A 229,133-nucleotide genomic window follows, 5' to 3' on the forward strand; every position below is an offset into this window, starting at 1 on the left:
TTCGCTGTCGCGGGAGCGCAGGGGACGACGCAGCGTGCACGGCCCGTCCGCGAGGGCGGCGAGCACCAGCCACCGGTTGGTCAGGGACTTGCTCCCCGGCACCGCCACGACGGCGTCGACCGGCCCGGGGGAGTGCGGTGCGGACCAGATCGACGGGTCGGTCATGGGGTGCGGGTCCTCTCGGTGGGTGGTGCTCACGGTAGCGCGGCGAGGAAGTCGCCGACGGCGCGCCGGACGGCCGCCAGGTCGCGGCTGGGGGAGTGGTTGCCGGGCACCCCGACGAGGGTCAGGCCCTCGTCACGGCCGGCCGCCACGGCGACCTCCTCCGGCGAGCCGAACGGGTCGGCGGCGCCCTGGACCACGAGCGTCGGGATGCCGGCGCCGAGCGGCTGCGCCAGCTCGTCGGCCCGGCTGCGGTCGGGCCGGCCGGGCGGGTGCAGGGGGAAGGCCAGGCAGACGACGCCGGCGACGGCCGGGCCGGTGGGGTCGACGCTGGTGCGGCAGGCGACCCTGGCCCCCGCACTGCGCCCACCGACCACCCACGGTGGAGGCAGGGGTATGCCGTGGCGCCGCTGCCACGCGGCGGTGGCCAGCTCGGCGGCCACCGCGAGCCAGGCGCGGTCCAGGTTCGGCGGACGGGTGGCCACGGAGCGGCCGGCCACGCGCCACGGCTGGTCGACCAGGACCACGGTCCACCCGTCGCGCGTCAGGTCGGTGACCTCCAGCACGTCCGCCGCGTCCTTCCGTCCGCCCGCGCCGTGCCCGACCAGCAGGGTCCCACGGGCCGGCGGCGCGGCCCCGTCGCCGTCCGCGCCCGTGACGGGTGCCGGGCCGAAGACCCGCACCTGTGCGGTGCCCTCCGGGGTGGCGACGTCGACCCTGGTCGCGTCGGCGGCGGCCGGGTGCGGGCTCATCCGCCGACCACCTCGCCGGTGGTCGGGTCCACGACCCCCACGAGCTGGTCGGTCGGCAGGGGGTCGAGCAGGGCGGCACCGTTGCTGCGCGAGGAGTTGACGGCGGTGCTGACCGGCCAGGCGCGGAAGCGGCCCGGGACGTGGGAGGCGTCCAGCAGCGACCGGACGTCCTCGGCCGAGGTCAGCCCGGGGTCCAGCCAGTCGGCCCACTGGCCGGGCTCGAGCGCCACGGGCTGCCGGTCGTGGATGCGGTCGAGCCCGGGCTCGGCCGCCGTGGTGATGACCGTGTAGGAGACGATCCAGGACAGCGGGTCCTCCGCGGGTGCCTCGGGCTCCTTCCAGAACTCGTAGAGACCTGCCAGGGCGAGCGGCGCCTCGTCGGCCCGGGCGATGAAGAACGGCTGCTTGCGGGGCCGGCCGCGGGCGTCCTTGGTGACGGGGCTCGCCTGCCACTCGTACCAGCCCGTGGCCGGCACCAGGCACCGCCGCCGGGCGGCCGCGCGGGCGAAGGCCGGCTTGTCGAGCACGCTCTCCGCGCGGGCGTTGGTCATCCGGCCGCCGACGGCGGGGTCCTTGGCCCACGAGGGCACCAGGCCCCAGCTCAGCAGGCGCAGCTGCCGCGTCGGCGCGGCGTCCTCCGGCGCCCCCCGGGGCACCCGGGTGAGCACCACGGGCGCCTGCTTGCTCGGGGCGACGTTGTGGTCCGGGTGCCCGGGCGGCGGTTGCTGCGGGTTCTTCAGCACGCTGCGGGCGGGCTCGCCGGTGGCGTCCAGCTCGACCTCGTAGGCCTCCACCAGCTCCTCGGGGTTGGCGGTCGCCGCATACCTGCCGCACATCAGGGCACCGTCACTGCGAGTAGCTCGCCAGGAAGTTGCCCATCCGCTCCAGCGCCGCCTGCAGGTCGGTGCCCCAGGGGAGGGTGACGATCCGCAGGTGGTCCGGTGCCGGCCAGTTGAAGCCCGTGCCGTGGACGACGAGGATCTTCTCCTGCTCGAGGAGGTCGAGGACCAGCCGTTCGTCGTCGCGGATCTCGTGGACCTCCGGGTCGAGCCGGGGGAAGACGTACAGCGCGCCCCTGGGCTCGGCCACCGACACGCCGTCCATCGCCGAGAGCATGCGCACGGCGATGTCGCGCTGCTGGGTCAGGCGCCCGTCGGGGGCGAGCAGCTCCTCGATGCTCTGGTGCCCGGAGACGGCCACCTGGATGGCGTGCTGCGCCGGGACGTTGGGGCACAGCCGCGTGGAGGCCAGCAGGTCGATGCCCTGCAGGAAGCCGGCGGCGTGCGCGGTCGGCCCCGTGATCGCCACCCACCCCGCGCGGTAGCCGGCGACCCGGTAGGTCTTGGACAGACCGTTGAACGTCAGGCAGAGCAGGTCCGGTGCCAGGGCGGCCACGGAGGTGTGGCGGGCCCCGTCGTAGAGGATGCGGTCGTAGATCTCGTCGGCGAGGAGCAGCAGCGAGTGCTCGCGCGCCACCTCGACGAGCTCGGTGAGCACCTCCTGCGAGTACACGGCACCTGTGGGGTTGTTGGGGTTGATGATGACGATGGCCTTCGTCCGCGACGTGACCTTGGCGCGGATGTCCTCGACCGAGGGGTTCCACCCGTTCTCCTCGTCGCACACGTAGTGCACCGGCACGCCGCCGGCCAGGCTGGTGGCGGCCGTCCAGAGCGGGTAGTCGGGGGAGGGGATGAGGACCTCGTCGCCGTCGTCGAGCAGCGCCTGGAGCGTCATCATGATGAGCTCGGAGACTCCGTTGCCGAGGTAGACGTGGTCGACGTCGAGGTCGGGGAAACCGGGCACCTCCTGGTAGCGCGAGACGATCGCCCGCCGCGCGGGCAGGATGCCCTTGGACTCGGAGTAGCCCTGAGCCGTCGGCAGCGCCGCGATCATGTCGTGCAGGATCGTGTCGGGCGCCTCGAAGCCGAACGGTGCCGGGTTGCCGATGTTGAGCTTGAGGATCCGGTGCCCCTCGGCCTCGAGCTGGGCGGCGCGGGCGGCGACCGGCCCGCGGATCTCGTAGAGGACGTTCTGCAGCTTCACCGGCTGGTTCAGCGGCCTGAGATGGTGGCGGGAGGTCGGGCTCACGCGCCCATCGTCCCACCCTCACGGGGGTAGGCTGGCGCAGGGGGATGCACGGGGGCGGCGAAGGGACGACCACTGTGCGATGGCAGGACCTCGGGCTGGCGCTGCTGGCGGTCGCGGCCGCGGCGCTGACGATCCTCATGTTCCGGAGCTCGGCGCCGCCCCCGGACGGTGTGGCGCCGGCCGACGGGCCGGCCTCCGTGGCCTCTGCGCCGCCCCCGTCCGGACCTGCGGCCCCTCCCCGGGACACCGTTCCGGACAGCTCCACGGGGACCCCGTCGGGCTCCGACGACGCCCGCGAGACGCGGCAGGCCGGTCCTGCCGCCTCCTCCCTGCCGAGCGCCCGGGCCGTGCTCGACGGTGACGGCCCGGTCGTCGTCGCGGCACTCGGGGACTCGACGGGCAACGAGACGTGGGAGTGGGTGTACGGGTGGGGCCGGGCGCTGGCCCGGACGCGACCGGTCACCGTGCTCTCCTGGAACGAGTGGACCGGGCAGGGGTACATCGAGCCGCGCGTCCTCTCGCCCGAGGGCACCGGCGGGCAGGGGCCGCTCACCCTCTACAGCGGCCACCACAGCGGAGCCTCCTTCGGGTATGTCGTGGAGCACCTCGAGTCCCTTCTGCCGGAGCCCGTGGACCTGGTGGTCCTCAACTTCGGCCACAACAACACGGTGGACGACGTCCGGGACGAGCTGGAGGCCGCCCTGACCGCCCTTCGGTCGGCGGTCGGGCCGGAGGTCCCCGTCGTGCTGACGCTGCAGCAGCCCCAGCGCGACGACGCCAACGCCGAGGTGCGGGCCACGGTGCGGGAGGTGGCCGTGGCCCGTGGGATCGGCGTCATCGACGTCGCGCGCGCCTTCGAGGAGACCGGCGAGCCCGACGAGCTGCTCGCCGACGACGTGCACCCGGACGAGCAGGGAGCCGGCCTGTGGACGGAGACCGTGGCGCGGGCGCTGTCGGCGCCCTGACGGGTGGTGCGAGACAGGACCGGGAATGAATGGTCGGTGAGGACCCGTTCCCCGAGCGTCCCCCACCACCCAGGAGGCAGCCCTTGCTGATCACCGCAGTCACTCCCGGCGAACGCGTCGGCGTCGGCGCCCTCGTCCCGGGCCGCGGGCTAGGCTGGTCGACGATGACTACCGACCAGCCGACCATCGAGCAGATCGAGGCGCAGGCCCTGGCGGAGGCGGACGCCGCCGTGGATGTCTCGACCGAGACCCCCGAGGAGCGTGCCGCCCGGTTCGAGCGCGAGGCGATGCCGTTGCTGGACCAGATGTACAGCGCCGCCCTCCGCACGACGCGCAACCCCACCGACGCCGAGGACCTCGTCCAGGAGACCTACGCCAAGGCGTTCGCCGCGTTCCACCAGTACCGCCCGGGCACGAACCTCAAGGCCTGGATGTACCGGATCCTCACCAACTCCTACATCAACATCTACCGCAAGAAGCAGCGGCAGCCGCTGGAGTCGGACGCCGCCGAGGTGGAGGACTACCAGCTGGCCCGGGCCGCCTCGCACACCTCCAAGGGTCTGCGGTCGGCCGAGACGGAGGCGCTGGACCACCTTCCCGACAGCGACGTGACCCGCGCCCTGGCCTCGATCGGTGAGGACTTCCGCCTGGCGGTCTACCTCGCGGACGTGGAGGGCTTCTCCTACAAGGAGATCGCCGAGATCATGGACACGCCCATCGGGACCGTGATGTCCCGCCTGCACCGCGGCCGCAAGCAGCTGCGAGAGCTGCTCACCGACTATGCCGTCGAGCGCGGCGTCATCTCTTCCCCCGAGGAGGCCACGCGATGAGCACGCACCCAGACCGCGTCCCCGCGGCCGACTGCGCCGACGTCGTCCTGCGCCTGTTCGAGTTCGTCGACAACGAGACGGGCCCGCTCGACCGCGCACGCATCGAGGCCCACCTGGACGAGTGCGGCCCGTGCCTGGCCGAGTACGAGCGTGACCTGCTGGTCAAGGCCCTCGTGCGGCGTGCCTGCGCCTGTCAGCAGGCGCCCGACACCCTGCGCTCGCAGATCCTCACCCGGATCACGACCACGGTGACCTTCGTCGAGCCGCGGCAGGAGCACGGCTGAGCCGGCGACCCGTGAGGTAGACGCACGGAGGGCCGGTCCGCACACAGTGCGGACCGGCCCTCCGGACGTCTGGGGCGCGAGCGCTCAGGCGTTGGGCTTGCGGCCGTGGTTGGCCGCCTTCTTCTTGCGGTCGCGGCGCTTGCGTGCGCGCTTGCTCATGTCTGCCTCCCGGTCGGTCATGGTCCGTCCGTCCCCGGCAGGCCGCTGACGCGGCCCCGCACAGGGACGATCCGCCCCATGATCGCACACCGGGGGCTCGAGGACGGCATCAGGTGTGACCTACGTCACGTCAAGGGTAAAGACTTGTTCAAGAATCCACGTCAGAGGCCTGTCAGGGTCGACCGCTCGCACGCGCCTGTGGGAAAGTATCGGCACGGCCGACCCGTGCCGGCAACCCCGACCGAGTGCCTACCCCGTGGCACGCACGAAAGGACAATATCGTGCTGCAGCTCCTCGACCTGCTGACCGCCTTCTCCCTCGCCGACTTCTTCAGCGCCGTCCCGGACGTCCTGTCCTGGGAGGACTGACGACCGAGCACACGACGAGGGGCGAGCGGCGTAGCAGCCGCCGCCCCTCGTCTGTGCGTGTCAGCATGGTCATCGCCCTCCTGGCCGTGATTGCGGCGGGGGGCGCAGCCTGGGGGTGGCACCAGCTCGGAGGGAGGACCGGGCTGGAGCCCAGCGTCGTGATCCCACTGGTCGGGCTGGGCATGGGAGGGGTGCTGCTCCGCGAGCGCAACCTCGGGCCCCACCTGGGCGTGTCCGTCGCCTCGGTCGTGCTCTCCGCCGCGGTGGCCCTCGCCGGGCCGCTCGGCGCGGCTCTGGTCGGCCTGGTGTCGTACCTGACCGACGTGCGCGCCCAGAAGCTCCAGACCCGGTTCTTCAACGCGGCCATGACGGCGGCTATGGGGGCTGTCGGGGGCGTCGTCTACCTGTTCCTGGCCGGACACGTGGTCGCCAGCGCGGACGAGCTCGGTCGTCCCCTCGTGGACGTGGGGCTGCCCCTGCTCCTGGCGTACGCCGCCATGACCCTGCTCAACGTCCTGTCCATCGGCCTGATGTCGGCCGCCGTGCGGGGCAGCCACGTCCTCACGAGCGCGATCGGCGCGCTGCGGAGCCTCGGATGGGGATCCTTGTCACAGCTGATCATCGGCTTCCTGTTCGTGGTGCTGTGGGCGGGTGCGCAGATCGGGCCCCTGAGCGCCTTCTTCGTGCTCGGCCCCCTGGTCGTCGCCCACTGGACCATCGGCCGCGAGGCCCTGGCACGCCGGGAGCACCAGGAGACGGTCACCAGCTTCGTGGCCACGCTCGAGCAGGCGGACCCGGCGTCGGTCGGGCACAGCTCCAGGGTCGCCGAGCTGGCTGACGGGATGGCGGGCATCCTTGACCTCGGGGCCCAGCAGACCGAGGACCTGCGCTACGCCGCCCTGCTGCACGACATCGGCCTGGTGACCGTGCGCCCGGAGCTGCCGAGCGAGGTGGACCCCGACGACATCGCCTACCTCAGCGCGATCAGCGGACACCCGGAGGCCGGTGTCGCCGTGCTGCGCGGCATGGACTTCCTCACGGGGGCGCTTCCGGCGATCGCCCACCACCACGAGCGCTTCGACGGGCGCGGCTATCCCGCCGGTCTCGCCGGCGAGTCGATCCCGCTCGCAGCGCGCATCATCGCGGTGGCGGACGCCTACGACGCCCTGACGGCCCACCGGGACAAGCCCTGGTCCGATGGCGACGCCGCTCTGGCAGAGCTGCGGACACGGGCCGGGACGCAGTTCGACCCGGAGGTCGTCGAGGCCCTGGCCGAGTCGCTCATGCGTGCGTCGCGCTCCACGGTCCCGACCGAGGCAAGCCCTGTCGTTCCCGGTCGTGGCCCCGCGACCGTCGCGGAGGGGACCGTCGGCAGGTCCCACCCCGGGGGCTGGGACCACGACCACCCCTCGGTGAGCGACACCTTCGCAGAGTGGCAGCCGGATGCGGGGGCACGAGCACGATGACGCTCGACCTGCAGGTGGCCGTCGTCGCCTTCCTGGCCATGGCGCTGGGTGAGGCCTGGCGGGTGACCGTGCCCGGGGTGGTCCGGGACGCACCTCTCGCCCAGGCGACAGCCGTCGCGCTCGCCGTGTCCACCGCCTGGCCTGCGGGCGGAGCGGACCGCGCGGGTCCGGCCGGGCTGATCGGGCCCCTGCTCCTGGCCTGCCTGGCAACCCTGGCCGTCGCCGGGGTGCGCGGGCACTGGGCCTCCCTGCCGCACGACCTTGCGCGGACGGCGACCACGGTGCTCGTGGCAGGGGTCCTCGCACGTGTGAGCCCGCCGGGCATACGCAGTCTCTACGAGCAGGCCGGTCGGCTCGACCCGCACGCACCCTTCACCGCCCTGCTCCTCCTCGGCGTGGCCATCCTCGCCGTGGGGGCCCCGGTCGTGGGACGGGCGGTCGTGCACGCGTCCGTCGAGCGCCGGTCTCTCGCGGCCGAGCTGGGGGCCCACCTCGTGCGCCACGGGCCCCTGATCCTCGCCACGGCGTCGACCGCGGCCGTCATGGCGCTCTCCCTGCACGTCCTGGGGTCGGCCTCCTTCCTGCTGTTCCTCGTCCCGATGGCGCTGCTGCAACCGGCGGTCACCCGGCAGCGACGCATCCGGGAGGCGCAGCGGCAGACCCTCTTCGCCCTCTCGCGACTGACCGACCAGGCGGGTCTGACCACCCCGGGCCACGCCACCCGGGTGGCCCGGCTGGCGGTGCCCGTGGCGCGCGAGGCCGGCGTCGAGGACGCCGACCTGGCCGACGTGGAGGCGGCCGCGCTCCTGCACGACGTGGGCCAGGTGGGGCTCTCGCGTCCCATCCCCGGCGGCGCCACGGTGGAGATCTCCCTGCGGGACCAGCGGCGCGTCGCCGCGACAGGGGCCGCCATCCTCGCCCGGACGGCCGAGCTGTCGAGGCTGGCGCCGATCGTCGCGGACGTCGGGGTGCCGCACCACTGGGCGGTCGAGCGCGGGGACGTCGCGACGACCTCACGCGTGGTGCGGGTGGTGTCGGCCTACGACGACCTCGCCGGCACCGGCACCCGGCTGGGCGGGGCGCACAACCCCGTGAGCGCGATGGAACGGATCCTGCGGGCCACCCCCTACGAGTACGACCCCGACGTCGTGGACGGCCTCATCCGCCACCTCGTGCGCACCGGGGCGCTGACCGGGTCGGACCTGGCGCGGCTGAGGCGGCTGCAACCCGGTGCGCGGTCGGGCGCTCCGGACCGGGCGTCGTAGCCTGGGTCCGTGCTTCTCGCCATCGACACCTCCACGACCGCCATCGGGGCCGCCGTGCACGACGGGTCCGAGGTCCTGGCCGTCGTGGTCCACGAGGACGCCCGCCGGCACGGGGAGCTGCTCGCCCCCGCCGTCGCCGCGGTGCTCGGGCAGGCCGGCGTCGCACGCGAGGACCTCGACGAGATCGTCTGCGGGGTGGGACCCGGCCCCTTCACCGGGCTGCGGGTCGGTGTCGTCACCGCCCTGGTCCTGGCCCACAGTCTCGGTCTGCCGGCTCCGGCGGGCATCTGCTCCCTCGACGCCCTGGCGCACGAGGTCGCCCACGACCCGTCCCACCAGCGCCCCGAGCGGCTGCTCGTGGCGACGGACGCGCGGCGCAAGGAGGTGTACTGGGCCGTCTACGAGCTCGGTCCCGCGGGGGCGCACCGGGTGGACGGCCCGGCGGTCGCCCGCGCCGCCGACCTGCCGCCGGACGTGCGGTCGCTGCCCGTCGTCGGCCGGGGCAGCGAGCTCTACCCCGACGCCCTGACCAACCCCATACCCGGCGGGCCCCGGGACGTCGACCCGGGCATGCTCGCCCGGCTCGCCGTCGACCTGCGCGCCGGAGGGCATCCCGACTTCGGCACCGCGCTGCTGGACCCGGAGCCGCTCTACCTGCGCCGCCCGGACGCGGTGGCGGCCCCCGGCACCGCGATGGCGACCACGCGACCGGCGGCGGCCCCGTGAGGACCCGCGAGGCGACCTGGCGCGACCTGTCCGCCATGGCTCGGCTGGAGGCCGCGTGCTTCCCGCACGACGCGTGGTCGGAGGCGACCTTCTGGTCCGAGCTGGCCGAGCGCCCGCATCGGTCCTACTGGGTCGCGACCGACGGCGGCGGGCCGGAGGAGCCGCTCGTGGGGTATGCCGGCGTGAGCACGGTCGACGACGTCGCCGAGGTGATGACCCTGGCGGTGGACCCCGGACGTCGCGGCTGCGGGCTCGGGGCTCGGTTGCTGGACCTGCTGCACGCTCGGGCGCACGACGCCGGGTCGACCGCCGTCCTGCTGGAGGTGCGGGCGGACAACGAGGCGGCCCGGGCGCTCTACGGCACCCGGGGCTACCGGGTGGCGCACACCCGGCGTGGTTACTACCGATCCGCCGGGGGCGGTCCTGCCGTGGACGCCCTCGTCATGCGCAAGGAGCTGGTCTGAGGTGACGACCGAGCACGAACCCCTGGTCCTGGGCATCGAGACCAGCTGCGACGAGACCGGGGTGGGCATCGTGCGGGGCCAGACCCTGCTGGCCGACACGGTGGCCAGCAGCGTCGACGAGCACGCGCGGTTCGGCGGGGTCGTGCCCGAGGTCGCCAGCCGGGCGCACCTGGAGGCGATGGTCCCCACGATCGAGCGTGCCTGCGCGCAGGCGGGCGTGCGGCTGCAGGAAGTCGACGCCGTGGCGGTGACGGCGGGTCCCGGCCTCGCCGGAGCCCTGCTCGTCGGCGTCGCGGCGGCCAAGGCCCTCGCCGTCGGCCTGGGGCGGCCCATCTACGGGGTCAACCACCTGGCGGCCCACGTGGCCGTCGACGTGGTGGAGCACGGCCCGCTGCCGGAGCCGACCATGGGGCTGCTGGTCAGCGGAGGCCACTCCAACCTGCTGCTGGTGCCTGACGTCACCTGCGACATCCGCTCGCTGGGAGCCACCATCGACGACGCCGCCGGGGAGGCCTTCGACAAGGTCGCCCGCCTCCTGGGGCTGCCGTTCCCGGGCGGCCCGCACATCGACCGGGCGGCGCGCGAGGGCAACCAGGTGGCGATCGACTTCCCCCGGGGGCTGACGTCGGGCCGGGACATGGACCGCCATCGGTTCGACTACTCCTTCTCCGGTCTCAAGACCGCCGTGGCGCGCTGGGTGAAGGCCCGTGAGGACAGCGGCGAGCCGGTGCCGGTGGCCGACGTGGCCGCCAGCTTCCAGGAGGCGGTCGTGGACGTGCTGACGCGCAAGGCGGTCCTCGCCTGCCGCGAGCACGGGGTGGACGACCTGCTGATCGGCGGGGGCGTGGCGGCCAACTCCCGGCTCCGGGCGATGGCGCAGGAACGGTGCGACGCCGCCGGCGTCCGGCTGCGCGTGCCCCGGCCCGGGCTGTGCACCGACAACGGCGCCATGGTCGCGGCGCTGGGGGCCGAGATGGTGCAGAAGGGGCGCGAGGCCTCCCGGCTGGACCTGCCGGCCGACTCCTCCCAGCCGGTGTGGCAGGTCTCGGCCTGACCACGGTCAGGGCGTGCTCGAGGCCTGCGCGAGCGGGGTGACGACCACCACGGACGGTCTGCCGGCCACCCGGGTCAGCACCAGCGTCGCCTCCGGTGACGAGCGGCCCCCGCGCAGCCTCAGCTCGGCACGGAAACGTTCGGGGTCCGTCGGGACCCCACGCTTCTTGAGGGTCACGCGGCCGACGCCACGTCCGCGCAGCCACGCCCGGACCGGGCGCGCGTGCAGCGGCAGCACCTCCTCGACGGCGAACCACCGGGCCCACGGCACGTCGACGGGGCCGGGCGCCGACACGTACCCCACGCCCGGGTCCAGCTCACGGCCGCCGACGGCGGCAGCCACGCTGCCGGTCAGGCCCGCGGCGAGCACGCCGCGGTCCGGCTCGGCCAGCCACGCCTCCGGTCGCTCCCCGTCGGCCAGGGCCGGAGGTGGGTCGGCCACCTCCGTGACGCGCTCCCAGGCGACGCCGTGAGCGGTGGACGTGCCGACCACGGCGCTCGCGCCGGCCCGCCGGACCGCGCCGCGCCACCACACGGCGCACTCGACGACGTCACCGTCGAGCGAGACCCACTCCGCCTCGGCGCCCCGCGGCAGGTCTCCGCGGGAGAAGCCGGGCGAGAGCTTGGCCCCGGTCGCGGCGGCACCGGCCGCCACCGCCTGCACGTGCTCCCACGACGGCGCGAGGTCCGAGAGCCGGAAGACGCGCCGCGTGCGCCCCCGGGCGTCCGCGACCCCGGGGGTGCGGCGTGCCGGGTCGAGCCAGGCTCCGTCGCCGGGACGCGGCGCGACCTCGTGCACGTCGGCGTGCACCACCCGGGCACGGGGGTATGCGGCCAGGTTGGCGGTCGCGGCCGCGGCCACCTCCTCGTCGCGCTCGACGGCGGTCACCTCCAGGCCGGCCTCGGCGAGGGCGACGGCGTCGAGGCCCACCCCGGACCCGAGATCCCACACGTGACCCACGCCGGCGTCGACGAAGCGCTGCGCGTGCCGTCGGGCGACCGCGGGGCGGGTCGCCTGCTCCAGGCCGTCGCCGGTCAGCAGCATCCGGGCGGCCGCAGGGCCGAGCCGCCCGGCCGCACGGGCGCGCAGCCGGGCCTGGGTCAGGGCGGCGGACACCAGGTCGGCGTCCAGCCCCTCCGCGCGCAGCCGCGTGGTCAGCGCCAGGACCTCTGCGTCGTCGTAGGGCGGGAGCGCCTCCAGCACCGCCCGGCCCTCCCGAGCGGCCAGGCGGCGCAGCAGCGCGGCCGCGTGCGCCGTGCGGTCCTCCTCTGCGGTCACCCGGCCATTGTGCGGCACCGACCACGAAGAGGACGGCGGAGGACCGCGGCGGTGACGGCCCAGTAGATTGGCTCCCGTGCCGACCCACGTGCTGAGCTCCGACGCCCGCCGGTGGCTGCGGCGTGCCCGCCGCGTCGCCCTGAGGACCGCGGGATGGACCGTCGCGGGCCAGCTCTCCCTCGCCGCGGGCGTCATGGCCGTCGACGCCATCCGCAAGCAGCGGGACAAGGGCGACGACCCCAGCGTGCCGGCGGACGACCCCCTGCACGCCGACGTCCGCGAGGACCGGATCACCACCTACACCTACGGCCGCGCGCTCTACGACGACATGCTCGAGGCCATCGACGGTGCGCAGGAGTGCGTCTACCTCGCGTCCTACATCTGGAAGGCCGACGACGTCGGGCAGGCCTTCAAGGACGCGGTCGTGCGGGCCGCGGAGCGCGGCGTGCTGGTCTGCGTGGTCTTCGACGGCTTCGCCAACCTCGTGGTGCCGCGCGAGTTCCAGCGCTTCCCCGAGCCGGTCCACGTGCTGCGCTTCCCGGTGGTCCGACCCGGCCTGCCGCTCATGGACCTGCGGCGCACCGGCCGCGACCACCGCAAGATCCTCGTGGTCGACGGCACCGTCGGATTCGTCGGCGGGTACAACATCGGCGAGCTCTACGCGACGAAGTGGCGCGACACCCACGTGCGGGTCGAGGGGCCAGGGGTGTGGGAGCTGCAGAACTCCTTCGTCGACTTCTGGAACCGGCACCGCCGTCCCTCCCAGCCCGCCCTGCCCGACAGCGGGTCACCCCGCTGGGACGCCGCGCTGCGTGCGGCCCGCAACGAGCCCAGCCGGCTGGTCTACCCGGTCCGTGCTCTCTACCTGGAGGCCATCGACCGGGCGATGGAGCGCATCTGGATCACCCAGGGCTATTTCATCCCCGACGAGGAGGTCCTCGAGGGGCTGCTCTCGGCCGCGGCCCGCGGCGTCGACGTCCGGGTGATCATGCCCGAGCACTCCAACCACGTCCTGGCCGACATCGTCGCGCGCTACTACTGGAGGCAGCTCCTCGAGGGCGGGGTGCACCTGCACCTCTACCAGGACCTCATGGTGCACGCCAAGACCGCCACCGTCGACGGCGCCTGGGCCACGATCGGCACGGCCAACATCGACCGGCTCTCGCTGCGGGGGAACTACGAGATCAACCTCGAGATCGTCAGCGCCGAGCAGGCGGCCCACATGGAGCAGGTCTTCCGCCGCGACCTGGAGCGCTGCGAGGAGATCACCCTGGACAGGTGGCGCGAGCGGCCCTGGCACTACCGCGTCCTGGAGCGTGCGCTGCGCCCGCTCGAGGCGATGCTCTGACGACACCCCTGGCACTCGGCTTGACCGAGTGCTAATCACCTGCCTAGATTCGTCTTAGCACTCGGGGCACGCAAGTGCCAGCCGCGAGACCGGCCGACCCCCGCGACGGCGGTCGGGACCGCGACCGGGTGACCGCATCACGACCACGCCGACCGGCAGCGCCGGTCGGCCCACGAAAGGGAAGGTAACCGTGTCGGTTTCCATCAAGCCGCTCGAGGACCGCATCGTCGTCCAGGCCGTCGAGGCCGAGCAGACCACCGCCTCCGGTCTCGTCATCCCGGACACCGCCAAGGAGAAGCCCCAGGAGGGCGAGGTCCTGGCCGTGGGCCCGGGCCGCTGGAACGAGGACGGCGACGAGCGCGTCCCCATGGACGTCAAGGTCGGCGACCGCGTCATCTACAGCAAGTACGGCGGCACCGAGGTCAAGTACGGCGGCACCGAGTACCTGATCCTGAGCGCGCGCGACGTCCTCGCGATCGTCGGCTGACGCACCTGTCCTCCGCAACGCACCTGAGCCGCCCCGTCACACCCGCCCGTACGGCGCGGTGCGGCGGGGCGCTCGCATACCTGCACGACATACCCCGAAAGGAGCTGTGCGCCCATGGCGAAGCAGCTTGAGTTCAACGACAACGCCCGCAAGGCCCTCGAGCGCGGTGTCGACGCGCTGGCCAACGCGGTCAAGGTGACGCTCGGCCCGCGCGGCCGCAACGTCGTCCTCGACAAGAAGTGGGGTGCGCCCACCATCACCAACGACGGTGTGACGATCGCCCGCGAGGTCGAGCTGGACGACCCCTACGAGAACCTGGGCGCCCAGCTCGCCAAGGAGGTCGCCACCAAGACCAACGACATCGCCGGCGACGGCACCACCACCGCGACGGTCCTGGCCCAGGCGATGGTCAAGGAGGGCCTGCGCAACGTGGCCGCCGGGGCCGCCCCCGCCAGCCTCAAGCGGGGCATCGACGCGGCCGTCTCCGCGATCAACGACCGCCTGCTCAGCACCGCCCGTGAGCTCGAGGGCCGCGACGAGATCGCCCAGGTCGCCGGCCTCTCGGCCCAGGACCCCGAGATCGGCGAGCTCATCGCCGACGCCTTCGACAAGGTCGGCAAGGACGGCGTCATCACCGTCGAGGAGTCCTCGACGACCGCGCTGGAGCTCGACTTCACCGAGGGTATGCAGTTCGACAAGGGCTACCTCTCGCCGTACTTCGTCAGCGACGCGGAGCGGATGGAGTCGGTGCTGGAGGACGCGCTGGTGCTGCTGCACCAGGGCAAGATCTCGGCCGTGGCCGACCTGCTGCCGCTGCTGGAGAAGGTCGTCGGCGCCGGCAAGCCGCTGCTGATCATCGCCGAGGACGTCGACGGCGAGGCGCTGTCGACGCTCGTCGTCAACAAGATCCGCGGCACCTTCAACGCGGTCGCCGTCAAGGCTCCCGGCTTCGGCGACCGCCGCAAGGCGATGCTCCAGGACATGGCCATCCTCACCGGTGGCCAGGTCGTCGCCGAGGAGGTCGGGCTCAAGCTCGACCAGGTCGGTCTCGAGGTGCTCGGCACCGCCCGTCGCGTCGTCTCCACCAAGGACTCGACGACGATCATCGAGGGCGCCGGCGACCAGCAGGCCGTCGACGACCGCGTCGCGCAGCTGCAGGCCGAGGCGGAGAGCACCGACAGCGACTGGGACCGCGAGAAGCTCCAGGAGCGGATCGCCAAGCTCGCCGGCGGCGTGTGCGTCATCAAGGTCGGCGCCCACACCGAGGTCGAGCTGAAGGAGAAGAAGCACCGCATCGAGGACGCCGTCTCGGCCACCCGGGCCGCGATCGAGGAGGGCATCGTCGCCGGCGGCGGCTCCGCCCTCGTGCACGCCTCGAGCGCCGTGGACGAGCTCCAGCTCACCGGGGACGAGGCGACCGGTGCCCAGGTGGTCCGTCGCGCCGCGGTCGAGCCGCTGCGGTGGATCGCCGAGAACGCCGGCCTGCAGGGCTACGTGGCCACCACCAGGGTGGCCGAGCTGCCCGTGGGCCACGGCCTCAACGCCGCGACCGGTGAGTACGGCGAGCTCATCCCGCAGGGCGTCATCGACCCGGTGAAGGTCACCCGCTCCGCCCTGCGCAACGCGGCCTCCATCGCCTCCATGGTCCTGACCACGGACACGCTGGTCGTGGAGAAGCCGGAGGAGGACGAGGACACGCACGGTCACGGCCACAGCCACTGACCGGCGGACCGCGCCGCCCGCCACCGGTGGCGCGGTCGCTCGCGACCAGGCCCCCTGCCGGACCCCCGGCAGGGGGCCTCGTCGCGCCGCCTCAGAGGACGGAGCGGTCCTGCTCGGCGTAGTGGGCCTGCCGCTCGTCCTCCGTCATGCCGCCCCACACCCCGTAGGGCTCGCGGGCGGCGAGCGCGTGGGTGCGGCACCGCTCGAGGACGGGACAGGTGGCGCAGACCTGCTTGGCCCGCTCGTCCCGTCGCCGGCGGGCGGGGCCGCGCTCGCCCTCCGGATGGAAGAAGACCTCGGGGCTGACCGTGCGGCACGAGCCCTGGAACTGCCAGTCCCACAGGTCAGCCACGGGGCCGGGAGGGTGGGCGGTCTCCACCACGTCGTCGATCTCCTCTCGGAGGGCCTGCCTCACTGTAGACCCCGGCGCTGGACGCGTGCGCAGACCCGCGGGGAGCGTCGGCCGAGCTGCTCTCGACCCTTCCCGCGCGGCCTCGGCTGTGACATCCTGCAGACCACCCGTTCCGTGACGAGCGGGGCGTGCGGGTATGCCGGTGCAGCGCCGGAGGAAGAGGTGTGCGGGTGGGACTGTGGGGAACCTCCGCCGTCGGCATCGTGTCCGGCCACGCGGTCACGCTCGGACCACCGGCGCCGGCCGCCTCACGGCTGGTCGCCCGGCCTGCCGTCGTGCGGGGTCCGGCACGGACGGCGCCGCGGCAGGCGGCCGCAGGAGCCGGCGCGACCCTGCCGGACGACCTGCGCGGCCTGGCGCGCGCCGCCCGCGGTGGTGACGCCCAGGCCCGCGAGCGGCTGCTCGGCGGGGTGCTGACGATCGCCCACCGCTACGCCCGTGCGCGCCTGGGCACCTACCCCGCCGCCGCCGAGGTGGCGGCCGACGTCGCCCAGGAGGTCGGCATGGGGGTGCTGACCGCTCTGCCGACCTACGACGACCGTGGTGCCCCGTTCGAGGCGTTCGTCTACCGCATCGCCTCGCGCAAGGTCGCCGACGCCCAGCGGGCCCACGCCCGCGGCCCCGTGCCGACCGACCACGTCGGGTCCCCGCTGTTCGACGCCCACGTGGTGTCCGCCGAGACGCACGTCGTCGAACGTGACGAGGCCGCCCGCGCCTGGGCCCTGCTGGAGACCCTCTCCGAGCGCCACCGTGAGGTCCTCGTCCTGCGGGTCGGGGTCGGGCTGAGCGCCGCCGAGGCCGCGGACGCCCTCGGCATGACGCCGGGCGCGGTCCGGGTCACCCAGCACCGCGCGCTGACCGAGCTGCGGGAGCGCTGGGCGGAGCTGGCCCGGTGACGCAGCTGCGTACGACGGAGCGGCTCCTCGACGGTCTCGGGTCACGGAGCCCGTCCGCGGTGCCGCCGGGCGACGACCTCGCCGCCGCCCTCGCCGCGTGGGCGGACCAGGTCGACATGGCACCGGCTTCCTGCGGCAGCGGCACGCGACGCGTCGCCCTGCGCCGGCGACGGCTGCGGCGGACCGTGACCGGGGGAGCGCTGACCCTGGCGATGCTCACCGGCTCCTCGGTGGCCGCCGCGCTCACCGGCACCGACATCCCCGCCCTGACCGACGTGGGCCGTGCGGTCGTCGCCTGGATGCCGGGCGACGAGGGCCCGGCACGCGGCGCGGGCTCCGGGAACGCCGACGCCCGGCCCGCCGGGGTGGTCTCCGACGATCCTGCCGCAGCATCGATCCGGGCACGCGACGCACTCCGCGGTGCAGGACCACTCACCGGGCCTACGGTCGCGGCGTCCGAGGACGGCCCCGCCGTGCAGGCACGCACCCTCGCCGGACAGGCTGCTCCGGGGCCCGCGGCGGCGCGGCCGGAAGGCACACGGCCCGCTCAGACGCGCCCGGCGGACCCGCGCCCCGCACGACCAGGTCCCGCGCAAGCGGCCCCTGCGCAGGCGGTGCCGGCGAAGGCCCCTCCTGCGGACGAGGCGTCCGGGACCGGCGCGGTGCGAGCGACCGGAAGCGCGGCCCCGCCCCCGCCCCCGCCCGCGGCAGCAGGTGCCGGCGTGCCGTCCGGGAACGCTGCCGGTCCACCGGGCCGGGCACTCGTGGGCCCGTCCCACGACAGCGCAGGGGATGGCCCGCCTGAGCACCTGGTGCTGCCTCCTCGCGCCGCGGAGGAGGCCCGCGAGGTGGTGGCCGCGGTGAGGTCCCGCGGGCCGGAGCCCGGTCCGCCGCCCGGCGAAGCCGCACGGAGCACGGCAGGTGGCCCGCCGACCACCCCGCCGGGGAGGGCTGCACCGCCGCCGAGGCCGACCCCGCCCGAGGCCGGCACGCAGCCGGAGCTGGGCCCGCCCCCGGGTGACGACCCGCCGTCCGGGACGCCCTGACAGGGGCCGGACGACCTCCCACCGGCGGGCACTACCATCTGTCCATGACCCCGGCTGACCACAGTGACCTCACGCCCGTGCCCCCGGCGTTCTCGCGCCTGGGGCTCACCTATGACGACGTTCTCCTGCTGCCCGGGGACACCGACATGGCACCGGACGAGATCGACACCACGAGCCGGCTGACCAGGGAGATCTCGCTCCGGGTGCCGCTCATCTCCGCGGCGATGGACACCGTCACCGAGGCCCGGATGGCGATCGCGATGGCCCGCCAGGGCGGCATCGGCATCCTGCACCGCAACCTCTCGGTCGAGGACCAGGCCATGCAGGTCGACCTCGTCAAGCGGACGCAGACGGGCCGCATCACCAACCCGGTGACGATCGGTCCGGACGCCACCCTGGACGACCTCGACCGCGTCTGCGGCCAGTACCGGGTCTCAGGACTGCCGGTCGTCGACACCGACGGCACGCTGCTGGGGATCTGCACCAACCGCGACCTGCGGTTCACGCCCGTGGCCGAGTGGGGACGCACGCTCGTGCGGGACGTCATGACCCCGACACCGCTGGTCACGGCCCCGGCCGACGTGTCGCGCGAGGAGGCGACGGCCATCCTGCGCGCGCACAAGCGCGAGCGGCTGCCGCTGGTCGACGGGGCCGGACGCCTGGCCGGGCTCATCACGGTGAAGGACTTCGTCAAGTCCGAGCAGTTCCCCCGAGCCAGCAAGGACGCCGAGGGCCGGCTGCTCGTCGGCGCCGCCATCGGCTACTTCGGCGACGCCTGGGAGCGCGCCACCACCCTCGTCGACGCCGGTGTCGACGTGCTGGTGGCCGACACCGCGCACGGCCACGTCCGGCTGCTGGTCGAGATGGTGCAGCGGCTCAAGAGCGACCCGGCGACCCGGCACGTCCAGGTCGTGGGCGGCAACGTGGCCACCGGTGCCGGTGCGCGCGCGTTCGTCGAGGCGGGGGCCGACGCGGTCAAGGTCGGGGTCGGGCCCGGCGCGATCTGCACCACCCGCGTCGTCACCGGAGTGGGGGCACCCCAGCTGACCGCCGTGCACGAGGCCGCCGCCGTGGCGCGCGGGCACGGCATACCCGTCATCGCCGACGGCGGGCTGAAGTGGTCCGGCGACATCCCCAAGGCGCTCGCGGCCGGCGCCGAGAGCGTGATGATGGGCTCGATGCTCGCCGGCTCCGAGGAGAGCCCCGGGGAGCTGATCTTCGTCAACGGCAAGCAGTTCAAGAGCTACCGCGGGATGGGCTCGCTGGGCGCGATGAGCTCGCGCGGCAAGCAGTCCTTCTCCAAGGACCGCTACTTCCAGGCGGAGGTCAGCAGCGACGACCAGCTGGTGCCCGAGGGGGTGGAGGGCAGGGTGCCCTACCGCGGCACCGTCAGCGCGGTGCTGCACCAGATGGTGGGCGGCCTGCGGCAGGCGATGTTCTACGTCGGGGCGCGCAGCGTGCCCGAGCTGCAGGAGAAGGCGCAGTTCGTGCGGGTCACCCAGGCCAGCCTGCAGGAGTCGCACCCGCACGACATCGAGATGACCGTCGAGGCGCCCAACTACCGCTGAGGGACCCGCGCGGCGCCGACGGCGCTCAGTCGAACTGCCAGGACCGCTTGGACAGGCCGTACCAGAACCCGTCCACGACGCTCGAGCTGTCCACCCCGCCGGAGGCGTCCGCGGCACCCAGCGCCAGGTAGAGCGGCGCCCAGTGCTCGGTGCGCGGGTGGGCGACCCGAGCCGCGGGGGCCCGGGTCTCGAAGTCCAGGACCGCGTCGACGTCCCCGCGCCGCAGCGCCTCGGCCGCCCAGTGGTCGAACTCCGCGGAAGGCGTGGGCGGAGCGGCGTCCGCGGGCTCGCGCGGGTCGAACCAGGCGAGGTTGTGCGTGGTGAAGCCCGAGCCCACGATGAGCGTGCCCTCCTCCCGCAGCGGCGCCAGCCGACGGCCCAGCTCGAACAGCTGGCGGGGGTCGAGGGTCGGCATCGACATCTGCACCACGGGCACGTCGGCCTCGGGGAACATCTCGACCAGCGGCACGTAGGCGCCGTGGTCCAGCCCCCGGGTCTCGTCGCGGTGGACACCTCCCGCGTGGTCGCCGACCAGGCCCTCGACCGTGCCGGCCAGGTCGGGGGCGAGCGGGGCGTCGTAGGTCACCGTGTAGTACTTCTCCGGGAAGCCCCAGAAGTCGTAGACCAGCGGCCGGGCCTGCTGCGTCGCCGACAGCGACAGCGGCGCGTTCTCCCAGTGGGCCGAGACCATGAGGATGTTGCGCGGGGTGGGCAGGTCGGCCGACCACGAGGCGAGCTGGGCGGTCCAGCGGGCGTCGTCGGCCAGCGGTGGCGCACCGTGCGACAGGTAGAGGATCGGCATGCGGGAGGGGGCGGCGGCGGTCATGCCCACCATTGTCGTTGATGTGTCACCTATCTGCAAGGGCGGTGTGCGCGGGACCAGCAGGCAGGGTGCGGACCCGGGTGCCCGCGGTGTGGGTGTCGTGGACCGCACCCAGGGCTGGGTAGCCTGTCCCGGTGACTGAGATCGAGATCGGCCGTGGCAAGCGGGGCCGCCGCGCCTTCACCTTCGACGACATCGCGGTCGTCCCGTCCCGCCGCACCCGGGACCCCGAGGACGTCTCGATCAGCTGGCAGATCGACGCCTACCACTTCGAGCTGCCCGTCCTCGCCGCCCCCATGGACTCGGTCGTCTCCCCGGACACGGCGATCGAGATGGGCCGGCTGGGAGGGCTCGGCGTCCTGGACCTCGAGGGCCTGTGGACGCGCTACGAGGACCCGCTGCCCGCGCTGCAGGAGATCGCCGAGCTGCCGGACGAGCGGTCCACCGCGCGCATGCGGGAGCTGTATGCCGCGCCCGTGCGCCCCGAGCTGATCACCGAGCGGCTGCGCCAGGTCCGGGACGCCGGCGTCACGGTCGCCGGGGCGCTCTCGCCCCAGCGCACCCAGGAGCTGTGGCGGGTCGTCGTGGAGGCCGGGGTGGACCTCTTCGTCATCCGCGGCACGACGGTGTCGGCCGAGCACGTCTCGAGCCAGGCCGAGCCGCTCAACCTCAAGCGCTTCATCTACGAGCTCGACGTCCCGGTCGTCGTGGGCGGGGCCGGCACCTACACGGCGGCCCTGCACCTGATGCGCACCGGTGCGGCCGGCGTGCTCGTGGGCTTCGGCGGGGGGTCGGCCCACCGCACCCGCACGACCCTGGGGATCCACACGCCGGCGGCGACCGCGATCGCCGACGTGGCCGCGGCGCGCCGGGACTACCTCGACGAGTCGGGCGGGCGTTACGTGCACGTCATCGCCGACGGCGGGACGAGCACCTCCGGCGAGATGGTCAAGGCCATCGCCTGCGGGGCCGACTCGGTCATGCTGGGCGCTGCGCTCGCCCGCGCCTCCGAGGCGCCGGGCCGCGGTTTCCACTGGGGCAGCGAGGCGCACCACCACGTCCTGCCCCGGGGGCAGCGGGTCGACGTTGGGACGATCGGCACCCTCCGTGAGATCCTGCTGGGGCCGGCGTCAGGGGCGGACGGCACGACCAACCTCACGGGTGCCCTTCGTCGCGCCATGGCGACGACCGGGTACACCGACCTCAAGGAGTTCCAGCGCGTGGAAGTAGTGGTGGCACCGTATGGCGCCCGGTGACGACAGGTACGGGTACGGCTCCGCGGACAGACGCGGGCAGGACGACCATGTCGAGTACGACGTGCGCGAGCTGGCCGGACGTCACCGCGAGGGCGCCCGCGCCGGGCTGACGGTCCGCAAGGACGCCGTGTACGTGCGGCGCCGTCGCGCGGCCGTGGGCGGCCTGCTGGCGTTCGTCCTCGCCGTCGTCACCGGCGTCGGCGTGTGGCTCGGCGGCTCCGGCGTCGACCGGGACGACCGGGCGATGGCGCTGGGCGGCACGGGCGGCACGTCCACGGCTGCCTCGAGCGAGGAACCTGCCGGCGGGACGCAGGACGAGGCCGCGCAGGCGGCCGAGGACGTCGCCGCGCCGGCCGACGACGCGCAGGGCGGTGCCACGCAGACCGAGGCGACGCAGGAGCAGGCCGCTGAGCCGGCGAAGGACCCGGTGTGGCAGAAGGACCCGGTCCCGGCCGAGCTCCCCAGCGACACCACCGCGCTGGAGCCGGTCGACTACCTCACCGGCGGCATGACGCCGAAGTCGATCATGGCCTCCGGGCACGGGCTGATGATCGCCAACAACATGATGTACTCCCACACCTCGACGGTCTTCGACTCCACGACCCGGGAGCAGGTCGCGGTGCTCGACGACGCGGTCGACCTCTCGGAGTTCGGGGTGGAGGGTCACCCGGGGATCTCCCAGGGCTCGCCGGTCGAGGCCGTGTGGACCGCGGACGGGCGCTACGCCTACGTCTCGCAGTACACGATGTACGGCCAGAACTTCGGGGTGCAGGGCTTCGACGCCTGCACCCGCGACAGCGGGGTCGGCCCGTCCTACCTCTACCGCTTCGACGCCGAGGAGATGGCCTGGGACCAGGTGATCAAGGTCGGCGCCGTGCCGAAGTACCTCGAGATCACGCCGGACCAGAGCACCATCCTGGTGAGCAACTGGTGCGACGCGACGATCTCGGTGGTGGACGTCGAGAAGGCCGAGGAGACCAAGGTCATCGACGTCAACGAGTCGCCCCGCGGCATCGCGATCCTGCCCGACAGCAACACGGCCTACGTCGTGGCCATGTACGCCCAGTCGCTGTTCAAGGTCGACATCGAGGCGGGCACCAGCGAGCTGGTGATGAACACCACGCTGCGGCCCCGGCACCTCAACGTGACCGAGGACGGCTCGACGCTCTACATGACCGTCAGCTCGGCCAACACGATCTACAAGATCGACACCGAGACCGACGAGATCGTCGACGAGGTCGTCCCCGGGCTGGAGCCGCGCTCGGTGACCATGTCGCCGGACGAGAAGGCGCTCTACGTCGTCAACTACAACGAGGCGACCGTCTCCAAGGTCCGCACCTCGGACATGACCGTCATCGACAAGGTCGACGTCGACGCCGACCCGATCGGCATCGACTACGACCCGGTGACCAACACCGTCTGGGTCGCCTGCTACAACGGCGCGGTCTACGTCTTCGACGACCAGAGCACGCCGCTGTAGCGACCTGCGCCGAGGTGTCCCCCGGGCGCACAGCACGGACCACCCAGGCGCATCGCCTACCCTGAGCGGGTGATCCGCACCGCTCTCCGACCCGGCTGGCTGGCCCTGCTCGGCCTGCTGGTCGTGATCGTGGTGGGCTTCTACCAGCTCGGGATGTGGCAGATCGGGGTCAGCTCCAACGAGGCCTCCCGCGAGCACGCGGCCGCCCAGGCGGCCCGGCCCACCGAGCCGCTGGGCGAGGTCACCGCCCCCCACCAGGCCTTCCCCGACGACGGCGCGGGCCTGTCGGTCACCGCCGAGGGGGAGTATGCCGCCGAGCACCAGTTCCTCGTCGCGGGCCGGGTGCTCGACGGCGAACCGGGCTACTGGGTGGTCACCCCGCTGCGGACCGGGGCCTCCGGGGAGCCGGCCCTGCTGCCGGTGGTCCGCGGCTTCGTGACCGACCCCGCCGGCGCCGACCGCCCTGGCCCCGGCACTGTGCAGGTCACCGGCACCCTGGCCCCGAGCGAGTCCCCCGGGGAGGGGGCCGACCTCGGGACCCTGCCGGAGGGGCAGCGGGCCGCCATCGACACCGCCGACCTGGTCAACCTCTGGGCCGAGGACGCCGCCGTGTACAACGCCTTCGTCTTCCTCGTAGAGGAGGACCCGACCGTGACCGCCCCCGCGGTGCGCCCGATCCCGCCGCCCGTCTTCGGTGACAGCGGCATCGTGTGGCGCAACTTCGGTTACGGCCTGCAGTGGTTCGTCTTCGCCGCGTTCGCCGTCTACATGTACGTCCGCTTCCTGCGCCAGGCCGTGCGGGACGAGTCCGACGGCGACGGCGGCGACGCCGAGGGCCCCGGTGGCGCACCGCACGCCCCCCGGCCCCGCCCCGCCGACGACCGCACGCCGGTCGCCCACTGACCCCGCACCCGCCCCGCACCACCCAGCCCTCCTGGAGGAGATCGACGAATGTCCGCCCGCGCCAAGCTCACGTTCTTCCGCGTGATGGCCTTCCTGGTCGGGGTGTTCCTGCTCATCCTGGCCACCCACATGATCCTGTACTACGGCTACGGCAACGACGCGCTGGCGTTCTGGCCGGCGCCCCACGGCTGGTTCTACATGGTCTACATCGTGGCGACCGCCCTGCTGGGCTTCGAGCTGCGCTGGGGGATGGGCAAGATGGTCGGGGTCATGCTCGCCGGGTGCGTGCCCTTCCTGTCCTTCTGGGTCGAGCACCGGGTGCACCGGGACGCCCGGGAGCAGATCACGGCGAGGGAGCCCGACGCGGATAGGGTGACCGCGTGACCCAGCCGCTCGACACCCGACCGGTCCTCGTCGTCGACTTCGGCGCCCAGTACGCCCAGCTCATCGCCCGGCGCGTGCGGGAGGCCAACGTCTACAGCGAGGTCGTGCCGCACACGACGCCCGCGTCCGAGATGCTCGCCAAGGACCCGGCGGCGATCATCCTCTCGGGCGGGCCCTCGTCCGTCTACGCCGAGGACGCCCCCGGCCTGGAAGAGGCCGTCGTCACCTCCGGGGTCCCGGTCCTGGGCATCTGCTACGGCTTCCAGGCCATGTCGCAGGTGCTCGGTGGCCAGGTGGCCCGCACCGGGCAGCGCGAGTACGGCGAGACCCGCGCCAGCGTGACGCCGCTGGCGAGCACCCTCTTCGCCGACCAGCCCGAGGAGCAGGTCGTGTGGATGTCGCACGGCGACGCGGTGCACGCGGCGCCCGCCGGCACCACCGTCACGGCGCGCACGCCAGGGGCTCCCGTCGCGGCGTTCGAGGACGACGAGCGGCGGCTCTACGGCGTCCAGTGGCACCCCGAGGTGCTGCACACGACGCACGGCCAGCAGGTCCTGGCCAACTTCCTGCGGCGCGGCGCCGGGATCGACCCGACGTGGACGAGCGGCAACGTCGTCGAGCAGCTCGTGGAGGAGATCCGCGCGCAGGTGGGCGAGGACCGGGTCCTCTGCGGGCTGTCCGGAGGCGTCGACTCCTCGGTGGCCGCGGCCCTGGTCCAGCGGGCCGTCGGCGACCAGCTGACGTGCGTGTTCGTCGACCACGGCCTGCTGCGCGAGGGCGAGGCCGAGCAGGTGGAGCAGGACTTCGTCGACGCGACCGGTGTCGACCTCGTCGTCGTCGACGCGCGGGAGCGGTTCCTCTCCGCGCTGGCCGGGGTGAGCGACCCCGAGGAGAAGCGCAAGATCATCGGCCGGGAGTTCATCCGCGTCTTCGAGCAGGCCGCCCGTGACGTCGTGCGCGCACACGAGGGCGAGGGCCAGGACGGCGACCGCCACCACGACCATCCTGTCAAGTGGCTCGTCCAGGGCACCCTCTACCCCGACGTCGTCGAGTCCGGCGGGGGGTCGGGCGCCGCCAACATCAAGAGCCACCACAACGTCGGGGGTCTGCCCGAGGACCTGCAGTTCAAGCTGATCGAGCCGCTGCGGATGCTCTTCAAGGACGAGGTCCGCCAGGTCGGGCTCGAGCTCGGGGTGCCCGAGGGGATCGTGTGGCGCCAGCCGTTCCCGGGACCCGGACTGGGCATCCGCATCGTCGGCGAGGTCACCGCCGAGCGGCTGGCGGTGCTGCGGCGCGCCGACGCCATCGCCCGCGAGGAGCTGACCCGCGCCGGTCTGGACCGCGAGATCTGGCAGTGCCCGGTCGTCCTGCTCGCCGACGTCCGCTCGGTGGGCGTCCAGGGCGACGGGCGCACCTACGGCCACCCGGTCGTGCTGCGCCCGGTCTCCAGCGAGGACGCGATGACGGCCGACTGGACCCGCGTCCCCTACGAGATCCTGGCGCGCATCTCCTCGCGCATCACCAACGAGGTCGAGGACGTCAACCGGGTCGTCCTCGACGTCACCAGCAAGCCGCCGGGGACGATCGAGTGGGAGTGAGGGGTATGGCGTCGGTCCTCACCCGGGCACGCACCGCCACGGCCCTGGCCGCCGGCAAGGCCGCCCGCCTGGCCTCCCGGCTGCGGGGCGGCGGCTCGGCCCTGCCCGGGCTGGTCACCGAGAAGATCGACCCCACCGTGCTGCGCCATACCCTCGGCTCGCTGCCGCAGGGGGTCGTGGTGGTCTCGGGCACCAACGGCAAGACGACCACCACCAAGATGCTCGTCGCGCTGCTGCGCGCTCACGGGCTGCGCGTGTTCACCAACCCGACCGGGTCCAACTTCACCCGGGGTGTGATCTCCTCGATGCTCGGCGAGATCGGTCTGCGCGGCCGGCTCGGCGCCGACGTCGCGGTGGTGGAGCTGGACGAGGCGCACGCGCTGCACTTCGCCGCCCAGGTGCCGCCGACGCACGCACTGCTGCTCAACGTCGCCCGCGACCAGCTCGACCGGTTCGCCGAGATCGACCACACGGCCCGGCTCCTCACCACGCTCGGGGAGCGGGCCACGACCGGCGTGGTGCTCAACGCCGACGACTCCTTCATCTCCCGCGTGCGCGACAGCCTCCCGGCGGGCGTGCAGGTCCGCTGGTTCGGGGTCGACCCGAGCATCTCCGACCGGCTGCCCGAGCTGCAGGAGGCCGACGTGCGCTTCGCCGACGCCGACGACCGGCCGCAGCTGGGCGAGCACGACGGCCTGCTCCTGCCCGACGACGACGGCCGCGGGCTCACGGTCCGCTTCCCGGGCGGGCACGACGTCGGGCCGCTCACCCTGCGCCAGCGCGGCCTGGCCGCCATGATCAACGCCACCGCGGCCACCACCATGGCGCGTGAGCTGCTGGGGCAGGCCTTCGACGCCTCCGTCGCCGCGACGGCGCTCGCGGCGGTCAACCCGCCCTTCGGCCGCGGCGAGGTGATCGACGTCGGCGGCGCCCAGCTCGAGCTGGTGCTGGTCAAGAACCCCGCCGGGTTCACCGTGGCGCTGGGGACCTACGGCGCCGAGCCGGTGGCGACGATGGTGGCGATCAACGACAACTACGCCGACGGCCGTGACGTCTCCTGGCTCTACGACGTGTCCTTCGAGTCGCTGCGGGAGCGGGGGGTGGCCGTGACCTCGGGCGTGCGCGCCTGGGACATGGCGCTGCGGCTGCGCTACGACGGTGTCGAGGTCGGCGCGGTCGACACCGACCTCGACGCCGCCCTGGAGAGGTTCCTGCGGGACCACCGGGGCCAGCCCGTGCGCATCTTCTGCACCTACACCGCCATGATGCACCTGCGGCGCCGGCTGGCCGACAGGTTCGGCCTGGCACGCTTCGGGGAGGACCCGGCCGCATGAGCGAGACGACCGACCAGGCCCTGCCGGGCGACGTCGCGGCCCTGGCCGAGGTGCCGGCCGACAAGGGCGAGGTGCACCTCGTCCACCTCTACCCGCGCGAGATGAGCATTTACGGCGACCTCGGCAACACCCGCTGCCTGGCCGCGCGGCTGCGCTGGCACGGCTACCAGCCGGTCGTGCACGACCACCACCCTGGTGCGCCGTGGCCCGACCGGGTCGACCTCGTCCTGGGCGGGGGCGGACAGGACAGCGGGCAGGTGCGGGTCCAGGACGACCTCGCGGCGCATGCGGACCGGCTGCGCGAGCTGGCGACCGAGGGCGTGCCGATGCTCATGATCTGCGGCATGTACCAGCTCTTCGGGGAGGCGTTCGTCACCGTCGAGGGACGGCGCCTGCCGGGCCTGGGCATCCTCGACGTCACCACCCGGGGCAACGAGACCCGGATGATCGGGCCCGTGGTGCTGGACACCGACTTCGGGCCCGTCGTCGGCTACGAGAACCACTCCGGCTCGACCGTGCTCGGCACCGGTCAACGGCCCTTCGGCCGGGTGCGCCACGGTCGCGGCAACAACGGCTCGGACGGCACGGAGGGGGCCAGGACGCACAACGTCGTCGGGTCCTACCTGCACGGCCCGGTCCTGCCGGCGAACCCGCAGCTGGCCGACGGCCTGCTCGAGGTGGCCGCGCGGCGGGCCACCGGAGGCTGGGAGCCCGGCGAGGTCGACGACACCCTCGCCCGCGAGGCCCACGACCGCCAGGTGCGCCGGCTGCTGGGCTGAACCCGCCCGCGGTCAGGCCAGGCGTCCCTCGGCGCTCGCCTGACGGCCGGTGCCGGCCCACCAGGCCCCGAGGGCGGCCAGCCCGAAGGGCACGACGACCAGGTGGGCGTAGATCGCGTAGAGCAGCGCCGTCGCCGAGGCCGCGCCGCCGTCGGCGCCGAAGAGCACCAGCAGCCCGGCGGTGCCGACCTCGGTCACGCCCAGCCCGCCGGGGGTCACGGCCATGACGGTCAGCAGCTGGCGGAAGGTGTAGGCGCAGATCAGCTCGGCCACCGGCAGGTCCAGGCCGACGACCCGCGCCGCGACCCAGTAGAGACCGAAGAGCAGCACGAACTGGCCGCACATCCCCAGCACGATCCGCCACCACCCAGTGCGCACGACCTCCTCGACCCGCGCCCGCTGGTCGGTCACCAGGCGGTCCAACCCACGGCCCTCGCGCACCGCCCGGCTGAAGGGCGCCAGCACCGGGCGCAGGGTCCGCGAGACCAGGCCCGCCACGCGGTCGGAGAAGATCATCACCGCGCACACCACGACCACCCCGGTGCCGACCGCTCCGGCGACGTAGGCCCCCGTGACGACGACCTGCGGGGCCTCGATCGGGCCGGCGACGAGGACGAGGCAGCCGATGACGGGCAGCAGCACGCGGGCCAGCACGTTGGCCACCGCCGTGACCAAGAACGAGCTGGAGACCGCCGACTTGGAGAAGCCCCACGAGCGCAGCATCATCCACGACACCGCGACGCCGACGGCGGCACCCAGCGGGATGAGGTTGGCGATCGTCGCGGCGACGCCGTTGATCTTCAGCGCCTGGACGTGACCCACGCCGGGCAGCGAGCCCATGACCACCCAGGTGTAGCAGAACAACCCGCCCAGGAGCAGCAGGCCCATGAGCACCGCGGTGCCGGGCCGCACCCGCGACAGCTGGGCCCAGATCTGCGCCCAGCTCGTGTCGAGCAGGTAGGGCAGGCCGTAGGCGATGAGCACGGCGACCACCGCGACGCCCAGCACGGCCTGCACGGCCTGCCGCGGCCCGAACCGCGGCAGGGCCGGGGCCCGGTCGCTCATGCCGCCGACCCCGCCCGCGCGCCGCGCGGCGAGAGCAGCCACCACAGGCCCACGACGGGCAGCACGAGGGGGATGAAGAGGTAGCCGCGGCCGTAGGTCGACCACACGGTGGCGTCGGGGAACATCTGCGGCGCCAGCACGCTCCAGGTGCCGACGGCGAGCACCCCGACCAGCTCGACGGACAGGGCGACGACGCTCACCCACCAGGCGGCCCGACCGCGCAGGGACAGGGAGACCAGTGCGACGACGTACACCAGCGCGGCGAGGGCGGACAGGCCGTAGGCCAGCGGGGCCTGCTCCCACCGCGTCGAGATCTGCGCGGCCGAGCGCGAGACGGTGCCGATGACGAAGACGAGGTAGAGCGCCAGGATGACCCGGCCCGGGCCGTGCCGACGGTCGCCCGGGTGAGCCGCGGGGCCCCTCACGGGGTCATCAGCCCGACGCCGTGCCAGATCTGCGCGCAGCGGGCTCCCATGACCGCGACGACGAACGCCGCGACGGCCAGCACGAAGGTGCTCCACCGGGTCCGTTCCTCGCGCGCCCAGACCAGGGCCAGCGCCGGCAGCAGGAGGATCGTGACGAGGTAGGACCACAGCTCCCAGGTCGGGCCGGCGGGAGCCTGACCGGAGAGCTGGCGCACGAGGTACCACGCGGCGTACGCCAGCACCCCCAGCTGGAGCAGCGCGGTCAGCCCCACCGTCAGGCGACCGGGGGCCCGGCCGTTCAGGCCGCTGACCAGGCAGACCAGCGCGAGCCCGAGGCCACCGACCAGCAGGGCGAGGGTGGGCGCGTCGAGGTATGCCGAGGAGCCGCCGGTCACGGGCGGTCACCTCGGGCGGGAGGTCGGCTGGTCACGGGGCCAGACTAGGTGGAGGGTCTGTGGACGCGGACGGAGGGCGTCGGTGCGCCCGCCTAGGATGGGTGCACGATGAGCAGCCTGTTCGACCACCTCTCCTTCGACCTCCCGATGCCCTCGATGACGGCTGCCCAGGCGAGCGGTCACGCCGCCGGCCAGGAGGTCGACGAGCGCGGGGTGCCGGCCTGGGCGCTGGGGGACGGCCAGGAGCCGCCTGCCCCGTCGGCGGCGGGACGCGCGCGCGGCGGCGGGGGGTCGGGGGTCGAGGAGCTGCTGGCCGGGCTCAACGCGCCCCAGCGCGAGGCGGTGACGCACGAGGGCAGCCCGCTGCTCATCGTCGCCGGCGCCGGGTCGGGCAAGACCCGGGTGCTGACGCACCGCATCGCCTACCTGCTGGCCGAGCGCCACGTGCACCCGGGTCAGGTCCTGGCGATCACCTTCACCAACAAGGCCGCCGCGGAGATGCGCGAGCGGGTCGCGGCCCTGGTGGGCCCGCGGGCCAAGGCGATGTGGGTCTCGACCTTCCACTCCGCGTGCGTGCGCATCCTGCGCCGCGAGGCGCAGACGGCCGGCCTGCGGTCGTCGTTCTCGATCTACGACGCCGCCGACAGCCAGCGGCTCATGGGCATGGTCATCCGCGACCTCGACCTCGACCCCAAGCGCTACCCGGCCCGGGCGTTCCTGTCGAAGGTGTCGGCCGCCAAGAACGAGCTGGTCGACGAGGAGACCTTCGCCGCACGTGTGGGCAGCAACTCCTACGAGCAGAAGGTCGCCGAGGCCTACACGCTCTACCAGCGCCGGCTGCGGGCCGCCAACGCCCTCGACTTCGACGACATCATCTCCACGACCGTGCACGTCCTGCAGGCCTTCCCCGACGTGCGCGAGCACTACCGGCGGCGGTTCCGGCACGTCATGGTGGACGAGTACCAGGACACCAACCACGCCCAGTACGTCCTGGTGCGCGAGCTCGTCGGCCAGCAGGGCGACATCGTGGACGGCGGCAGCCGGCCGCTGCCGCCCGCCGAGCTCTGCGTCGTCGGCGACGCCGACCAGTCGATCTACGCCTTCCGCGGCGCGACGATCCGCAACATCGTGGAGTTCGAGGAGGACTATCCCGACGCGCGGACGATCCTGCTCGAGCAGAACTACCGCAGCACCGCGACCATCCTCCGGGCCGCCAACGCCGTGATCGCCCGCAACCCCGGGCGACGCGACAAGAACCTGTGGACCGACGCGGGGGAGGGGCACCAGATCGTCGGCTACGTCGCCGACAGCGAGCACGACGAGGCCTCCTTCGTGGCCCGCACGATCGACCGGCTCTCCGACGAGCGCGGGGTGCGCCCCGGTGACGTCGCGGTCTTCTACCGCACCAACGCCCAGTCCCGGGCCCTGGAGGAGGTGCTGGTGCGCACCGGCCTGCCCTACAAGGTCGTCGGCGGCACCCGCTTCTACGAGCGTCGCGAGGTCAAGGACGCCCTGGCCTACCTGCGCGTGCTCGCCAACCCGGCCGACGACGTCAACCTGCGCCGCATCCTCAACACCCCCAAGCGGGGGATCGGCGACCGCGCCGTCGGGGCGGTGTCGGCGCTGGCCGAGCGGGAGCGGATCCCCTTCGTGGCAGCGCTCGGCCGGGCCGAGGACGCACCGGCGATCGCGAGCCGGTCGGTGGCTGCCATCAAGGGCTTCACCGGCCTGCTGGAGGAGCTCGGGGCGGTGGCCGCCGACGACGGCACGGGTGTCGGCGACCTGCTCGAGGCGATCCTGGACCGGACCGGCTACCTGGCCGAGCTGCGCGCCAGCACCGACCCGCAGGACGAGACCCGGGTGGAGAACCTGCAGGAGCTGGTGACGGTCGCGCGCGAGTTCGACGACAACTACCCCGAGGGCGGGCTGGTCGACTTCCTGGAGCAGGTCTCGCTGGTCGCCGACGCCGACGAGATCCCCGAGGGTGACGAGGCGGAGTCGGCCGGCGTGGTGACGCTGATGACCCTGCACACGGCCAAGGGCCTGGAGTTCCCGGTCGTCTTCCTCACGGGCCTGGAGGACGGGACCTTCCCGCACCAGCGCAGCCTGGACGACCCCGAGGAGCTGGAGGAGGAGCGGCGGCTGGCCTACGTCGGCATCACCCGCGCGCGCGAGCAGCTGCACCTGTCCCGGGCCGGCAGCCGGGCCGCCTTCGGCACGCCGCAGTACTTCCCGCCGTCCCGCTTCCTCGACGAGATCCCCGAGGAGCTCCTCGCCTGGGAGCGCACCGACGCCGACCGCTCCAGCTTCACCGGTCGACCCTCCGCCTCCGAGGGCCTGGGCTGGGGCGGGGGCTTCGCGGCGCGCGGCGGGCAGCGCCACGGTGGCTCAGGCTTCGGCAGCCGTCCCGAGGTGGTGCGCCTGGACCCGCGTGGCAGCGCACCGCGTCGGCCGCGCAGCGAGGCGGAGAGCGCCGAGCTCGACGCGCTCGCCGCGGGCGACCGCGTCAGCCACGACTCCTTCGGCCTGGGCACGGTGGTGCGGGTCGAGGGCACCGGCAAGCACCGGATGGCGCACGTCGACTTCGGCGAGGCCGGGGTCAAGCGGCTGCTCGTGCGGGTCGCCCCGCTCGTGCGGCTGTAGGGGCGCCGACCGCGGGCGAGCGGGGCGCGGGCCTGCGATAGTGTCTGGCCCATGTCCTCATCACCGCTGCGCGTGGTCGTGGCCAAGCCCGGCCTCGACGGTCACGACCGAGGAGCGAAGGTGGTCGCCCGGGCTCTGCGTGACGCGGGCGTGGAGGTGATCTACACCGGGCTGCACCAGACCCCGGACCAGATCGTCGCCGCCGCGATCGCCGAGGACGCCGACGCGATCGGCCTGTCCGTCCTCTCCGGTGCGCACCTCACCCTGTTCCGCAGGGTGATCGAGCTGCTCGCCGAGCGTGACGCCGCGGACGTGGTGGTCTTCGGCGGCGGGATCATCCCCGCCGACGACATCCCGGTCCTCAAGGGAATGGGCGTGGCCGAGGTGTTCACCCCTGGCAGCAGCACGAGCGACATCACCGGCTGGGTGCGCGAGCACCTGGCGACCACCCCCGACTGACCCGTCGTCCGGTCCGGCCCCCGGCCACCCGGACGTCAGCGTCATACCCCTTTGTCCACCCACACCACCAATCGCACGACGGGAAGCTGACACGTGGATCTGTTCGAGTACCAAGCACGAGACATGTTCGAGAAGCACGGTGTGCCCGTGCTGGCCGGCGCCACCGCCGACACCGTGGAGGAGGCGCGTGCGGCCGCCGAGCGGATCGGTGCGGGCTCGGGCGGCGTCACCGTCGTCAAGGCCCAGGTCAAGACCGGCGGGCGCGGCAAGGCCGGCGGCGTCAAGGTCGCGAAGTCGGCTGCGGAGGCGGCCGAGGCCGCCGAGCAGATCCTGGGCATGGACATCAAGGGCCACACGGTCCACCGGGTGATGATCGCCCAGGGTGCGCGCATCGCCGAGGAGTACTACTTCTCGGTCCTGCTGGACCGCACCAACCGCTCGCTGCTGGCCATGTGCTCCAAGGAGGGCGGCATGGAGATCGAGCAGCTGGCCGTCGAGCGCCCCGAGGCCCTGGCGCGGGTCGAGGTCGACGCCAACTCCGGCATCGACGAGGCCAAGGCCCGCGAGATCGTCGAGCAGGCCGGCTTCGACGCCGAGACCGGCGAGAAGATCGTGCCGGTGCTGCAGAAGCTGTGGGCGGTCTACCGCGACGAGGACGCCACGCTGGTGGAGGTCAACCCGCTGGTCAAGACCGAGGACGGCCAGATCGTCGCCCTCGACGGCAAGGTGACCCTCGACGCCAACGCCGACTTCCGCCAGCCCCACCACGCCGAGCTGGAGGACAAGGCCTCCACCGACCCGCTCGAGGCGCAGGCCAAGGAGCTGGACCTCAACTACGTCAAGCTCGACGGCAACGTCGGCATCATCGGCAACGGCGCGGGCCTGGTCATGTCCACCCTGGACGTGGTCGCCTACGCCGGCGAGGAGTACACCGGTGGCAAGGCCCGCCCGGCCAACTTCCTCGACATCGGTGGCGGCGCCTCCGCCGAGGTGATGGCCAACGGCCTGCACGTCATCCTCGGGGACAAGCAGGTCAAGTCGGTCTTCGTCAACGTCTTCGGCGGCATCACCGCCTGCGACGCGGTCGCCAACGGCATCGTCAAGGCGCTGGAGATCCTCGGCGACGAGGAGACCAAGCCGCTCGTGGTCCGGCTCGACGGCAACAACGTGGAGGAGGGACGCCGCATCCTGGCGGAGGCCGACCACCCCCTCGTGAGCATCGAGGACACCATGGACGGCGCCGCCCGCAAGGCCGCCGAGCTGGCCGCCAAGTAAGCCCCCGACGAGACCGAACGAAGGACTAGAGACTCCTATGGCAATCTTCCTCGACGACAGCTCCAAGGTCATCGTCCAGGGCATGACCGGCTCCGAGGGTATGAAGCACACCCAGCGGATGCTGAGCTCCGGCACCCAGGTGGTCGGCGGGGTCAACCCCCGCAAGGCCGGCACCGAGGTCGAGTTCGAGGGCGGCGCGACCGTCCCCGTCTTCGGCTCCGTGGCCGAGGCGATGGAGGCCACCGGCGCGGACGTGTCGGTCGTCTTCGTCCCGCCGAAGTTCGCCAAGGACGCGGTGATCGAGGCCGTCGACGCCACCATGCCGCTCCTGGTCGTCATCACCGAGGGCATCGCGGTGCGCGACACGGCCGAGTTCTACGCCTACGCCCGCGACAAGGGCACCACGCGGATCATCGGCCCGAACTGCCCCGGCCTGATCAGCCCCGGGAAGTCCAACGCGGGCATCATCCCGGCCGACATCGCCGGCCCGGGCCGCATCGGTCTGGTGTCCAAGTCGGGCACGCTGACCTACCAGATGATGTACGAGCTGCGCGAGATCGGCTTCTCCACCGCGGTCGGCATCGGCGGCGACCCGGTCATCGGCACCACGCACATCGACTGCCTCAAGGCGTTCCAGGACGACCCGGAGACCGACGCGATCGTGATGATCGGCGAGATCGGCGGCGACGCCGAGGAGCGCGCGGCCGCCTACATCCAGGAGCACGTCACCAAGCCGGTGGTCGGCTACGTCGCGGGCTTCACCGCCCCCGAGGGCAAGACCATGGGCCACGCGGGAGCCATCGTCTCCGGCTCCTCGGGCACCGCGCAGGCCAAGAAGGAGGCCCTCGAGGCCGCGGGCGTCAAGGTCGGCAAGACCCCGTCCGAGACGGCCGAGCTGATGCGCTCGGTGATCTCCTCGATGCGCTGACCCGGGCAGCACCGCTGCACGCCGACGGGCGGCGCCCCACGCGGGTGCCGCCCGTCGGCATGTGCGGCGCGCCTCCCGGGCCCGAGGGCGGGGCCGGGTGACCATGGTCCGGTCATGACCGTGCTGCAACGAACCGAGTCAGCGACCGGGGGAGGCGACCGTCCGCAGCCCGGCCGCTCGTCGCTGTCCGGCCTGACCCTCGGCCGCCTGGCCGAGCTGTCGGTCGCCGCGCTGGCCGGCGCGGTGTGCGTCCTGCTCGGGGTCGTCGCCGTCGCCCTGCCCATCGTCGTGTCCTGGATCGCCGACGAGCGCAGCACGGTGACCTTCTGGCAGACGATGGGCGCCTCCGTCGACGTGTGGGCGCTGGCCCACCGGGCGGAGGTGCGCACCCTCGACGCCGACCTCGTCTTCGCCCCTCTCCTGCTGACCGCGCTGCCCCTGCTCATCTGCTGGTGGGCCGCCCGGCAGGTGGTGCTCAACCGGGAGGAGATGCTCTCCCGGGTCCCGGTGATCGGAGGATGGCGGGCGGCCTGGCACGCGCTCGGCGGGTCCGACGCCTCCGCCTTCGTCCTGGGCTACCTGGGGGCCGGGCTCGCGGTCGCCCACACCGCCAGCTTCGGGCTGGCCCCGGTCTTCCTGCCCAGCCTGGTCGCGGGCGGCGTGCTCGTGCCGCTGGTCGCGGTGGTGCTGGTCTGGTGGGCCGAGCACCGGCGCGAGGAGCACCCGGCGCTGGCCGGTGGGCCGCGGTGGGTCGAGGCGCACACCCCGGTGCTGGTCCGGCGGGCGGTGCCCGCGGCGGTGCAGGTGCTCGTCGGTCTGACGGCCGTGACCTTCCTGCTCGTGCTCGTCCTGCTGCTCCTCCGGTGGGAGCGGGTGCTCACCCTCTACGGCGCCCTCGACGCGGGGGTCGTCGGCACCTCGGTCCTGACGCTCGCCCAGCTCCTGGCCGTCCCGAACCTCATGGTGTGGGCGCTCGGCTGGCTCACCGGAGCCGGGGCCACCGTGGGCACGGTCCATGTCGGCTGGTCGGAGTCGAGCGCGGGCGACCTGCCGCTGCTGCCGATGTTCGGCGCGCTGCCCGAGCCCGGCGCCCTGCCTCCCTACCTCTGGGCGGTCATGGCCGTGCCCGTCCTGGCCGGGTGCTGGCTGGGCCACCGCGCCGCGGCGACCGCCTCCCGGCTGTCCAGCTGGTGGACCAAGACGCAGACCGCGCTGCTCGGCGCGCTGCTGGTCGGTGTCGCGGCGCTGCTCCTGGGCTGGCTCGCGACCGGCGGGCTGACCCCCGGTCTGCTCGGCACGGTGGGGGTGGACCCCCTGCTGCTGGCGGGCCTGCTCACGCTCGAGGTCGGCGCCGGAGCCGTCACGGTCGCCACGGTCGCCCACATCGTCGGCAAGCGCCGCGTCCGCCGACGCTGACGACCCACGTCACCCCGTGCGGCAGGTGACACCGGTGCACCACGTGCGCCAGAGGATCATCTGGCGCACAGGGTGCACCAACTGATCCTCTGGCCCAGGACCTGCACCAGTGTCACGTGGTCTGGTCATCCCTCCTAGACTTCGCCGGGTGACCTCACCTGCGGCCGATCTGAGCGACGACGCCCGCGCTCGCGCGCGCGTCGTCGTGCTCGTCTCGGGCTCCGGCACGCTCCTGCAGGCGCTGCTGGACGCCTGCGCAGACCCCGCCTACGGCGTGGAGGTGGCCGCCGTGGGTGCCGACCGCGAGGCGATCACGGGGCTGGAGCGGGCGAGAAGCGCAGGCGTTCCCACCTTCGTCGTGCCGCTCGGGGCCCACCCCGACCGGGCCGCCTGGGACGCTGCGCTCGCCGAGGAGATCACCGCCCACGACCCGACGCTCGTGGTGTCCGCGGGGTTCATGAAGATCCTCGGCCCCGCGGTCCTGAGCCGCTTCAGGGTCGTGAACACCCACCCCGCGCTGCTGCCCAGCTTCCCCGGTGCCCACGCCGTCCGCGACGCGCTGGTTCACGGCGTCAGGGTGACGGGCTGCACCCTGCACGAGGTGGACGCCGGGGTCGACACCGGCCCGATCATCGCCCAGCGGGCGGTCGAGATCAGGGCGGACGACGACGAGCAGTCCCTGCACGAGCGCATCAAGGCCGTCGAGCGGTCGATGCTCGTCGAGGAGCTGCCGCTCGTGCTGAGCGGCCGCGAGCGGGGACGGTCGAGCGCCCTCTAGACTGACCGCACACGACTGGCGCGGGTGGACCACCACCGGGGAGTGACGATCGTGGGCATCGCCCGCCTGGGTGCCCGCCTCCGACCTGCCGACCGCGAGGAGAGTCCCCATGACCGCCACCGACCGCCGCCCCGTCCGACGCGCCCTGGTCTCCGTCTACGACAAGACCGGGCTCGAGGAGCTCGCCCGGGGCCTGCACCAGGCCGGCGTGGCCGTCGTCTCGACCGGCTCGACCGCCGCCCGCATCGAGGCCGTCGGCGTGCCGGTGACGCGGGTCGAGGAGCTGACCGGCTTCCCGGAGTGCCTCGACGGCCGCGTCAAGACCCTCCACCCGCGGGTGCACGCCGGCATCCTGGCCGACGCGTCCAACCCCGACCACGTCGCCCAGCTGGAGGAGCTCGGCGTCGAGGCCTTCGACCTGGTCGTGTGCAACCTCTACCCGTTCACCCAGACCGTGCTCTCCGGCGCGAGCCAGGACGAGTGCGTCGAGCAGATCGACATCGGCGGCCCCTCCATGGTCCGCGCCGCGGCGAAGAACCACCGCAGCGTCGCGGTGGTGACCAGCACCACCGCATACCGGGACGTGCTCGAGGCCGTCGCCGCCGGCGGCTTCAGCCTCGAGCAGCGCCGCCGCCTGGCCGCCGAGGCGTTCGTGCACACCGCCACCTACGACGTCGCGGTCGCCTCCTGGATGGGCAACGTGGTCAGCGACACCAGCGACGGGACCGGCTTCCCGGCGTGGGCCGGTGCCACGTGGGAGAAGAAGGCCGTGCTGCGCTACGGCGAGAACCCGCACCAGCGCGCCGCCCTCTACGCCGACGGCTTCCGGCCGAGCCCCGGGCTGGCCCAGGCCGAGCAGCTCGGCGGCAAGGAGATGTCCTACAACAACTACGTGGACGCCGACGCCGCGCGCCGGGCCGCGCACGACCACGGCGACCAGCCCACGGTGGCGATCATCAAGCACGCCAACCCCTGCGGGATCGCCGTCGGCAGCGACGTCGCGCAGGCCCACCGCAAGGCGCACGCCTGCGACCCGGTCTCGGCGTTCGGCGGGATCGTGGCCACCAACAGGCCCGTCACCCGGGCGCTGGCCGAGCAGCTGCAGGACATCTTCACCGAGGTGGTCGTGGCACCCGACTTCGACGCCGACGCCCTCGAGCTGCTGCGGACGAAGAAGAACCTGCGCCTGCTGCGCGCCGCCCCGCCCGCGCGCGGCGGTGTCGAGACCCGGCCCATCTCCGGCGGGCTGCTCATGCAGTCCGTGGACGCGGTCGACGCCCAGGTCGAGGACGGCGGCGACGACGCCTCCCGCTGGCGCGTGGTCGCCGGCGAGCCCGCGGACGAGGCGACCCTCGCCGACCTGCAGTTCGCCTGGCGGGCGGTCAGGGCGACGAAGTCCAACGCGATCCTGCTCGCCTCGGACGGTGCCAGCGTCGGGATCGGGATGGGACAGGTCAACCGGGTCGACTCCTGCCACCTGGCGGTCAGCCGGGCGGGGGAGCGGGCGGCGGGCTCGGTGGCCTCCTCGGACGCCTTCTTCCCCTTCGCCGACGGTCTGCAGGTGCTGCTCGACGCCGGCGTGCGCGCCGTCGTCGCGCCGGGCGGCTCCATCCGCGACGAGGAGGTCGTCGCCGCGGCCCGGGAGGCGGGCGTGACGATGTACTTCACCGGCACCCGGCACTTCGCCCACTGACCGGGTCGCTAGAGTCGACGCCATGACCACACTCGTCATCACCGTGGTCGGCGACGACCGCGCGGGCCTCGTCAGCGCCCTGGCCGACGTCATCGACGCGCACGGAGGCAGCTGGGGCCGCAGCCAGCTGGCCGAGCTCGCCGGCAAGTTCGCCGGCATCGTCACCGTCGAGGTCGACCCCTCCCGGGCCGACGACCTCACCGCTGCCCTCGGCCCGCTCACAGGTGTGCTCGAGACGACCGTCCACCAGGCGCCCGGAGCCTCGCCGACCCGCGAGGGCAAGGCATACCGCCTGGAGCTGGTCGGCAACGACCACCCCGGCATCGTCCGGGAGGTGAGCGCAGCCCTGGCGGCCCACGGCGTCAGCATCGACTCCTTCGAGTCGCGCACCGCGCCGACACCGGAGTCCGGGGGCGAGACCTTCGAGGCGGAGGCGGTCCTGCGCCCGGGCGAGGGGTCGGACCTGGAGGCGCTGCGCGCTTCCCTGGAGAGCCTGGCGGGCGAGCTCATGGTGGACATGAGCCTGCTGCAGACCGACGGGAAGCCGGCGTGAGCGCGACGATCCTCGACGGCAAGGCCGTCCTGGCGACGATCAAGGACGAGCTGCGGGCGCGGCTGGCGGTCCTCGCGGAGCAGGGGGTCGTGCCCGGGCTGGGCACCGTGCTCGTCGGCGAGGACCCCGCCAGCAGCTGGTACGTCGGGGCCAAGCACCGCGACTGCGCCGAGATCGGCATCGCCAGCCTGCGCCACGACCTGCCCGCGGACAGCTCGCTGGAGGAGGTGCTCGCCGTCGTCGACCGGCTCAACGCCGACCCGGCGTGCACGGCCTTCCTCGTGCAGCAGCCGACCGGGCTGGACGAGTTCGCGATCCTCTCGCGCGTCGACCCGGCGAAGGACGTCGACGGCCTGCACCCGGTCAACCTCGGGTGCCTGGTCATGAACGAGCCCGCCCCGCTGCCGTGCACCCCGGTGGGCGTGGTCGAGCTCCTGCGCCGGTATGACGTGCCGCTCGCCGGGGCCGAGGTCGTCATCGTCGGCCGCGGCCTGACGGTCGGCCGTCCGCTGGGGCTCATCCTGACGCGCCGCTCGGAGAACGCGACCGTCACCCTGTGCCACACCGGAACCCGTGACCTGGCCGCCCACACCCGTGGCGCCGACGTCGTCGTGTCCGCGGCAGGGGTGCCTGACCTCATCACGCCCGACATGGTCCGCCCCGGCGCCGCCGTGGTGGACGTCGGCGTCGCCCGGCGCGACGGCAGGATCGCCGGCGACGTGCACCCCGACGTGGCCGAGGTGGCCGGCTGGCTCTCGCCGAACCCTGGTGGCGCGGGCCCGATGACCAGGGCGATGCTGCTGAGCAACGTCGTGGCGGCCGCCGAGCGGGCGGCCGGGGTGCCGGTCGCGCCGGCGTGAGCGACGGCGCGCACCCCCCGAGCCCCTACGACGACGACCCGGAGGCGGAGCTGCGGGCCGCCAGCCCGCGCCAGCCGCTCGGGCTGTGGTGGGTGGGCGTCGTCGGCCTCGGTGTCGCCGGCGTGCTGCTGGTCACCGAGAACCTCCGGGCCTACGGCTACGCCCTGGGCGCGACGATGGGCGTGCTCGCCGTGCTGCGCGCCGTGCTGCCGGAGTCGCGTGCCGGCGGGCTGGCGGTGCGCGGGCGATGGGTGGACGCCGGTATCATGGCGCTGCTGGGCGCCGCGGTCGCGGTCCTGGCCGGCACCCTGCGGCTGGTCGGGTAGGAGCGGCGCCAGGACCAGGACCAGGACGAGGACGGGCCCCCTCCCGGTGGGAGGGGGCCCGTCGCGCTCGGGAGGTGGGCGGTGTCAGCCGATCAGCCCGAGCTTGGTCACGGCGTCGCGCTCCTCGGCCAGCTCGGCGACGGAGGCGTCGATCCGGGCGCGGGAGAAGTCGTCGATCTCAAGGCCCTGGACGATCTCGTAGCCACCGCCGGCGGTGGTCACGGGGAAGGAGCTGATCAGGCCCTCGGCCACGCCGTAGGAGCCGTCGGAACGCACGGCCATCGACACCCAGTCGTCCTGGGCGGAGCCGAGCAGCCAGTCGCGGGTGTGGTCGATGGTGGCGGAGGCCGCCGAGGCGGCGGAGGAGGAGCCGCGTGCCTCGATGATCGCCGCGCCGCGCTTGGCGACCGTCGGGATGAAGGTGTTCTCCAGCCAGCTCTGGTCACCCACGGCCTCGGCGGCGTTGCGCCCGCCCACCTCGGCGTGGAACAGGTCGGGGTACTGGGTGGCGGAGTGGTTGCCCCAGATGGTCATGCGACGGATGTCGGTGACCGGAGCACCCACCTTGGCGGCCAGCTGGGCGATGGCGCGGTTGTGGTCCAGGCGCGTCAGGGCCGAGAACCGCTCGGTGGGGATGTCGGGGGCGTTGCTCATCGCGATCAGCGCGTTGGTGTTGGCCGGGTTGCCGGTCACCGTGATGCGGACGTCGTCGGCCGCGTGGTCGTTCAGCGCCCGGCCCTGGGCGGTGAAGATCGCGCCGTTGGCCTCCAGCAGGTCGCCGCGCTCCATACCCTTGGTGCGCGGGCGCGCGCCGACGAGCAGCGCGACGTTGGCGCCGTCGAAGACGACGTCGGGGTCGTCGCCGATCTGGACGCCGGCCAGCGCGGGGAAGGCGCAGTCGTCGAGCTCCATGACGACTCCCTCGAGGGCCTTGAGGGCCGGGGTGATCTCCAGCAGCCGCAGCTCGACGGGGGTGTCCTTGCCCAGCAGCTCTCCGGAGGCGATCCGGAAGAGGAGGCTGTAGCCGATCTGGCCGGCGGCGCCGGTGACGGCGACCTTGACAGGAGTGCTCATGTGGGGGTGCCCTTCGTTCGGGGACTGGGTCTCGGCAGACCGCAGGGCTCGTCGGTCGGGTCCCGTCTGCCGTTGCCCGACGCTAGCACCGCCGTGGCACCGGGCAGGAGCCGGTCCGGCCGCGGGGCCGTGCGCGTGCGCAGCCAGGGTGGCACGGCCTCGACGGCGCGACTAACGTGACCGGCAGACCAGACCGGGACGCCGCGGGCGCAACGCACTGCCCCGCCCCGCTGGTGCGAGGGAAAGGCTGGGACCGTGGGATTCTTCGACAAGGTCAGGGACGTGCTCACGACCTCCGACGCCGAGCGCGCGCGCACCGCGCAGGGGCGCGACGCCGCCGGCACGTCGGAGGCGCAGGCAGCCGGCCACGCTGCGGCGCAGGCCACCGAGGCCGCGCCGCAGGCGTCCGGGGAGCAGGACGGGCCCGCGGGCGCCGGAGCCGACGCCGGGAGCGGCAGCACGGCGTCGCAGCCGACGACCTACCGGACGCACACGGTGCGGCACGGTGACACCCTCGCCGGCATCGCCGAGCACCACGGCGTCGACGCGGCCGCGATGGCCGAGCTGAACCGGATCGACAACCCCGACCTGATCTACCCGGGCCAGGTGCTCCGGGTGCCGCCCGCCTGACCTGCGCCGCACGACCCGCGTCGGCCGGGGGCGGGCGGTAGTGTGGCGCGGGTGACCCGTCCCGGCCAGGTCGACTCACCGGCACCGACGGCGTCCCCCGTCGTGGGGGTGGCGCTGCCGGTGCCCGAGCCGTGGGGCGGCTACCTGCAGCAGCTGCGGGTGGCCTACGGCGAGGACCGGGCCCAGCACATCCCCACCCACATCACCCTCATGCCGCCCACCCCCGTCGCGGCGGACCAGGTCGAGCCGCTGCGCCGGCACCTGGCCGAGGTGGCCGCCGGCCACGCCCGTTTTGAGGTGCTGCTGCGCGGTACCGGCACCTTCCGCCCGGTCTCCGACGTCGTCTACGTGCAGGTCGCGCAGGGCGTCTCCAGCTGCGAGCGGCTCGAGCGGGCCGTCCGCGGCGGGCCGGTCAGCCGGGACCTGGAGTTCCCCTACCACCCGCACGTGACCGTCGCCCACGACCGGCCCGGTCACGTGCTCGACCGGGCGTTCTCCGACCTGGAGGCCTTCACCTGCGCCTTCACGGCCGCGGCCTTCCGCCTCTACCTGCACACCGGTGACGGGGTATGGCGTGTGGAGGAGGAGTTCACGCTCTCGGAGTGACCCGGTGCCATCCGCGCCGGGGCACGGTCGAGCCGGCGGCGGCGCTCAGGCGACCGAGACGGCGGCCGCGCCCATCGCGGTGGCGTAGTGGTCGACCAGCTGGTCCACCAGCGCCGGCCAGGAGCGCTCGACCACCCTGCGGCGGGCCTCCCGCCCCATCGCACCGCGCTGCGCCGCGGCTCCGGGAGCCACGAGCGGGCGCACGGCGGCGGCGAGGGCACCGGGGGCGTCCGGGTCGAACAGCTGGCCCGTGACGCCCACCTCGACCAGGTCCAGCGGCCCGCCGCGGGCCGGCGCGACGACGGGCAGGCCGGCCGCGGCCGCCTCCTGCAGGGTCTGGCCGAAGGTCTCGCGCGTGCCGGTGTGCACGAACAGGTCGAAGGCGCCGTAGGCGCGGGCCAGGTCCAGGCCCTCCTGGCGGCCGAGGAAGGCGGCTCCCGGCAGCTGGCTCTCGAGCAGCTCGCGGCTGGGGCCCTCGCCGACCAGCACCAGCCGGGTGCCCGGCACCCGCGCGAGCTCGACGAGGCGGTGCAGCTCCTTCTCCGGGGCCAGGCGACCGACGTAGCCCAGCAGCACCTCCCCGTGCGGGGCGAGCCGCCGGCGCAGCGCCTGCGTCTGCGGGTCCTCCCGCCGGTCGGGGTGGAACAGGTCGGCGTCCACGCCCCGGCCCCACAGCGCCACCCGCGGCACGTCGTTGGCGCGCAGGTCGTGCAGCGCTGCCGTGGACGGCGCCAGCGTCAGGTCGGCCTGCTGGTGGATCCTGCGGATCCAGCGCCAGGCGGCCCGGGCCGTCAGGTTGCCGGCGGGGCCCGAGTGCTGACGGATGTAGGACGGCATGTCGGTCTGGTAGACCGCCACCGACGGGATGCCCAGGGCGCGGGCGGCCGTCAGGCCGCGGACCCCCAGGACGAACGGGGAGGCCACGTGCATCACGTCCGGGCGGAAACGGTGCAGCACCGTCTCGATCTCGTAGGAGGGCAGGCCCACGCGGAACTGGCGCACCGGCACGCTCGTCACCGAGTGCACGGGGTAGCCGGCGTAGCGCTCCGGCGTCATCGTCGGGCTCCACGGGCTGGTGCCCGGTGCGATGACGAGGGCGTCGTGCCCGCGGGCCCGCAGGTTCTCCAGGACCTTGCAGACGCTGGTGGTGACGCCGTTGAGGGCGGGCAGGAAGGACTCGGTGACGATCACGACGCGCACGTGACCCAGGGTGGCCCGGTCGGGTGTGGGTGCGGCGACGCCCCGGGGTGCGTCCGGTGAGCGGGGGGTGACGAGCGGGTGACCGAGGCCGTCCCGCAGGCGTCGGCCGACCCCGGCCGCCCGGGGAGCGGCAGGCGGGGCCTGGTGACGGGGGGCGTGCCGGCTCAGGTCAGGTCCTCCCGTCCGAGGCGCTGCAGCGTGGCCACGACGCCCTTGACGTCCTGGCAGTGCGCGCGCGTGGTCACCAGGACCGCGTCAGGGGTGTCGACCACGACCACGTCGTCCACCCCGAGCGTCACGACGGTCCGCCCGCCGTGCGCCGCCACCAGGCCCGTCGACCCCTCGTTGACGACGAGCCGCCGGTCGCCGAGGACCTTGAGGGCCTCGTCCTGCCCGGTCCGGGCGAGCAGGGTGGCCAGCGAGGCGAAGTCGCCGACGTCGTCCCAGGCGAAGGGTGCCGGCACGACCGCGACGCGACCGGCCCGGGCGGCGGGCTCGGCCACCGCGTGGTCGATCGAGATGCGCGGCAGCGAGCCCCACCGTTGCTCGATCGACGGGGGGTCCGCCGCGATGCGGCGCAGCTCGCGCACCATGTCCGGGTGAGCGGCCTCCAGCAGCTCCAGCAGCACCGCGGCGCGCACGACGAACATGCCGGCGTTCCACAGGTGGTCACCCGTCTCCAGGTAGCGGCGTGCCGTCTGCGCGTCCGGCTTCTCCACGAAGGCGTCCGTGTGCCGGGCGTCAGGGGCGCCGGGGACCCGCCGCGCATCACCGACCCGGATGTAGCCGAACCCCGTCGCGGGGTAGGTGGGGGAGATGCCCAGCGTGACCAGCGAGCCCGTCCGGGCGACGTGCACGGCCTGACGGACCCGGTCGGCGAAGACGTCCAGGTCGCCGATCACGTGGTCGGCCGCGAAGGAGCCCAGCACCGCGTCGGGGTCGCGCCGCTCGAGCACGGCGGCCGCCAGCCCGACCGCCGGCATGGAGTCGCGCGGCGACGGCTCGACGAGCAGGTCCGCCGCGGCGATGTCCGGCAGCTGGGCGCGGACGGCGTCGGCGTGCCGGGCCCCGGTCACCACCACGACGCGGTCACCGACCAGCGGCCGCAGCCGGTCGACGGTGGCCTGCAGCAGAGAACGACCGCCGCCCGTGAGGTCGTGCAGGAACTTGGGTGCCGAGGCGCGGGACAGCGGCCACAGACGGGTGCCCACACCACCGGCCGGGATGACAGCGGTGACGTCGCTCAGCTCGCTCGCGTCCTCGTCCGGTGGTGCCACACGGTCCAGTCTAAGGTTGGCGCCATGGCCTCGTCCCCCGACGCGCTGACCTCGGCGAACACCGCAGGAACCCGGCTGCGCCGTGCGGCGCGCGAGGCGGCCGGCACGGCCTACGCCGACGTCGCGGCGCCCCTGCTGTGGCGCCTGGACGCCGAGACGGCCCACCACGGAGCCGTCGTCGCCGCCCAGCTGCTGGGCGCCCGGTCACCCGGGCGGGCGCTGGCCGTCCTCGGCGGGTATGCCGTGGGGCCGGTGGACGGGCCGCGCGAGCCGGTGGAGCTGCTCGGGCTGCGCTTCCCGCACCGCATCGGCCTGGCCGCCGGCATGGACAAGGACGGCCGGGGCGTGGCCACCTGGGGCGCCCTGGGCCTCGGGCACGTCGAGCTCGGCACGGTCACCGCCCGCCCGCAGCCGGGCAACCCCCGTCCCCGGTTGTTCCGGCTGCCGGAGAGCCGCGCGGTGGTCAACCGCATGGGCTTCAACAACCAGGGCGTCCACGCGCTCGCGGCCCGGCTCCGCCTGGCACGGGAGCAGGGTCTGGTGCGGATCCCCGTCGGGGTCAGCATCGGCAAGAGCAAGGTCACGCCCGTGGAGGAGGCGGTCGGCGACTACCTGGAGTCGGTGGCGGCGCTCGAGGGCCTGGCGGACTACCTCGCCGTCAACGTCTCCAGCCCCAACACCCCCGGGCTGCGCTCGCTCCAGGACGCCGGGCCGCTGACCGAGCTGCTCGACGCGGTCGTCGCCGCGGCAGGTGCGACACCGGTGCTGGTCAAGCTCGCGCCCGACCTGACCGACGACGCCCTCGACGAGGCGCTCGAGGTGGCGCTGGCCGCGGGTGCGGGCGGGGTGATCGCCACCAACACGACGCTGTCGCGCGAGGGCGTGGCTCCGCGGGAGCGGACGCGCGCGGACGCCGAGGCCGGTGGCCTCTCCGGGGCCCCGCTGACGCTCCGCGCCCGGGAGGTGGTCGCGCACGTCGCCTCCCGCACCGACCTGCCCGTCATCGGCGTCGGCGGCGTGATGAGCGGAGCCGACGCCCGTGCGCTCGTCGACGCCGGAGCCAGCCTGGTGCAGCTGTGGACCGGCCTGGTCTACGCCGGCCCGACGCTCGTCGCGGACGCGGTGGAGGCCACGGCGGCAGGCGTCGGAAGGGGTCGCAGCTCGCCCGCACGGGAGCAGTAGGCTGCGGGCATGGCTGAGTCGACGACGGAGTCCGGGCTGCCGGTGAGGGCGGTCTACGGGCCGGAGGACCTGGCGGGCTTCGACCCGCGGACCGCGCTGGGGGAGCCCGGCTCCTACCCCTTCACCCGCGGTGTCTACCCGTCGATGTACACCGGCCGGCCCTGGACCATGCGGCAGTACGCCGGCTTCGGCACCGCCGCGGAGTCCAACGCCCGCTACAAGGAGCTCGTGGCCAACGGCACGGGTGGTCTGTCGGTCGCCTTCGACCTGCCGACGCAGATGGGCTACGACTCCGACCACCCGCTCGCCTCCGGCGAGGTCGGCAAGGTCGGCGTGGCCATCGACTCGGTCGAGGACATGCAGGTGCTCTTCGACGGGCTGCCGCTGGACGAGGTCTCGACGTCCATGACGATCAACGCCCCCGCCGCGTCGCTGCTGCTGATGTACCAGCTCGTGGCGGAGGGCAACGGCATACCCGCGTCGTCGCTGACCGGCACCATCCAGAACGACGTGCTCAAGGAGTACATCGCCCGCGGCACCTACATCTACCCGCCCGCGGAGTCGCTGCGGCTGATCAGCAACATCTTCGCCTACTGCCACGCCGAGATCCCGCGGTGGAACACGATCTCGATCTCCGGCTACCACATGGCCGAGGCGGGGGCCACGCCCGCGCAGGAGGTCGCCTTCACGCTGGCCAACGCCAAGGCCTACGTGCAGGCCGCCGTCGAGGCCGGGCTGGCCGTCGACGACTTCGCGCCGCGGCTGTCCTTCTTCTTCGTCGCGCGGACCACGCTGCTGGAGGAGGTCGCCAAGTTCCGCGCGGCCCGCCGCATCTGGGCGCGGATCATGAAGGAGGAGTTCGGGGCGCAGAACCCGAAGTCGATGATGCTGCGCTTCCACACCCAGACCGCGGGTGTCCAGCTGACCGCGCAGCAGCCCGAGGTCAACCTCGTCCGGGTGGCCCTGCAGGGCCTGGGCGCCGTGCTCGGCGGGACGCAGTCGCTGCACACCAACTCCTTCGACGAGGCGATCGCGCTGCCGACGGCCAAGGCCGCCCGGCTGGCGCTGCGCACCCAGCAGGTGCTGGCCCACGAGACCGACGTCACCCGCACGGTCGACCCCTTCGCCGGGTCCTACGTCGTGGAGTCCCTCACCGACGACCTCGAGGGGGCCGTCCTGGAGCTGATCCAGGCCGTCGACGACCGCGGCGGCGCGGTGCACGCCATCGAGCAGGGTTTTCAGAAGGGGGAGATCGAGCGGTCCGCCTACGCCACCGCCCTGCAGATCGACTCGGGCGAGCGGGTCGTCGTGGGGCAGAACCGCTACACGGTCGACGAGGAGGAGCACTACGAGCCGCTCCGCGTCGACCCGGCGATCGAGGCCCAGCAGGCAGAGCGCCTGTCCCGCCTGCGCTCTCAGCGCGACAACGACGAGGTCGCCCGGCGCCTGGACGAGCTGCGCACGTCCGCCGCGGGCACCGACAACGTGCTCTTCCCGATGCGCGAGGCGCTGCGGGCCCGCGCGACCGGCGGCGAGGTGGCCGACGCCCTCCGCGAGGTCTGGGGCCAGCACACGCCGCGCGAGACGTTCTGAGCCCGCAGCGCGGCACCGCACGCTGACGGGCGGACGGGCGGACGCCGGCCCGACGCCCTCGGGTGCGGCCTGGGTCGGTTCGCGGGATGTACCCTGGGTTGTTGTCCGTGCGCCGCGTCACGGGGCCCGCGCGCCGACCCGCACCAGGTCGCGCCCGTGCCCACGACCGTCCGCCACGGCCAGCCAGACGATCCTTTCGCACCCGACCGACCTCGTGAAGTGACGCCCGTGACCGCTGAGACCACTCGACTGCCGAGCCGCCCCGCCCCGGGACCGGGGGAGGCGTCCCGCGGCCGTGACGTGCTCGAGCGCGTGGCGGCGGAGGTCGAGCGGCGTGCGGAGCGGCTCCGGGAGCTGCGTCGTGACCTGCACGAGCACCCCGAGCTGTCCTGGCACGAGCTGCGCACCACCTCCCTGCTCACGGACGTCCTGACGGAGGCGGGCATCGCGGTCACCCCCCTGCCCGGCACCGGTCTCGTCGCCGACCTGGGCGCGCCGCAGCCGCGGGTGCGCCTGGCCCTGCGGGCCGACCTCGACGCCCTCCCGCTGGAGGAGGTGACCGGTCTGCCGTACGCCTCCCGCAACCCGGGGGTGTGCCACGCCTGCGGCCACGACGTGCACACCGTCGGCGTGCTCGGCGCCGGCCTGGCGCTCAAGGCGCTGGAGGAGGAGCTGGTCGAGCGGGGCGTCGCCGTCCGGCTGCTCTTCCAGCCGGCCGAGGAGAGCATGCCCGGAGGGGCGCACACCGTCATGGAGCACGGGGGGCTCGAGGGCGTCGACCGGCTGCTGGCCGTGCACTGCGACCCGACCGTGGACGTCGGCACCGTCGGGCTGCGCGTCGGCCCGATCACCGCGGCCTCCGACTCCGTCCACGTCGTGCTCACCGGCCGCGGGGGACACACCTCCCGTCCGCACCTCACCCAGGACCTGACCTACGCCCTGGGCAAGGTCGTCACCGAGGTCCCGGCGGTCCTGTCCCGCCGGCTCGACCCCCGCTCGGCCGCCACCCTGGTCTGGGGCATCGTGCGCAGCGGGTCGGCGCCCAACATCATCCCGACGCAGGCCGAGGCGATCGGCACGCTGCGGATCCTGGACACCGAGACCTGGGACAGCACCGGCGAGCTGGTCGAGGAGGTCGTGCAGGCGGTCGTGGCCCCCTACGGCGTGCGGGCCACCGTGCGGCACACCAAGGGCGTGCCGCCCGTCGACAACGACAACGCGGCCGTCGTGGCCCTCTCGCGGGCCGCGATGGGGCTGCTCGGGCCGCACGCGGTCGTCCCGACCAAGCAGTCGATGGGTGGGGAGGACCTGGGCTGGTACCTCACCCAGGTGCCTGGGGCCATGGCGCGGCTGGGGACGCGGACGCCCGGCGGGCCGACCCACGAGCTGCACCAGGCCGACCTGGTCGTGGACGAGCGCACCGTGACGGTCGCGGCCTCCCTGCTGGCCGCCTCGGTGTTCACCTCCGTGGGGCCCGACGGGCTGGTCTGAGGACGCGCCCTGACGAGGGGGTGAGCAACGTCATACCGCCCCCGTGTCACGCTTTGGTCACATCCTCTCCACCTGGCTGCTACCAGCGGGTACGGGGCGCTAGCATCGGGGCGCACGACCTATCACAGCTCACAAAGGAGTTCCACGTGCGTCGGGTTCTGAAGCTTGCGGCCGTCGGTGCGGCCGCCTCCCTGGCACTGGCCGCATGCGGCGAGGCCCCGGACGACAACGAGGGCGACACGCCCACCACCCAGGAGGCCGGCGGGGACACCGGTGAGGAGACCGGCGACGACTCCGGCGACAGCACCGACGAGGGCACCGCGGCCCCCGGCGGCGAGGTCGCCGAGGACTTCCAGGCCTGCATGGTCTCCGACTCCGGCGGGTTCGACGACCAGTCCTTCAACCAGTCCGGCAAGGAGGGTCTGGACGCGGCGGCCGAGGAGCTCGGCTTCGACCCGGTCGAGGTCGAGTCCCAGTCCGACGCCGACTACGCCACCAACGTGGGCAACCTGGTCACCCAGGGCTGCGACCTGACCATCGGCGTCGGCTTCCTCCTCGAGGACGCCATCCAGCAGGCGGCCGAGCAGAACCCGGACACCAACTTCGCGCTGATCGACTCGGCCTTCACCGACGCCGACTTCCAGCCGGTCGAGCTGGACAACGCCAAGCCGCTGCTGTTCAACACCGCGGAGGCCTCCTTCCTGGCCGGCTACCTGGCCGCCGGGATGAGCGAGACCGGCACCGTGGCCACCTTCGGCGGCCTGCAGATCCCGTCGGTCTCCATCTTCATGGACGGCTTCGCCGACGGTGTCGCGAAGTACAACGAGGACAACAGTGCCGACGTGCAGCTCCTCGGCTGGGACAAGGAGGGCCAGACCGGCTCCTTCTCCGGTGACTTCGAGAACCAGGCGCAGGGCCAGACGCTGACCGAGCAGTTCCTCGCGCAGGGCGCAGACATCATCATGCCCGTGGCCGGCCCCGTGGGCCTGGGCGCGGCGGCCGCGGTCTCCGAGGCCGACGGCGCCAAGCTCATCTGGGTCGACTCCGACGGCTACCTGACCGCCTCCGAGTACAGCGAGTACATGCTCACCTCGGTGATGAAGGGCATCGGTGCCGCCGTGCAGGACACCGTCCGCGAGGTCGCCACCGGCGGCTTCTCCAACGAGCCCTACGTGGGCACCCTGGAGAACGAGGGCGTGGGCCTGGCCCCGTTCCACGACTTCGAGGGCGAGGTGCCCCAGGAGCTGGTCGACGCTCTCGAGGACTACGAGCAGCAGATCATCTCCGGCGAGCTGGTCATCGAGACGCCGAACGCCCCGTGACCCCGTCGTCCTGACCCGGGCTACCCGTCCGGGTCAGGACGCACCGTAGCGGCCCGGCCCCTCGGGGCCGGGCCGCTACGCTGCTCTCCCAGGTGGGGCGCGACCCGTCCCCCTCCACCCGCCCGTGAGGTGTGTATGAAGCAGGTACCGCGATGAAGCTCGAGCTGCGGGGCATCACCAAGGTGTTCGGCCCCCTCGTCGCCAACGACCACATCGACCTCGTGGTCGAGCCCGGCGAGATCCACGCCCTCCTGGGGGAGAACGGCGCGGGGAAGAGCACGCTGATGAACGTGCTCTACGGTCTCTACGACCCGGACGACGGGCAGATCCTGCTGGACGACCGCCCGGTCACCTTCAAGGGGCCCGGTGACGCCGTCGCCGCCGGCATCGGGATGGTCCACCAGCACTTCATGCTGGTGCCCGTCTTCACGGTCGCCGAGTCCGTCGCCCTGGGCTACGAGCCGACCGGCCCGGCCGGCGCGCTCAAGCTCGACGAGGCCCGGCGTCGCGTGGCGGAGATCTCCGAGCGCTTCGGCTTCGACGTCGACCCGGACGCCCTCATCGAGGACCTTCCTGTCGGCGTCCAGCAGCGCGTGGAGATCATCAAGGCGCTCTCGCGCGACGCGCAGACGCTCATCCTCGACGAGCCGACCGCCGTGCTCACCCCGCAGGAGACCGACGAGCTCATCGGCATCATGCGTGAGCTCAAGGAGGCCGGCACCTCCATCGTCTTCATCACCCACAAGCTGCGCGAGGTCCGCGCCATCGCCGACCGCATCACCGTCATCCGCCGTGGCAAGGTCGTCGGCGAGGCCAGCCCCACCTCGACCGAGACCGAGCTCGCCTCGCTCATGGTCGGCCGCTCGGTCAGCCTCACCGTCGACAAGGAGCCGGCGCAGCCGGGAGAGCCGGCCTTCTCCGTCGAGAACCTCTCGGTCGTCAGCCCCACCGGCACGGTGCTCGTCGACGACGTGTCCTTCGAGGTGCGCTCGGGGGAGATCCTGTGCATCGCGGGGGTGCAGGGCAACGGCCAGACCGAGCTCGCCGAGGCCATCCTCGGGCTGGAGGAGGCCGACTCGGGCCGGATGCTGCTCGACGGGGAGGACCTGCTCAGGCTCTCCGTCCGTGAGCGGCTGCGGGCCGGTCTGGGCTTCGTGCCCGAGGACCGCTCGACCGACGGGGTGATCTCCAGCTTCACGATCGCCGAGAACCTCGTGCTCGACATCTACGACACCGAGCCCTTCGCCCGCGGCATCACGATGAGCCCGGCCAAGGTCGCGGCCAACGCGACGCACCGGGCCGAGGAGTTCGACGTCCGCTACACCGACGTGCAGGACCCCATCTCGACGCTCTCGGGCGGCAACGCCCAGAAGGTCGTCCTGGCGCGGGAGATGTCCCGGCCGCTGCGGCTGCTCGTCGCGTCCCAGCCCACACGCGGTCTGGACGTCGGCTCGATCGAGTTCGTCCACAAGCGGGTCGTGCGCGAGCGTGACCAGGGCACCCCCTGCATCATCGTCTCCACCGAGCTCGACGAGGTCCTGGGCCTGGCCGACCGGATCGCGGTGATGTACCGCGGCCGCATCGTCGGGATCGTCGACGTGGCGGCGGAGGAGGGCGGGGTGGACCGCGACATGCTCGGCCTCATGATGGCCGGCGTCCCCATGGACGAGGCCCGTGCCCAGGCCGCCGAGCACCACTCGGTGCTGGGTCAGGCCGACCTCGAGGAGGAGACCCCGTGAGCGACAAGCACGACCCGAGCCTGTCCGAGGGCTCCGACGCCGGGGAGGAGCAGGCCAACGTCGCCGCGCCCCCGGCGGAGACGGGCACCGGCACCGACGGTGCTGACGCGGCTCCGGCCGGCACCCACGGACCGACGCACCGCGAGCAGGACCGCCCCTCGGTGCTGCACCAGATCCTCTCGGGCAGCGCCCTGATGTCCGTCCTGGCGATCGTGCTGGCCCTCTTCATCGGCGGGCTGCTCATCGCCTTCGCCGACCAGGAGACCCGCGACGCGTCCGGCTACTTCTTCAGCCGCCCGACCGACACGCTGGCGGCCGGGTGGTCGGCGATGTGGGACGCCTACGTCGCGATGTTCCGCGGGTCGGTCTTCGACTGGCAGGCCGCGTCCTTCGCCGCCATGATCAAGCCGCTGACCGAGTCGCTCGTCTTCGCGGTACCGCTGATCCTGGCCGGTCTGGGGATCGCCGTCGGCTTCCGGGCGGGCCTGTTCAACATCGGTGCGCAGGGCCAGATCATCGTCGGCGCCATCGTGGCGGCCTGGCTGGGCTTCGCCTTCGACCTCCCGCCGGTCATCCACCTGCTCGTGGCGATCCTGGGCGGTGCCATCGGCGGTGCGGTCTACGGCGGCATCCCCGGCCTGCTCAAGGCACGGTTCGGGGCCAACGAGGTGATCGTCACGATCATGCTCAACTACATCGCGGTCTACCTCATCAGCTACATGCTCAAGCAGCCGGCGTTCAACCCCGGCCGCACCGGGCAGCGCAGCCCCGCGGTGGCGCCGGAGGCGACCTACCCCCTGCTCGTCCCCGACTGGCTGGTTCCCGGCAACACCTTCCGGCTGCACTGGGGCTTCGTGGTCGCGATCCTGGCCACACTCTTCGTGTGGTGGCTGCTGGAGCGATCGACGATCGGCTTCGAGCTGCGGGCCGCGGGCGCCAACCCGGCGGCGGCCCGGACGGCCGGCATGTCGGTCGGTCGGGTCATCCTGGTGACCATGCTCATCGCCGGTGCGCTGTCCGGCCTGGCGGCGACCGCGCAGGTGCTGGGCACCGAACGGTCGCTGACCGCCGGAGTGGCGGCCTCCTACGGCTTCGACGCGATCACCGTGGCGCTGCTGGGCAGGTCCCGGCCGTGGGGGACGTTCTTCGCCGGGCTGCTCTTCGGGGCGCTGAAGGCCGGTGGCTTCCTCATGCAGTCGCTCACGGCGACGCCGATCGACATCGTCCTCGTCGTCCAGTCGATCATCGTCCTGCTCATCGCGGCGCCTCCGCTGGTGCGCGCCGTCTTCCGGCTGCCCTCGCCGGGATCCCGGAGCCGGAGACAGAGCCGGTCCACGACCAAGGAGGTGACCGCGTGAGCACGCCCGTGACACCTGCCCCCGCGCAGCCCGCGCCCGCCGCGCAGACCGCACCCGGCGCCACGCGGCCGCGGGTGGGGTGGAAGACCCCGATCGTCTACGGCCTGGCCGCGCTGGTCACCCTGCTCCTGTTCGTCCCCGGCACGCCGGCGGGGGAGCAGACCACCTTCCAGTTCGGCAGCGGCACCGAGTTCTTCACCATCCCCGACGTGCCCGTGCCGGCCCTGATCACCATCGTCCTGCTGACGGTGATCATGGCCGCCGCGGCCGTGTGGGCGGTCCTGCTCGTCCGGCAGCGCCGGCACGCGCCGGCCTGGCTGCACGTCGTCGTGGGCGTGGCCTTCGTCCTGGCCTTCCTCACCTACGCCGGGGCCGGGCGCACCTCGGTCATCCCCATGGTGTCCCTGCTGGCAGGGGCGCTCGCGCTGTCGGTGCCGCTGGTCTTCGGTGCGATGTCCGGCGTCATCTGCGAGCGGTCCGGCATCATCAACATCGCCATCGAGGGCCAGCTGCTCTTCGGCGCCTTCGCCGCCGCCGTCGTCGCGTCCGCGGTGGGCACCGGGTATGCCGGGCTGGTCGCGGCGCCGATCGCCGGCGGCATCGTCGGCGCGATGCTCGCCTGGTTCGCGGTCAGCTACCGCGTCAACCAGATCATCGTCGGCGTGGTGCTCAACACCCTCATCATCGGCCTGACCGGCTTCCTCTTCGCCACGGTCCTGGCGGACAACAAGGAGATGTGGAACACGCGGATGCCGCTGCCGCGCCTGCCCATCCCGCTCTTGTCGGAGATCCCCGTCGTCGGGCCGGTCCTGTTCAACCAGACGATCCTGGTCTACCTGATGTACGCCCTGATCTTCGGCCTGCAGTTCATGCTCTTCCGCAGCCGCTGGGGCCTGCGCACCCGGGCCGTCGGCGAGCACCCGAAGGCCGCGGACACGGTCGGCATCAAGGTCAACGTGCGGCGGGTGTGGAACACCATCCTCGGCGGTGCCATCGCCGGCCTGGGCGGTGCCTTCTTCACGGTCGGGTCGGGCCTGGCCTTCGGCCGCGAGATGTCCGCCGGGCAGGGCTACATCGCCCTGGCCGCGATGATCCTGGGCAAGTGGAACCCCTACGGGGCCGTGGCGGCGGCGCTGCTGTTCGGCTTCTCCAAGAACCTCGGCAACGTGCTGTCGACCATCGGCAGCGGCGTCCCGTCGGAGATCCTCCTGATGCTTCCCTACGTCATCACGATCTTCGCGGTCGCCGGGTTCGTGGGACGGGTCCGCCCGCCGGCGGCCGAGGGCGTCCCCTACACCAAGAGCTGACGGAGGTATGTCGTGACGTCTTCACAGGCGGGCCCCCCGTCGGGGTCAAGCACCCCTGCGACCCCTGACGCCGGGCCGTCGGGCGCGGCCGACGTGGACTGGGAGGGTCTGCGGGAGCAGGCCGTCGAGATGATGCGCCGCGCCTACGTGCCCTACTCCCGGTTCCCGGTGGGGGTGGCCGGGCTCGTCGACGACGGCCGGGTGGTGCGTGGCTGCAACGTGGAGAACGCCAGCTACGGCCTGACGCTGTGCGCCGAGTGCGGCATGGTCTCCGAGCTCGCGGCCACGGGCGGGGGCCGGCTCGTCGCCGTGGCGTGCGTCGGCGGCGACGAGCAGCTGCTCATGCCCTGCGGGCGGTGCCGGCAGCTGCTGTGGGAGCACGGCGGTGCCGAGTGCCTGCTCCATACCCCTGAGGGCGTGCTGCCGATGCGTGAGGTGCTGCCCCAGGCCTTCGGGCCGGACAACCTCGTGCGCCCCTGAGCAGCCGGTCCCGGGCGCGTGCGCGTGCGCGGCTCAGCCCGCTGCCGGGGTCCAGTCCTCGGCGCTGACCAGGCACGGGCGCGGCAGCCCCGCCTCGAGCGCCAGCCGTCCGGCCTCGGGGCTGCGGGCGACGTAGAGCACCTGGCCGGCGATGTCGGCGACGCGCTCGTGCAGCGTCTTCAGCGTGCCGGCGTCGACCACGACGCGGCCCTGCTCAGCCGGGAGGAAGAACTCCTCGCCGAACGTGCCGCCCTTGTCCTTGCGGGCGACCCGGGTGACGTCCATCGGCTGCTGCTGCACGGCCTCGGCGAGCGTCCGCAGGATCGTCGCGTCGTGAGGGTCACCGCCGTCGACCGGGTCGCTGACCAGCGTGCGACCCTCCTCGAGCCGCAGCCGCTGCACGACGAACTTGGCCTGCCGCTCCCGGGTCATGACCGAGTAGGTCAGGGCCGGGGAGCCGTCCAGCTCGGCCTGCGCGGCGACGACCAGGGCGGTGGCGTCCAGACCCACGGACAGGGTCTGGGCGCACGAGAGCGTGGCCGCCATCCGGGGCGTGGACACGGCGGCGACGACACGGTCGTTGCGGATGGCGATGATGGTGGGGAACATCGGCTGCTCCCCGTGCGTCCCACCCCGCGAGCGCGTCCGACGCAGCAGGTCGGTCACCGGAGGGACGACGAGGGCCATGATGTCTGCGATGAGCACGCGGCACAGGATGCCACACGCCGAGGGTAGGGAGAGACACGTGAGAAGCCGCAACAGGTCCTGGTGGGGGTGGCTCGTCGCGGCCCTGGTGCTCCTCGCCCTGTTCGGGAACCGCGACATCCCCGTGCTCCCGCTCATCATCGGGTTCGTCATCCTGTCCAACGTCCTCGGCGGGCGTCGTCGCGCCGCGCCCCGGCCGCAGGGACGGACGGAGGTCCAGGACCTGCCGGGCAGCGACTGGCCGCCCCCGGGCGGAGGACGGCCTGCCGCAGGATCCTCGGCCGACCCGCCCCACGACACCCCGATGCCCACCATCGACGTGCCGCACTACCCGGGGGGTGGCCCCGGTGCCCGGAACCCCTACGTGGCCGTGCCTGAGCCCACCCCGCCGGGAGGTGCACCGCATACCGCGGCCGACCCGGTCGTCTCCCTGGGGCAGCTGCACGTGGCGCGGTGCGGCCGCGACCTGCAGGCCGCGGCCCAGCACGGGACGGCCACCGAGGTGGCCAGGGTGCTCGACGAGGTCCGCGACCTGAGCCGCAGGATGCAGGACATGCTCGGCGCCGCCGAGGGCACCCCGGGGTCGGGGCGACGGGAGTTCCAGGCAGGGCTGCGGGCGCTCGACCGGCTGGTCGAGGACGCGCGCGGTGAGCACCCACCGGGTGCGAAGCTGACCAGGGTGACGCAGACCTGCCTGCGGATGGGCCAGACTGGGCGCCATGAGTGAGTCCTTCGACGCCGTCGACATCATCCGTACCAAGCGCGACCGGGGGGAGCTGAGCCCCGAGGAGATCGCCTGGGTGGTGGACGCCTACACCCGGGAGGTCGTCGCCGACGAGCAGATGTCGGCCCTGGCCATGGCGATCCTGCTCAACGGCATGACACGACGCGAGATCTCCGACTGGACCGCGGCGATGATCGCCAGCGGCGAGCGGATGGACTTCTCCTCGCTGTCCCGGCCGACCGCCGACAAGCACTCGACCGGCGGTGTCGGTGACAAGATCACGCTGCCGCTGGCCCCGCTGGTCGCGGCCTGCGGCGTGGCGGTGCCGCAGCTCTCGGGCCGGGGCCTGGGCCACACCGGCGGCACCCTCGACAAGCTCGAGGCGGTCCCCGGGTGGCGCGCCGCCCTGTCCAACGAGGAGATGCTGACCCAGCTGGAGGACGTGGGCGCGGTCATCTGCGCCGCCGGCTCGGGCCTGGCCCCCGCCGACAAGCGGCTCTACGCCCTGCGCGACGTCACCGGCACGGTCGAGGCGATCCCGCTCATCGCCTCCTCCATCATGAGCAAGAAGATCGCCGAGGGGACCGGCGCCCTGGTGCTGGACGTCAAGGTCGGCTCGGGGGCCTTCATGAAGACCGAGGCCGACGCGCGCGAGCTCGCCGAGACGATGGTCGCCCTCGGCACCGACGCCGGGGTGCACACCGTGGCCCTGCTCACGGACATGTCGACCCCGCTGGGTCTGACCGCCGGCAACGGGCTGGAGGTCCGTGAGTCCGTCGAGGTGCTGGCCGGCGGCGGCCCGCAGGACGTCGTCGAGCTGACCCTGGCCCTGGCGCGGGAGATGATCGCCGGTGCCGGGGTGACCGACGTCGACCCCGCGGACGCCCTCGCCGACGGGCGCGCGATGGATGTCTGGCGCCGGATGATCGCCGCGCAGGGCGGGGACCCCGACGCGGCGCTGCCGACCGCCAAGGAGACCCACACCATCGAGGCGGACGCCGACGGGGTGCTCACCCGCCTCGACGCGCTCGCGGTCGGCGTCTCCGCCTGGCGCCTCGGGGCCGGCCGTGCCCGCAAGGAGGACCCCGTGCAGGCGGCTGCGGGCATCGAGCTGCACGCCAAGCCCGGTGACGAGGTGCGGGCCGGTCAGCCGTTGATGACCCTGCACACCGACACGCCGGAGCGCTTCGAGCGGGCGGTCCAGGCGCTGGAGGGCTCGTGGGGCATCGGTGCGGCCGACGACGTCTCGACCGCGCCGCAGATCGTCATCGACCGCATCGCCTGACGGTCCGCCCGGGGTGTCGGGCGTCCTGGGCCTGAGGGCCCGCCCGGCGGCTGTCCGCCGGGCCTCCCTTCCTCAGTACCCCTGGCCGTCGGCGCCTGCGGCGTCGCCGCCCGGCTCGGGCACGACGAGGGTCCCGGCTGCCGCACGCTCCCGGGCACCCTCCAGCAGCGCCTCGGTGGAGGAGGTGCCGATACGGGTCACGCCCTCGGCGCACATGGCCAGCAAGGTGTCGATGTCGCGGACGCCGCCGGACGCCTTGACCTGCACGCCGGGGCCTGCGCTTGCCCGCATCAGGCGGACGTGCGGCAGCGTCGCCCCGCCCCCGGCGAACCCGGTGGAGGTCTTGACGAAGTCGGCCCCGGCCTCCTCGCTGGCCCGTGCCGCCGCCTGGATCTGGTCGTCGTCCAGCAGGGCCGTCTCGAAGATGACCTTGACCAGCGCCCCGGCCTCGTGACCTGTCTGCACGACGGCCGCGATGTCGTCGCGGACCGCGGCGAGGTCGCCGCCGCGGAGGCGACCGATGTTGAGGACCATGTCCAGCTCGGTCGCCCCGTCGGCGAGAGCCTGCCGCGACTCCGCGACCTTCGCGGTGGTCGAGGTCGTGCCGTGCGGGAAGCCGATGACCGTGCACACGCGCGTCGCATGGCCCGCGACCGCCTCCTTGGCCAGCGCGACATCGCTGGGTCGCACGCAGACCGACCAGATCTCGTGCGCCGCCAGCTCCCGACAGGACTTCTCCACCTCCGCGGGCGTGAGCTCGGGCTTGAGGAGGGCGTGGTCGATCAGGTCGGCGACGTCCTGGACGGACAGCGTGCTGCCGGGGGCATAGGTGTTGGCCATGGGCCTCATGCTAGCCAGTCGCAGGAGCCGTCACCCCGTCCGTCACCGTCGCGGCAGGGTGTCCGGGGCAGGGGCCGGCGTCCGACTCGCCACCACGCGAAGGGGCCTCCCTCGCTCCCGTCAGAAGGGCGGGGGTGCCTGGTCATGAGCGTGACGCCACCCCGCGGCGTCGGTCGCGCCGGGGCGGCCCGTGCCGGTGCCCGCACCGGCGCCCGCGGCCCGCTGAGCCTCCCTCTCCGCGTCGGCGGTCGCGGGGTCGGGCCCGTGACGGCGCCGACCGTCGGGTCGGACGTGCGTGAGGCTCACCGCGTCCCAGCCGAGGAAGCCCGGGTGGGTGTCGCACTCCGGGTCGTCGTCGCCGGACCGCAGCGGGCGCGCGGGGCCACGGTAGGTCAGGGCGCGGTAGACGGCTCGGTCGACGGCGTCGGACAGCGCAGCCTGCCGGGTCAGCGGGGCCGGGTCGCGTGGCTCCCCGCGTCCGTCGATGCCCCTCGTGGTGCGGCCCTCCGCCTTCGCCCTGGCGTGCGCGGCCCGGTCGTCGGCCAGGGCCCGCTCGACGTCGTCGTGCACCGTAGCCACCGCGTCGCAGAAGAGCGTGGAGTACTGCCGGTAGTCGTGGGCGCGCGTGCGGTAGATCCGGCCCAGGAGACTGGTCCAGGTCACGTCGCGGTGAGGGGTCATGACGGCCTTCCAGCCGCCGTGCGTCTAGTCCTGGTGGTGGCGGCTGTGCAGGGCCTGGAGGTTCGACTCGCTCGTGGGACCGCCCTCACCGTGGGCGACGACGTGGTCCAGCTGGGTGTACGGAGCATGCTGCACGCAGCCAGGCGCCCTGCACGTCACGTCCGCGGCGTGCACCTGGGTACGCATGGCCGCGTCGGGCGCGTAGGAGGCGACGGAGCGCTCCACGCACCGGCCGTCAGCAGGGTCCATGAGCAGTCGGTGCAGGGTCGTCCCCGGGGCCAGCGCCAGCTCGCGGATCGCATCGGGGGTGAGGAACTGCGGAAAGGCTCCCGTGACCAGGCCCATGCTCAGGACCTCGGCAGGATCAGGACCTTCCGGAGGGGAGTGGCCCGCTGCGGGGGCGGTGGATCCCCGTGCTGGCCCGGTCTCGTCGCGCGGCGGCCCGGTGTCGTCGTGCGGCGGCCCGGTCTCGTCGTGTCGGGGTCTGGTCTCGAAGTGCACGGGTCTGACGTCGTGCGGGGGTCTGACCCCGACGGCATCCTGCTGGGCGTCGCCACCGTGGGCGCGGCCGCGGAACAGCGCCGAGCCGAAGAGCGGCCGCGCAGGTGAGTGCACGAGCGCGTCGAAGGGCACGATGACGTTGAGCACGGCGCGGGGCAGCGCGTGCAGCACCGCCCGCATCTGCTCGGTCCACCGGGTGCGCACGAGGTCGTCCGCGTCCGGGGGCAGCGGGTCCGGCAGGGCCAGCCCCGAGTGCATCAGCAACGACATGGCGATGTCGGCGCGCAGGTTCGCGAGGGTGCGGGGGTCGCCGGCCCCCCGAGCGGCCCGGGCGCCGCGCTCGAGGCGGTCGGCCACGGCCGACACCTGCGACGCCGTGCCGGACACGGTGATCGACCCGGTGCCGTCCTCGTGGACGACGACCCTCGCGTCGCGCTTCTGCCGGTTGCGGTGCCGGTCCTGGGCCGCGGTCTGCGGGTCGCGGGAGGCCAGCCGCGTCGCCTCGCCGTTCAGGGCGTGGTTGAACAGCTTGTGCTCCCACGGGCCCTCCTTGAGGTCACCGTCGGGGTCCAGGCGTGCGGTGCAGGCCGTCTGCGGGTCGGTGCCGAAGAGCCGCTCGGCTGACTCGGCCGTGTCCTCGTGCGCCTCGTGACCCAGCTCCCGCAGGAAGCGGCGGGCCAGCCGCCAAGGGGTCACCCCGGCCTTCATGGAGGCGACGACCGGGCCCTGCACGCCGGCGGGGGAGGTGGCGAGCGCGACCAGGTCGCTGACCTCGCCCTCTCCCCAGCCCGTCAGGGCCTCGATCTCCCGACGGGTGACGGACTTCGACCTCGCCCGCCACCGTCGGGTCTGGTCGGGCGTCAGGTCGTCGGGGCCGGCCGCGCCCTTCTGCGCGAGGAGGATCGTGCCGTTGCGCACGGTCAGGTCCCCGACCACACCGACGAGGGTGCCCTCCAGGTGCGCTGTCAGGCGGGTCAGGGACCCGACGAGATCCAGGACGCTCGAGGCGCTCGCGGTCCGGGCCGCCAGGTCGGGGGACCCCGACTCCGGCCGGTCGCTGCCCGGGGCTGGGGCATGACGTCCGTCGTCGTCCGGTGCGGAGCCGGTGATGCAGGCCAGGTCCGTTCCGGTGCGCAGCGCCCCGGCGGTCAGGGCCGCGAGCGCGAAGTGGTCCACCGTCGTGGGGTCGAGCCCGACCTCCGCCAGGGCAGCGCGCAACCGGGCCTCGGGCGTGTCCGCCGGCGCCCCGAAGTGCTGCGGCGCCTGGTCCCCCTGCTGCGGCGCCTGCGTCGTGGGCTGCACCTCGAGCAGGACGGGGAAGGTGGCGAACCAGCGCCTCCACACACCGGGAGAGAGCTGGTCGAGCACGGTCAGCAGGGCTGGACTCGTGGCGTCGACCGTCGAGGACGGGGGCGCGTGCAGGCGGCGTGTCAGCAGGTGCTCCGCTGCGCTGACCGTCATGACGCCCTCCCCAGGTCCGCCGGACGCCGGCCCTCCGATGGTCCGGAGAAGGTGTCCGACGTGGGTCCAGTCTAGAACACGTGTACGACATACCTCCAGCGACACGCAGATCCGCACATGCGTCCGAGCGATTCTTGCCGCGCCCGGGCTGCCCGCACGTCATGCCCCGCAGGGAGGCCTCCTATAGTCAGCCCATGGCAACGAAGCTGCAGCCGGTGCGTGTCACCGGTGTCGGGGACAAGCTCATCCAGGAGTTCGCGGGAGCCGCGAGCACCGGTCACGGTGAGGTGTCCGTCGCCCGGATGACCGCGCCACCGGGGTGGGACGAGCCGGGGCAGCGCCCGGAGTTCGACGAGGTGACCTACGTCCTGGCGGGGGAGATCGTCGTCGAGCACGAGGGTGGTTCCACGAGCGTCACCGCCGGCGAGGCCGTGCTGACGCGGGCGGGGGAGTGGGTGCGTTACTCCGTCGGCGACTCGGGGGCCGACTACATCGCCGTCTGTGCGCCGGCCTTCACCGCCACCGGGGCCCACCGTGACGACGTCGAGTCCTGACCCGGCCGGGACCGACCTGCCGGTCGCCGTCCTGCCCAAGGTGCTCCTGCACGACCACCTCGACGGCGGCCTGCGGCCCGCCACCGTCCTGGAGCTGGCGCAGGAGCAGGGGTATGACGCCCTGCCGGCGGACGATGTCGGTGCGCTGGAGAGCTGGTTCTCCGAGGCCGCGGACTCCGGCTCGCTCGTGCGCTACCTGGAGACCTTCGCCCACACGGTCGGGGTCATGCAGACCTCCGACGCCCTCACGCGGGTGGCGCGCGAGTGCGCGCTGGACCTCGCTGCCGACGGGGTCGTCTACGCCGAGGTCCGCTACGCCCCCGAGCAGCACCTCGTCGGCGGGCTGACCCTCGACCAGGTGGTCGAGGCCGTCAACGCCGGCTTCCGGGAGGGGGAGCAGGAGGCGGCGGCCCAGGGCGGCCGCATCCGGGTCAGGGCGCTGCTGACCGCGATGCGTCACGCCGCGCGATCGCGGGAGATCGCCGAGCTGGCGGTGCGTCACCGGGACCACGAGGTGGCCGGCTTCGACATCGCCGGCGCGGAGGACGGGTTCCCGCCGACCCGGCACCTGGCGGCGTTCGAGTACCTGCGCCAGGAGAACTTCCACTTCACCATCCACGCCGGCGAGGCGTTCGGCCTGCCGAGCATCTGGGAGGCGATCCAGTGGTGCGGGGCCGAGCGCCTCGGCCACGGGGTCCGGCTCGTCGACGACATCCGGCTCGACGGCGTGGTGGTGTCGGAGGACCTGCCGGGCGCCATCGGCCGTGCGGCGACGGAGCCCCAGGCGTTCGAGCTCGGACCCCTCGCCGCCTACGTGCGCGACCGACGGATCCCGCTGGAGATGTGCCCCAGCAGCAACGTGCAGACCGGCGCCGCCGGGTCGGTGGAGGCTCACCCGGTGACGCTCCTGAAGGACCTGCAGTTCCGCGTCACGCTCAACACCGACAACCGCCTCATGAGCGCCACGTCCATGACCCGTGAGGCCGACCTGCTCGTGAGCCGGGCGGGCTGGACGCACCGCGACCTGCGTCGGGTCACGGTCAATGCGATGAAGTCGGCCTTCCTGCCCTTCGACGAGCGCCTGCAGATCATCGAGGACGTCCTCAAGCCGGCCTACGACGAGGGGCGCGTCTAGGGCCCGCGCAGCACGCGCGCCCGCAGGGTGTCGGCCCGGTCGAGCCGCTCCTCGTCCCGGCGCCGGCGCTCGGCCAGCACCGCGGCCAGCACGTCCTCGGCCACCGCCCCTGCCGGGGGCGGGGGCGCGACCCGCTCCAGCACGGCGTCGGCCAGCCCCGCCCCGGTGGACGCCCTCGCCGGCGGCGTCAGCTGTCCCGCCCGCACCAGGAACTGGCGAGCCGCCACCACGAGGGCGTCGGGAAGGACCCCGATGTCCGCGGTCCTGGCCCACGCCGCCAGGCCCGGGCTGGGCGGAGGCGGGTGCTCGAGCCTCAGGCGCGTGCGGTCGCGCACGACGTAGGTGCCGGCGAGCAGGTCGCCGATCCGGCGGGCCTTCTCGTTCGTGGCCGCGACGAGCAGCGCGAGCCCGCCGAAGGTGGCCCACAGCTCCACGGTGCCCGCCAGCGCCCGGATCGTGGCGTGGCGCAGGCCGATCGGGCCGGTGTCCTCCCGCACCGTGCGCAGGCCCATGACGAGCTTGCCGACGGTCCGTCCGTGCAGCAGGGTCTCCAGCGTGACGGGCAGGCCCGCCATGACCAGTGCCAGCAGCGCGATCGTGAAGGCCTGCCCCAGCGCCTGGTCGGCGACGAAGAGCTCCAGGGGCAGCACGAGCAGCAGCACGCCGACGCCCAGGGCCACGACCAGCAGGTCGACGAGCCCGGACACCATCCGCAGCGGCAGCGACGCCGCGGGCAGGTCGATCTCGACCGCCTCGCCGGTGACGAAGCGTTCGGTGTCGAAGATCCCGCGCGTCGCCATGCGCGCAGCCTAGTCCTCGGACCGGCGCGAGCCACGGCATACAGTGGCCGGATGGACCTGGACGCGCTCGTGGGGCGGCGCCGCGCGGACTGGGAGCGCCTGGACGCCCTGTCGCGGCGCCGGCGGCTGACGGGGGCCGAGGCCGACGAGCTCCTGGACCGCTACCAGCGCGCCGCCACCGACCTGTCGGCCGTGCGGTCCGGCGCTCCGGACGCCACCGTCGTCTCCTACCTGTCGACCCTGCTGGCCCGGGCGAGGGGACGCGCCTCCCGCGTCCCCACCTTCTCCTGGGCCGGGGTCGGGCGCTTCCTGGCCGAGGACTTCCCCGCCGCCCTCTACCGGCTGCGCTGGTGGTGGGGGGTCACCGCGGTCGTCAACGTCGTCGTCGGGCTCGTGCTCGGCTGGTGGCTCGTGCACAACCCCGTCGTGGAGAACAGCCTGCTCAGCGCCGAGGAGGTGCAGCTGCTGGTCAACGTGCAGTTCGAGTCCTACTACTCCGAGAACGCCGCGAGCAGCTTCTCCACCCTGGTCTGGGTCAACAACGCCTGGGTCGCGGCCCGGTGCATCGGTATGGGGGTGCTCGGCCTCCCCGTCGTCTGGGTGCTCTGGCAGAACATCGCCAACGTGGCCGTCATCGGCTCGCTCATGCACCGTCACGGCCGCGCGGAGGTGTTCTGGGGGCTCATCACGCCGCACGGCCTGCTGGAGCTGATGGCGATCTTCGTCGCGGCCGGCGTCGGCCTGCGCCTGTTCTGGGCCTGGGTGGCGCCCGGGCGCCGCACGCGCCTGGCCAACCTCGCGGCAGAGGGCCGGACCGCCGCGGCCGTGGCCCTGGGCCTGGTGCTCGTGCTGCTGCTCTCGGGGGTGATCGAGGGGTTCGTCACCCCCTCGCCGCTGCCGACGTGGGCCCGGGTGGGCATCGGCGTCGCGGCCCTGCTGCTCTTCCTCGCCTACGTCTTCACCCTCGGGCGGCGGGCGGTGCGCGCCGGGGCGACGGGGGACGTGGGGGAGGACCTCCAGGCGGCCTCCGCACCCTCGTCGGGCTGACGCCCGGGGTGTGCACCGACGCACGGGTATGCCGTGCGACGTCGCCTCAGACGCCCATGTCCTCGTAGGACCGCGGGTCCTCGATGGGCTCGAGGTGGCAGCTGACCCGCAGGTCGGGGAAGGCCTCCATGAGGGAGTCGATGACGTCCTCGGTGAGGTCGTGGCCCCGCTTGACCGACCAGTCTCCCGGCACGAGCAGGTGCATCTCCATGAACCTGCGGTGACCCGCCTCGCGGGTGCGCACCGCGTGGAACTGCACCTCCGCCGAGGTCCACCGGTCCAGGATGTCCTGGATGCGCTCGTTGTCCTCCCGGGGCAGGCTCACGTCCATCAGGCCCGCGGTCGAGGAGCGGATCAGGCCCCAGCCGGTCACGAGGATGTTGATGCCGACGGCGAAGGCCACGACGGGGTCCAGCCGGTCCCAGCCGGTGACCCAGACCAGGGCCACCCCGACCACGACGCCGACGGACGTCCACACGTCGGTGAGCAGGTGTCGTCCGTCGGCGGTCAGGACGATCGAGCGGTGCTTGCGGCCGGCACGGAGAAGGACCCACGCCACCAGGCCGTTGACGACGGAGGCGGCGACCGAGACGCCCAGGCCCAGGCCGAGGTTCTCCAGCGGCTGGGGGTTGAGGAAGCGCTCCACCGAGCTGACCAGGATCACCGCGGCCGCCACGAAGATCATCAGGCCCTCGACCGCGGCCGAGAAGTACTCCGCCTTGCTGTGCCCGAAGTGATGGTTCTTGTCGGGCGGCAGGATCGCCACGCGCAGGGCGACCAGGGCGACGACGGCGGCCACGAGGTTGACGAGCGACTCGGCGGCGTCGGAGAGGAGCCCGACCGAGCCGGTCATCAGCCAGGCGGTCGACTTCAGCCCGATGGTCAGCAGCGCTGCGGCGATGGACAGCCACGCGAAGCGGGTCAGGTCCTCCGGCTGCGGGTGTCTCGTGCTGGCGGAGGGGCTGCTGCTCATGCGGAGGTCACCGGGCGAGGAGGGGGAAAGGCACCGGGTGATCCTACCGTCGGTCCGGGCGGCTCCCTCAGAGCAGCCCCTGCGCCTTGAGCGTCAGGTAGAGGTCGGTGAGCGCGACGGGCAGGCGCTCCGGGGGCTCGTCCACCACCGAGACCCCGAGAGTCCGCAGGGCCGCCGCGGTGCGGTGCCGCAGCGTCGCCGTCCGCTCGGCCGCGGCGGCGTCGTAGACCGCGTCGACCGAGGAGAGGTCCTCGCGCAGGGCCTCCAGCGCCGGGTCCGCGACCGACGCGACGACCACGCGGTGGTGCGCGGTGAGCGCCGGGAGCACCGGCAGCAGCCCCTCCTCGACGGCCGCGGGCTCCAGCGGGGTCAGCAGCACCACGAGCGCACGGTGCCGGGTCAGGCTGGTGACCGCCCCGGCCAGCGCCGTCCAGTCGGCCTCGACCAGACGCGGCTCCAGCGGGGCCAGGGCGGTGACCATCTCGTGCAGCAGGCCGCCCGTGCCGCTGCCCGCCGGGCCACCCCCGGACCCGGCCCTGGCTCGCACGGAGCGGTCCCCGGCCACCAGGTCGACGCGGTCGCCGGCCCGGGAGGCGAGGGCGGCGAGGAGCAGGGCGGCGTCCATCGCGGCGTCCAGGCGGGGCTCGTCCCGGACCCGGGCGGCGCTGGTGCGGGAGGTGTCCAGGACCAGGACCACGCGCCGGTCGCGCTCCGGCTGCCAGGTGCGCACGACCACGTGCTGGCGACGGGCGGTGGCCCGCCAGTCGATCGAGCGCACGTCGTCACCCTCGACGTAGTCCCGCAGCGAGTCGAACTCCGTGCCCTGGCCCCGGGTGCGCACCGCCGACCGCCCGTCGAGCTGGCGCAGGCGCGCCAGGCGGCTGGGCAGGTGCCGGCGGGAGCGGAACGGCGGGAGGGAGCGGACGTGGCCGGGGACGTGCGTGGTCCGCTGGCGGCCCGCGAGGCCGAGCGGACCGTGCAGGCGCACGGTCACTCCGGAGGCCGGACGGTCACCTCGGCGCACCGGCACGAGCGCGGTGCTGACCCTCCTGCGCTCGCCGGGGGGCAGGTCGAGCCGGTGCCGGTCGTCGACCGCCCCGGCCGACGGGACCCAGGCGTCCCGCACCTGGCCGCGCAGGCGCCGGGCCCCCGGGTTGGAGAGGGTCAGGACCGAGGTGGTGGGCTCGTGCAGCCGCACGCTCGGGTCGTCCGAGCGCTCCAGCCGCAGCAGCGACGGCGCCGGCGTCAGGAGCACGTCGAGCAGGACGAGCAGCGCGACCCCGGCGAGCCACAGCGCCACCGCGAGACCGGCACGGCCCGGCCACAGCAGGGCGGGCACCAGCCCCAGGAGCACCAGGGCGACGACCGGACGACGCAGGACCACGCGCCAGCCTCAGCGGGGCACGGGCACGGAGCCGAGCACCGACTCCAGCACCGACCCGGTCGTCACACCCTCGAGCTCGGCCTCGGGGCGCAGCGCGACGCGGTGGGAGAGCGTCGCACGGGCCAGCGCCTTGACGTCGTCGGGCGTGACGAAGTCTCGTCCCGACAGCCACGCCCAGGCGCGGGCCGTGCCCATCAGGGCGGTCGCCCCGCGGGGGCTCACGCCCAGCTGGAGGGAGGGGGAGGTGCGGGTCGCGCGCGCCAGGTCCACGACATACCCGATGACCTCCGGCGCGACCTGCACCCGGCCCACCGCGGCGGACCCGGCGGCGAGGTCCGCGGGCGTGGCCACCGCACGGACGCCGGCGGCCTGCAGGTCACGCGGGTCGAAGCCGGAGGCGTGGCGCTGCAGCACCTCCATCTCGTCCTCGCGCGGCGGGAGCGGCACCGTCACCTTGAGCAGGAAGCGGTCGAGCTGGGCCTCGGGGAGCGGGTAGGTGCCCTCGTACTCGACCGGGTTCTGGGTGGCGGCGACCAGGAAGGGGGCCGGCAGCCGGTGGGTCGTGCCGTCGACGGTGACCTGCCGCTCCTCCATCGCCTCGAGCAGGGCGGACTGGGTCTTGGGCGGGGTGCGGTTGATCTCGTCGGCGAGGAGCAGGTTGGTGAAGACCGGCCCCGGGCGGAAGCTGAAGTCGCCCCGCCCCGCGTCGTAGACCATCGAGCCGGTCACGTCGCCGGGCATGAGGTCGGGGGTGAACTGCACCCGCGTGGTCCGCACGTCCAGGGCGGCCGCGAGCGCCCGCACGAGCAGGGTCTTGGCGGTGCCCGGGACGCCCTCGAGCAGCACGTGCCCGCGGGCCAGCAGCGCGACCACGAGCCCGGAGACCGCCTGCTCCTGGCCGACGACCGCCTTGCCGACCTCGTCGCGCAGCGCGTGGAGGGCGGCGCGCGCACGCTCGGCGGCGTCGGCCTGCGCAGGCGTGGCGGGGGCCGCGGCCTCCTGCGCCGTGCCCGTGGCCCCCGGGCCCTCGGGGTATGCGGTCGCGGACGGGTCGGTCATGGGTGCAGTCCTTCCTCGAGGGAGCGCAGCTCCCGGGCGGTGGTCACGAGTGCCGTGTCGTCGGCGGCGGAGGGGTCGGTGAGCAGGCGGCGCACCTCGTCGGGCGGTCGTCCGGCGGCGTCGGCGACGGCGCGGACGAGGTCGTCCGGCGCGACGGGAGCGGGCAGGCCGAGCCGTGCGGCGAGCCGTCGCCGCGCCTCGTCCTGCAGGGCGGCCAGGGCGTGGCCGCGGTCGCGTCCCTCGCGGTAGAGCCGTCCCCGGTTGCGGGTCGTCTCCGCCGCGTGGACGACGGCCGGCAGCGGCTCGGTGACCACGGGGCCGAGGCGCCGGCCCTGCACCAGCGCCAGGGCCAGCACGGCGGCCCCCAGCAGCACCACGACGGCGGTCAGGTTGCGGGGCAGGACGTCCCACAGGCCGGCGGGAGCGGCGCCCACCTCCGCGTCACCGGGCTGGGGCACGACCCACAGCAGCTCGGGGCCGTCGCCGAGCAGACGCAGCGCGAGGGCGGCGTGCGCCTCCTCGGTGACGTGGGCGTTGGTCAGGGCGGTGCCGAAGCCGACCAGGGTCGTGGGCGGGCGGTCGGCGGTCGCCGGGAACGTCAGCAGTGCGCCCGCGCGGGCGCCGCCGGCGCCGTGCCCGAGGCCCGGCGGGTAGCACGCGGTCACGGTGCCCCGGTCGGCGCCGGTGGCCTCGAGCATGACGTCCCAGCGCCCGAGCCGGTCGCCGTCCCGGACGAGGGGATCGGTGCAGTCGGCCTGCAGCGGCGGACCTCCACCGGGCTCGACGTCGACGTCGAGACCCAGGGTCTCACCGGGAGCCGCGTCGGCGTCCGGCACCACGACGACCAGCCGTCGGGCCTCACGGGTGTGGGCCGTGAGCTCGGCTGCCGCCTCGGGGCTCAGGTATGCGGTGTGGGGGAGCAGCACCGTCGCCCCGGGCCCGACCTGCTCCTCCAGCAGGGCTCGGGTGCCCGGGACGACACGGACGTCGACGCCCTGGTCCTGCAGCACCCGGGCGAGGGCCCGGGCCCCCTCCCGGCCCGGGTTGTCCGGGCCGAGCGGCTCGCCCGACGGGGTGCTGGTGAGCAGGGAGGCCAGCACGGTGGCGGCGAGCAGCAGCACCGCCCACGGCCCCCACCGGCGCAGCAGCCTGCGCCCGCGGCGCGCGGCCGGCGGCGTCGGCGCGGGGGCCTCCGGGGCGGGTGCGCTCACCGGGTCGCCTCGGACGACAGGTCCCCGAGCCCGGGCAGCACCGGTCGCGCCGAAGCGACGCGGCGCTCGAGCTCGATCACGGTGGCGACCTCGCCCGCGGAGGGTCGGTGGGTGCCGTAGCGGACGGCGTCGAAGGCGTCGGCGGCGGCGGCCAGCGCACCCGCCTCCCGGGGGAGGACCGGGGCGAGCACCAGGGACACCTCGTGCGCGGTGCGCCCCGGGCGGTCGTCGACGAGGGTGCGCTCGACGGCGCCGGCGGCGATCGCGCGGTAGGCGTCCAGCAGGGCCGCGGCGCAGTTCCCGGCGGCGGCCGCTGCGTCTGCCCGCCGGCGGTACTGCGCGGCCGTCACCCCGGTCTCCTCCAGCACGGCCCCGCGGGGTCCTGCGGCAGCAAGGGCACCACGACGCCACCGGTCCCGGGCGGCGAAGAGGACGACGGCGGCGGCGGCCAGCAGGACCACGCCCAGCAGGGCCCAGGCGGCCCATCCGGGGAGCCGGCCCGGGAGGTCGAGGTAGGGCAGGTGGTCGCTCACCCATCTCCAGACGCGCAGGACGAGGGACTCCCGCACCTCGTAGTCCGGGGCGCGCAGCTCCTCCTCCAGCCAGCGGCGCGCCTCGTCGCGGTCCGGGTCGACCGGGCTGCCCGTCCTCACCGCACGGCCCCGGTCAGGACCGTCGCGCGGCGGCCCGGGCCTGGGCCGCCCTCAGGAGCGCGGTCTCCAGACCCTCCCGCCGGATCCGCTGGTCGAGGTAGAGCAGGGCCGTGACGCCTGCGGTGAAGGGGATGGCGAAGGAGCCGACGACGAGCTGGACCAGGTGGTCCACCCCGAGCAGCACCGGGCTGAACAGGCCCTCGTCGCTGAGCAGGTCGAACCCGCCCAGCATCATCGCGGCGATGCTCACGGGAACCTGCACCGCGGAGGTGAAGATCCCCGTCAGGATGCTCGCCAGCAGTGTGATGCCCACGACCCGCCACCCCTGGCCGCCTCTGGTCAGCGACCAGGCGCGCCGGATACCGCGCCACGGACCCACACGCTCGAGCACGACGGCGGCGGGCGCGAGGGACATGCGGATGCCGGCCCACACCAGCAGCAGGACCAGGGACAGCATCCCGACCACCGTGACCGCGACGAGGGCGAGGTCGCCCCCGGCCTCCGAGGCCAGCCAGCCGAGCAGCACGAAACCCACGACGGACACCACCGCCACCCCGCCGAGCAGCAACGACATCAGCAGCAGGTTGGCCAGGAGGGCCGGCAGCCGGCCGCGGACGACCCGCCAGGTCTCCCCGAGCCCGGCGCGGTCACCGAGCACGGCCTCACCGACGACGTGGACGATCATGCCGGTCAGCGCGACCGACCCGAGCACGGAGAAGAGCAGGGCGACCAGCGTCAGCAGGACGCTGCGGTCCTCCGGGGCCAGTCCGCCGACCTGCAGGACGGCGAGGGACCCCAGGTAGGAGGGGACGAGCAGCAGGGCCAGCACGAGGAAGCCGGTGCCGACCGTCGCCCCGGGGTTGCGCCGCATCGTCTGCAGGGCGCCGCCGAAGACGTCACCGATCCCGAGCGGGCGCAGGGGGACGATGCCCGGCTGGTGCAGGCGCGCCAGCTCCTCTGGAGGCAGCTGGTGCCAGGCACCGGCCGGGGTGCCGGGGCCGGGTGCCGGCACGGGCGGCGGCGCTCCCCAGCCGGGTGCCGACGCGGGCGGTGGCGCGGCCCGGCGGGGCGGGGTGCCGGACGGCGGGACGTCGTCACCGGGCGGGCGGCCGGGCTGGTCGGTCATCCCGCGGCTCCTCCTGTGCGTGGTGTGCTGGCCGGCCCGCAGGATGGTGCGCGCCGGGTGCCAGCAGGTCCTCGGCCAGGCGCTCGGCGACCTTGGCCCGCACCGGCAGGGCCCCCAGGGCCTGCTGGGCGGCCACGATACCCGGCTCCGCCCGGCGCAGGACGTGACCCCTGCGCCACAGCGTCAGCGGCGGCTTGCGGCGTTCGGCCAGGTCACGGGTGAGGCGCCGCACGAAGGTGACCCAGGGGCGGTGGTGGACGCTCCAGGCCTGCGCGAGCAGCCCCCGTTCCCGCAGCGGGGCGACGGCGTGCGCGGCGAAGATGCCCTCCGCCACGACGACCGGGGCGTCGTCGAGCTCGACGACGTGCCGACCGGTGATGCTGGAGCTGGAGATGTCGTAGAGCGGCACGGCGGCGGTGCCCGTGCGGCACAGCTCCTCCATCGCCGCCACCGCGGCCTCCAGGTCCCAGGAGCGCACGTCGTCCCAGTCGACGAGGCCGAGCGGGCTCATCGGCAGGCCGGGGTCGCCGCCCTCGCGGTAGAAGTCGTCCAGCTGCAGGAGCGGCCACCCGTGGCTGGCGTGCAGCCGCCGGGACAGGCGCGACTTGCCCGAGCCGCTCGGTCCGGTGATCAGGAGCACCCGGGCACGGGGGTGGGCGGAGTCGACCATGGCAGACCAGTCTAGGTGGCCGCGACCGTAGACTCAGGCACCGTGAGAGAGCGGACGAGCACCCTGACCGGCGAGCGGGTGCGGGTCTACCGCACGGTGCCCGCCCGCGTCATCGGCTGGACGATGGTCGCCGGGGCGGCGGTGCTCACGGCCCTGACGGCGGTCGACCTCGCCTCGGGCGCCGGCGGCGGGCTCGCCTGGCCGGTGGCGCTCGTCGTCGCCGTCGCGGCGGCCGCCTGGGCCCTCTTCCTCCGCCCGCACGTGGAGCTGCGCACCGACGGGGTCGTGCTCGCCAACATCGTCACCGACACCACCGTGCCGTTCGCGGCCGTCGAGGAGGTCACCGACCGCTGGGCGCTGGAGGTGCACGACGTCGAGGGCCGGCGCTTCAGCTCCTGGGCCGTCCCGGTGCGGCGGGAGTGGGCGCGACGCACGCGGATCGACGACTTCGCCGAGACCACCCGCAGACGGGGGTCGGGCGGCATCACCGCGCAGGGGGTGGCCGACGAGGTGCAGCGGGCCCTGCAGCGCTGGCGCCTGGACGGCGGTCAGCTCACGGCGGTGGCGGGGGAGCCGTCCCGGGTCACCCAGCGCGTCTCCTGGTCCTCCGCGGCCGTGCTGGCGCTCGCGGTCGGCCTGCTCGTCCTCGCCGCCCTCGGCTGAGCACCGCGGGAGCGGGCACGTCAGACCTGCGTCAGCTGCTCCATACCCTCGCGGACCCCGGCCAGGCGGCGCGCCGCCTCGGCCCGTGCCCGGGCCAGGTGCTCGGCCCCCTCGACCGGCACGACGGCCTCGAGGTAGACCTTGAGCTTGGGCTCGGTGCCGCTCGGGCGGACGATCACCCGGGTCTGGTCCTGCAGCAGGAACCGCACGCCGTCGGTCGCAGGCAGGTCCGCCGAGCCCTGCGCGAGGTCGTCGACGCGGGCCACCCCGACCCCGCCGAGCTCGGCCGGCGGCTCCGCGCGCAGCCGGGCCATGACCGGGGGGATGAGCGAGAGGTCGGACACGCGCACGGAGAAGGCGTCGGTCGCGTGCACGCCGTGCTCGACGGCGAGGTCGTCGAGCAGGTCGAGCAGCGTGCGGCCCTCGGCCTTGAGCGTGGCCGCGAGCTCGGAGACCATCAGCGCCGCCGTGACACCGTCCTTGTCGGGCACGACCGCCGGGTCGACGCAGTAGCCGAGCGCCTCCTCGTAGCCGTAGGCCAGGCCCTCGACCCTGCCGATCCACTTGAAGCCCGTCAGGGTCTCCTGCGCGCGCAGGCCTGCGGCCTGCGCCATGGCGCCGAGCAGGCGGGAGGAGACGATCGAGCGGGCGAGCACGGTCCGCTCGCCCCCGGCCCGACCGCGGCGGATCACGTGCTCACCCAGCAGGGCGCCGACCTCGTCGCCGCGCAGCATCCGCCAGCCGCCGTCCTCGGGGACCGCGACCGCGCACCGGTCGGCGTCGGGGTCGTTGGCCACGACCAGGTCGGGCTGGACGGCGGTGGCCACCTCGATGCAGGCGTCGATGGCGCCGGGCTCCTCGGGGTTGGGGAAGTCCACCGTCGGGAAGTCGGGGTCGGGGTGCTCCTGGCTGGCGACCGGGGTCACCTCGGGGAAGCCGGCACGGCGGAAGGCCTCGTGCACGATCGCCGAGCCGACCCCGTGCAGGGCGGTGTGCACGACGGACAGGTCGCGCGGGCTGGAGGGGTCGAGCACGGCGACCGCGTGGTCCAGGTAGGCCTCGACGACGTCGTCGCCCAGGGTCACCCAGCCGTCCTGGGTCATCGGCACCTGCGCCACCGACCCCACCCGGGCGATCTCGGCGGAGATGTCGGTGTCGACCGGAGGCACGATCTGCGAGCCGTCCCCGAGGTAGACCTTGTAGCCGTTGTCCTGCGGCGGGTTGTGGCTGGCGGTCACCATGACGCCGGCGTCGGCGCCCAGGTGGGTGATCGCGAAGGCCAGGACCGGCGTGGGCAGTGGCCGGGGCAGGACCATCGCCCGCCCACCGGCCGCCTCGACGACCGCCGCGGTGTCGCGGGCGAAGACGTCGGAGTTGTGGCGGGCGTCGAAGCCGACGACCACCGCCGGGCCCGGGGTGCGGTCACCCGCGTCCTCCAGCCGCCGGGTCAGGTATGCCGTCAGGCCGGCGGCGGTGCGGATCACCACGGCGCGGTTCATCCGGTTGGGCCCGGCCCCCAGAGCCCCGCGCAACCCGGCCGTGCCGAACTCCAGGAAGCCGGAGAAGCGGTCCTCGAGGTCGTGCCGCGCCTCGCTGTCCCCCGCCTCGACCCGCTCGAGGAGGTCGGACAGCTCGGCCCGGGTCGCCTCGTCGGGGTCGTCCGCGAGCCACGCGCGGGCCTGCTCGACGGTGCTCCCGGCACGGTCGTCCCCGTCCCGGTCCCCGCCGCCGGTCCTCGAGGCCTTCGGCTCCACCGCTGGCGTGCTCTCCATACCTCGTCCTCTCTCAGATGCGCTCGACGATGCGGGCGAGCAGCTCGCCGCAGCGCTGCGCGGCGGCACGGCCGGCCTCGATGACCTCCTGGTGGTCCAGGGGGGTCGGGCTGATGCCCGCGGCGGGGTTGGTGACCAGGGAGATGCCCAGCACGTCCATGCCCGCCTCACGGGCGGCGATCGCCTCCAGGGTGGTCGACATCCCGACGAGGTCACCGCCGATGACCCTGGCCATGCGGACCTCCGCCGGCGTCTCGTAGTGGGGTCCCCGGAACTGGACGTAGACGCCCTCCTCGAGGCTCGGGTCGATCTCCCGGGCCAGGTCGCGCAGGCGCGGGGTGTAGACGTCGGTCAGGTCGACGAAGGTGGCGCCCTCCAGCGGGGAGGTCGCGGTCAGGTTGATGTGGTCGCTGATCAGGACCGGCGTGCCCGGCTCCCACTCCGGACGCAGGCCCCCGCAGCCGTTGGTCAGCACGATCGTGGAGCAGCCGGCGGCCGCGGCGGTGCGGACGGCGTGCACGACGGACCGCACGCCGCGGCCCTCGTAGTAGTGGGTCCGGGTGCCGTAGACCAGCACCCGCCTGCCGTCGGCCAGCGGCACCGACCGCATCGTGCCCGTGTGTCCCTCCACCGCGGCCGCGGCGAAGCCCGGCACGTCGGTGTTGTCGATCTCGGTGTCCGCCGTGCCGAGGAGGTCGGCGGCGGGCTTCCAGCCGCTGCCCAGGACCAGGGCGATGTCGTGCCGCGGCGCGCCCGTGCGCTCGGCGATCACGGCGGCGGCGGCCTGGGCCACCTGTCGGGGGTCGGTGCTCGGGTCGTCGATGTCGTCCGCTCTCACGCGGCTCAGCCTAGTGCGCGGGTCGCGGCGACGCCGACCCCGCGGCGGCCCGGGCGGCCCAGGGCCCGGGGGAGCCCTGCTCGATGGTTGGATAGGGCCCGTGAGTGCAGCGAACAGGTCCGTGGTCATCATCGGTGGGGGACCGGGCGGTTACGAGGCTGCCCTGGGCGCCGCCCAGATCGGCGCGGAGGTGACGGTCGTCGAGCGCTCGGGGCTGGGCGGCGCCGCCGTGCTCACCGACTGCGTGCCGAGCAAGGCCCTCATCGCGACCGCAGACTTCATGGACCGCTTCACCGCGGCCAAGCGCATCGGGGTCCACTTCGACGGCGCCCAGGTGCCCACCGACCAGGGTGTCACCGCTCACATCAGCGACGTGAACTCCCGCATCATCGAGCTCGCCCGGGCCCAGAGCCGGGACATCGGCGAGCGGCTCGAGAGCGCCGGGGTCGAGGTGGTCCAGGGCGCAGGCCGGCTGCTGCCCGACCGGCGCGTGGAGGTCGTGGAGGGGGTCCACGACGTGTTCTCGGGCGAGGAGCCGGCCCCGCACGGCTCCGACCGTGACGAGGCCGCGACGACCCGCGTGCTGGAGGCCGACCTCGTCCTGGTCTCCACCGGCGCCCGTCCCCGGGTGATGGACTCGGCGCGACCCGACGGCGAGCGCATCCTGACCTGGCAGCAGATCTGGGCGCTGACCGAGCTGCCGGAGCACCTCATCGTCATCGGCTCGGGCGTCACGGGGGCCGAGCTCGCCCACGCCTACCTCGGCCTGGGCTGCCGGGTCACCCTCATCTCCTCCCGGGACCGCGTCCTGCCGGGGGAGGACGCCGACGCGGCCAACGTCGTGGAGGAGGTCTTCCGCCGCCGGGGCATGGCGGTGCTCAACCGGTCCCGCGCGGGCGGGGTGCGCCGGGAGGGGGACGGCGTCGTGGTGACCCTGGAGGACGGTCGCGAGGTCGAGGGCTCCCACGCCCTCCTGGCGGTCGGCTCCATCCCCAACACCACCGACATGGGGCTCGCGGAGGCCGGGGTCCGGCTGACGCGGTCGGGCCACATCGAGGTCGACCGCGTCTCGCGCACGAGCGCACCGGGCGTCTACGCCGCCGGTGACTGCACGGGCGTCCTCCCGCTGGCGTCGGTGGCGGCGATGCAGGGCCGCATCGCCGTCGCGCACTCGCTGGGCGACGCGGTGGCCCCGCTGTCCCTGGGCAAGGTCAGCTCCAACATCTTCACCGACCCCGAGATCGCCACCGTCGGCGTCAGCCAGGCCGACATCGACGAGGGCCGGGTCGACGCGCGCGCGGTCATGCTCCCGCTGACCAAGAACCCGCGGGCCAAGATGCAGAACGTCCAGGACGGCTTCGTCAAGATCTTCGCGCGCAAGGGCAGCCACACGATCGTCGGCGGCGTGGTGGTCAGTCCCCGGGCCAGCGAGCTGATCTTCCCGATCGCGCTCGCCGTGGCCAACCGGCTCAACGTCGACCAGTTCTCCTCGACGTTCACCGTCTACCCCTCGATGTCGGGCTCGCTGTCGGAGGCGGCCCGCCAGCTGCACGAGATCGCCGACTGAGGGCGGCGTCGACCGTGACAGCTCCCGGCGACGTCCGCCGGTCCGCCCGGCAGGAGGCCGAGCGCACGCTGTGGCGGCTGGTCGAGGCCTTCCACGCGGTGGTCTACTTCGCGCCGCAGCGCTCGGAGGTCTACTCCCGGCTCGGGCTCCGAGGGGGATGGATGGGCTACTTCGCCAGCCGTTCGGCCGCGCTCGGCGTCGTGCCGCCCGACGTGGTCACCGCGTGCTTCTACGGGTTCGCGCCGCGCATGGTGCACCGCGCACTGCCGGACGCGTGGCGCCGGACGACCCCGGAGCAGGTGCTCGACGCGCGGCTGTCGGTGGTCGACCGGGCCGTCCGGCCCCACCTGGAGGCCGCGGTCCGCGACGGCGAGGTGGACCCGGTGGCGCTGGAGCGGGTCGTGGAGCAGCTCACGCAGGTCGTCGGGACGTGCTCCCCGGCCGGAGCGCCGCTCTTCGCCGCCCACCGCGCCCTGGCGCGCCCCGACGAGCCGCACCTGGCCCTGTTCTGGGCGGCCACGGCACTGCGCGAACTGCACGGCGACGCGCACGTCAGCGCCCTGCGGGCGGCGGGTCTGGGCCCGGTCGGGAGCAACGTCCTGATGGTCGCCCTGGGCCGGGTCCCCACCGACCACCGCCTCTACCGGGGCTGGACCGAGGAGGAGTGGGGTGCCGCCGCCGCCGAGCTCACCACGCTGGGGTGGCTGCAGGACGGGCACGTCACCCCGTCCGGCCGCCGGCGTCGCGCGGCGGTGGAGGACACGACCGACGCCATCACCGCCCCCGCGTGGGCGGGGCTGGAGGACGACCCGCTGACCCGGCTGGTCGACGACGTCGCCTCGGTGGTGCGGCCCGTGGTGGCGGGCTGCGGCCTGCCCTACCCCAACGGGACGGGGGTGCTGCGCGCGCTCAGTCCTTGAGCTCGCAGAGCACCGCGCCGTTGGAGACGGTCTCGCCCACGGTCGCCGTCAGACCGCTGACGGTCCCGGCCTTGTGCGCCTTGATCGGCTGCTCCATCTTCATCGCCTCGAGGACGACGACCACGTCGCCGGACGCGACCTGCTGGCCCTCCTCGACCGCGATCTTGACGATCGTGCCCTGCATGGGCGCGGTCACCGAGTCACCGGAGGCCGCAGCGCCGCCGCCACCGCCGCGCGAGCGCTTGGGGGCCTTCTTGCGGGCTGCGGTGCCACCACCCCCGTTGCCGCCGCCCAGCGCCAGGCCGGCGGGCAACGAGACCTCCAGCCGCTGGCCACCGACCTCGACGACCACGCGCTGGCGCTCGCCCTCCTCGGAGGAGGCGTCGGCCGCCGGCCCGGAGTAGGGCTCGACCTGGTTGTCGAACTCGGTCTCGATCCAGCGCGTGTGCACCGAGAACGCCTCGGAGGGCTCCGAGGGCGCGAAGGCCGGGTCGGACACGACGGCCTGGTGGAAGGGCAGCACCGTGGGCATGCCCTCGACCACGAGCTCGGCCAGGGCGCGGCGCGACCGCTCGAGGGCCTGCTCGCGGGTGCGACCGGTGACGACGAGCTTGGCGATCATGGAGTCGAAGGCGCCGGCGACGGTGTCGCCCTCGACGATCCCGGCGTCCCACCTCACACCGGGGCCGTGCGGGACGACCATGCGCGAGACGGTGCCGGGTGCGGGCATGAAGTCGCGGCCGGCGTCCTCGCCGTTGATGCGGAACTCGAACGAGTGCGCGTGGGGGGTGGGGTCGTCGTACCCCAGCTCCTCGCCGTCGGCGATGCGGAACTGCTCACGGACGAGGTCGACGCCGGTGACCTCCTCGGTGACGGGGTGCTCGACCTGCAGGCGGGTGTTGACCTCGAGGAAGGAGATCGTGCCGTCCTGCGCCACGAGGAACTCGCACGTGCCGGCGCCGACGTAGCCGGCCTCCGTGAGGATGGCCTTGGAGGCCCGGACGAGCTCGGTGCGCTGCTCGTCGGTCAGGAACGGTGCCGGGGCCTCCTCGACGAGCTTCTGGTTGCGGCGCTGCAGGGAGCAGTCACGGGTGGAGACGACGACCACGTTGCCGTGCTGGTCGGCCAGGCACTGGGTCTCGACGTGGCGGGGCCGGTCGAGGAACTTCTCGACCAGGCACTCCCCGCGCCCGAAGGCGGTGACGGCCTCGCGGACCGCGGACTCGAACAGCTCGGGGATCTCCTCCAGGGTGCGGGCGACCTTGAGCCCGCGGCCGCCACCGCCGTAGACCGCCTTGATGGCGACGGGCAGACCGAACTCCTCGGCCAGCGCGACCACCTCGTCGGCGTCCTTGACCGGGTCCTTGGTGCCGGGGGCCAGCGGGGCGCCGGCGCGGACGGCGATGTGCTTGGCCTTCGCCTTGTCGCCGAGGGCGTCGATGGCCTCGGGGCCAGGGCCGATCCAGGTCAGGCCGGCGTCGATGACCGCCTGGGCGAAGGAGGCGTTCTCGGCGAGGAAGCCGTACCCCGGGTGCACCGCGTCGGCTCCCGACCGGGCGGCGACCTCGAGCAGCTTCTCCTGCACCAGGTAGGAGTCCGCGGGCGTCGTCCCGCCGAGCGCGTAGGCCTCGTCGGCCACCTTCACGTGCAGCGCGTCACGGTCGGGGTCGGCGTAGACGGCGACCGAGCCCAGCCCTGCGTCCTTGCAGGCTCGGGCGATGCGGACGGCGATCTCGCCGCGGTTGGCGATGAGGACCTTGCTGATCGGCATGGGGGCAACAGTAACGGCACGGGTATGCCGTGGGCGCGCAGGTCCTGCGGCCCGTCAGGGCAGCCGGGCGAGGTCCTCGTGGCAGCGCGCCTCCAGCTCGTCCAGCTCGCGCAAGGAGTCCTCGATGTCGCGGCGCCGGCGCTCCAGGTCCTCGCGTCGGTCGCCGATCTGGCTCAGCAGGTAGCGCAGCTGGCCGGCCTCACCGGGCTGGTCGTCGTACATGCCGAGGATCGTCGAGATCTGCTCCAGGGAGAAGCCCAGCCGGCGTCCGCGCAGCACCAGCGCCAGGCGGGTGCGGTCCCGACGGTGGTAGATGCGGCGCTGCCCGTCGCGCTCGGGGGAGATGAGGCCCAGGTGCTCGTAGTGGCGCAGCGCCCGGTGGGTCACGGCGTAGTCGTCGGCCATCTGGGCGATCGTCCAGGTGGTGTCGGTGTCCTCGATCACGGGATGGGGTGTCCTTGTCCTTACGTCAACTGCGGTCGAGGGCCCATAGTGCTTGACCTTCGCGTCAACGTCAAGCACCATGGGCGTGTTCACCCCCTGACCGACGAAGGATGACGGACGCCGATGTTCGAGCTGAGCCAGGACCACGAGGACTTCCGACGCCTGGTGCGTGAGTTCGCGGAGGCGGAGATCGCCCCCCACGTGGAGGAGTGGGACGCCCGCGGCCACTTCCCGGTCCACCTCGTCCCGCAGATGGGCGAGCTCGGCCTCTTCGGCCTGGACGCCCCGGAGGAGCTCGGCGGTGCCGGGCTGGAGGAGGGCGGGTTCACCTACCTGTGCCTGGCCATCGAGGAGCTCGGCCGGGTCGACCAGGCCATGGGCATCACCCTGGAGGCCGGCGTCGGCCTCGGCATCAACCCGATCCTCACCTACGGGTCCCAGGAGCAGAAGGAGCGCTGGCTGCCCGACCTGCTCGCCGGCAAGGCGCTCGCCGGCTTCGGGCTCACCGAGCCGGAGGCCGGCTCGGACGCCGGCGCGACCCGCACGCGGGCCCGTCTCGAGGGCGGGGAGTGGGTCGTCAACGGCGCGAAGTCGTTCATCACCAACTCCGGCACCGACATCACCTCGGTCGTGACCGTCACCGCACGCACGGGCGAGACCGCCGACGGGAAGGCCGAGATCAGCGCGATCATCGTCCCCAACGGCACGCCCGGCTTCACCGTCGAGCCCGCCTACCGCAAGCTCGGCTGGCACATCTCCGACACCCACGGCCTGACCTTCGAGGACTGCCGCGTGCCCGAGGCCCATCTGCTGGGCGAGCGCGGCCAGGGCTTCCGGCAGTTCCTCAAGACCCTCGACGACGGCCGCATCGCGATCGCGGCCCTCGCGGTGGGCTGCATCCAGCGGATGCTCGAGGAGACCACGCGCTACAGCACCGAGCGGCTCGCCTTCGGTCGGCCGATCGCGGTCAACCAGGGCGTCTCCTTCCAGGTCTCCGACATCGCCGTCATGGCCGAGGCCGCCCGCACCCTGACCTACAAGGCCGCGTGGCTCAAGGAGGAGCAGCAGGCCGGCAGGCGCTCGGTCGCCGAGGTCAAGCAGGCTGCCGCGATCGCCAAGCTCTACGCGACCGAGGCCGCGGTCACCTCGACCCGGATCGCCACCCAGGTCTTCGGTGGCAACGGCTTCATGGAGGAGTACCCCGTCGCCCGCTTCTACCGCGACGCCAAGATCCTGGAGATCGGCGAGGGCACCTCGGAGGTGCAGCGGATGCTCATCGCGCGCGGCCTGGGCCTGCCGGCCTGAGCGCGGCTGGCACGATGACGGGTATGCAGCGACCAGCCCCGGGCAGCGCCTCGACGAACGCCCACCCCGACCCCCGCGTCGGTGACCTGCGCGAGCGCCTGGAGACGGCATACCGGGCCTCGGCCGCCCCTCCCGAGAGGGCGAGGGCCAAGCTCGACGCGCAGGGCAAGATGTACGTCCGCGACCGGATCGCGCTGCTCTTCGACGAGGGCACCTTCGTCGAGGACGGGCGCTACGCCAACGCCACGGCAGACGGCCTGCCCGCCGACGGTGTCGTGACGGGCCGCGGCGAGGTCGACGGCCGGGCCGCGATCGTGGTGGCCAACGACCCGACCGTCAAGGCGGGCTCGTGGGGCGCACGCACCGTGGAGAAGATCATCCGGGCCACGGAGGCGGCGCTGCGCGAGGAGCTGCCGGTCTTCTGGTTCGTCGACTCCGCCGGCGCCCGCATCACCGACCAGGTGGACCTCTTCCCCGGCCGCCGCGGCGCCGGGCGCATCTTCGCCAACCAGGTGGCCCTGTCGGGCAAGGTGCCGCAGATCTGCTGCCTGTTCGGTCCCTCGGCCGCCGGCGGCGCCTACATCCCCAGCTTCACCGACGTGATCATCATGGTCGAGGGCAACGCCTCGATGTACCTCGGCAGCCCCCGCATGGCCGAGATGGTCGTGGGGGAGAAGGTCAGCCTGGAGGAGATGGGCGGGGCACGTATGCACTGCACGGTCTCCGGCGTGGGCGACCTGCTCGCGGCGGACGACGAGGAGGCCATCGAGATGGCGCGCCACCTCTTCTCCTACCTGCCCGAGACCTGGCACGACCCGGTCCCGACCTACGAGCCCGAGCCTCCCGCCGCGCCGCTGGACCGCGGCACCGTCCCGGAGTCGGAGTCGGTCCCCTTCGACGTGCACGAGGTCGTCGAGGGCCTCGTCGACGCCGACAGCTTCTTCGAGATCAAGCCGCTGTTCGCCGCCGAGCTCGTCGTGGGGCTGGGCCGGGTCGAGGGGCAGACCGTCGGCATCCTGGCCAACAACTCCGCGGTCAAGGGCGGGGTGCTCTTCACCGACTCCGCCGACAAGGCCGCGCGGTTCATCTGGCTGTGCGACGCCTACGGCATCCCCCTGCTCTACCTCGCCGACGTGCCGGGCTTCATGATCGGCAGCGAGGTCGAGCGCGGCGGCATCATCCGGCACGGGGCCAAGATGGTCTCGGCCGTCTCCGAGGCGACGGTGCCCCAGCTGTGCGTGGTCGTCCGCAAGGCCTATGGCGCGGGGCTCTATGCGATGGGCGGTCCCGGTTTCGGGCCCGAGGCGACGATCGCGCTGCCGACGGCGCGCATCGCGGTCATGGGGCCGGAGGCGGCGGTCAACGCCGTCTACGCCAACAAGATCGCCGAGATCACCGACGAGGAGGAGCGCGAGCGGTTCGTCCAGGAGCGCCGGGCGGAGTACCTCGAGGACGTCGACCTCGAGCGGCTCGCCGCCGACCTCGTCATCGACGCCGTCGTCGAGCCCGAGGACCTGCGCGAGGAGGTCGTGCGCAGGCTGCGCTACGCCGCGCGCCGCGACCGCCACTTCTCGACCCGCCACCGCGCCATCCCGCCCGTCTGAGGTCCGGTCGACCGCACCGCTCGGCTAGGGTGGGCGGCTGTCGCGACGACGTGGAGGGGATCCGCACATGCTTCGAGGTATGACGTCCGTGCTGGCGTGCGCCCTGGTGCTCACCGGGTGCACGGGGGGCGGGGAGGAGCCGGCAGCCGACGAGGCGGTCGTGTCGTCGGCCGCGCCGGCCGCCGACGCCGCGGTCACGACGACCGAGGAGCCCCGCACGGGGGAGGCCGCCGGCGACCCGCTCACCCGCTGGCTGACGCCCGTGGAGCTCGAGGACCCGCCCCGTGCCCTGACCGAGCTCGAGCGCACGCTGCTGCACGAGCCGGGCCCGTTCGCCCAGCAGGGCGACACCCCGTCCGACGCGCTCCTGAGCGACACCGAGCGGGAGCGGGCCGCCGCGGCAGCGGCGGCGCTCGGGCCGCAGACCGAGGAGGAGTGGATCGGGGCGGTGCTCGCCCAGGTCCACGGCGACTACGTGCAGGACGTGCGCGACACCGTCTTCTTCGACACCGGCACCGGCGACGGCTCGGCCGCACCGACGGCCGGCCCGCCGGAGGCGCAGCCGGTCGGCACCAACCACTACGCGCTCGTCCTCGACGCCAGCGGTTCCATGGAGGCCGCCGGGTCCGCCGGGACCCGGATGGAGGAGGCGAAGGCGGCGATCGAGGCCTTCGTCGAGAAGCTTCCCGAGGGCAGCACAGTGTCGCTGCGGGTCTACGGGCACGAGGGCAGCAACGACGAGGCGGGCAAGGCGGAGTCCTGCGCCTCGAGCGAGGTGGTCTTCGACGGCCAGAGCTCGGACCGCGACGGGCTCGCCGGCGCGCTGGAGGACGTCGTCCCGGTCGGGTACACCCCCCTGGCCAGAGCGATCGACGACGCCCGGGGCGACATCCCCGAGCAGGCGACGGACAGCATCGTCTACGTCGTCACCGACGGGCTGGAGACCTGCGGGGGCGACCCCGTGGCCGCGGCGCAGGCGCTGGCCGGGACCGACGTCCGCCCCGTCGTCAACGTCATCGGCTTCCAGACCGGGGACGCAGACCAGGCTGCGCTGGCGGCGATCGCGCAGGCCGGTGGAGGGGAGTTCACGGCTGCGGGGTCCGGTGCCGAGCTCGACGCCTACTGGGAGGAGGAGCGTCGGCGGATGCAGGCGGCCTGGGCGCAGTGGCGCCAGGAGGAGGCCAGCCGCATCACCCGGGCCGGCGAGGCCAACAAGGTCGACGCCAACGCCGTCGGCGAGCGGATCAAGACGACCAGCAACGTGGAGTCCCAGGCGGGCAAGGACGTCGTTCGCGAGCTGGAGCGCCAGGGCCTTCTCGACAGCGACACCTCGTCGGCGGTCTGGCAGTGGTTCTCCGACCGCAGCTCGCCCATCTGGAGCTACGGCAACGACACCGCGTCCGAGAACTGGGTCGCCTCCGACGACCAGGCGGACGCCGACCGGGCAGCGCTCTACGAGCAGGCCGACCGCAGCTGGAGCGAGTTCTACCGCGGGGACGGCGGCTAGTCCCGACGCCTGCGGACCCGGCGGAGCAGATGGACCAGGCCCATGCGCCTGGCCGCGCCGCGCAGCGGTGAGGCGAGGCTGGCGCCCAGGACGACGCCGAGCGCGATGGCGGCGACCACGAGCGTGACGCCCACGAAGGAGGCGAACGCCGCGCCGGGCCCTACCTCCAGCTGAGCCACCGTGACCAGCCCGAAGGAGCCGGGCACGAGCAGCCAGAAGCTGGGCAGGAAGACCACCGACCGAGGCAGCTCGGGCCGCACGAACTCGACCAACGAGGCCACGAGGATGGCCACCAGGGCACCGAGGAAGGCACCGGCCCACCGCCCCTCGGCCGTCGTGTTCCCGACCAGCTGCGCCAGGTAGGTCGCGACCGCGGTCACGAGCAGCCACGGCACGAGCGAGACGCTCACGGACTCCATGAGGGAGATGGCGACCGTGACCACGACGACGCCGAGCAGTGGGGCCCACCAGTCCAGCTCGACCGGCCGCTCGGGGTCGAGCAGCCCCACCGGCGTCCGCAGCAGGGCCACGGCCGCCCCCACCCCGAGGGCGAAGAGCAGCAGCTGGACGGTGCCGTGCGCCAGCCGGGAGGTGCCCGCCACCATGGAGCCGGCCGCCAGCTCCACCAGCCCGGTGACGATCGTCGCACCCGGCAGGATGACCGCGATCGGCGCGACGAGCGTCCACAGCGGCGCGTCGACCCACCCGGCCGCCGCCGCGGCGAAGGCGGCCAGGGCGACGCCGAAGGCCGCCAGGAAGGGCGTGAGGGTCGCCACCGTGCGGTGGCCGCCGAGCAGCATCAGGGCGACGGTCAGGGGCGCGAGCAGGGCCGCGAACGCCACCGACGGCCCGGCGGGGGCGAGGACCAGGGCGATGCCGACGCCGGAGAGCACCCCGCCGGCGAGGAGGCCGGGGACCGCGTAGCGGTGCGGCCGCGCGCGCAGCGCGCCCAGGCGGTCGAGCGCCTCCTCGGCCGGCAGCCGTCCGGCGCGCAGACCGGCGAGGACCGCCGAGACGTCGGCCAGCTGGTCGAGGCGCACCGACCCCTCCACCTGCTCAAAGGTGGCCGGGCCCCCCGGTGCGAGCGCGACGTGGATGCCGCGCGGCAGTGCGGCGACCTGCGCCCGCGCCGACCCCAGGGACCGGGCGGCCTGCCGCACGTCCTCCTCGACCTCGTGGGTCGGCATCCCACCGGCGAGCAGTCCGGCTCCCAGCCAGGCGAGCAGCTGGCGGGCCCGGTCGTCGGTCAGGGTCGCGGTCTCGGTCACGCCGACCATTGTCGGGCCCCGCGGCCGTCCGTCAGCGCAGGTGCTCCTCCCACCACGCCAGGATGTGCTCGAAGCGCTGCACACGGTGCCGCGGCTGGCCGGTGCGGGACAGCTCGTGCCCCTCGCCGGGGAAGACGAGGAACCGCGTCGGGACGCCGTTGCGCCGCAGCCGGGCGTAGAGGCGCTGCCCCTGCTCCAGGGGGCAGCGGAAGTCCCGCTCGGAGTGGATCACCATCGTCGGGGTGCGGATCTGGTCGGCCCACGTCAACGGCGACTGCTCGTGCGCGTGCTCACCGACGTACTCGTCGCCGAAGAACCAGCCGATGTCGGAGGTGCCGGCGAAGGAGTCCCAGGCGTTGACCGCCCGCTCGCTGACCGCCGCGGTGAACCGGTCGCTGTGGGCCACCAGCCAGGTCGTCATCAGCCCGCCGTAGCTGCCGCCCTGGACCCCGACCCGCGAGGAGTCCAGGTCCTGACGGGTCAGCGCGTGGTCCAGCAGCGCCGTGAGGTCGGCGACGTCGACCGTGCCGATCGCCTCCTTGACCGCGCGGCCGTGCGCCGCGCCGTAGCCCGAGCCACCGCGCGGGTTGCCCATCACCACGGCATACCCCGCACCCGCGAGGACCTGTGCCTCGTCGAAGAGGTTGCCGGAGTACTGGGTGAAGGGACCACCGTGGATCATCAGCACGACCGGGTGCCCCGCCTTGCGGCGCGGCGCGCCCGCGGGCCGGAAGAGCCAGCCGTGGACGGGGTAGCCGTCCTCGGCCGAGGTCTGCAGCTCCTCGGGCTCGATCGGGGCGGCGGTCCCGGTGAGGTGGCGGCGCAGGTCGGTGACCTGCCGGAGCCGCTCGCCGACGCGCCCCACGAGGAGCTCGGAGTATGACGTGCGCGTGCCCGCGACGGCCGCGACCACGCCTCCGCCGACGGCCAGCCCCGCGACGGACACGTGGCCGTCGAGCAGCACCTGCCCGGTGTCCACGTCGCGGACCACCGTGTCGCCGCGGTGCTCCACGGCGGCCACCAGGGTGCCGCCGACGCCGACCGCGGGCGCGCAGGCGAGGTGGTCGGTCTCGGGGTCCGTCAGGGCGGCTCCCGGGGCGTCGAGCCGGCGTAGTGCGGCGCTGCGGGCCACGAAGTCCTGGCCGCTCGGGCCCAGGTCGCCGACCGTGCAGACGACGCTGCCGTCGCCGGCGACCTGGACGCCACCGACCGAGCCGGTGCCGTCGGTGTGCCGGCGGAAGCCCTTGCCGCGCAGGTCGACCGAGCAGACGTCCGAGACGAGCGTGTCCGGGCGCCACGTGCCGCGGCCGTCCCGGGAGGCGACGAAGGCCACCCGCTCGTCGTCGAGCCAGGCCGGTGACCGGTCGTCGCCGTCTCCCGCGGTCAGCTGCCGGCTCTCCGGCAGGCGCTCGGCGTCCTCGGCGTCGTCCGCGGGCAGGTCGTCGAGGTCGACGACGAAGATCTTCGAGGGCCGGTCCAGCACGTAGCCCAGGCCGTCAGCCTGGTAGCGACTGTGCTCGATGAGGCGAGGAGCCTCCTGGTCGGGCTTGATCTTCTCGTCGGTGCCGTAGCGGCCCTCCTCGGGCACGCGCGCGACGTAGGCGAGCCGGCGGCCGTCGGGCGACCAGACCGGCTCGGAGACCCCCAGCCGGGCGTCCGTCAGCCGGCGGGCGTCACCGCCGTCGGCGGCCATGACGTGCAGCTGGGCCGGCCCGTCCTCCGACGCCCGCAGGAAGGCGAGCAGCGACCCGTCGGGGGAGTAGACCGGTGAGCTGTCCCGGGTGCCGTGGGTGAGGCGGGCGAGCTCGCCGGAGGGTGAGCCGTCGTCGCCGAGCGGCAGCCGCCACAGGCTGGTGCGGTAGCGGTTGTCCTCGACGTCGGGCCGGCTGACGACGACCACGACGTCGGCGCCGTCGGGGCGCACCGTGGGCGAGGAGAGGGTACGGATCTTGGTCAGGTCGCTGGGCTGCACCCGCGGAAGCCTAGTCGCGCGCGTGCGGGAGCCCGGCGCGGGGAGGCGCACGTGGCCCCGTTCAGAGCGTGGGCACCTCGCGGGCCGCCCGCGCCGAGACGAGGGCGGCGAGGACGGTGGGCGCCAGCACGCCGACCCAGGACAGGGCGGACGGCAGCTGCCAGCCCGGGCCGCCCGCGAGGCCGGCCACCACGGTCAGCGCCACCAGGTAGGTCGCCGCGACGCCGAGCCCGACCCTGACGGCGACCTGCCGCGGGTCGTCCCGGCCCCCCGCGAGGACGGTGGCCACGACGCCGGACACGGCGCCCAGCAGGCACCCCAGCGCCGCGCCGATGAGCAGTCCGGCCACGGCGGAGGCCACCACCGTGCCGGCGACCGCCCCGGGACCGCCGGACGCGCCGCTGTCGGCGAGCAGGGCACGCAGGACACCGCCGACCGCGGCGACGACGGAGCAGACCGCGACGCCGACGAGGAGGCAGAGCACCAGGTAGCGCCAGTCGAGCCTCATGCCGGCTCCGTGCGGCGCTCCCAGGTGACCCAGGCGCGCACCGGCTCCGGGCCGGGGGCGCGGTGCACCTCGCGCCAGACGACCGGGTCGACCTCGGGGAAGCGGGTGGACCCCTGCGGCGCCAGGTCGACCTCGGTGAGGACGAGGCGGGACGCGTGGTCGATGGTCTGCGCGTAGACCTCGCCGCCGCCGGCCACGAACACCTCGGTGTCTCCGGCCAGGGCCAGGGCCTCGGCCAGCGACCCCGCGACCTCGGCGCCGGGCGCCCGCCAGTCCCGCCGCCGCGTGACCACGATCGTGCGTCGTCCGGGCAGCGCGCGCCCGATCGAGTCCCAGGTTCCTCGGCCCATGAGCAGGGTGCCGCCCATCGTCGTCTCCTTGAAGAAGCGCAGGTCGGCGGGCAGGTGCCAGGGCATCGAGGAGCCGTCGCCGATGACCCCGTTGCGGCCGACGGCGGCCACCAGCGTCAACGTCTGGTCGAAGCCGCGGGTCAGCAGCGGCGACCCGGCGTGCGCCGAGGGGGCTGCTCCCGGCGGGGAGGCGCCTTCGCGGGACGCCAGCACCTCGAGCGCCTGGCGCTCGTGCGGCACGAGGTCCTCGGGCAGCGCGCCGAGCGGCCACCACCGCAGGCCGGCCGACTTCTCCTCCTCCAGGACGCGCGGCTCCCCGGACCACGAGCGCGTGGCGGTGTACAGGTCGATGCGCTCCTCGAGCGGATGGTGCAGCGCGACCGTGCGGTGCAGGGTCGCCACGTGGTCGAGGGAGGCGCCGTCCACCCCTACGCCGAGCTCCTCGGCGGCCTCGCGGACGGCCGCCTGCACCGCGCTCTCGCCCCTCTCGACGTGGCCGGCGGCGCCGTGGGCCCACCGGCCGTCCATGAACCCGGTGCCGCGGCGCAGCTGCAGCAGCACCTCCGGCCCGCCGTCGCCGTCCCGCACCAGCGCCACGTAGACGGCCGGGACGACCTGGAAGCGAGACGTCATACCGCGATCGGGGCCTTGATCGTCGGCGCGGCGACGTAGTCCCGGACCTCGACGTCCTCGAGCTCGAAGGCGTCGATCTCGCGCACCTGCGGGTTCAGCCACAGCGTCGGCAGCGGTCCCGGGGTGCGGGCGAGCTGCTCCTCGGCCTGCTCGAGGTGGTTGAGGTAGAGGTGGGCGTCGCCGAGGGTGTGCACGAAGTCCTTGGCGCGCAGGTCGGTGACCTGGGCGACCATGTGCGTGAGCAGCGCGTAGCTGGCGATGTTGAACGGCACCCCCAGGAAGGTGTCGGCGCTGCGCTGGTACAGCTGGCAGGACAGCCACCCGCGACGGTCCTCGTCGTCGGGGGAGGCCGGAGCGACGTAGAACTGGAACATCGTGTGGCACGGCGGCAGCGCCATGTCCTCGACGTCGGCGACGTTCCAGGCCGAGACGACGTGCCGGCGCGAGTCCGGGTTGGTCCGCAGCGACCCGACCACGCGGGCGACCTGGTCGACGTGCCCGCCCGAGGGGGTCGGCCAGGACCGCCACTGGTGGCCGTAGACGGGACCCAGGTCGCCGTTCTCGTCGGCCCACTCGTCCCAGATAGAGATGCCACGCTCCTGCAGCCACCGCACGTTGGTGTCGCCGCGCAGGAACCACAGCAGCTCGCCGACGACGGAGCGCAGGTGCAGGCGCTTGGTCGTCAGCACCGGGAAACCCTCGGTCAGGTCGAAGCGCATCTGGTGGCCGAAGACCGAGAGCGTGCCGGTGCCGGTGCGGTCGCTCTTCTCGACGCCCTCGGCCCGGATGCGTCGCAGGAGGTCCAGGTATTGCTGCATACGGGCAGCGTAGTGCGTGGCCCGCGGAGGACCTCAGTGTGACCGAGGTCACATGACTGGCGCGTAACAGGGGTGGCCGGTCCTGCGATGTAACCCGTGACCGCACTGCTGCCTGGACCCCCCGAGCGGGCAGCAGTGCGGTCTTCGTCGTCGCGCGGGTCCCGCAACCGGCCCGTGCGGCGGCGGCCCTGCCGCGCGGGGGGGCGGCGTTATCCTGCCGCCATGAGTCACCCCCACCCCGAGCTCACCGCCCCCGGTCCGCTCCCGGACGGGGGCGTCCGCGTGATCCCGCTCGGCGGCCTGGGGGAGGTCGGCCGCAACATGGCCGTCATCGAGCACCGGGGCAAGCTCCTCGTCGTCGACTGCGGCGTGCTCTTCCCCGAGGAGAACCACCCCGGCGTCGACCTGATCCTGCCGGACTTCGGGCCGATCGAGGACCGGCTCGACGACGTCGTGGCCGTCGTGCTGACGCACGGCCACGAGGACCACATCGGCGCGGTGCCCTACCTGCTGCGCCGCAGGCCCGACATCCCGCTGGTCGGCTCGCAGCTGACGCTGGCGCTCGTCGAGGCCAAGCTCAAGGAGCACCGCATCACGCCGCTCACCCTCGGGGTGCGCGAGGGGCAGCGCGAGGTCCTGGGGCCCTTCGACTGCGAGTTCATCGCGGTCAACCACTCCATCCCCGACGCCCTGGCGGTCTTCGTCCGCACCTCCGGCGGGACGATCCTGCACACGGGCGACTTCAAGATGGACCAGCTCCCGCTCGACGGGCGCATCACCGACCTGCGGGCCTTCGCGCGGCTGGGGGAGGAGGGGGTCGACCTGTTCATGACCGACTCGACCAACGCGCACGTCCCCGGCTTCACGACCCCCGAGCGTCAGATCACCCCGGCGATCGAGCGCGTCTTCCACGACGCGCGGCGCCGGATCATCGTGGCCTGCTTCGCCTCGCACGTGCACCGGGTGCAGCAGGTGCTCGACGCGGCCGCCGAGTCGGGACGCAAGGTGGCGATGGTCGGCCGGTCGATGATCCGCAACATGGGGATCGCGGCCGACCTGGGCTACCTGAAGGTGCCGGACGGGATCCTCGTGGACCTGGGGCGGCTGACCCAGCTGCCCGACGAGCAGCAGGTGCTCATCTCCACCGGCTCCCAGGGCGAGCCGATGGCCGCGCTGTCACGGATGGCCAACGGCGACCACAAGATCGACGTCGGTGAGGGCGACACGGTGCTCATGGCCTCCTCGTTGATCCCCGGCAACGAGAACGCCGTCTACCGCGTCATCAACGGCCTCACCCGCCTGGGTGCCACCGTCGTGCACAAGGAGAACGCCCTCGTGCACGTCTCCGGGCACGCCAGCGCCGGTGAGCTGCTCTACTGCTACAACATCGTGCGCCCGCGCAACGTGCTGCCGGTGCACGGCGAGTGGCGCCACCTCGTCGCCAACGCCGAGCTCGCCGTCGCCACGGGCGTCCCGCGGGACAACGTGGTGCTGGCCGAGGACGGGGTCGTCGTCGACCTCGTCGACGGCCGGGCCAGCATCGCCGGCGCGGTCGACGTCGGCTACGTCTACGTCGACGGCTCGCTGGTCGGCGCGGCCGACGAGACGATGCTCAAGGACCGCCGCATCCTGCGCGACGAGGGTTTCGTGACGATCATCGTGGTCCGCGACGCCTCGACGGGGCAGCTCGCGGCCGGCCCCGACATCCTGACGCGAGGCTTCGCCGAGGGCCAGGACGTCTTCGAACGGGTCCGCCCCAGGCTCGTGACGGCGCTGGAGGAGGCTCAGCACAACGGCGTCCAGGACACCTACCAGCTGCAGCAGGTGATCCGGCGCACCGTCGGCTCCTTCGTCGGCAGCAAGCTGCGGCGCCGACCGATGATCATCCCGATCGTCGTCGACGCCTGACCGTCTCGCCCCAAACCGCGTCGCCTCAGACCGAGTCCTGCGGGCCGTCCAGGCGCCGGGGGTCGGTCGCCGGCCGGCCGCCCCCGCGCTGCTCGAGGATGCGCCGGGCCTGGGCCGCGATCTCCGCCTCCGTCGGCTCCTTGTCCCACGACAGGGACGCCCCGTGCAGCACGACCGCCAGGCCCCAGCCCATGGCCGGCCACACCGGCCAGAAGTAGCCGCCGCCGCTGACGAGCCAGATGCCGACGAGCAGGCCCAGCACGGCGAGGTAGACGGTGACGTGGGTGCGGAAGTCCTTGCGCGCCTGCAGCCGCTTCAGGGCCTCGGCCCGCAGCTGGGGGTCGGCCGCGGGATCGGCATCGGCGGCCGGTGGCTGCCAGGACGGCAGCGGCGGCCGCGTCACGTCGTCGTCGCCCGGGTGGGCAGGTGGCTCTGTCATGGCACGGACCCCCTCTGGTCGGTATGCGGTCAGCCTAGCGCCGCGGGGTCCGGCACAGGCCGGTCCGGCGGTTGTGCGCGTGTGACACGTGATGCGCACGGGGATGTGGCGTACGGTGCCACCGTGGCCAAGTCTGCGACCTCCTCCAACCGTGCCCCCGCCCGCGGCGCCGGGTCCCGGGGCGGTGCGACGCGTCCCGGCGGCCGGTCCGCCGGTGGCAAGACCCCGCCGTCCGGCGGTGCCAAGGCCTCGCCGCGCACCGGCACGCAGTCGACCGGCCCGTCCCTGCCGGGTCGCGCGGCACGCGGCATCGCCGGGGTCACCGGGGGGACCGTGCGCGCCATGACCGACACGGCCCGTGACCTGGAGCCCGAGCACCGACGCGACGGTGCCGGCTTCCTGCTGCTCGTGCTGGCCGTGGTGGTCGCGCTGCGGGAGTGGTGGACGCTCAGCGACGGACTCTTCGGCGACATCGTGCACGCGATGGCTGCCGGCACCTTCGGCCGGGTCGCGCTGGTGCTGCCGCTGGTCCTGTGCTTCTTCGCCGTGCGCCTGTTCCGCCGTCCGGACGAGTCCCAGGCCACCAACCGCATGACGATCGGCACCTCCGCGCTCCTGCTGGCCGCCTCGGGGATCACCCACCTGGCGACCGGGGCGCCGGACTACGCCGAGGGGCCGGCCGCGCTGCAGGCCGCCGGCGGCATCCTCGGGTTCATCGCCTCCTCCATCCCGGCCTCGGCGATCACGCCGCTGGGCGCCTACATCGTGCTGAGCCTGCTGGGTGTCTTCGGCTTCCTCGTGCTGACGCGCACCCCGGTGCACCGCATCCCCGACCGTCTGCGCGAGGTGGAGCACCAGCTCTTCGACTCCGCCCGCTTCGACGAGGTCGACCCGGTGACCGGCGAGGTGCGTCCGCGCCGCCGGCGGTCGCGCGCCGACCTCGACGAGCGCGACGGTGACGTCGCCTTCGAGCAGGCCGCGCAGGTCGAGCGGGGCAAGGGTGGGCGGTCCCTCAAGGCTTCCGCCCGGGGCGGGGCCAGGAAGGCGGCAGCCGACCCGGACGCCACCGGCGACGTCCCCGCTCCTCGCCGCGGCGCGCAGCGCCCGGGGGAGGAGCAGGCAGCCGTCGGCGAGGCCACCGAGGAGATCCCGGCCCTGCGGCCCGGTCAGAAGCGGCCCTCGCAGCCGTCGGCGGCCGAGAGGTCCAAGGCCCAGCTCGAGCCGCCCCCCACGACCCAGCTGCCGCAGCGCGTCGAGCAGCTGCAGCTGGCCGGGGACGTCACCTACACCCTGCCCGACTCCTCCATGCTCAAGCCGGGCAGCCCGCACAAGGAGCGCTCCGCGGCCAACGACCGCGTGGTGGACGCCCTCACCGGCGTCCTCGAGGACTTCAACATCGACGCCCAGGTCACCGGCTTCATGCGCGGGCCCACCGTCACGCGCTACGAGGTCGAGCTCGGCCCGGGCGTCAAGGTCGAGCGCATCACCGCGCTGTCCAAGAACATCGCCTACTCGGTCGCCTCGGCCGACGTGCGCATCCTCTCGCCCATCCCGGGCAAGTCGGCGGTCGGCGTGGAGATCCCCAACACCGACCGGGAGAACGTCAACCTCGGCGACGTGCTGCGTTCCCAGGCCGCCCGCAACAACACCCACCCGATGGTGATGGGTGTGGGCAAGGACGTCGAGGGCGGCTACGTCATCGCCAACCTGGCCAAGATGCCGCACATGCTCGTCGCGGGTGCCACGGGCTCGGGCAAGTCCAGCTTCGTCAACTCGATGATCACCTCGATCCTCATGCGCTCCACCCCCGACGAGGTGCGGATGATCCTCGTGGACCCCAAGCGGGTGGAGCTGACCGCCTACGAGGGGATCCCGCACCTCATCACGCCGATCATCACCAACCCCAAGAAGGCCGCGGAGGCCCTCGCCTGGGTGGTCAAGGAGATGGACCAGCGCTACGACGACCTGTCGGCGTTCGGCTACAAGCACATCGACGACTTCAACAAGGCCATCCGGGCCGGCAAGGTGCAGCCGCCTCCCGGCTCCGAGCGCGAGCTGGCGCCCTACCCCTACCTCCTCGTGGTCGTCGACGAGCTCGCGGACCTGATGATGGTGGCGCCGCGCGACGTCGAGGAGTCGGTCGTGCGCATCACCCAGCTCGCCCGCGCCGCCGGCATCCACCTCGTGCTGGCGACCCAGCGCCCGTCCGTCGACGTGGTGACGGGGCTGATCAAGGCCAACGTGCCCTCACGGATGGCGTTCGCGACCTCCTCGCTGGCCGACAGCCGGGTCGTGCTCGACCAGCCGGGGGCGGAGAAGCTCATCGGTCAGGGTGACGCGCTCTTCCTGCCGATGGGCGCCTCCAAGCCGATGCGCGTGCAGGGCGCCTGGGTGGCCGAGTCGGAGATCCACGACGTGGTCGCCCACGTGACCGGCCAGCTCAAGCCGACCTACGTGGAGGAGGTGACGGCGGCGCCGGCCAAGAAGCAGATCGACGAGGACATCGGCGACGACCTCGACCTGCTGCTGCAGGCGGCCGAGCAGGTCATCACCACGCAGTTCGGCTCGACGTCGATGCTGCAGCGCAAGCTGCGGGTCGGCTTCGCCAAGGCCGGGCGTCTGATGGACCTGATGGAGTCGCGCGGCATCGTCGGACCCTCCGAGGGCAGCAAGGCCCGGGACGTGCTCGTCCGGCCGGACGACCTGGAGGAGACGCTCGCGCTCCTGCAGGGGCAGGAGCCGCCCGCGAGGCCGGAGCCGGAGACCGACAGCGCCCCCTTCGACGCCGACGCCGCCGTGGTGGTGCCCGACGACGCCGAGGCGCAGGCGCCCGCCCCGTCCTTCGGCAGGAACACCCGCTACGACGGCGACCCCGTCTCCGGCACCTACGTCGAGGACGAGGACGACGAGGAGTCCGAGGACGCCTGGGGGCTCACCGGGCGGGACTGAGCGGCAGGCCCGTCACAGCCAGCCCGCCCGGTAGGCGACCGCGGCCAGGAGGGCGACGGCCGACAGTGCCAGGAGTGCACCTCGGGCCACCACCCCGACCGGCAGCATCGAGGCCAGCGCCAGGCCCGCCGACAGCCCGCCGAGGGAGACGACGTTGCGCATCCGACCCGCCACGTGGTGCGGGTCCCCGGGGAGGAACCCCCGGGCCCAGGACTCGAGCACGAGTCCCACGGCCACCACCGCGACCACGCCCGCGACGGCATACCTCAGCACGGGGACCCTGGCTGCGCTCGCACGCTGATCAGGGTAGCGAGCGCAGGTGCTCGTCGATGAGGTCGGCGACGGCCTGCTGCCCCCGGGCCGTGGGGTGGTAGGCCTCGGGAGGCCGGGCGCGGTGGTCGCCCCAGAAGCCGAAGGTGAGGATCCACGGATCGTCGCTGCCCACGCCGTGGCCCTCGAACGCCTCGGTCGGGTCGACGAAGGTGAAGCCGTGGTGCTCGGCGTGCTCCCGCAGACGCTCGTTGAGCTCCGCGCCGCGCCGGTTCATCCATGCGGCCTCCTCGGCGGAGAACACGATCCCGTCGTAGTCCGGGTCGAACAGCAGCGGGTAGCCGACCACGACCACGTGAGCCCCGTCCCCGGTGCGTGCGCGGATGTCGGCGTAGACGGCACCCAGCCCGCCCTCGCCCGGGCCGGGGCCGAACAGGTCCAGGAGGTTCTGGTCCCAGCGGCTGCTGGCCGGGTCCTGCGGGTCCTGGGGGTCCGTCCAGTGCCCGATGCAGTCCTCCACCGAGGAGCCGCCGACGGGGGCGCAGGACATCAGCACGGCGGCGAACTGCATGTCGTTGCCGCCCATCGAGACCACGACCATCGAGGTGTGCTCGCCGAGCGACTCTCGTTGCGCGAGCTCGTCGTTGCCCTGGGTCTCGTCCCAGTATTCGACGGTGCGGGCGCCCGAGCAGGAGGCGAAGGTCGAGTTGTCGCCGGCGAACCAGTGGGCGCTGACCTGGTGGAAGGCGGCGTTGCCCGACCGGTGGCACATGTTCCTGGGCGCAGGGGTACGCCCCTGCAGGTCCTCCCACCAGGTGTTCTCACCCGTCCGGTCCGTCGCCGGGTCGTAGTCCCGCGCTCCCTCGCCGGAGCCGTAGCTGTCGCCGAGAAAGACCAGGCCACCCCGGGTCACGTCGGCGCGTGTCCACCGCCGGTCGAGGTAGGGGTCCGCGTCCGCCGCCGCCTCCGCACCGCCCGCCACCGCGACGTCCGGGCAGTCCGGGCCTCCCAGCGGGGCGGTGACGGTGCAGACCGCGCGCTGCCCGAGCCCGACCAGCGCGGAGGCGACGCCAGGGGCACCGAGCATCAGCATGGTGACGACCAGGGAGGCGACCAGCGTGACCCCGACCCACTCGAGGGTGGCCGCCCCTGCCTCGTCGGGCCCTCCTGTCCCTGGACGACGCCGCTGCGTGGTGGCCCTGCCGCCGCCCCGGCCCCCCGGCCCGATCACCTCCTCAGTCCTGGGGGTCCGTCGCGGGCAGCACGTCCAGGAGCAGCTGCGGCCCCGCCCGGCCGAGCAGGTCTGCGTGCGAGAACCAGTGCCAGCCCGTCTCCAGCGGGGCCAGGGCGACATGGCGCACCATCCCGGTCTGCTCGGTGGTCTCGGTCCAGACCGTCCAGCCGTCGGGGGCGCCGGGCACCGGGGTGACGGACACGTCGACCTCACCGTCACCCTGCCCGACCTCGCTCCCGTCCTCGGCGACGCCGTAGCCGTCGCAGGAGGCCACCGCCTCGACCGCGGCCCGCGCCGCGTCGCGACCGTGGACGCCCGGGAAGAGGTGGACCTCCGACTCGAGGTAGCCGGCGTCCAGGTAGGCCCAGCGCCGCTGGGCCGCGTCGACCGGCTCGACGGGGTCGAGCTGCACGCCGCAGACCTCGGTCCGCCAGTGCGGGCCGTCGGGCGGCGCCGGGGCCCAGGCGGTGGGCAGCTCCAGGGACGTCGGCACCAGCGCCAGCGCGGACCCGTCACCGCCGGGCATCAGCCCCGGCTCGCCGGCCGGGACCGCGGAGGGGGGTGCCGTTCCGGCGGCGTCCTCGGGCGCGCGGGCCGTTCTGCCCGACGCCGCCGGTCCCATGTCGGCGGCGTCGGGCTGGCCCCCAGGCACCGGTGTCCCGTCCGGTGCTGGGCCGGTGGGTGGCGCCGTCCCGCACGCACCCAGAACCACGGCGACCCCGACGAGGCCGAGCCACCTCAGCGTCTGGCTCGCGATCACCGCCGTGGTCCCCATGAGGCAACCCTTCCGCACGGTCGCCGCGAGGTCATGGGCCCGGAGCACCGGATCTCACCCCGTCGCCTGGGCCCACGATTAGGTCCGGGGGCTCAGGCCCGGCCTACACTCGGGACCATGCCTGCCCGTTCCGTCGCCGTCGTCACCCTGGGCTGCACGCGCAACGAGGTCGACTCCGAGGAGCTGGCGGGGCGCCTGGCGGCCGAGGGCTGGACGCTGGTGGACGACGCCGCGCAGGCCGACGTCGCGGTGGTCAACACCTGCGGTTTCGTCGAGCAGGCCAAGAAGGACTCGATCGACGCGCTGCTGGAGGCCAACGACCTCAAGCGGACCGGGCGCACCCAGAAGGTCGTGGCCGTGGGCTGCATGGCCGAGCGCTACGGCGAGCAGCTGGCGGCCGAGCTGCCGGAGGCCGACGCCGTCCTGGGCTTCGACTCCTACGCCGACATGTCCGGGCACCTGCGCCGCGTGCTGGCAGGCGAACGCCCCGCCTCGCACGTGCCGAGGGACCGTCGCTCGCTGCTCCCCCTGGCCCCGGCGGCACGGGGTGCCGCGGGCGCCGGTGTCGCGCTGCCCGGGCACCAGCAGGCGGCCCGGCAGGAGCCGGGCACCCCGCTCGCCGACGTGACCCCTCCCACGGGGCCGCGCGTGGTGCGCGCCCGGCTCGACGGCCGGCCGTGGGCCCCGCTGAAGATCGCCTCCGGGTGCGACCGCAGGTGCGCCTTCTGCGCCATCCCGATGTTCCGCGGTGCCTTCGTGTCGCGCCGGCCCGAGGAGATCCTCGCCGAGGCACGCTGGCTGGGGGAGCAGGGCGTCCGCGAGGTCTTCCTGGTCAGCGAGAACACCACCTCCTACGGCAAGGACCTGGGCGACCTGCGCCTGGTGGACCGGCTCCTGCCCGAGCTCGCCGCGACCCCGGGCATCGAGCGGGTGCGGGTGTCCTACCTGCAGCCGGCCGAGGTGCGCCCCGACCTGCTCGACGCGATGGCCTCGACGCCGGGGATCGCGCCCTACTTCGACATCTCCTTCCAGCACGCCAGCGGGCCCCTGCTGCGCAGGATGCGCCGCTTCGGCGACCGCGTCTCCTTCCTCGGGCTGCTCGACGACGTGCGCCGGCGGCTCCCGGAGGCCGGGGTGCGGACCAACGTCATCGTCGGCTTCCCCGGCGAGACCGAGGACGACCTCGCCGAGCTGACCGCCTTCCTCGAGGCCGCGCGGCTGGACGTGGTCGGGGTCTTCGGCTACTCCGACGAGGACGGCACCGAGGCCGAGGGCTACGACGGCAAGCTCGACGAGGCGACGATCGCCTCGCGCGTCGCGGCCGTCAGCGCCCTGGTGGAGGAGCTGACCGCCCAGCGCGCCGAGGAGCGGGTCGGCACCGTGGTCGAGGTCCTCGTCGAGGGCGTCGAGGACCCCGACGACCCGCGCCTGGTGGGGCGCGCCGGCCAGCAGGGACCCGACGTCGACGGGGTGACCTACCTGGAGGACGAGCACGGGGGTATGCCGTCGCTGCGGCCCGGCGAGCTCGTGCAGGCACGTGTGGTGGCCAGCGAGGGGGTCGACCTCGTCGCCGTGCCGCTGGTGGGCACCGTGGATAGGGTCTGAGGCGTGATCGGTCCTCACGACCCCGACGGTCCGGACATCGCGACCGCGCCGGTCGCCCCGCGGGCGACACCGTGGAACGTGCCCAACGCCCTGACGGTGCTGCGGATCCTCATGGTCCCGGTCTTCGGGTGGCTGCTCCTCGCCCACGGCGGAGAGGACACGGCCTGGCGCTGGTGGGCCACGGCCGTGTTCGTCGTCGCGATCGCCACCGACTGGGTGGACGGCTTCCTGGCCCGCAGGGACGGGCTGATCACCGACTTCGGCAAGCTCATGGACCCGATCGCCGACAAGGCGCTCATGGGGACCGCGCTCATCGGCCTGTCCGTGCTGGGTCTGCTGCCCTGGTGGGTGACCGTCGTGATCCTGGTGCGTGAGCTCGGGATCACGCTCATGCGGTTCGTCGTCATCCGGCGCGGCGTCATCCCGGCGAGCCGCGGCGGCAAGCTCAAGACCGTGCTGCAGGCCCTCGGGCTGACCCTCATGGTCGCCCCGCTCGGCGGCCTGCCGGGCACCCTCGGGCTGTGGATCATGTACGCCGCCGTCGTCGTGACGGTCGCCACCGGCGTCGACTACGTCCTGCAGGCCGTGCGGGGCGGGGCCGACCGCACGTCCCGGCGGTGACGGAGGACCCCGCCTCCCGGGTCGTGCACCTGCTGCGGGCCCGGGGCGAGTCGGTGGCCGCGGCCGAGTCGCTGACCGGCGGGCTGGTCTGCGCCGCCCTGACCGACGTCCCCGGGGCGAGCGCGGTCGTGCGGGGCGGCGTCGTCGCCTACGCCGCGGAGGTGAAGCGGGACGTCCTGCGGGTGCCGCCCGAGCTGCTGGCCCGGCACGGCACGGTCTCTGCGGAGTGCGCCGCGGCGATGGCCGAGGGGGTGCGCTCGCTGACGTGTGCCGGGTGGGGGGTGGCCACCACCGGCGTCGCGGGACCGGACCCCAGCGAGGGCCACCCGGTCGGCACCGTCCACGTGGCGGTCGCCGGGGAACACGGCACGACCACCCGGGCGTTGCACCTGTGCGGCTCACGGACCGGGGTCCGGCTGGCCACCGTGGCTGGGGCGCTGGCTCTGCTGGAGGAGTCCGTCGCCGCCTCGGGGGGCGCGGGCGGTACGGTAGGACATCCGGATCCGGCCGCCTGCCGAGACACCGACACCGACGAGGGCTAGCCTTTCGTCACAGGACGAGGACGAAGGAGGGAAGAGGACATGGTGCTGCTGCGACGTGAGCTGGGAGACGTCCTGCGCGAGAGACGTCAGGGCCAGGGGCGCACGCTGCGTGAGGTCAGCGCCGAGGCGTCCTGCTCCCTCGGTTACCTCTCCGAGGTGGAGCGGGGGGAGAAGGAGGCGTCCTCCGAGCTGCTGGCCTCGATCTGCAAGGCGCTCGACGTGCCGCTGTCCCAGATGCTCTCGGACGTGGCAGACCGGGTGAGCCTGGCGGAGGCCGCGACGACCCAGATGACGACCGTCCTGACCGAGGGCCTGGCCACGCCGATCAGCCGCGGCGAGGTCGTGCGCGGTGCGGGGCGTCGCACCGTCGTCTCCGCCGCCTGACCCGCCACCGACGTCCGACCGGCGACCCGGGAGGACCGCTAGGCGTAGCGTGACCGGCCGTGGCCCAACGGGGTCTGGCGCGCCCCGTCGTCGCCCGGCGCCCGCCCGCCCTGACAGGTCGGGCAGTAGAACATCACCCGTTCCCGCGGCTGCTGCCCGATCGGTGCCAGCCGGACCGTGGTGCCGCACCGCTTGCACGGCAGCCCCATCCGGCCGTGCACCCAGGCGTCGTCGGCGTTGACGTCCGCACGCCCGGTCACCGTCGTCCGTCCGGTGCGGCAGGACAGGACCAGCAGGTGCCGCGCCGTGGACAGCACCTCCGCCACGACCTCCGCGCCGACCTCACCCACCGGGGTCCAGGGGTTGATGCCGTGCACGAAGAGCGGCTCGGCGGTGAAGATCGTCCCCATGCCCGCCACGTTGCGCTGGTCGAGGAGAGCCTCGGTGACGGTCCGCGCCGGGTCAGCGAGCACGTTACGCAGGGCGAGCGCGGCGTCATACCCGGGGTCCAGCAGGTCCGGGCCGAGGTGGCCGACCACCCGGTGCTCCTCGCTGGTGCGGACCAGGTCGAGCATGCCCAGACTGTCCCCGACGGCCACACGTGCGCCGGTCCAGACCAGGGCCCGGACGGTATGGCGCGCGCCCAGGGCACGGCGGCGCCCGACGGGGTGCACGCGCCAGGACCCCTCCATCCGCAGGTGGCTGTGCAGCGTGAGGTCGTCCTCCATCCGGTGCAGCAGGTGCTTGCCGCGTGGTACGACCTCGAGCGTGCGCCGCCCGGACAGGTCCGCGGTCGCCAGCGCCGGCACCCTCAGGTCGCTGCCCTCGACCAGCTCGCCGGCCAGCGCCGTGTGCAGCCGGCGGGCCGTCCGCCAGACCGCGTCACCCTCGGGCACGGTGCTCCCGGTCCTGGGCGTGGTACTCGGGGTTGGGCACCATGCCCAGGGCGGTGGAGACCCGGTTGGTCATGTTGAACATCCCGATGACCTGGACCGCCTCCAGGATCTGGTGGTCGTCGAGCCCGACGGCGCGCAGGGGCTCCAGGTCCGCGGGGGTGACGTCGGCCGGCCAGAGGGTGAGCTTCTCGGCGTAGGCGGCTAGCGCCGCCTCCCGCTCCGGCAGCGCAGCCTGGCGCCAGCTCACCGCCACCAGGTCGGCCGTGACCGGGTCCTGGGTGTGGTGGCGCAGCGCCGCACCGTGCGAGACCGTGCAGTAGGTGCAGCGGTTGAGCCCGCTGACGACGACCGCGAGCAGCTCGCGCTCGGCGTTGGTCAGGTACCCCTCCTTGTTGACGAGGAGGTTGAAGTAGCTCCACCAGGCCTGGAACTGCTCGCCGTTGTAGGCCTGCGCCACGAAGACGTTGGGCACGAAGCCGAAGACCTCCAGCGACCGGTCCCACAGCCGCCGCACGCCCTCCGGCACGTCCTCGCGGTCGGGCAGCGGGAGGGCGGAGATGCGGGGGTCGGCCACGGCGCTCATGGGCTCAGGGTAGGTCAGCCGGGACGGCTGTCGCGGGGTCGGCTGCGCCCGGTGCGCGGGGGCGCCTGCGGCCCCGGGGCAGAGCCGTCACGAGCAGGCCCGCCACCACCACCGCGATGCCGACGGCGGTCAGCCACGAGAGCCGCTCGTGCAGCAGCAGGACGCCCAGCAGGGTGGCCGTCACCGGCTCGGCCAGCGACAGGGTGCCCACCGTCCGTGCGCTCAGCCGCGCCAGACCGTGCTGGAAGAGGAGGTAGGAGAGCCCGGTGGCGACGACACCGAGCCACAGGACCATCGCCAGCCCCGGCCCGGTGAGGAGCCAGCCCAGGTCGGTCAGCAGCAGGGTGGGCAGCAGCAGGGCGGCTCCTGCGCCGAAGAACCACGCCATGACCCGCACGCCGTGGGCCCCGCGCAGGAGCAGGGTCCGACCCGCCACGGTGTAGCCGGCGTACGACGCGCCGGCTCCGGCGGCGGCGGACACCCCCAGGAGGTCGACCGAGACCCCGGAGCCACCGGCGCCCAGCACGAGCAGCACGACGCCGGCCACCGCGGTCGTCGTGGACAGCGCCCACCTGCGGTCCGGGCGCTCCCCGAGCACCAGTCCCAGCACCCCGGTCGCCAGTGGCGCCACGCCGAGGGCGACGACGGTGCCGACCGCCACCCCCGCACGTGCGACCCCCACGAAGAAGCAGGCCTGGTAGGCGGCGACGCACAGCCCACCCAGCAGCAGGAGCACGCCGACGGGCAGCCGCCCGGGGACCACGGGACCGGCGGCGGCCCGCCCCGGACCCGCGGCCGCGAGCAGGCCCAGGACGAGGGCGCCGAGCGTGATGCGCAGCGCGCCGACCGAGACCGGGTCGGTGCCGTCGGGGCCGAGCGCCTGCGCGGTGCCGGTCGTGCCCCACAGGGCGGCCGCGCCCACCGCGGCGAGGAGGGCGGCGGTCGTGCCGGTGGGTCGTGTCACCGGGTCATTCGACCACAGCGGGCCGTGCGCGCCGCTCGGTTCCTCGAGCACATCACCGTGGTGACGGGGGAGGCGCCGGGGCGCCTACCGCCGCAGCCGCAGCCCCTGGGGGGCCGTGTGGAACCCGGCCTCGACCAGTGCAGACGCCAGCGGCGAGTCCGAGCCGAGGGCCCCGGCACCGTCGATCCGCGCCACCGTCAGCCCGGCGAGGGCGCCGGAACGCACGGCACCCACCAGCGCCGCCGCGACGACGGCCCACGCGGGCCTCGGCTCGAGGTGGTCGGGCACGCGGAAGGTGAGGGCGCTGCGGCCGCCCCGCTCGAGGTAGAGCAGCAGCGAACCGTCGACCAGCACCACCATCGCCCCGGCCTTGCGCCCGGGACGGTGGGCGGGACCCTCGTCGCCCTCGGTGCCGGCCCCGCCGCGCTCGGGCCAGGGGATGCTGGCGCCGAACGGGCTGGCGGGGTCGCTGGCGGCCAGCAGCACGACCTCCGGCTGGCGGCCGGGCTGGTCGCGGTCGCCCTCGAGCGCCCGCAGCCGGTCGATCGCGCCGGCGGTGCCGAACTGGGCCGCGCCCAGGCCCTCCACGACGTAGCCGCGGCGTACCCGTCCGGCCTCCTCGGCACCGGCCAGCACGCGGTAGACGCCGGCGAAGCCGCCGGGGACCCCCTCCGCGACGACCGAGCCGCGCGTGAGCACCCCGTAGCGGTCCAGCAGCTGCTCGGCGGTGGCCAGCGCGCGCACCGTTCCCTCCGGCTCCGGCGGGGGCAGGAGCGACCACCGGCCGACGGCGCTGGGTGGCCCCGACCGCACCGGCATCGCGGGACGCGAGGGCCGGTTGGCCAGGGCGACGGAGGACCGTGACCAGCGACCGGCGCGCGGTGCGCGGCGGGACCGGTGCGCGGTGCGCCCGCCTGCGAGCAGGGCACGCACGGGGGCGAAGGTGTCGGCGCTGACGTGGCCCGCCCACACGAGGTCCCACAGCGTGGTCAGCAGCGCTGAGTCGTCGGTGGAGGCGACGGCGTCGGACAGCGCGCGGAAGAAGTAGGCGCCACCGGGGACGCGGGCCAGCAGCTCGAGCACCTGCCGGGCCGTCTCCGTCTCGACCGGCTCCGGCCCGGCCAGCGTCAGGTCGGCGGTGTCGGCGAGGTGCAGGGAGACCCACCCGTCGTCACCGGGCAGCCCGCCGTGACCCTGCCACAGCACCTCGCCGGCCGTCATCAGCTCGTCGAGCAGGGCGGGGGAGTAGTCACGGACGCGGGCGGGCAGCACGAGCGTCTCGACCGCAGAGGCGGGCAGGCGCGCCCCGGAGAGCTGCTCGACGGCCCGCAGGACCCCCTCGGTCCCGCGCAGCCGCTCACCCTCACCGGTACCCAGGCCGGTCGCCCCCTGCCAACGCGGCAGGAAGCGTCCGTAGGCCGCCTGCGTGACCGGCTCGACCTCCTCGCGCAGCGCGGCCAGGGAGCGCCGGCGCAGCAGCCGCAGCACCTCGGCGTCGCACAGGTCCTCCGAGCCGGTGCCGTGCGGCACGAGCGCGCCCTCCACGAGTCGGCCGGAGGAGACGAGCCGTCGGGCGGCGTCGCGCACGACGGCGGCCCCCAGCCCGAGCCGGGCGGACAGCTCCGCGAGCGTGAAGGGAGTGTGGGTGCGCGCGTAACGGACGACGAGGTCTCCGAGGGGGTCCTCGATGCCCTCGAGGTAGGCGGCCGGCACGCCGACGGGGATGGCCGTGCCGAGGGCGTCGCGCAGCCGGGCGGCGTCCTGGGCGTCGGCCCACCGCTGCTCCCCGCCGACCCGGACCTCGATGACGCGGCGGGCCTCGGCCAGCTCGGCCAGCCAGCCCTCCACGTCGGCCCGGACCTCCTCGCGGGTGCGGGCCGCCGCCTCGGCGGTGGTCAGCGGCCCCAGGACGCGCAGCAGGTCCAGCACGTCCTGGGCGTCGCGTGCGGCCCGCTCCGGGGCCAGCCGCTGCAGCTCGGCGTGGGTGCGGGCGACGACCTCGGGATCGAGCAGGTCGCGCAGCGAGGCGCCCTCACCGCGCCCGAGGAGCTCGGCCAGCAGCGAGGGGTCCAGGGACAGGGCCGCCGCACGGCGCTCGGCCAGCGGCGAGTCGCCCTCGTAGAGGAACTGGGCGACATACCCCATGAGCAGCGAGCGCGCGAAGGGCGAGGGGGAGGGGCTGGTCACCGACACGACGCGCACCTCGCGGCTCGCGACCCGGCGCATCAGGTCGACCAGCGCGGACACGTCGTAGACGTCCTGGACCACCTCACGGACGGCCTCGAGCACGATGGGGAAGGTCGGGTAGCGGGAGGCGACCTCCAGCAGCTGGGCCGAGCGCTGACGCTGCTGCCACAGCGGCTGACGGCGTCCGGGGTTGCGGCGGGGCAGGAGCAGGGCCCGGGCCGCGCACTCACGGAAGCGCGAGGCGAACAGCGCAGAGCCACCGATCTCCTGGGTGACCAGGTCGGCGACCTCGTCGGGGTCCAGCGTGAGCAGCTCGGCGATCTCGGCGTCGAGCCGCGCCTCCTCGGCGCGCTCCCCGCCGCTCTCGCCCGGGCCGGACCCGTCCCAGGCCCCCAGGTCGGGCAGGCGCAGCACGATCCCGTCGTCGGCGGCCATGGCCTGCACGTCGGTGCCGTAGCGCTCCCGCATCCGCGCGGCCAGGCACAGCGCCCACGGCCCGTGCACCGGGCGGCCCCAGGGCGAGTGCACGACCACGCGCCAGTCGCCGATCTCGTCGCGGAACCGCTCGACGACCACGGTGCGGTCGTCGGGCAGGTGGGCCACGGCCTCGCGCTGCTCGTGCAGGTAGGTCACGAGATTGTCGGCGGCCCAGGGGTCCAGCCCGCGGCCCGTGAGGTCGGACACGGCCGCCTCGCGTGGCGTGCCGCCGGTCTCGCGCACGAACGCCCCCACGGCGGCGCCCAGCTCGGCCGGGCGGCCCTGGGCCTCGCCCTTCCAGAACGGCAGGCGGCCGATCTGCCCGGGGGCGGGCGTGACGAGCACCTGGTCGTGGGTGATGTCCTCGATCCGCCAGCTCGTGGTGCCGAGCGTGAAGACGTCCCCGACGCGCGACTCGTAGACCATCTCCTCGTCGAGCTCGCCGACGCGCCGCCCGGGGCCCTCCCCGGTGGCGAGCATCACGGCGTACAGGCCGCGGTCGGGGATGGTGCCGCCCGAGGTCACGGCGAGCAGCTGCGCGCCGCGGCGGGCGGTGAGCCGGTCGGTGACGCGGTCCCACTCGACGCGGGGCCGCAGGTCGGCGAAGTCCTCGCCCGGGTAGCGCCCGGCGAGCATGTCGAGCACCGCCTCGAACAGCGGGCGCGGGAGCGCGGAGAACGAGGCGGAGCGGCGCACCAGGTCGAACAGCTCGCTGACCGCCCACTCGTCCATGGCCACCATCGCCACGACCTGCTGCGCCAGCACGTCGAGGGGGTTGGCCGGGACGTGCAGCTCCTCGATCAGCCCGGCCCGCATGCGGTCGACGACGACGGCGGTCTGGACCAGGTCGGCGCGGTGCGTGGGGAAGAACACGCCCTCGCTGACCGCACCCACCTGGTGCCCCGCCCGGCCCACGCGCTGCAGGCCCGAGGCCACGCTCGGCGGGCTGGCCACCTGGACGACCAGGTCGACCGCACCCATGTCGATGCCCAGCTCGAGGCTGCTCGTGGCGACCACCGCGGGCAGCCGCCCGGTCTTGAGGGCGTCCTCGATGACCGCCCGCTGCTCCTTGCTCACCGAGCCGTGGTGCGCGCGGGCGAGCACCGGCGGCGCCCCGCCGGCCGAGCCCGCCTGGCCCATGACCTGCGCGGGCGGGCTCGCCGCGCGCGTTGCGCCGGCCCCCCCGGGCGGCCCGTCCTCGTCGGAGCCGTCGGCGTGCCGCTCGTCCCACCCCTCGTTGAGGCGCGAGGTGAAGCGCTCGGCGACCCGGCGGGAGTTGGTGAACACCAGGGTGGAGGTGTGCCGCTCGATGAGGTCGGCGACCCGGCGCTCCAGGTGCGGCCAGATCGAGGCGCGCTCCTCGGGGTCGACAGCCGGCTGCCAGACGTCGCCCTCCGCGCCCTCCAGGTCGGGCAGGACAGGGCCGGTGCCCGTGCCGGAGGTCGAGGTCGTGGGTCGCGGGGCACCCTGCGCGGCCCAGTCGTCGACCCGGTCGGCGAGGTCCCGGGCGTCGGCGCGCGAGGCGCGCGCACCGCCGGCCCCGCCCGGCAGCTCGGCCGCGCCGGGGTCGGCCATGTCCGGGACGGGGACGACGACCTGCAGGTCCCAGCGCTTGGTGGACGGGGGCTGCACCGTGGTGACCGGCCGCCCGCCGGCGAGGTAGCGCGCCACCTCCTCCACCGGGCGGACGGTGGCGGACAGCCCGATGCGCTGGGCGGGGCGCTCGAGCAGCGCGTCCAGCCGGTCGAGGGTGACGGCCAGGTGCGCGCCGCGCTTGGTGCCGGCCACGGCGTGGACCTCGTCGACGATGACGGACTCGACCCCGGTCAGCGCGGAGCGGGCCTGGGAGGTCAGCAGCAGGAAGAGCGACTCCGGCGTCGTGATGAGGATCTCGGCGCCGTCCTTGGCGAACGCGCGCCGTTGCGCGGCGGGGGTGTCCCCGGACCGGACGGCCACCGAGACCTGCGGCGACGGCATACCGAGGCGGGTCGCGGCGTGCCCGATGCCCACGAGCGGGGAGCGCAGGTTGCGCTCGACGTCGACGGCGAGGGCCTTGAGCGGCGAGACGTAGAGGACGCGGCAGCGGCCGCGGGGCTCGGACGATGCCGGGCGCGACCCCCGGTCGGTCGCCGGCGGGACGGCGGCCTCGGCGCCGTGCCCGGCCACGATGCGGTCGATCGCCCACAGGAACGCCGAGAGGGTCTTGCCCGAGCCGGTCGGGGCGACGACCAGCGTGTGCTCCCCCCGGCTGATCGCGTCCCAGGCGCCCGACTGCGCGGACGTCGGCCCGGGGAAGGACGCGTCGAACCAGGCCCGGGTCGCGGGCGAGAACCGGTCGAGGACCGGGGTGGAGGTCTCCGGGCTGGTCACCCGCTCACTGTGCCACCCGGCACCGACACAGGTGTGCTGGAACCGCCGTCAGTCGCGGTCGCCGGACTGCGGCACGAGCCGGCGCCGCTTCGTCAGGTCGACGCGGTTGCCGTAGGCCCCGGTCACCGGCGGCACGGCCGGACGCTCGAGGTCACGCACCTCGTGGTGCAGGGTGCGGTAGGTGGGGCGCCACAGCTTCATCGCCATGAGCAGCTTCTGCCACCAGGCGAGGTCCTGACGAGTGGTCACGCTTCCTCCAGTGCGGCCGGTCCGATGTCCGGGCCATCCTCTCACCCCCGGGCCCGCGACGGCACGTCCGGGGCCGGCCCGCCGAAAACACCTGGAGGGCGCCCGTGCGGCGGCCCTACGCTCAGAGGCGGTATGCGCGACTTCCCACCCACCGTGACCGCCTGGGCCTCCCCGGGCTCCGCCGGCGAGCCCGACACCCGGGGCCCCGGCCGCTTCCTGTGGTGGCTCGTGCGCCAGCAGCCCGACCTCATCGTCGCCGCCTGCCTGTGCAGCCTGGCGTGGATGCTGCCCACGGCACTCACCCCGTGGGTCTTCGGGCGCGCGATCGACGAGGGCATCGTGCCCGGCGACCGCGGGCAGGTGCTCCTGTGGAGCGCGGTCCTGCTGGTGGTCACGCTGGTGGGCGCCAGCAGCGGCGTCTTCTACCACACGGTCGTGGTGCGGTCCTGGCTCGTGGCGTCCTACGGGCAGACGCTCATGGTCACCCACAAGACGGCCCGGCTGGGGCACGTGCTGACCCGTCGGGCCCCCGCCGGGGAGGTGCTGTCGGTCAGCGGCGGGGACGGCGAGCAGTTCGGCCACTTCGTCGAGATCGTCTCGCGGCTCGTCGGCAACCTCGTGGCCTACCTGCTGGTCGCCGTCATCGTGCTGCAGATCTCCGTGCCGCTCGGCCTTGTCGTGCTCCTCGTCGCACCGCTGCTGGTCGTCGTCTCCACCGTGCTGCTGCGGCCGCTGTCAGCCGCGCAGACCCGGGAGCGGTCGCGCGACTCCGAGCTGACCACGATGGCCACCGACATCGTCGCGGGGCTGCGGATCCTGCGCGGCATCGGCGGCGAGCGCATCTTCGGCGACAACTACGCGCGGCAGTCGCAGCGGGTCCGGTCCGCGGGCGTGCAGGCCGGTGGCTGGGCGGCCTTCGTCGAGGCGGTCGGCGTCTTGCTCTCCGGCCTCTTCGTCGTCGCGCTGCTGGTGCTGGGGGTGCGGGCGGTCGGCCGGGGCGACCTGCAGATCGGCCAGCTGGTCACCTTCCTCGGCTACGCCGTCTTCCTCGTCCAGCCGATCCGCGTCGTCTTCGAGGCGGCCCAGCAGATCACCCGGTCCTTCGTCTCGGCCCGCAAGACCATCGGCGTGCTCGGCACGCCCGACCCGTGGCCCGGACGGCCCCCCGCCGAGCTGGACGCCGGGGGTGACCTCGTCGACGAGGCCTCGGGGCTGCGGGCGCGCCCCGGCAGGCTCACGATGGTGGTCAGCGCCGTGCCCGACGACACGGCGGCCCTGGCCGACCGGCTGGGGCGCTACCTGCCCGCGGACGACACGCTCACGACCCCCGAGGACGACGAGGCGACCGGTCGGGCCGCACGCCGTGCACGCCTCGAGCGCGAGACCGCGCGCGCCGAGCTCGCCGGGCGCGACGCGGAGCGGGCCGAGCGGCCGTGGGGCGTGCACCTGGGCGGCGTCGACCTCTCCCGGCTGCCCCTGGAGGTCGTGCGCCGCACGGTCGTGGTCAGCGACACCCGGGCGCACGTGTTCGCAGGGACGCTGCAGGACGCGGTCGACCCGCACCACCGGCTGACCCGTGAGCAGGCGGAGGAGGCGCTGCACGCCGCCGCGGCCGAGGACGTCTTCGACATCCTGCCCGGCGGCTGGCAGGGCGTGCTGGACGAGCGCGGCCGGGGACTGTCCGGCGGTCAGCGCCAGCGGCTCGTGCTGACCAGGGCGCTCGCCACCGACGCGCCGGTCCTGGTCCTCGTCGAGCCCACCTCGGCGGTCGACGCGCACACCGAGGCACGGATCGCCGCGCGGCTGCCCGGGCACCGCCGAGGCCGCACCACCGTGGTGATGACCGCCTCCCCGCTGCTGCTGCACCATGCCGACGAGGTCGCCTTCGTCGAGGACGGCCGGGTGGTCGCCACCGGCACCCACGACGAGCTCGTCGCCTCGTGCGAGGGCTACCGCCGCACGGTGCTGCGCGGCGAGCGGGAGCCCGCGTCGGCCCCGGTCGGGACCGGTCGCGACGGGGCCACCAGCCCGGACGACGGGAGCACCTGGGGACCGGCCGCGCCCGCGGGGCAGCAGCACGTCATACCCGAGCACCGCCCGGAGGAGGTGACCTCACCGTGACTCTCGGCACCGGGCTGGGCGCGGACTCGGCCCGCACCTGGCGCGACCCCGCCGACCGGCCGCCGCCGGTCCCGGAGGCGCTGCGGCCCCCCGCCCCGGGCACGGTCGGTCCGCGCGAGCGGCACCGGCTGCTGTGGGAGCGGCACCGGCTGCGCCGCGAGCGCGCCCTGACCCACCTGCGCGAGAGCCAGGACCCCGAGCGCGGGCTGCCGGTCGCCCCGCCCGGCACGGTGGTGCGCTACCTGCGCGGACTGCTGCGACGACGCGCCGGGCTGGTGGTCGTGGTGACGCTCGCCAACGCGCTCGCCGCCGCGGCCGGCCTGGCGGTGCCCCTGCTGCTGGGCCGCCTCGTCGACGTGGTGGTCGAGGCGGACGGTCGTCCCGGAGCGGGCGTCGTCACCGACCTTGCGCTGCTCGTCGTCGGTGTCCTCGTCGCGCAGGCGGTGCTGACCTACCTGGCCAAGTGGCTGGCGGCGGTGCTGGGGCAGGGGGTCCTGGCCGAGGCGCGCGAGCACGTGGTCCGGGCCGTCCTGCGGCTGCCGCTGGGCAAGGTCGAGTCGGCCAGCACCGGCGACCTCGTCACCCGGGTCACCCGCGACGTGGGGTCGATGAGCAGCGCCGTGCGCTGGGCGCTGCCGGAGTTCATCATCGGCGTCGTCACCGTGCTGCTGACCGTGGTGGCGATGGTGCTCAACTCCTGGGCGCTGGCCGTGCCGACGCTGGTGACCGCCTCGCTGTCCCTGTGGCAGGTGCGCCGCTACCTGCAGCACGCCCCGGCCGCCTACCTGCTGGAGGGCGCCACCTACTCCCTCATCAACAGCACGCTCAGCGAGACGGTCGAGGGCGCCCGCACGGTGGAGGCCCTCGGTCTGCAGCCCGAGCGCCGGCGCGCGGCCGCCGACGACATCGAGGTCAGCTCCCAGGCCGAGCGCTACGGCCTCGTGCTGCGCAACATCCTCTTCGTCGTCATGGACATGGCCTTCTCCCTGCCACGGGTCATCACGCTCGTCGTTGGCGCGGTCCTCTATGCCCGCGGCGTCGTCACCCTCGGTCAGATCACCGCGGCGATGCTCTACATCGAGACCTTCTACGGCCCGTTCGACCGGCTCGTCGGCACGATCGACGAGCTCCAGGTCGGCATCGCCTCGACCACCCGCCTGCTGGGGATCGCCGAGGTGCCGCCCGACCGGACCCCCGGCGAGGCCCTGCCCGCGGGCCGCGAGCTCGTCGGGCGGGGGCTGCGCTACGCGTACCGGGAGGGCCAGGACGTGCTGCACGGCATCGACCTGACCCTCCGGCCGGGGGAGCGGCTGGCGGTCGTCGGCCCCTCGGGCTCGGGCAAGTCCACCCTGGGCAGGCTGCTCTCCGGCATCCACGGACCCGGCAGCGGGTCGGTCACGGTCGGTGGTGTGGAGCTGGTGCGCCTGCCGCTCGACGCGCTGCGCCGCGAGGTGGCCCTCGTCACCCAGGAGCACCACGTCTTCCGCGGGTCGGTGCGCGACAACCTCGTGCTCGCCCGGGAGGGCGCCTCCGACGACGAGGTATGGCGTGCGCTGGCCACCGTGGACGCCAGCACCTGGGTGGCGGCGCTGCCGCGCGGGCTGGACACCGTCCTGGGCGCGGGCAACCAGGTGCTGACGCCGGCGCAGGCGCAGCAGGTGGCGCTGGCCCGGCTGATCCTGGCCGACCCGCACACGCTGGTGCTCGACGAGGCGACGTCGCTGATCGACCCGCGCACGGCGCGGCACCTCGAGGGGTCGATGAGCGCGCTGCTGACCAACCGGACGGTGGTGGCGATCGCGCACCGGCTGCACACGGCGCACGACGCCGACCGGATCGCGGTCGTGCAGGACGGCCGGATCGTCGAGCTGGGCAGCCACGACGAGCTGATGGAGGCTGACGGGGAGTACGCCGCGCTCTGGCGGGCCTGGACCAGCTGAGGAGCCGCCGGGGCCGCCGGTTGTGTCGGCCCCGGCGCCCCAGGTCCTCAGTCCGGGTCGGTGGCGTGCTTGCCGATCGTGCGCGGCCGCAGCCGCTCGTCGGCCTTCTGCCGCAGGCGGCGGGGCGTCAGACCGTGCTGGCGGTTGTAGCCGTCGATGATCGCCTCGCGCAGCTCCTGGGCGGTGTCCCAGGGGTCGGGGTGGTCCTGCACGATCGTGTCGACGAGGCCCTGGGCCCGCAGGTCGTCGGCCGAGGCACGCATCGTCTCCAGCGTCATCGCGACCTGCTCGACCGTCGGGTTGGACTCGTTGTAGAGGATCGTGGCGGTGGAGCGCGGCTCGGAGACGAAGCCCAGCGCGCTGTCCAGCATGACCGTGTGCCGGCCGAAGGGCGTCGTCGCCAGCCCCCCTCCGCTGCCCATGGCGCCGGTGATGACCGACACGGTCGGGAAGGGGTGGGAGGCGGAGGTCTTGATGCTCTGCGCGATCGCCCGCGACTGGCCGCGGCGCTCGGCCGCCATGGTGGGCAGCGCCCCCAGGGTGTCGGTGAAGAAGACGATCGGCAGGCCCCACCGCTGGGCGGCCTGCATCATCCGCACGCCGTACTCGAAGTCCTCCGGACCGGGGTTGGCCGGGCGCTTGCCGACGTAGCCCGGGGAGACCCGGTAGCAGGGCTGGTCGCCGATGACCATGAAGGTCTGCTCGCCGATCGTGCCCAGACCGGCGATGACGTTGGGGTACTTCTTCTCCTCCTCGAAGCGCACGTGGTTGTAGAAGGGGACGGCCGAGTCGAAGACGGTCTGGAGGAGGAACTCGGTGTCGAGGCGCCCCGCGCCCGCGGCGATCTCGTTGTAGCGCGCCATCAGCGCCTCACGGGTGGCCATGTCGGGCCGGTCGCGCCGGTCGCGCGGCAGCTGCACGGTCACCAGGGGGACCTGACGGTCCCACAGGGCGGCGGAGAAACCCTCCGGTCCGGCGGTCATCGCGCGCCCGTCGGGGGCGACGTCCCCGGGACGGCTGACCGTCCCGGCCCGCCCGGGGCGGATGCGGGAGGAGGAGCGGCCCGCGGTGAAGATGCGGGACAGGAACTCGTTGAGCTCGTCGACGTCCTTGACGAGGACGTCGACGTTGCGGTCGAGATAGTTGGCCTCGGCCGACTGCATGCCGCGGGGGACCTGCTTGCCCTCGAAGGTCTCGATCACGCGGCGCCCGGCGAAGCCGTAGTCGGTGCCCTCCAGCGCCACGACGAGGTCGGCCACCGGGACGGCGCTCGCCGACATCCCGCCCCACACCTGGCCGGCCAGCACCGAGATGTAGGGGCGGTTGGTGGTGTGCTGGAACTTGTTGGCGGCGGCCGCCATGCGCTGCATCTGCACCAGGCCGAGCACGTTCTCGTGCTGGCGCACCCCCGAGGAGGCGCCCATGCTCACCAGGGGGAGCTTCTCCTTCTCGGCGAGCTCGGCAGCCTGGACGAACTTCTCCCCGGCGACCTCACCCAGGGAGCCGGCGAAGAAGGACCAGTCGACGACGTAGACGACCGCGCGCTGGCCGTGGAAGTGGCCGATGCCGAACTTGGCCGACTCCGTGGCGCCGCTGCGGGCCTCGGCGTTGAGCAGCTTGTCCTTGTAGTGCTCGATGGTGTCGCCCACCCGGCGCTGGAGGCCGATGAGGTCGTCGACCACGCGCATGTGGCCGTGCCGCTCCTGCAGGTTGACCGCCTCGAGGAAGGCGCGGATCGCCTGCGTGGGGTTCAGGCCCGGCCGACCCTCGTAGAGCGTGGCGACGGTGCGCTGCACCACCGGGCGGCGGTCGAGGAGCTCGGGGGTGACGCCGCCGTCACCGGTGAGGTAGTCCTCGTGGGGATCGGCCTCGTGGCCGGTCGGGTCGGTGCGCTCCCGCGGGTCGCTCATTGCGGCAGGTTAACCCGTGGGGCGGGCGGTGCCGGAACCTCGGCAGGCCACGGCGGATAATGCTGCGCGTGGTCGCCGTGCTCCAGGGATTCTGGCTGATCGCGGCGGTCGTCGCGGTCGGCTGGCTGCTGGCGCACACCCGGATGTTCGGACGGACCGAGCAGCAGGTGCTCGCCAGGCTCACCTTCTGGGTGGGCTCGCCGGCGCTGCTCTTCCTCGTCGTGGCCGACGCCGATGTCGGCGTGATCTTCTCGGGGTTCCTGGTCGCCACGCTCGCCGGGGTGGTGGTGACGGCTGCGGCATACCTCGTGCTCGCCAGGGCCGTGCTGCGGCGCACGACCACGCACGCGCTCATGGGCGGGATGAGCGTCAGCTACGTCAACTCCAACAACCTCGGTCTGCCGATCGCGATCTACGTGCTCGGTGACGGGTCCTGGTCCGCGCCGGTGATCCTCATGCAGCTGCTCGTGCTGCAGCCCTCCTGGCTCGCCGCGCTGGACGCGAGCCAGGAGGGCAGGAGGGTCTCCCCGTGGCGGGTGCTGCGCTCCCCGCTGACCAACCCGCTGACGATCGGCAGCGTGCTCGGGCTCGCGGTCGCGCTCTCCGGCGTGGAGCTGCCTGCGGACCTCCGTGCCCCGGTCGAGCTCGTCGGCGGGCTGGCGATCCCCGGCATGCTGCTGGCCTTCGGGATCTCGCTGCGGCTCTCCCCGGTCCCGCGCGGGAGGGGCAACCTGGCCGAGCTGGGCGTGGTGGTGCTGCTCAAGCTGGGCCTGATGCCGGCCGTCGCGGGCCTCGTCGCGGGTCCGGTGCTGGGGTTGTCCGGGCCTGAGGTGCTGGCCGCGGTCGTGATGTCGTCGCTGCCGACGGCCCAGAACGTCTTCATCCTCGCGGTCGCCTACGGGCGGGGCGAGGACATCGCGCGCGACAGCGTGCTGGTCACGACCCTGCTGGCGATGCCGGCCATGCTGCTCGTCGTGGCGCTCATGGGCGGCGGGTAGGGTGCCCGGGTGCGTCTGAGCGAGTTCTGGGCCCTGATGGAGCAGGAGTTCGGCGCGGGGTACGCCACGATCGTGGCCGGCACGCACTCCCTCGCGGTCCTCGGCGGTCGCACGCCGTCGCAGGCGCTGGAGGAGGGGGAGCCGCCCAGGACGGTCTGGCGGGCGGTCTGCGCCGACCTCGACGTGCCGCCGGAGCACCACTACCTGCCCGACCCCAAGCGGAGGGCCTGACGCCCCACCTCCACCGACCGGCGACGTGGTGTGCGCGTCCCTGGGGTGACCGACGACGTGGTGTGCGCATCCCTGGGGTGACCGACGACGTGGTGTGCGCGTCCCTGGGGTGACCGACGACGTGGTGTGCGCGTCGTCCCCTGGCCAGAGCTCAGTCGTGACGAGGGGCGTCGCCGGCGGTGTCGCCGACAGGCGGCTCGCCCGCCAGCCCGCCCGACAGGGCCTCGCGGACCCGGTCGACCGTGCCCTGCTCGGCCGGGGTCACACCGCGGTCGGCCCCGGCGACGAGGTCGGCTGCCGCGAGGACGACCTGCCGGAAGCCAGCCACCTGCCGGGGAGCCTTCGCCGCCAGCACCTGCACGGCGCGTGCGAGGTCCCGGAGCACGGCTGCCTCCACCTGCTCCGGCGTGCCGGTCGGGGGAGTGGGGAACCGGCCACCCTCGCTCAGCAGGGAGCGCACATCCTCCGGCGCGGCCTGCAGGGCCTGGGACCCCGCCATGGACTCCTTGAACGCCGCGAGGAAGCCCGGGTCAGCCTGGGAGACCAGGGCGATCGCCCCGAAGGCGGCCCGACGCAGCAGCGTGTGCTCGTCGTCGGTGAGGGGGATTCCGGAGGGCTGGTCGGTCATGCCACCACTGTCGCCCGGCCGGGGCGGGTTGTCACCCCTTCGGTGGGGCGGTCGCTCAGACGAGGTCGCGCTCGAGCAGGGCCTCGGCGATCTGGACCGCGTTGAGGGCGGCGCCCTTGCGCAGGTTGTCGTTGGCCACGAACATCACCAGGCCCCGCCCGTCGGGCACCGACTGGTCGACCCGGATGCGCCCGACGTAGGAGGCGTCGCGACCGGCGGCCGCGAGGGGCGTGGGCACGTCGGCGAGCTCGACACCGGGCGCGTCCGCGAGGAGCGTGGTCGCCCGCTCGGGGGTGATGGGCCGGCTGAACTCGGCGTGGATCGCCAGGCTGTGCCCGGTGAACACCGGCACGCGCACGCAGGTGCCCGCGACCGCCAGGCCGGGGATGTCCAGGATCTTGCGCGACTCCTTGCGCAGCTTGACCTCCTCGGAGGTCTCACCGTCCTCGACCAGGTCGCCCGCCAGGGCGACCACGTTGAAGGCGATCGGCTCGACGTAGACAGAGGGCTCCGGCAGCGTCACGGCCGACCCGTCGTGCGTGAGCTCCTCGACCGGTGCGCCATGGTCGACCGCGGCGCGCACCTGGCCGCCGAGCTCGCTCACGCCCGCCAGGCCGGACCCCGAGACCGCCTGGTAGGTCGCGACGCGCAGCCGCTCCAGGCCCGCCTCCGCGTGCAGGGGACGCAGCACCGGCATGGCGGCCATCGTGGTGCAGTTGGGGTTGGCGACGATCCGTCGTCCGCCGTCGCTCACGGCCAGCTCCAGTGCCTCGGGGTTGACCTCGCTGACGACCAGCGGTACCTGCTCGTCCATCCGCCAGGCCGAGGAGTTGTCGACGACGACCGCACCGGCGGCGGCGAAGCGCTCCGCATGCCTCTTCGAGGCACCGCCCCCGGCGGAGAAGAGCGCGATGTCGATGCCAGACAGGTCGGCGGTCTCGACGTCCTCCACCACCACCTGGCGCGGCACGTCATACCCGTCCGCGCCGTCGGCCGAACCGTCCCAGGGCAGCTCGGTGCCGGCCGACCGGGCCGAGGCCAGGTAGCGGACGGAGGCGACCGGAAAACCCCGCTCGGAGAGCAGACGGCGCATCACGCCGCCGACCTGACCCGTCGCCCCGACCAGGGCGACGTGCACCTTCCTGCTGCCGGACCCCATACCGCTCATCGTCCCGTCCCGCCGTAGACCACGGCGTCCTCCTCGGCGTCCAGCTCGAACGCCGTGTGCACCGCGCGGACCGCGTCCTCCAGGTCGGACTGGTCGCAGATCACCGAGATCCGGATCTCGGAGGTGCTGATCATCTCGATGTTGACCCCCGCCCCCGCCAGGGCCGCGAACAGGTCCGAGGCGACCGAGGGGTTGGAACGCATGCCCGCACCGACCAGCGAGAGCTTGCCGACGTGGCTGGTGTAGAGCACGTCGGCAAAACCCATCTCGTCCTGCAGGGCGCGCACCGCGGCGACGGCGGTCTGCCCGTCCGTGTCGGGGATGGTGAAGGAGATGTCGGAGGTGTGCGCGTCGGAGGTGGAGACGTTCTGCACGATCATGTCGATCGACACGCCCGCGCGGGCGACCGCGCCGACGACCGCCGCGGCGGCGCCGGGCCGGTCGGGGATCCCGACCGCGGTCACCTTGCCGAGCGACTTGTCGTGGGCGATGCCCGAGATGATGGGTTCTTCCATGGTGTCCTCCGTGAGGGGTCGACCGACCAGGATCCACGTGCCCTCCTTGTCGGAGAAGCTGCTGCGGACGTGGAGCGGGACGTGGAACCGGCGCGCGTACTCGACCGCGCGCAGGTGCAGGATCTTGGCGCCGTGCGCCGCCATCTCGAGGGTCTCCTCGATCGTGAGGCGGGTCACGCGGCGGGCGGTGGGCACGATGCGGGGGTCGGCGGTGTACAGCCCGTCGACGTCGGTGTAGATCTCGCACACGTCGGCGTCGAGGGCGGCGGCCAGGGCCACGGCCGTGGTGTCGGACCCGCCTCGGCCGAGGGTGGTGATGTCGTCGTCGGTCGAGATGCCCTGGAAGCCGGCGACGATCGCGACACCGCCCGCGTCGAGCGTGGCGCGCACGCGCTCCGGCTGGACGTCCAGGAGCCGGGCGCGACCGTGCGCGGTGTCGGTGCGCATGCCCGCCTGGGCACCGGTGAAGCTCTTGGCCGGGACACCGTGCTGCTCGATGGCCATCGCCAGCAGCGCCATGGAGATGCGCTCACCGGCGGACAGCAGCATGTCCAGCTCGCGCTCGGGCGGCGGGCCGGGGGAGATCTGCCCGGCGAGGTCCAGCAGCTCGTCGGTCGTGTCACCCATCGCCGAGACCACCACGGCCACCTGGTTGCCGGCGCGGTGGGTGGCGACGACGCGCTGGGCGACACGGCGCATCGCCTCGGCGTCGGCGACGGACGAGCCGCCGAACTTCATCACGAGCAGGGTCATGGGACTTCCTGGTCAGGGGTATGACGTGGACGTGGGAGGACGGCGGCGTCTGGCTCCCGTGGGGCTGACCACCCAGTGTAGGGCCGGGAACGGCAGGGGCTTGACGTCGGGGAAGCGGGGGCGCCCCGCGGGTGGTGCCGGCGTGCGGCCTCCTCGGTGCGCGACACGCGCGACGGACGTGCCGGTGTCGTACAGGTTTTCGATTAAGGTTGTCCACAAGGTGCCCCGCCGGGCGGCCGTCCTCCACAGAGCCACCGGGGAGGAGCGGGTCTGTCGGTGGGCCGCCCTAGCGTCTGATCGACACGGGATGGACGTCCTCGCAGCAGGAGGGCGACGACCGGAGGTCGGTCGTCGGTAGACGCGCCCGCCACGAGAACGAAGGAGCAGGACATGGCCCAGACCAGGACCCCCGCCAAGCCCGCAGCAGGGGCGGCCACGCGCGACGCCGGCAACGACAAGCTGCGGGCCCTCGACACGGTGATGGCCCAGATCGAGAAGCAGCACGGCAAGGGCTCCGTGATGCGTCTGGGCGACGAGGAGCGCCCGCCGATCCAGGTCATCCCCACCGGTGCCATCGCCCTCGACGTCGCGCTCGGCGTGGGCGGTCTGCCCCGCGGTCGGGTGGTCGAGATCTACGGTCCCGAGTCCAGCGGCAAGACCACGGTGGCCCTGCACGCGGTCGCCAACGCGCAGAAGGCGGGCGGGATCGCGGCCTTCATCGACGCCGAGCACGCGCTCGACCCCGAGTACGCCAAGAAGCTCGGCGTCGACACCGACGCCCTGCTCGTCAGCCAGCCCGACACCGGGGAGCAGGCGCTGGAGATCGCCGACATGCTGATCCGCTCGGGTGCGCTCGACATCATCGTCATCGACTCCGTGGCGGCCCTGGTGCCCCGCGCCGAGATCGAGGGCGAGATGGGCGACAGCCACGTCGGTCTGCAGGCCCGGCTCATGTCGCAGGCGCTGCGCAAGATCACCGGGGCGCTCAGCAGCACCGGCACGACCGCGATCTTCATCAACCAGCTGCGCGAGAAGATCGGCGTGATGTTCGGCTCGCCGGAGACGACCACGGGCGGCAAGGCGCTGAAGTTCTACGCCTCGGTCCGCATCGACGTGCGCCGCATCGAGACCCTCAAGGACGGGACGGACGCCGTCGGCAACCGGACCCGCGCGAAGATCGTCAAGAACAAGGTGTCCCCGCCCTTCAAGCAGGCGGAGTTCGACATCCTCTACGGGCAGGGCATCTCCCGGGAGGGCGGTCTGATCGACATGGGCGTGGAGCACGGCTTCGTGCGCAAGTCGGGCGCCTGGTACACCTACGAGGGCGACCAGATGGGGCAGGGCAAGGAGAACGCCCGCCAGTTCCTCAAGGACAACCCCGACCTGACCGAGGAGATCGACCGCAAGATCAAGGCAAAGCTCGGCATCGGCGTGCAGCCGGTCATCGACGACCTCCCGGCCGGGGTGGATCCGGTCACCGGTGAGGTCTCCGTCGACTTCTGATGGGAGCCGACACCGACCACGCCCGGCTGGCCGCGGCACGGCAGGCACTGGCGGCGGCGGAGTCCGCCGCCAGTGCCTCGGGCCTTCCCCGCCGTCCCGGCACGGGTGACACGCGCGCCCGGCAGGAGTCCGGCCGGGCGGGAGATGCCGGGCCGGCGGGCGAGCCCGACCCCGCTGCCGTCGCCCGACGGATCGTGCTGCGCCAGCTGGCGATGGGCCCACGGACCCGCCGTCAGCTGGAGGACAAGCTGCGTGACCGGGGCTGCGAGGCAGACGTCGCACGCACGGTCCTGGACCGCATGACGGAGGTGGGCCTGGTGGACGACGAGGCCTTCGCCGAGATGTTCGTCCGGTCCAGGCAGGAGACCAAGGGGCTCGCTGCCGGGGCGCTGCGGCACGAGCTGCGCACCAAGGGCGTCCCGGACGAGGTCGTCGACGCCGCGCTGGAGGAGATCGACCCGGAGCGCGAGAAGGAGCAGGCCCGGGCACTGGTCGCCCGCCGACTGCGGACCATGCGCGGTCTGGACCGGGACACCCAGACCCGGCGGCTGGCCGGTTTCCTGGCCCGCAAGGGCTACGGGTCGGCGGTCTCCTACCAGGTCGTCCGGGAGGCCCTTGACGAGCTCCCCGAGCACGGGCGGGACTGACGCGGGCGGCTCACCGACGTCGGCCGACCGGTGACGACCGGGAGGTGACCTCGCGAGGACCTACTCGTCCTCGTCCTGCAGCGGCTCGTCCGCGGGGTCCCACTCGACCTCGGTGAGCTCGTCCTCCTCGTCCCCGTCGACGTAGTGCATCGCCGACTCCTCGGGGGAGTCCCAGCTGGTGGCGCGTCCCTCCCGGGCGACCAGCCGCGCCTCGCGGTCCTCGCCCAGCCCCTCGTCGGGGGCCACGATGCGGCCGACACGACCGTGGTGCTCGTCGGCGAGCTGGGCCCGGATGGCATCGACGTCGTCGCCGTTCACCATGCCGTCGTCCTCGGCCACCGCCGCGTCGTCGGCACCGTCGTAGACGGAGTAGGGGTCCGGGGTCTCCTGGCGGACACGCTGGTCGATGGTCTCGTCGTTGGCCTGCTCCCAGGCGGTGACGCCGTAGGCCGTGGCGCCCTGCAGCCGGTCGGCGGCGGTGTATCCCCGGTCGAGCGGGTCCCCGTCCCCGTCCAGGGTGTCCTCCGAGGACAGCTGGTTCTCGTCGTCCACGCTGTAGACGCCGAGGTCGTCGCCGATGCTCTCGCGATCGCCTGTGATCATCGCTGCTCCGCTCCTTCGCCGAGGGTGCTGCTCCGTGACCTCATCGTACGTCGGCGGACAGGACCGTGACGCGGGGGGATGCCCGTGCGCGGTTACCCTGGATGACGCGATGAACACCAAGACCTACGACGTGCGCACGCACGGCTGCCAGATGAACGTCCACGACTCCGAGCGCCTCGCGGGTCTGCTCGAGACCGCCGGCTACGTGGACCTCGCCAGCCTGCCCGAGCCCGACCGGCCGCAGACGGCGGACGTGGTGGTGTTCAACACCTGCGCGGTGCGCGAGAACGCGGCCAACAAGCTCTACGGCAACCTCGGCCAGCTCCGTCCTGCCAAGCAGGCCAACCCCGACATGCAGATCGCGGTCGGTGGGTGTCTGGCGCAGAAGGACCGCTCCACCATCGTCGAGCGGGCGCCCTGGGTCGACGTCGTCTTCGGCACGCACAACGTCGGGTCACTGCCGGCGTTGCTGGACCGGGCCCGGCACAACCGGGCGGCCGAGGTCGAGATCCTCGAGTCGCTGGAGGTCTTCCCCTCCACCCTGCCGACCCGGCGCGACTCCGCCTACGCGGCCTGGGTCTCGATCTCCGTCGGCTGCAACAACACGTGCACCTTCTGCATCGTGCCGAGCCTGCGCGGCAAGGAGAAGGACCGACGCCCCGGCGAGATCCTCGCGGAGATCGAGGCACTGGTCGCCCAGGGGGTGGTCGAGGTGACGCTGCTCGGCCAGAACGTCAACACCTACGGCGTGGAGTTCGGCGACCGGCTGGCCTTCGGCAAGCTGCTGCGGGCGTGCGGCGAGATCGACGGTCTGGAGCGGGTGCGCTTCACCAGCCCGCACCCCGCGGCCTTCACCGACGACGTGATCACGGCCATGGCGCAGACGCCCAACGTGATGCCGAGCCTGCACATGCCGCTGCAGTCCGGGTCGGACCGGGTCCTGAAGGCGATGCGTCGGTCCTACCGCAGCGAGCGGTTCCTCGGCATCCTCGACCGGGTGCGGCAGCAGATCCCGGACGCGGCCATCACCACCGACCTCATCGTCGGGTTCCCGGGGGAGACCGAGGAGGACTTCCAGGCCACGCTCGACGTCGTCCGGGCCTCCCGGTTCTCCAGCGCCTTCACCTTCCAGTACTCCATCCGCCCGGGAACGCCGGCGGCCGAGATGGACGGGCAGCTGCCCAAGGCCGTCGTCCAGGAACGCTTCGACCGGCTCATCGAGCTGCAGGAGGAGGTCTCCTGGGCGGGCAACCGCGAGCTCGAAGGACGCGAGGTCGAGGTGCTCGTCACGCCGGGCGAGGGCCGCAAGGACGCCGCGACCGAGCGCCTCTCGGGCCGCGCCCGGGACAACCGGCTGGTGCACTTCGCGGTCCCCGAGGGCGGCGAGCGCCCGCGCCCGGGTGACATGGTCACCGTGGCGGTCACCTACGGCGCTCCGCACCACCTGATCGCCGACTCCGGCGTCCAGGGCGGGGTGTATGCGGTGCGCCGCACCCGCGGCGGGGACGCGTGGTCGGCGCTGCAGGAGGGCGGCACGGCCGGGGCGACGAGGAAGCCTTCGGTGAGCCTCGGCATACCGTCCGTGGGTGCCCCGCCGCAGCGTGCGGCGCCGGCCGCCGCCTGCTGCCCGACCGACTGACCGACCAGCTGTCGTACCACGTCGGCAGAGTCGGGCCGGGGTATGACGGCCGAGGGCGCCGCCCCGGTAGTCTCCGGCTGGTGAGCCGGGCCAGCGTCGACGACCTGAGGGCCGCCAGACGGGTCCTGGTGTACGGCGTCACCGGGGCGGGCAAGTCGTCCGCCGCCGTGCGTCTCGGGGGCGCCGCGGACCTGCCCGTGCACCTCGTCGACGAGGAGATCGGCTGGCTCCCGGGCTGGCAGCAGCGCGACCCGGCCGACCAGCGGGCGCGCGCAGCGGCGCTGGCGGGCGGTGACCGCTGGATCCTCGACAGCGCCTACGCCGGGTGGGTCGATCTGGTCCTGCCGAGGGCACAGGTGGTGGTGGCGCTGGACTATCCCCGATGGCTGAGCCTGGTGCGCCTGCTGCGGCGCACCGCCCGCCGGTGGGCCCGCCGCGAGGCGGTCTGCAACGGCAACGTCGAGACCCTCGACGTCATCCTGTCGCGTGACTCCGTGCTCGTGTGGCACGTGCGCAGCTTCGCCCGCAAGCGTGCCCGCATCCGGGAGTGGGAGGCCCGACCGGACGCCGTACCCGTGCTGCGGCTGGGGCGGCCCCGCGAGCTGGAGGACGTCCTCGCCCAGCTGCGGGCGGACCCGGTCACAGGTGGCCGTGCCAGAACCGGTCGCGCCGACCCGCCCGCCGGTTGAGCCGCTGGTGCGCCTGGCGACGCCGAGCCACCCGCAGCCGCCGCTGTGTCTGCATCTGCATCACCTCGGCGACGGCCGCGGGCTTGCCGTGGAAGCGGACCACGGCGAAGACCAGCAGCGCGAGGGCGATGATGCTCGAGGCGATGAGGGTGTAGCCCACAGCCGGACCGCCGAAGAGCCACCACCGCTCGTCCAGGACCCACCACCGGGGAGCCGGGGGGGACCAGATCCACACCCCTCCGGCCGCGGCGACCAGCACGGCACCCAGGCCCGACAGCGCGATGCGCGGCCACGTCTCGACCCCTTCGACCGCGGCGAGCCAGGCCTTGACCCGGACGGGCTCGGTGAGGCGTCGGGCCCAGAGGTACTGCGTCGACAGCACCGCCAGCCCGGCGAACGTGAGGAGCAGGCCAGGTCCGGGCAGGACCAGCGCGAGCAGGCCCGCGACGAGCAGGATCCACCCGAGGCTCTCGAGCAGGAGGCGCTTGGCCGCGGTCGTCACGGGGACCAACCCTAGCCCTCCGACCGGGGGTTTTCCGGGTCGCCACCGGGAGAGTGCGAGCGTGCAGCGGTGGCACGGATCCGGTGGCCGCGACCGGTGGGGTGTGTGGCATGGTGGCCTGCGTGACCTGGGCCCCCATCGACCGCGCGGAGCTGCTCGAGCGCAGCGGTCAGGACCCGTGGGTGCGTTGGGCCACCTCCTCCCAGGTGCTCGCCGTGGCCGGTGAGCAGGGATGGGCCTGCGTGGGCCCGTGGCGCCCGCAGCTGGCCCACTGGGGCGGGACCGCGGTCGTGCGGCCGGGCAGCCCCGGCCAGGCGGAGTCGGAGGCGCTCGAGGTCCTGGCCCGGCTGGCGGAGGAGCAGGGCGTCGCGGTGGAGTGGTTCTCCACGCACCCGGGACGCGAGCTGGCCGTGCCCGCGGGCCTGGAGACGACAGGGTCGGGACGGTGGGACTTCATGTGGACCCGTGAGGCGCCGCCCACCGCGGACCCGGTGCCGCAGGGCGTGGAGCTGGAGGAGCTGCACGACCACGACGACGCCGACCTCATCGAGACCTTCGGCCGGCGCCACAGCGAGTCCTTCGAGGGTTTTCCCGGCCAGGGGTTCGCCACGCTCTGGCTGGCGGCGCGGGACGCGGGCGGCGAGCTGCTCGGCGTCGGCGCCCTCCACGAGCTGGCCTCGGGCATACCGCACCTCGCCGGTATCGTCGTCGCCGCGGACAGGCGCGGGCAGGGGATCGGTCGCCTGCTGACCGCCGAGCTGACCCGGGCGGCCATCGCGGAGGCGGGCGTGAGCACGCTCGGGGTCTACAGCGACAACACCGTCGCGACCCGGCTCTACGCGGGGCTCGGCTACCGCACCGCCCACCGCTTCCACACGCGCTCGCTCACCGCAGGTATGCAGTGAGCCCGACAGGGACCGGGGGCACGGAGCCCGGGGGCACGGAGCCGCAGACCGTCCCCACGCCGCGCGAGCTGCTCGCCGGCCGGCTGGCCACGGTGCTCGTCGCGCTCGAGGCGCTCGCGCTCGTCGGTATCGCCGCCTTCTACGTCTACGAGCTCGCCCTGGGGCACGGGACCGACGTCATGGTCGTGATCATGTCGGTGGTGACGATGCTCGTCTTCGTCCTGGGGCTGGGCTACACGGCCAGGGGGCTGCACGTGCGCCACCCGCGTGCCCAGGCGCCGGCGATCGCCGCCAACTTCCTGCTGCTGCCGCTGGGCATCGCGATGTTCCGGTTCGCCCCCTGGTGGCTGGCCGCCCTGGTGCTCGTCGCGAGCGTGTCCACCATCGCCTCGGTCTTCCTCATGGGCAGGCTGGCGGGTCCGGACGAGGGGGACCGTCCGGCCGGCTGACGGGCAGCACCTGCACCCGGGTGCACCGCCCGCGGTCGACGAGCACGCCCCGGCCCGGGACCGGCCGGTCGCCGACCGGCAGCCGCACGCCCAGCACCGAGCCGTGCGCGGCGGTGCCCGGCTGCAGGACGAGCCCACGCCGGTGGCGGGCCACGTAGGGGACCAGCCCGCGGAAGAGCGAGCCGCTCGCCTCCAGCTCGGCGCCGACGAGGAGCCGCCCGCCTCGCTCGGCCCAGGCCAGGGCGACCTCCTCCAGCCGGGTGCCGGTGACGAGGTGGGCGTCGTCCACGACGAGCGTGGTGACGGCCGGACCCAGCCGCGACACGACCTCGTCCGGGTCCGCGACATGCTCTGGCCCCACGTGCAGGACCGCCGCACCGTCCGGCGCCGCCAGGACGGCCAGCGTCGTGGACACGCCTGAGCCGGGCGGGCCCAGGACGAGGAAGGGGGCCGGGGGCACCTCCAGGTCCTCGGCGCCGTCACCGCCCACCGCCCAGGCGGTGGTCGCGGGCCCACGGCGCCCGGTCGGCAGGGTCACCACCCGCGGCGGCGGGTCACCGAGCGGTGCGCGGGCGTCCGGGCCGTCATCCGCAGGCTGCAGCACCTGGGCCACGAGCGCGTCGCTGGTCCGCACGGCCCGACCCGGCGGCTGCTCCGTGGGTACCTCGTGGGTCCGCAGCCCCGCCAGCGCCAGGTCGCCGCGGTCGTTCAGCCGCAGCGCCCAGGTCTCGGGGAGAGCCGAGGCGACCGTGCCGAGCAGCAGCGAACGGTCGCCCGTGAGCAGCGCGACCACGCCGGCGGCGGGGCCGTCGCGGAGCACCCGCAGCGCGAGGTCGCGGGCGCGCCCCCGGTCGGCGTCGCCGTAGACGTCGACGAACCGGTCCCACCCGTCGACGAGCAGGACCACGGGAGGTGGCCGGGATCCGCTGCCGAGCGCCAGCCGTGCGTCGATCACCTCGTTGACCACCTCCAGCACACGGGCGGCGTGCGCGGGGTCGTGGGGGCCGACATAGGCGCGCAGACCCGGGTGTGCGGACAGCTCGGACCCTGCCAGGCCGCGGGCGGGGTCCACCACGTAGACCCACACCGCTCCGGCCGCGGCGAGCAGGGAACGGGCTGCCGTCGTCCGGCCGCTGCGAGGGGCGCCCACCACTCCCACATGCCCCGCCGCGTCCCAGGCCAGCGGCTCGTGACGTTGCTCGTCGGGGCGGTCGGCCACCGCCCACACCCCCGTGGTGGCGGCGGTGACGTTCGTCCCCAGGGGCGGGAGCCACACCCGGGATGCCCGGTGGCCGTCGTCGGCGGCGACCCGTGCCAGCAGGTCAGGCAGGGCTCCGAGGCCGCTGCCGACGTGGCCCTCGCCCTCCGCCGCGTGCAGGGCCGCCCAGCCGCCCCATACCCCGTCGACCTCCTCCACGTGCCAGCTCTCGTCCGGCTCGCTGACCGCGGCGGGCGCCGCGGGTGCGACGTGGACGCCGCGTGGCGGCGCCGATCCGGTCCGCAGCAGGGCACGACCCGGCACCCCCTCGGGGATGCCGGCGGCGTCCGGTGCCTCCAGCACGTCGAGGCTGTCGGACGCGTCGCGGACCCGCAGCGCGATGCGCAGGTTGACGTTGGCCCGCAGGTCGGCCGAGACGACCCCGGCCGGGCGCTGCGTGGCCAGCACCAGGTGCACGCCGAGGCTGCGGCCGACGGCCGCCAGCCGGACCAGACCGGTGAGGAACTCCGGCAGCTCCTCGGTGAGCACCCGGAACTCGTCGACCACGACGAGCAGCCGCGGCAGGTCCGCCCCCACGTGGTCCCCGACGTCGCGGACCCCCGCCCGCGCCAGCACGGACTCCCGGCGCTGCAGCTCGGCCCGCAGCGAGACCAGCACCCGCTCGGCCAGGTGGGGGTCCAGGTCGGTGACCAGTCCGGTGCAGTGCGGCAGCGACGCGCACTCGCCCAGGGATGAGCCGCCCTTGTAGTCGACGAGCAGCAGGGCCAGCGCCGAGGGCGGGTTGCGCAGGGCCAGTCCGGTGACCAGCGTGCGCAGCAGCTCCGACTTGCCGGACCCCGTCGTGCCCGCGACGAGCGCGTGCGGACCGTCGCGGGCCAGGTCGACCTCGAAGGGTGCGCCCTGGTCGTCGGTGCCGATGGGGGTGCGTAACCGGGCCTGCGGCGAGGACCAGGAACGACGGACCTCGTCCGCGTCCACCGGCCAGGGCAGCAGGTCACCCAGCGCGACGGTGCGGTGACGACCGTCCCGCGGCCCGCTGCCCTCGTCCGCGTCGACCTCGGCCAGCCTGCGGGCGAGACTGCGTGCCAGGGGCAGGCTGACGAGGGTCGGCCGGAAGCGGACCTCCTCCTGCCCGGGCCGGCGTAGGACGGCACTCACCGCGCTCTCCACGAGCACCTGGACGCTCGCGGGTGGTGCCTGGGACAGGTCGTCGAGCAGCAGCAGGCCGTCGCCCCCGCCCCACACCACCTGCGTCCCGGTCTGCACGCCTGGGGCCCGGCGGGTGTGCGGCAGCCAGGCGAGCAGGTCCCACTGCGTGCCCGGGAGGGACGCGCGCTCGACGGCGAGCGAGAGTGCGGCAGGTGAGTGCCCGCAGGCCAGCTGCAGGATCCATCCCCTGACCAGGGCGTCGCGCACTCCACGCGGCCCTGCCACCGTCACCGGTTCACCCAGGTCGAGGACGAGCGGGGCGGCGGCGTGCTGGAGAGGAGCGCCGTCGAGCTCGACGCCCGACGGGGCCTCTCCCTCGCCGATCACCACCTCCGGCCTCTCGACGCTGCGCGACCACAGCCCGGTGGTCGGCCGGGGGACTAACGAGGTGACCACCCCCGCGAGGCCAGGATGACGGTGCCGCAGGGTGCTGAGCTCGTCGGTCAGGGCCTGGGCGGCGGACGCGTCGACCACGGCCTGCGTCCGCCGCCGGTGCCGCACGGCCCGGACGTGGTCGAGCCGTGCCGACCGCCGCTCCCCGAGATGGTGGCCGAGCACCATCGTCGGGGCCATGAGCCCGAAGAGGAGCACCATCGGCATCCTCAGCACGCCCGCCACCACCACGGACGCCAGGAGGGGCAGCGCCCAGACCCAGGCCGACGGGGCCCGCACCTCGCGCCGCTGCGGCTCGGGCGGGGTGCTGAACCGGGCCTGGCGGGGGAGGGGAGACGGCTGCCGGGGCCACGGGGTCACCAGCAGCCGGCCGCCACGGTCGCGCCCGACCGCGGGCGGCAGCGGTTCGAGGAGCAGCTCCAGGCGGCTGGCCCCGACCTCGAGACCCGACCCGGCTGGCCACGGCACGGGTTCGCCGCGTACCCCGGCACGCATGGCGGTGGGCGTGCTGGGTGCCCCGTCGGGACCCGCCGCGGACAGACCCACCCAGCGAAGGCCGTTGGTCGAGCCGAGGTCCTGGACGACGACGCCGGACCGCTCGTGACGCACCCTGAGGTGCCTTCGTGACAACCGGGGGTCGTCGACGGCGAGCTCGCACGACGCGGCCCGCCCCACCGTGACCCACCTCCCGGGGCGCAGCGGCACGGACGCCCCGGCGTCCGGCCCGGCCGTCACCACCAGGTGGGCGGGGCCGGACGGGGGCGTCCCGGACGGCGCCGGCCCCGCCGCATACCCGTGCCTGAGCGGTGCGTGGCCGACCGAACCGCCTGGCGCCGGCAGGCCCAGCGTCCGGTGCAGGTCGTCGACGGTGGCTGTGTCCGGCGCTCGCACGATCAGGTGTCGCGGGCCCCGGCCCCCGGGGGCGGTGACCATGACTCTCACCCCGCCATCGTGGTGCTCGCGGTGCACGTGCGACCGGCGTTGTCCACAGGCGTCCGGTTGTCCACAGGTTTGGTTCGCGTTCGGTAAGGAGTTGGCAAAGTCGCTTTACTCTCGACGCCCAGGTTGGTCACATGGATCGACCGGGCTGAGAGGGCAGCCCGGTCCCGCCGAGGTAGGAGGGGAGGGACGGCGACATGCAGAGCACGGCGCTGCAGCTGCTGGAGGAGGACGTGCGCGAGCTCGTCCGTCGTCGGCGGCTCGACCCGGCGCGTGACGAGGACGCGGTCCGCTCGCTGGTCGGCGAGGTCCTCGACGACTATGACGACCGGGCGCTGGTGGGCGGGCTCGTGCCGCTCGCGGACCGCAAGGAGGCCCACCGTCTGCTGGTGGAGTCGGTGGCCGGCTTCGGACCGCTCCAGGCCTATCTCGACGACCCGAGCGTCGAGGAGATCTGGATCAATGCCTCCTGGCGCGACGGCAGGTAACGGTTGTCAACGGAACCGCTGGTCAGAGACGTTCCGGAGTGACGCTTTCGTTGGTGAGTACGGGTACGAGACGGTGCTTCTGCGGACTCTGTGCGGACCGGGGACGGACGGGTGAACAGTTTGCGGTTCTGTGGATAGTTGGCGGCTGACCAGATGCAACCGGGGGCATGATCGAGGCGAGGCGGACCGCAGACGTCCGGGAAAGGGACTACATGGACGTTGGGGCAACGGCGGAGCACGAGCGCAGGAAGCTCGAGGCCGTCGAGCACGCGGCAGCGGCTCTGGCCCGTGCCGTGCAGACGGCGCGTGAGGCACGTGCGATGCGCGACGGGGCTGTGCGCGCTGCGGTGAAGGCTGGAGTGAAGCCCTCACGCGTGGCCGAGGCTGGGGGGATCAGTGCGGGGCGGGTAACGCATCTAACGTGCACTTCAAGGGGTGATCCCGGTGACGATAAGGTTGGGTGAGCTCGTGCGCTGGACATGGCTTCAGTCAGGGTTTCCGGCCCGTGCTGGGAGCGCCAGTTGGTGACCTCGCTCAAGATGGAGCTGCAATGGAGCAAGCGAACGTGTGACCGTTGCGGCGGTGACCGGTTGGCGAAGCGCCCCTGTCCGGAGTGTGGCGCTCGCCCGCGAGCTTATGAGATCCAGCCGGATTTGGATCGTCGACGTCGGTTGGTGCAGGACTTCCGGGCGGGGCGGCGGTCGGTCGTTCCGGTTGCCCGGCCGGAGGATGTGCAAGCGGACTTCGTGCTCGCGTGTGGCGGGGTCTTCTCGGCACTTGCCGCGGCCTCTCGGGGCGGATACGACGCGTCGGAGCTTTGGGACGCGTTCGAGAGGCTGGACCAGTTGGAAGCAAACATGTCCATCCCTGAATTGCGGCCACACCTGAACCGAGGCCGCGCATTGCTGTCGGCGATCCGCATGTTGGGGGAAGGCATGGAGAGGTTTTTGGACGCCCTGGCCGCGGAGGACATCGATGAAGCCCAGCGGTTGGAGGCGTCTGGACAGGCCATGATCGAGAGTGCGGTTGCCGAGCTCGAGCCGAATCGGCACGAACTGCTCAAGCGCAGCGTGGAGGAGGGGATGTCGCCTCTCGAAGCCATGGGGCGCGATCACGCTGGCATGTTGGGGGTTGGGTCTCTGCAAGATCTGCAGCAGCGTGTTGTGCGGGTTACCGGGCTGCCGGGTCAGGACTTCTCTCTCCACCTGGCGATCGAGGGGTTAGACATCGCCGCCGCATCCCTCGACCGCGAGCGCTACCTCCGTCTCTCAGAAGCAGCGAGCACGCTCCTCGAGGGGCGGGAGGAGATATTAGACGACGCGGACGTCCTGGAGGGTGTGCAGGTGGCCTTGCTATTGACGGAGGCGCGTCAGGCGACGCTTCTGGCCGCCATCGAGGCGGAAGAGGACGACCTGACCCTCACCGGCCTCGCCCTCGACCTGGTCAAGACCGTGAGGGAACGCGGCCTGCGGGCAGTCCTTGTACCGCTAGTCGCGGCCGCTCTCTGCGACTCGATAGAGCGGGTCGGCGACATGGGGAGCGGGTCTCTCTTGAAGCGCGCCTCTGCTCACATCCCGGAGTTGGAGTTGGATGGGCTGGACCGGTTGCTCAGGGATAGTGCAGCACACGAGGACTATCACGTCGAGAATGGGTTGATCGTCCTGGATCAGGGTCGAGTGCGCCTCACTCCGGACGAGCTACTGGACCGGGTGTTGGAAGTCTGGGAGTTTTTCACCGGGATGGCTCGAGGACTCTTCATCAGTGCGGCGAGGGCCGGAATGCCGCTGCCCGAAGTGGACCGCCTGCCGCCGCGGGTCCAGTTCGAGCTCGTGCGCTATTTCACAGGGCTGCATGGTTTGGGTCATGTCAACTTTGAGATTCAGGGAAGAGTTGCGGCCCTTTCCGGGGTCGGGATGGTGCACTCTTGGCCCGGGCTCGTGGCAGCGCTGTCTCCGCTGATAAGCGAAGAGGTCCTCACCTTGGAAGGTAGGTTCGAAGATTCGAACGGTGACGTCATCTACGGCTGCGCGGAGCTCGAGGCCTACCGGGCGTTGTCATCGGAGCGACCAGAGCAGCCGGGATGTTGTGCGCAACTACTGAAATTCTTACCAGTGTTCGCGTCCACGCGGTACGAAGACACGAGTCCTATCGACGCTCAGGAGTGGTTGTCGGTGGCGGTGCACGTCGTCTGTGAGCATGTGGACGCGGTTCCGCTGATCGACCGTCTACGCCGAGGGCGGGAAGTGCTTCAACGAGCGACCCAGGCCGGGGTGGATACGCGCCCAATCAAACTCCTGCTTGCCCGCATGCGTAATGTAGGTGGCACTGGAGCCACTCCGCGCAGGCTGTGGCACGTTCCTTTACGCGGTGACGCATAAGGAGCGGCTTCAGCCGTAGTCGCACACTGGCCGCCAAGTGACAACCGGTAGTGACAATTGGAAGAGCGTCGCGAGCGAGCCCAACGCCCAGGCCAGTGCCTATTTGGACGTATCCACCGTTGCCCGAGTTCGGATCGCGGGGATCGATACCCCGAGCGGGGGGAGCGCTGCCACGAGGAGGCCGATGCTCGGACGACCGAGCTGGGCCAGGGACCGGGAGGCGGTTCTGGTGAAGGCGGGCGCAGACAGCATCGAACACTACGGCCACCTCATCCTTACCTTTACGTCGATGGACGCGATGTCGGCCTGACGCTGATTCAGGAGGGCCCTGGCCATCGCCCTGTACGACTCCCGCGACGGCCGCGGTTGGCACGAGCGCGAACGGAGTACGTCGCCGCTGATGAGGCGAGTCCGCAGGGACACTCCTGCCAGGCGCAGCCAGCCACTCAGCCTGCACCTCAGCCCCCCGCGGATGGCGGGGGGACCCCACCCGCAGTTCGCGACGTGCAAGGAAGCGAAGGCGAACGGGTACGGCCGGTACTACCGCGGCGTGGACCCGAGTACCACTGGTACCGTGACGCTGACTGCGACGGGATTGTCTGTGAGCGGTGACCTCACCGTCCCCGCGGCAGGCCGGTCGGTGCGAGGACCCTCCGCCTTAGCGGCCCGGTAACGTCACGCGGCTGTGGCGATGTCGCCGGCGTGGTCGGTATCGACTGCAGATCCCGGGGCGAAGTTGAGGGTCCCGGGGAGTCACATCTTCGCGGCGTTGTCCCTGCTCCTCTCGATCGAGTAGCGCGCGTGGTTTTTGGCGACCTTGTCCTGCAGGGCCGTGCTCAGGTCGACGTCGAGGACGTCGGCTAGCCGCAGGGCGTAGATGAGGACGTCTGCCAGTTCGTCCCGTACTTGTTCGGCTTCCGTGGTGTCCATGATCCGCTTGGATTGCTCAGGCGTGAGCCACTGGAACAGCGCCACGAGCTCGCCTGCCTCGCCGGCCAGGGCCATGGCGAGGTTCTTCGGCGTGTGAAACTGATCCCAGTTCCTCTCGGCGGCGAACTCACGCAAGGCCTGCTGCTCCTGAGTCACATCCATGGCGGACAGTGTGCCGGGTCCAGAGCATGGCTCCATAACCGGCCGTCCTGTTGGTGGCACACTGAACATCCCGTCACCGCATCTAGGAAGGGTTTTCAGTGCCTACTGTCGTCATCCAGCCAAGCTTGGGAAACCCGGACGCCCGCCGACACTGGAAGGACACCATGGTTCGGCCAGTGCCGCTTGGGCGAATCGATGCGGCATTGACTGAGGAACTACGCCAAGAGTTCATCCGCATGCATCCGGATAACGAAGCTCGGTTTTGGGGGATGACAGCTAATCAAGACAAGGGCGTGGACAAGCTACGCACAGGGGACGTCGTTCTGTTTACGGGCGCGAACCATGTTCAAGGCATCGGTGAGGTTGGTCTCGTTCTCCGTAACGCTGCCGTCGGTGACCTCCTGTGGAAGCCCCACCCCGACCGTGGCAGTTATCACAATGTCTACTCCTTGAAGTCGTTCACCTTCACCCAGATCCCTTACGCCGAGATTTGGGCACTGCCCAGCTTCAACACCGGGGATAACTTTATGGGTGCCCGGTTCCTGACCGGGACGAAGGCGGACGAGATCCTCACCGGTCTTGACATCACCACACGAACAGCGGCTGAGCGGGAGCGGAGTGCCCAGCAGGCCGAGGTCGAGCGTGCGGCGAAGGTGCTCGGGTTCGTCGCTGACGAGGCCTTGCACGTTGAGTCCACCGAGTACGTGCATCCCGGCGGGCGCATGACGGTGAACCGCTTCGAGGCTCTGCTCGTCCGCCGCTATCGCGAGCATCTCGGCGTCGAAACGCGCCGCATCAGGTGTGACGCTGGAGTGACTGACATGGCCATCGGCACGGACGACGACCTGGAGATCGTCGAGGCGAAGTCGAACACCAGCCGCCTGAGTGTCCGCACCGCTATCGGCCAACTCCTCGACTACGGCTACCACATCCCCGGAGTTCGAACGTTCACCATTCTGCTCCCGGCGCAACCGGAGCCTTCGCTGGAGTCTCTTTGCCTGAGACTCGGCATAACGCTCGTTTACCTAGATTCCGAGGGGCACTTCACTCGATGCGAAGCGGCACGAGGAGCGCGGGTAGCCATGGCAGCCCTTCTTGCGCCTCTGCTTGAGCAGGCGACAGTTTGAATCGCCCCGGGTTTCGTGGAGGCTCGGTTAGTTGGTTCCGGCCCCGGCGGGGACGGGGTTGTCAGGGTAGTGCTGGGGCGTGGTGGTTGCCCAGTGGTGGTCCTCGTACTGGGCGGGTGGGACGTGGCCGAGCTCGCCGTGCAGGCGTCGGTGGTTGAACCAGTCGACGTACTCGGCGACGGCCAGCTCAACGTCGCTGACGTTGGCCCAGCCACCTTTGGGGCGCATGGCGGGGTTGCGGATGCACTCGGCCTTGAACAGGGAGTTGAAGGCCTCGGCCATCGCGTTGTCGTAGCTGTCGCCCTTGGACCCGACCGAGGCGACGGCCTCGGCCTCGGCGAGGCGCTCGGTGTAGCGGATGGCTCGGTATTGATCTCCGCGGTCGCTGTGGTGCGTCAGCCCGGCGAGGTCGCGGCCGGCCCGCCGCCGGGCCCACAGGCCCATGTCCAGGGCGTCCAGCGCCAGGTCGGTGCGCAGTGAGGTCGACACCTGCCAGCCCACCACCATGCGGCTGAAGACGTCGATCACGAACGCCGCGTAGGTCCATCCCGCGTGCGTGCGCACGTAGGTCAGGTCGGCCACCCACAGCTGGTTGGGCGCGGCCGCGACGAACTCGCGGTTGACCAGGTCCGCCGGGCGCTCGGTCTCGGCGCCCTGCCCGAAGGTGGTCCGGGCGGTCTTCTCCCGTGGGATGCCACGTAGTCCGGCCGCCTGCATGAGCCGCTCCACGGTGCAGCGCGCCACCGCGCTGCCCTTCCGGTTCATCTCGGCGTGGACCTTGCGGGCGCCGTAGACGCCGAGGTTGGCCTTGTGCACGGCCTTGATCTCCTCGGTCAGCTCTGCGTCGCGCACGGCGCGGGCCGAGAGTGGGCGGTTCCGGGCGGCGTAGTAGGTGCTCGGGGCGATCTGCACGCCGGCGTCCTTCAGGACGGCGCAGATCGGCTCGACCCCGAACCTGTCGCGGTGGGCGTCGATGTACTCGACCAGCACCGCGGTGGGCACCTCTACCTGAGCTTGCGGTCGAGCTCCGCGGCCGCGAAAAAAGCCGCGGACGTCTTCAGGATCTCGTTCGCCCGGCGCAGCTCACGGACCTCGCGCTCGAGATCGGCCAGCCGCTGCGCGTCATCGCTCGTGGTGCCCGGCCGGACGCCGTCGTCGATCTCGGCCTGCCGGACCCAGTTGCGCAACGCCTCGGGGTGCACCCCCAGCTGGTCCGCGACCCTCTTGATCGCCCCACGAGCCGACTGCGGGTCAGCCCTGGCGTCCAACGCCATCCTCGTCGCCCGCTGCTGCAGCTCGACGCTGTACTTCCTCGGTGCTGGCATGGTGCTCATCATCCTTCCCAGGATTGAGAGCCTCCACCAGACCCGGGGCGATTCAGTTCCAAGTCGCCCTCTGAACACACTGTGACGCGAGGCGCGCACAGGCGGTCAAGACCGGAGCCCTCGACGGGTGTTCCTGTTCCTTCTGCAGGTGCAGAGCCTTCGATGCCAGGTGCGGGAGTGGCGGGCCGGCAGCTGGGTAGCTCTGGTCGACGTACAACCCGCACCCCGAGAACGAATGCTCGAGTTCGGCCAGCCGTACCGCGTGTGACGGCTCCAGAGCGAAGCCCGGTCAACAGCGGCACCGGGTTGCGCCCCAAGCGAGCCCCCCGTAGCTCGGCCAAATTGGCACTTCCCCGCAGGGCTTCAGGCTGGCACAATACTGAGACCACTGGGGCAGGAATGAGCAGTCATGGGCACGCTAGGGAGGGGTATAACTGCCATTGGCCGCTGCGTGGAACCGGATGTTCGCGAGTCGAACATAGGGGCCAGCCGCCGGCTGGGTCCCGCTCAAGGCCTAATGGGCGCCGTGACAGCTTTCCTGCTTCTGTGGTTTAGCGTGTTTGCAGGAGTGAGCGCGGTCGCCGCGCCAGCGGGCAACGACGAACCCGCAGCTCTGTCACTTCTCGTTGTTTCCACGGGAGCAGCTGGGGGAGACGTTTTTGTGCTCCTCTCCAACGATGGGGGGACGGCCGGCACAAATATCGACCTTCGAGCGCAGGGTCCGCCGGGGACTGAAGTCCAGGTCCACCCGCGACGCGTGTCCAGCCTGCAACCCGGAGAGACGCGCCTCGCGCGGGTGGAAGTTGCAGGAACACCCGCCGCTCGTCCAGCTCGTCTAGTCGTACAGGCGACCGCGACAAGTGCTGGCGTCAGCGTAGGGGCAATGGAGGCGATGGAGCTGGCAGCGCCAACGGAGTCCACGACCTTAACGATTGCTGGCAGTACCAGCATCACGGATGCTTCCAAAGCGCATCTAGTCGCCGTGCTGGTGAATCCTCATTCGGAGGACATGACAGCCGTTCTGACGGCGCGTTCATCCGGAGGGATTGATCTACGCGTTAGTCCGCCTAGCTCGGCGCCGGATTGGAACGCTGGTCAGCAGACTCTTGAGGTCGAAATGCCGGCCAAATCTGTTGCCAGTGCCATCGTGCATGCGCGGGTGACAGACGCAATCAGCCGGGGGTCTGTGGCCGTCGTTGTTAGTGCTGACGTTATGGATAAGGCTGGCGTCAGACGCGAGACATTAATGGCCGCTCAAAATCTGCAAGCATCGCTCTCAGCCGACGCTCTGCCCACCTTCTTCGGTGTCAGCGGAGCGTTGCTGTTTCCCGGCACCGCCATGGTTTACGCGTACCTTGCCGTCTTGAGGTGGGACCAAAAACGCTTGAGGGTCACACCAACGTCCATTGGGGCCCGATTGTGGCAGGACAAGGAACTGCTGGCGCTAGCAGCGCTTCTTTCTGTGGGGCTTGCCTGGGTCTTTTCCCACGTAGGATTAGGGTCATTTTTCGACACTTATACCGTTCCTGATCTAGCAATTGCGACGGCGTTAGCTGCGGTTTTGGGAGCACTATTGGCGCTGCTTCGGGTAGCCATACATCGACGAGGGACCCGGTTACTGACAAGCGTGAGTTCGAAGTTGGAGGTAGTGCAGGCCAGTGAGACTGCGGATCCATCCAATTTGCGCCCCGTCTACAAAACGTCAAACGACAAACGTGGTGTGCTCATCCACGTGGATCGCGGCATACCCGTTCTGGCACCGCGAATGGGTTACATGGAAATTGATGTCGATCAAGCAGCACCGAAGTTGCCGAATAACCAGCCGCAACGCCTATCTGACATAACCCGTCATCTTGCAGAGGACCCGATTGCCAAGGATGATGTCCGACTCGTCTACCTACAGTCGCAAGACTGGGTGTCCCATCCCGGAGCGGCCATAGATGCCCGCCCGACTGGTGAGTCGGACGTCCTTCTTCGGTACTCCGACTCCTAAAAGACGTTGGCGCCTCCCCGTAGGAGACGCCAACGTGATCACTGGACTACATCGGATCTGATCAAGCTGCCATCGGCCTTGGCTACTGCCAGAATCATCGCCGCTGACCACCTCAGGATACCAGGAGGCAGGACATGCATCAAGGGGACAGTGTGAACATCTTGTCACATCGCGTTCGCGTTAGTTACATCTCGTCAGTACCGTTGGAAGTCTTGCCCAAATTCGGTGGGCCACAGGAGTTTGCGTTGGCGCTCCAGAGGCCCCCCGTGGTGGGAGACTTTCCATCGCAACTCCCCTTCGGGCCCGGACTCGAAGCAGAGAACACATTCTGGCTCCGAGTGGTAGAACGCAATCTCCAGACGCCCGTGTCCTCCGGGGAGGCGCCGCACCTACGCCGAGCGGGGGTTCCTTTGCGGTTTGCCCCCAAGGTTTGGTTCGAGCGTGAGACTAATGATGCACCTTGGAGTCTGCAGCTGCCTCGATTAGAGGTCTGGCTGCATCCCTATGCGCTCAGCAGTTTTACGAGCATCGACGTCGTCTTCGATCCAGCTATGGAGCTTGGCGATGTGGCGAACGTAGTTGACGCGAATCTCCTCGAGCTACCTCGAGTTAAGGGGCCGCTTAGCTCGACGGGGGTCCGGATCGACGAGGTCAATGCCCAAGCCTTGTCCGGATTTCTTGACCTCCTGGGGGCCCAGACCCCGCACCAGACCGTGCAGTATCGTCTATGCACGGTCATCGAGACCAAACCTGGCGACATGGAGGCTATGCCGAAATCAAAGGGCTCTCTGCAGGTTAGTATGCACCGATTGTCGGGTGGGGATGATCTACTGCCTGCTCCTGCCGATGCATTCGTGGCCACGTGGACTGGGTCTACATATGACTGGTCTCCGGCTCGGCTGTTCTACCTTCTAGCAGAAGGTGCTTCCTCCTTGAATTTTCAGAAAACATCCGGATTAGGGTCAGCCAGTACACAACATAGGTTTGCCACGATGATGACGGGGTTAATCCTGGCTCAGCTCAATCTACTACGGGTAGCGCCGCAGTCGAGTAATACCTTCTACAGCGAATGGGCGAAGTTGGCTGCTCAACAGCTCGGTCGACTCTTTGGTCCTAGCGAACGATTCAAGGACTGGGGCTTGATACCGCAGGCCTTAATGCGGCGTCTCGATGCTACGGCAGCCGTTCAAGCGGTGCTAGGAACCCCGTTGAAGCCGAACGAGAACTACCGCGTCGCAGAGTGGGCCGACCCCAAATTAGAAAACAAGTAGCTTCGGATGCAGGCGGCCATCTAATCAGTCGCAACGTGCCCGGCCTAGTCGATCGCGCCTGCACGCCATGCGGATGCCGGCTCCCGCCTTCCGCGGCGACAGGGGAACGACGCGTTCAACAAGGGACGTGGACGCTGGTGTTCATGTGTGTAATTCGCCCATAGCGTTCATCCGGTCCATCAAGCCTTGTCCCCTCATCGAGGATCGTGGCGCTGGAAGGTTCTACCGTCCTCCTCCCATATGACGGAGCAGCCGTGTGCTCGCATTAGGTCGACCAAGTCTTCGCTGGGACGCACCGGGACCAGAAGGGCCTTGGTCCGGTGGTCCACAAAGCGGGCGTAGTCGAGTAACTGCCCCAACCCGGCACGGACGTAGCTCCGGGCGCCCGACGCCTTGGCCTCCACGAGCTCCTCGGCGGTTTTGTTGTAGACGTCCGTGAACAGGTAACCACCACCAGGGATAGGGACACGATGACGAACCGCTTCTTGTCCCTGCTTGCTTAGCCACTCGGTGTACCGACCGACCAACCTCGCCTCGCGGCGGACCGCTTCCCTGGGTTCGTCCGGCCGCTGCGCGGCGTACTTGTCGACGTTGTGGGCCTCGACCGGAAGCTCCTCCGGAACCAACGTGTCAGGGCCGGCTGCATCTACCGAGGTCTTGACCACTTGACCCAGCGGAGTGAGACGGAACACGAGGACCGATCGCAACTCACCCTCGCGGTCGAGAGCGTCAGCCCGGTAGTACGGGGGGTCCGCCAGCATGAACTCGCCAAGGTACGTGGTGTCCCGGCCCGCGCTTCGGAACATACGGATGGTCCGTCCGAGCCCGTCCGCGTCCATGATGGACTTGTTGCCGCCGGTGCGTAGGGTCTGATCACCCACCTGCCCGTCGCCGGTGTAGTGGAAGGTGCCGTCGGAGTGCCAGCCGTCGTACTTGTAGCCGAACGCCTCACCGGCACTCGGATTGCTGAAGAGGAAGACGCTTTCCGCCTTGACGGATGGCTCCATCCCGCCATAGCGCCCACCACCCCACCGATCATGCAGTTCCGACCGCGGCAGCGTCTGGCCCACTTCGATGTCCCAATCAGCCATACTGCGCAGTCAATCACGGTCAGTCTTCGCTCGGCGCACCACCTCGACAGACGGACTGAAACTTCAGCTGCCGGATACCAATCCGCCCGGCGGCCTTGAAGACCTAACGGCCGACCGACTAGAGGTGGCGTGTCGGGGCCCAGTCGCCGGACGGGGTGTAGCGTCGCGGAGGCCGAAATGTTGTGTGTGGGCAAGGTGCTCTTGAGGAGGTTGGCGTGGAAGCCAGAGCGTGGGTCGTGCGTGCCGGTAGGCACGGCGAAGACGAAGGATCGAACCTGCAGGAGGGCCGGGCGACGATCGGCTGGCACGAAATCGGTGACCTCACCGAAATGCAGACCCGCGAACAGGTCCGTCGAATAGTGGACGAGGTCTTCGCGGGCGATCACCCGAGCCGCCAGGCAATCTTTGCGGGGCAGTTGTGGGCCTTCCGCGACACGATCCGCGCGGGTGACCTGATTCTGATGCCGCTAAAGTCCCAACCCGGCCAGATCGCTTTTGGGCGATGCACCGGCGAATACGCCTATGACCGGGAGGCCGACGCCCACCGGCGCCACTTCCGCCCGGTGCAGTGGCAACCGGACCTCGTGCCGCGCTCCGCGCTGGGTGGAGATCTGCTGGCAATGGTGAATGCGTCCATGACCGTGTTCAGCCCCTCCCGGAACGACGCCGCCAACCGCCTGCGCGCCGTCGCGGCCACGGGAGTCGACCCGGGACTGTCCGGCGGCTCAACGGCTGGTGCGGGTGCAGGCGGTGACGGGCTAGACGCGTCCGGCAACGCTGGTGACGCCCAGGTGACCGACCCTGCGCCGGCGCCAACGCTGGATGCCATCAAGGACCAGGTCCGCGCGTTTGTGATGACGCGCTTCCGTGAGCACGAGCTCACCCGTCTAGTGGCGGCGATCCTCGAGGCGCTGGGATTCGTGTGTGACGTGTCCCCGGCCGGGCCTGACGGAGGCGTGGACATCCTCGCCGGGTCGGGACCCCTAGGCTTCGATGCTCCGACCATCGTCGTAGAGGTGAAGTCGGAACCGGGAGCGGTGGGGTCCGCAGTCCTGCGCACCCTCCACAGCGCGGTCACCCGCTACAACGCCCACCACGGTGTCCTGGTGGCTTGGGGAGGCGTGAGCAAACCCGCCATGGCCGAGTTCTCCCACCTGCGAACAACCATCCGAGTCTGGGATAGCGAGACACTGTTGGACAAACTGTTCCAGACCTACCCGCGCCTCCCGGAGCACATCCGGGCGCAACTCCCGCTCAAGCAGGCTTGGGTGCTGGACGACGAGAGTGCGTAGTGCCGGCCTGTCCTGGCTGGCGTCTGCAGAGGTCCCTAGTGCATCGCTCAGCATCTGTAGTGGTGGCCCCGGCAACAAACAAGAGGCGGATTCCCGAGGCGCACCTTGATCGTGCCGCCTCGTGGCGTGTGGAAGCCGGAACTGGGAGACTGAGGTGTCACCCTCCTTGTCGTTCCGGCCTCCCGGCACGGCGCCGCCCGCTGGTTTCAACCAGAGGCAAGTTACGACCGCGCTTCCCCGGGAGATTGTTGACTACCATGCCTGACGCCGGCATGGTTGCCGGATGGAAGCAGTAGCCACTGCCGCTCTTGCGGTGGCCCAGACGGATGTGAGTGCGGGACGCGGCGCGTACACAGCGGTGCTCGTCGCAGTCATTTCACTCTTGGGAACGTTACTAGTGGCCGTGATCACAACTGTTGGGGGTGCGCGCCTGCAGCGGCGCAATGCCGCACTCGAGGAGAGTATCGCGGCACGGTCCAACGAAGCGGACGAGCGTATCAAGCACCTCGAGCACGAACATGACGTGGCCAGATTCGAACTCGAGGTATCGGAGCGCGCAAAGGCCGAAGAGGAGAGCCGAGATGCCGTGGCACGCCGCTATAGGGAACCTCTGTTGATGGCTGCCATCGAGTTGTACGGTCGCCTCCGTAACATCGTCGGCGACGACTTCTTGGGAGCTTTTCTGGTGCGCGGACGACCTCACGAGAAGCGCTACGCCGAGAATCATACCTTGTACCAGGTGGCTCAGTACTTCTGTTGGGTCGAGATCGTCCGCCGGGAGGTGCAGTTCCTGGCCCCGGGAAACGAGGCTCAGCAACAGGAACTGGAGGCGCGCCTACAGACGGTCAGCGCAGCATTCAGTTCAGATGACTTGCGTCGCGTTATGTTGCACCGACTGAAGAATCTGCCCGGCGCATGCGAGGTGCTTATGGATCGGATGACCGCGGACGCGCGGCTCAGAGGAGAGCCGACCTTTCGACTCTTCCGAGGAGAGCAGCGAGCGCTCGGCGAAGTGCTAACTGTCCCGCTTGGTGCAGCGCAGTCCGCGGAATGGGGATGCATGGGGTACGCGCAGTTCATGGAAGCTCTCTCACGACCAGCGACCGCGGCTTGGTTCGACAGTTTGCGAGAAGACATCGCCGAGCTTTCGACAAACCTTCATGATCGCGGCTCCCGACTCGTCGTGATCCAAGCGGCTCTTGTTGAACTGATCGATGCGCTCGATCCGCAAAACACTCGTTCACCACACAACGACCGGGAGGTGGTCGCCCTGCCGCAAAGATGAATGCTCCCACCGGTTGCGCTGTGTCGTCGGGTAGGTCCTCAAGCGATGCAACAGGTCCCGACGCAGACACCGGGCCCAGCACCAGCGACGACGCCGGGACGGCGCGCCAAATCCGACACGTGGCCGTTGACTCTGCGGCTCGCGCCCGCCATAAGCTGATTCGGCCATCCCCCTGGCCGGTGTCGGCTCCGGTCATTCTTCTGCTGCAGACTGCGCTGCACGGAAGCAACAAGGCTGGAGTGCGGACTACCACGACCCCCGCATTCGCCGACGCTCTCTTCATCCACGGGCACAGCCGGCGATGAACCTGCCAAACCACGAACTTCAAGTGGACTCTCTTAGCAGGTAGCCAGGACGCATCCCGCTGCGCGCCGCGGCACGCTTGGTTCTCTCTCGGCTTTCAACGGCCAGATAGAAGTCCCGGTTTTGGTCAGGTGAAAGTGCTCACCCTCTGTGGGGTGATCACTGGGTGGCAGTTCACCTCCTCGCCGTTCGCGGGCGCGTGCGGTACGACTGGCCGTTGGTGACGACGTGGTGGCGTGGTGCAGCAGCCGGTCGAGCATGGCCACCGCGGTGGTGTGCTCGGGCAGGAACCGTCCTCGATTTCCCTGTCGTGAGGTTCGGCATTCCTCCCCACGGGTGGGCTAGACCCAGCCCACGAAAGGGCGGTCTCGTACGCTCATAACGCCTCTAGGGGTTCTCCACCGGCAGACGGTCGAGGAAGTCGGCGTAGGACACGACGGGTATACCTAGGGCCGCCGCCTGCCTCACCTTGGCGGTGGCGCGCAGGGTATCGGGGGCTATGAGCAAAGAGATTGCGGAGCTGACCCCGCCGACCGGGTGCACGCCGGCCGCTCGTGCGAAAGCCTGCCACTCGGCACGGCTGCGGCCGGGGCCAGCTCCGGTGAAGCAGACCTTGTCACCCGGGTTCAACACCGGTAGATCGCTCGGGGGTGCTGTCTCGGCCGCAAGCGTGTGTGCCTCCCAGTCCTCGATGAACGCACTGTCTAGTTTCACGTCCCGGGCTCGTTCCAGGTAGTCGTCAAGGTGAATACGAATTGGTGCGGTTTCCTGCCACATCTCGGTCCATCCTGTGACCCGTTGCTCGACTGGAAAGCCCGTAGCCGGCCACGGCGCAACGGTGGCGAGGACCTGATCCTCCACCCACAGCGCAGCGCCTCGGTGAGGGACAGTGATGATCTGCTCCAGACGCCCGCCGAACTGCTCGAGTGTTACCAATCGGGCATCATTACCGCTGTTGGTGATCCCCACTTTGAAGACCCCCCAGTGCGGGAACCGGAACAGGTAGACCCGGTGCTCGCTTCTCGGGTCGGCTGCTCCGTCACACTTGTAGCACGGAACGAGGCCCCGGTTCAGCTGCTTCATGGAGACGCGACGCGGCGTCTGGCACCGGCTGCATCGGGCGTCCTGGATCGTTTCGGCCCCTGAAAGGGGTTGCTCGATCGTCATCTGGTGCGAACTGAAGCCCACCGCGACGTCCGAAGCGCACGGTCCGCGGTTCCGGGCGTTGCAGGAGGGGCACATGCACCACCTACCAGCAAGTTCCGAAGCCATTCGCCCAGGTAGTTCGACTGATTCCCATCCGCACAACCGGCATCGGACCACCACCGGAGACATCCCGTCGTTGTGCTCGACGCTGTCCCAGACAAGATCGTGGTGAAGGAGGTCCACTGTCGCCCGCGTCCGCTCCGTTGGCCACCACCATTGTCGCAAGACGGCCTGCAGGTCTTCGTGCGTGGCAATGAGTTCCTGCTCCTCCGGTGCAAGACCGGAGGGGCGTGACAGGACTTCTCCGAGAACGTAGGCAATCTGCGGTTTGTGGATCCTCCTGTTTTCCTCACCCCACCACGACCAGAAGCAGACCCGGCACACGGCGACCTCGGGGGAATGGATCTTCTCGACGACGTACTCCAACTTGTAGGGAACCTGGGCCCCACAAGTCAGACACCTTGTTCGCCGGCGCGCGTTGCGATCGCGGAACGGCTCTAGCGGCTCAAGACCAGCACTCTGGTAGATCTTGTCGATGCACGGCACGCAATATGCCTGCACGGTGCGCGTCGTGAACGCTGCGGCGTTCTGGCACCCATCCCCGGAGCAGACTTGAGCAACCATGCCATCAACCTCCACGTTCGCCACAGCTCGGCCCTGACCCTATCCGAACCGGCCGGCGACGGATGCACACCCTGCTCTGTACCCCGAAGACCAAGGCGTGCAGGCCCAACAGCCCTGCATCCAATGGCAGGGAGGCTGCCGTTGGCATGATGGTGCGACGTCAAAGGAGGCAAATGATGAGCAAGAAGGACACCGTCCGTGGGTTCGCCGTGCTGCAGGAAGATCCTGGCGGACGCCTGGCGGCATGGCACGTAGGCTATGGACCCCGCATCGCGTCCAACGTCAACGCGATCGTTCTACCAAAGGGCAGCCCCAACATAGACAACTTGTGTCGGGATCAGTTCGTCCTCTCGGCCGACGGTCAGGCGCAGGGGCCGAGCGCGAAAGAGGTTTGCGAAAGTTTCATAGAAGGCTCACATCGCCTCGGAGAGTATAAGGACATCCCGCACCCTCGGATCCCCAGCCCGCCACAATCGAACATCTCCTCACACGTCGCCCTCGCAGCGGCGAACGATCTGGTGGCCAGTTGGAACTACTGGATAAAAACTGTCCGCCGAGTCACTTCAGCCAAGGACCCGCACCCTCTCCCAGTTATACCGACCGAGGTCTGTCGGATATTTCGTACCGACCCCGAGGCCATCAAGGTCGTCGGAGCCTGGAATTTTCCCAAGAATTGAGCCCGATGTAGACACCCTCGTCCCGTTTCTCAAGCTTGATTCCTCGCGCGCCTTGTTGAGTGATCGCCAACATCTCGGTCACGTCCCGCAGTGGAAGAGGGCGATGGCCTGTTTGTGCGTCTCAACTTCCTCCAACACTGCGCGTGGGTCCCGCCACACGCTCCAGCTACACGCGCCTCAGACTCGACTTGCGTCCGGCAGCCGCTCAGGGCGTAAGATGAAACGTCAATCCACCCCGTCCCCGTAGGAGCCATTGTGGCGCAGAAGGTGCAGACGATCCTTGTCTCGGATCTCACCGGCAAGGAGCTCGGCGAGGATGGCCAGACCCTCAAGTTTGGTTTCCTCGGCGCTGACTACGAGATTGACCTCTCGCAGCAGGAGGCGGACGAGTTCGCCAAGGTCATGCAGAAGTACACCGATGCCGCACGGCGTGTCGGTGGCCGTCGCCAGCCCGGTGGCAACCGTGGCAGTGCCCCGACTGATCGTGAGCAACTGCGGAAGATGCGTGAGTGGGCGAATAAGAACGGCTACAAGGTGTCGACCCGTGGCCGCATCCCTCAAGAGATTCGGGACGCGTATCACGCGGCTAGCTGACTTCGAGGACTCCGAGCCCCCGATGGCACGTGACTGCCACGGGTTGGTTCTAAAAGTGACGGAGCCGAGGCACTCAATCGATGTATCCAGCTCGCGTCGCTCGTCGGCGTTCCCTGTACTCGGGTGAAGCCCAAGCTATAGGCCCTGATGCCCCGACGCGTCTACAAGCGCGGGGGACCGCACAATGCCTGTAGCCAACGTCGGGTATTAGCCAGGAAAGCCGGTTCGACTTCTTACTCGGTGGCGGTCCAGACAAGGGCGCGTGAGGGAGGGCTGCTCGGTGGACCATTGCGACCCGCCGTCACGTTGATCACTCTTGGGCCGCCTGCAACCTCACGACGACGTGCCCGTTCGATGTGGTCTGCCTCCGCCTGATCTAGATCAACCACTGTCCATAACATCATCTGACGTATAGGCTTTACAGGAATGCACTCGATCTGAACCACATCATCTAGGGACGTTCCCCAACTGCGGCCCAGAGTCTTTTCATGGCGATAAGGACGTCGCCGAAAGTCGGAAGTTCGCCCGATGTATATCTCTGTCACCCCTGACGTATGCCGTAATATTCGATAAATCCCAGCCACGCGCGGTATCTTGGCCCAGTCGGCACGACCTCGGACAATCAACGGACGTCCAGCGCGCAGGGCACTTCTTGGCGCCAAGAGAATAGGGCTACTCTGTCTAACCAACTGCTCCGGACCCGGTACCCAAATGGCAGCAGAGCGGTCCAGTCGCACGTTCTCTAGCGTGTCCTCCATAGTAAATGCTGCGAGGCGCAGATTTCTAGCGAGCGCAATTGTGATCTGCTTGTTGGGCATGTCCAGCGTGTATAAAGCACCCGCCTGGCCGAAGGCGCCGGATTCACCCAGAGGACCCCGACGCCCGAGTGTGACGTGATGAGGATGAGCGGCCAGGATGGCCGACCACATGTCCGCGACAGGATCTGAAGAGCGCGAAGCGGCTGCACCACCCCCCTCGAAGGCTGGGTTGCTGCGTTGTGGTGCACCCGTTCTCGCCGATTGTCGGCCGAAGACCTCCCGTGGAGTGGGGCCCGTGGATCGGACCATGGGATTGTCTTCCGCTGAGGTCACCTGGCTGGCGCCAGGCATGTCTCCGCGGTCGGCACCAGTATCTCGCAAGGGGATAGAGGTCGGCTGGAAACTAGGCGGAGAGACAAGGGCACCGGCCTGGGAGTGGGTTCCCTGGGTTGTCCCTAGCGCGGCTACACGAGTCTGGATGGCCACACCGGAGCCGTCGCGCTTGTCGTTCGTTTCCGGGAGGTCGACGGGCATCCCATCTGTGGAGGCGGCCCTCGGTGGTGCAGCTTCGGCCCACGCGAGCAGGAGGGCATTTTCGTCGCGCAGGAACCGGTGACAGCGGACGCCGCCGGTGGCTCGGCCCTTGGAGGGGTAGACCCACATGTCCGTCACCTTGACCGAGCCCGCCTCCACGCCGAGCTGGGCGCCGGCGGAGCCCGCCACAGTGACTACCACGTTCTGAGCGGCGGGGTCGACGGCGCTGAAGCCAACGACCCAGGCCCCGGGGGACAGCATGACGCCGGCCAATCCGCCCCCGGAGAGTTCCTGGAACCGCACGAGGGAAGCGGAGTAGTGCAGCAGCTGGGCGTCGGAGGTGATGAACACCAGCGACTCCTCGCCGGTGGCCAGCTCGACGGCACCGACGACCCGGTCGCCCTCCTTGAGGCTGATGACCTCGAAGGCGTCCCGGTTGCCGGGGTAGTCGGGCTTAACCCGCTTGACGACGCCCTGCCAGGTCCCCAGCGCCAGCCCGGGCCCCCCGCCGTCCAACGACGCGAGCGCCAGGACGCTCTCCCCGGGAGGCAGGTCGACAAAGGCCGACAGCGGCGCACCGCCCGACAGGGAGGGTGCCCCGGCGGTGGGCGGCATGCTGGGCAGCTCGACGACGGACAGCTTGACCACACGGCCGGCCGACGTCACCAGCCCCACCTGTCCCTGTGCGGTCGTCCGCACCCGGGAGGTGATGACGTCGTGCTTGGCCCGGCGGCCGCCCGTCTCGAGCGGCTCCGCACCGGTGGTGCGGGCCAGCAGGCCGGTCGAGGACAGCAGCACCCAGCACGGGTCGTCGGGCACCTCCAGCGCGGCGCCCTTGGCGCCCGGGGCGGCGGCGCCCCTGGCGCCCGGGGCGGCGGCGGACGTCATACCCGTGTTGCCGTCGGACTCGAGCAGCACCGTGCGGCGCGGGGTGCCGTGCTCCTTGGCCACCTTGGCGAGCTCGTCGCTGACCACCGTGAGCAGCAGCTGGGGGTCGTCGAGCATCGCCTGGAGCCGTGCGATCTCGCGGAGCAGCTCGTCGCGCTCGGACTCCAGCTCGATGCGGGAGAACTTCGTCAGCTGGCGCAGCTGCAGCTCGAGGATGTAGTCGGCCTGCAGCTGGGACAGGCCGAAGACCTGCATCAGCCGCTGGCGGGCCGTCGCGGTGTCGTCGGAGGAGCGGATGAGCTGGATGACCTCGTCGATGTCGAGGATCGCCACGAGCAGCCCCTCGACCAGGTGCAGCCGGTCCTGGCGCTTGCGCAGCCGGTGCTCGGTGCGGCGGCGCACCACGGAGGTGCGGAAGTCGACGTAGACCTGCAGCAGCTCGCGCAGGCCCAGCGTGCGCGGCTGCCCGTCGACCAGCGCGACGTTGTTGATGCCGAAGGACTCCTCCATCGGCGTGAGCCGGTAGAGCTGCTCGAGCACGGCCTCGGGGTTGAAGCCGGTCTTGATCTCGATGACCAGGTGCAGGCCCTTGGTGCGGTCGGTCAGGTCGATGATGTCGGAGATGCCCTGCAGCTTCTTAGACTGCACGAGCTGCTTGACCTTCTCGATGACCTTCTCCGGGCCGACGAGGTAGGGCAGGTCGGTGACGACGATGCCCTTCTTGCGCGGGGTGACGTTCTCGATCCGCGCCGTCGCCCGGGTGCGGAAGGACCCGCGCCCGGTCTGGTAGGCCTCGCGGATGCCGTCGAGCCCGATGATTCGGCCGCCGAGCGGCAGGTCGGGGGCGGGGACGAAGCGCATCAGCGCCTCGAGGTCGGCCTCCGGGTGGGCGATGAGGTGGCGGGCGGCGCCGATGACCTCGACCAGGTTGTGCGGCGGCATGTTGGTCGCCATGCCGACCGCGATGCCGGAGGCGCCGTTGACCAGCAGGTTGGGGAAGGCGGCGGGCAGCACCTCGGGCTGGGTCAGCTGGTCGTCGTAGTTGGGGACGAAGTCGACGGTGTCCTCGTCCAGGCTGGCGGTCATCAGCAGCGCCGCGGGAGCCATCCGGGCCTCGGTGTAGCGGCTGGCGGCCGGGCCGTCGTCCAGGGAGCCGAAGTTGCCGTGCCCGTCGACCAGCGGCAGCCGCATCGTGAAGGGCTGCGCCATCCGGACCATCGCGTCGTAGATCGCCGTGTCGCCGTGCGGGTGGTACTTACCCATGACCTCGCCGACGACGCGGGAGCACTTCACGTGCCCCTTGTCCGGGCGCAGGCCGAGCTCGTGCATCGAGTAGAGGATGCGGCGCTGGACCGGCTTGAGGCCGTCGCGGGCGTCGGGCAGCGCGCGGGAGTAGATGACCGAGTAGGCGTACTCGAGGAAGGCCCCCTCCATTTCGTCACATATATCTGACGCAATCCATCGGTCCTCCACACTGCCTTGTGCGTCGGCAGACGCCGCGGCAAGCTCGCGCAGCGGGAAGGCCGCGGGCACCCCATGCTCACTCATTGCTCGGAACCCTCCTTCGGTGCCCCCAGGGCAAGCATGCTCACATGGAGCGGGGAAGGGAGACTACCGCAGAATGGCGTCCTCGCCACCAGTTTGGTTGACTGCCAGGCGGCACTGCGACATCGGCCTGCAGAGGCAGTACTGGACGCTGAGCTGTGCCGCGTTAAGGCGTTCTCGAGCGGGACCTCTTCCGGTTACAGGGCGGGCAGCCGACGTGTTGACGACGGATTCGCCCATTTATGGGCGCCTGCCAAACGGCGCCACAGTTCGAGCACAGCCACCAAGCCTTGGCGTTGCGTGCATTGGATACGTCCGCGGGAGTGAAAGGGCCGTTGAGGGCGGGATGCCACTCGGCCGCGATGGCGGGGGACTTCTCGGCAAGAGAACCCCCTGGCCGCGGGCGCGGTGGGGTGATGGACGGCTCGCGCGGGGAGCGCCTTCCCACGACCAGTTCGCTCCAAATGACCTGGGCCGCTGCGGTTTCCCTGGCCACGCCACCAGCGCGGTACAAGTCGAACTTCCGTCGCATCTCGGGCAGCGCGCCCCACGCTGCGCGGGAGGCCGCTCCGCCGGAGTTTTCGGGAATGGCGACGATGAGGCTGATGAGCTTCGCGGTCACTGTACAGGCGGTGATGAAGACGTCCGGTCGTCGAGCATCGACCGCCACATCGGAGTCGCGGCAGGGCAGAGGGGTCTCACGGGCGCGACACACCAGCCACCCCGCTCCAGTAAGGTCGCGCAGTTTGCGGTCGTCCCGGTCGTTCGTTCTTCGGTGCCAGTGCGCACCGTCGTACTCCACGATGATCCCCAGCTCTGGGCTGGCCATATCAACGCTCCAGGTTTGTTCTCGACCGTTCACCGTAGTGTCACCGGTTAGTGACGCTGGGAAGGTGTGGCGCAACTCAAGGAGCAACTGAATCTCAGGACGAGAGCGCCGCCATCCAGCGGCGCAGGTTGGGCATCCAGTGCCGCCGCGGACGCGCGACGCGATGGTTGCCGTCCAGGTGTGTCCACGTTCGCATAGCCACGCGTATTTACGCTGAACACCCGTTGTCACCTGAGCCGGGGTGACGTCACCGTTCAAGTCGAAGTGCCACTCGGCGGCGACCGCTGGTGCGAGGGTCGCTAGGTCATTCCCATAGCCCACCTTCTGCCCTGTGCAATAAGGGCACGCGCGCCCTAATTGACACCGATTTGCAATGCGACTGCGGTAGGAGTGGCCGCGCGGGCAGGACCACCAGGCATACGCGCTGGAGGCGGGCATAACGTCATCGGGCGTTTGCGATCCGTTCTTGTCGGCGTCCCACTCGGCGGCGATGTCAGCTCGAAGCGTTCTCAATGACGTTTCGGGGGTGGCGAGACGGCCCGAGCAGTAGGGACAGCCAGCCCCGCCCTTGCCCACGCGTCCGGCTGGCGGGACGGACCACTCGTGCCCCCGATGGCACACCCACCAAGCACGTTTGTTGGACTGTGGGCGAACGTGGAGAGGGGTTATTTGGCCGTTTCTCGTTGCATGCCACTCTGCTGCAATGCCGGGATGAAGGTCGGCCAGCGAACCCCCTGGTTCAGGAGTGGCACGGCGCGAAGACTGAGCTTTGGCGGCGCACCTAGGGCAGCCGGATCCGAGCACGCTCCTACTCCTGATGCTTGCCTGCCACTGGTGACCATCGCCGCACCGCCACCACGCCTTGCGTTCGGAGCCCGCCACGACTGTGGGCGAACCAGCGTTGGCCTCGAGGTCCCATTGCTGGGCCAAGTCGGGGTGTAGCACGTCGAGGCGGTTAGTGAGGGACGGGCGCTTGCCAGCGCAGTACGGGCATCCGGACGTCGGTGATGTCGAGCGATATACCGAGTTCGCCATCGCCTCCCATAAGTGATCCGGGCCGCGCGAACACTTCCACCGAAGGCGCTTGTTAGATCCCACTGGAACCGCGTGTGGCGGCAGTTCATTGGTCGGGTCATACAGGTCGGCAAGTCGCTGCACGTCTGACACACGAGTGCCACCGCGCCGCGGCCTCGGTTCTCGTTTACGAATCGGCTGCTGCTGCAGCGCTGCGACATCATTCCTACTCATCCGCGCCATCTTCGGGCACAGCACCGACAGACGCGTCTCCGGTCGCGTGGAAGTGTCGTTGCACCTTGATTCCTTCTGTCTGCACAGGCCGCCTCGGGCAGCGCAGGTTCGGCATACATGGGACGCTCTCTTCTCGCGGCTGCCCCATCAGCCCGGGGCGCATTCATCCCGATGACGGCTTCGTCCGTCGAGTCCAACTCTCTTGCCGCTGCGCGCCTGTTTGTCAACGAGGACGGGCCTCGAACAGCCAGCGCGGACGTCGACCTGCGAATCGCCTCGGCTCGTTTCGCAACGCATGACGACGGCTGACAGTTCGCGTCGCTTGAGCTGCCTCGCGTCGGTACTCGCAGCAGTTGCGTGGCCTTCGAACGGTCCTACTGAGCGTTTCAGGCGAAAAACTTGACTCTCTGCGTGGGGTCGTGGGGGACATGGTTCACGCGGGCGTAGACGGGACGTCCTGTAGTCGAGATTTGCGCCGTGACTAGGTCAATAGCGGACAGATAAGCGGCAGTCAAGAAGCTCACCTGGCGGGGCCCCGAGAACGGCGGGTCACGGTGAGCTAGCCAGGACATGCAACTGGCGCGAATCTCCCGCTGCTCTTCCGCAACGCTCCATTGGTTGACGTCTTTCGTGATCAGGACGTCGACCTCTCCTCGGGCGGAAAGTTCGCGGATCATCTTTGTGTCTACGGCGCCGGATAAGCCAGCGTCGTTACAGTGTTCAAACTCATGCTGCGGGAACATGAACTTCATCGCTGCACTGAAAGCGGGGGAGGTATTCTCATCGACGAAGAATTTCATGATGCTGCCCCTACCCGCATGGTGAGCTCGACGGCGCCTCGCGCCGCTTCATCGCTAACGCCTGGGTAGAAGTGGTGCAGCAGGGCAAAGTTCGTTTCTTCGTTGCCGATGAAGCCGGAAATGGTGTCATACGCTATCCGCGTGCCCTCAATGGTTGGCCAGCCTCCCATTCGCTTGAGTTCCACCTGGATTCCGCGGGTGGGGCGCTGGAATGGCACCACCGGCTTGCCATTTCTAGTCACAAAGGATTCAAACACGTCCTGGAGTGAGAAGTTCATGATCTGGGACCCTGGCCGCTTCGTCAGATCGATGGCAGCCTCGTCGCCAGCGTTCAGCAGCGCTATCAAGTGTCCATCGGTCACAAATCGATACTCTGATGGATGATCGTTGAAATCCATGTCGCGTAGCGACTCTTGGCTCTTGCGAATCCGCTGGATCGAGACGCTACCGATGGAGCGCAGCTTGACGAACGTTCGTGCGGCGACTAGATCCCTATATGAGTACGTGATTGGTCGCTCAGCCGACACCTCAGGTACGAGGAGCCCCTATGCGCCACCGGTGGAGTTGGCTTATGGAGGCACCGGTCAGGACCGACGCGAGTGGTACCGGGTACACCACACCACCTCACCTCCCTGTGTGGACACACGCGTGATCCCACAGGCAAGACCGCCACCCCCTGCAGCATCTATGCGGCGTTTCGTGCGTACATCCTTCGCACCCACATCGGCGTACCTGCCAGGTGGTGATACGACTACTTTCTCTTGACGTTACGCTGACTCCTCAATCAGCGTAGAAGCAGCTCTGCACGACGCGCTTTGTCCCGCCTGGTGCAAGTGGGGGCAAATGCGTAGGCTCGAAGGTTTGGATCCCAACGGGCTCGCGAGAATGTGCTGGCGTCCTCAAGGTCGCTTATCGGCCGCGCGCCACCGCGAAAGTATCCACCGCACCCGGGGGGGGGGGGGGGGGGGGGATAACTTGTGGCTTGTGCCCCCAACGAGTCTTATGTGAAACGCGCGCGTGAGCAGGAGCGCGCCCGCCGACTGTGGACGGATGCCCCACTCCCGCCGCCGTCATGCGCCGTCCGCGTTCAGGTTCACGAGGCACAGGTTGGCCCCGTGCACCAATCTTGCGCACAGCGACCACGGCTACCAGGCTTCTGGCACCTGAGCCGCCGCACCTCAACCTGGGGTGGTTGGGGGGCGTCGAGGTCCTTTCCCGCTTTGGCATCGACTACGACCGGCTCAACTCTGCCACGCCAGCGAGCCCGTCGCGGGGCGCTCAGGGGCTAGTGCAGTTCCATGGTCCTCTCGGGGTTCTGCCCCGGCACTGACTAGGGTGAGTGCCGATGAGAATGTCGGAGTGGAGTCACCTGTGGCAGATCCGGGCACATGAGTGAACTGAAGTACGCCCACGCGGGTTACAGCTACCAGGATCTTATGGGTGCCGTCGCGGCTGTGGACGTGATCCTCGGCGACGCGGTCCGGGTCTACTGCGACACCCTCCTCGGTGGTGTTCATGACAGGTTCGACGATCTCACTGTTGAGTGGGCCGACGGCCGCTGGACTCGACGCCAAATCAAGTACCAAGCCCAGCCCACGCCGCTCGACATCGACACGTTCGTGCGCGGCACACGCAAGCTGTTGCTGAGCGAGGTCTTCAGGAGCATGCGTTCGGACGCGGCGCTGCACTCGCAACGGGCCGGACAGAGTTCCTATACGGTCTACCTGCGCGACGCTGATGCTATTGACGGGGTGCTCACTCGAGTACTGCTGCCGGCCGACCCGGATCCTGGGCCGTCAATTGTCGGGACCTCTACGGCCCGATACCGTTTTGACGCCAAAGCGTTGTGGCAGGGCGTTCACCGGGAGGGAGCGGGCAGGAGAAGGGCGGGCGATGCATGGGAGTTCCTGCGGCAGACCGGCGGTGAGGGCGACGGAAGTTGTGTGGGACAGGCTGATGACGCCGAACGACTGACGTTCACCCAAGACGAGCTCCAGGAGCTGTGCGCCCGCTTGGTCGTTGAGGTCAATGCTCCCGCCATGTCCAGCGATTTCTCCGCTCCTGGAGCCCTAGAGCAACTCTTGCTCGCACGCCTGAGGGAGGAAGTGGGCGTCGGGCAATACCCCAACGAGAACCGGCGGCCAGAGGATGTCGCTGCCGCGCTCGTGGCGGTAGCTGGGAGGGCGCGACACACCCACGAGCCGCTGGTCCGTCCCGCGCTTCTTCGGGCCATCGCCCTACGCACGGACTTTGGCAGCGTCAGCCGCAGGAGTCCAGTCGTTCCAGACCAGCAGGTCAGTCGACTCGCGGCCGTGCAAAATCTGCGAACTGCCGCCGCCAGTGCCGCCGCGGACGGCGGCTTTCTGGTGGCGGAGGCGCCGCCTGGGCAGGGCAAGTCCTGGGTCGCAGATCAGCTGCGCTCGTCTTTGACCGCGGATGATTGGACTGTCGCTGAACACTTCTGCTTTCTCAACGACTCCGAGGAGGAGCGAGACGACAGGGTGGCCTCTGAGCGCGTGTTTGGCTCGTTGGCGGAGCGGATTGCCGCCGAATATCCCGCGATCGCGATGGCACAGCGGCCCATCTTCAGCGCCGACGAGCAGACGCTCATGCGGCTCGTGGAGAAGGTAGTGGGCGTCAGCAACGGGCCGGTCGCCCTAATTATCGACGGGCTTGACCACGTCACTCGGGTGCGAGCAAGTAGACCCGGAGCGGTGTCACCGTCCGCAGCCATGGCATCCCAGATCGCGGCGCTGGAGCCGATAAAGGGCTGCGTGATCATCGTCCTGAGTCAGCCCGGAGACCATCTTCAACCGCTCCGTGAGGCTGGTGCCACGACCGTGCAGGTTCCGCCAATGGGCCGCGCTGAGATCGCGACCTTGTTGGGACGCCTTGGCCTGAACGCAGACGAGCTTGCTGATGATCCTGAGGACGTGGTCGATGCCGTCTTTGGGCGCTCGGCCGGCAATCCCCTCTATGCGACCTACCTGTGTCGCGAGCTCCAGCGCGAAGACCGGGCTGATCTCCTCCTGACGTCCGGGTCAGCAGGTGAGGTTCTCTCCTCGATCCCGGCCTACGACGGCGACCTGGAGCACTATTACCGGCACCTGGCAGCGCTGTTGGACACTGCGGGCCAGGCTGCGGCCGACACCCTCACCGTGGTGGACTTCCCGCTCACCGTCGAGGAGCTGAAGGCGATCCAGCCAGGTGAGGGGCACCGTGTCGCAGCGGCGGTGCGCGTGTTGGAACCCGTCTTGAGGCAGTCGCCACGAGGTCTGGCGATCTACCACGAGTCGTTCGGGAGGTATCTGCGTCGAGAGTTAGAGGCCGAGCCCGAAGCGCTGGCAGCGCGTCTTGGAGCTGTCATCACTTGGCTTAGGGACCTAGGTCTTTTCCGTGACACGCGTGCATTCAGATCCCTCCTGCCGCTGCTGGCCACTGCGGGACGCAACCAGGAGGTGCTGGCCCTTGTCGATCGGTCCTTCGCGGCCGTCGCCGTGGGGGCAGGGTTTCCCCCATCGGCCATCGCGGCCAATCTCGCCGTCGGGGTGCGCTGCGCCCAGCGCGAAGGAGACTGGGCCGCCGTAGCACGGTGCTTGGAGCTCATGCGCGGCGTCGAGACGTACGAACAGGAGCGGCTCAGCGATCTAGACACCCGCTTCACCGAAGTGCGGATCGCTCTATTCGGCGGTGAGCAAGTCGCGGAACGGATGCTGCAGGAAGGGCTGGTGACGATGCCACCCGAAGCAGGCGTCCTGCTTTGCGCTGAACTCGATCGGGAAGGCTTCGTAGCGCCGTGGCGCCCTTATCTGGAGGCGTGGCGCGACGAGCACAGCGGCAATGGTCAAAGAGGCGAGGATCCTGAGGAGCATGTGGTCGAGGCGGTGCTGCGCGGGCAGTTCCGGCTGCTGCAGGTCGAAGGCGCACCGGTCCAGATGACCCAGAGCCGGTCTGAAACTGGAACCCACATGTCAGCCGAGCAAACGGCGGCTGCCACATCCGAGAGCATCAGGCCGTCCGGAGTCGGGCAGTCGCCGGGTGACGAGTTTGACGGGCACCCTGACATCGAACAGGGCAAGGGAGAAGAACCTCTGCCCGAGGACCCTCACGAGCGACTGCTGACTATCGCACGTGGCTGGTGCGACCGAACAGGGACCCTGTCCTCTCACCGCATCGTCGTAAGCACCATCGCAGACACACTGGGCCTTGAGACAGGCGCGCAAATGGCTGCTCGCGTGCGTGATTCCGGGGCCTATTGCCTCGCCGTGGCTGAAGAGATGGTTCAAAATGGCGTCGACGACCTGGCGCCCCATGGTTCAGTCGGCCGGTGGGCCACCCAAGCGCAGGCAGCCGGTGTTCCGGTGGGACAGGTGCACCGACTGAGGGATCTCGGAGCGGAGCAGACTGCGCCAAGCGGTGACCGCACGGCCAGCGACCATACAAGAGGTGGGTGGGAGGCGGATGCGCTGTCCTCGGCCATCGACGCAGCCACAGCGGCTTTGGATCGACACAGTCCCATTGCCGTCGCTGCCATGCTAGATGCAATTGAGGCATGCCGGCTGCGGCCGGTCGCGCTGGACGCGATAGTGGCCGCACTAAGTGGTGAAGGTTGGTACCGCTGCTGGCTTCGTTTCTGCGTCAACCTAGTCCGTGCTGAAGCAGCGCCGCCCGAGGATGCTAGTGCCACGGCGATGGCCGCACTGGAAGACTTGAAGTTCGATGCCCGTCCCTTTGCAGGGACGCCGCGGGCAGTGGACCTGTATTTCGAGATGGACCTAATCTGGGACACCATCGATCGCGCGGTTCGACTGCTCGACGCCGAGGACTGGCCCCGGGCAATTGAACTCCTCCTCGAGGTGGGGGAGGGGGTCACTCGCTCATTGCGAGGCGAGATGGGGGTCCCACTGCCACCGGACCGGACACTGACACTGGCGCTTCGGACTGCTCCTGATGAACAATTGGACTTCTTAAGTGACTTGATAGACGCCGAGATCGAGCGGTCGGACGGTCGCTTCTATAGCGACATCGCCGAGTTCCATCTTCTCAAGGCGTTGTGCCAGGTGAGGCTGGCCACAGTTGGTGAACTGACGTCTGGCGACACGTATTCGAATGATTACGTGCGCACCGACGTCCTTGCCGTCAGCCGCGGCGCTAGTGAACGCGCGATAGCGTCTTGGACCATGGCCAGTCGCATGCTGCTTGGCTACGGTTTCCATAAGGACCTCACGATCTACGAAGTGCTCGACCCGCTGCGGTCCCTCAACCTGCTGGACCCCGACCGGGGGTTGAAGCGCATGGTGACGGCGCAGGGCCTGGCGTATAAGGCACGTGCTCATACCGACGGCAAGGAGACTCGACATGCGCCGACCCAATGGTGGCGAATGTTGGCAGCCACTGATCCCGTGGCTCACGCTCAGTTCTCAACGGAACTGGGGCTCAATACACGGGGCCGTCGCACCCAGGCGGAGCACATGCGCCACGATCTTTGGTCCGAGCACGCTGACGACGCGGACCCAGTCATGGCGGCGGTGTTGGCAGCCACGCTCAGCGACGCGCCGCGGATGTCGACCTACGGCCGGATGGTGCAGCGTCTGTCGGTCGACGGGCAGGGGGAGGGCGGGATCCTCCAGCGCGCGCTCACCCGAGGCGATGAGGTAGCCCAGGCGGGCACCGGCGACGGCAGCGAGTTTGCCGAAGAGGCAGCGGCGCTGTTGCAAATGAACGAGGTCGCTGCGCACCACAATCTGCGACAGGTCACCGTAGTCGCATCCGTCTCTGATGCTGAAACGCCCACTGGCTATGGTCCTCACGATCAGGGAAGCGAACTGAGCGGCAACAGCGATGTGGCCGACATGACCAGCGCGCGACAGGAGCAGGAACGGGAACGGGGCAGAGCCGAACTTGAAGTTGTCACGCAGCTCGCGCGAACGGCGCCGCCGGGGGGACATGGCGTAGCAGCTTTGGCAAGGGCGTGGCGGCGAGGAGCCTCAAGAGTCGGGCAACAAGCGACCCGGCAGGCTCTGGTGGAGGCCTACGCGGTCGCCCTGATCGAGCGGCTGGGTCCATTGATTGCAGCCGGGCAAGACGCAGAGGTCGCAAGGACATTGGAGTCGCTCTCGGAGATCCCGGGCTTCAATGATGAGCATCTCCTTCTCGCGCGCATCGGGGAGCTTCTTTCAGAAGCAGGCGGGGCGCTGGAGCGGGAGGAGGGGACGGCGACCGCTGGCGGCCGCACCCACATCGCGCTCGCTGCACGTGCCTTCGCCCTTGCCTGGACGCAGGCAAGAGGTGACGGCGGGTGGCTGGCATTCGGTGGGAGGCAACACATGACCTTGCTGGCGCGCGCGACGACCCTGGCACCCGAAGTGGCAGCCGAAGCAGTCGGAATCGGCATCGAGCGCCGCCTGGTTGGCCCCGGTAATCAGACGATGGGCATCACCAAGGCACTCATCGAGGCTTGTGCTGCCCAGGCCCTCACGGTGCCGGGTGCACCCTCCTCGGCGGACCTGGCGTTCAACGTCTGGGATGAAGCAGCCGCGGTCATTGCGGACCGCCTGCCTGCGCTTCCCGGGGACGAAAAGTTGCCCGCTTACGGCGGTATACGCCTCGATCCGCCGCTGGTCGACCCCCGGCTGTCTGCTGTCGACTACGCCTTTGCTGTGTCCTCTTTCGCAGGCCTGTCCCACCCAGGGAGGGAGAACCTGCGCCGCACACTCATAGCCCTCGACGACTTGGCGCACCTGAGACCCAGGCTGTTCACTCACGCCCTCCCTGTCGCCCTGCGCTCGATGACAGGGGCTGTGCTGCCGCATCTGCTGCTGTCCATGGTCGAGCGCGTGGCAACGGAGGACCCGTCGATCCTCAGTGCGGCGGGAGAGGAACTGCGAAGCCTCCTCGCCTCGCAGTACCTCGTCGTCCGCGCACTCGCACGGAAGCTTTTGAGGCTGCTTCCCGGCGAGGTCCCGCCCCTCGCGTCCTCCGACCTGGATGCGTTCCCCGTGCCACAGCAAACGGGAGGCGCGGCCGACAAACGCCTCGGGCTCGCCGCAAGCCTTTTGCGGGAAGCCCCCTATCGTGCATCGGTTATCCACAGCCAGCTGGACGGGTTTATCGGGGCGGTGGTGGAACTTATCGCACGGTCCCTCGATGATGACCAGTTTGACATAGCGCTGCGCGAAAGCGTCCGCGATATGAGCGCCGACCGGGGATGGCCGGACGCCATTCTGCTCAGCAATCATGTGGCAGAGGAGTCGCTGCAGAAGGCCGCAGGCGCCTGCCGGGCCGTGTGCGAGCTCAGGGGTTACCCGGTGACTGATCCCGCCGAATGGGAGGATGACCTTGCCGAACTGCTGCGGTTGTCAACCCTGCCCTTGACGGTCGAGCGAGGGCGCATCCCAAGGCCTGCTGCCCTGCCGCTCCCTTCTGAAGGTCCGCATCCGGAAAACGCGCGGAGCATGGAAGCGAGCAGCGCCAACGGGGCCCTAGTAAACTTGCAAAGGCAGCCGGAGTCGGCGCCGTGGCTCCCGCTAGCACTCGGCGATGGTGGCCCCTACGACGCCTGGGTCCTGGTGGGATATCGCGAAACTCGGCGTGAGCGGCGCGGTCATATCACCGGTGACGATCGTCAAACAGAGGTTCAAGGCGGTGTCGAACTCAATCTCTCTGCGCTGTCCATCCCCAACCAACGCAGTCCGCTCGCTTTGGTCGGCGCGGAGCAATGGTTCAACCCAAGCGGTCGCCAGACGAGCGAGACGTCGACGCGTTACACCCCTCTAGCGGCTCGCGGCGACAAGGCCTTCATCGATGAAGACGCCCTACTGGGTCTCCCGGGCATGCTCGCTCCCGCACCTGCGCTTGTCGAGGCGCTTCAGCTAGTTGCCGGTGATTCCGCTGATGAGCTGTTGATGTGCGACAACGCTGGCTCGGCTCTGGCGCACGTTACATGGCGCTCGAAATACGCTCACAGCGACTACCATATGTCGTACCCGTTGCTCGCCGGCTCCGGATTGCTGCTGCGCCCAGACCTCGCGCAAATACTCACCGAGCGGTGGCAAGACCGGCTCACCTGGCGGACCTGGAACGATGTGTCTGCTGAGTCCGTCGAGCAGTAGCCCGCACGGTACCCTCGTCTCACGCGCGGGGCCGAGGCGACTCAGCAGACAACTGGGTTGCCATCTGTCTTCTGCCTTCCGCTGATGGATTTGCCAGCCGAGGCAGGCTACTTTCGGGCCATCAGTATTGTCACGCCCCAGGCGGAGTACACGGGCGCTCCACCAGCGCCTCGGTTCAGCGGCATCAGTTGCTTGTACGCACTTGGCTGCGGATGGCCGCGAGACTGGACGGACGACGACGCGGTGCGGGGCCGTCAGTGCTAGTACGAGCCGCCAGAGTGCGCAATGTCGTCAGATAAGTGCCCGCAAGGCGAGTTCCTGGACCCTCCGGCCCGGATGCGTCGAGCTGGGCAGCTAGGGCTCGGGCCAGCTCGATTAGCGGCTGGTCAGCGGGCCTTAGTTGGTCGTGGGCCGCCGTCAGCGCGTCTTCCACGGCCTTGGTGTGCTTGCCGGGTCCCATGGTTTTCCTTCCGAGTGGTGGTTTGTGAGCTAGGGAGAGATGTCCACTACCGGCCTGACTGGTCGAGCTGTCGGTCGTCGTGATTTGCCGGCCCTACCCCCGAGGTGGCGGGCGACGCGGGGAGGTCCGCATCTTCGCCCGAAGGGCCGGGCAAGTGTCATCGTGGTGCACCGTGACACGGTGCAGGCGCCCCATACTGGCGACAGTCTGATAGGCGTCACAGTCGTCGCACCCGCCGGGTATCCGACGTCCTTGCAGGCTAGTCAGAAGGTTGTTGGTGTCGTCGAAGGCCATGCCGTCAGCCCCTCACAGTCGACACGCTCGGTCCTGCCGTGGGTGGTCCGCATCTCGGACACCGACGCGCGGAACTGCGCCTCCTGCGCGCGCTGGTACTCCAGGCTGGTTTCTTGGTCATGATGCTTCCTTCCGGTCTTGTACACATCGGCCGCAGGTGGTGCGGCCTGGCTGTTGCAGCAGCAGCGGGGCGGAGCAGGTGTCGCAGGCAGTCGGGCCTTCTGGAGCCCCGTCTCCGTGGGCGGGCACGACTGGCGCGACTGGCTCCGACCTGAACAGTTGTGACCCCTGAGAGTCAGTCGTGCCCTCCTTAACCTCTCCTGGGAGCGGCGGCGCGACTGCAGGCACGACTGGGGCAGGGCCGGGGGCTGGGAGGGACCAGTGTGTGGCGCGCGGGAAGCCACCTGAGCTGATCTCAATACCGAGCTTGTGGCGAGCTCGGCGCAGTGCTTTCTCCGTGTGCCCAGCGATCTTGGCTGCACGTTTGACGTCGGCGCTGGGGGCCTGGCCTTCCTTTGAGACGATGTAGTCGTACAGCCAGTCGGCGGCCTCGTCGGTGGCAGACCTGTCGTTGTCGTCCACAGTGCGGCTCATGGCTTCTCGGATGGTCTCGGTCCGCTCCTCGCCCCAGATCAGCTGTGCCGTCCAGGCGGTGCCCTCATCGGTCTCGATCGGGCAAGAGGCAAGGGTGAACGCGAGAGTGGGCAGGTTTGTGGTGCCCAGGTTGTTTTTCGGCGTCCCAAACAGCCGGACGTTGTCGTCGTCGGGGTCGGGTACCACGGTGTGCACGGATCGCGCCACGGCCGTGAACGCCCTGCTGCCCATCACCAGGTGCATCGGGTCGACGGAGCCCGACTTGTTGTGGTGCATGAGACCCAGCACGGCCATCCGTGTTCGGTCCGCGATGGTGACCAGGGGCTCCAGGGCTTGTCGCACCTCGGCGTCCCGGTGGGTGTCCAGGTCACCGAGGCGGGACATCAGCGGGTCCAGCAGCATGAGGCCGGCATCGACATCGCGGCAGCGGCGTTCGATGTCGAGCAGGTCGCGGGGGAGGCTCAGACCCACCTGCACGTCATCCGCGTTCAGCACCTCCACCTGGTACACGCGGGTGAGATCGGCTCCGGCGGCCATGAGCCGGGGGACGATGGTGTGTGCCCAGGAGTCCTCGGTGGCGGCGACCAGAACCGATTTGGAGGTACCCCGGTAGCACCCGTCGAGCTCCCCACGGGTCATCCGCGCGGCGACCCAGTACGCCAGGGTCGACTTGCCCAGGCCCTCCCGACCGGCTAGCAGCCCGAGCGTGCCGAGGGCGAGCCTGCCTTCCCAGAGCCACCGGACCGGCCGCGGCCGGATCGTGTCGGCGCTAATGAGCACGACCCGACGATCGGTGGCCGTGCCGGTGGGTGTGCCCCCGCTTGGCAGGTTGACGGATGGTGCGGTTGTCGAGGAACGCAGGTGTTCACCGAGGGCGGGCACCTTCTCGGCTACCCGGGCGTGGTGGGTCTCGGGGTCGGTGGCGGTCGCTTGTGCGACCGCCCACGACAGCAGTCCGTACCATTCGTTGTGGGCGGTCGGCCCGGTCCGGGACGCCCCCTGCTTGCCCACCGGGGGCCTGGCTAGGGCGGACAGGAACAGGGACTGCAATGTGTCGGCCGCGGCGCGCGCGTCGACGTACCCTGCGGCGGCGTCCTTCATCGCCCCGGCCAGGTGCCCGGCCATGGTGTGGTGCCTCGACTCCCCGGCGTCCACCCTTCGCTGGAACGATTGGGCGTGCACCTTGATCAGGTCGGGTCTGGTGGCGCCGGTGTGGGCGTCCAGAAAGGCGGTCACCTGTACGTCGGTGGCTGCCTCAGCGGCCTGCATCGCGTCGGGCAGCTGTTCGGCCAGGTAGGCGGGGAGGACCGGCACCGGCCCGCTTCGCCTCCAGGTGTAGAGGCCGCCGGAGTCGGCGTTCATGTGGACGGTGGGTGCGACGACGATCAGGCCGTTGCGGCCCCGGATCTCGCCCCAGCCGCTCCCGAGGCCCCCGACGCTGTTGCCCAGCTCCCGCCCGGGTGGGGTGGCGAACAGGTAGTGCCCCCGGCGCGGGTCGCCTGCCCGGGTGGTCTGGTAGGGCGGCGCGCAGTCGGTGAGTGCCCGCACGATCAGCTGGGGCAGCCGGTCGGGGGTGTCTACGTCGAGCACGACCAGCCCGGAGCGTCCGCAGTGCAGGAACACCCCGTGGTCGGTTCCCGGGAACCAGGACGCAACGACGTGGGGATCGGTGCTCGTGCGGGTGTGCCAGCCTTTGCCCAGCGTCGAGGAGGGGTCCTTGGTCCCCCTCCGGACCGGGCCGACGTACAGCCCTGCGGCGGCATACCTCAGGGCGGCGCGCAGCACGTCGTCCTCGGGGGTGATCGGAGGAATGATGATGCTCACGCGATTCCCTCGCGACGCGCGCAGGTATTGCACATACCGACGCCCAGGGCGATGTCACCCCGCGGACGGATGAGGAAGGGCCAGAACGCGGTGCCCGACGGAGCGTAGGCCCGGCAGCGGTCACACGTGCGGTCCTCTCGCTTTCCGAAGCCGGTGGGTCTCCGCAGGAGGGCGAGAACCTTCCTACCACCCACGCCCGGACGGGCGTGGAGGTTGGCGACGCGTCGGGACGCGGCCTGTCGCGGCAACGCTGAGTGCTCAAACGGCGAGGACAATCGACCCTGAACTGGCCGGGCGGAGGTGCCGTGAGCCGGCCCGCGGCGGCTCGCGTCGCTCATGCGCTGCCCGGCGTCGTGGCGTATGGCGTGCCTAGGCCCACGAAGAGGCTGACGCCCGGGTCAGACGTCACGGTGGGAGACAAGAGAGCGCAGCGCAGGGATGCGAGGGGGCTGCAGCGGTCGTCGCGAGAGGCGAGGGCCCGGACGTGATCGGGCGGGCCGATCAGTGAGAGCAAGACGGCTGTGCTGCGGGCGCCAGCGCCTCGGAGCCGCGTGAGCGGTTCGGCTGGTGCCGTCTTCACGAACCGACCTGCCCGGCGTTGTACTGGTCCTCAACCCAGGCCTCGACATCGGCGCGGCGGTACATGACACGACGTGGCCCAAGCTTGAAGCTCCTCGGACCCGTACCCACGTGTCGCCAGTACCGCAGAGTCGCGACAGGGGTGTGCAGGACCTCGGCGGCCTCAGCCGTGGTCAAGAGCTCTGTGGAGTACACGGTGTGGTACCTAACGTTCTGTTGGCGGACATCAACAAGGCGATGGTGGCATGGGTTCGGCCGGAGGGCAAGCAGGACGTTGGCGGTCCTCTACAAAATGTTGTACGGTTTGACTCATGGACACAGCGCCGGCGGGACAGTGGGAGAGCAACCTCCGCGAGCGGTTGGTGCAGTGGCGCGAGCGCCGAGGCTGGACGCAGACCGATCTCGCGAGAGAGCTGCGTAACCGGTATGGGTTGCCGTTCCATCAGCAGACCGTGCAGCGCGTGGAGTCGGGCGTCCGGCCGGTGCGGCTGAACGAGGCCTACGCCATCGCCCAGCTGTTCGAGCTTGAGCTGGGCGAGCTCACCGAGAGCCACGGCACGCCGCGAGCTGTCAAGTTGGCAATTCAAAATGGGCTCAGCAATCTGTCTCAGCTGGCGGAAGAGGTGGTCGAGAAGGTCTCGTCTGTAGCCCTTGCGGCGGAGAGGGTCTACCACTCCGCCGGCGACGAGTGGTTTGCCTATGTCGAGCGACAGGAGCGTGCTGGGGAGCAGGTCGACCCCGAACTGAAGCGGGAGTGGACCGAGTTCGAGCAGCTGTGGGAGGGCGCAAACGAGGCCTGGAGCCACAATTCCATCAAGGGTCTGGCTGACTGATGGCCAGCGTCACGAAGCGCCCTAATGGCAAGTGGCGGGCCCGCTACCGAGACGCGGCGGGGAAGGAGCACGCGCGCCACTTCGCACGCAAGGTCGAGGGACAGCGGTGGCTCGACGAGGTCACCGCCGACGTCATAACGGGTCGGTACGTCGATCCGCGAGCCGGCGACGCAACGTTCGACGACTACATGAAGGCATGGTCATCACTACAGGTTTGGAAGCCGCGTACCGCAGTTGGGATGGACCTGATCCGGCGTTCGGTGCCCTTTGGCGACGTTCGCCTGCGGGCGCTCACGGCCTCGCATGTGGAGGCGTGGAAGAAGCAGATGGTTGCGGACGGATACGCGCCGCTGACCGTGAACCATAGGCTGACGGCCGTCCGCTCGGTGCTCAAGGCGGCGGTCGGGGAGAACCGGATCGCGGTAAACGCTGCGGCCACCGTGAAGCCGGTGCGGTTGGAGGGTCGCACAAAGCGGGTGGAGATCCCGCCGCCAGCTGCTGTGGCGTCAGTACTCCAGGCGACCGAGCCGCGCATGCGGGCGTACGTCGAGCTGGCCGCATTCGCAGGACTCCGGCTGGGGGAGTGCTCGGCCGTCCAGTTGGGCGACGTCGACTTCCTCCGTCGGGTGTTGCACGTACGTCGTCAGGTCCAGGCGTGCCCCGGTGGCAAGCCGGAGGTGCGCGAGCCGAAGTACGAGAGCGTGCGCGATGTGCCCGTCCCGGACGAGCTGCTGCAAACGCTCTCGCGGCACGTTGAGCAGCAGGGCGTGTCGTCCGCGGGTTGGTTCTTCTTCACAGGCGCCGGCGATCCTCTGCCGCCGTCCACCGTGCACTACTGGTGGAAGCGCACGGTGCGGGCGGCGGGCGTCCCAGGGCTGCACCTACACGCGCTGCGCCACTTCTACGCCTCAGGGCTCATCGCCGCTGGCTGCGACGTGGTTACCGTGCAGCGCGCCCTTGGCCACTCAAAGCCGAGCACGACGCTCGACACCTATTCTCACTTGTGGCCCGACGCTGAGGATCGGACCAGGTGTGCAACCGCCGACCTCGTCGCTGAGGTGCGGGGTGCTGAACAACGAAGGGCAAGGGCAAATTGATATGAGCGACTTTGAACGAGCGATGGCAGACGCAATCGCTGTAGCGACCAGCCTCCTGCATTCCGAGGGCGAGACCGCCACGCTGGAAGCCACGGACGAACTCGTCAGCGAGATCGTGGAGAAAGGGCGCGCGCACGGCGCCATGCTTGCTCAGGCGCGATTGACTCTGAACCTCCTCAACGCCATCACGCGCGCGCAGGGGCCGGAGAATATGGTCACCACTGGTGACTCCCTTCTGCGCGAGATCGGGCGCCACCTCATCGAGGCCGAAAGTAGGGGCGTTAACTGAGGCTCCTGCGGACCCTGCGCGGACTCAAATGGACCCCTAAGGGGCCTGACCAGCAGAGAAGCGGGCGGCTGGTTCGTTCTGGATCAACGAGCCCAGCAAGGTCTTCGTCGCCCGGCACGGCCGCTCGGAGCTCACGCCGACCTTCCTGACCGAGCAGCAGGTGCACGACCTCGTGGAGCGGATGCTGCGCAGCTCTGGCCGGCGCGTGGACCTGAGCAGCCCGTTCGTCGACGCCTCGCTCCCGGACGGCAGCCGGCTGCACGTCACGATCCCCGACATCACCCGGCGGCACTGGGCCGTCAACATCCGCAAGTTCGTCGTGGCCGCGGACGAGCTGTCCGACCTCGTGCACCTGGGGAGCCTGACCGAGCACGCGGCACGCTTCCTCGAGGCCGCGGTCGTCAGCGGACTCAACGTGCTCGTCGCGGGCGGCACCCAGGCGGGCAAGACGACCCTGCTGAACTGCCTCGCCGCCGCGGTCCCCGCCCAGGAGCGTGTCGTCACCTGCGAGGAGGTGTTCGAGCTCAAGGTGAACCTGCGCGACGTCGCGGCGATGCAGTGTCGCCAACCCAGCCTCGAGGGCACCGGCGAGGTGCCCCTGCGCCGGCTGGTCAAGGAGGCGCTGCGGATGCGCCCCGGTCGCATCATCGTCGGCGAGGTCCGGCAGGAGGAGAGCCTCGACCTGCTCATCGCCCTGAACAGCGGACTGCCCGGGATGGCCACGGTGCACGCCAACAGCGCCCGGGAGGCGGTGACGAAGATGTGCACGCTGCCGCTCCTCGCCGGCCCCAACGTCTCCTCCAGCTTCGTGGTGCCCACCGTCGCCGCGTCGGTCGACCTCGTGGTGCACCTGGGGCTGGAGGCCGACGGTCGGCGGCAGGTCCGCGAGATCGCCGCCCTGCCCGGCCGGGTCGAGGGTGACGTGGTCGAGATCGCCGACATCTTCGTGCGCAGGGACGGCCAGCTGGTCAGGGCTGACGGCTACCCGCCCCACGAGGAACGCTTCGTCCGCGCCGGCTACGACCTGCGCGCGCTGCTGGGGTCGAGCTGATGGCCGGGGCGGTGTGGGGGCTGGTGCTCGGGCTCGGCCTGGCCTGCATCTGGTGGTCGTTCTGGCCACGCGCGGAGGGGGTGCGCGCGCGACCGCACCGACGCCGCGTCGACCACCTCGCCGACGAGATCGTCCTGGCCGGTGTCCGAGGGCTGGGGCCCTGGACCTTCATCGGTTCCGCGGTCGCGCTGGCGCTGCTGGCCCTGCTGCTCGTGCTCGCGGTCACGGGGGTGTGGACCGTCAGCCTCTGCTTCGCGGTCATGGCGCTCTGGGCCCCCTTCGCGGTGGTGCGTTCCCGTGCCCGGCGACGGCGTACGCGGCTGCGTGACGTGTGGCCGGACGCCGTCGACCACGTCCAGTCCGCGGTGCGTGCCGGCCTGGCGCTGCCCGAGGCGCTGGTCCAGCTCGGCGAGCGGGGGCCCGAGGAGCTGCGTCCGCAGTTCGTGGAGTTCACCCACGACTACCGGGCGACCGGCAGGTTCTCGGAGTCCCTGGACCGCCTCAAGGACCGACTCTCGGACCCCGTGGCCGACCGTCTGGTCGAGGCGCTGCGGATCGCTCGTGACGTGGGTGGTACCGACCTGGGCAAGGTGCTGCGTGCCCTCACCGCCTTCCTGCGCGAGGATGCCCGGGCACGGGCCGAGCTCGAGGCGCGACAGTCCTGGACGGTCAACGCCGCCCGGCTCGCGATGGCCGCGCCCTGGGCGGTGCTCCTGCTCCTGGCCTCCCGGGGGTCCACCCTGGACGCGTACAGCACTCCCGCAGGTGCCCTGGTCCTGGCGGTGGGTGCCGCCGTCACCGTGCTCGCCTACCAGCTGATGGTGCGGCTCGGGCGGCTGCCCGAGGAGCAGAGGGTGCTGAGATGACGCCCGTCCAGTGGTGGGGCGCCGGCCTTGGTCTCCTGCTGGCCGGTGGCCTGCTCCTGGTCTGGGCGGGCCTGCCGCTCACCCGCCGCAGCGACCTGACCGCGCGGATCGAGCCCTACCTGGACCGGGCTCCGCTGCGCTCGCGGCTGCTGCTGGTGGACGACGGCCGCCCGTGGCGCCTCGGCGACGTGGTCGACCCCCTGGCCCGGCGCGGCGCGGCCGCCCTGGACCAGGTCCTCGGCGGCACCGAGTCCGTCCGCTCCCGCCTGCAGCGGGCGGGCCTGGCACCCGACGTGGAGGGCTTCCGGATCCAGCAGGTCCTGTGGGGCCTGGCGTCGGCGGTCCTGGCGGCCGGGCTGGGCTCGGTGCTGTGGTGGACCCGCGGCGCCAGCGTGGTCGCCCTCGGGGTGCTGGTCGGGTGCGCCTTCCTCGCAGGCGTGGTCGTGCGAGACACGCTGCTGAGCCGGGCTGCGGCCCGGCGGGAGCGGTTGATCATGGCCGAGTTCCCGGCCGTGGCCGAGCTGCTCGCGCTGTCCGTCACGGCGGGGGAGGGGACGGTGCAGGCGCTCGAACGCGTGGCACGGCTGTCCTCCGGGGAGCTGGCCGGTGAGCTCCAGCTGTGCCTCGCGCAGGCACGGACGGGGGCCAGCCTGCCCGAGGCCCTGCAGGCGCTGAGCAGACGCACCGGGCTCGCGCCGATCGTGCGCTTCGTCGACGGGCTGGTGGTCGCGATCCAGCGCGGCACGCCCCTCGGCGAGGTCCTGCGCGCCCAGGCCGCCGACGCGCGCGAGGCCGCACGCCAGGGGCTGATCGAGGAGGGCGGTCGGCGCGAGATCACGATGATGGTCCCCGTCGTCTTCCTGGTCCTGCCCGTCACCGTCCTGTTCGCGGTCTTTCCCGGGGTCACGATGCTGCGGATCGCCCTGTGACCCCCGCCGGCCACGCCCGGACCCGGCACCCCGACGACCTGTCCATGACACGCGGTGGCGTGACCGTCACGCCGCCATCGACGAAGGGAACACGCGATGCGTCGCTCGACCTCCTTGTCCGCCGTCGACCGGCACCGACCCTCCGGCCGGTCGTTCGCCCAGCGCCTCCGCAGCTGGGCGGCCGAACCGGAGCGCGGTGATGTCCCGGGATGGGTGCTCATCACCATCATGACCGCGGGCCTGGTGGCCGCGCTGTGGCTCGTCGCCGAGCCCCTGCTCACGGGGCTCTTCACCAGCGCCGTCTCCAGCGTCGGCGGTTGACCCACCGGCCGCCGGCCACCGCGGTGGATCGCGAGCGTGGGGCCGCGGTGTCGGAGTTCGCCCTGCTGGCGGGCCTGGTGAGCGTGATCCTGCTGGCGGCCGCCCAGCTCGCGCTCGCGCTGCACCTGCACAACACGGCGACGGCGCACGTGATCGAGGGCGCGCGCCACGGCGCGCGGGCCGACTCATCGCCGGCGCTCGGCGCCGCCCGTGCGCGACAGCTGCTGGAGCAGAGCCTGCCGGGAGCGGGTGGGGTCACGGTGACCGCGGGTCGCTCCTCGGTCGCCGGCGTGGAGGTCGTGCAGGTGTCCGCCTCGCTCGCGCTGCCCGTCTTCGGCCCGTTCGGGCCCGCGGACCGGATGACCGTGACCGGTCAGGCCTACGCGGAGGACCAGTGAGCACGCAACGGGCGGGGGACCGGGGCTCGATGACGGTCGAGGTGGCCTTCCTCCTGGCCCTCCTCGTCGTCCCGCTCTTCTACCTCGTGGCGACCGTCGGACGGGTCCAGGCGGGCGCGTATGCCGTGTCCGCGGCGGCCCGTGAGGCCGGCCGGACCTTCGTCACGGCCACAGACGCTCCCTCCGCCGGGGGGCGCGCCCAGGCGGCCGCCGCCCTGGTCTTCGACGCCCATGGTTTCGGCCCGGGGGAGGGGACCGTCTCGGTGACGTGCGAGGAGTCCATCTGCCTGAGCCCGGGGGGCCGGGTCGTCGTCGAGACGCGGATCGAGGTCCAGCTGCCACTGGTCCCGGACTTCATGCGCGGGTCGGTGCCGACGTCGGTCGCGCTCTCGGCCCAGCACGTCGAGGCCGTGGACGAGTACCGGGAGGGCCGATGAGTCAGCCGCGCGACCCGGAGAGCGGGCAGATCAGCATCCTCGTGGTCGGTCTCGTCGCGGTCTGTCTCTCGATCGTCCTCGGCGTCGTCGGGGTCACCAGCGTCCAGCTCAGCCGCATCCACGTCCTGGACGCCGCCGACGCCGCTGCCCTGGACGCCAGCGACGCGCTGGCGCCCGACCGGGCCTACGGCGAGGGCGTCGGCGCCGGCGTCCCGCTGACCGACGAGACCGTCCGCGAGGCGGCTGCGGCGCACCTGGGCAGCCGGCAGCGCCCCACGCGTCTGAGCAGCTGGGAGGTCGCCCCCGGCACCGGCTCGCCCGACGGTCGGACGGCGGTCGTGGTCGTGCGAGGGACTGCCCGCATCCCGGTGCTGTCCTCGGTGCTGGAGCCGTTCGGCGGCGGCGTGACCGTCACCATGACCTTGTCGGCCCGCAGCGACCTCGTGCCGTGACGGCCGTGGCGTCGGCGGCGTGCGACGACTGCGAGACTGGGCGCATGCGCGACATCACGGCGGAGACCTTCGACGCCGTCCTGTTCGACAACGACGGGACGCTCACCGACTCGACAGCGGCCGTGGAGCGGGCCTGGCGGGCGTGGGCCACCCACCACGAGGTCCCGCTGGAGCGGCTCACCGCCTTTCACGGTGTGCCCAGCCGCAGCATCGTGGAGGCGGTGGTCCCCCCGCACGTGGACGTCGACGTCGCGACCGCGGACATCGACCGGCGCGAGCTGGAGGACCTTGCGGGCGTCGTCGCACTGCCCGGGGCGGCGGACGCCATGGCCGCCGTGGGGGGACGGGCCGCCATCGTGACGTCGGCGGGGCGCGAGCTGGCGGTCCTGCGGCTCGGGGCCGCCGGCCTGGCAGCGCCCGAGGCGTTCGTGACGGCCGACGACATCAACCGGGGCAAGCCAGACCCGCAGCCCTACCTGGTCGGCGCCCGCAAGCTGGGGGTCGATCCGTCCCGGTGCCTGGTGGTGGAGGATGCGCCTGCCGGTCTGCGGTCCGGGCGGGGAGCCGGAGCGGCCACGCTCGCCGTGACGACCACCAGCCCGCACGAGGTGCTCGAGCCGTGGGCCGACCTCGTCGTGGCAGACCTGGGCGTGGTGGTCTTCAGCGCGACCCCCGAAGGGGTCCGGATCTCGCTGCGCTGAGGGCACGCGCCGGGGACCGGCGCCGCGGGTGCGGGCGAGCTGCCGTACGGCAGCCGCGGGACGAGCTCTCAGCCGGCAGCGGTCGCGTGGGCGCGCTGCTCCTCCTGGACGGGGACCTGCAGCTCGGCGAGGAGGTCCCTGACCCTGGTCTCGAGCTCGTCGGCGATGCGGCGGGCGGTCTCGAGGTCCTGGGCGTAGGGGTCGTCCACGTCCCAGCGCACGGTCCGGCGCCCCTCGAGGTCGCAGGAGCGGCACCCGATGAGGACCAGCACGTCGGCGGCGTCCAGCGCGTCCTCCTGCACCTCCGAGGGCAGTGCGTGGAGCAGCTCGATCCCCCGCTCGGCCAGGACCGTCCGGGTGTGCGGGTTGAGTCGTCCGGTGGGGTGGACGCCGGCGGAGCGGGTGAGGACGCGTCCCCCGGACAGGTGCTCCGCCAGGGCCGCGGCGACCTGCGAACGCCCCTCGTTGTGCTCGCAGACGAAGAGGAGCTTGGGCAGGGGTGACAGCGCCCGGCCCTGGCTCCGTGCTGCGGCGAGCAGCTCGTCTCGCACCCGGTGGTACAGCAGCGAGGGGATGAACTCCGCGTGCTTGCCTGACGTCTCGAGCTCAGCCCTGCCACGGGCGACCACGGCCGCGACCTCCTCCGGGGTGAACCCGTCCCCGAACCGCTCGGTGAGGTCCTCCAGGACCCGCGCGACCGAGCGCTCGTACATCAGGCTCTGCAGCTCCATCGCGCCTCCCGTCAGATGAACACCCGGTGAACACCCAGTGTACGCCAGGTGCTCCCTCGCTGCTCAGCGGTGGCCGGACGCGCGACGCAGGCTCCGCGGGAGGACGGAGCCAGAAACTTACGCTACCGTAACCTACGCGACCGAAACCTACGGTTACGTAGGTCCACCGATCCGGAAGGTGACCCCTTCGAGCATGGCTGTTGCGCACACCGAGCACCCCCCGTTCCCCGCCCCGCCCCGAGAGCGCCCACGTCCCGTCGTGATCCAGGGCGGCATGGGAGTGGCCGTCTCCGGGTGGCGCCTCGCCCGCGAGGTGGCTCAGGCCGGCCACCTCGGTGTGGTCTCAGGCACCGCGATGGACGCGGTGCTCTCCCGCGTCCTGCAGGACGGCGACCCGGGCGGGCACTACCGTCGCGCCCTCGCCCACTTCCCGAGCCCGGCCATGGCCGGGCGGGTCCTGGAGAAGTACTTCGTCGAGGGTGGCAAGGCGCCGGACGCGCCCTACAAGCCGATCCCCAAGCTGACCCTGGAGACCGCACGCGCGGGCCAGGAGCTCGCCGTGCTCGGCAACTTCGCCGAGGTGTGGCTCGCCAAGGAGGATCTGGGAACGGACGCCGTCGTCGGGATCAACTGCCTCGAGAAGGTGCAGATGGCCACCCCGACCGCGCTGCTGGGCGCGATGCTCGCCGGGGTCGACTACGTGCTCATGGGAGCCGGCATACCCCGCGAGATCCCGCAGCTGCTGCGGGCCCTGGCCGCCGGCCGACCCGGTTCCATCACGGCTGACGTCGCCGGCGGCTCGATCCGCCGCACGGTGTCCGTCGACCCTGCCGACCTGCTCGGGGAGGACCTCCCGAGCCTGGTGCGGCCCGACTTCCTGGCCATCGTCTCGGTCGACCAGCTCGCCTCCTACCTGCACCGAGACCCCGACATCCGCCCCGACGGGTTCGTGGTGGAGCGCCCGCCCGCCGGCGGGCACTCGGCCCCGCCCCGGGGCAAGCTGCAGCTCGACGAGGGTGGGGAGCCGGTCTACGGCAGCCGCGACGAGGCTGACCTCGCCAAGATGGCTGCCCTCGGGCTGCCGTTCTGGATGGCCGGTGCCTACGGCACGCCCGAGCAGGTCGCCGAGGCGCTGCGCGCGGGCGCCGTCGGCGTCCAGGTCGGGACGCTCTTCGCGCTCTCCCTCGACTCCGGCCTGGCGGCCGGGGCCCGCGGCCAGCTGCTCGACCAGCTGCGGTCCGGGGAGCTGACGGTGCGCAACGACCCGCGGGCCAGCCCGACGGGGTTCCCGTTCAAGGTCGCCACCCTGGAGGGCAGCGCCAGCCAGACCGAGGTCTACGAGGCCCGGCCGCGGCTGTGCGACCTGTCCTACCTGCGCCAGCCCTACGAGCGCGAGGACGGTGAGGTCGGCTACCGCTGCGCCTCGGAGCCGGTGCACATGTACCTGAAGAAGGGCGGCACCGAGGAGGAGACCCGTGGGCGCAAGTGCCTGTGCAACGGGCTGATGGCCAACATCGGCCTCGGTCAGCACCGCAAGGACGGGTATGTCGAGGACATCCTCGTCACGCTCGGGCAGGACCTGGCCGGCGCCAAGGAGCTCATCAAGCGCTACGCCCACGGCTGGCGCGCGGTGCACGCCCTGCAGTACCTGCAGGAGCACCTGCCCGGCGTCCGGCTCGCCGCCGTCTGAGCGGTCGCGACCAACCGGCCGTCACTCGCCCGTCTGGCCGTCGACGGCCTCGCGGAGGAGGTCGGCGTGGCCGTTGTGCCGGGCGTACTCCTCCACCATGTGGATGAGCAGCCAGCGCAGCGAGACCCGGGCGCGTCCGTCCCACGCTGGGTAGTCGCGGTCCAGGGCCTCGGGGCCGCTGCCGAGCAGGTCCTGCACGACGGCACGGGACCGGGCCACGGAGCGCTCCCAGCGGTCGCGGGCCTCGGCCGCCGACAGGTCGCCTGCCGACGTCCACGCACGGACGAAGTCGGACCCGTCGTCCGTCGGCTGCCACACCTGCGGCATCGGCGACCCGGTGGCTCCGGAGGCGAAGTAGAAGTCCTCCACCCAGGCCAGGCGGCTCAGCAGACCCGCCAGGGTCAGCTGCGAGGGGTGGGCCTCGAGCCTGCGCCGCAGACCGGCCTCGTCCAGCCCGCGGGTCTTCCACTCCAGCGTCGCCCGTTGGAAGTCGAGGAACCCCAGCAGGGTGTCGGCCTCGCCGGCCACCAGGGGAGGCTCGGGACGGCCCTGCTCGTCGGTCTGCGGGTTTCCCATGCCACGAGGCTAGACGAGCGCAGATGCGGTTCACCAACGGATAACGCGTAGGCTTGACCCTCGTGGCCGTGGACTTCGACAACGAGATCAAGCACCTGCGCACGACGATGTCCTCCGTGCGCGAGGTGACCGACCTGGAGAGCCTGCAGGCCCAGATCACCGACCTGGAGACCCAGGCGTCGGCGCCCGACCTGTGGGACGACGTCGAGCGCGCCCAGCAGGTGACCTCCGCGCTCTCGCGCGCCAAGGCCGAGCACGGCCGGGTCACGGGCATGGACACGCGGATCGACGACCTCGAGGCGCTCGTGGAGCTGGGCACCGAGGAGAGCGACGCGGAGACGATGGAGGAGGCCCAGCGCGAGCTGGGCAAGCTCAAGCGTGACGTGGAGCTGCTCGAGGTGCGCACGCTCCTCAACGGGGAGTACGACGCCCGCGAGGCGGTCGTGACCATCCGCTCCGGTGCGGGCGGGGTCGACGCCGCCGACTTCGCCGAGATGCTCATGCGCATGTACCTGCGCTGGGCCGAGCGGCACGACTACCCGACGACGGTCCTGGACACCTCCTACGCCGAGGAGGCGGGCCTGAAGTCGGCCACCTTCGAGGTCAAGGTGCCCTACGCCTTCGGCACGCTCGCGGTCGAGGCCGGAACCCACCGGCTCGTGCGCATCAGCCCCTTCGACAACCAGGGTCGCCGACAGACCAGCTTCGCCGCCGTCGAGGTGGTGCCGCTCATCGAGAGCACCGACTCGATCGAGATCCCGGAGGCCGACCTCAAGGTCGACGTGTTCCGCTCCTCCGGTCCCGGTGGCCAGTCGGTGAACACCACGGACTCCGCGGTGCGGATGACGCACATCCCCACCGGCACCGTGGTGTCGATGCAGAACGAGAAGAGCCAGATCCAGAACCGTGCCGCCGCGCTGCGCGTGCTCCAGTCGCGCCTGCTGCTGCTCAAGAAGGCCGAGGAGGACGCCGCCCGCAAGGAGATGGCCGGTGACGTCAAGGCCAGCTGGGGGGACCAGATGCGGTCCTACGTCCTGCACCCCTACCAGATGGTCAAGGACCTGCGCACCGGTTTCGAGGTCGGGTCGACCTCGGCCGTCCTCGACGGCGACATCGACGAGTTCATCGAGGCCGGCATCCGCTGGAAGCGCGGCCAGGAGAAGGCCGCGGGCTGACCCGTCTCGTAGGCTCGGCGGCATGACGAGCACGCCCGTCGCACCCGCCCCCGCCCCCGACGACACCGGCGGCGCGGAGCGCGCGACGGCCCACCCCCTCGGGCTCGACCTCGCCGTCCTCCGGGGCACCGTCGACGGAGGCGTGACGCACGACCTGGGCTGGCGACGGACGCAGCTGAGCGCCCTGCGGCAGCTGATCAGCGAGCACGAGGCGGCCCTGGCCGAGGCGATCACCGCCGACGTGGGCAAGCCGCCGCTGGAGGTGCGGCTGACCGAGACGTCCGCCTCGGTCCAGGAGATCGACCACCTGCTCGGTCATCTGCACACCTGGACCCGGCCCCGCAGGGTCGGCCTGCCCGCGGTCATGCTGCCCGCCACCGCCCAGGTGCAGCTGCAGCCCAAGGGTGTGGTCCTGGTCATCGCGCCCTGGAACTACCCCCTGCAGCTCCTGGTCGCCCCCCTCGCCGGTGCGCTCGCGGCCGGCAACACCGCGGTGCTCAAGCCGAGCGAGCTCGCCCCCGCTTCTGCGCCCTGATGGAACGGCTGGTCCCGCACTACCTGCCGCGCGACGTCGTCCAGGTGGTCACGGGCGGCGTGCCGGAGACCACCGCCCTGCTGCGCGAGCGGTTCGACCACATCGTCTTCACCGGCTCGACGCGGGTCGGCAAGGTGGTCATGCGGGCGGCCGCCGAGCACCTCACACCGGTCACCCTCGAGCTGGGCGGGAAGTCACCCGCCTTCGTCGACGGCACCATGGACCCGACGGTGGTCGCGCGCCGTATGGCGTGGGGCAAGTTCACCAACGCCGGCCAGACCTGCATCGCGCCCGACTACGTCCTCGTCACCCCCGAGGCGCGCGAGCCCCTCCTGGCCGCCCTCGGCGAGGCCGTCACGCAGTTCTTCGGGGCCGACCCCCAGCGCAGCCCCGACCTCGGCCGGATCGTCGACGCGGCCCAGCACGACCGGCTGGTCGGCCTCCTGGACGGTCACGGTGGTCGTGTCGTGGTCGGAGGCCATCACGACGCCGACGACCGCTACTACCTGGCACCGACGGTCGTCGCCGACCCCGACCCCGGCTCCGCGCTGCTGACCGAGGAGATCTTCGGCCCGATCCTGCCGGTGCTCACGGTGCGCGACGTGCACGAGGCGACCGCGTTCGTGCGCGACCGGGAGCACCCGCTCGCGCTCTACGTCTTCTCCAGCGACGACGACGTGCGCAGGGCCTTCGACCGCGGCACGATCTCGGGCGGCATGAGCGTCGGTGCGCCCCTGCTGCACATCGCCGCGCCCGGGCTGCCGTTCGGGGGCGTCGGGGCGTCCGGCATGGGCGCCTACCACGGGCGCTGGTCGGTGGAGGAGTTCAGCCACCGACGCTCGGTGCTGGTCAAGCCGGCCAGCCCGGACACCCTCGCCGTGGTCTACCCGCCGCACCCCCGCTGGAAGCGCGCCGTCATCTCCCGGATGCTGACGCCGCTCACGCGCCCGGACGTCCTCGCCCCGGCCCGCCGGGCGGTGCGCAGGCTGCGCGGCTGAGACCGGCCATGGGTATGCGGTGCCGGTGCACCGCATACCGGCTCGACCGCGTCCGGGCGAGGGGTCTTTGCCACAGCAATCACATCCGTTACCTTTGTCACGGCCGTCACCCCTGTCCCGGAGATAACCACCCCGCATGATCACCCTGGAGAACGTCAGTCTGCGCTACGCCAAGGGTGACCCCTGGGCGCTGCGCGAGGTGGACCTGGACGTGACCCGGGGCGAGTTCTGCTTCGTCGTGGGGCAGTCGGGGTCGGGCAAGAGCTCGCTGCTGCGCCTGATCAACCTGGAGCAGGAGCCGACCGGAGGCCGCGTGCTCGTGGCCGGGCACGACCTGGGCGAGCTGCCGCACCGCAGGGTGCACCTGCTGCGTCGCCAGATCGGGGTCGTCTTCCAGGACTTCCGGCTGCTGTCGGGACGCACCGTGGCCCAGAACGTCGCCTACGTGCTGCAGGTGCTGGGCGCCGGGCGGCACGAGATCCGACAGCGTGTCCCCGAGACGCTCGCGCTGGTGGGGCTGCAGGACAAGGGCCGGCGGCTGCCGCACGAGCTCTCCGGCGGCGAGCAGCAGCGGGTCGCGATCGCCCGGGCGATGGTCAACAAACCGCCGATCCTGCTCGCCGACGAGCCGACCGGCAACCTGGACCCGGACACCAGCTCGGAGATCGTCGCCATCCTCGACCGGATCAACCGTGCCGGGACCACCGTGGTGATGGCGACCCACGACACCACGATCGTCGACCAGTTCCGCAAGCGCGTCGTCCAGCTGCACCAGGGGCGGGTCGTGCGTGACCAGGCCGAGGGCGGCTACCGCGAGGTGGCGCTGTGAGACCGGGGTTCCTGCTCGGCGAGATCGCCAACGGCCTGCGCCGCAACGCCTCGATGGTGGTCTCCGTCGTCCTGGTGACGATGGTCTCGCTCTTCTTCCTGGGGATCGGCCTGCTCGCCCAGGCGCAGGTCAGCACCGCCAAGGGCTTCTGGTACGACCGGGTCCAGGTCTCGATCTTCCTGTGCACCCCTGACGCGACCGAGGTCGCCTCCTGCTCGGAGGGTGCCGTCACCCCCGAGCAGCGCGAGCAGATCGCCGCCGACCTCGAGAGCCTCGACCCGTTGGTCACGGAGTACTTCTACGAGTCCAACGAGGAGGCCTACGAGCGCTTCCGCGAGCAGTTCCGCAACTCACCGGTGCTGGACTCCATCCCCCAGGAGGCCATCCCCGAGTCCTACCGGGTCAACCTGTCCGACCCGACCCGCTACGAGGTCATCCGCGCCGCGTTCGAGCAGGCGCCGGGTGTGGAGAGCGTGGAGGACCAGCGCGAGGTCGTCGACAAGCTCTTCACCTTCCTCGGCGTCCTCAGCGTAGGCGCCCTGGCCCTGGCCGTGGCGATGGTGGTGTGCGCCGTGCTGCTCATCTCCACGACGATCCGGCTCACCGCCTGGTCGCGCCGGCGGGAGACCGCGATCAAGCGGATGGTCGGCGCCTCCGCGTTCTCGATCCACCTGCCCTTCATCCTGGAGACCGTGATCGCCACCGTGGCCGGCGCAGGGCTCGCCGTCGCGCTGCTGTGGGCCACGGTGCGCTACGGGATCACCGGCTTCCTGTCCGAGCTGCTCGCGGGGGAGAGCGGCCTGATCAGCCTGGTCGGGCCGCGCGACCTGTGGCTCATCACCCCGTTCCTGGTCGGCGGGGCGCTCCTGCTGGCCGTCGTCACCGCCTGGTTGGCGCTCCACCGCCACGTGAGGGTCTGAGGAGAAGCACATGAGCAAGGTCGTTCCGCCCTCCCGTGGGCACCTGGTGCGCAGGAGGCTGCGCGGGGCCGTCGCCCTGGCGCTGGTGGGGGCCGTCCTGGGCGGCCCTGCCGTGGCCGCCGACCTCGACGACATCCGCGACCGGATCCGGGAGGTCGAGCGACGGGAGAGCCGGGCGGAGAAGGACCGCGAGGCCGCCCAGGAGCACGCCCACGCGCTGGAGGAGGACCTCGAGCACACCAGCGCCGAGCTGGTCGCCGCCGACGAGCGGCTCAAGGAGACCACGGCCAAGGTGGAGGCGGCGCGGGTGGCGCTGGTCGAGGCCGAGGCCGACCTGGCGGACGCCGAGGCGGAGGCCCGGCGCATCGAGACCGAGCTGGCGATCGCGCGGGCCAACGAGGAGACGATCGAGGAGTCCCTCGCCGCCAACGAGGCCGCGCAGGAGGACAGCAGGGCGACCGTCGGTGCCATCGCGCGCGACTCCTACAAGCAGGGGGGCATGGGGTCGCTCGCCAGCACCCTCGAGCTGCTGTCCGGCGAGTCGGACGCCGTCGACCGGATGGCCATGGCGCGCACGGTGCTGCGGGTGCAGGACCAGCAGATCCGGACCCTGGCCCTGCAGGAGGCGCAGGCCGTCGCCGAGCAGGACCGGCTCCTGGGCGTGCGCCAGGACATCGCCTACCTGCTCGCCCTCGCCGAGGCCAACGTGGTGGCCAAGGAGCAGGCCCGGACGGCAGCGGAGGAGGCCAAGACCTCCCTGGAGGCGCTCGAGGCCCAGCAGGAGCAGGACCGGGCCGCCCTGGAGACGGAGAAGGCCAAGGTCGAGGCCGAGCTGGCCGACAAGCAGGCCCGCTCCGACGAGCTGGCCGACCAGCTGGCCGAGCTGGCCTCGACCAGGCACGGGCTCAAGGCCGAGGAGCAGGCCGAGGTCAGGCGCCTCGCCGAGGAGGAGGCCCGTCGCAAGGCGGAGGAGGAGGCGCGCCGCAAGGCGGCCGAGGAGGAGGCGCGACGGCAGGCCGCCCTCGAGGCAGAGCGTCAGCGGGCCGCCGAGCGGGAGGCGGAGCGACAGCGCCAGATCGCTGCCGAGGCGCAGCGCCGGCAGGACCAGGCCGCCGCGGACGAGGCCGCCCGGCGCGCGGCAGCGGCGCAGGCCGAGGCGGAGGCCGCCGACCGGGCGGCGCGCGAGGCGCGGGAGCGTGAGGCCGCCCAGGAGCGGGAGCGCGAGCGGGAGCGGGAACGGGCCGCGCAGGCCGCGCGCGAGGCCTCCTCGTCGGGCTTCCTGAGCCGCCCTATGAGCGGCTCGGTCACCAGCGAGTTCGGGATGCGCCTGCACCCGATCCTGGGGATCTACGTGCTGCACTCCGGCATCGACTTCGGGGCGTCCTGCGGGACCCCGGTGGTCGCCGCCGCTGACGGCGTCGTGCACTCCACGCCCTACGACGACAGCCGCGGCAACTACGTGGTCATCGACCACGGCGTGCAGCGCGGGGTCAACCTCACCACCGCCTCCCTGCACCTGCAGAGCTTCGCCGTGTCCGCCGGGCAGAGGGTCTCCCGGGGGCAGGTCATCGGCTACGAGGGGACGACCGGCTCCTCGACGGGCTGCCACCTGCACTTCGAGACCCGGGAGAACGGCACCCCCGTCAACCCCCGCAACTGGCTCTGATCCCACGGCGGGGCCCCGCCCGTCCCCGGAAGACGCAGCGTTCGCCGCAGGGCGTAGAGCTCGCTGCGCTCACCCCAGAGGCGTAGAGCTCGCTGCGCTCGCGTGCGTTGATGTTCCGCTGAACGAGGCTCGCTTCGCTCGCCGTTCAGCGGTCACCCGTGCTTCTTCAGGTGCGCCGACATCGCCCGCTCGGCCTCGCGCCGGTCCTGGCGCTCGCGCAGGGTCTGTCGCTTGTCGTGCAGCTTCTTGCCCTTGGCCAGGGCGATCTCGACCTTGGCCCGGCCGTCCTTGAAGTAGAGCGAGAGCGGGATGATGGTGTGTCCCGCCTGCTCGGCCTTCGCGACGAGCTTGTCGATCTGCTCGCGGTGGAGCAGCAGCTTGCGACGCCGGCGTGCCGCGTGGTTGGTCCACGTCCCCTGGCTGTACTCCGGGATGTGCACGCCCTCGAGGTAGAGCTCGCCGCCGTACTCCACGGCATACCCGTCCACCAGCGAGGCGCGCCCCTGCCGCAGCGACTTCACCTCGGTGCCGGTCAGCACGAGACCGGCCTCCACGGTGTCCTCGATGTGGTACTCGTGGCGGGCCTTCTTGTTGCTCGCGACCAGCGTGCGGCCGGGTTCCTTGGGCTTCGACATGACCGCGCCAGTCTAGGTGAGGCCGAGGTAAGCGGTCGCCCGGGTTTTCGCGGGGCGGCGGCTCGCCGCCGGACGTCGACGTCGGTCAGGCACGACCCTGACCCCTGGTCAGGTGGGCCACGGCTCGAGCGTCATCACGACCACTCCGGTCGTCGTGACCGCCACGGCGGTCGGGCGGGGCTCGTCCTGGCCGTCCTCGCCGCGGCCGCCGTCCTGCCCGGCAGGTTCTCGCAGGAGGCGGAGGTGTCCCGGAGCGAGATCGAGCAGGTCCGGTCACGGGGCACGGTGGTGCTGGCCTACTTCGAGATCGGGAGCATCGAGAACTTCCGACCCGAGTACCCGCCGGTACGGGAGCAGGCGCCTGACCTGATTTTCAACCGGTGGGACGACTGGCCCGAGGAGAACTTCGTGGCCTACTGGGACGAGCGATGGTGGGACCTGGTGGTCAGGCCCCGGGTCGACCAGGCCCAGAAGGCCGGCTTCGACGGGGTCTACATGGACACGCCGTTGGCCTACGAGGAGATCGACCTGCAGCTGGCACCGGGGGCGACCCGCGGGACGCTGGCGAGGCGGATGGTCGAGCTGATCGTGCGCATCTCCGAGTACGCCAAGGCGCAGGAGCCCGGTTTCCTCGTCGTGCCGCAGAACTCCCCGGAGCTGCGGCAGGTGCCGGGGTACGTCGACGCCATCGACGGGATCGGGATGGAGGAGCTGTTCGTGCTCGCCACCGACGAGCTGTGCACGCAGGACTGGTGCGAGGAGAACCTCGACCACACGAGAGTCCTGCGCGACCTGGGCAAGTTCGTCCTCGCGGTCGACTACGCCGACGACCCCGCGATGGTGGCCCTCGCCCAGCGTCGGCAGCGGGAGGAGGGGTTCTTCGGGTATGTCGGTCCCGTCGAGCTCAACACGGTGCGCCCGCAGTCAGGACACCGTGGTGGATGAGCCGGAGATCCGCTGGAGACGGTTCCGCACGGCTGCCGGCCGGGCGAACAGCCACATCCCGCCCAGGGCGAAGACCGCGGCGAGCACATAGATCGTGAGGTTCGTGGGCTCGGCGACGAAGCCCAGGGCGAGACCGACGAGGGCGGGGCCCTCCAGCAGGGCGGCGCGCAGCAGGACCAGCGACTGAAGCACCCCCGCTGGAGGCGCGCCGCCCGCCCCTGTGCCCGGGACGGGTCCGAAGGCGACCATGATCCAGGCGGCTGCGGTGGCGGCGGCCACGACCAGCAGCATCCAGGCCGGAGGCATGGCCAGTCGGCCGCCGGCCAGCACCAGCACCGCCCCCAGCAGGACCAGTCCGCCCGCCATCGAGGCGACGAGGAGGGACAAAGGGCCGTACCCGGGGTCGGAACGCCCGTCCCGGGCGTCGTGCGCGTGCGTCATGGCACCGCACCCTGTCACACCGGCAGGGTCACGACTGCGGATGCCCTCCGTCGTGCGGGCGTCGCTCGGGAATGAGGGTGCGTCGCGCCGTGTTGACCGTCTAGACTCCAGAGTCTGCGCCCGGGCACGCCCGGTGCGTACCGGTTGACAACTGCACAGCGTGAGACACCCCATGGGGGTGATCGGTTTCGACGTTGCACGGCACTTCAGGGGAAGCGGGTCGAGGATGCAAGGTCATCTCGTCAACGCTCCTTGCGAAACCAATAGCTGCCGATTCCAAGCGCAGCGACTTCGCCCTCGCCGCCTGAGCGAGCCACGAAGTCTGTCAGCCTGAGCTAGTCCTCGACTCAGTGTCTGGCATCAGCTAGAGGACTTGCTGCGCCGTCATGTCACGGGACGGTGCGGGACTCTTACGTGGCTGGGCCTGTCAGGGAACGTGTGCGCGCGAGCCCTGGGGCCGAGAAAATCCATAGCGCACTGCACCCGGAGAAGCCCTGATTTCCCGGTAACGGACGCGGGTTCGATTCCCGCCGCCTCCACTCACGTGTCTCACGCTGTGCAGTGCCCGCTTCGCGGTGCCTGTTTCCCGCATTACCGTGCGGTTTTCGGGCCGTGTGCCGGGTAGGCGCCGCAGCCCCCGAGAAGAACCAAACTGCGAGTACGAGCCAACTTTCTGGCACACAGTTGTCACGGTCTCGAGCGTCCTGGGGCTCGGGTAACCAGCGCCTCAAAGACCCCGAGCGGGCACCCCGGGCGCTTCCGCAGGGGGGCGGGAGAACCCCTTCATCAGCCATGCCCTCTCGGCGGCAAAATCCGGACTCCACCGCGGCTGAGGGGCGTCGCCGGTCAGTGCCGCGGCGATTGCGTGCTGCGGATCAACGGTGCTTTCCCGATCGCGGTGCGTGGGATGCTGCCGACCTCCCGGACGGTGATCACCGGTGGCGCGACACCGAGCCGCCCGAGCTCGCCCTGCAGGCGGTCGGCGACGTGCGCAGGGGTCATACCCCGACCGAGGCTGGCGACCAGGATGGTTAACCCCTCGGCGGTCTGGATGATCTGCCACGCTGACACAGGGACGGTGTCCATCACCCGGTGGAAGACGACCGGCTGCACGACCACGTCCGTCCGACCCACGCCGGCCAGACGGAGGGCTTCCTGCTCCCGCCCCTGGACGGCGTCAAGCCGGGTGAAGGGCATGCCGCACGGGCACGTCCCGCCCGTGGACAGTCGGACGCTGTCGCTCATCTCGTACCGGATCAGCGGGATGGTGCGCGATCCGAGGACGGTGACCAGGATCTTGGCGCCGAACTCACCGGCGGGCACCGCCCGGTAGTTCTCGTCGACCACTTCTGTGAGGACGAGGTCCTCGAAGAGGTGCAAGCCCGTGTGGTGCTCGCATTCCGCCGCGATCCCCGCGGTCTCGGTGGCGGCGTACACGTCGAACGGCTGATGCCCCCAGGCGTGCACGATGCTGCGCCGCGTCGCCGCGGTCAGCACCTCTGAGGCGCTGAAGGTGGCGGTCGCGGTGATGTGCAGCCGGTTCGCGGCCTGGGCGTCGGCCAGCAACCTCAGGATCGAGGCGTACCCGACGAGAACCTGCGGCTGGAAGACGTCGAGCCTGGCGGTCAGGTCCTCCAGCGGCTCGCCCGCATCCAGACGAAGGGTGGGGATGAAGCGGCTGTCGACGGTCGTGGCGACCAGCGCCGACTGGTGCCACGGTGTCGTCGAGCTCACCACAGCGGTCCGGGTGCGCCGGGTCAGGCTGACCGGCGCTCCTCCCCAGGCGTACGAGCGGCTGTAGGAGGCGAGGACACCGGCCCACTCGTGCGTGTCCCACGCGAACACACCGGGTCGGCCGGTGGTTCCGCCGGTGGTTGCGACGTAGTACCTGCCTCGGTGCAGCTCGCCGGGGCGCATACCGTCAAGGAAATTCTGGAGGTCGGCCAGGTGGAGGTCGCGGTCGGTCACGATGTCGTCGAAGTGCTCCATGAGCGTGGCCTTGGTGAGCACGGGAAGCCCAGAGAGGGGCGCATCGTCCAGGCCGTTGTGGAAGTCCGTGTAGAAGGGTGAGGCGGTGCGCGCGAACGCGCGTAGGGCAGTGACCTGATGCCGTTGGAAGGTCGCGAGCCGGGCTGCCGTCCAGGTCTCGCGTGCCCGCAGACGGCGCCTCGCGCGCAGGACCTTGCGGAGCAGCGACATCCGCATGGTTCTCCCGCCCTTTCCTGCTGCTGGCTCAGTCCATCCCGCGTCGGCCCGTCCCGACGTCGGGGGAGATGCGCCGTCCTGGTGACGTCTCAGCCTGGTCGGGAAGGGGCAGGGGCGGAGGGCTCGCCCCTGCCTCGTGGTGCGCAGGTGCGGCATCCCCTGGGCAGCTTGTGGTGCCCGAGGAGATCGGCGCCGTGCGCTCACCGGGTCCTGGGCGAGTCACGACCACCTTCACGACGACGGCGACCAGGGTCCAGAAACCGACGGTGGCTAGAAGCATCAGCGTCCACATCCACCACGTCGCCGTCAGGCTCATCGTGTGGACCCACATGGCGGTGGCCTCCCTCGCCTCGTGTACGTGCCTCAAGGTCGAGGATGGCCCCTCCCGCCCTGGGATATGGCGGATGTGCCATGAAGATTTCACGAATTTCGCTCGGCGCCGCCGGGTGGCGGCTCCCAGGGCACGCGGTCCGGGAGAGACTGGCCGGTATGAGTGGTATGAGCTCCACGCCAGTGCCCGACCCGCCGGTGCGGCCGCATCGTGTCCTCGTCGTCGACGACGAGCGTGACATCGCGCAGATGGTGGGCACCTACCTGTCCCGGGCGGGATATGACGTGTCTCTCGCCCACACGGGCCCTGGGGCTGTCGCGGCGGCGCGTGCGGAGGAGCCGGCCGTCCTTGTCCTCGACCTGGGGCTGCCCGGTCTGGACGGGATCGAGGTGTGTCGCCAGGTGCGCACGTTCTCCGACTGCTACATCCTCATGCTGACCGCCCGCGGGGATGAGATGGACCGGGTGATCGGCCTGTCCGTGGGCGCGGACGACTACATCACCAAGCCGTTCAGCGCCCGAGAGCTGGTGGCCCGGGTCCAGGCCGTCCTGCGCAGGCCCCGCGGCCCCGCCGCCGACCACGCGTCAAGATCGGCCCCGGAGGAGCCGCCGCGTGTGTTCGGGGACCTGACTGTGCGCCCCGGCGCACGTCAGGTGCTGCTGGGCGGGGAGGCGGTGCCCCTGACACGGACGGAGTTCGACATCCTCGACGTGTTGTCGCGGCGGCCCAGTTTCGCGTTCTCCCGACGCACGCTGGTCGACCAGGTGTGGGACCCGGCGTGGGTGGGGGACGAGCACATCGTGGACGTGCACATCGCGCACCTGCGGCGCAAGCTCGGTGACGACCCGGCCGAGCCGCGGTTCATCGAGACGGTGCGGGGTGTGGGGTACCGGATGGGCCCCGGATGAGCTCTGCAGGTCGCCGACGGTACGGGCTGGCCACGCGGCTGCTCTTCGCGCAGGTCGTGGTCCTGCTGGCCAGCCTCCTGACCGCCGGTCTGGTGGCGTTGCTGCTCGGCCCCAGCCTGTTCCACGGGCACGTGCTGCAGGTACGCCCGGTCTGGGACCCCGAGGAGCTGCTCCACATCGAGCGGGGGTTCCGGGAGGCCTCGTTCGTCGCGCTCAGCGCCGGGCTGCTGATCTCGCTGGGGTGCGCCATCGCGGTGACCTGGTGGATGACCCGCGGTATGCAGCGCACGCTCGACGCGCTCACCACCGCGGCGGCAGAGGTGTCCCGGGGGCACCTGTCGGCGCGTGTGTCCAGCGCGGGCGGGGGCGCCGAGCTGGACACGCTCGCGGGAGCCTTCAACCTGATGGCCGGGCAGCTGGAGTCGACCGAGGCCACACGGCGCCGGCTGCTGTCGGACCTGGCCCACGAGCTGCGCACCCCGATCTCGACGATCCAGCTCTACTGCGAGGGCCTGAGTGACGGGGTCCTGCAGTGGGACGAGGGCACCGAGCGGGTGCTGACCGAGCACACCGGCCGGCTGGCCCGGCTGGCCGGCGACATCGACGACGTCTCGCGGGCGGAGGAGGGGCGCCTGGAGCTGGACCTTGTGCCGGTGGCGGTCGGCCACCTGCTCGCCTCAGCCGTGGAGAGCCACCAGGACGCCTTCGCCCGTGCCGGCGTCCGACTCAGGGACGAGCGCGGGTCCGCGGACGACGTCCTGGTCCACGTGGACGTCCACCGGGTGCGTCAGGTCCTGGACAACCTGCTGCGCAACGCCCTGCGGCACACCCCGCCCGAGGGCACGGTGGTTGTCTCGGCGCGGCGGGCGGGGGAGGAGGTGCACGTCACGGTCACCGACTCCGGTGACGGCATACCCGCGGACCAGCTCGACCACGTCTTCGAAAGGTTCTACCGGGGCGACACCGCCCGGGACCGCGACCACGGCGGGTCGGGAATCGGGCTGACGATCAGCCGTGCCATCGCCGACGCGCATGGTGGCAGTCTGACCGCCTCCAGTGCAGGCCCGGGGCAGGGGTCCTCCTTCACGTTGCGGCTCCCTTCACCCGCCCGGCAGCGCCCTCCCCGCGGGGAGGGCACCGGCCGGACGTAAGCACACCAACGGCACAGGAGTCGTTCAGTGCCCGTGGCCCCCGCCGTCGCTGTCGACGTGCGGCATGGTCAGCTCGACGTCGTCGCGGGCGTCCACGGCAAGAGGGGAGAAGCTGATCCCGTTAGGCATGTCCCCGACCGGCACCGTCGCCACCACGGTCAGCCGGTCCAGGTCGATGACCGCCACGTCGTCGTCGAAGAGGTTCGTCACGTAGGCGAAGCGGCCCGTGGGCTCGACGACCACCCCGTGCGCGCCACGCCCGGTCTCGATGGTCGCCACCACCTCCATGTCCGCGGCGTCGACGACCGAGACGGTGGTGCCGGGGGCGTCCTCGGTGCCCTGGTTCGCGACCAGGACGTGCTGGCCGTCCGGGGTCACGTACGTCTGGATCGGCACGGCCCCGACCTGCACCGTGCCGACCAGCTCGCGGGTCGCGACGTCGACCTTGGCCAGTGCGCCCTCGCCGCTGAGGGAGGCGTAGACGAAGGCCCCGTCCGGGGAGAACGCGACCTGGGCCGGTGCCTCGCCGACCTCCACGTCCGCCACGGTCTCGAGGGTGGCGGTGTCGATGACGCTCAGCGTGGTCGAGCCGACGTTTGCCACGTACACGCTTGACCCGTCCGGGCTGGGGCGCAGTCCGTGCGCCCCTTCCCCGACCGGGATGGTGGCGACGACCTCCATGGTCGAGGTGTCGATCGCCGTGACGGTCCCCTCAGTGGTGTTCGTCGTGAAGGCCGTCCGGCCGTCGGGCGAGACGACGATGTGGGTGGGTGAGGAGCCCGTGGTTGTCACCCCGTGCTGGTCCAGCGTGGCCGCGTCCAGCATGACTGCGGCACCGTCGTGGCCGCTGACCGCCCACACCGACCGGCCGTCCGGCGACACCTGCACGTTGTGCGGGCCCTCGATGCCCGAGACCGTCTTCACCACCTCGTAGGTGGACGCGTCGATCGCGCTGAGACTTCCCTCGGCCTCGTTGGCGACCCAGATCGTGCCGCGCACGCCGCTCAGCGAGTCCGCTTCAGCCATGACAGGCTCGCTCGACTGGGCCGCCGTCGCCACCGGCCCCGGTGTTGCCCCGACCGCTGCCGCGGGCTCGGTCTCGTCCTGGGCGAGCAGGGCCACCGTCGCGGTCCCTGCACCTGCCATGACGATCGTCAGCGCGCCTGCAATGAGCAGACGACGTCTTCTCGGTGGCGCCGTGGTGTTCGTGTCCGACTCGCTCATTCAGCCGCTCCTTCGTGTGTCCGCCGGGCCTCGGGGCAACCGGTCCGACAGCAACTGTGGACTGGTGACCGTGAGCGACGACGCAGGAACGGTCAAGTTTTGATGAATTAACCGAAGGCTTCGCGTGATGTCAGAAGGGCTTGGGGGTGCGCATCCTGGACTTCTGGAGCCGTCCCCGAACCGGTACCTCGTCCACGCGACCCGTGACTTCCTCGACAAGGCCGCCGGTCTTGTGGCCCTTGAGCCAGGCAGTGGCAGCGCGCGCTCAGCTCCGCACGAGACGGGCGATCGAGGCGGAGGCGTCGTCGATGGACGCCTCGCGTGCCGACGGGGCGTTATCGAGGAGGCAGTGGCGCAGGTGTTGGTCAAGGATCGTCAGGGCCGCTGCCTGCAGGGCGCCGCGGGCCGCGGCGATCTGCGTCAGCGTGTCCAGGCAGGGCTTGCCGCTCTCGATCATCGCGGTGATGCCGTGGACCTGCCCCTCGATCCTGTGCAGGCGGTTGGTCAGCTCTGCGGTCGCGGCTGCGCGGCCAGGTGTCGGGCTGGATGCTCCGTTCATGCCCGTCCTTCCTTGGTAGTTGGCTGAGCCGGTGGTGCCCGCCCGCGAGGGTGGGCACCACCGGTCGGCTCAGGCTCCGGTGGTGGCGTAGCGCGTCGGGTCCTGGCCGAAGGTGGCCGCGCAGTGGGCGGAGCAGAAGTGGTAGGTCTGACCCTGGTGCTGGGTGTGGTCGGCGGCTGTGTCGGGGTCGATGCTCATCCCGCAGACGGGGTCGGTGACGAGGTTCGGGGTCTGGGACATGGGGGTCTCCTTGCTCTTGTCGTGCTCGGGTCGATGCCCGACCTCGACCACCGGTTCGGTGGCGAGGGTCTGTGTGACCTCCGGGACGGGCCGCGGGGTGAACGTCCGCAGGCGGTTGGCGTTGGCGACCACCGACAGCGAGGACAACGCCATCGCGGCGGCGGCGATGATGGGACTGAGCATCCAGCCCAGGGCGGGGTACAGCACGCCGGCGGCGAGGGGGATGCCCAGGCCGTTGTAGAGGAAGGCGAAGACCAGGTTCTGGCGGATGTTGCGCATCGTGGCCCGTGACAGGTCGACAGCGGTGACCAGGCCGGACAGGGACCCGGAGACCAGCGTGATGTCGGAGGACTCGATGGCGACGTCGGTGCCGGTGCCGATGGCCGAGCCGACGTCGGCCTGGGCCAGGGCGGGCGCGTCGTTGATGCCGTCGCCGACCATCCCGACCACACGGCCCTCGGCCTGCAGGCGCTGGACTTCGGCGGCCTTGTGCTCGGGCATGACCTCGGCCACGACCCGGCCGATGCCGACCTGCCGGGCGATCGCAGCAGCGGTGGCGGCGTTGTCTCCTGTCATCATGACCACGTCGATCCCACGGGCCCGGAGCGCGGCGACCGCGGCTGCGGACCCGTCCTTGATGGTGTCCGCGACACCGATGACCCCGGCGAGGCGGCCGTCGACGACGGCCAGCATGGGGGTCTTGCCGTCCGCGGCGAGCCGGTCGACGTCGGCGGGTGGGGCGTGGATGCCGGCGGTGGCGAGGAGGCGGTGGTTCCCGACGAGCACCTCGCGGCCCTCGACCAGCGCGCGCACTCCCTGCCCGGTCACCGAGTCGAACGCGGTGGCCTGCGGGAGCTCCAGCCCTTCCTCCTGGGCGCCGGCCACGATCGCGGTGGCCAGCGGGTGCTCCGAGGAGCGTTCGACGGCCGCGACGAGGCGCAGCAGCTCGTCTCTGCCCATGCCTTCGGCCGGGAGCACGTCGGTCAGGGCGGGGGCGCCCTTGGTGATGGTGCCGGTCTTGTCCAGGACGACGGTGTCGAGCTTGTGGGCGGTCTCCAGGGCCTCGGCGGAGCGGATGAGGATGCCGTGGGTGGCGCCCTTGCCGGTGCCGACGGTGATGGACATGGGCGTGGCCAGGCCGAGGGCGCACGGGCAGGCGATGATCAGCACGGACACCGAGGCGACCAGGGCGAAGACCAGCGCCGGCTGGGGCCCGACCAAGGCCCAGACGACGAAGGTCCAGCTCGCCACACCGATGACGGCCGGGACGAAGTAGCGGGAGACCTTGTCCACGAGCCGTTGGATCGGGGCCCTGGAGCCCTGGGCCTCCCGCACGAGCCTGATGATCTGGGCCAGCATCGTCTCCGCACCGACCCGGGTGGCGGTGTACCGGAAGGACCCGGTCTGGTTGATCGTGGCGCCGATCACGAGATCACCAGGACTCTTGGTGACCGGGATCGGCTCGCCGGTGACCATGGACTCATCCACGGCGGACCCGCCCTCCAGCACCTGGCCGTCGACGGGCAGCTTCTCACCGGGCCGGACCACCACGACGTCACCGACGGCGACCTCCTCGACGGGCACCTCGAGCTCGGTCCCGCGGCGGACGACCCGGGCGGTGCGCGGTTGCAGCCCGATCAGCGCACGGATCGCCTCCCCGGTGCCGGCCTTGGCCCTCGTCTCCAGGAGCCGACCGAGCAGGATCAGGGTGATGATCACCCCGACCGCCTCGTAGTAGACCGACCGCGCCTCCTCGGGCAGAACCTGAGGGGCTAGCGTGACGAGCAGGCTGTACCCGAACGCCGCGATGGTGCCCAGCGTGATCAGGGAGTTCATGTCGGCCGTGCGGTGGGACAGCGCCAACCATCCGGTCTTGTGGATGGGCCACCCGGTGAAGAGGAACACCGGGGTGATCAGTGCCAGCTGCACCCACGGGTCCATCAGGGCAGCCGGCATCCAGGGCAGGCCGAAGACCTCCTCGAGCATGACCGCTGCGACGACCGGCAGCGACAGGACGGTGCCGACGGCCACTCGCACGGTCAGGTCCTTGATCTCCGCGGCTCGTTCTCGGGCCTCGGGATCGTCGCCATCGAGGCCGCTGGCTGGCGGTGCAGCCTGGGAAGCCTGGTCCCCGTGGTCGTCGCGGTGGGTTCCGCCGCCGGGGAGGGGGTGGCTCTCGGATGTGTGGCGGTGCCCGGCGGGTCGCTGCGCCGTGAGAGTGGTCGAGGATGCGGCTGGGGGCAGGTCCTCGCTCCGGTTGCCGACGACCCGGATCGTGCCGCTGACCATGTTCATGCCGCAGGCGAACCGGTATTCGCCCTCGGTGTCCGGGAGGAACTCCACAGCGGTCTTCTCGTGGGCGGGCAGCAGCTGGTTGACCCGGAAACCGGGCATCACGACCCGGGAGGTGCACTCCCCGGACTCCTGCCGGTCGAACAGCATCCGCACCGGGACACCGGCGCGAACCTCGATCAGGTCGGGGCTGTAACCACCCTTGACCCCCACCCGTACCACCTGCATCCCATCCTCCAGGTCGGCCTGCCGTGACTTCTTCGGCCCGAAGAAGTACCACGCCAACAGCGCGGTCAGGATCAGTGCGGACAGGACGACCAGACCATCGTTGGCGGTCATCGGGATCTCACCTCCATGGCCTTGCGCAACCCGGGAGCTCCAGGTCGCCCCATACCCGGGCGGGGTACGGGCCTGTCTTCGAGACAACACCGTTGGGGCCGGGAATGAAGCCCGCAAGGAGATGTAGATCCGGCGAGGTCCATGAAGTTCTGATGAAGATGAACGGCACGGACGAACATGGACGAGGCCCACCGTGGCGTCTTAGTTCTTAAAGACAGGGGCGCCAGGTGGTGCTGGTTCAGTGGTGAACCTCGTGGTCCTGGGTCACCGCAGGATCGGTGGGCAGCGGGGTGTCAGCCTCGCCGCTAATGGCCGGCCCGACGACGAACGCGGAGAGAGCGAACAAGCCGGTGAAGACCACCACGCCCAACGCTGGGGCCCGCCACGAGCCGAACCTGGCCCGCAGCCTGCGCAGCAGAGGAATGCTGAACACCAGCCCCACGACGTAGAGGACCCCGTTGCCGACCGCACCGGTCAGGACCGCCGCACCGGCCAGCAGGCCCACGTGGTGCAGCAGGTGCGGTACCAGGCCGAGCGCGGCACCGACCCCGGCGCGGAGGCCTGCCCACACGCCGGCGACGCGGCGGGGGAGCGTGGCCCCAGGTGCGTGTGCCGCCGCGGGCACGGCTGGGACGGGTTCGTGCAGGTGGTGTGACATAGGCGATACCTGTCCTCCGGTGCAGGGGCTTCTCCCAAGAACATCGCGGACTAGCTCGGATGGTCGACCGAAGAACCGCTAGAGATTTGATGAAGGTTTGATGTAGGAGGCGTCGGGTCCGTCGCTGAGCGGCTTTGGGCGGGCCGTTACCTTTCCGTTACATTTCATTGGCACGCCTACCCCTGACGGCGTGACGTCCCGTCCCTGTGACGCCGGGTCCCCGTGTGCCCGGCGTCGCCCGACACCGGCCGCCGTGGCGGCTCGGAGGTTCTGCATGGCATCCACCCACCACCACCGCGCCAAGCACCGTGCGTCCACCGCCGCGCCCCGTAACGGTGCTGCCGCGCTGATGATCGGCGGCCTCGTCGCCGGCACGGTCGCCACCGCCGGCGCCACGACCCTCACCCAGAAGCCTGATCAGGGGCCGGGCCTGGCCGCGAGCCTGAACGGCACCGTGCGTCCCTCCACCGCCGAGCCGGCGCCGCAGGAGGTGCCGCCCGCCCAGGCCACGCTGCGCAGCGCCTCCCTCGACGAGCTGCGCGCCCAGCCGGCCGCCGACCGCAGCGAGGCCCGCTCGGCACCCGAGGACGCCGCCTCGGTCAGCACGTTGCTCGAGGACACCGAGTTCACCGGTACCACCATCGAGGTCGAGGTCGAGGCCCCGGTCGAGGAGGCTCCCGCCGAGGCCGAGCCCGAGCAGGTGGAGGCCGCAGCAGCGCCGGTCGAGCAGGAGCAGGCGCCGGTCGAGCAGGCACCGGTTCAGCAGGAGCCCGTCCAGCAGGCACCGGTCCAGCAGACCCAGCAGGCACCGGCCCAGCCGGCCGCGCCCGCCCCGGTCGGCGGCTCGGTCTTGGACGTCGCCGCCGCCTACGTCGGCTACCCCTACGTGCTGTACGGGACCCCACCCCAGGCGTTCGACTGCTCGGCCTACACCTGGTGGGTCTTCAAGCAGGCCGGGATTGACATCCCCCGCACTGTCGCCGGGCAGAAGGCCGCCGTGACCCCTGTCTCCGACCCGCAGCCCGGTGACCTGGTCATCTACAACGACTGGTACCACATCGGCATCTATGCCGGGAACGGCATGACCTACGAGGCGCTCAACCCCAGCACCGACGTACGGTACGGGCCGCTGCTGTCGGACAACGTCTGGTACGGCCGCATCGGCTGACCCCCGGGGCCCTCAACCCTGTGCCGGCGGGGTCCTGGTGATGTCGATGTCGCTGGCGGCCTGCTCGTCGAGGCACTCCTGCTCGACCTGCAGGGTGGAGAAGTAGACGTCGAAACGTGTGCGCAGGGCGTCGGTCGCCTCCTGCAGCACCCGGGCGCTGTGGGCTGCATCGCTCACCCGCAGGTGCGCGGAGAACACACCGTGCGTCCCGACGTCAGGCTCCACGCGTGCACGTGGTGCAGGTCCTTCACCGCGTCGATCTGGGAAAGCGCCCTGACGGCAGCTTGCATGTCGAACCCCTCCGGCGTCGCCTGGAGCAGGACCCGCAGGGCCGATCGCAGGATGCTCCAGGACGCCCAGAGCAGCACGAGTCCGAACGCCATCCCGAGCAGGGGGTCGATCGCCAGGAACCTGGTGAACCTGATGACGAGCGCCGAGATGACGATGATTAGGCTGCCGACGAACGTCTGCAGGATGTGCCAGAAAGCGGCCCTTCATGTTCAGGCTCGTCTTCTGCCTCTGGTACATCAGCAGGAACGCCACGACCTCGGTCGCGATACCGCCGGCAGCGACCCAGGGCATCACCGAGGTCGGCGGCTCGACCGGCTCGGACAGCCGCATGGCGCCCATCCAGAAGACATAGCCGGCCATGAGCACCAGGAAGAGCCCGTTGAACAGCGCGCCGAGGATCTCCGCCCGGCTCCATCCGAACGTCTCCCTGACCGTCGCCGGCCGCTGGCCGAGCGCCTGCGCGGCCAGCGCGATCAGGACCCCACCGACGGCCGAGAACGTGTGGAACGCGTCGGAGATCACTGCCACCGACCCAGACCACAGCCCCACGACCAGCTCGACCACGAAGTAGCCACCGGTCAGCCAGCCCGAGATGACCAGAGACCGCCGGTCCCCCTCGGCCCCGACGTGAGCGCCGTGCGACACCGTCACCTTGGTGACGTCCCTCCGTCGGCGTCCCACGCACCCGGTGGAAAGACCGACCTTGACGAGAACTTCATCATCCGCGTGCTGAAACGGCAACCCGTGCGCAGGAGCCTGGAAGGACCACCACGAGTTGAGGAGCCTCGGATGAGTCACTTCCCCACGGGTCCCGCGAACGGACCACACGACAACATCAGCGCGGTCCCGCCGTTGCCGACCGTGACGACACCACTCCACGAGCACCCTGCCCAGACCGCTCATGGGCACAGCGGGCACGGGTGGGCGATGTGGCTCATGTGCGTGCCCATGCTGCTGATCGTGGGCCTGCTGATGCTCAGCGGGTCAGCAGGGTTCGGTGCCGCTCTCTACGCGCTTGCCTGCCTGGGCATGATGGCCGCCATGATGCTGTTCATGCAGCACGGCACCCGCCGATGAACCGCGTCACCGAGGCGCGGGCCACCACCGGGCAGCCGGTGGAGCGACAGCCCGTCCCGCGAGCCACCCTGCTGACCACCTCGGCCTGCCACCTGTGCGAGGACGCCCACGCCGAGCTGGCCAGACGCGCCGAGCGCGGCGAGCTGTCCCTGGAGGTGGTCTCGGTGGACTCTGACGAGGGGCGCAGACTGGTCGCGACCCACCGGCCGGCCATGTTCCCGCTGGTGCTCCTGGGCGGGCGCCCGCTAGGTCATGGGCGCCTCTCCAGGCGCCGCCTGGACGCGGCGCTGCGCTCGGGCAGGGTGCGCTGATGGGCACCGAGCTGCTGGCCACCGGCAGCATCCTGGCGGCCTTCTTCGCCGGCGCCGTCGCGCTCTTCGCCCCGTGCTGCATCGTCTTCCTCGCCCCGGCCTACCTCGCCGCCGCCGTGAAGAACAACAGGTGGCGCCTTCTTCCGCTCACCTTCGTCTTCGCAGCCGGGCTCGCGCTCGTCCTGGTCCCGATCACCCTCGGTGTCAGCCTGGTCGCCGGAGCGATCGCCAAGTACCACGTCCAGCTGTACTGGGCGGGCGGGCTGCTGATGATCGCCCTCGGTCTGCTCGCCTTGTCCGGGCGCATGTGGTCGATGCCCTCGGTGCTGCGCGCCCCGGACACCGCCCGCGGGGACTCGGCGACCTTCTTCAGCCTGGGCGTCTTCTCCGGGGTCGCCTCCAGCTGCTGCGCCCCTGTGCTGGCCGGCGTCATGACCCTCTCGGCGCTCTCCGGCAGCGCCGTCGGCGGCGCGCTGCTGGGTATGGCGTACGTCTTCGGCATGGTGCTCCCGCTGCTGGTCATGGCCCTCGCCTGGGACGCTGCCGGGCTGGGGGAGCACCGGTGGGGCAATGCCACAGCCCTGCGGTGGAGCATCGGAGGGCGGACGCTGCACACCAACACCGTCAACGTGGGCGTCGCCGTCGCCTTCGTGGCCATGGGGATCGCCGTGATATCCCTGGCCGGGTCGACGACCATGACCGGCAACGCCACCTGGTTCCAGCGCCTCGCCAGCGACGGGATCACCCGCAGTGCGGAGCAGGTCCTCGACTGGGTCGCCCCCGTGCCCGAACCCCTGCTCGGTCTGGGGCTGCTCATCCTGGCTGCCTCGTTCGTGTGGTTCACGCTGCGCGACCGGACACGCAGGACGACCACGGACGCCGACGGAACCGCCGACGGAACCGCCGACGATGCACCCACGCGCGCGTGCCACGAGCACACGGGCGCACCAGGACAAGGAGCGCAACAACCATGAGCACCAAGACCCAGCAGGCGCGCCGTCAGGCGCACGTTGCCCAGATCCGGCTCGAGCAGCAACGTCAGGAGCACACCGAGCGGCGCCGACGGCTCCTGGGGCTGGCCGGGCTGCTCGTCCTCGTCGCCCTGGTGACCTTCGGCCTGTGGCAGGCGCGGCCCTCCACCAGCGAGGCAGGTGGCGGCGCGGCGCCCGACTTCACGCTGCCGACGACCACCGGGCAGAGCGCGTCCCTGGCCGACTACCGGGGGAGCCCGGTCATCCTCTACTTCAACGAGGGCGCCGGGTGCGGCTCCTGCACCCAGCAGATGGCCGAGATCGAGAAGCACCCCGGCTTCGCCGAGGCCGGCATCGTCGTCCTGCCGATCGTGATGAACACCGCCGCCCAGATCCAGGGCGACCTGGACACGTTCGGTGTCAGCACGCCATACCTGCTCGACGACGGCACCGTCTCCCAGGCCTATGGGACACTCGGCGAGGGCATGCACGCGGGGCTCCCAGGGCACGGGTTCGTCCTCGTCGACGAGGACGGCGTGCAACGCTGGCAGGGCGACTACCCCTCGATGTGGCTCGACCCCGACGACCTGCTGCGCGAGGCCACCTCGCGTCTGTGAGCGCCTGGCGCGCGTGGGACGAAGGTCCTACGTCGGTTCGATGACGGTTTCCTGAAGGACCCTGTCCTGGCTGGAACGACGCTGCGTGGTCACGTTTACTCATGGGGCACCGTCCCCGACCTCTTGGAGCTGGCCCCGATGATGATCACCCCTCGCCTCCGCCTTGCGACCGGCGCCCTGGCGCTGACCGCGTTCCTCGCCGGCTGCGGCGACTCCACCGAGACCGCAGGCGGCGGCACCACCGCCGCCGCCACGACGGACGGTGAGCAGGCCGCCCAGGAGCACAACGAGGCGGACACGATGTTCGCCCAGATGATGATCGTCCACCACGAGGGCGCGATCGAGATGGCCCAGCTGGCCCAGGAGCAGGCGGTCACGCCCGAGGTGCAGGAGCTGGCCGCGCAGATCGAGGCGGCCCAGGGCCCGGAGATTGAGCTCATGCAGTCCTGGCTGCAGCAGTGGGGCGAACCGGCCGCCTCCGAGGACGACATGGCCGGCATGGGCCACGGCGACTCAAGCGGGATGGAGATGGACCGGATGACCCAGGAGGAGGCGATGGCCGAGCTCGAGGGCCTCTCCGGCGAGGCCTTCGACGCCAGGTTCCTGGAGCTGATGATCGAGCACCACCGCGGCGCCGTCACGATGGCACAGACCGCCCTGGACGAGGGGCAGCACGCCGACGTGCAGGAGCTCGCCGAGCAGGTCGTGACCGACCAGGAGGCCGAGATCGAGCACATGGAGCAGCTGCACAAGGCGTTGTGAACCCCGAGACGGTATGCAGCCGTGCCGGTGGTGAGAGGAGGATGGAGCCGTGACCTGGGTATTCACAGCCCTGCTCATCGGTGGCATCGCGCTGCTGGCCTACACGCTGGTGCGGGTAGTCGCTGGCGGCCTGGTTCCCGGACCTGGCGGGGCCGTTCGGGGTCGTTCCGGCCGGGGAGAGACCCAGCCCAGCTCACCGGAGGAGTGGTCCAGGGCCCGACGGATCCTGGACGAGCGCTACGCGGCCGGGGAGCTGAGCACGCAGGAGTACGAGCACAGGCGCGCCGTCCTGACCGGGCGCGAGGAGGAGTCGTGAGACCGGTCACCCGGCGCACGGCCCTGACCATGGGTGGACTGGGTCTCGCCACCACCGTGATAGGTGGGACGGGCCTGTGGCGTGACCTGACCACCCCCGGGGCCCCCGGTCGACCCGGTAGCGAACTGGTGGAGCCGGAGGTGATGACCAGCAGCGGCGGACGCCTGGAGGTGAGCCTGCAGGCCCGGCTGGACACGCACGAGGTGGCCGGACGGCCGGCCCGCACGATGGGCTACAACGGCGGGGTGCCCGGCCCGACCCTGCGGCTGCGCCCCGGGGACCTGCTGCGGATCGACCTGGACAACCAGCTGGACCACGTGACCAACCTGCACGTGCACGGCCTCCACGTGAGCCCGGAGGGCAACGGCGACAACGTCTTCGTCGAGATCGGACCGGGGGAGAGCCAACAGTACGAGTACCAGCTGCCGAAGGACCACCCGCCGGGGGTGTACTGGTACCATCCCCACCACCACGGCAGCGTGGCCGACCAGCTGTTCGCCGGGCTCTACGGCGCCATCGTCGTTCAGGAGCACGACCCGCCGTCCGTCGACCGGGAGCGGGTGCTGGTGGTCTCCGACATCACCCTGTCGCAGGACGGGGCGGTTCTCAGTCCCTCGATGCCCGAGCGGATGATGGGCCGCGAGGGCGAGCTGCTCCTGCTCGACGGCCAGCTCGAGCCGGTCCTGAAGGCACGCGGCGGCGATCGGGAGCGGTGGCGCGTCGTCAACGCCTGCTCCTCCCGGTTCTTCTCCTTGCGGCTGTCCGGCGAGGGTAGCTCCGCACGGGTGGTGGGCCGCGACGTCGGCCGCCTGCCCACCCCGGTGGCTCTGGAGGAGGTGGTCCTGGCGCCGGGCAACCGGATGGACCTGCTGGTCGACCTGTCCGAGGGCACCGGTGAGCTGCTCGCCGTCCCGGTGGACCGCGGCCAGATGATGGGCGGGATGATGGGCGGCGCCGTCGGCCCGGAGGACTCCGAGCGGGCCCTCGCCCGCCTGGAGGTCGCCCAGGGTGCACAGTCCGGAACCGCTGTCGCGAAGGACGACGCCACCCGTGGGCCCGAGGGTTTGCTGCCCGACCTGAGGGACACGCAGGTCGACCGGCGTCGCGAGCTGACCATGGAGATGTCCATGGGCGGGATGATGGGCGGGAACCGCGGCCGCGGCCCCGGCGGGATGATGGACCTGACCATCGACGGCCGGACCTTCGACCACGACCGCACCGACCAGCAGGTCCGGCTGGGCACCGTCGAGGAGTGGTCCATCGGCAACGTGGGCCCGATGGACCACCCCTTCCACCTGCACGTCTGGCCGATGCAGGTCATTGACGTCGACGGGCAGCGGCCTGCGGACCCGCTCTGGCTGGACGTGGTCAACATCCCGGCCGGCGGCAGCGTCACCGTGCGCATCCGGTTCGCAGACTTCGGCGGTCGGACGGTCTACCACTGCCACATCCTCGACCACGAGGACCTCGGCATGATGGGCACCGTCCTGGCCGAGTGACCCTGCGGCGTTCGTACCGATCGACCACGAAGGAAGGACAGAACGATGATGCGTAACGGCTGGGGAGCAGGCATGGGTTGGATGCGGGTTCTCTGGCCCGTGGTCATCATCGCGACCGTCGCGGTGGTGGCGCTGGTGGTCCGCTCCGGCACCGACCGGACCCGCCCGCGCGGGCCGGTGGACCACCCGCGCGGGCCGGTGGACCACCCGCCGGCGCACGAGCCCGACGGACCGACCGCGGCCGCGGGCGGCTCGGCGGCGCGCCGGATCCTCGACGAGGACTACGCCCGCGGGGAGATCGACGAGGAGCAGTACCGCACCCGGCGTCGACGCCTCGAGGAGCCCGACGCCTGAGAAGCACCTAGCCTCACGACAGACCCCTTGAGCTGTCCCTGAACCCCACAGGAAGGACCACGATGTCCACCCCGCACGAGCAGCACAGCCAGTCCGACCAGGACCACAAGCAGCACCAGAAGCACGAGCGGAGGATGTACCTGACCTTCGCCGCGATGATCACCACCTCGACGGTGACCATGTTCCTGCTGACCTACACCAACGCCTTCACCTGGTCGCACATGACGTTCAGCGAGGAACGGCTCTACATGGCCCTGCTCATGGGCTCGGCGATGGCGATCATCATGCTCGGCTTCATGTGGGGGATGATGTACAAGAACGTCAAGGTCAACCTGGCGATCATCGCCGGCGCCCTCGTCCTGGGCCTGACCGCGCTGTGGCTGTCCCGCTCCCAGACGCTCGTGGACGACCAGGCCTACATGAACGGGATGATCCCGCACCACTCGATCGCCATCCTCACCAGCGAGCGCGCCGACATCGACGACGTGCGCGTGCGCGAGCTGGCCGACGAGATCATCGAGGCCCAGCGCAAGGAGATCGCCGAGATGAAGTGGCTCGTCGACGACATCGAGAGCAACGGCGTGGTCACCACCACCGAGGAGGCCGAGCAGCGCCCCGTCCCCGAGTTCGAGGGCACTCCTTGAGGCAGGCCCGGCCCCGGGGCGAGAGCGGTGCTCTCGCCCCCCGGTGGCCACGGTGTCTCGGATCGACCACCCGGGGAGGAACATGGTGAGCCAGGTGGTGATGACCGTCGCCGGAATCGTGGTGATCGGGCTGGGCCTGCACGACATGTTCCACACCCTGCTGCACCCCACGGGCCAGGGACGGCTGAGCCGGATGGTGCTGGCCGGGATGTGGCGGGTGTCGAAGGCAACCGGGCATCGGCTGGGTTCGACCGTGGGGCCCTTGGCGATGGTCGTGGTGATCCTGGTGTGGGTGCTGCTGCAGCTGCTGGGTTGGGCACTGATCTATCTGCCGCACGTCCCGGAGGGGTTTATGTACTCCTCGGGGGTGGACCCTTCGGACTATCCCGATGTCGTGGAGGCGCTGTACCTGTCGGCGGTCACGTTGAGCACGTTGGGCTACGGGGACATGGTGGCGACCGACCTCTGGATCAGGACCGCTTCACCCCTGCAGGCCCTGGCCGGCTTCGCTCTGCTCACCGCGGCGCTGACGTGGTTCACCCAGATCTACCCGCCGCTGTCCCGCCGCCGCGCCCTGGCCCTCGAGCTCAAGGGCCTGGCCGACAGCGACTGGGCAGACAGCGCGGACGACGCTGACCCCGCCGTCCTCACCCGGGTCGTCGACACCCTTGCGGCCGAGGTGATCAAGGCGCGTATCGACTTCGCCCAGCACACCGAGGGCTTCTACTTCCAGGAACGTGACCCCGACCTCGCGCTGGTACGCCAGCTTCCCTACGCCCTGTGCCTGCGCGACGCGGCGCTGGCCTCCTCGGAGGCGGTGGTGCGACGCAGCGGGCGGCAGCTGGCACTGGCGATCGACCAGCTCACCTCCGAGCTCGACGACAACTTCCTGCACACCGGCGGCGATGCCCAGGAGGTGCTTGTCGCCTACGCGGCTGACCACCACCACGAACCACGCTTCTGAAGCCAGCTGTCACGTGCGGGTGTCGTTCGCCCGTGGTTGCCCTCCGCAGACCCACCTGGGGCCGTGCCCGCCCAGCGACGTCGGCGGGCACGGCGTGCGGGGAGGCCTGTCTCAGGCGGTGCTGGTCGGGCGGCCGCCGGGCAGGCCGTACCACTCCTGCAGCCAGTTCTGCATCATCTCGATCTCGTCGAGCTGCACGCTCTTGATCTCCGCGCACATGGCCAGCAGGTCCTCGTGCTCGGCCCGGGCCAGGCACGTCTCCGCCTCCCGGATCGCGCCCCAGTGGTGTCGGATCATCGAACGCATGAACGCGATCTCGAACTCTTCCCCTTCCAGGTCGTGGAACCGCTGCATCGACTGCATCCCTGTCATGTCGGGCATGTGCTCGAGGCCGTACCAGTCCATGAGCCAGCTCTGCATGGTCTCGATCTCCGCCGTCTGGGTGGCGATGATGTCCTCGCAGGTGGCGATCAGCCCTCGTGGACGGCCTTCTCCAGGCACATCTGGCTCATCATCACGGCCATGTGGTGATGGTCGATCATGCCCGTGAGGAAGTCGACCTCGAACCGTGCCGCCTGCTCCGAGCTCGCCGGGGCATCCGCGACCGCGACCGGCGCGGTCGCGACGCTCACTCCGGCTGCCGGGGCGATGGCCACTGCCAGGGCGGTCAGCATGGACCTGGTGCGTCGGCGGTTGTGGATCGCGGTCTCGTCGTCGTTCTCCTTCTGTACGATGCCCGGTCCTTGTACCGGGCGGGATGACTGGACCTGGGACGAAGTCCGCAGGTCAGACTGGAATCGTCGTCTGGTTGTTCAGCTCAGGCCGGCGAGCAGCTCGGCGCACGCGGCCTCGCAGCGCCGGCACGCCTCGGCGCACACACGGCAGTGCTCGTGCATCTGCGCGTGCTGTTCGCACTCGTCAGCGCAAACCTTGCAGGCCGTCCGGCAGGCTTCCAACGCGGCCCGGGTCGTCTCGACGTTGTTCCCGGTCTGCCGGGACAGGACGTTGCCGGTGGCGGCGCAGACGTCGGCGCAGTCGAGGTTCTTGCGGATGCAGGTGACCAGGTCGGCCACCATGTCCTCGGCCAGACACGCATCCGCGCAGGCGGTGCAGGTCTGGGCGCACTCGAAGCACGCCTCGATGCACTCGGCGAGCTTGTGCTGGTCGATCGACCCCAGGTCCCTGGGGTAGGTCTGCAGCATCGTGGTCACGTGGTGGGTCATCGTGTTGCTCCTTCTCTCATGGCCGGCATCGGTGCCGGCGTCTGGATCTGGTGCAGGGCCGGCCAGGAGCCGGCCACCTCCCGATGTCAGACCTGGGGGAGACGGGTCGCGAGCGGAACCGGCCCGTGCGAGGGCAGCGGGTCACAGGGAGACGGAGGCCCAGAGGGCTCCGGCTCCGATGCCGAGGAGGAGGCTCACGGCTGCGGTCCCGATGGCCGTGCTGCCTGACCAGCGACCTGGTGCATCCGCGTCCTGGCGGTGCCCCGCCGCCTCCTGGCGCGCGTAGAGGGGCGCGATCCAGCGCAGGTAGTAGAAGAGGCTGACGACGGTGTTGAGGAGGACGAGCACGGCCAGCCAGGCGTACCCGGCGTCCCAGGCCGCGGCGGTGGTGGTCAACTTTCCGACGAAGACCACGGTGGGTGGGGTACCGACGAGCCCGAGGAGGGCCACGACCAGGGCTGCGCCCAGCCACGGATGGGTTCGGCCCATGCCCCGGTAGGAGCGCAGCTCGCGCCGCTGGGGGAAGGCGGTGGTGACCGCGAACGCCGAGAGGTTGGTGACGGTGTAGCCGGCGAGGTAGAGCAGCAGCGAGGGCAAGGCGAGGTCGCTGCGTCCGGCGACCGCGACCGGCACGAGCAGGTAGCCCACCTGGCTGACGGTGGACCAGCCCAGCAGGCGTCGCGGGTCGGTCTGCCAGTAGGCGGCGAGGTTGCCCAGCGTCATGCTGGCCACGGCCAGCAGCGCGACCAGCAACGGCCAGGCCAGGGTGTCGGGAAGCAGCTCGACGAGCCGGTATGCCGCGATGACCGCCCCGATCTTGGGCACGGTGGTGAGGAACGCCGCGACGGTCCCGCCGGCACCCTGGGCAGCGTCAGGGACCCAGAAGTGGCCTGGGGCTCCTCCGGCCTTGAACAGCAGCCCGCCCAGCACCGCCACGACGCCGGCGGCGACCACGCCTGCCGGTGCGTCGGCGAGCCTGTCGGTCAGCTCGGCGTAGGACGTGGTGGCTGTCACGCCGTAGAGGAGCGTGACCCCGGTCAGCAGCAGGATGCCGAAGAGGGCACCCAGCAGGTAGGTCTTCATCGCGGCCTCGGCGCCCAGGGGTGTGCGGGCGATCCCGATCAGGCCGTAGAGGGGGACGCTGGCCAGCAGGAACCCGACGGTGACGACGAGCAGGTCGTCCGCACCGGCCAGGATCAGGGTGCCGGTGGTGGAGAACAGCAGCAGCGCGTAGGTCTCGCTCTCCCGCGGGGTGCCGGCGATCTCGTCGGAGGCCAGGGCCAGCACGACGAGGGTGCCGAGCGCGGCGACGATCCGGGCGACCCCCGTGGTGGTGTCGACGGTGAACGTGCCTTCCATCGCCACCTGCGCCGGGCCGGGCAGGTCCAGGGCGGCCAGGGCGGCCGCCAGGAGCAGGGCGGCCGCGGTGACGGCACGGGTGACCCACTGGCGGGTCCGCGCCAGGAACGATCCTCCCAGCAGGGCCGCGAGCCCACCGAGGAACAGCACGATCTCCGGTGCGAGCAGGGCCGGCCGCATGGCCATGGACTCCACCGCGGTCTACCTCCCGACGAGCTGGACGAGGACCTGCGCCGCGGGCTCGATGACGTCGAGCAGCGGGCGGGGGAGGACCCCGATGAGCAGCGAGAGTGCCAGCAGCGGCCCGATGGCCCACAGCTCGGCGGGACGCAGGTCACCGAAACCGGCGGAGGCGCCCTGGGTGGCGCCGGTGAAGATGCGTTGCAGCGCCCGTAGGAACAGGGCGGCGGTGATGAGGATGCCCAGCAGCGCGACCGCGGTGACCGGTGCCGCGGCGATGCTGCCGGTGAAGATCTGGAACTCGGCGATGAAGCCGGACAGGCCGGGCAGGCCGAGCGAGGCGAACGCCCCGACGGCGAACAGCGCCGCGAGCCTGGGGGCAGGGTCGGCCAGACCGCCGTAAGCGCCCATGTCGTAGGTGCCGGCCCGATCCCACATCACCCCCGCGACGAGGAACAGGGCGGCGGTGACCAGGCCGTGGCTGACCATCTGGGTGACGGCACCGGTGACCGCCACGGACCGCGCCTGGGCGGTGTCGCCGGCGACGATCCCGGCGGCGCCGACGGCCAGCACGACGTAGCCCATGTGGTTGACCGAGGTGTAGGCGACCATGCGCTTGAAGTCGGTCTGGGCCAGCGCGACCAGGGCGCCGTAGACGACCGACACGATGCCGACCACGACGATCACCCAGGCCCAGGCCCGCCACGCCTCGGGCAGCATCGGCATCGCGATCCGGACGAACCCGTAGGTGCCCATCTTCAGCAGGACGCCGGCCAGGACGGCCGAGCCGATGGCGGGTGCGTCGGTGTGAGCCGGCGGCAGCCAGGTGTGGAACGGCACCGTGGGCGTCTTGACGGCCAGCCCGAGCAGGATCGCGGCCAGCACCAGCGCACCGGCGGTCGACGACCCCGTCAGCGGGGTCTGCTCGGCCAGGTCCACCATGTCGAAGGTGTGCGGGTCGGCGGCGACGTAGAGACCGATGAAACCGGCCAGCAGGGCCAGGGAGCCCAGGAAGGTGTAGAGGAAGAACTTCAGCGCCGACCGGCCGGCGTCCCCGTGGCCCCACCCGGCGATCACGAAGTACATGCCGACGATGGACAGGTCGAAGAAGAGGAAGAACAGGATCAGGTCGGCGGCGACGAACAGGCCCAGGCTCACGCTCTGCAGGAACAGGAACAGCGCCGCCTGGGTCCGAGGTCGGTCGTTGCTGCGCAGCGCGAAGACCGCGCAGGCCAGGAAGACCACCGCCGTCATCGCCACCAGGGGCAGGGACAGCCCGTCCACCCCCACGTGGTAGCTGCTGTTCACCCCGGGGATCCACTGCGCGCGCTCCTCGAACGCCAGCCGACCCGCGACCGGTGGCTCATAGGCCAGCCACAGCGCAGCGACGAGGGCCAGGTCGACGGCGGCCACGGCCACCCAGGCCCACCGTGCCGCCCCGTCGCCCAGCCGTGGCAAGGCCATGAGGGCCAGCGCGGCGGCCAGGGGCAGGAAGACGATCAGACTGAGCACGTTCACCTCACCGTGAGCAGGAGCAGGACGCCGACCGCGAGGACCGCGACGGCCTGGACGTAGTAGTGGTGCAGCTGCCCGCTCTGCGGGCGTCGCGCCAGCCGGCCGGCCTGGCGCACCCGTGCCGCGAGCTGCTCCACGGCGCCGTCGAGCCACCGGTCGTCCGCACGCCTGGCACGCTGCGCCGCTTCCACGCTCACGCGGGAGCCGGACTCCACGGCGCCGTCGAGCACCTGGTCGTCGAACCTGGCCGCCCGACGCGCCAGAGCGAGGGTGCCCGCTGCGGACCCGGTCACGGCCCGGTCCAGGACGTGGTCGTCGAAGCGCCCCAGCACCTGTGCCAGCGCCAGGGTCGGCCGGACGAGCAGCTTCCGGGTCACCGGTTCCAGACCGAGCCAGTCACGCGCCCATACCGGCTGGGGTGCTGGACGCCACCAGACGAGCGCGAGCACGGCCAGCGCGATCCCCGCCGAGGCGAGCATCTCCACGGGGGTGGGGTGCAGCGGTTCCTCGCCGAGCGCGCGGGCGAGGGTGTCGCCCACCGGCGGGAGCGCGAGCAGGCCCAGGACCAGCGCACCCACGGCGAGCACGACCATCGGCGCGTGCTCGAGCACTCCGACGCGGCCCGTGCCGGGCTCCTCCTCGTCGACGTGCCCCTCGACCAGGGCCCGCTCCGCGGCAGGCACGTGCCGCCACAGGACGACCAGGATCTTGCCGGCGTAGGCCGCCGACAGGGCGGCAGCGGCCAGTCCCACGGCATACAACCAGGGTGAGCGCGCCAGGGCCGCGGCCAGGACCGCGTCCTTGGTCGCCCACAGGGCCAGGGGCGCGACCCCGGCCAGCGAGAGCACCCCGAACGTGCTGGCCCACCCGACCAGCGGCCAGCGCCGACCCACCCCGCGCAGGCCGGTCAGGTGCTTGGTGCCCAGCGCGGTGAGCCAGGCACCGGCGGCCAGGAACAGCAGCGCCTTGGTCGAGGCGTGCGCCACCAGGTGTGCCGCGCCGCCGCTGACCGAACCCAGCCCGGCGCCCATCACCACGAAACCGAGCTGGGCCGAGGTGGAGGCCGCGAGCAGCTGCTTGAGGTCCCGCTGGGCCAGCGCCACGGCGCCGAGCAGCAACGCGGTCACCGCGCCGGCCCAGGCCGCGGCCGGCGCGGCCCAGCCCGTGGAGGCGAGCAACGGCTCGGTCCGCAGCAGCAGGTAGCCGCCCATAGCGACCATCGCGGCCGAGTGCAGCAGCGCACTGACCGGACTCGGGCCCTCCATCGCCCGGGACAGCCAGAACGAGAACGGCAGCTGGGCCGCCTTACCCAGCGCCGCGACCACGACACCGGCCGCCACCACGTGCCGCCACCCCTCACTGCTCTCGGGCAGGTCGGCCAGCGCCAGCCCGGCTCCGCCGGCCAGGGCCGCGCCGGCTGCGAGGTAGAGACCGACGTCCGCCGCGCGGGTGGTCACGAACGCGGTGATCCCGGCGGAGACCCGGTGCTGCTCGCGCCACCAGAACCCGATCAGCGCGAACGACGTCGCGCCCATGACCTCCCAGGCGAGCAGCAGCGCTGGCAGCGTCTGCGCGGTGGCCGTCAGGAGCGCGCTGGAGGCGAAGATGAGCATGAGCCCGTGGAACCGTGCCTGCGACCGCCGGATCTCGCCGGCCGAGAAGAGCAGTACAAGCAGGGTGACGAACGTCACGGTCGGCACGACCAGTGCCGAGAGCGCGTCCACGCCGAGGGCCAGGTCGCTGCCGGCCATGAAGGGCACCGACACCTGCGGTCGGGCCAGGGCCACGAGCAGCGACAGGGCAGCGGTCAGGCCGGCTGTGGCCAGGGACATGGGCGCCGCGGCACGTTCGAGACGCGAGAGGGCCAGGGCGCCGCCGACGACCGCGGGCATCAGCACGAGCAGCCAGAGAGCGGCCTGGGCCATCGACGGGCTCATCGGGTCAGGTCCGTGGCCATGTCGGTCATGTCGGCCTGCCGTTCCCGGTGCAGCAGGGTCGCGACCGCGAAGCCCATGGCCATCTCCAGGGTCATCGCCGCGATCACCACCAGGAGCAGGACCTGCCCGGTGGGGGCGGGCGCCAGGAACCACCAGAACCCGGCAGCGGCCAGGATGACCGCGTTGATCATCAGCTCCAGGCCCATCATCACCATCACCACCACCTGCTGGGAGATCGCGCCGTACAGGCCGACGGAGAAGATGGCGGCGGCGATGAGGAGGGTCGCCTCCAGGGTCATCGGCCCACACCTCCGCGCTGAGGGTCCTCGGGGGTGCGCTGCTTCAGGTCGTCGCCGAACCGGTCGTACCGGGTGCGGTGCGCCGCGAGCACGACGCCGGCCACGATGGTGGCAACCATGACCGGGCTGATCACGGCCATCACGAGCATCTTCGGGCCCATGAGGGCCTCGCCGAGGGACACGGTGACCTCCGGTGGTGGGCTGCCGCGGCGGGTGGGCCAGTCCACCAGCAGGATGCCGGCCGCCAGCACCAGGAAGGTAAGGACCGCTGTCGCGACGGCGGTTCTGTTGCTGTGGACCATGCTCATCGGCGTCAAGGCGGGATTCATGCCCATGAACATGACCATGTAGACGGCCATGATGGCCATCTCCATGACCATCATCAGGATGGTCACCACGCCGACGTAGTTCTGCTGCAGGAACAGCACCTGCAGGCCCACCGCGACGAAGGACAGGGCCAGGGCGTACGTGGCGCGGGCCATCGAGTCGACGTAGAAGACCGCGGCGCCGCTGATCACGGCGACCAGCCCGAGGCCCCAGAAGGCGATGTCTGCGACCACGGTCAGGCCCTCCAGACGGCGATGACGGCGACGAGCAGGTCCTGGACAAGCACGGCCGGGAGCAGCACCATCCAGCCCACCTCCATGAACGTGTCGGGCCGGAAGGCCGGCAACCGCCGCCGCAGCCAGACCAGCAAGGAGAGCACGGCCAGCATCTTGACCACCACCCAGGCCCAGTCAGGCAGCAGCGGACCAGCGCCCCCGCCGAGGAACATCGGCACCGAGAACGCCGCACCGGCCGCCAGCAGGGCGTAACGACCCGTCTCGAACACCAGCCCGTCCACCCCGGACAGCTCTGCCCGCACACCGCCGGCGATGTCGCTGCCCAGCGCCGGGGCGAACGGGCCCCACACCGAGAAGGCCGCGACCCCGAGCAGGTAGACGAGGAAGGCGACCGGCATCCACACCGCGAACCACAGCCCGTCCTGGACCGCGGCGACCGTGCCCACGTTCAGGCTCTCCGCGGCGATCGCCGGAGCGACCAGCGCAAACATCAGCGGCAGCTCATAGCCCAGCCCGTGCGCCAGGAACCGGTAGCCCCCCACCAGCGAGTGCACCGAGTTGGCGCCCCACCCGGTCAGCCACACCAGGGCCCAGACCAGGACGTCCATGGCGTTGAACCACATGACGCCAACGCCCAGGTCGAAGATCGTCCACCGCCCCAGCGGGATCACCGCCACCATCAACGCGGCCGTGACGACCAGCCCTGCCCCGCCGACGCGCCACAGCAGGGTGTCGGCCTGCACGGTGGTGCGACGCCGTTGCCGCATCAGCCGCGCGGCCTCGCCAAAGGGGCGCGCCGCCCCGCTCGCGCCAACGCCCGGCCCGCCGCCGGAGCGTGCCGACAGGGCGCCGTCGAGCATCCCTGCGACGAGGACCAGGGCACCGAGGATGGCCACCGCACCCAGCGCCCAGCCGGGCGCCACTGTCACGACTGGGGAGTCCGGCACGCCTGGGCTCTGCACCAACGCCAGCTCACCCATGGGCCGCCTCGTGCTGGGCGTGGTGGGCCCGCAGCTCGTGAAGGTCGAGGCTGGCCAGGACCAGACGTGCAGCCGCGAGGTCCAGTCCGACGACCAGCGTCCCCAGGTGCCCGGCGAAGGCAGCCGGGCGGTCGCCGAGCCGGGAGGCCGTGGCCGCACGGTCCACCATGCGGACCAGCCTGTCGTAGGTATCGCCTGCGGAGTCCGCGGGCAGCCCCTGGTGGCGGACCTCCTCCTCGGTCAGCGGACCCAACCCCCGCAACGACCAGCGCAGCAGCCGCGAACGACGCACCCGGCGCTGGAGCCGCTCAAGGCCCCTCAGGTCCACCGGTCCGTCCCCGGCCCCCAGTGCCACCTCGCGGAGCCTCCGTGCCTGGGCCGCGGCATCCTCCCACCCCGCCAGCGCCAGGACGGAGACAAGGTTGTCCAGACTGCGGGCCCGGGCGTCGGCCTCGTCCCCGGCCTCCTCCTCGGCGCCGAGCACCTCAGCGCGTGCCTCGGTCACGACGTCCCCCTGCAGCGAGCAGTGCAGCACCAGTCCTGCCGGCCAGTAAGGCAGCACCGGGCCCAGCCGGACCTTCAGGACGTCCATCTCCAGACCGTCCCGGTCCTCCCCGCCCCCCGCCAGAGGGATCCCGCCAGGGGACATGTCCATGCCGTCGTGGCCGCCGTGACCTCCGTGGTCGCCGTGGCCTTCGTGTCCACCGCCTCCACCGTGGCCTTCGTGCCCCTCTGCGTTCTCATGGGCGTCGGGCTCCTCGGGACTTGCAGGGTGCCCATGGTGTCCCTGGTGCGCGTCGTGATCCTCGGTCGGAGAAGTTGGCGCTGCCTCGGCGTGCTCCTCGTGACCGGCATGCTCCTCGTGACCGGCATGACCCTGGTGCTCGCTGTCAGCATGACCTGAGTCGTCCGCTACCGGCTCAACGTGGTGGTCGTGGCCACCGTGCGCGTGTTCGGTCTGACTGTCGTGAGAATGGCGTGCGAGCAGATCGTCTGATCTGGGTCGGTCCACCGCGTCGTGCCGGTGGCGGTCGGGGGCGAGGAGGAGTGCGTGTGCCTCGTCGAGGACGGCCGCGACGTCCTCGTGCCGAAGGGCCTGGACGAGCACCCGCGGCCCTGGCATCTGGTGCCACAACTGGTCGACGGCCTCGCTGAGCCGTGGCCCGGGAGTGCCGCACACAACGAGAACGTCAGCGTCTGCCGGGGAACGGGCCACTTGCCATCCACGCGCGAGCACCGCGCGCTCGGCCACCATGCGCGTCCGTCCCCATCCGGGCACCTCGACCAGCAGGGCGTGCGCGTACCGCGCGGCCACGCGCGAACTCGCCTCGCTCAGACCCATCGCAGGGCACCTTCCCGCCACGCCCAGAGGACGGCGACGAACAACGCAGCAAGGAAGAGGAACATCTCGACGACCGCCGTGGTGCCGATCTCGGCGACGACGACGGCCCAGGGGTACATGAACAACATCTCGACGTCGAAGGCGAGAAAGAGGAGGGTCGCCAGGTACCACCGCACGTGGTACCGGGACAGCGCGTGCTGCTCCGGGATCCAGCCCGACTCGAACGGGAGCACTTCGAGGGGATCCGGCGTAACCGCCGTGCGCCGGTGCAGCCCGTACAGCAAGAACACGGGTACGACGGCTGCGACGGCCATCACGACGACACCCAGGTACATGGACCTCCCTCCGGCGCCCTAGATCCTGCCCGGCAGTCACGGATCTGTCGACCGGAGGCCGGCCGAACGGTGCTTCCGACCGGGCACCGTTGCGGCTGCCACGCGCAGGAATCAGCACGAGGGCTCAGGAGGACTGTCACAGAACTGACACAGCGGGAGAAGACAGTCCATCGTCGCTGGTCAAAGCCCTGTAGGCGCGATTCCCGCCGCCTCCACGAATGTGTCTCACGCTGTGCAGGGCCTCTTCAATAGGGCTGCATCCGCGCAACCGCGCGGATTTTGTCCCTTGTATTATGTGCCTTGGCTGCCGCCAAATCGACCAGGATGTCCGGTTTCACCCGACGATCTGGCACACAGCTGTCACAGAAACTTGCGCTCGGCACGGTGGGTAACTTGCGCGTCAAAGAACCCGACGGGGACGAATGGCGGCCCGTGCAGCTCGCAAACGGCAGGGCCCGCGCCGTCCCACGGCAGCAGTTCCACTACTAGAGGGTTCGCCTCTGCGAAGCGTGGGAGGAGTGGGGGGCTGCGCGTCAAGGAACCCAATGGGCCATTTTCGCGTTGGCGGTGTGGCCCACAGTCACCGCGAGGGTGCTACATCTCGTCTGTGACAGGGCCGCTGGCAGAAGTCGGCGGATCACTGGGTGGGAGTGGCCAGAGTTCCTTGGTCAGCCCCGCGTCTGCCTGCGGAACGGTGCAATCCACAGCGTGTCAGGGGGTCTCGGACGGCCGCCCTTGCCTTTGCGTAATCAGGTGCCGCAGACCAGCTTCGGTTCGTAATGCAGCACCTGTTTGCCATGGGGCGATGATGCCCCTGGATCGAGATCGTTGGAGTCCGCACGGACTAGGTCAAGGATCGATGCGCACATGTCCTCGACGGGTTGACGGACGGTGGTGAGCGGGGGATGGGCGAAGGCGGCCGGCCCGATGCCGTCGAAGCCGATCACACGGAAGTCCTCAGGGACGCGGATGCCGTGGCTGCGCAGTCCCGAGATCAGACCTAGGGCGATGATGTCTGCCGCAGCTACGAGAGTCGCGTTGTGGGTCCCCTCCGCGATGAGTTGCTCAGCCGCAGTGATTCCCCAGGCCAGCGAGAAGGTCCCGAGCATGGTGCGGGCGCCGGGGAAGTGCTGCTCGAAGCCTTGCAGGCGCTCTCTTGCCGACGATGACTTTGCGCCGGCTCCAACGAAAATGACTTCCTTTGCTGGTGGAGCGGTCGTGAGGATGTGTTCGGCGATGAGGTCCATGCCGTATCGGTTGTCGCAGCCGACAAACGTCGCCGGGGCTCCTTCGACCCTGCGGTCGAACTGAATCGTCAGAGCCTTCGAAGATGCAAACTGGACGGTCTCCGCGCTTTGCGCTTCGTCACATGCGATGATCACGACGGCGTGGACCTGTCGTCCGAGAAAGGCGCGAACGCCCTCAGCCTCGGCCTCCACCGACCCTCCGGCGCTGGAGACCAGTAGCTCGAAGCCTGCGGCTCGCATCGTACGGCTCATGTGTTCGGTGAGGGATGCGAAGAACGGGTTCTCCAGGTCGGGCACGCTCAGACCCACGACGGGGTGGCGCTGCTGGCGCAGTGCCCGCCCCAGGAGGTTTACCTGGTAGTTGAGCTCCGCGGCGCTGGCCATGACTCGGGATCGCAACTCCTCGGACATTGGGCGAGTACCGCTGAGGGCCCTGGACGCCGTCGCAAGAGAGACCCCTGCGTGGGCGGCGACGTCCTTGATGGTGACCCGCTTGTCAGGCATCCACCCCTCCTTGCCTCGTTCTGTCGTCACCCCTTGCGCCTCTGTGTCTCGTGACCGGATCGTGACCGAATCTAGCGAGGAGACCTCTTGCCAAGGGGGGTGGTGGACAGGCTAACGTGTCCCCACCCGCTCGGTAAACGTTTTCCGAGGATCCCGCATGGAGGCATCATGACAACGACCAGTCCCCGTCTCACCGCCCTCGCCGCCGCAGCACTGGCTACGACGCTCCTGGCTGCATGCAGCACCGGGAACGAGGAGCCGACCACCCCCGACGCCGCTGCAGGGAGTGAGAACGGCTCGTCCGACTCCTGCACGATCGGCATGACGCAGATCAACCAGACCGCGATCTTCTTCACCCAGATGAACGAGGGCGCCCAGGAGGCCGCTGACGAGCTCGGCTGTGAGCTGACGATCGCCAACGCCAACAACGACTCCGCACGGCAGAGCAGCGACATCGAGAACTTCGTCAGCCAAGGTGTCGACGGCATCATCGTCGTGGCCATCGACGTCAACGGCGTGGGGCCCGCGGTCGACGCTGCCCGCGACCAGGACATCCCGGTCGTTGCCATCGACGCACAGCTCGACAACGTGGACACGTTCGTGGGTGTCGACAACGAGGCCGCCGGCAAGGAGGCGGCCGAGTGGTTGATCGAGAACGGCATGGCCGAGGGCAAGAGCTACGGCGTGGTGGACGCGAAGAACTCCTTCATCCAGAACCAGCGCGAGGACAGCTTCCGCGAGGTGATCGACGCCGCCGGTGCCGAGTACACCCAGAGCGTCAACGGCGACAACGTGCAGGAGAAGGCCGCGACCGCGGCCCAGAACCTGGTCACCGCCCAGCCTGACCTCGACTTCGTCTACACCACGGGGGAGCCGGCCACGGTCGGTGCCGTCTCGGCGCTGAGCCCCGACAGCGACACCGTGATCGTCGGCTGGGACTTGACCAAGGAGGTCATCGCTGGCATCGACAGCGGACTGGTTCATGCCGTGATTCAGCAGAACCCCCGTCAGGAGGGTGTGGAGGCAGTCACCGAGCTCAAGGCGATCCTCGACGGAGCCGAGCCCAAGGGGTTCATCGACGTCCCGATCGACATCGTGACCCAGGAGAACGTCGAGGAGTACCGGGCGATCTTCAACTGATCCCCATCCCGATGCGTAACGACCCGGAGGTTGAACCCATGACACCCACTGCTCGCGTAGAGATGGTGGACATCCGCAAGAAGTTCGGTGCCCTGTCGGTGCTCAGGGGAGTCAACCTCCGGGTCGCCCCCGGTGAGGTCATCGGCCTCGTCGGTGACAACGGCGCCGGCAAGTCCACCCTGATGAAAATGCTGGCTGGGGCTGTCACGCCCGACTCAGGCCGCATCCTCGTCGACGGTGAGGAGATGACCGGTTCAGGTCCGCGGGCCGCTCGCTCCGCGGGCATCGAGATGGTTTACCAGGACCTGGCCTTGTGCAACGACCTCGACGTCGCGGCCAACCTGTTCCTGGGCCGGGAGATCTACCAGCCGTGGAGCCGCCGCCTCGACCACGGACGCATGCATGCGGAAGCTGCTGAGGACCTCAAGAAGCTGCACATCCGGATCTCGGACACCTCCCAGGAGGTGGGGAACATGTCCGGAGGGCAGCGGCAGGCGATCGCCATCGCCCGGGCGGTCACCTTCGACCCCAAGGTTCTGGTGCTCGACGAGCCGACCGCTGCACTGGCGGCCAAGGAGGTCGAGATGGTGCTGCAGCTGATCCGCGACGTCTCAGCGCGCGGCGTCAGCGTCGTGCTCATCACTCACCGCCTGCAGGACCTCTTCGAGGTGTGCGACCGCTTCGTGGTCCTGTACGAGGGCGTGCTGCACCGTGAGCTCGACCCCGCCGAGACCGATCTGACCGAACTGGTCACCGCCATGATGGGAAAGTGAGCGCCTCGTGACGACCACCACCAGCACCGTGCCCACCGCAGGAAAGCGCGAGCGACACCTCTTGACCTTCGTCAGCCGCCACTTCGGCGTCCTGTCGATCACTGTCGTCTTCGTCCTGCTCTTCCTCTTCTTCTCCGTTCGTGCGGACGCCTTCCTCACCGCCGACAACCTCGTCAACGTCATGCGCCAGATCGCGCCCACCGTGATCGTCGCAATGGCCATGACCTTCGTCATCACCACCGGCCAGATCGATCTGTCGGTGGGCTCCGTGCTCGGCCTGTCCGCCGCGCTGCTCGGGATGTGGGCAGCCACCGGCAAACCGCTGGTCGCCCTGCTGGGCACGCTCGTGCTCGGACTGGTCGTGGGGATGGTCAACGGTGCCCTTGCGGCCTACGGCCGCATGCAGTCCTTCATCGTCACCCTTGCTGCACTGACGGCCTTCCGCGGTTTGGCACTTTTCGTCACCGAGGGATACAGCACGCCGATCGAGTCGACCTTCCTCCTGCCGATCGGGCAGGGAAAGCTGCTGGGGCTCTACACCCCGACCTGGATCGCCATCGCAGCCGTCGCCCTTGCCTGGTACGTCTTCAACCACACCCGGTTCGGCCGATACGTCATCGCGGTCGGTTCCAACGCCGAGTCCCTTCGTCGTGCCGGCGTTGACATCCGCAAGATCCAGATGGGCGTCCTGGCGCTCACCGGGTTCGCGGCCGCACTCGCGGGCGTCATCACCGCCGCCCGCCTGGCCAGTGGGTCACCGAACTCGGGCACCATGTTCGAGCTCGAGGTCATCACGGCCGTCGTGCTCGGTGGTACCAGTCTGATGGGAGGCCGGGGTTCAGTCATCGGCTCGGCCATCGGCGCCCTGACCCTGGGCATCATCAGCAACGGCCTGGTCCTGCTGCGCGTCGACGTGTACTGGGTGCCGATCGTCCAGGGGCTCATCCTGGTCTTGGCCATCTTGATGAACACCAAGCTCTTTGGACGGTTCTCCGGGACACGGAAGTGACCACCGCCGAACCTGCGTCCGCGTCGGCCAAGGCACAGGTCGTCACCGTCCGGGGGCCGATCCCCGTCCACGACATGGGCGTCACCCTCACGCACGAGCACGTCCTCAACGACGTCACGTCCTGGGCACACACCACCAGCTCGCGCGGCTGGGACCCTCAGGCGTACGCCGGGCACCCCGTGTCCGAAGACATCCTGTGGGACCTCAGACACGACCCCTTCGGCAATCTGGACAACTGTCGCCTGGATGACATCGACGTGGCGATCGCTGAGGTCGAGCGTTACCGCGGCCTGGGCGGGTGCACCATCATCGACACGACCAGCATGAATTCCGGGCGACGGCTGCGCGACCTGCGCACGGTGAGCGAGCGCAGCGGCGTGCACATTGTCGCCGGCACCGGCTACTACCTCGCGCCGAGTCACCCGCCTCAAATGCAACATCTTGACGCCCACGCCATCGCCGCGCAGATCCTGGACGACCTCCAAGAAGGTCACGGTGGCGCCCGGCCCGGGATCATCGGCGAGATCGGTGTCGGCGCCGAGTTCCCCGAACCTGAGCGACGCAGTCTTGCCGGGGCCTTCCTCGCCCAGCGAGAGGTTGGTCTACCGGTGCAGGTGCATCTGCCGGCCTGGTTCAGGCGGGGTCATGAGGTGCTCGACGTCGCCGAGGCGCACGGCGTGCCTCCCGAGCGGGTCGTGCTGTGTCACATGGGTCCTTCAGGCGCCGACCTGGCCTACCAGGAGGAGCTGCTACGCCGAGGTGCATGGGTCCAGTACGACATGATCGGCATGGAGGTCTTCTACGCCGACCAAGGCGTGCAATGTCCCTCCGATGAGGAGAACGCCGCTTGGCTGACGCGCCTGGTCGAGCGCGGGTGGATCGATCAGCTGCTCATCTCCCAGGACATCTTCCTCAAGTCGCTCCTGCGCGCCCATGGTGGCCCGGGTTACGGCCACATCCTTCAGTACTTCGTTCCGCGCCTGCACCGACACGGACTGACCCCTGAGGTCACCGACCGGTTGCTCGTCCATAACCCCCAAGCCCTGTTCATGGGCAGATCCACCTAAGACAAAGGAGAACTCATGCCGCGCGTGCTCTTGGCTGGCGAAAGCTGGGTCGTCCACGAGACCCACCAAAAGGGCTTCGACACCTTCACCAGCACCACGTTCGACACCGGCGCCGACGCATTTATCAAGGCGGCCGCTTCGCAGGGCATCGAGGTCGAGCAGATGTACGGTCACGACGTCCCGGCCAGGTTCCCCCGCACCGTGGAGGCCCTGTCCGCCTACGACGTGGTGATCATCTCCGACATCGGGTACAACTCCTTCGTCCTGACTCCCGAGACGTGGAGCAAGGGCGAGCGCAGCGCCAACTCCCTCAAGGCCCTGGTCGAATGGACCAACGCCGGGGGCGGGCTCATGATGGCCGGCGGCTACCTCAGCTTCCAGGGCATCAACGCGGTGGCCAACTTCGCCCGCAGCCCGCTCGCGGACGTGCTGCCGGTCACGATGCTGACCTGCGATGACCGCATCGAGGCGCCCGAGGGGGCCGAGGTCTCGGTCGCGCAGACCGACCACCCGCTGTCCAGTCTCCTGCAGGGGGCGCCGCACCTGCTCGGCTACAACGAGGTCCACGCCAAGGATGATGCCGACGTCATCGCCACGGTGGGTCAGGACGTCCTCTTGGCCACCCAGAGCGTCGGGCGGGGACGCAGCCTCGCGTGGTCCACCGACATCGGCCCGCATTGGTGCCCCCAGCCGTTCCTGGACTGGGACGGCTTCGCCCCCCTCGTGGGCGGAATGCTGCGCTGGCTCGCCGGCGAGGAGATCCGATGATGCGCCCCCTGATCATCGACTGCGACCCCGGGCACGACGACGCCCTCGCCCTGCTCCTAGCCGTGGCTTCCCCGACGCTTGACTTAAGAGCGGTAACCACCTGCTTCGGCAACTGCTCGGTCCAGGACGCCACCCGCAACGCTCTACGGATCCTGACCCTGGCCGGCGCGACGCACATACCCGTCGCGCAGGGTGCTTCTGGGCCGTTGACCGGCGAAGTGGCCCTCGGCAACTACGTCCACGGTGTCTCCGGTCTGGACGGGCCTGACCTGCCCGAGCCAGGCATGGAGGTAGTCGCCCAGGACGCCGTCAAGCTGCTCGCCGACGTCCTGCGCAACTCGGATGAGAAGGTCACCCTGGCCGTCACCGGGCCGATGACCAACGTGGCCCGCCTGCTCCAGCAGCACCCCGAGCTCACCCCGCGCATTGACGAGATCATCTTCATGGGCGGTTCTACCGAACGCGGAAACCACACTCCGACGGCGGAGTTCAACACCTACGCCGACCCCGAGGCCCTCGACGTCGTGCTCCAGACAGGCGTGCCGGTCCGCATGATCGGCCTGAACCTGACACACCAGGCACTGGCCACCCCGGAGGTCGTCCGGCGCATGTCTGACATGCAACACAGCGTCGGCCAGATCTGCGCCGGCTGGATGGGCTTTTTCGGCGCCTCCTACCGCAAGGTCTGGGAGTTCGACGCGCCGCCGGTCCACGACCCATGCACGATCGTGGCCCTCATCGACCCTGGGGCTGTCACCTGGCGTGAGGCGTTCCTCGCGGTCGAGCTCGAGGGCCGATGGACCCGCGGCACCACCGTGGTGGACCTGCACGAGCGTTACCCCGACCAGGCCCCCAACGCCCAGGTCGCCACCGTCCTCGATCGTGACCGATACTGGCGCATCGTGCTTGAGGCCCTCGACAAGCTCGGGACTGCCGCGTGACCAAACAGGCCGATGTCATCGTCGTTGGGTCGGCGAACCTCGACACCACGCTTCGGGTGTGTCGTGTGCCCGCGCCGGGGGAGACGCTGCTTGCCAGCGGCAGCAGTGTCACACCCGGTGGCAAGGGAGCGAACCAGGCGGTAGCCGCTGCGGCCGCCGGAGGGAAGGTGCACTTTATCGGTGCCCTCGGCCGGGACTCGGCCGGTGAGACGATGCGCGAGAGCCTGCGTAGCCACGGGGTGGACATCTCCGGGACGCACCTCCTCCAGGCCCCCACGGGCACGGCCACCGTGATCGTTGACGACTCAGGCGAGAACCTGATCGTGGTCAACCCAGGCGCCAACGCGCTGCTCTCAATCGAGCACGTCGATGAGGTCCTGGCCGAGATCGAGGCACCTGTGGTGCTGTGCCAGCTCGAGGTGCCGCTTGAGACGGTTCGGGCCGCTGCCGAGCAGAACCCAGGGCGCACCTTTGTGCTCAATCCGGCGCCCATGATGTCGGCAGATCGGCTCGCCTCCGTCCTGCTGCTGACCGACATCCTCGTCCCCAACCAGTCCGAGCTAGCGCAGCTCACCGGCCGAGAGGTGCCCACGACCCTCGATGAGGTAACGGACTGCGTCAACGGACTGGAGTACCGCGGCGCCGTCGTCGTCACGCTCGGCGCCCTGGGCGCGGCCGTGTTCCAGACCGTTGACGGAGCAGCCACGCACGTCCCTGCCCCGATCGTCAATACCGTCGACACCAGCGGAGCTGGCGACGTGTTCTGCGGCGTACTGGCCTACGGACTCAGCCAAGGCAGCGACCTCGTGACCGCCACCCGTCGGGCCGTCGCGCTCGCGGCAGAGAGCACCACCTTCCACGGTGCCCAGATGTCGAGCCGGAACCCGGTATGAGCGCCCTCAACAGCGCGGACACCCAATGGGTCAGCGACGGCATCGCCCACCTGTCAACGCTCGTGGACAGCGATCTGCCCGGCTGGTCCCGCACCGGCTTCAGCGAACAGGACGCGGCTGCGCGCGACTGGATCCACGGACAGATGCGGGCTCTAGGGCTGTCGGTCTCCACCGACCCCGTAGGCAACGTGATCGGTCGCCTGGACGGTCAAGACCCGAATGCGCCGGACATCGTGATCGGCAGCCACAGCGACACGGTGCCTGGCGGTGGCCGTTTCGACGGCATCGTCGGGGTGGTGGGTGCACTCGAGGTGATCCGGATGCTGCAACGCTCAGACGTCCGGCTGCGGCACGGACTGAGAGTTGTCGACTTCTCCAACGAAGAAGGCAATCCTCAAGGGGTCAAACTGGTGGGATCGCGAGCCGTCGCAGGGACGCTCGGAGCACAGGCGCTAGGCGCCACGGACGACGAGGGCCGGACGTTGGCCGAGCTCATGGCCGCCGGTGGACGCTCACCGGAGCATGTCGCATCGGCCCGCTGGGACCGTCGAGACGTCGCCGCCTACCTCGAGCTCCACATCGAGCAAGGCCCCCACCTCGAGGAAGCGGGAGCAAGTGTCGGTGTCGTCACTCGCGTCTGCGGCATCAGCACCTTCGCGCTCGAAGTGCAGGGACGCCGCGACCACGCAGGCACCACACCCATGGCGACACGCGCAGACGCGCTCTGTTGCGCCGCTGACGCGGTCCTGGCGGTGCAACGCATAGGGGCCAGCGGCACCGACACCGTCGGCACGGTCGGTGCAGTCACCACATCCAGTCCGTTGACCAACACCATCTCCGAAGATGCTCGAGTCACAGGAGAGTTCCGAAGTCCCGACGAGAGGCAGCTCCACGAGCTGCAGCGAGCTCTCGCCCAGACAGTGCCCGAGCTGGACGCACGACACCGCACCCGCTCCGAGTTGATGTGGAAGACGGATGTCCCCGTAGTGATGGATGAGGCCCTCTCGAACCTCGCCATCGCCGCAGCAACAAACGTCGGGCACCAGGCACTTCGCGTGTATTCAGGTGCCACGCACGACAGCGTCGAGATGTCTGCGATGATGCCAAGCGCGATGATCTTCGTGCCCTCAAGGGCAGGACGAAGCCATTGTCCCGAGGAGTGGACCGACTTGGTGGACATAGGGCACGGCGTTGACGTCCTCGCCGAAGCCGTACGTCTGCGCGACCAAGCACCCTGAACCCAGGGGAGTGGTATGCCCGCCGTCGTCGCGCTTCGGGCCTCGTGGACGGACGAGTCTCCGTGACCTGGCAGAACTGCACGGCGACGTGCCGCTCGCACAGCGTCGCAGGCACTGCTGGACTGCTGCACAGAGGTGACACGTGTAACCCTACGTCGCCGGCGGACGGGGACGTGTCTGCTTAGCCGTCGCTGGTAGGGCAGTGGCAGTCGCGCCTCGGCTACAGCTGCCTCGGGGCAGAAGTGAGCAGATGCACCCTGCAGGCCTGTCACAGAACTGGCACACGCGACTCAAGGCCCGTATCGCCGCAGGTCAGAGCGATCTAGGTACGTTTCCCGCCGCCTCCACTCACGTGTCTCACGCTGTGGATTGTCATCACAGCACTGCCCGAAATCCGCACAACTGCGCGGTTTCGGGCGGTGCGCCGAGATCGCGGAGCCTGCCTCGTGGTGAACCAAACTGCCCGTTTCCGGAAAGTTTCTGGCGCACAGCTGTCACAAGACTCGGCCGCTCCGGCGTCGGGCAACTTGCGCGTCAAGGTACCCATCTCGCCTCGCTTTGAGGCCCATGTCCCGAGGACAGCGCGGGGGGAGGGGATGGAGGTTGCGGGGGGGGTGCGAAACCCCTGGGCTCAGCGCAATGACAAGTGGTCATACTGCTGACGCAGCGAGGTCTGATGTCAGCATCGCCGCAGCCGGGGCCGCTCGGTGAGAGATTCCCGTCATCTACATCAATGCCGGCAGTAGGAGGTGCATTCCCCACCCGCACTTCCGTTAGATGCCGCGGTGACTTCTTAGAGAAAGCCTTGGTCGAGAGGTTAAACGTGCTCCACAACAGCGACTTGATCAGGCGCGCAGGCTTGGACTCCGGCGACGCGGACTAGTTGGCTACTGCCGAGGACGTCGACGCGATTCAGCCACCGCCGCCCTGTAAAAGCACGGGGCGACCTGTTCTGCCGACGGAGCTCCAGGCACTGAGGAAGCGGTCACCGCACACGACGACACCCAGTGGCGTACGCCGGGCGCAACAAGGAGGAGGTGTCTGAAACCGCCTGCTACGTCGACCCCTCCCCCCGCCCCGGCAGCTCAGGCCTGCCGGGGGGCGTGTGGTCGAACTCAGGTAGCCGCGTGGTACGCGTCCTGAATCTCCTGGGAGATGCGGCCACGGCTCGACACCTTGTAGCCGTTCTCGTTCGCCCACTCCCGCATCTTGCGAAGCTGCGCACGGTCGGTCGGGGCGCTGCCACGACTGCCACCGGACTGACGACGGCCACCAACGCGACGGGCGGCATCGGTGTACTTCTGAATGACGTTGGCGAACTCGTCCGCCTCCTGCTGGGAGAGGTCAATCTCGTAGTCAGCGCCGAGGAAGCCAAACTTCACGGTCTGGCCGTCCTCACCCAGCTCCTTGCCGGTTAGATCCGAGACAAGGATGGTGATGACCGTCTGCGCCACTATGGCTCCTACGTGGTGTGTGGAGATGACGTTTGATCTTACGCACTATGAGCCCTCAGCCCCAAGAAGCACACCCGGCCGCCGACCACCGGAGCAGCCCAGCCCCGGTGGTGACGAGATGACGCTCCGCGGTACTGGCGAGTCCTGTGACGGTCGGGCGCGGTTCTTGTCCTGGGGGTCCGCGTGAACGCGAGCTCGGTCTTGGTGGACAAGGGGCGAGCGTTGGCTCGTTCAGACTCGTGCCCTTGGGCAGCACGAGCTGGCTGCCGTTGGTGAAGCGGACCTCGATCCAGGTTGAGGATCTGATCCGTCGCCTCCTAGTCGCCCTTGACCACGGCCTTCACCTTGAAGACCGCCTTGATCTCGATGCGGTTTCCCCTTTTTACGATGACGATGTTGTCGAAGAACAGCTTGAGCGGCGACAGCTTCTTGCCCTGCATCAGCCGCAATTTGACCCAGTTGAACGAGTCGCAGGTTCCGGGCGGAGTTGTCCGCGCCGAGGTCCAGAACGTCCTACAGCCCGGCCGGTGCACTGGTCACGGAGGTCAGGGACGTTGCACCGCCACCTGCGGCATGTACGGAGTAACGGCGCCGCCTCGAGCGTGGCTTCACCGACACGGCTGGCGCTCCCGCCCTCCACCGTTGCCGGAGCAGCAACCTGCCCCTCAAGGAATGATCAGTTGATCGGTGCTTGGACGTTGAAGAGAAGGTGGAAGGTCCCACCTTCGGTGCCGTCGCCGGACGGAAGGGCGGCTGACGTCGAACTCCACGCATTCCAGTCGAACCATCCCTTGTCCTTTCGGTGTTCTGTGCCGGCGGGCATGGACCAGATCTCGTCTAGGACTCCGCCAGATAGCTTGGTTCCAGCAAAATCGCAGTCCAGAGCACGCGGTGGCCCCTTGTCGCCCAGGAGCGCTGATCCGAGGCGAATTTGCACCAGATAGAGAAATCCTTGGAATGGCGACTCCTCGAGTGCGTACAGTGTCTTTGTTCCAGATGGCGAGCCCGTGAGGGTTAGGCTAAGCTTCTTGATGGTGGTGAATTTGATGCCCAGCACGTCGTGCTCGGGATGAATCTCCCAAACTCGGAACCACGGGTCTGGGATGGCAAGTTGGGCTTGGTTCATCTGTTCGTCGAAGGTCACTTCTATCCGTCGTTTGGAGTTCCATTCCAGGGGAAGCATGGCCCCGCTGGCGGGTGTGAAGGCCGTGATGCGCGGCGGCGGGGGAGGCGGGGCCGGTTGACCCACTTTGATTGTCACCGAGTCAGCGGCGACGTGGCCGTCGGAGTCGGTGGCCTCCACGAGGACGGTGTGCTGCGTGTGCTCGTACGGTTTGTCTTGGTCGTCCCAGCTTAGGGTCGTGGTCAACGACGTTCCTGCACCCAAGGGCTCGTGTTGGGCATCGTGGTGGGAATCGAACCACTGCACGGAACCACCGGACAGCTCTCCGTCTTCTGGGTCGCTTGCCTTTGCCTTCAGCTCCAACCCCGTCTCGTGTGCCGATGGGAAGGTGCCTCCACTCTCGGGTTGAGTGATGGTCACGGTCGGGAGGTGGTCCGAACGGGGCGTGCAGCTGAACCCATAGCTGCCGAAGGACGCGAGGAAGCGGCGGTGCGAAAGCGGGTCGAGCGTGACCGTGCCCCGGGTGTCGACCTTGAGGTCGGCCAGAACAACCCACGGGGAGCAACAGTCGGGGCAGGGCCGGGTTCCGAGCCTTCGGATCCGCTCGCTGCACCCTACGGCCTCCTGCAAAGTCTCCACGGCCGAAGTCTTGTTAGTGGTGGAGCTCGTGTTTCTTGGGGCGGCGTAGCTGACGTCCTGGTGTGGTTGCTCGCGCAGGTCCTCCTGGTAGCAGTCGGGCAGCGAGTCGAGGACCGCCAGGGTGTAGGTCTCACCCACCCGGCTGTACTCGCACGGGTTGTCGTCGCACCCACAGTCGCAGGCGGTACGCACCGGACGACGTTGCTCCTCCGCGTACCGCACGGCGAGGTAATAGGTGCGCTCGGGATCGCGCCGCTGGCGCACCGGGGCGCACCAAGGGTCAACCGGCGGCGCGCATCCATCGACTCCGTCGGGGCGCGGCTGGCGGATGTCGATCCGCACCGGTCCTGGGACGCACACCTCGTCACCGCAGCCAGACAGCGCGTAGCCCTCCCCGACCGTCACCGACCACGGCTGCGCCGCACCCTGCTGGTCAAGCGTCTGCGTGACGGTCAGGCCGCACGCAACGCCCCACCCGTGGAGCATCCGGTTGTGCCGGCGGTTGCGCCCGATCACCCACTGCTGGAGCGCCTCGAGGTCGCTCGGGCCCACGAGCTGACCGGCGAACCACCGCGGGCGTTCGCTGGCGCCCCCGCAGGTGGCGCAGCGGTGCCCGCCGCAGTCGCAGTCCCTGCCGTGCGTGCCGCAACCGGCCGTGCCTCCGCCGCAGCCGCGGCATCCCTCCGTGAGCCCCGACTCACCGACGCCGAGTTCGACCGTCCTTACATGTGCACTCATCGTCATCACCTTTCGTCGTCGTCAGGGCTGGTGGATGAACATGCCCCAATGCACGAGGCCCCCGGGGGTGCCGTCGTGCAGGGTCTGCCCATCGGTGGCCAGTGGGAGGAAGGCCGGCAGCCCGTCGGGGAAGAGCTCCCTGGCCCACAGTCGGTAGAGGGTCTGGCTGTCGATCCCCGTCCCGGCGAAGTCCGCGTCGAGCAGGACGACGGGGTCGTCCCGTCCGACCGGGGACCTCTGGTGGACCGGGGGCGTGGAGCGCAGCTGGACGAGAAAGACCCGGGACATGAACTCCGGCCGGACCATCGGGAAGCGGTAGTGGGCTCCGCCGTCGTTCTCCGTGACGACCTCGCCGGCCTCGAGCTCGATCTCCCGGGCGGAGTAGAGCGTTTCCCCGTCCTGGTCGAAGTTCCACACGCGCAGCCAGTCCTTCGGGGCGGCGAGGGCATCGTCGGACAGGGCGCGGGAGATGAACAGCTCCACCCGCGGTTGGTCGATAAAGCTGCGCCACTGGTGGAGCTCGTCCTCGTCCATGTTCTCGTACTCCCACGCCGTGGCACCGGGGGGCCACACCGCCAGCAGCTGCGGTGGCAGCGCGACCTGCTCGCGCGCCCGCAGGACGACGTGCAGCTCGCCGCCGGCGAAGCCGTTGCCGGTTGGCAGGGTCAGCAGCGGGGCGTTGACGGCGTCCGCCGCGAAGGAGGCGGCGCCGCCGTCTGTCGTGAACGGCTCCACCTCCCACAGCCGCTGGCGCTGCTCCCGGCTGAGGCCGGTCGCGGCGAGGTCCGGGTCGAGGGCGAGGTGGTCCGTCGCCGCGGCCTGCACCGGCCCCGGCGACGTCGACCGCGCCATGACGACGACGCACGCGCCTGGCGGCAGCATCTCCTCCCGTAGCTCGACGGTGTAGGCGGCGCCGTCCCCGCCCGGCGGGAGGGCGACGTGGTCGAGCGCGCCGGCGGCGCGGGCGAGGGAGAGGCGGGTGGCGCCGTGCTCCGGGTCGAGCACCCACACGCCGAGCCACGCCATCGGGTCGTCCAGGCCCTGCTCGCCTAGGTCGCGGTCGAACGCGAGCTCGATGCGGTGAGACTCCGCAAACGCCTTCAGCGCCTCGTCCAGGTCGTCCGGCCGTGGCCAGAGGTCGGTGATGCGCGGCGGCTGGACGACCTGCGGCGGGTGGCAGCACTCCTCGACCCGCTCGGCGAGGCACAGGATGAGGTCGAGCAGCTGGCGGTTGGACCGGATGACCGACCGCACGCTCGTGTCGACGACGATCCCGTCGTCGTCGTCCAGCTCCACGGTCGCCAGCGGCACGCACGCCTCGGCGCACGCGCACGACCGCGGGTCGAGGTCGTCGAGGAGCAGGCGCAGGTCCTCCCGTGCCGGGTGCTCGTCCTCGTCCTCCTCGTCGTACTCGCCGTCGTCATGCTCCGTGTAAGGCTCCTCCTCGTCGACATGCCCGATCAGCGCGTTGCACACCTTGTCGGGGATCCCGACCCGCTCGGTCGCGCCCTCCGTGACGGTGACGGCGAAGGACTCGCGCACCATGGACGGCACGCAACGCGGATCCTCCGCGCAGCCCTCCGGCGGGAGGGCGACCGGGTCGGTGCCGCACTCGTGGAGGCACAGCGACACGGTAACGATGCCGGTCCTGAGATGCTCCTCGCCGGGGCGTCCGCACGCGTCGGTCAGCCGGGCAGGGTCGACCTCGACGTCCCGGGGGACGACGACGACGCGGCCGTGGCCATCGACGGCGACCCCGTGGCCCACGATGAGCGTCCCGTCGTCGGTCAGCGTCACCTCCAGCCCGCACAGCACCCCGGAGCCTAGGCCGAGGCGGGTGACGATCTCCCGCGCCCGCCGGTGGTAGGCCTGCTCCGCGCGCCAGTGGCGGACCTCCATGAGCTTGCGCGGGAAGAACAAGTTGCGCTCCAGCGGCCGGGGCGGGTCGCAGGTGCAGTCGTGGTCGCACCGGCAGTCGGTGGCGGGTGTGCCGATCCCATGGGTCGCGCTCATCGTGGGTCTCCTGGTGCGGGTGACGGGTCGGTGGGGGCCAGCCGAGCGGTGCCGAGGCGGATGGCGGGGCCGTCGATGCGGGGGTCGTGCGCCTCGTCGATGGGCAGGCCCGGCGGGCCCGTCCCAGGCAGCGCGTCGGTGCCGACCTCCACCGGCAGACGGGTGGTGCGCGTCGTCGCGCAGGTGCGGGCGAGCACGTGCGCCGGCCGCTCGCGCTGGACGACGGCGTCCACGGCGGCGACGTCCGCGGCGGAGCCGTCGGGCACGTGGACGCAGATGCGGTGCGCCAGGGCGCCGTGCACCGGCAGCCCGGCGTCCACCGGGGCGGTGAGCATCGACCGGTCGAGGAGCGCGGTCGTGTCCAGCACGGGCGGCCCCGGGTCGGCCGGCAGCAGGCCGGTCGTCAGCCCGAGCGCGCTCGTGCCCAGGTCCGCCCCGAGGCGCCAGATGAGGGCGCGGGCCAGCGGCTCGACGACGTCGACGGTGAGGCCGGTCTCGCGCCGGACCTGGTCGCGCAGGCCGAGGGCGGTGCCGCGGCGGGCGTACCGCTCGACGGCGGAGCTCACGGTCTCGCGGCGGTCGTCCTCGCCTCTGGGCAGGCGGGCCGGGTCGAGCGCGACCCACGCCGCGAGTCGCCCCAGCCACGGCGCGTCCTCCCGGTCCGGAGCCACCGCGGGGCTGAGGAGCGTCGGCAGCTCGTCGAGGACCGACGTCGCCTGCTCCTGCGTCGCCCCTAGCAGTCCGAGGTAGCGCCCGAGTAGGCCGTCGCCGTCGTCGACGTCGCCGGCGGTCGTCTGCCGGTAGGCCGGTGGGAGCAACGTGACGAGGCCGTCGTCGCCGGTCTCGACGAGGACGTCGGCGACGCGCGGGGTGTCCCCGCCGGCGCCGCCGAGCTCGAGCCCCACCCACAGGTCGCCGACGCCGGTCGCTGCGGCCAGCACCCGGACGTCCAGCGCCCCGGTCGGGGCGGCGCGCCAGCGGTCGGCGGGGGTGACGGCCGGCCCGAGGGCGGGCAGGTCGGCCGCAGGGTCGGGTGGTGGCGGGGGCCCCGCCCCGACGACGACCGTCCACACCCTCAGCCACGCCGGTTCGGTGACGGGCTCGGCGAGCCG

At 71.4% G+C, this 229,133-nt stretch carries 204 protein-coding genes, 1 other RNA gene, 3 pseudogenes, 1 riboswitch and 1 other annotated feature (2 of these 210 cut by a window edge); of the genes and pseudogenes, 120 read left to right on the top strand and 88 right to left on the bottom strand.

Annotated elements, in window-relative coordinates; all coding sequences use genetic code 11:
- The 4 genes in view from aroA to K330_RS0102670 are tightly spaced (at most 29 nt apart) and all read right to left on the bottom strand, a layout consistent with a single transcriptional unit that may run on beyond the window.
- Positions 1–165, bottom strand: the beginning of a protein-coding gene (gene aroA, locus K330_RS0102655) for a 3-phosphoshikimate 1-carboxyvinyltransferase (RefSeq protein WP_022920309.1). 1,176 nt of this gene lie to the left of the window's left edge; only the first 165 of its 1,341 coding nucleotides appear in the window; it begins with the start codon at positions 163–165; its stop codon lies beyond the left edge, outside the window.
- A gap of 29 nt (positions 166–194) precedes the next feature.
- Entirely contained in the window at positions 195–914 is a 720-nt protein-coding gene (locus K330_RS23520; protein WP_022920310.1) for an alpha/beta hydrolase family protein, read from the bottom strand.
- Positions 911–1,750, bottom strand: a complete 840-nt coding sequence (locus K330_RS0102665; RefSeq protein ID WP_022920311.1) for an SOS response-associated peptidase — start codon at positions 1,748–1,750, stop codon at positions 911–913. Before K330_RS0102665 ends, K330_RS23520 begins: the two co-directional genes overlap by 4 nt.
- 10 nt (positions 1,751–1,760) lie before the next feature.
- A complete protein-coding gene (locus K330_RS0102670; protein ID WP_022920312.1) occupies positions 1,761–3,002 on the bottom strand; it encodes a pyridoxal phosphate-dependent aminotransferase in 1,242 nt (413 codons plus the stop codon).
- Positions 3,003–3,076: 74 nt separating this feature from the next.
- Here K330_RS0102670 and K330_RS0102675 point away from each other — a divergent pair, with 74 nt between their 5' ends.
- The 3 genes from K330_RS0102675 to rsrA all read left to right on the top strand — a co-directional run bounded on the left by K330_RS0102675 (position 3,077) and on the right by rsrA (position 5,081).
- On the top strand, positions 3,077–3,967 hold the full coding sequence (locus K330_RS0102675) for an SGNH/GDSL hydrolase family protein (RefSeq protein ID WP_022920313.1): 891 nt from the start codon (positions 3,077–3,079) through the stop codon (positions 3,965–3,967).
- Positions 3,968–4,131: 164 nt separating this feature from the next.
- A complete protein-coding gene (locus K330_RS18725; RefSeq protein WP_040657668.1) occupies positions 4,132–4,797 on the top strand; it encodes a sigma-70 family RNA polymerase sigma factor in 666 nt (221 codons plus the stop codon).
- Positions 4,794–5,081 carry a mycothiol system anti-sigma-R factor gene (gene rsrA / locus K330_RS0102685; RefSeq protein ID WP_022920315.1) on the top strand — a complete coding sequence of 96 codons (288 nt, stop codon included), beginning with the start codon at positions 4,794–4,796 and terminating at the stop codon, positions 5,079–5,081. Before K330_RS18725 ends, rsrA begins: the two co-directional genes overlap by 4 nt.
- Before the next feature lie 84 nt (positions 5,082–5,165).
- Here rsrA and K330_RS24650 read toward each other — a convergent pair whose 3' ends face one another.
- Positions 5,166–5,240: a 50S ribosomal protein bL37 gene (locus K330_RS24650; protein ID WP_373288732.1), complete on the bottom strand. Its 75-nt coding sequence runs from the start codon at positions 5,238–5,240 to the stop codon at positions 5,166–5,168.
- A 245-nt stretch (positions 5,241–5,485) separates the two neighbouring features.
- Between K330_RS24650 and K330_RS24445 the strand changes: the two genes are divergently transcribed.
- The 6 genes from K330_RS24445 to tsaD all read left to right on the top strand — a co-directional run bounded on the left by K330_RS24445 (position 5,486) and on the right by tsaD (position 10,583).
- The gene (locus K330_RS24445; protein WP_268238274.1) at positions 5,486–5,608 is read left to right on the top strand and encodes a hypothetical protein; all 123 of its coding nucleotides are present in this window, start codon (positions 5,486–5,488) and stop codon (positions 5,606–5,608) included.
- Positions 5,609–5,673: 65 nt separating this feature from the next.
- A complete protein-coding gene (locus K330_RS22390; protein ID WP_156875659.1) occupies positions 5,674–7,074 on the top strand; it encodes an HD-GYP domain-containing protein in 1,401 nt (466 codons plus the stop codon).
- Positions 7,071–8,339, top strand: coding sequence for an HD-GYP domain-containing protein (locus K330_RS0102705; protein ID WP_022920318.1), 1,269 nt, complete (start codon positions 7,071–7,073; stop codon positions 8,337–8,339). Before K330_RS22390 ends, K330_RS0102705 begins: the two co-directional genes overlap by 4 nt.
- Before the next feature lie 9 nt (positions 8,340–8,348).
- Positions 8,349–9,065: a tRNA (adenosine(37)-N6)-threonylcarbamoyltransferase complex dimerization subunit type 1 TsaB gene (gene tsaB, locus K330_RS0102710; protein ID WP_022920319.1), complete on the top strand. Its 717-nt coding sequence runs from the start codon at positions 8,349–8,351 to the stop codon at positions 9,063–9,065.
- Entirely contained in the window at positions 9,062–9,529 is a 468-nt protein-coding gene (rimI, locus tag K330_RS0102715; RefSeq protein ID WP_022920320.1) for a ribosomal protein S18-alanine N-acetyltransferase, read from the top strand. Before tsaB ends, rimI begins: the two co-directional genes overlap by 4 nt.
- Position 9,530: 1 nt before the next feature.
- The gene (gene tsaD / locus K330_RS0102720; protein ID WP_022920321.1) at positions 9,531–10,583 is read left to right on the top strand and encodes a tRNA (adenosine(37)-N6)-threonylcarbamoyltransferase complex transferase subunit TsaD; all 1,053 of its coding nucleotides are present in this window, start codon (positions 9,531–9,533) and stop codon (positions 10,581–10,583) included.
- 6 nt (positions 10,584–10,589) lie between these two features.
- Here tsaD and K330_RS0102725 read toward each other — a convergent pair whose 3' ends face one another.
- On the bottom strand, positions 10,590–11,861 hold the full coding sequence (locus tag K330_RS0102725; RefSeq protein ID WP_022920322.1) for a class I SAM-dependent methyltransferase: 1,272 nt from the start codon (positions 11,859–11,861) through the stop codon (positions 10,590–10,592).
- A 76-nt stretch (positions 11,862–11,937) separates the two neighbouring features.
- On the opposite strand from K330_RS0102725, the gene K330_RS0102730 reads away from it, so the two are divergent.
- From K330_RS0102730 to groL, 3 genes are all read left to right on the top strand, one after another.
- Positions 11,938–13,209: a phospholipase D-like domain-containing protein gene (locus K330_RS0102730; protein ID WP_022920323.1), complete on the top strand. Its 1,272-nt coding sequence runs from the start codon at positions 11,938–11,940 to the stop codon at positions 13,207–13,209.
- Between the two features lie 190 nt (positions 13,210–13,399).
- On the top strand, positions 13,400–13,696 hold the full coding sequence (groES, locus tag K330_RS0102735) for a co-chaperone GroES (RefSeq protein WP_022920324.1): 297 nt from the start codon (positions 13,400–13,402) through the stop codon (positions 13,694–13,696).
- Between the two features lie 114 nt (positions 13,697–13,810).
- A complete protein-coding gene (gene groL, locus K330_RS0102740; protein ID WP_022920325.1) occupies positions 13,811–15,418 on the top strand; it encodes a chaperonin GroEL in 1,608 nt (535 codons plus the stop codon).
- Between the two features lie 91 nt (positions 15,419–15,509).
- Here groL and K330_RS0102745 read toward each other — a convergent pair whose 3' ends face one another.
- Positions 15,510–15,833, bottom strand: coding sequence for a WhiB family transcriptional regulator (locus tag K330_RS0102745; protein ID WP_272944677.1), 324 nt, complete (start codon positions 15,831–15,833; stop codon positions 15,510–15,512).
- A 167-nt stretch (positions 15,834–16,000) separates the two neighbouring features.
- On the opposite strand from K330_RS0102745, the gene K330_RS0102750 reads away from it, so the two are divergent.
- Both K330_RS0102750 and guaB read left to right on the top strand, forming a co-directional pair.
- A complete protein-coding gene (locus K330_RS0102750) occupies positions 16,001–16,726 on the top strand; it encodes a sigma-70 family RNA polymerase sigma factor (RefSeq protein WP_229665767.1) in 726 nt (241 codons plus the stop codon).
- A gap of 1,090 nt (positions 16,727–17,816) precedes the next feature.
- Positions 17,817–19,340, top strand: coding sequence for an IMP dehydrogenase (guaB, locus tag K330_RS0102760; protein ID WP_022920329.1), 1,524 nt, complete (start codon positions 17,817–17,819; stop codon positions 19,338–19,340).
- Between the two features lie 25 nt (positions 19,341–19,365).
- On the opposite strand, the gene K330_RS0102765 is transcribed toward guaB, so the two are convergent.
- The gene (locus K330_RS0102765; protein ID WP_029202242.1) at positions 19,366–20,166 is read right to left on the bottom strand and encodes a dioxygenase family protein; all 801 of its coding nucleotides are present in this window, start codon (positions 20,164–20,166) and stop codon (positions 19,366–19,368) included.
- 131 nt (positions 20,167–20,297) lie between these two features.
- Between K330_RS0102765 and K330_RS0102770 the strand changes: the two genes are divergently transcribed.
- From K330_RS0102770 to K330_RS0102800, 7 genes are all read left to right on the top strand, one after another.
- Positions 20,298–21,419 (top strand): GuaB3 family IMP dehydrogenase-related protein, encoded by a 1,122-nt coding sequence (locus K330_RS0102770; RefSeq protein ID WP_022920331.1) that lies wholly within the window; start codon positions 20,298–20,300, stop codon positions 21,417–21,419.
- Complete coding sequence (locus tag K330_RS0102775; protein ID WP_022920332.1) at positions 21,406–22,899, top strand: YncE family protein; 1,494 nt, start codon at positions 21,406–21,408, stop codon at positions 22,897–22,899. The genes K330_RS0102770 and K330_RS0102775 overlap by 14 nt, the downstream gene beginning before the upstream one ends.
- Before the next feature lie 69 nt (positions 22,900–22,968).
- Complete coding sequence (locus tag K330_RS18740; RefSeq protein WP_022920333.1) at positions 22,969–23,802, top strand: SURF1 family protein; 834 nt, start codon at positions 22,969–22,971, stop codon at positions 23,800–23,802.
- 48 nt (positions 23,803–23,850) lie between these two features.
- Positions 23,851–24,186 (top strand): DUF3817 domain-containing protein, encoded by a 336-nt coding sequence (locus K330_RS0102785; RefSeq protein ID WP_022920334.1) that lies wholly within the window; start codon positions 23,851–23,853, stop codon positions 24,184–24,186.
- On the top strand, positions 24,183–25,784 hold the full coding sequence (gene guaA / locus K330_RS0102790) for a glutamine-hydrolyzing GMP synthase (protein WP_022920335.1): 1,602 nt from the start codon (positions 24,183–24,185) through the stop codon (positions 25,782–25,784). The genes K330_RS0102785 and guaA overlap by 4 nt, the downstream gene beginning before the upstream one ends.
- Before the next feature lie 5 nt (positions 25,785–25,789).
- Complete coding sequence (locus K330_RS0102795) at positions 25,790–27,118, top strand: Mur ligase family protein (RefSeq protein WP_022920336.1); 1,329 nt, start codon at positions 25,790–25,792, stop codon at positions 27,116–27,118.
- Positions 27,115–27,897, top strand: coding sequence for a type 1 glutamine amidotransferase (locus tag K330_RS0102800; RefSeq protein ID WP_022920337.1), 783 nt, complete (start codon positions 27,115–27,117; stop codon positions 27,895–27,897). The genes K330_RS0102795 and K330_RS0102800 overlap by 4 nt, the downstream gene beginning before the upstream one ends.
- Before the next feature lie 12 nt (positions 27,898–27,909).
- On the opposite strand, the gene K330_RS0102805 is transcribed toward K330_RS0102800, so the two are convergent.
- Genes K330_RS0102805 through K330_RS0102815 form a run of 3 tightly spaced genes read right to left on the bottom strand, consistent with a single transcriptional unit; the run spans position 27,910 to position 29,782 of the window.
- Positions 27,910–28,962, bottom strand: coding sequence for a lysylphosphatidylglycerol synthase transmembrane domain-containing protein (locus K330_RS0102805; RefSeq protein WP_156875660.1), 1,053 nt, complete (start codon positions 28,960–28,962; stop codon positions 27,910–27,912).
- On the bottom strand, positions 28,959–29,387 hold the full coding sequence (locus K330_RS18745; protein ID WP_022920339.1) for a hypothetical protein: 429 nt from the start codon (positions 29,385–29,387) through the stop codon (positions 28,959–28,961). The genes K330_RS0102805 and K330_RS18745 overlap by 4 nt, the downstream gene beginning before the upstream one ends.
- On the bottom strand, positions 29,384–29,782 hold the full coding sequence (locus K330_RS0102815) for a hypothetical protein (protein WP_022920340.1): 399 nt from the start codon (positions 29,780–29,782) through the stop codon (positions 29,384–29,386). Before K330_RS0102815 ends, K330_RS18745 begins: the two co-directional genes overlap by 4 nt.
- Before the next feature lie 108 nt (positions 29,783–29,890).
- Between K330_RS0102815 and pcrA the strand changes: the two genes are divergently transcribed.
- The 10 genes from pcrA to K330_RS0102865 all read left to right on the top strand — a co-directional run bounded on the left by pcrA (position 29,891) and on the right by K330_RS0102865 (position 40,713).
- The gene (gene pcrA, locus K330_RS0102820; RefSeq protein WP_022920341.1) at positions 29,891–32,425 is read left to right on the top strand and encodes a DNA helicase PcrA; all 2,535 of its coding nucleotides are present in this window, start codon (positions 29,891–29,893) and stop codon (positions 32,423–32,425) included.
- A gap of 51 nt (positions 32,426–32,476) precedes the next feature.
- On the top strand, positions 32,477–32,884 hold the full coding sequence (locus tag K330_RS0102825) for a coenzyme B12-dependent isobutyryl CoA mutase small subunit (RefSeq protein ID WP_022920342.1): 408 nt from the start codon (positions 32,477–32,479) through the stop codon (positions 32,882–32,884).
- Between the two features lie 93 nt (positions 32,885–32,977).
- Positions 32,978–34,159 carry an ADP-forming succinate--CoA ligase subunit beta gene (gene sucC, locus K330_RS0102830; protein ID WP_022920343.1) on the top strand — a complete coding sequence of 394 codons (1,182 nt, stop codon included), beginning with the start codon at positions 32,978–32,980 and terminating at the stop codon, positions 34,157–34,159.
- Between the two features lie 37 nt (positions 34,160–34,196).
- Positions 34,197–35,087: a succinate--CoA ligase subunit alpha gene (gene sucD / locus K330_RS0102835; protein ID WP_022920344.1), complete on the top strand. Its 891-nt coding sequence runs from the start codon at positions 34,197–34,199 to the stop codon at positions 35,085–35,087.
- 120 nt (positions 35,088–35,207) lie between these two features.
- The gene (locus K330_RS0102840) at positions 35,208–36,503 is read left to right on the top strand and encodes a cell division protein PerM (RefSeq protein ID WP_156875661.1); all 1,296 of its coding nucleotides are present in this window, start codon (positions 35,208–35,210) and stop codon (positions 36,501–36,503) included.
- Between the two features lie 148 nt (positions 36,504–36,651).
- Positions 36,652–37,281: a phosphoribosylglycinamide formyltransferase gene (gene purN, locus K330_RS18750; RefSeq protein ID WP_022920346.1), complete on the top strand. Its 630-nt coding sequence runs from the start codon at positions 36,652–36,654 to the stop codon at positions 37,279–37,281.
- Position 37,282: 1 nt separating this feature from the next.
- Positions 37,283–37,360, top strand: a riboswitch (ZMP/ZTP riboswitch).
- A 30-nt stretch (positions 37,361–37,390) separates the two neighbouring features.
- Entirely contained in the window at positions 37,391–38,974 is a 1,584-nt protein-coding gene (purH, locus tag K330_RS0102850) for a bifunctional phosphoribosylaminoimidazolecarboxamide formyltransferase/IMP cyclohydrolase (RefSeq protein ID WP_022920347.1), read from the top strand.
- A gap of 22 nt (positions 38,975–38,996) precedes the next feature.
- The gene (locus K330_RS0102855) at positions 38,997–39,527 is read left to right on the top strand and encodes a glycine cleavage system transcriptional repressor (RefSeq protein WP_022920348.1); all 531 of its coding nucleotides are present in this window, start codon (positions 38,997–38,999) and stop codon (positions 39,525–39,527) included.
- On the top strand, positions 39,524–40,387 hold the full coding sequence (locus tag K330_RS0102860) for a bifunctional methylenetetrahydrofolate dehydrogenase/methenyltetrahydrofolate cyclohydrolase (protein WP_022920349.1): 864 nt from the start codon (positions 39,524–39,526) through the stop codon (positions 40,385–40,387). Before K330_RS0102855 ends, K330_RS0102860 begins: the two co-directional genes overlap by 4 nt.
- Positions 40,384–40,713: a DUF3017 domain-containing protein gene (locus K330_RS0102865; protein WP_022920350.1), complete on the top strand. Its 330-nt coding sequence runs from the start codon at positions 40,384–40,386 to the stop codon at positions 40,711–40,713. The genes K330_RS0102860 and K330_RS0102865 overlap by 4 nt, the downstream gene beginning before the upstream one ends.
- A gap of 84 nt (positions 40,714–40,797) precedes the next feature.
- Here K330_RS0102865 and K330_RS0102870 read toward each other — a convergent pair whose 3' ends face one another.
- Entirely contained in the window at positions 40,798–41,787 is a 990-nt protein-coding gene (locus K330_RS0102870) for a malate dehydrogenase (RefSeq protein WP_022920351.1), read from the bottom strand.
- 255 nt (positions 41,788–42,042) lie between these two features.
- Here K330_RS0102870 and K330_RS23995 point away from each other — a divergent pair, with 255 nt between their 5' ends.
- Together K330_RS23995 and K330_RS0102880 are read left to right on the top strand one after the other, a co-directional pair.
- Entirely contained in the window at positions 42,043–42,417 is a 375-nt protein-coding gene (locus K330_RS23995) for a LysM peptidoglycan-binding domain-containing protein (protein ID WP_084617102.1), read from the top strand.
- 51 nt (positions 42,418–42,468) lie between these two features.
- Complete coding sequence (locus tag K330_RS0102880; RefSeq protein ID WP_156875662.1) at positions 42,469–43,023, top strand: 2'-5' RNA ligase family protein; 555 nt, start codon at positions 42,469–42,471, stop codon at positions 43,021–43,023.
- Positions 43,024–43,068: 45 nt separating this feature from the next.
- Here the strand turns inward: K330_RS0102880 and K330_RS18755 are convergent, their stop codons facing one another.
- Positions 43,069–44,223 (bottom strand): glycosyltransferase family 4 protein, encoded by a 1,155-nt coding sequence (locus K330_RS18755; RefSeq protein ID WP_022920354.1) that lies wholly within the window; start codon positions 44,221–44,223, stop codon positions 43,069–43,071.
- A gap of 164 nt (positions 44,224–44,387) precedes the next feature.
- A complete protein-coding gene (locus K330_RS0102890) occupies positions 44,388–45,500 on the bottom strand; it encodes a mannose-1-phosphate guanylyltransferase (protein ID WP_022920355.1) in 1,113 nt (370 codons plus the stop codon).
- 24 nt (positions 45,501–45,524) lie between these two features.
- Here K330_RS0102890 and K330_RS18760 point away from each other — a divergent pair, with 24 nt between their 5' ends.
- The 8 genes from K330_RS18760 to K330_RS0102930 all read left to right on the top strand — a co-directional run bounded on the left by K330_RS18760 (position 45,525) and on the right by K330_RS0102930 (position 55,972).
- Complete coding sequence (locus tag K330_RS18760) at positions 45,525–46,682, top strand: quinone-dependent dihydroorotate dehydrogenase (RefSeq protein WP_022920356.1); 1,158 nt, start codon at positions 45,525–45,527, stop codon at positions 46,680–46,682.
- A gap of 9 nt (positions 46,683–46,691) precedes the next feature.
- Complete coding sequence (locus K330_RS0102900) at positions 46,692–48,275, top strand: acyl-CoA mutase large subunit family protein (RefSeq protein ID WP_022920357.1); 1,584 nt, start codon at positions 46,692–46,694, stop codon at positions 48,273–48,275.
- Between the two features lie 228 nt (positions 48,276–48,503).
- Positions 48,504–49,766, top strand: coding sequence for an amidohydrolase (locus K330_RS18770; protein ID WP_308423432.1), 1,263 nt, complete (start codon positions 48,504–48,506; stop codon positions 49,764–49,766).
- Between the two features lie 146 nt (positions 49,767–49,912).
- Positions 49,913–51,088 carry a BMP family lipoprotein gene (locus tag K330_RS0102910; protein ID WP_022920360.1) on the top strand — a complete coding sequence of 392 codons (1,176 nt, stop codon included), beginning with the start codon at positions 49,913–49,915 and terminating at the stop codon, positions 51,086–51,088.
- Positions 51,089–51,240: 152 nt separating this feature from the next.
- Complete coding sequence (locus tag K330_RS0102915; protein ID WP_022920361.1) at positions 51,241–52,827, top strand: ABC transporter ATP-binding protein; 1,587 nt, start codon at positions 51,241–51,243, stop codon at positions 52,825–52,827.
- Entirely contained in the window at positions 52,824–54,185 is a 1,362-nt protein-coding gene (locus K330_RS18775; protein ID WP_022920362.1) for an ABC transporter permease, read from the top strand. The genes K330_RS0102915 and K330_RS18775 overlap by 4 nt, the downstream gene beginning before the upstream one ends.
- Positions 54,182–55,492: an ABC transporter permease gene (locus K330_RS0102925; RefSeq protein ID WP_022920363.1), complete on the top strand. Its 1,311-nt coding sequence runs from the start codon at positions 54,182–54,184 to the stop codon at positions 55,490–55,492. Before K330_RS18775 ends, K330_RS0102925 begins: the two co-directional genes overlap by 4 nt.
- 93 nt (positions 55,493–55,585) lie before the next feature.
- Complete coding sequence (locus K330_RS0102930) at positions 55,586–55,972, top strand: cytidine deaminase (RefSeq protein WP_022920364.1); 387 nt, start codon at positions 55,586–55,588, stop codon at positions 55,970–55,972.
- Positions 55,973–56,005: 33 nt separating this feature from the next.
- Here the strand turns inward: K330_RS0102930 and K330_RS0102935 are convergent, their stop codons facing one another.
- On the bottom strand, positions 56,006–56,677 hold the full coding sequence (locus K330_RS0102935) for a hypothetical protein (RefSeq protein ID WP_022920365.1): 672 nt from the start codon (positions 56,675–56,677) through the stop codon (positions 56,006–56,008).
- Positions 56,678–56,717: 40 nt separating this feature from the next.
- Between K330_RS0102935 and K330_RS0102940 the strand changes: the two genes are divergently transcribed.
- Complete coding sequence (locus K330_RS0102940; protein WP_022920366.1) at positions 56,718–57,404, top strand: hypothetical protein; 687 nt, start codon at positions 56,718–56,720, stop codon at positions 57,402–57,404.
- Positions 57,397–58,686 (top strand): thymidine phosphorylase, encoded by a 1,290-nt coding sequence (locus K330_RS0102945; RefSeq protein WP_022920367.1) that lies wholly within the window; start codon positions 57,397–57,399, stop codon positions 58,684–58,686. Before K330_RS0102940 ends, K330_RS0102945 begins: the two co-directional genes overlap by 8 nt.
- A 72-nt stretch (positions 58,687–58,758) precedes the next feature.
- On the opposite strand, the gene deoC is transcribed toward K330_RS0102945, so the two are convergent.
- From deoC to K330_RS22395, 3 genes are all read right to left on the bottom strand, one after another.
- Positions 58,759–59,526 carry a deoxyribose-phosphate aldolase gene (gene deoC, locus K330_RS0102950; RefSeq protein WP_022920368.1) on the bottom strand — a complete coding sequence of 256 codons (768 nt, stop codon included), beginning with the start codon at positions 59,524–59,526 and terminating at the stop codon, positions 58,759–58,761.
- 120 nt (positions 59,527–59,646) lie between these two features.
- Positions 59,647–60,207: a hypothetical protein gene (locus K330_RS0102955; RefSeq protein ID WP_029202251.1), complete on the bottom strand. Its 561-nt coding sequence runs from the start codon at positions 60,205–60,207 to the stop codon at positions 59,647–59,649.
- Positions 60,208–60,231: 24 nt separating this feature from the next.
- The gene (locus K330_RS22395) at positions 60,232–62,169 is read right to left on the bottom strand and encodes an HNH endonuclease signature motif containing protein (RefSeq protein WP_029202252.1); all 1,938 of its coding nucleotides are present in this window, start codon (positions 62,167–62,169) and stop codon (positions 60,232–60,234) included.
- 194 nt (positions 62,170–62,363) lie between these two features.
- Between K330_RS22395 and K330_RS0102965 the strand changes: the two genes are divergently transcribed.
- Positions 62,364–62,723, top strand: a complete 360-nt coding sequence (locus tag K330_RS0102965; protein ID WP_022920369.1) for a cupin domain-containing protein — start codon at positions 62,364–62,366, stop codon at positions 62,721–62,723.
- Positions 62,704–63,858, top strand: coding sequence for an adenosine deaminase (locus K330_RS0102970; RefSeq protein WP_022920370.1), 1,155 nt, complete (start codon positions 62,704–62,706; stop codon positions 63,856–63,858). The genes K330_RS0102965 and K330_RS0102970 overlap by 20 nt, the downstream gene beginning before the upstream one ends.
- On the opposite strand, the gene K330_RS18785 is transcribed toward K330_RS0102970, so the two are convergent.
- Positions 63,855–64,658 (bottom strand): RDD family protein, encoded by an 804-nt coding sequence (locus tag K330_RS18785; RefSeq protein WP_022920371.1) that lies wholly within the window; start codon positions 64,656–64,658, stop codon positions 63,855–63,857. The genes K330_RS0102970 and K330_RS18785 overlap by 4 nt on opposite strands.
- A gap of 51 nt (positions 64,659–64,709) precedes the next feature.
- Between K330_RS18785 and K330_RS0102980 the strand changes: the two genes are divergently transcribed.
- Positions 64,710–65,705 carry a stage II sporulation protein M gene (locus K330_RS0102980; RefSeq protein ID WP_029202254.1) on the top strand — a complete coding sequence of 332 codons (996 nt, stop codon included), beginning with the start codon at positions 64,710–64,712 and terminating at the stop codon, positions 65,703–65,705.
- 46 nt (positions 65,706–65,751) lie between these two features.
- Here K330_RS0102980 and K330_RS0102985 read toward each other — a convergent pair whose 3' ends face one another.
- The 7 genes from K330_RS0102985 to K330_RS18795 all read right to left on the bottom strand — a co-directional run bounded on the left by K330_RS0102985 (position 65,752) and on the right by K330_RS18795 (position 72,781).
- Entirely contained in the window at positions 65,752–66,678 is a 927-nt protein-coding gene (locus tag K330_RS0102985) for a cation diffusion facilitator family transporter (protein WP_022920373.1), read from the bottom strand.
- Between the two features lie 67 nt (positions 66,679–66,745).
- On the bottom strand, positions 66,746–68,062 hold the full coding sequence (locus K330_RS0102990; RefSeq protein WP_022920374.1) for a DUF58 domain-containing protein: 1,317 nt from the start codon (positions 68,060–68,062) through the stop codon (positions 66,746–66,748).
- Between the two features lie 9 nt (positions 68,063–68,071).
- Entirely contained in the window at positions 68,072–69,121 is a 1,050-nt protein-coding gene (locus K330_RS0102995; RefSeq protein ID WP_022920375.1) for an AAA family ATPase, read from the bottom strand.
- On the bottom strand, positions 69,118–70,332 hold the full coding sequence (locus tag K330_RS0103000) for a DUF4350 domain-containing protein (protein ID WP_022920376.1): 1,215 nt from the start codon (positions 70,330–70,332) through the stop codon (positions 69,118–69,120). The genes K330_RS0102995 and K330_RS0103000 overlap by 4 nt, the downstream gene beginning before the upstream one ends.
- Complete coding sequence (locus K330_RS18790) at positions 70,329–70,985, bottom strand: DUF4129 domain-containing protein (RefSeq protein ID WP_022920377.1); 657 nt, start codon at positions 70,983–70,985, stop codon at positions 70,329–70,331. Before K330_RS18790 ends, K330_RS0103000 begins: the two co-directional genes overlap by 4 nt.
- Positions 70,986–70,998: 13 nt before the next feature.
- Positions 70,999–72,111, bottom strand: coding sequence for a DUF7847 domain-containing protein (locus tag K330_RS0103010; RefSeq protein WP_022920378.1), 1,113 nt, complete (start codon positions 72,109–72,111; stop codon positions 70,999–71,001).
- On the bottom strand, positions 72,080–72,781 hold the full coding sequence (locus K330_RS18795; RefSeq protein ID WP_022920379.1) for a uridine kinase family protein: 702 nt from the start codon (positions 72,779–72,781) through the stop codon (positions 72,080–72,082). Before K330_RS18795 ends, K330_RS0103010 begins: the two co-directional genes overlap by 32 nt.
- A gap of 42 nt (positions 72,782–72,823) precedes the next feature.
- Here K330_RS18795 and K330_RS0103020 point away from each other — a divergent pair, with 42 nt between their 5' ends.
- Positions 72,824–73,444, top strand: a complete 621-nt coding sequence (locus tag K330_RS0103020) for a hypothetical protein (RefSeq protein WP_022920380.1) — start codon at positions 72,824–72,826, stop codon at positions 73,442–73,444.
- Between the two features lie 20 nt (positions 73,445–73,464).
- Here K330_RS0103020 and K330_RS18800 read toward each other — a convergent pair whose 3' ends face one another.
- On the bottom strand, positions 73,465–75,216 hold the full coding sequence (locus K330_RS18800) for a phospho-sugar mutase (protein WP_022920381.1): 1,752 nt from the start codon (positions 75,214–75,216) through the stop codon (positions 73,465–73,467).
- A gap of 13 nt (positions 75,217–75,229) precedes the next feature.
- Positions 75,230–76,054: a purine-nucleoside phosphorylase gene (locus tag K330_RS0103030; RefSeq protein ID WP_022920382.1), complete on the bottom strand. Its 825-nt coding sequence runs from the start codon at positions 76,052–76,054 to the stop codon at positions 75,230–75,232.
- 100 nt (positions 76,055–76,154) lie between these two features.
- Here K330_RS0103030 and K330_RS0103035 point away from each other — a divergent pair, with 100 nt between their 5' ends.
- Together K330_RS0103035 and K330_RS0103040 are read left to right on the top strand one after the other, a co-directional pair.
- The gene (locus tag K330_RS0103035; RefSeq protein WP_040657682.1) at positions 76,155–77,621 is read left to right on the top strand and encodes an NAD(P)H-quinone dehydrogenase; all 1,467 of its coding nucleotides are present in this window, start codon (positions 76,155–76,157) and stop codon (positions 77,619–77,621) included.
- A gap of 14 nt (positions 77,622–77,635) precedes the next feature.
- On the top strand, positions 77,636–78,541 hold the full coding sequence (locus tag K330_RS0103040) for an SCO6745 family protein (RefSeq protein ID WP_022920384.1): 906 nt from the start codon (positions 77,636–77,638) through the stop codon (positions 78,539–78,541).
- Here the strand turns inward: K330_RS0103040 and K330_RS0103045 are convergent.
- Together K330_RS0103045 and K330_RS0103050 are read right to left on the bottom strand one after the other, a co-directional pair.
- Positions 78,531–80,312 carry an acetyl/propionyl/methylcrotonyl-CoA carboxylase subunit alpha gene (locus K330_RS0103045; RefSeq protein WP_022920385.1) on the bottom strand — a complete coding sequence of 594 codons (1,782 nt, stop codon included), beginning with the start codon at positions 80,310–80,312 and terminating at the stop codon, positions 78,531–78,533. The genes K330_RS0103040 and K330_RS0103045 overlap by 11 nt on opposite strands.
- A 54-nt stretch (positions 80,313–80,366) precedes the next feature.
- Entirely contained in the window at positions 80,367–80,756 is a 390-nt protein-coding gene (locus tag K330_RS0103050) for a MerR family transcriptional regulator (protein ID WP_022920386.1), read from the bottom strand.
- 123 nt (positions 80,757–80,879) lie between these two features.
- Here K330_RS0103050 and K330_RS0103055 point away from each other — a divergent pair, with 123 nt between their 5' ends.
- The 3 genes from K330_RS0103055 to K330_RS22400 all read left to right on the top strand — a co-directional run bounded on the left by K330_RS0103055 (position 80,880) and on the right by K330_RS22400 (position 85,172).
- On the top strand, positions 80,880–82,061 hold the full coding sequence (locus tag K330_RS0103055) for an acyl-CoA dehydrogenase family protein (protein ID WP_022920387.1): 1,182 nt from the start codon (positions 80,880–80,882) through the stop codon (positions 82,059–82,061).
- A 23-nt stretch (positions 82,062–82,084) separates the two neighbouring features.
- Positions 82,085–83,665, top strand: coding sequence for an acyl-CoA carboxylase subunit beta (locus tag K330_RS0103060; protein ID WP_022920388.1), 1,581 nt, complete (start codon positions 82,085–82,087; stop codon positions 83,663–83,665).
- A gap of 79 nt (positions 83,666–83,744) precedes the next feature.
- Positions 83,745–85,172, top strand: coding sequence for a VWA domain-containing protein (locus tag K330_RS22400; RefSeq protein WP_022920389.1), 1,428 nt, complete (start codon positions 83,745–83,747; stop codon positions 85,170–85,172).
- Here the strand turns inward: K330_RS22400 and K330_RS0103070 are convergent.
- The 5 genes from K330_RS0103070 to K330_RS0103095 form a co-directional block, all read right to left on the bottom strand.
- Positions 85,169–86,440: a threonine/serine exporter family protein gene (locus K330_RS0103070; RefSeq protein ID WP_169448468.1), complete on the bottom strand. Its 1,272-nt coding sequence runs from the start codon at positions 86,438–86,440 to the stop codon at positions 85,169–85,171. The genes K330_RS22400 and K330_RS0103070 overlap by 4 nt on opposite strands.
- Before the next feature lie 31 nt (positions 86,441–86,471).
- The gene (locus tag K330_RS0103075; protein ID WP_022920391.1) at positions 86,472–88,412 is read right to left on the bottom strand and encodes a S9 family peptidase; all 1,941 of its coding nucleotides are present in this window, start codon (positions 88,410–88,412) and stop codon (positions 86,472–86,474) included.
- 61 nt (positions 88,413–88,473) lie between these two features.
- Positions 88,474–88,920, bottom strand: a complete 447-nt coding sequence (locus K330_RS0103080) for a hypothetical protein (RefSeq protein WP_022920392.1) — start codon at positions 88,918–88,920, stop codon at positions 88,474–88,476.
- Positions 88,917–89,903, bottom strand: coding sequence for a dihydrofolate reductase (locus K330_RS23120; protein WP_022920393.1), 987 nt, complete (start codon positions 89,901–89,903; stop codon positions 88,917–88,919). Before K330_RS23120 ends, K330_RS0103080 begins: the two co-directional genes overlap by 4 nt.
- Complete coding sequence (locus tag K330_RS0103095; protein ID WP_022920394.1) at positions 89,900–90,721, bottom strand: thymidylate synthase; 822 nt, start codon at positions 90,719–90,721, stop codon at positions 89,900–89,902. Before K330_RS0103095 ends, K330_RS23120 begins: the two co-directional genes overlap by 4 nt.
- A gap of 222 nt (positions 90,722–90,943) precedes the next feature.
- Here K330_RS0103095 and K330_RS0103100 point away from each other — a divergent pair, with 222 nt between their 5' ends.
- Complete coding sequence (locus K330_RS0103100; protein ID WP_022920395.1) at positions 90,944–92,629, top strand: ribonuclease J; 1,686 nt, start codon at positions 90,944–90,946, stop codon at positions 92,627–92,629.
- Positions 92,630–92,654: 25 nt separating this feature from the next.
- Here K330_RS0103100 and K330_RS22405 read toward each other — a convergent pair whose 3' ends face one another.
- Entirely contained in the window at positions 92,655–93,068 is a 414-nt protein-coding gene (locus K330_RS22405) for a 2TM domain-containing protein (protein WP_022920396.1), read from the bottom strand.
- Between the two features lie 342 nt (positions 93,069–93,410).
- On the opposite strand from K330_RS22405, the gene K330_RS18820 reads away from it, so the two are divergent.
- Entirely contained in the window at positions 93,411–96,017 is a 2,607-nt protein-coding gene (locus tag K330_RS18820; protein WP_156875690.1) for an FtsK/SpoIIIE family DNA translocase, read from the top strand.
- Positions 96,018–96,029: 12 nt separating this feature from the next.
- Here the strand turns inward: K330_RS18820 and K330_RS0103115 are convergent, their stop codons facing one another.
- The 3 genes from K330_RS0103115 to K330_RS0103125 are packed head-to-tail and all read right to left on the bottom strand — an operon-like array spanning position 96,030 to position 98,296.
- Positions 96,030–96,290, bottom strand: coding sequence for a hypothetical protein (locus K330_RS0103115; RefSeq protein ID WP_029202259.1), 261 nt, complete (start codon positions 96,288–96,290; stop codon positions 96,030–96,032).
- 28 nt (positions 96,291–96,318) lie between these two features.
- Positions 96,319–97,518, bottom strand: a complete 1,200-nt coding sequence (locus K330_RS0103120; RefSeq protein WP_022920399.1) for an SGNH/GDSL hydrolase family protein — start codon at positions 97,516–97,518, stop codon at positions 96,319–96,321.
- A gap of 4 nt (positions 97,519–97,522) precedes the next feature.
- Positions 97,523–98,296 (bottom strand): hypothetical protein, encoded by a 774-nt coding sequence (locus K330_RS0103125; protein ID WP_022920400.1) that lies wholly within the window; start codon positions 98,294–98,296, stop codon positions 97,523–97,525.
- 117 nt (positions 98,297–98,413) lie between these two features.
- Between K330_RS0103125 and rimO the strand changes: the two genes are divergently transcribed.
- The 4 genes from rimO to K330_RS0103145 are packed head-to-tail and all read left to right on the top strand — an operon-like array spanning position 98,414 to position 101,448.
- Positions 98,414–99,901 carry a 30S ribosomal protein S12 methylthiotransferase RimO gene (gene rimO / locus K330_RS0103130; protein WP_022920401.1) on the top strand — a complete coding sequence of 496 codons (1,488 nt, stop codon included), beginning with the start codon at positions 98,414–98,416 and terminating at the stop codon, positions 99,899–99,901.
- A 3-nt stretch (positions 99,902–99,904) separates the two neighbouring features.
- Positions 99,905–100,522, top strand: coding sequence for a CDP-diacylglycerol--glycerol-3-phosphate 3-phosphatidyltransferase (gene pgsA / locus K330_RS0103135; RefSeq protein ID WP_022920402.1), 618 nt, complete (start codon positions 99,905–99,907; stop codon positions 100,520–100,522).
- The gene (locus tag K330_RS0103140) at positions 100,519–101,064 is read left to right on the top strand and encodes a CinA family protein (RefSeq protein WP_029202261.1); all 546 of its coding nucleotides are present in this window, start codon (positions 100,519–100,521) and stop codon (positions 101,062–101,064) included. The genes pgsA and K330_RS0103140 overlap by 4 nt, the downstream gene beginning before the upstream one ends.
- 39 nt (positions 101,065–101,103) lie before the next feature.
- Positions 101,104–101,448 carry a helix-turn-helix domain-containing protein gene (locus K330_RS0103145; RefSeq protein ID WP_022920404.1) on the top strand — a complete coding sequence of 115 codons (345 nt, stop codon included), beginning with the start codon at positions 101,104–101,106 and terminating at the stop codon, positions 101,446–101,448.
- Between the two features lie 38 nt (positions 101,449–101,486).
- Here K330_RS0103145 and K330_RS0103150 read toward each other — a convergent pair whose 3' ends face one another.
- From K330_RS0103150 to K330_RS0103170, 5 genes are all read right to left on the bottom strand, one after another.
- Positions 101,487–102,344, bottom strand: a complete 858-nt coding sequence (locus tag K330_RS0103150) for a DNA-formamidopyrimidine glycosylase family protein (protein ID WP_022920405.1) — start codon at positions 102,342–102,344, stop codon at positions 101,487–101,489.
- Positions 102,331–102,927: a peroxidase-related enzyme gene (locus tag K330_RS18825; RefSeq protein ID WP_022920406.1), complete on the bottom strand. Its 597-nt coding sequence runs from the start codon at positions 102,925–102,927 to the stop codon at positions 102,331–102,333. The genes K330_RS0103150 and K330_RS18825 overlap by 14 nt, the downstream gene beginning before the upstream one ends.
- Positions 102,928–102,931: 4 nt before the next feature.
- Positions 102,932–103,891, bottom strand: a complete 960-nt coding sequence (locus K330_RS18830; protein WP_022920407.1) for a DMT family transporter — start codon at positions 103,889–103,891, stop codon at positions 102,932–102,934.
- A gap of 84 nt (positions 103,892–103,975) precedes the next feature.
- Positions 103,976–108,925, bottom strand: coding sequence for an Lhr family helicase (locus tag K330_RS0103165; RefSeq protein ID WP_022920408.1), 4,950 nt, complete (start codon positions 108,923–108,925; stop codon positions 103,976–103,978).
- 48 nt (positions 108,926–108,973) lie between these two features.
- Entirely contained in the window at positions 108,974–109,174 is a 201-nt protein-coding gene (locus tag K330_RS0103170; protein ID WP_022920409.1) for a hypothetical protein, read from the bottom strand.
- Between the two features lie 132 nt (positions 109,175–109,306).
- On the opposite strand from K330_RS0103170, the gene K330_RS18835 reads away from it, so the two are divergent.
- Complete coding sequence (locus K330_RS18835; RefSeq protein WP_022920410.1) at positions 109,307–111,295, top strand: ABC transporter transmembrane domain-containing protein; 1,989 nt, start codon at positions 109,307–109,309, stop codon at positions 111,293–111,295.
- Positions 111,292–113,235: an ABC transporter ATP-binding protein gene (locus K330_RS0103180; protein WP_022920411.1), complete on the top strand. Its 1,944-nt coding sequence runs from the start codon at positions 111,292–111,294 to the stop codon at positions 113,233–113,235. The genes K330_RS18835 and K330_RS0103180 overlap by 4 nt, the downstream gene beginning before the upstream one ends.
- Positions 113,236–113,282: 47 nt before the next feature.
- Here the strand turns inward: K330_RS0103180 and K330_RS0103185 are convergent, their stop codons facing one another.
- Entirely contained in the window at positions 113,283–115,145 is a 1,863-nt protein-coding gene (locus tag K330_RS0103185; RefSeq protein WP_022920412.1) for a carboxyl transferase domain-containing protein, read from the bottom strand.
- Positions 115,146–115,213: 68 nt separating this feature from the next.
- Between K330_RS0103185 and K330_RS0103190 the strand changes: the two genes are divergently transcribed.
- Both K330_RS0103190 and K330_RS0103195 read left to right on the top strand, forming a co-directional pair.
- A complete protein-coding gene (locus K330_RS0103190; RefSeq protein ID WP_029202263.1) occupies positions 115,214–116,143 on the top strand; it encodes an AEC family transporter in 930 nt (309 codons plus the stop codon).
- A 9-nt stretch (positions 116,144–116,152) separates the two neighbouring features.
- Entirely contained in the window at positions 116,153–116,374 is a 222-nt protein-coding gene (locus K330_RS0103195; protein ID WP_022920414.1) for a DUF3046 domain-containing protein, read from the top strand.
- A gap of 151 nt (positions 116,375–116,525) precedes the next feature.
- On the opposite strand, the gene K330_RS18840 is transcribed toward K330_RS0103195, so the two are convergent.
- The 3 genes from K330_RS18840 to K330_RS0103210 are packed head-to-tail and all read right to left on the bottom strand — an operon-like array spanning position 116,526 to position 119,438.
- Complete coding sequence (locus tag K330_RS18840; RefSeq protein ID WP_022920415.1) at positions 116,526–117,002, bottom strand: hypothetical protein; 477 nt, start codon at positions 117,000–117,002, stop codon at positions 116,526–116,528.
- 55 nt (positions 117,003–117,057) lie between these two features.
- Positions 117,058–118,170: an aspartate-semialdehyde dehydrogenase gene (locus tag K330_RS0103205; protein WP_040657630.1), complete on the bottom strand. Its 1,113-nt coding sequence runs from the start codon at positions 118,168–118,170 to the stop codon at positions 117,058–117,060.
- Positions 118,167–119,438: an aspartate kinase gene (locus K330_RS0103210; protein ID WP_022920417.1), complete on the bottom strand. Its 1,272-nt coding sequence runs from the start codon at positions 119,436–119,438 to the stop codon at positions 118,167–118,169. Before K330_RS0103210 ends, K330_RS0103205 begins: the two co-directional genes overlap by 4 nt.
- A 390-nt stretch (positions 119,439–119,828) precedes the next feature.
- On the opposite strand from K330_RS0103210, the gene recA reads away from it, so the two are divergent.
- Together recA and K330_RS0103220 are read left to right on the top strand one after the other, a co-directional pair.
- On the top strand, positions 119,829–120,941 hold the full coding sequence (gene recA, locus K330_RS0103215) for a recombinase RecA (RefSeq protein ID WP_022920418.1): 1,113 nt from the start codon (positions 119,829–119,831) through the stop codon (positions 120,939–120,941).
- A complete protein-coding gene (locus K330_RS0103220; RefSeq protein WP_022920419.1) occupies positions 120,941–121,588 on the top strand; it encodes a regulatory protein RecX in 648 nt (215 codons plus the stop codon). Before recA ends, K330_RS0103220 begins: the two co-directional genes overlap by 1 nt.
- A 60-nt stretch (positions 121,589–121,648) precedes the next feature.
- On the opposite strand, the gene K330_RS18845 is transcribed toward K330_RS0103220, so the two are convergent.
- A complete protein-coding gene (locus tag K330_RS18845; protein WP_022920420.1) occupies positions 121,649–122,191 on the bottom strand; it encodes a DUF5709 domain-containing protein in 543 nt (180 codons plus the stop codon).
- A gap of 109 nt (positions 122,192–122,300) precedes the next feature.
- Between K330_RS18845 and miaB the strand changes: the two genes are divergently transcribed.
- Together miaB and K330_RS18850 are read left to right on the top strand one after the other, a co-directional pair.
- Positions 122,301–123,830 (top strand): tRNA (N6-isopentenyl adenosine(37)-C2)-methylthiotransferase MiaB, encoded by a 1,530-nt coding sequence (miaB, locus tag K330_RS0103230; RefSeq protein WP_022920421.1) that lies wholly within the window; start codon positions 122,301–122,303, stop codon positions 123,828–123,830.
- A gap of 80 nt (positions 123,831–123,910) precedes the next feature.
- Complete coding sequence (locus K330_RS18850; RefSeq protein ID WP_022920422.1) at positions 123,911–124,519, top strand: P-loop NTPase family protein; 609 nt, start codon at positions 123,911–123,913, stop codon at positions 124,517–124,519.
- Here the strand turns inward: K330_RS18850 and K330_RS18855 are convergent.
- Complete coding sequence (locus K330_RS18855; protein WP_022920423.1) at positions 124,470–125,021, bottom strand: PGPGW domain-containing protein; 552 nt, start codon at positions 125,019–125,021, stop codon at positions 124,470–124,472. The two genes, K330_RS18850 and K330_RS18855, sit on opposite strands and share 50 nt — an antisense overlap.
- A gap of 122 nt (positions 125,022–125,143) precedes the next feature.
- On the opposite strand from K330_RS18855, the gene K330_RS23525 reads away from it, so the two are divergent.
- Complete coding sequence (locus K330_RS23525) at positions 125,144–125,926, top strand: GNAT family N-acetyltransferase (protein WP_169448472.1); 783 nt, start codon at positions 125,144–125,146, stop codon at positions 125,924–125,926.
- A complete protein-coding gene (locus K330_RS0103250) occupies positions 125,923–126,375 on the top strand; it encodes a hypothetical protein (protein WP_022920425.1) in 453 nt (150 codons plus the stop codon). The genes K330_RS23525 and K330_RS0103250 overlap by 4 nt, the downstream gene beginning before the upstream one ends.
- Here the strand turns inward: K330_RS0103250 and K330_RS18865 are convergent.
- A complete protein-coding gene (locus K330_RS18865) occupies positions 126,326–130,129 on the bottom strand; it encodes an FtsK/SpoIIIE domain-containing protein (protein WP_022920426.1) in 3,804 nt (1,267 codons plus the stop codon). The genes K330_RS0103250 and K330_RS18865 overlap by 50 nt on opposite strands.
- A 203-nt stretch (positions 130,130–130,332) precedes the next feature.
- Here K330_RS18865 and K330_RS0103260 point away from each other — a divergent pair, with 203 nt between their 5' ends.
- The gene (locus K330_RS0103260) at positions 130,333–130,623 is read left to right on the top strand and encodes a hypothetical protein (RefSeq protein WP_022920427.1); all 291 of its coding nucleotides are present in this window, start codon (positions 130,333–130,335) and stop codon (positions 130,621–130,623) included.
- 674 nt (positions 130,624–131,297) lie between these two features.
- Complete coding sequence (locus K330_RS0103265) at positions 131,298–133,001, top strand: hypothetical protein (protein WP_022920428.1); 1,704 nt, start codon at positions 131,298–131,300, stop codon at positions 132,999–133,001.
- 753 nt (positions 133,002–133,754) lie between these two features.
- Here K330_RS0103265 and K330_RS0103275 read toward each other — a convergent pair.
- Complete coding sequence (locus tag K330_RS0103275; RefSeq protein WP_022920430.1) at positions 133,755–134,093, bottom strand: nucleotide pyrophosphohydrolase; 339 nt, start codon at positions 134,091–134,093, stop codon at positions 133,755–133,757.
- A 98-nt stretch (positions 134,094–134,191) separates the two neighbouring features.
- Between K330_RS0103275 and K330_RS22415 the strand changes: the two genes are divergently transcribed.
- A complete protein-coding gene (locus K330_RS22415; protein ID WP_022920431.1) occupies positions 134,192–135,220 on the top strand; it encodes a hypothetical protein in 1,029 nt (342 codons plus the stop codon).
- 27 nt (positions 135,221–135,247) lie between these two features.
- Here the strand turns inward: K330_RS22415 and K330_RS0103285 are convergent.
- Positions 135,248–136,545, bottom strand: a protein-coding gene (locus K330_RS0103285) for an IS3 family transposase (protein WP_229665766.1) whose coding sequence is annotated in 2 segments (ribosomal slippage) — positions 135,248–136,251 and positions 136,251–136,545 — 1,299 coding nt in all. Because the reading frame shifts where the segments join, the coding sequence is not laid out codon by codon here.
- Positions 136,118–136,267: a sequence feature (AL1L pseudoknot), on the bottom strand. Its footprint overlaps the gene before it by 150 nt.
- A gap of 517 nt (positions 136,546–137,062) precedes the next feature.
- Here K330_RS0103285 and K330_RS24655 point away from each other — a divergent pair.
- Positions 137,063–137,392 (top strand): annotated as a pseudogene (locus tag K330_RS24655) (NEW3 domain-containing protein); the annotation flags it as partial.
- Between the two features lie 36 nt (positions 137,393–137,428).
- Positions 137,429–138,538: a hypothetical protein gene (locus tag K330_RS23530; protein ID WP_229665765.1), complete on the top strand. Its 1,110-nt coding sequence runs from the start codon at positions 137,429–137,431 to the stop codon at positions 138,536–138,538.
- A gap of 1,465 nt (positions 138,539–140,003) precedes the next feature.
- Here K330_RS23530 and K330_RS0103295 read toward each other — a convergent pair.
- Complete coding sequence (locus tag K330_RS0103295; RefSeq protein ID WP_022920434.1) at positions 140,004–140,900, bottom strand: SRA domain-containing endonuclease; 897 nt, start codon at positions 140,898–140,900, stop codon at positions 140,004–140,006.
- A 215-nt stretch (positions 140,901–141,115) separates the two neighbouring features.
- Between K330_RS0103295 and K330_RS0103300 the strand changes: the two genes are divergently transcribed.
- Positions 141,116–142,192 (top strand): restriction endonuclease, encoded by a 1,077-nt coding sequence (locus K330_RS0103300; RefSeq protein ID WP_022920435.1) that lies wholly within the window; start codon positions 141,116–141,118, stop codon positions 142,190–142,192.
- 283 nt (positions 142,193–142,475) lie between these two features.
- Positions 142,476–143,477 carry a hypothetical protein gene (locus tag K330_RS23535; protein ID WP_156875666.1) on the top strand — a complete coding sequence of 334 codons (1,002 nt, stop codon included), beginning with the start codon at positions 142,476–142,478 and terminating at the stop codon, positions 143,475–143,477.
- 690 nt (positions 143,478–144,167) lie between these two features.
- Here the strand turns inward: K330_RS23535 and K330_RS23545 are convergent.
- Positions 144,168–145,634 carry a BRCT domain-containing protein gene (locus K330_RS23545; protein WP_156875667.1) on the bottom strand — a complete coding sequence of 489 codons (1,467 nt, stop codon included), beginning with the start codon at positions 145,632–145,634 and terminating at the stop codon, positions 144,168–144,170.
- Between the two features lie 152 nt (positions 145,635–145,786).
- Here K330_RS23545 and K330_RS23550 point away from each other — a divergent pair, with 152 nt between their 5' ends.
- Entirely contained in the window at positions 145,787–146,287 is a 501-nt protein-coding gene (locus K330_RS23550) for a hypothetical protein (RefSeq protein WP_156875668.1), read from the top strand.
- A 255-nt stretch (positions 146,288–146,542) separates the two neighbouring features.
- Entirely contained in the window at positions 146,543–146,881 is a 339-nt protein-coding gene (locus K330_RS0103315) for a histone-like nucleoid-structuring protein Lsr2 (protein ID WP_022920438.1), read from the top strand.
- Between the two features lie 1,211 nt (positions 146,882–148,092).
- On the opposite strand, the pseudogene K330_RS18875 reads toward K330_RS0103315, so the two are convergent.
- From K330_RS18875 to K330_RS22420, 4 genes and pseudogenes are all read right to left on the bottom strand, one after another.
- Positions 148,093–150,609, bottom strand: a pseudogene (locus K330_RS18875) (DNA gyrase/topoisomerase IV subunit A); the annotation flags it as partial.
- Between the two features lie 163 nt (positions 150,610–150,772).
- On the bottom strand, positions 150,773–152,692 hold the full coding sequence (locus tag K330_RS24660) for a zinc-ribbon domain-containing protein (protein WP_156875669.1): 1,920 nt from the start codon (positions 152,690–152,692) through the stop codon (positions 150,773–150,775).
- A gap of 377 nt (positions 152,693–153,069) precedes the next feature.
- Entirely contained in the window at positions 153,070–153,483 is a 414-nt protein-coding gene (locus K330_RS0103325; protein ID WP_156875670.1) for a PIN-like domain-containing protein, read from the bottom strand.
- Entirely contained in the window at positions 153,480–153,881 is a 402-nt protein-coding gene (locus K330_RS22420; protein WP_084617126.1) for a DUF433 domain-containing protein, read from the bottom strand. The genes K330_RS0103325 and K330_RS22420 overlap by 4 nt, the downstream gene beginning before the upstream one ends.
- Positions 153,882–154,871: 990 nt before the next feature.
- Between K330_RS22420 and K330_RS0103330 the strand changes: the two genes are divergently transcribed.
- Entirely contained in the window at positions 154,872–161,594 is a 6,723-nt protein-coding gene (locus tag K330_RS0103330) for a P-loop domain-containing protein (RefSeq protein ID WP_022920441.1), read from the top strand.
- An 871-nt stretch (positions 161,595–162,465) separates the two neighbouring features.
- Here K330_RS0103330 and K330_RS22425 read toward each other — a convergent pair.
- Both K330_RS22425 and K330_RS0103340 read right to left on the bottom strand, forming a co-directional pair.
- The gene (locus tag K330_RS22425; protein ID WP_022920442.1) at positions 162,466–164,766 is read right to left on the bottom strand and encodes an AAA family ATPase; all 2,301 of its coding nucleotides are present in this window, start codon (positions 164,764–164,766) and stop codon (positions 162,466–162,468) included.
- A gap of 576 nt (positions 164,767–165,342) precedes the next feature.
- Positions 165,343–165,540 (bottom strand): helix-turn-helix transcriptional regulator, encoded by a 198-nt coding sequence (locus K330_RS0103340; RefSeq protein ID WP_022920443.1) that lies wholly within the window; start codon positions 165,538–165,540, stop codon positions 165,343–165,345.
- Positions 165,541–165,656: 116 nt separating this feature from the next.
- Here K330_RS0103340 and K330_RS22430 point away from each other — a divergent pair, with 116 nt between their 5' ends.
- From K330_RS22430 to K330_RS0103395, 11 genes and pseudogenes are all read left to right on the top strand, one after another.
- Positions 165,657–166,178, top strand: a complete 522-nt coding sequence (locus K330_RS22430; RefSeq protein WP_022920444.1) for a helix-turn-helix transcriptional regulator — start codon at positions 165,657–165,659, stop codon at positions 166,176–166,178.
- Positions 166,178–167,275 (top strand): tyrosine-type recombinase/integrase, encoded by a 1,098-nt coding sequence (locus tag K330_RS0103350; RefSeq protein ID WP_022920445.1) that lies wholly within the window; start codon positions 166,178–166,180, stop codon positions 167,273–167,275. The genes K330_RS22430 and K330_RS0103350 overlap by 1 nt, the downstream gene beginning before the upstream one ends.
- A complete protein-coding gene (locus K330_RS0103355) occupies positions 167,244–167,564 on the top strand; it encodes a hypothetical protein (RefSeq protein ID WP_156875671.1) in 321 nt (106 codons plus the stop codon). Before K330_RS0103350 ends, K330_RS0103355 begins: the two co-directional genes overlap by 32 nt.
- Before the next feature lie 79 nt (positions 167,565–167,643).
- A pseudogene (locus tag K330_RS18895) lies at positions 167,644–168,615 on the top strand (CpaF family protein); the annotation flags it as partial.
- Positions 168,615–169,481, top strand: coding sequence for a type II secretion system F family protein (locus tag K330_RS0103365; protein WP_022920448.1), 867 nt, complete (start codon positions 168,615–168,617; stop codon positions 169,479–169,481). The pseudogene K330_RS18895 and the gene K330_RS0103365, both read left to right, overlap by 1 nt.
- On the top strand, positions 169,478–170,410 hold the full coding sequence (locus K330_RS0103370; RefSeq protein ID WP_022920449.1) for a type II secretion system F family protein: 933 nt from the start codon (positions 169,478–169,480) through the stop codon (positions 170,408–170,410). Before K330_RS0103365 ends, K330_RS0103370 begins: the two co-directional genes overlap by 4 nt.
- 96 nt (positions 170,411–170,506) lie before the next feature.
- Complete coding sequence (locus K330_RS0103375; protein WP_051145441.1) at positions 170,507–170,731, top strand: hypothetical protein; 225 nt, start codon at positions 170,507–170,509, stop codon at positions 170,729–170,731.
- A 47-nt stretch (positions 170,732–170,778) separates the two neighbouring features.
- Positions 170,779–171,129 (top strand): pilus assembly protein, encoded by a 351-nt coding sequence (locus tag K330_RS0103380; protein WP_229665764.1) that lies wholly within the window; start codon positions 170,779–170,781, stop codon positions 171,127–171,129.
- A complete protein-coding gene (locus K330_RS0103385; protein ID WP_022920451.1) occupies positions 171,126–171,566 on the top strand; it encodes a hypothetical protein in 441 nt (146 codons plus the stop codon). Before K330_RS0103380 ends, K330_RS0103385 begins: the two co-directional genes overlap by 4 nt.
- Complete coding sequence (locus K330_RS18900) at positions 171,563–172,018, top strand: pilus assembly protein TadG-related protein (RefSeq protein WP_022920452.1); 456 nt, start codon at positions 171,563–171,565, stop codon at positions 172,016–172,018. Before K330_RS0103385 ends, K330_RS18900 begins: the two co-directional genes overlap by 4 nt.
- A 44-nt stretch (positions 172,019–172,062) precedes the next feature.
- The gene (locus K330_RS0103395; protein ID WP_029202270.1) at positions 172,063–172,719 is read left to right on the top strand and encodes an HAD-IA family hydrolase; all 657 of its coding nucleotides are present in this window, start codon (positions 172,063–172,065) and stop codon (positions 172,717–172,719) included.
- A gap of 68 nt (positions 172,720–172,787) precedes the next feature.
- Here the strand turns inward: K330_RS0103395 and K330_RS18905 are convergent, their stop codons facing one another.
- Complete coding sequence (locus tag K330_RS18905; RefSeq protein ID WP_022920454.1) at positions 172,788–173,450, bottom strand: arsenate-mycothiol transferase ArsC; 663 nt, start codon at positions 173,448–173,450, stop codon at positions 172,788–172,790.
- A 193-nt stretch (positions 173,451–173,643) separates the two neighbouring features.
- Here K330_RS18905 and K330_RS0103405 point away from each other — a divergent pair, with 193 nt between their 5' ends.
- A complete protein-coding gene (locus K330_RS0103405) occupies positions 173,644–175,140 on the top strand; it encodes a beta/alpha barrel domain-containing protein (RefSeq protein WP_022920455.1) in 1,497 nt (498 codons plus the stop codon).
- Positions 175,141–175,161: 21 nt separating this feature from the next.
- Here the strand turns inward: K330_RS0103405 and K330_RS0103410 are convergent, their stop codons facing one another.
- Entirely contained in the window at positions 175,162–175,716 is a 555-nt protein-coding gene (locus tag K330_RS0103410; RefSeq protein WP_022920456.1) for a DinB family protein, read from the bottom strand.
- A 62-nt stretch (positions 175,717–175,778) separates the two neighbouring features.
- Between K330_RS0103410 and prfB the strand changes: the two genes are divergently transcribed.
- From prfB to K330_RS24455, 6 genes are all read left to right on the top strand, one after another.
- Positions 175,779–176,891, top strand: a complete 1,113-nt coding sequence (gene prfB / locus K330_RS0103415) for a peptide chain release factor 2 (protein ID WP_029202271.1) — start codon at positions 175,779–175,781, stop codon at positions 176,889–176,891.
- 22 nt (positions 176,892–176,913) lie between these two features.
- A complete protein-coding gene (locus K330_RS24450; protein ID WP_268238273.1) occupies positions 176,914–177,426 on the top strand; it encodes an aldehyde dehydrogenase family protein in 513 nt (170 codons plus the stop codon).
- Positions 177,426–178,424: an aldehyde dehydrogenase family protein gene (locus K330_RS18910; protein ID WP_268238272.1), complete on the top strand. Its 999-nt coding sequence runs from the start codon at positions 177,426–177,428 to the stop codon at positions 178,422–178,424. The genes K330_RS24450 and K330_RS18910 overlap by 1 nt, the downstream gene beginning before the upstream one ends.
- Positions 178,425–178,560: 136 nt before the next feature.
- Positions 178,561–179,253, top strand: a complete 693-nt coding sequence (gene ftsE / locus K330_RS0103425) for a cell division ATP-binding protein FtsE (RefSeq protein ID WP_022920458.1) — start codon at positions 178,561–178,563, stop codon at positions 179,251–179,253.
- On the top strand, positions 179,250–180,173 hold the full coding sequence (gene ftsX / locus K330_RS0103430; RefSeq protein ID WP_022920459.1) for a permease-like cell division protein FtsX: 924 nt from the start codon (positions 179,250–179,252) through the stop codon (positions 180,171–180,173). Before ftsE ends, ftsX begins: the two co-directional genes overlap by 4 nt.
- 10 nt (positions 180,174–180,183) lie before the next feature.
- The gene (locus tag K330_RS24455) at positions 180,184–181,839 is read left to right on the top strand and encodes a M23 family metallopeptidase (protein WP_022920460.1); all 1,656 of its coding nucleotides are present in this window, start codon (positions 180,184–180,186) and stop codon (positions 181,837–181,839) included.
- A 152-nt stretch (positions 181,840–181,991) separates the two neighbouring features.
- Here K330_RS24455 and smpB read toward each other — a convergent pair whose 3' ends face one another.
- Positions 181,992–182,474, bottom strand: a complete 483-nt coding sequence (smpB, locus tag K330_RS0103440) for an SsrA-binding protein SmpB (protein ID WP_022920461.1) — start codon at positions 182,472–182,474, stop codon at positions 181,992–181,994.
- Positions 182,475–182,717: 243 nt separating this feature from the next.
- On the opposite strand from smpB, the gene K330_RS18920 reads away from it, so the two are divergent.
- Complete coding sequence (locus K330_RS18920; RefSeq protein WP_022920462.1) at positions 182,718–183,419, top strand: glycoside hydrolase family 191 protein; 702 nt, start codon at positions 182,718–182,720, stop codon at positions 183,417–183,419.
- Here the strand turns inward: K330_RS18920 and K330_RS0103450 are convergent.
- Positions 183,399–183,860 carry a hypothetical protein gene (locus K330_RS0103450; RefSeq protein ID WP_022920463.1) on the bottom strand — a complete coding sequence of 154 codons (462 nt, stop codon included), beginning with the start codon at positions 183,858–183,860 and terminating at the stop codon, positions 183,399–183,401. The genes K330_RS18920 and K330_RS0103450 overlap by 21 nt on opposite strands.
- Positions 183,861–184,034: 174 nt before the next feature.
- On the opposite strand from K330_RS0103450, the gene ssrA reads away from it, so the two are divergent.
- Positions 184,035–184,402, top strand: a transfer-messenger RNA (tmRNA) gene (gene ssrA / locus K330_RS23150).
- Positions 184,403–184,706: 304 nt separating this feature from the next.
- Here the strand turns inward: ssrA and K330_RS0103455 are convergent.
- On the bottom strand, positions 184,707–186,059 hold the full coding sequence (locus K330_RS0103455) for a phenylacetate--CoA ligase family protein (protein WP_156875672.1): 1,353 nt from the start codon (positions 186,057–186,059) through the stop codon (positions 184,707–184,709).
- A 504-nt stretch (positions 186,060–186,563) separates the two neighbouring features.
- Between K330_RS0103455 and K330_RS0103460 the strand changes: the two genes are divergently transcribed.
- Entirely contained in the window at positions 186,564–187,304 is a 741-nt protein-coding gene (locus K330_RS0103460; RefSeq protein WP_202804501.1) for a response regulator transcription factor, read from the top strand.
- Positions 187,301–188,455, top strand: coding sequence for a sensor histidine kinase (locus K330_RS18925; RefSeq protein WP_022920466.1), 1,155 nt, complete (start codon positions 187,301–187,303; stop codon positions 188,453–188,455). Before K330_RS0103460 ends, K330_RS18925 begins: the two co-directional genes overlap by 4 nt.
- A 24-nt stretch (positions 188,456–188,479) precedes the next feature.
- Here the strand turns inward: K330_RS18925 and K330_RS18930 are convergent, their stop codons facing one another.
- The 4 genes from K330_RS18930 to K330_RS23155 form a co-directional block, all read right to left on the bottom strand.
- Entirely contained in the window at positions 188,480–189,679 is a 1,200-nt protein-coding gene (locus K330_RS18930; protein WP_229665762.1) for a YVTN family beta-propeller repeat protein, read from the bottom strand.
- A 265-nt stretch (positions 189,680–189,944) separates the two neighbouring features.
- A complete protein-coding gene (locus tag K330_RS0103475) occupies positions 189,945–190,238 on the bottom strand; it encodes a metal-sensitive transcriptional regulator (protein WP_022920468.1) in 294 nt (97 codons plus the stop codon).
- A 69-nt stretch (positions 190,239–190,307) separates the two neighbouring features.
- Positions 190,308–193,109: a heavy metal translocating P-type ATPase gene (locus tag K330_RS0103480; protein WP_022920469.1), complete on the bottom strand. Its 2,802-nt coding sequence runs from the start codon at positions 193,107–193,109 to the stop codon at positions 190,308–190,310.
- 238 nt (positions 193,110–193,347) lie between these two features.
- Positions 193,348–193,680, bottom strand: a complete 333-nt coding sequence (locus tag K330_RS23155; RefSeq protein WP_040657704.1) for a hypothetical protein — start codon at positions 193,678–193,680, stop codon at positions 193,348–193,350.
- 361 nt (positions 193,681–194,041) lie between these two features.
- On the opposite strand from K330_RS23155, the gene K330_RS22440 reads away from it, so the two are divergent.
- Complete coding sequence (locus K330_RS22440) at positions 194,042–194,935, top strand: C40 family peptidase (RefSeq protein ID WP_022920471.1); 894 nt, start codon at positions 194,042–194,044, stop codon at positions 194,933–194,935.
- Between the two features lie 12 nt (positions 194,936–194,947).
- Here K330_RS22440 and K330_RS24715 read toward each other — a convergent pair whose 3' ends face one another.
- Positions 194,948–195,877 (bottom strand): cation diffusion facilitator family transporter, encoded by a 930-nt coding sequence (locus K330_RS24715; protein ID WP_444544048.1) that lies wholly within the window; start codon positions 195,875–195,877, stop codon positions 194,948–194,950.
- Positions 195,878–196,174: 297 nt separating this feature from the next.
- On the opposite strand from K330_RS24715, the gene K330_RS24460 reads away from it, so the two are divergent.
- The 10 genes from K330_RS24460 (at position 196,175) to K330_RS0103555 (ending at position 202,741) form a co-directional block, all read left to right on the top strand.
- The gene (locus K330_RS24460) at positions 196,175–196,303 is read left to right on the top strand and encodes a hypothetical protein (RefSeq protein ID WP_268238271.1); all 129 of its coding nucleotides are present in this window, start codon (positions 196,175–196,177) and stop codon (positions 196,301–196,303) included.
- Positions 196,300–196,614 carry a glutaredoxin family protein gene (locus K330_RS0103515; protein WP_022920475.1) on the top strand — a complete coding sequence of 105 codons (315 nt, stop codon included), beginning with the start codon at positions 196,300–196,302 and terminating at the stop codon, positions 196,612–196,614. The genes K330_RS24460 and K330_RS0103515 overlap by 4 nt, the downstream gene beginning before the upstream one ends.
- Positions 196,614–197,588, top strand: a complete 975-nt coding sequence (locus tag K330_RS0103520; protein ID WP_022920476.1) for a cytochrome c biogenesis CcdA family protein — start codon at positions 196,614–196,616, stop codon at positions 197,586–197,588. The genes K330_RS0103515 and K330_RS0103520 overlap by 1 nt, the downstream gene beginning before the upstream one ends.
- On the top strand, positions 197,585–198,202 hold the full coding sequence (locus K330_RS0103525) for a peroxiredoxin family protein (protein WP_022920477.1): 618 nt from the start codon (positions 197,585–197,587) through the stop codon (positions 198,200–198,202). Before K330_RS0103520 ends, K330_RS0103525 begins: the two co-directional genes overlap by 4 nt.
- Positions 198,203–198,340: 138 nt before the next feature.
- Entirely contained in the window at positions 198,341–198,964 is a 624-nt protein-coding gene (locus K330_RS0103530) for a DUF305 domain-containing protein (RefSeq protein ID WP_022920478.1), read from the top strand.
- Positions 198,965–199,013: 49 nt separating this feature from the next.
- The gene (locus tag K330_RS18950; protein WP_022920479.1) at positions 199,014–199,280 is read left to right on the top strand and encodes an SHOCT domain-containing protein; all 267 of its coding nucleotides are present in this window, start codon (positions 199,014–199,016) and stop codon (positions 199,278–199,280) included.
- A 143-nt stretch (positions 199,281–199,423) separates the two neighbouring features.
- Positions 199,424–200,779 (top strand): multicopper oxidase family protein, encoded by a 1,356-nt coding sequence (locus K330_RS0103540; RefSeq protein ID WP_237740619.1) that lies wholly within the window; start codon positions 199,424–199,426, stop codon positions 200,777–200,779.
- A 45-nt stretch (positions 200,780–200,824) separates the two neighbouring features.
- The gene (locus K330_RS0103545) at positions 200,825–201,133 is read left to right on the top strand and encodes an SHOCT domain-containing protein (protein WP_022920481.1); all 309 of its coding nucleotides are present in this window, start codon (positions 200,825–200,827) and stop codon (positions 201,131–201,133) included.
- A gap of 62 nt (positions 201,134–201,195) precedes the next feature.
- The gene (locus K330_RS0103550) at positions 201,196–201,777 is read left to right on the top strand and encodes a DUF305 domain-containing protein (protein ID WP_022920482.1); all 582 of its coding nucleotides are present in this window, start codon (positions 201,196–201,198) and stop codon (positions 201,775–201,777) included.
- A gap of 100 nt (positions 201,778–201,877) precedes the next feature.
- The gene (locus K330_RS0103555) at positions 201,878–202,741 is read left to right on the top strand and encodes a potassium channel family protein (protein WP_229665760.1); all 864 of its coding nucleotides are present in this window, start codon (positions 201,878–201,880) and stop codon (positions 202,739–202,741) included.
- 111 nt (positions 202,742–202,852) lie between these two features.
- Here K330_RS0103555 and K330_RS23835 read toward each other — a convergent pair whose 3' ends face one another.
- From K330_RS23835 to K330_RS24000, 10 genes are all read right to left on the bottom strand, one after another.
- The gene (locus tag K330_RS23835; RefSeq protein WP_022920484.1) at positions 202,853–203,242 is read right to left on the bottom strand and encodes a DUF305 domain-containing protein; all 390 of its coding nucleotides are present in this window, start codon (positions 203,240–203,242) and stop codon (positions 202,853–202,855) included.
- Positions 203,212–203,415, bottom strand: coding sequence for a DUF305 domain-containing protein (locus K330_RS23840; protein ID WP_022920485.1), 204 nt, complete (start codon positions 203,413–203,415; stop codon positions 203,212–203,214). The genes K330_RS23835 and K330_RS23840 overlap by 31 nt, the downstream gene beginning before the upstream one ends.
- Before the next feature lie 138 nt (positions 203,416–203,553).
- Complete coding sequence (locus K330_RS0103570; RefSeq protein WP_022920486.1) at positions 203,554–203,964, bottom strand: four-helix bundle copper-binding protein; 411 nt, start codon at positions 203,962–203,964, stop codon at positions 203,554–203,556.
- Between the two features lie 141 nt (positions 203,965–204,105).
- On the bottom strand, positions 204,106–205,509 hold the full coding sequence (locus tag K330_RS0103575) for an NADH-quinone oxidoreductase subunit N (protein WP_202804491.1): 1,404 nt from the start codon (positions 205,507–205,509) through the stop codon (positions 204,106–204,108).
- Positions 205,510–205,524: 15 nt separating this feature from the next.
- Complete coding sequence (locus tag K330_RS0103580) at positions 205,525–207,015, bottom strand: complex I subunit 4 family protein (RefSeq protein ID WP_029202278.1); 1,491 nt, start codon at positions 207,013–207,015, stop codon at positions 205,525–205,527.
- A gap of 2 nt (positions 207,016–207,017) precedes the next feature.
- On the bottom strand, positions 207,018–208,955 hold the full coding sequence (locus K330_RS0103585; RefSeq protein ID WP_202804492.1) for a proton-conducting transporter transmembrane domain-containing protein: 1,938 nt from the start codon (positions 208,953–208,955) through the stop codon (positions 207,018–207,020).
- Complete coding sequence (locus K330_RS0103590) at positions 208,952–209,254, bottom strand: NADH-quinone oxidoreductase subunit NuoK (RefSeq protein ID WP_022920490.1); 303 nt, start codon at positions 209,252–209,254, stop codon at positions 208,952–208,954. The genes K330_RS0103585 and K330_RS0103590 overlap by 4 nt, the downstream gene beginning before the upstream one ends.
- A complete protein-coding gene (locus K330_RS0103595) occupies positions 209,251–209,814 on the bottom strand; it encodes an NADH-quinone oxidoreductase subunit J (RefSeq protein WP_022920491.1) in 564 nt (187 codons plus the stop codon). The genes K330_RS0103590 and K330_RS0103595 overlap by 4 nt, the downstream gene beginning before the upstream one ends.
- A gap of 2 nt (positions 209,815–209,816) precedes the next feature.
- Entirely contained in the window at positions 209,817–210,746 is a 930-nt protein-coding gene (locus tag K330_RS0103600) for a complex I subunit 1 family protein (RefSeq protein WP_229665759.1), read from the bottom strand.
- A gap of 43 nt (positions 210,747–210,789) precedes the next feature.
- Positions 210,790–211,389, bottom strand: coding sequence for a hypothetical protein (locus K330_RS24000; RefSeq protein WP_229665758.1), 600 nt, complete (start codon positions 211,387–211,389; stop codon positions 210,790–210,792).
- A 69-nt stretch (positions 211,390–211,458) separates the two neighbouring features.
- Between K330_RS24000 and K330_RS24005 the strand changes: the two genes are divergently transcribed.
- Complete coding sequence (locus K330_RS24005) at positions 211,459–211,701, top strand: hypothetical protein (protein WP_022920494.1); 243 nt, start codon at positions 211,459–211,461, stop codon at positions 211,699–211,701.
- A gap of 428 nt (positions 211,702–212,129) precedes the next feature.
- Here K330_RS24005 and K330_RS0103615 read toward each other — a convergent pair whose 3' ends face one another.
- Complete coding sequence (locus tag K330_RS0103615; RefSeq protein WP_022920495.1) at positions 212,130–212,474, bottom strand: NADH-quinone oxidoreductase subunit A; 345 nt, start codon at positions 212,472–212,474, stop codon at positions 212,130–212,132.
- A gap of 749 nt (positions 212,475–213,223) precedes the next feature.
- Positions 213,224–214,225: a LacI family DNA-binding transcriptional regulator gene (locus K330_RS18955; protein ID WP_022920496.1), complete on the bottom strand. Its 1,002-nt coding sequence runs from the start codon at positions 214,223–214,225 to the stop codon at positions 213,224–213,226.
- 168 nt (positions 214,226–214,393) lie between these two features.
- Between K330_RS18955 and K330_RS0103625 the strand changes: the two genes are divergently transcribed.
- From K330_RS0103625 to K330_RS0103660, 8 genes are all read left to right on the top strand, one after another.
- On the top strand, positions 214,394–215,365 hold the full coding sequence (locus K330_RS0103625) for a substrate-binding domain-containing protein (RefSeq protein WP_040657634.1): 972 nt from the start codon (positions 214,394–214,396) through the stop codon (positions 215,363–215,365).
- Between the two features lie 65 nt (positions 215,366–215,430).
- The gene (locus K330_RS0103630; protein WP_202804493.1) at positions 215,431–216,138 is read left to right on the top strand and encodes an ATP-binding cassette domain-containing protein; all 708 of its coding nucleotides are present in this window, start codon (positions 215,431–215,433) and stop codon (positions 216,136–216,138) included.
- 7 nt (positions 216,139–216,145) lie between these two features.
- The gene (locus K330_RS0103635; protein ID WP_022920499.1) at positions 216,146–217,147 is read left to right on the top strand and encodes an ABC transporter permease; all 1,002 of its coding nucleotides are present in this window, start codon (positions 216,146–216,148) and stop codon (positions 217,145–217,147) included.
- The gene (locus tag K330_RS0103640) at positions 217,144–218,214 is read left to right on the top strand and encodes a phosphotriesterase family protein (RefSeq protein ID WP_022920500.1); all 1,071 of its coding nucleotides are present in this window, start codon (positions 217,144–217,146) and stop codon (positions 218,212–218,214) included. Before K330_RS0103635 ends, K330_RS0103640 begins: the two co-directional genes overlap by 4 nt.
- Positions 218,215–218,229: 15 nt before the next feature.
- Positions 218,230–218,982 carry a glutamine amidotransferase gene (locus K330_RS0103645; RefSeq protein WP_022920501.1) on the top strand — a complete coding sequence of 251 codons (753 nt, stop codon included), beginning with the start codon at positions 218,230–218,232 and terminating at the stop codon, positions 218,980–218,982.
- Complete coding sequence (locus K330_RS0103650; protein ID WP_268238277.1) at positions 218,982–219,923, top strand: nucleoside hydrolase; 942 nt, start codon at positions 218,982–218,984, stop codon at positions 219,921–219,923. The genes K330_RS0103645 and K330_RS0103650 overlap by 1 nt, the downstream gene beginning before the upstream one ends.
- Positions 219,920–220,816 (top strand): ribokinase, encoded by an 897-nt coding sequence (locus K330_RS0103655; protein ID WP_022920503.1) that lies wholly within the window; start codon positions 219,920–219,922, stop codon positions 220,814–220,816. The genes K330_RS0103650 and K330_RS0103655 overlap by 4 nt, the downstream gene beginning before the upstream one ends.
- A complete protein-coding gene (locus K330_RS0103660; RefSeq protein WP_022920504.1) occupies positions 220,813–222,054 on the top strand; it encodes a M20 family metallo-hydrolase in 1,242 nt (413 codons plus the stop codon). The genes K330_RS0103655 and K330_RS0103660 overlap by 4 nt, the downstream gene beginning before the upstream one ends.
- A 1,115-nt stretch (positions 222,055–223,169) precedes the next feature.
- Here the strand turns inward: K330_RS0103660 and K330_RS0103665 are convergent.
- The 5 genes from K330_RS0103665 to K330_RS22445 all read right to left on the bottom strand — a co-directional run.
- On the bottom strand, positions 223,170–223,508 hold the full coding sequence (locus K330_RS0103665; RefSeq protein WP_022920505.1) for a histone-like nucleoid-structuring protein Lsr2: 339 nt from the start codon (positions 223,506–223,508) through the stop codon (positions 223,170–223,172).
- 317 nt (positions 223,509–223,825) lie between these two features.
- Complete coding sequence (locus tag K330_RS24465; protein WP_022920506.1) at positions 223,826–223,948, bottom strand: hypothetical protein; 123 nt, start codon at positions 223,946–223,948, stop codon at positions 223,826–223,828.
- A gap of 236 nt (positions 223,949–224,184) precedes the next feature.
- Positions 224,185–225,822 (bottom strand): hypothetical protein, encoded by a 1,638-nt coding sequence (locus K330_RS0103675; RefSeq protein WP_156875675.1) that lies wholly within the window; start codon positions 225,820–225,822, stop codon positions 224,185–224,187.
- 207 nt (positions 225,823–226,029) lie between these two features.
- Positions 226,030–228,021 (bottom strand): hypothetical protein, encoded by a 1,992-nt coding sequence (locus K330_RS0103680; RefSeq protein ID WP_022920508.1) that lies wholly within the window; start codon positions 228,019–228,021, stop codon positions 226,030–226,032.
- Positions 228,018–229,133, bottom strand: the 3' portion of a protein-coding gene (locus K330_RS22445; RefSeq protein WP_022920509.1) for a phage tail protein. Its footprint extends 198 nt past the window's final position; the window shows 1,116 of its 1,314 coding nt (coding positions 199–1,314); the start codon falls outside the window, past its right edge; it ends in the stop codon at positions 228,018–228,020. Before K330_RS22445 ends, K330_RS0103680 begins: the two co-directional genes overlap by 4 nt.

Origin of the sequence: Ornithinimicrobium pekingense DSM 21552 (assembly GCF_000421185.1) — a bacterium.
GTDB lineage: Bacteria > Actinomycetota > Actinomycetes > Actinomycetales > Dermatophilaceae > Ornithinicoccus > Ornithinicoccus pekingensis.

Excerpts from the sequence above, each read along its gene's own strand:
- K330_RS0102800 (WP_022920337.1), top strand. The coding sequence starts at position 27,115 with ATGAGCGAGACGACCGACCAGGCCCTGCCGGGCGACGTCGCGGCCCTG.
- groL (WP_022920325.1), top strand. The coding sequence starts at position 13,811 with ATGGCGAAGCAGCTTGAGTTCAACGACAACGCCCGCAAGGCCCTCGAG.
- sucD (WP_022920344.1), top strand. The coding sequence starts at position 34,197 with ATGGCAATCTTCCTCGACGACAGCTCCAAGGTCATCGTCCAGGGCATG.
- K330_RS0103585 (WP_202804492.1), bottom strand. The coding sequence starts at position 208,955 with ATGAGCCCGTCGATGGCCCAGGCCGCTCTCTGGCTGCTCGTGCTGATG.
- K330_RS22430 (WP_022920444.1), top strand. The coding sequence starts at position 165,657 with ATGGACACAGCGCCGGCGGGACAGTGGGAGAGCAACCTCCGCGAGCGG.
- K330_RS0103100 (WP_022920395.1), top strand. The coding sequence starts at position 90,944 with ATGAGTCACCCCCACCCCGAGCTCACCGCCCCCGGTCCGCTCCCGGAC.
- K330_RS0103455 (WP_156875672.1), bottom strand. The coding sequence starts at position 186,059 with ATGTCGCTGCTCCGCAAGGTCCTGCGCGCGAGGCGCCGTCTGCGGGCA.
- K330_RS18910 (WP_268238272.1), top strand. The coding sequence starts at position 177,426 with ATGGAACGGCTGGTCCCGCACTACCTGCCGCGCGACGTCGTCCAGGTG.
- K330_RS22400 (WP_022920389.1), top strand. The coding sequence starts at position 83,745 with ATGACGTCCGTGCTGGCGTGCGCCCTGGTGCTCACCGGGTGCACGGGG.
- K330_RS18930 (WP_229665762.1), bottom strand. The coding sequence starts at position 189,679 with ATGAGCGAGTCGGACACGAACACCACGGCGCCACCGAGAAGACGTCGT.
- K330_RS23550 (WP_156875668.1), top strand. The coding sequence starts at position 145,787 with ATGAGCAAGAAGGACACCGTCCGTGGGTTCGCCGTGCTGCAGGAAGAT.
- K330_RS24660 (WP_156875669.1), bottom strand. The coding sequence starts at position 152,692 with ATGGCGCGGATGAGTAGGAATGATGTCGCAGCGCTGCAGCAGCAGCCG.
- K330_RS0103145 (WP_022920404.1), top strand. The coding sequence starts at position 101,104 with ATGGTGCTGCTGCGACGTGAGCTGGGAGACGTCCTGCGCGAGAGACGT.
- K330_RS18955 (WP_022920496.1), bottom strand. The coding sequence starts at position 214,225 with ATGCCTGACAAGCGGGTCACCATCAAGGACGTCGCCGCCCACGCAGGG.
- K330_RS0103520 (WP_022920476.1), top strand. The coding sequence starts at position 196,614 with ATGGGCACCGAGCTGCTGGCCACCGGCAGCATCCTGGCGGCCTTCTTC.
- pcrA (WP_022920341.1), top strand. The coding sequence starts at position 29,891 with ATGAGCAGCCTGTTCGACCACCTCTCCTTCGACCTCCCGATGCCCTCG.
- K330_RS0102995 (WP_022920375.1), bottom strand. The coding sequence starts at position 69,121 with ATGACCGACCCGTCCGCGACCGCATACCCCGAGGGCCCGGGGGCCACG.
- K330_RS18865 (WP_022920426.1), bottom strand. The coding sequence starts at position 130,129 with ATGGTCACCGCCCCCGGGGGCCGGGGCCCGCGACACCTGATCGTGCGA.
- K330_RS22420 (WP_084617126.1), bottom strand. The coding sequence starts at position 153,881 with ATGGATTTCAACGATCATCCATCAGAGTATCGATTTGTGACCGATGGA.
- K330_RS0103450 (WP_022920463.1), bottom strand. The coding sequence starts at position 183,860 with ATGACGCACGCGCACGACGCCCGGGACGGGCGTTCCGACCCCGGGTAC.
- K330_RS0102945 (WP_022920367.1), top strand. The coding sequence starts at position 57,397 with ATGAGTGAGTCCTTCGACGCCGTCGACATCATCCGTACCAAGCGCGAC.
- K330_RS0103055 (WP_022920387.1), top strand. The coding sequence starts at position 80,880 with ATGTTCGAGCTGAGCCAGGACCACGAGGACTTCCGACGCCTGGTGCGT.
- K330_RS0103680 (WP_022920508.1), bottom strand. The coding sequence starts at position 228,021 with ATGAGCGCGACCCATGGGATCGGCACACCCGCCACCGACTGCCGGTGC.
- K330_RS0102705 (WP_022920318.1), top strand. The coding sequence starts at position 7,071 with ATGACGCTCGACCTGCAGGTGGCCGTCGTCGCCTTCCTGGCCATGGCG.
- K330_RS0102915 (WP_022920361.1), top strand. The coding sequence starts at position 51,241 with ATGAAGCTCGAGCTGCGGGGCATCACCAAGGTGTTCGGCCCCCTCGTC.
- K330_RS0103365 (WP_022920448.1), top strand. The coding sequence starts at position 168,615 with ATGGCCGGGGCGGTGTGGGGGCTGGTGCTCGGGCTCGGCCTGGCCTGC.
- K330_RS18825 (WP_022920406.1), bottom strand. The coding sequence starts at position 102,927 with ATGAGCGCCGTGGCCGACCCCCGCATCTCCGCCCTCCCGCTGCCCGAC.
- K330_RS0102855 (WP_022920348.1), top strand. The coding sequence starts at position 38,997 with ATGACCACACTCGTCATCACCGTGGTCGGCGACGACCGCGCGGGCCTC.
- K330_RS23120 (WP_022920393.1), bottom strand. The coding sequence starts at position 89,903 with ATGACGTCTCGCTTCCAGGTCGTCCCGGCCGTCTACGTGGCGCTGGTG.
- K330_RS0102765 (WP_029202242.1), bottom strand. The coding sequence starts at position 20,166 with ATGACCGCCGCCGCCCCCTCCCGCATGCCGATCCTCTACCTGTCGCAC.
- rsrA (WP_022920315.1), top strand. The coding sequence starts at position 4,794 with ATGAGCACGCACCCAGACCGCGTCCCCGCGGCCGACTGCGCCGACGTC.
- K330_RS24455 (WP_022920460.1), top strand. The coding sequence starts at position 180,184 with ATGAGCAAGGTCGTTCCGCCCTCCCGTGGGCACCTGGTGCGCAGGAGG.
- K330_RS0103350 (WP_022920445.1), top strand. The coding sequence starts at position 166,178 with ATGGCCAGCGTCACGAAGCGCCCTAATGGCAAGTGGCGGGCCCGCTAC.
- K330_RS0102805 (WP_156875660.1), bottom strand. The coding sequence starts at position 28,962 with ATGAGCGACCGGGCCCCGGCCCTGCCGCGGTTCGGGCCGCGGCAGGCC.
- K330_RS0103330 (WP_022920441.1), top strand. The coding sequence starts at position 154,872 with ATGAGTGAACTGAAGTACGCCCACGCGGGTTACAGCTACCAGGATCTT.
- K330_RS22405 (WP_022920396.1), bottom strand. The coding sequence starts at position 93,068 with ATGACAGAGCCACCTGCCCACCCGGGCGACGACGACGTGACGCGGCCG.
- K330_RS0103545 (WP_022920481.1), top strand. The coding sequence starts at position 200,825 with ATGATGCGTAACGGCTGGGGAGCAGGCATGGGTTGGATGCGGGTTCTC.
- K330_RS18925 (WP_022920466.1), top strand. The coding sequence starts at position 187,301 with ATGAGCTCTGCAGGTCGCCGACGGTACGGGCTGGCCACGCGGCTGCTC.
- K330_RS18795 (WP_022920379.1), bottom strand. The coding sequence starts at position 72,781 with ATGGTCGACTCCGCCCACCCCCGTGCCCGGGTGCTCCTGATCACCGGA.
- K330_RS18845 (WP_022920420.1), bottom strand. The coding sequence starts at position 122,191 with ATGATCACAGGCGATCGCGAGAGCATCGGCGACGACCTCGGCGTCTAC.
- K330_RS18840 (WP_022920415.1), bottom strand. The coding sequence starts at position 117,002 with ATGACCGACCAGCCCTCCGGAATCCCCCTCACCGACGACGAGCACACG.
- K330_RS18760 (WP_022920356.1), top strand. The coding sequence starts at position 45,525 with ATGGCCTCGTCCCCCGACGCGCTGACCTCGGCGAACACCGCAGGAACC.
- K330_RS0103325 (WP_156875670.1), bottom strand. The coding sequence starts at position 153,483 with ATGAAATTCTTCGTCGATGAGAATACCTCCCCCGCTTTCAGTGCAGCG.
- K330_RS0102825 (WP_022920342.1), top strand. The coding sequence starts at position 32,477 with ATGTCCTCATCACCGCTGCGCGTGGTCGTGGCCAAGCCCGGCCTCGAC.
- K330_RS0103095 (WP_022920394.1), bottom strand. The coding sequence starts at position 90,721 with ATGCAGCAATACCTGGACCTCCTGCGACGCATCCGGGCCGAGGGCGTC.
- K330_RS0103210 (WP_022920417.1), bottom strand. The coding sequence starts at position 119,438 with ATGACCCTGCTCGTGATGAAGTTCGGCGGCTCGTCCGTCGCCGACGCC.
- K330_RS0103650 (WP_268238277.1), top strand. The coding sequence starts at position 218,982 with ATGCGCCCCCTGATCATCGACTGCGACCCCGGGCACGACGACGCCCTC.
- K330_RS0103525 (WP_022920477.1), top strand. The coding sequence starts at position 197,585 with ATGAGCACCAAGACCCAGCAGGCGCGCCGTCAGGCGCACGTTGCCCAG.
- K330_RS0103080 (WP_022920392.1), bottom strand. The coding sequence starts at position 88,920 with ATGAGGCTCGACTGGCGCTACCTGGTGCTCTGCCTCCTCGTCGGCGTC.
- K330_RS0103295 (WP_022920434.1), bottom strand. The coding sequence starts at position 140,900 with ATGGCTGATTGGGACATCGAAGTGGGCCAGACGCTGCCGCGGTCGGAA.
- recA (WP_022920418.1), top strand. The coding sequence starts at position 119,829 with ATGGCCCAGACCAGGACCCCCGCCAAGCCCGCAGCAGGGGCGGCCACG.
- K330_RS0102665 (WP_022920311.1), bottom strand. The coding sequence starts at position 1,750 with ATGTGCGGCAGGTATGCGGCGACCGCCAACCCCGAGGAGCTGGTGGAG.
- K330_RS0103515 (WP_022920475.1), top strand. The coding sequence starts at position 196,300 with ATGAACCGCGTCACCGAGGCGCGGGCCACCACCGGGCAGCCGGTGGAG.
- K330_RS0103645 (WP_022920501.1), top strand. The coding sequence starts at position 218,230 with ATGCCGCGCGTGCTCTTGGCTGGCGAAAGCTGGGTCGTCCACGAGACC.
- K330_RS18820 (WP_156875690.1), top strand. The coding sequence starts at position 93,411 with ATGACCGACACGGCCCGTGACCTGGAGCCCGAGCACCGACGCGACGGT.
- K330_RS23520 (WP_022920310.1), bottom strand. The coding sequence starts at position 914 with ATGAGCCCGCACCCGGCCGCCGCCGACGCGACCAGGGTCGACGTCGCC.
- K330_RS22395 (WP_029202252.1), bottom strand. The coding sequence starts at position 62,169 with ATGACGGTCAGCGCAGCGGAGCACCTGCTGACACGCCGCCTGCACGCG.
- K330_RS0102965 (WP_022920369.1), top strand. The coding sequence starts at position 62,364 with ATGGCAACGAAGCTGCAGCCGGTGCGTGTCACCGGTGTCGGGGACAAG.
- K330_RS0103555 (WP_229665760.1), top strand. The coding sequence starts at position 201,878 with ATGACCGTCGCCGGAATCGTGGTGATCGGGCTGGGCCTGCACGACATG.
- K330_RS18905 (WP_022920454.1), bottom strand. The coding sequence starts at position 173,450 with ATGGAGCTGCAGAGCCTGATGTACGAGCGCTCGGTCGCGCGGGTCCTG.
- K330_RS18835 (WP_022920410.1), top strand. The coding sequence starts at position 109,307 with ATGCGCGACTTCCCACCCACCGTGACCGCCTGGGCCTCCCCGGGCTCC.
- K330_RS18725 (WP_040657668.1), top strand. The coding sequence starts at position 4,132 with ATGACTACCGACCAGCCGACCATCGAGCAGATCGAGGCGCAGGCCCTG.
- purH (WP_022920347.1), top strand. The coding sequence starts at position 37,391 with ATGACCGCCACCGACCGCCGCCCCGTCCGACGCGCCCTGGTCTCCGTC.
- K330_RS23840 (WP_022920485.1), bottom strand. The coding sequence starts at position 203,415 with ATGCTGACCGCCCTGGCAGTGGCCATCGCCCCGGCAGCCGGAGTGAGC.
- K330_RS23535 (WP_156875666.1), top strand. The coding sequence starts at position 142,476 with ATGGAAGCAGTAGCCACTGCCGCTCTTGCGGTGGCCCAGACGGATGTG.
- K330_RS0103410 (WP_022920456.1), bottom strand. The coding sequence starts at position 175,716 with ATGGGAAACCCGCAGACCGACGAGCAGGGCCGTCCCGAGCCTCCCCTG.
- ftsE (WP_022920458.1), top strand. The coding sequence starts at position 178,561 with ATGATCACCCTGGAGAACGTCAGTCTGCGCTACGCCAAGGGTGACCCC.
- K330_RS0103480 (WP_022920469.1), bottom strand. The coding sequence starts at position 193,109 with ATGACCGCCAACGATGGTCTGGTCGTCCTGTCCGCACTGATCCTGACC.
- K330_RS0103590 (WP_022920490.1), bottom strand. The coding sequence starts at position 209,254 with ATGACCCTGGAGGCGACCCTCCTCATCGCCGCCGCCATCTTCTCCGTC.
- K330_RS22440 (WP_022920471.1), top strand. The coding sequence starts at position 194,042 with ATGGCATCCACCCACCACCACCGCGCCAAGCACCGTGCGTCCACCGCC.
- K330_RS0103625 (WP_040657634.1), top strand. The coding sequence starts at position 214,394 with ATGACAACGACCAGTCCCCGTCTCACCGCCCTCGCCGCCGCAGCACTG.
- K330_RS0103205 (WP_040657630.1), bottom strand. The coding sequence starts at position 118,170 with ATGAGCGGTATGGGGTCCGGCAGCAGGAAGGTGCACGTCGCCCTGGTC.
- deoC (WP_022920368.1), bottom strand. The coding sequence starts at position 59,526 with ATGGCCAACACCTATGCCCCCGGCAGCACGCTGTCCGTCCAGGACGTC.
- K330_RS0102955 (WP_029202251.1), bottom strand. The coding sequence starts at position 60,207 with ATGACCCCTCACCGCGACGTGACCTGGACCAGTCTCCTGGGCCGGATC.
- K330_RS24465 (WP_022920506.1), bottom strand. The coding sequence starts at position 223,948 with ATGCAGGGCAAGAAGCTGTCGCCGCTCAAGCTGTTCTTCGACAACATC.
- K330_RS0103460 (WP_202804501.1), top strand. The coding sequence starts at position 186,564 with ATGAGCTCCACGCCAGTGCCCGACCCGCCGGTGCGGCCGCATCGTGTC.
- K330_RS0103010 (WP_022920378.1), bottom strand. The coding sequence starts at position 72,111 with ATGACCGACCAGCCCGGCCGCCCGCCCGGTGACGACGTCCCGCCGTCC.
- K330_RS0102785 (WP_022920334.1), top strand. The coding sequence starts at position 23,851 with ATGTCCGCCCGCGCCAAGCTCACGTTCTTCCGCGTGATGGCCTTCCTG.
- K330_RS0103045 (WP_022920385.1), bottom strand. The coding sequence starts at position 80,312 with ATGCCGATCAGCAAGGTCCTCATCGCCAACCGCGGCGAGATCGCCGTC.
- K330_RS0103395 (WP_029202270.1), top strand. The coding sequence starts at position 172,063 with ATGCGCGACATCACGGCGGAGACCTTCGACGCCGTCCTGTTCGACAAC.
- rimO (WP_022920401.1), top strand. The coding sequence starts at position 98,414 with ATGCCTGCCCGTTCCGTCGCCGTCGTCACCCTGGGCTGCACGCGCAAC.
- K330_RS0102900 (WP_022920357.1), top strand. The coding sequence starts at position 46,692 with ATGGCTGAGTCGACGACGGAGTCCGGGCTGCCGGTGAGGGCGGTCTAC.
- K330_RS23530 (WP_229665765.1), top strand. The coding sequence starts at position 137,429 with ATGGAGGCGATGGAGCTGGCAGCGCCAACGGAGTCCACGACCTTAACG.
- K330_RS0102775 (WP_022920332.1), top strand. The coding sequence starts at position 21,406 with ATGGCGCCCGGTGACGACAGGTACGGGTACGGCTCCGCGGACAGACGC.
- K330_RS0103185 (WP_022920412.1), bottom strand. The coding sequence starts at position 115,145 with ATGAGCGACCCGCGGGAGCGCACCGACCCGACCGGCCACGAGGCCGAT.
- K330_RS0103475 (WP_022920468.1), bottom strand. The coding sequence starts at position 190,238 with ATGAACGGAGCATCCAGCCCGACACCTGGCCGCGCAGCCGCGACCGCA.
- K330_RS0103550 (WP_022920482.1), top strand. The coding sequence starts at position 201,196 with ATGTCCACCCCGCACGAGCAGCACAGCCAGTCCGACCAGGACCACAAG.
- K330_RS0103260 (WP_022920427.1), top strand. The coding sequence starts at position 130,333 with ATGCAGAGCACGGCGCTGCAGCTGCTGGAGGAGGACGTGCGCGAGCTC.
- K330_RS0102870 (WP_022920351.1), bottom strand. The coding sequence starts at position 41,787 with ATGAGCACTCCTGTCAAGGTCGCCGTCACCGGCGCCGCCGGCCAGATC.
- K330_RS0103060 (WP_022920388.1), top strand. The coding sequence starts at position 82,085 with ATGCAGCGACCAGCCCCGGGCAGCGCCTCGACGAACGCCCACCCCGAC.
- K330_RS0103405 (WP_022920455.1), top strand. The coding sequence starts at position 173,644 with ATGGCTGTTGCGCACACCGAGCACCCCCCGTTCCCCGCCCCGCCCCGA.
- K330_RS0102985 (WP_022920373.1), bottom strand. The coding sequence starts at position 66,678 with ATGAGCAGCAGCCCCTCCGCCAGCACGAGACACCCGCAGCCGGAGGAC.
- K330_RS0103540 (WP_237740619.1), top strand. The coding sequence starts at position 199,424 with ATGACCAGCAGCGGCGGACGCCTGGAGGTGAGCCTGCAGGCCCGGCTG.
- guaB (WP_022920329.1), top strand. The coding sequence starts at position 17,817 with ATGACCCCGGCTGACCACAGTGACCTCACGCCCGTGCCCCCGGCGTTC.
- K330_RS24450 (WP_268238273.1), top strand. The coding sequence starts at position 176,914 with ATGACGAGCACGCCCGTCGCACCCGCCCCCGCCCCCGACGACACCGGC.
- K330_RS0103615 (WP_022920495.1), bottom strand. The coding sequence starts at position 212,474 with ATGTACCTGGGTGTCGTCGTGATGGCCGTCGCAGCCGTCGTACCCGTG.
- miaB (WP_022920421.1), top strand. The coding sequence starts at position 122,301 with ATGAACACCAAGACCTACGACGTGCGCACGCACGGCTGCCAGATGAAC.
- K330_RS0103530 (WP_022920478.1), top strand. The coding sequence starts at position 198,341 with ATGATGATCACCCCTCGCCTCCGCCTTGCGACCGGCGCCCTGGCGCTG.
- K330_RS22390 (WP_156875659.1), top strand. The coding sequence starts at position 5,674 with ATGGTCATCGCCCTCCTGGCCGTGATTGCGGCGGGGGGCGCAGCCTGG.
- smpB (WP_022920461.1), bottom strand. The coding sequence starts at position 182,474 with ATGTCGAAGCCCAAGGAACCCGGCCGCACGCTGGTCGCGAGCAACAAG.
- K330_RS18900 (WP_022920452.1), top strand. The coding sequence starts at position 171,563 with ATGAGTCAGCCGCGCGACCCGGAGAGCGGGCAGATCAGCATCCTCGTG.
- K330_RS0102795 (WP_022920336.1), top strand. The coding sequence starts at position 25,790 with ATGGCGTCGGTCCTCACCCGGGCACGCACCGCCACGGCCCTGGCCGCC.
- K330_RS18800 (WP_022920381.1), bottom strand. The coding sequence starts at position 75,216 with ATGGAGAGCACGCCAGCGGTGGAGCCGAAGGCCTCGAGGACCGGCGGC.
- K330_RS0103370 (WP_022920449.1), top strand. The coding sequence starts at position 169,478 with ATGACGCCCGTCCAGTGGTGGGGCGCCGGCCTTGGTCTCCTGCTGGCC.
- K330_RS0103220 (WP_022920419.1), top strand. The coding sequence starts at position 120,941 with ATGGGAGCCGACACCGACCACGCCCGGCTGGCCGCGGCACGGCAGGCA.
- K330_RS0103125 (WP_022920400.1), bottom strand. The coding sequence starts at position 98,296 with ATGGGGACCACGGCGGTGATCGCGAGCCAGACGCTGAGGTGGCTCGGC.
- K330_RS0103575 (WP_202804491.1), bottom strand. The coding sequence starts at position 205,509 with ATGGCCATGCGGCCGGCCCTGCTCGCACCGGAGATCGTGCTGTTCCTC.
- K330_RS0103570 (WP_022920486.1), bottom strand. The coding sequence starts at position 203,964 with ATGACCCACCACGTGACCACGATGCTGCAGACCTACCCCAGGGACCTG.
- K330_RS0103660 (WP_022920504.1), top strand. The coding sequence starts at position 220,813 with ATGAGCGCCCTCAACAGCGCGGACACCCAATGGGTCAGCGACGGCATC.
- K330_RS18785 (WP_022920371.1), bottom strand. The coding sequence starts at position 64,658 with ATGGCGACGCGCGGGATCTTCGACACCGAACGCTTCGTCACCGGCGAG.
- K330_RS0102980 (WP_029202254.1), top strand. The coding sequence starts at position 64,710 with ATGGACCTGGACGCGCTCGTGGGGCGGCGCCGCGCGGACTGGGAGCGC.
- K330_RS0103375 (WP_051145441.1), top strand. The coding sequence starts at position 170,507 with ATGCGTCGCTCGACCTCCTTGTCCGCCGTCGACCGGCACCGACCCTCC.
- K330_RS24460 (WP_268238271.1), top strand. The coding sequence starts at position 196,175 with ATGCTGCTGATCGTGGGCCTGCTGATGCTCAGCGGGTCAGCAGGGTTC.
- K330_RS24000 (WP_229665758.1), bottom strand. The coding sequence starts at position 211,389 with ATGGACGTCCTGAAGGTCCGGCTGGGCCCGGTGCTGCCTTACTGGCCG.
- K330_RS0103275 (WP_022920430.1), bottom strand. The coding sequence starts at position 134,093 with ATGGATGTGACTCAGGAGCAGCAGGCCTTGCGTGAGTTCGCCGCCGAG.